191 protein-coding genes and 4 pseudogenes (2 of these 195 running past the window's edge) are annotated in these 227,535 nt (G+C 71.5%); 72 read left to right on the plus strand and 123 right to left on the minus strand.

The window, feature by feature from the left end:
* From ACFYW7_RS14665 to ACFYW7_RS14675, 3 genes are all read right to left on the minus strand, one after another.
* Positions 1-229 carry the start of an ATP-binding protein gene (locus tag ACFYW7_RS14665; RefSeq protein WP_389501880.1) on the minus strand. Its footprint begins 833 nt before the window's first position, so 229 of the gene's 1,062 nt are visible here — the first part of the coding sequence; it begins with the start codon at positions 227-229; its stop codon lies off the left edge, out of view.
* Positions 230-552: 323 nt separating this feature from the next.
* Positions 553-2,574, minus strand: coding sequence for an alkaline phosphatase family protein (locus tag ACFYW7_RS14670; protein WP_389502706.1), 2,022 nt, complete (start codon positions 2,572-2,574; stop codon positions 553-555).
* Positions 2,575-2,771: 197 nt separating this feature from the next.
* Positions 2,772-3,251, minus strand: a complete 480-nt coding sequence (locus tag ACFYW7_RS14675) for a hypothetical protein (protein ID WP_389501882.1) — start codon at positions 3,249-3,251, stop codon at positions 2,772-2,774.
* A gap of 84 nt (positions 3,252-3,335) precedes the next feature.
* Between ACFYW7_RS14675 and ACFYW7_RS14680 the strand changes: the two genes are divergently transcribed.
* Both ACFYW7_RS14680 and ACFYW7_RS14685 read left to right on the plus strand, forming a co-directional pair.
* Positions 3,336-4,109 carry an MBL fold metallo-hydrolase gene (locus ACFYW7_RS14680; RefSeq protein ID WP_389501884.1) on the plus strand — a complete coding sequence of 258 codons (774 nt, stop codon included), beginning with the start codon at positions 3,336-3,338 and terminating at the stop codon, positions 4,107-4,109.
* Between the two features lie 65 nt (positions 4,110-4,174).
* Positions 4,175-4,795, plus strand: a complete 621-nt coding sequence (locus ACFYW7_RS14685; RefSeq protein WP_389502708.1) for a DedA family protein — start codon at positions 4,175-4,177, stop codon at positions 4,793-4,795.
* A 180-nt stretch (positions 4,796-4,975) separates the two neighbouring features.
* On the opposite strand, the gene ACFYW7_RS14690 is transcribed toward ACFYW7_RS14685, so the two are convergent.
* From ACFYW7_RS14690 to ACFYW7_RS14705, 4 genes are all read right to left on the minus strand, one after another.
* Complete coding sequence (locus tag ACFYW7_RS14690) at positions 4,976-6,094, minus strand: MBL fold metallo-hydrolase (protein ID WP_389501886.1); 1,119 nt, start codon at positions 6,092-6,094, stop codon at positions 4,976-4,978.
* Positions 6,091-7,338, minus strand: coding sequence for an aminotransferase class I/II-fold pyridoxal phosphate-dependent enzyme (locus tag ACFYW7_RS14695; RefSeq protein ID WP_389501888.1), 1,248 nt, complete (start codon positions 7,336-7,338; stop codon positions 6,091-6,093). The genes ACFYW7_RS14690 and ACFYW7_RS14695 overlap by 4 nt, the downstream gene beginning before the upstream one ends.
* Before the next feature lie 389 nt (positions 7,339-7,727).
* A complete protein-coding gene (locus ACFYW7_RS14700) occupies positions 7,728-8,732 on the minus strand; it encodes a hypothetical protein (RefSeq protein WP_389501890.1) in 1,005 nt (334 codons plus the stop codon).
* 325 nt (positions 8,733-9,057) lie between these two features.
* Entirely contained in the window at positions 9,058-9,774 is a 717-nt protein-coding gene (locus ACFYW7_RS14705) for an ANTAR domain-containing response regulator (protein WP_389501892.1), read from the minus strand.
* Between the two features lie 159 nt (positions 9,775-9,933).
* Between ACFYW7_RS14705 and ACFYW7_RS14710 the strand changes: the two genes are divergently transcribed.
* A complete protein-coding gene (locus tag ACFYW7_RS14710; protein ID WP_389501893.1) occupies positions 9,934-11,106 on the plus strand; it encodes a PAS domain-containing protein in 1,173 nt (390 codons plus the stop codon).
* Between the two features lie 118 nt (positions 11,107-11,224).
* Here the strand turns inward: ACFYW7_RS14710 and ACFYW7_RS14715 are convergent, their stop codons facing one another.
* Positions 11,225-12,019, minus strand: a complete 795-nt coding sequence (locus tag ACFYW7_RS14715; protein WP_389501896.1) for an RNA polymerase sigma factor SigF — start codon at positions 12,017-12,019, stop codon at positions 11,225-11,227.
* A gap of 420 nt (positions 12,020-12,439) precedes the next feature.
* On the opposite strand from ACFYW7_RS14715, the gene ACFYW7_RS14720 reads away from it, so the two are divergent.
* The gene (locus ACFYW7_RS14720; RefSeq protein ID WP_389501899.1) at positions 12,440-12,760 is read left to right on the plus strand and encodes a GYD domain-containing protein; all 321 of its coding nucleotides are present in this window, start codon (positions 12,440-12,442) and stop codon (positions 12,758-12,760) included.
* 352 nt (positions 12,761-13,112) lie between these two features.
* Here ACFYW7_RS14720 and ACFYW7_RS14725 read toward each other — a convergent pair whose 3' ends face one another.
* From ACFYW7_RS14725 to ACFYW7_RS14740, 4 genes are all read right to left on the minus strand, one after another.
* The gene (locus ACFYW7_RS14725; RefSeq protein WP_389501900.1) at positions 13,113-14,582 is read right to left on the minus strand and encodes an FG-GAP and VCBS repeat-containing protein; all 1,470 of its coding nucleotides are present in this window, start codon (positions 14,580-14,582) and stop codon (positions 13,113-13,115) included.
* A gap of 408 nt (positions 14,583-14,990) precedes the next feature.
* Entirely contained in the window at positions 14,991-15,614 is a 624-nt protein-coding gene (locus ACFYW7_RS14730; RefSeq protein WP_389501902.1) for a TIGR03086 family metal-binding protein, read from the minus strand.
* On the minus strand, positions 15,611-15,853 hold the full coding sequence (locus ACFYW7_RS14735) for a DUF6158 family protein (RefSeq protein WP_103551053.1): 243 nt from the start codon (positions 15,851-15,853) through the stop codon (positions 15,611-15,613). The genes ACFYW7_RS14730 and ACFYW7_RS14735 overlap by 4 nt, the downstream gene beginning before the upstream one ends.
* A 258-nt stretch (positions 15,854-16,111) precedes the next feature.
* Positions 16,112-17,731, minus strand: coding sequence for an ABC-F family ATP-binding cassette domain-containing protein (locus tag ACFYW7_RS14740; RefSeq protein ID WP_389501905.1), 1,620 nt, complete (start codon positions 17,729-17,731; stop codon positions 16,112-16,114).
* A gap of 104 nt (positions 17,732-17,835) precedes the next feature.
* Here ACFYW7_RS14740 and ACFYW7_RS14745 point away from each other — a divergent pair, with 104 nt between their 5' ends.
* From ACFYW7_RS14745 to ACFYW7_RS14755, 3 genes are all read left to right on the plus strand, one after another.
* Positions 17,836-19,335, plus strand: a complete 1,500-nt coding sequence (locus tag ACFYW7_RS14745; RefSeq protein ID WP_389501907.1) for a bifunctional phosphatase PAP2/diacylglycerol kinase family protein — start codon at positions 17,836-17,838, stop codon at positions 19,333-19,335.
* Between the two features lie 196 nt (positions 19,336-19,531).
* On the plus strand, positions 19,532-20,353 hold the full coding sequence (locus ACFYW7_RS14750; protein WP_389501909.1) for a class I SAM-dependent methyltransferase: 822 nt from the start codon (positions 19,532-19,534) through the stop codon (positions 20,351-20,353).
* Between the two features lie 42 nt (positions 20,354-20,395).
* Positions 20,396-20,566 carry a hydrophobic protein gene (locus ACFYW7_RS14755; RefSeq protein WP_389501911.1) on the plus strand — a complete coding sequence of 57 codons (171 nt, stop codon included), beginning with the start codon at positions 20,396-20,398 and terminating at the stop codon, positions 20,564-20,566.
* A gap of 151 nt (positions 20,567-20,717) precedes the next feature.
* Here the strand turns inward: ACFYW7_RS14755 and ACFYW7_RS14760 are convergent, their stop codons facing one another.
* Positions 20,718-21,428 (minus strand): GvpL/GvpF family gas vesicle protein, encoded by a 711-nt coding sequence (locus ACFYW7_RS14760; RefSeq protein WP_389501913.1) that lies wholly within the window; start codon positions 21,426-21,428, stop codon positions 20,718-20,720.
* A 111-nt stretch (positions 21,429-21,539) separates the two neighbouring features.
* A complete protein-coding gene (locus tag ACFYW7_RS14765) occupies positions 21,540-22,901 on the minus strand; it encodes an NAD(P)/FAD-dependent oxidoreductase (protein WP_389501917.1) in 1,362 nt (453 codons plus the stop codon).
* Between the two features lie 141 nt (positions 22,902-23,042).
* Between ACFYW7_RS14765 and ACFYW7_RS14770 the strand changes: the two genes are divergently transcribed.
* Positions 23,043-23,390, plus strand: coding sequence for a VOC family protein (locus ACFYW7_RS14770; protein WP_389501919.1), 348 nt, complete (start codon positions 23,043-23,045; stop codon positions 23,388-23,390).
* A gap of 80 nt (positions 23,391-23,470) precedes the next feature.
* Here ACFYW7_RS14770 and ACFYW7_RS14775 read toward each other — a convergent pair whose 3' ends face one another.
* From ACFYW7_RS14775 to ACFYW7_RS14820, 10 genes are all read right to left on the minus strand, one after another.
* Positions 23,471-25,447, minus strand: a complete 1,977-nt coding sequence (locus ACFYW7_RS14775; protein ID WP_389501921.1) for a DUF5107 domain-containing protein — start codon at positions 25,445-25,447, stop codon at positions 23,471-23,473.
* A 93-nt stretch (positions 25,448-25,540) separates the two neighbouring features.
* Entirely contained in the window at positions 25,541-26,089 is a 549-nt protein-coding gene (locus tag ACFYW7_RS14780) for a GNAT family N-acetyltransferase (RefSeq protein WP_389501923.1), read from the minus strand.
* Between the two features lie 25 nt (positions 26,090-26,114).
* Positions 26,115-26,366 carry a DUF1049 domain-containing protein gene (locus ACFYW7_RS14785; RefSeq protein WP_389501925.1) on the minus strand — a complete coding sequence of 84 codons (252 nt, stop codon included), beginning with the start codon at positions 26,364-26,366 and terminating at the stop codon, positions 26,115-26,117.
* A gap of 118 nt (positions 26,367-26,484) precedes the next feature.
* Positions 26,485-27,411 (minus strand): LD-carboxypeptidase, encoded by a 927-nt coding sequence (locus ACFYW7_RS14790; RefSeq protein ID WP_389502710.1) that lies wholly within the window; start codon positions 27,409-27,411, stop codon positions 26,485-26,487.
* Between the two features lie 127 nt (positions 27,412-27,538).
* Positions 27,539-29,512: an LpqB family beta-propeller domain-containing protein gene (locus ACFYW7_RS14795; protein WP_389501927.1), complete on the minus strand. Its 1,974-nt coding sequence runs from the start codon at positions 29,510-29,512 to the stop codon at positions 27,539-27,541.
* A gap of 9 nt (positions 29,513-29,521) precedes the next feature.
* Positions 29,522-30,826: a M20/M25/M40 family metallo-hydrolase gene (locus ACFYW7_RS14800; protein ID WP_389501929.1), complete on the minus strand. Its 1,305-nt coding sequence runs from the start codon at positions 30,824-30,826 to the stop codon at positions 29,522-29,524.
* Positions 30,819-31,652, minus strand: a complete 834-nt coding sequence (locus ACFYW7_RS14805) for a M55 family metallopeptidase (RefSeq protein WP_389501931.1) — start codon at positions 31,650-31,652, stop codon at positions 30,819-30,821. The genes ACFYW7_RS14800 and ACFYW7_RS14805 overlap by 8 nt, the downstream gene beginning before the upstream one ends.
* A 75-nt stretch (positions 31,653-31,727) precedes the next feature.
* Positions 31,728-32,453, minus strand: coding sequence for a class I SAM-dependent methyltransferase (locus ACFYW7_RS14810; RefSeq protein WP_389501933.1), 726 nt, complete (start codon positions 32,451-32,453; stop codon positions 31,728-31,730).
* Between the two features lie 171 nt (positions 32,454-32,624).
* Positions 32,625-35,078 carry a SpoIIE family protein phosphatase gene (locus ACFYW7_RS14815; RefSeq protein ID WP_389501935.1) on the minus strand — a complete coding sequence of 818 codons (2,454 nt, stop codon included), beginning with the start codon at positions 35,076-35,078 and terminating at the stop codon, positions 32,625-32,627.
* Positions 35,079-35,276: 198 nt separating this feature from the next.
* The gene (locus tag ACFYW7_RS14820; protein WP_389501937.1) at positions 35,277-35,720 is read right to left on the minus strand and encodes an SRPBCC family protein; all 444 of its coding nucleotides are present in this window, start codon (positions 35,718-35,720) and stop codon (positions 35,277-35,279) included.
* Positions 35,721-35,900: 180 nt separating this feature from the next.
* Between ACFYW7_RS14820 and ACFYW7_RS14825 the strand changes: the two genes are divergently transcribed.
* The 4 genes from ACFYW7_RS14825 (at position 35,901) to ACFYW7_RS14840 (ending at position 39,749) form a co-directional block, all read left to right on the plus strand.
* The gene (locus ACFYW7_RS14825; protein WP_389501939.1) at positions 35,901-36,941 is read left to right on the plus strand and encodes an Rv2578c family radical SAM protein; all 1,041 of its coding nucleotides are present in this window, start codon (positions 35,901-35,903) and stop codon (positions 36,939-36,941) included.
* Positions 36,942-37,158: 217 nt separating this feature from the next.
* Complete coding sequence (locus ACFYW7_RS14830) at positions 37,159-38,742, plus strand: alpha/beta hydrolase (RefSeq protein ID WP_389501941.1); 1,584 nt, start codon at positions 37,159-37,161, stop codon at positions 38,740-38,742.
* A 60-nt stretch (positions 38,743-38,802) separates the two neighbouring features.
* On the plus strand, positions 38,803-39,201 hold the full coding sequence (locus ACFYW7_RS14835) for a RidA family protein (RefSeq protein ID WP_389501943.1): 399 nt from the start codon (positions 38,803-38,805) through the stop codon (positions 39,199-39,201).
* Positions 39,198-39,749, plus strand: coding sequence for a GNAT family N-acetyltransferase (locus tag ACFYW7_RS14840; RefSeq protein WP_389501945.1), 552 nt, complete (start codon positions 39,198-39,200; stop codon positions 39,747-39,749). The genes ACFYW7_RS14835 and ACFYW7_RS14840 overlap by 4 nt, the downstream gene beginning before the upstream one ends.
* Positions 39,750-39,947: 198 nt before the next feature.
* On the opposite strand, the gene ACFYW7_RS14845 is transcribed toward ACFYW7_RS14840, so the two are convergent.
* Positions 39,948-40,532, minus strand: a complete 585-nt coding sequence (locus tag ACFYW7_RS14845; RefSeq protein WP_389501947.1) for an adenylosuccinate lyase — start codon at positions 40,530-40,532, stop codon at positions 39,948-39,950.
* 368 nt (positions 40,533-40,900) lie between these two features.
* Between ACFYW7_RS14845 and ACFYW7_RS14850 the strand changes: the two genes are divergently transcribed.
* The 9 genes from ACFYW7_RS14850 to pssA all read left to right on the plus strand — a co-directional run bounded on the left by ACFYW7_RS14850 (position 40,901) and on the right by pssA (position 51,854).
* Positions 40,901-42,706 carry a 3-hydroxyacyl-CoA dehydrogenase family protein gene (locus tag ACFYW7_RS14850; RefSeq protein WP_389501949.1) on the plus strand — a complete coding sequence of 602 codons (1,806 nt, stop codon included), beginning with the start codon at positions 40,901-40,903 and terminating at the stop codon, positions 42,704-42,706.
* A 136-nt stretch (positions 42,707-42,842) separates the two neighbouring features.
* On the plus strand, positions 42,843-43,655 hold the full coding sequence (locus ACFYW7_RS14855; protein WP_389501950.1) for a TetR/AcrR family transcriptional regulator: 813 nt from the start codon (positions 42,843-42,845) through the stop codon (positions 43,653-43,655).
* Between the two features lie 424 nt (positions 43,656-44,079).
* On the plus strand, positions 44,080-45,417 hold the full coding sequence (ccrA, locus tag ACFYW7_RS14860) for a crotonyl-CoA carboxylase/reductase (RefSeq protein WP_389501952.1): 1,338 nt from the start codon (positions 44,080-44,082) through the stop codon (positions 45,415-45,417).
* A gap of 8 nt (positions 45,418-45,425) precedes the next feature.
* On the plus strand, positions 45,426-47,474 hold the full coding sequence (locus tag ACFYW7_RS14865; RefSeq protein ID WP_389501953.1) for a protein meaA: 2,049 nt from the start codon (positions 45,426-45,428) through the stop codon (positions 47,472-47,474).
* The gene (locus tag ACFYW7_RS14870; protein ID WP_389501955.1) at positions 47,471-48,445 is read left to right on the plus strand and encodes an HpcH/HpaI aldolase/citrate lyase family protein; all 975 of its coding nucleotides are present in this window, start codon (positions 47,471-47,473) and stop codon (positions 48,443-48,445) included. The genes ACFYW7_RS14865 and ACFYW7_RS14870 overlap by 4 nt, the downstream gene beginning before the upstream one ends.
* Before the next feature lie 5 nt (positions 48,446-48,450).
* Positions 48,451-48,978 (plus strand): MaoC family dehydratase, encoded by a 528-nt coding sequence (locus tag ACFYW7_RS14875; RefSeq protein WP_261705053.1) that lies wholly within the window; start codon positions 48,451-48,453, stop codon positions 48,976-48,978.
* A gap of 2 nt (positions 48,979-48,980) precedes the next feature.
* On the plus strand, positions 48,981-50,186 hold the full coding sequence (locus ACFYW7_RS14880) for an acyl-CoA dehydrogenase family protein (RefSeq protein ID WP_389501957.1): 1,206 nt from the start codon (positions 48,981-48,983) through the stop codon (positions 50,184-50,186).
* 170 nt (positions 50,187-50,356) lie between these two features.
* Entirely contained in the window at positions 50,357-51,013 is a 657-nt protein-coding gene (locus ACFYW7_RS14885; RefSeq protein ID WP_389501959.1) for a phosphatidylserine decarboxylase, read from the plus strand.
* Between the two features lie 22 nt (positions 51,014-51,035).
* Positions 51,036-51,854 carry a CDP-diacylglycerol--serine O-phosphatidyltransferase gene (gene pssA, locus ACFYW7_RS14890; protein WP_389502713.1) on the plus strand — a complete coding sequence of 273 codons (819 nt, stop codon included), beginning with the start codon at positions 51,036-51,038 and terminating at the stop codon, positions 51,852-51,854.
* Positions 51,855-51,969: 115 nt separating this feature from the next.
* On the opposite strand, the gene ACFYW7_RS14895 is transcribed toward pssA, so the two are convergent.
* The 5 genes from ACFYW7_RS14895 to ACFYW7_RS14915 all read right to left on the minus strand — a co-directional run bounded on the left by ACFYW7_RS14895 (position 51,970) and on the right by ACFYW7_RS14915 (position 56,993).
* Positions 51,970-53,235, minus strand: a complete 1,266-nt coding sequence (locus ACFYW7_RS14895; protein ID WP_389501961.1) for an ABC transporter substrate-binding protein — start codon at positions 53,233-53,235, stop codon at positions 51,970-51,972.
* The gene (locus tag ACFYW7_RS14900; protein ID WP_389501963.1) at positions 53,232-54,365 is read right to left on the minus strand and encodes a branched-chain amino acid ABC transporter permease; all 1,134 of its coding nucleotides are present in this window, start codon (positions 54,363-54,365) and stop codon (positions 53,232-53,234) included. The genes ACFYW7_RS14895 and ACFYW7_RS14900 overlap by 4 nt, the downstream gene beginning before the upstream one ends.
* Positions 54,358-55,248 carry a branched-chain amino acid ABC transporter permease gene (locus ACFYW7_RS14905; protein ID WP_389501965.1) on the minus strand — a complete coding sequence of 297 codons (891 nt, stop codon included), beginning with the start codon at positions 55,246-55,248 and terminating at the stop codon, positions 54,358-54,360. The genes ACFYW7_RS14900 and ACFYW7_RS14905 overlap by 8 nt, the downstream gene beginning before the upstream one ends.
* Positions 55,245-56,006 carry an ABC transporter ATP-binding protein gene (locus tag ACFYW7_RS14910; RefSeq protein ID WP_389501967.1) on the minus strand — a complete coding sequence of 254 codons (762 nt, stop codon included), beginning with the start codon at positions 56,004-56,006 and terminating at the stop codon, positions 55,245-55,247. Before ACFYW7_RS14910 ends, ACFYW7_RS14905 begins: the two co-directional genes overlap by 4 nt.
* A gap of 180 nt (positions 56,007-56,186) precedes the next feature.
* The gene (locus ACFYW7_RS14915) at positions 56,187-56,993 is read right to left on the minus strand and encodes an ABC transporter ATP-binding protein (protein ID WP_389501970.1); all 807 of its coding nucleotides are present in this window, start codon (positions 56,991-56,993) and stop codon (positions 56,187-56,189) included.
* 181 nt (positions 56,994-57,174) lie between these two features.
* Here ACFYW7_RS14915 and ACFYW7_RS14920 point away from each other — a divergent pair, with 181 nt between their 5' ends.
* Complete coding sequence (locus ACFYW7_RS14920; RefSeq protein WP_389501972.1) at positions 57,175-58,386, plus strand: PucR family transcriptional regulator; 1,212 nt, start codon at positions 57,175-57,177, stop codon at positions 58,384-58,386.
* Between the two features lie 85 nt (positions 58,387-58,471).
* Here ACFYW7_RS14920 and ACFYW7_RS14925 read toward each other — a convergent pair whose 3' ends face one another.
* Entirely contained in the window at positions 58,472-59,590 is a 1,119-nt protein-coding gene (locus tag ACFYW7_RS14925) for a glycerate kinase (protein ID WP_389502716.1), read from the minus strand.
* 221 nt (positions 59,591-59,811) lie between these two features.
* Here ACFYW7_RS14925 and ACFYW7_RS14930 point away from each other — a divergent pair, with 221 nt between their 5' ends.
* Together ACFYW7_RS14930 and ACFYW7_RS14935 are read left to right on the plus strand one after the other, a co-directional pair.
* Entirely contained in the window at positions 59,812-60,900 is a 1,089-nt protein-coding gene (locus tag ACFYW7_RS14930; protein WP_389501974.1) for an ADP-ribosylglycohydrolase family protein, read from the plus strand.
* 82 nt (positions 60,901-60,982) lie between these two features.
* Positions 60,983-61,474, plus strand: a complete 492-nt coding sequence (locus ACFYW7_RS14935) for an NUDIX domain-containing protein (protein WP_389501976.1) — start codon at positions 60,983-60,985, stop codon at positions 61,472-61,474.
* A gap of 64 nt (positions 61,475-61,538) precedes the next feature.
* On the opposite strand, the gene ACFYW7_RS14940 is transcribed toward ACFYW7_RS14935, so the two are convergent.
* Positions 61,539-61,817, minus strand: a complete 279-nt coding sequence (locus ACFYW7_RS14940; protein WP_389501978.1) for an SHOCT domain-containing protein — start codon at positions 61,815-61,817, stop codon at positions 61,539-61,541.
* A gap of 253 nt (positions 61,818-62,070) precedes the next feature.
* Between ACFYW7_RS14940 and ACFYW7_RS14945 the strand changes: the two genes are divergently transcribed.
* Positions 62,071-62,502: a hypothetical protein gene (locus tag ACFYW7_RS14945; RefSeq protein WP_389501981.1), complete on the plus strand. Its 432-nt coding sequence runs from the start codon at positions 62,071-62,073 to the stop codon at positions 62,500-62,502.
* A 93-nt stretch (positions 62,503-62,595) separates the two neighbouring features.
* Here the strand turns inward: ACFYW7_RS14945 and ACFYW7_RS14950 are convergent, their stop codons facing one another.
* Entirely contained in the window at positions 62,596-62,970 is a 375-nt protein-coding gene (locus ACFYW7_RS14950) for a DUF6325 family protein (RefSeq protein ID WP_389502718.1), read from the minus strand.
* 207 nt (positions 62,971-63,177) lie between these two features.
* A complete protein-coding gene (locus ACFYW7_RS14955; protein ID WP_389501984.1) occupies positions 63,178-63,822 on the minus strand; it encodes a GAP family protein in 645 nt (214 codons plus the stop codon).
* A 247-nt stretch (positions 63,823-64,069) separates the two neighbouring features.
* Between ACFYW7_RS14955 and ACFYW7_RS14960 the strand changes: the two genes are divergently transcribed.
* The 3 genes from ACFYW7_RS14960 to ACFYW7_RS14970 all read left to right on the plus strand — a co-directional run bounded on the left by ACFYW7_RS14960 (position 64,070) and on the right by ACFYW7_RS14970 (position 68,518).
* Positions 64,070-65,035: a YhjD/YihY/BrkB family envelope integrity protein gene (locus ACFYW7_RS14960; RefSeq protein WP_389501986.1), complete on the plus strand. Its 966-nt coding sequence runs from the start codon at positions 64,070-64,072 to the stop codon at positions 65,033-65,035.
* A 233-nt stretch (positions 65,036-65,268) separates the two neighbouring features.
* The gene (locus tag ACFYW7_RS14965; protein WP_389501988.1) at positions 65,269-66,687 is read left to right on the plus strand and encodes a DUF2252 domain-containing protein; all 1,419 of its coding nucleotides are present in this window, start codon (positions 65,269-65,271) and stop codon (positions 66,685-66,687) included.
* Positions 66,688-66,700: 13 nt separating this feature from the next.
* Positions 66,701-68,518, plus strand: coding sequence for a glycoside hydrolase family 15 protein (locus ACFYW7_RS14970; protein ID WP_389501990.1), 1,818 nt, complete (start codon positions 66,701-66,703; stop codon positions 68,516-68,518).
* Here ACFYW7_RS14970 and ACFYW7_RS14975 read toward each other — a convergent pair.
* Positions 68,469-69,773, minus strand: a complete 1,305-nt coding sequence (locus ACFYW7_RS14975) for a chloride channel protein (RefSeq protein ID WP_389501992.1) — start codon at positions 69,771-69,773, stop codon at positions 68,469-68,471. The two genes, ACFYW7_RS14970 and ACFYW7_RS14975, sit on opposite strands and share 50 nt — an antisense overlap.
* A gap of 571 nt (positions 69,774-70,344) precedes the next feature.
* Between ACFYW7_RS14975 and ACFYW7_RS14980 the strand changes: the two genes are divergently transcribed.
* Together ACFYW7_RS14980 and ACFYW7_RS14985 are read left to right on the plus strand one after the other, a co-directional pair.
* Entirely contained in the window at positions 70,345-71,028 is a 684-nt protein-coding gene (locus ACFYW7_RS14980) for a DUF4389 domain-containing protein (protein ID WP_389501994.1), read from the plus strand.
* A gap of 88 nt (positions 71,029-71,116) precedes the next feature.
* Positions 71,117-71,860: an NAD-dependent deacetylase gene (locus tag ACFYW7_RS14985; RefSeq protein WP_389501997.1), complete on the plus strand. Its 744-nt coding sequence runs from the start codon at positions 71,117-71,119 to the stop codon at positions 71,858-71,860.
* 39 nt (positions 71,861-71,899) lie between these two features.
* Here the strand turns inward: ACFYW7_RS14985 and ACFYW7_RS14990 are convergent, their stop codons facing one another.
* The 4 genes from ACFYW7_RS14990 to ACFYW7_RS15005 all read right to left on the minus strand — a co-directional run bounded on the left by ACFYW7_RS14990 (position 71,900) and on the right by ACFYW7_RS15005 (position 75,537).
* Entirely contained in the window at positions 71,900-73,138 is a 1,239-nt protein-coding gene (locus tag ACFYW7_RS14990) for a cytochrome P450 (RefSeq protein ID WP_389502000.1), read from the minus strand.
* A 31-nt stretch (positions 73,139-73,169) separates the two neighbouring features.
* Entirely contained in the window at positions 73,170-74,561 is a 1,392-nt protein-coding gene (locus tag ACFYW7_RS14995) for an NAD(P)/FAD-dependent oxidoreductase (RefSeq protein WP_389502002.1), read from the minus strand.
* Positions 74,551-74,793 (minus strand): ferredoxin, encoded by a 243-nt coding sequence (locus tag ACFYW7_RS15000; RefSeq protein WP_389502004.1) that lies wholly within the window; start codon positions 74,791-74,793, stop codon positions 74,551-74,553. Before ACFYW7_RS15000 ends, ACFYW7_RS14995 begins: the two co-directional genes overlap by 11 nt.
* 108 nt (positions 74,794-74,901) lie before the next feature.
* Positions 74,902-75,537 carry a hypothetical protein gene (locus ACFYW7_RS15005; RefSeq protein ID WP_389502006.1) on the minus strand — a complete coding sequence of 212 codons (636 nt, stop codon included), beginning with the start codon at positions 75,535-75,537 and terminating at the stop codon, positions 74,902-74,904.
* 178 nt (positions 75,538-75,715) lie between these two features.
* Between ACFYW7_RS15005 and ACFYW7_RS15010 the strand changes: the two are divergent.
* Positions 75,716-76,404: pseudogene (locus ACFYW7_RS15010) on the plus strand (NAD-dependent deacetylase); the annotation flags it as partial.
* 121 nt (positions 76,405-76,525) lie between these two features.
* Here the strand turns inward: ACFYW7_RS15010 and ACFYW7_RS15015 are convergent.
* The 7 genes from ACFYW7_RS15015 to ACFYW7_RS15045 all read right to left on the minus strand — a co-directional run bounded on the left by ACFYW7_RS15015 (position 76,526) and on the right by ACFYW7_RS15045 (position 84,300).
* Positions 76,526-77,164 carry a TMEM175 family protein gene (locus ACFYW7_RS15015; RefSeq protein WP_389502008.1) on the minus strand — a complete coding sequence of 213 codons (639 nt, stop codon included), beginning with the start codon at positions 77,162-77,164 and terminating at the stop codon, positions 76,526-76,528.
* A gap of 421 nt (positions 77,165-77,585) precedes the next feature.
* The gene (locus tag ACFYW7_RS15020) at positions 77,586-78,068 is read right to left on the minus strand and encodes a methylated-DNA--[protein]-cysteine S-methyltransferase (protein WP_389502010.1); all 483 of its coding nucleotides are present in this window, start codon (positions 78,066-78,068) and stop codon (positions 77,586-77,588) included.
* On the minus strand, positions 78,065-79,678 hold the full coding sequence (locus ACFYW7_RS15025) for an AlkA N-terminal domain-containing protein (protein ID WP_389502012.1): 1,614 nt from the start codon (positions 79,676-79,678) through the stop codon (positions 78,065-78,067). The genes ACFYW7_RS15020 and ACFYW7_RS15025 overlap by 4 nt, the downstream gene beginning before the upstream one ends.
* A 268-nt stretch (positions 79,679-79,946) precedes the next feature.
* The gene (locus ACFYW7_RS15030; protein WP_389502014.1) at positions 79,947-80,876 is read right to left on the minus strand and encodes a M48 family metalloprotease; all 930 of its coding nucleotides are present in this window, start codon (positions 80,874-80,876) and stop codon (positions 79,947-79,949) included.
* A complete protein-coding gene (locus ACFYW7_RS15035; protein WP_389502016.1) occupies positions 80,873-81,268 on the minus strand; it encodes a BlaI/MecI/CopY family transcriptional regulator in 396 nt (131 codons plus the stop codon). Before ACFYW7_RS15035 ends, ACFYW7_RS15030 begins: the two co-directional genes overlap by 4 nt.
* 237 nt (positions 81,269-81,505) lie before the next feature.
* Positions 81,506-82,411, minus strand: coding sequence for a YbhN family protein (locus ACFYW7_RS15040; RefSeq protein WP_389502018.1), 906 nt, complete (start codon positions 82,409-82,411; stop codon positions 81,506-81,508).
* Positions 82,412-82,794: 383 nt separating this feature from the next.
* A complete protein-coding gene (locus tag ACFYW7_RS15045) occupies positions 82,795-84,300 on the minus strand; it encodes a hypothetical protein (protein WP_389502020.1) in 1,506 nt (501 codons plus the stop codon).
* 238 nt (positions 84,301-84,538) lie between these two features.
* Between ACFYW7_RS15045 and ACFYW7_RS15050 the strand changes: the two genes are divergently transcribed.
* A complete protein-coding gene (locus tag ACFYW7_RS15050; protein ID WP_389502022.1) occupies positions 84,539-84,922 on the plus strand; it encodes a BlaI/MecI/CopY family transcriptional regulator in 384 nt (127 codons plus the stop codon).
* A gap of 176 nt (positions 84,923-85,098) precedes the next feature.
* Here the strand turns inward: ACFYW7_RS15050 and ACFYW7_RS15055 are convergent, their stop codons facing one another.
* The 7 genes from ACFYW7_RS15055 to ACFYW7_RS15085 form a co-directional block, all read right to left on the minus strand.
* Positions 85,099-85,608: an O-acetyl-ADP-ribose deacetylase gene (locus ACFYW7_RS15055; protein WP_389502024.1), complete on the minus strand. Its 510-nt coding sequence runs from the start codon at positions 85,606-85,608 to the stop codon at positions 85,099-85,101.
* Positions 85,605-87,014 carry a phytoene desaturase family protein gene (locus ACFYW7_RS15060; RefSeq protein WP_389502026.1) on the minus strand — a complete coding sequence of 470 codons (1,410 nt, stop codon included), beginning with the start codon at positions 87,012-87,014 and terminating at the stop codon, positions 85,605-85,607. Before ACFYW7_RS15060 ends, ACFYW7_RS15055 begins: the two co-directional genes overlap by 4 nt.
* Positions 87,015-87,179: 165 nt before the next feature.
* Entirely contained in the window at positions 87,180-88,058 is an 879-nt protein-coding gene (locus tag ACFYW7_RS15065; RefSeq protein WP_389502028.1) for an inositol monophosphatase family protein, read from the minus strand.
* A 187-nt stretch (positions 88,059-88,245) separates the two neighbouring features.
* Positions 88,246-90,066 carry a gamma-glutamyltransferase family protein gene (locus ACFYW7_RS15070; RefSeq protein ID WP_389502030.1) on the minus strand — a complete coding sequence of 607 codons (1,821 nt, stop codon included), beginning with the start codon at positions 90,064-90,066 and terminating at the stop codon, positions 88,246-88,248.
* A 228-nt stretch (positions 90,067-90,294) separates the two neighbouring features.
* Complete coding sequence (locus ACFYW7_RS15075) at positions 90,295-91,047, minus strand: DUF4232 domain-containing protein (RefSeq protein ID WP_389502032.1); 753 nt, start codon at positions 91,045-91,047, stop codon at positions 90,295-90,297.
* Between the two features lie 35 nt (positions 91,048-91,082).
* Positions 91,083-91,787 carry a response regulator gene (locus ACFYW7_RS15080; protein ID WP_389502034.1) on the minus strand — a complete coding sequence of 235 codons (705 nt, stop codon included), beginning with the start codon at positions 91,785-91,787 and terminating at the stop codon, positions 91,083-91,085.
* Complete coding sequence (locus tag ACFYW7_RS15085) at positions 91,784-92,896, minus strand: sensor histidine kinase (RefSeq protein WP_389502036.1); 1,113 nt, start codon at positions 92,894-92,896, stop codon at positions 91,784-91,786. The genes ACFYW7_RS15080 and ACFYW7_RS15085 overlap by 4 nt, the downstream gene beginning before the upstream one ends.
* A gap of 222 nt (positions 92,897-93,118) precedes the next feature.
* Here ACFYW7_RS15085 and ACFYW7_RS15090 point away from each other — a divergent pair, with 222 nt between their 5' ends.
* Both ACFYW7_RS15090 and ACFYW7_RS15095 read left to right on the plus strand, forming a co-directional pair.
* The gene (locus ACFYW7_RS15090; RefSeq protein WP_389502038.1) at positions 93,119-94,150 is read left to right on the plus strand and encodes a carboxymuconolactone decarboxylase family protein; all 1,032 of its coding nucleotides are present in this window, start codon (positions 93,119-93,121) and stop codon (positions 94,148-94,150) included.
* Between the two features lie 197 nt (positions 94,151-94,347).
* Positions 94,348-95,022 (plus strand): hypothetical protein, encoded by a 675-nt coding sequence (locus ACFYW7_RS15095; RefSeq protein WP_389502040.1) that lies wholly within the window; start codon positions 94,348-94,350, stop codon positions 95,020-95,022.
* Between the two features lie 23 nt (positions 95,023-95,045).
* On the opposite strand, the gene ACFYW7_RS15100 is transcribed toward ACFYW7_RS15095, so the two are convergent.
* The 9 genes from ACFYW7_RS15100 to ACFYW7_RS15140 form a co-directional block, all read right to left on the minus strand.
* Entirely contained in the window at positions 95,046-96,611 is a 1,566-nt protein-coding gene (locus ACFYW7_RS15100; protein WP_389502042.1) for an NCS1 family nucleobase:cation symporter-1, read from the minus strand.
* A gap of 144 nt (positions 96,612-96,755) precedes the next feature.
* Positions 96,756-97,778: a TIGR03842 family LLM class F420-dependent oxidoreductase gene (locus ACFYW7_RS15105; RefSeq protein WP_389502044.1), complete on the minus strand. Its 1,023-nt coding sequence runs from the start codon at positions 97,776-97,778 to the stop codon at positions 96,756-96,758.
* 18 nt (positions 97,779-97,796) lie between these two features.
* Positions 97,797-99,197 (minus strand): dihydropyrimidinase, encoded by a 1,401-nt coding sequence (gene hydA, locus ACFYW7_RS15110; RefSeq protein WP_389502046.1) that lies wholly within the window; start codon positions 99,195-99,197, stop codon positions 97,797-97,799.
* 202 nt (positions 99,198-99,399) lie between these two features.
* Positions 99,400-100,242, minus strand: coding sequence for a nitrilase-related carbon-nitrogen hydrolase (locus tag ACFYW7_RS15115; protein ID WP_389502048.1), 843 nt, complete (start codon positions 100,240-100,242; stop codon positions 99,400-99,402).
* A gap of 268 nt (positions 100,243-100,510) precedes the next feature.
* Positions 100,511-102,067, minus strand: coding sequence for a PucR family transcriptional regulator (locus tag ACFYW7_RS15120; RefSeq protein WP_389502050.1), 1,557 nt, complete (start codon positions 102,065-102,067; stop codon positions 100,511-100,513).
* A 153-nt stretch (positions 102,068-102,220) separates the two neighbouring features.
* Positions 102,221-103,504: an aspartate aminotransferase family protein gene (locus tag ACFYW7_RS15125; protein ID WP_389502052.1), complete on the minus strand. Its 1,284-nt coding sequence runs from the start codon at positions 103,502-103,504 to the stop codon at positions 102,221-102,223.
* Positions 103,501-104,343: a nitrilase-related carbon-nitrogen hydrolase gene (locus tag ACFYW7_RS15130; protein WP_389502054.1), complete on the minus strand. Its 843-nt coding sequence runs from the start codon at positions 104,341-104,343 to the stop codon at positions 103,501-103,503. The genes ACFYW7_RS15125 and ACFYW7_RS15130 overlap by 4 nt, the downstream gene beginning before the upstream one ends.
* Before the next feature lie 285 nt (positions 104,344-104,628).
* Complete coding sequence (locus ACFYW7_RS15135; protein ID WP_389502056.1) at positions 104,629-106,254, minus strand: hypothetical protein; 1,626 nt, start codon at positions 106,252-106,254, stop codon at positions 104,629-104,631.
* 164 nt (positions 106,255-106,418) lie between these two features.
* Entirely contained in the window at positions 106,419-106,673 is a 255-nt protein-coding gene (locus ACFYW7_RS15140; protein WP_389502058.1) for a helix-turn-helix domain-containing protein, read from the minus strand.
* 33 nt (positions 106,674-106,706) lie between these two features.
* On the opposite strand from ACFYW7_RS15140, the gene map reads away from it, so the two are divergent.
* Positions 106,707-107,474 (plus strand): type I methionyl aminopeptidase, encoded by a 768-nt coding sequence (gene map / locus ACFYW7_RS15145; protein ID WP_389502060.1) that lies wholly within the window; start codon positions 106,707-106,709, stop codon positions 107,472-107,474.
* A 133-nt stretch (positions 107,475-107,607) separates the two neighbouring features.
* Here map and ggt read toward each other — a convergent pair whose 3' ends face one another.
* Positions 107,608-109,425 carry a gamma-glutamyltransferase gene (ggt, locus tag ACFYW7_RS15150; RefSeq protein ID WP_389502062.1) on the minus strand — a complete coding sequence of 606 codons (1,818 nt, stop codon included), beginning with the start codon at positions 109,423-109,425 and terminating at the stop codon, positions 107,608-107,610.
* Positions 109,426-109,528: 103 nt separating this feature from the next.
* On the opposite strand from ggt, the gene ACFYW7_RS15155 reads away from it, so the two are divergent.
* Both ACFYW7_RS15155 and ACFYW7_RS15160 read left to right on the plus strand, forming a co-directional pair.
* On the plus strand, positions 109,529-110,335 hold the full coding sequence (locus tag ACFYW7_RS15155) for a hypothetical protein (protein ID WP_389502064.1): 807 nt from the start codon (positions 109,529-109,531) through the stop codon (positions 110,333-110,335).
* 171 nt (positions 110,336-110,506) lie between these two features.
* The gene (locus tag ACFYW7_RS15160; protein WP_389502066.1) at positions 110,507-112,081 is read left to right on the plus strand and encodes an alpha/beta fold hydrolase; all 1,575 of its coding nucleotides are present in this window, start codon (positions 110,507-110,509) and stop codon (positions 112,079-112,081) included.
* A gap of 430 nt (positions 112,082-112,511) precedes the next feature.
* Here the strand turns inward: ACFYW7_RS15160 and ACFYW7_RS15165 are convergent, their stop codons facing one another.
* From ACFYW7_RS15165 to ACFYW7_RS15235, 15 genes are all read right to left on the minus strand, one after another.
* Positions 112,512-113,255 carry an amino acid ABC transporter ATP-binding protein gene (locus ACFYW7_RS15165; protein WP_389502068.1) on the minus strand — a complete coding sequence of 248 codons (744 nt, stop codon included), beginning with the start codon at positions 113,253-113,255 and terminating at the stop codon, positions 112,512-112,514.
* Between the two features lie 155 nt (positions 113,256-113,410).
* A complete protein-coding gene (locus ACFYW7_RS15170) occupies positions 113,411-113,851 on the minus strand; it encodes a DUF6278 family protein (protein WP_389502070.1) in 441 nt (146 codons plus the stop codon).
* 719 nt (positions 113,852-114,570) lie between these two features.
* Positions 114,571-115,350: an exodeoxyribonuclease III gene (locus tag ACFYW7_RS15175; protein ID WP_389502072.1), complete on the minus strand. Its 780-nt coding sequence runs from the start codon at positions 115,348-115,350 to the stop codon at positions 114,571-114,573.
* Between the two features lie 149 nt (positions 115,351-115,499).
* Positions 115,500-116,135: an MBL fold metallo-hydrolase gene (locus ACFYW7_RS15180; protein WP_389502075.1), complete on the minus strand. Its 636-nt coding sequence runs from the start codon at positions 116,133-116,135 to the stop codon at positions 115,500-115,502.
* A gap of 61 nt (positions 116,136-116,196) precedes the next feature.
* Complete coding sequence (pcaC, locus tag ACFYW7_RS15185) at positions 116,197-117,492, minus strand: 4-carboxymuconolactone decarboxylase (RefSeq protein WP_389502078.1); 1,296 nt, start codon at positions 117,490-117,492, stop codon at positions 116,197-116,199.
* 236 nt (positions 117,493-117,728) lie between these two features.
* Complete coding sequence (locus ACFYW7_RS15190; RefSeq protein ID WP_389502080.1) at positions 117,729-121,118, minus strand: S8 family serine peptidase; 3,390 nt, start codon at positions 121,116-121,118, stop codon at positions 117,729-117,731.
* A 226-nt stretch (positions 121,119-121,344) separates the two neighbouring features.
* On the minus strand, positions 121,345-122,373 hold the full coding sequence (locus ACFYW7_RS15195) for a helix-turn-helix domain-containing protein (RefSeq protein ID WP_389502082.1): 1,029 nt from the start codon (positions 122,371-122,373) through the stop codon (positions 121,345-121,347).
* Between the two features lie 505 nt (positions 122,374-122,878).
* Complete coding sequence (locus ACFYW7_RS15200; RefSeq protein WP_389502085.1) at positions 122,879-125,239, minus strand: SWIM zinc finger family protein; 2,361 nt, start codon at positions 125,237-125,239, stop codon at positions 122,879-122,881.
* Complete coding sequence (locus ACFYW7_RS15205) at positions 125,236-128,247, minus strand: SNF2-related protein (protein WP_389502720.1); 3,012 nt, start codon at positions 128,245-128,247, stop codon at positions 125,236-125,238. The genes ACFYW7_RS15200 and ACFYW7_RS15205 overlap by 4 nt, the downstream gene beginning before the upstream one ends.
* A gap of 183 nt (positions 128,248-128,430) precedes the next feature.
* Positions 128,431-129,012 (minus strand): sugar kinase, encoded by a 582-nt coding sequence (locus ACFYW7_RS15210; protein WP_389502088.1) that lies wholly within the window; start codon positions 129,010-129,012, stop codon positions 128,431-128,433.
* A complete protein-coding gene (locus ACFYW7_RS15215) occupies positions 129,009-130,193 on the minus strand; it encodes an ROK family glucokinase (protein WP_389502090.1) in 1,185 nt (394 codons plus the stop codon). Before ACFYW7_RS15215 ends, ACFYW7_RS15210 begins: the two co-directional genes overlap by 4 nt.
* 129 nt (positions 130,194-130,322) lie before the next feature.
* Entirely contained in the window at positions 130,323-131,129 is an 807-nt protein-coding gene (locus tag ACFYW7_RS15220; protein WP_389502722.1) for an ATP-binding cassette domain-containing protein, read from the minus strand.
* A gap of 14 nt (positions 131,130-131,143) precedes the next feature.
* Complete coding sequence (locus ACFYW7_RS15225) at positions 131,144-132,199, minus strand: ABC transporter permease (protein WP_389502092.1); 1,056 nt, start codon at positions 132,197-132,199, stop codon at positions 131,144-131,146.
* Positions 132,196-133,200, minus strand: a complete 1,005-nt coding sequence (locus tag ACFYW7_RS15230) for a sugar ABC transporter substrate-binding protein (RefSeq protein WP_389502094.1) — start codon at positions 133,198-133,200, stop codon at positions 132,196-132,198. The genes ACFYW7_RS15225 and ACFYW7_RS15230 overlap by 4 nt, the downstream gene beginning before the upstream one ends.
* Before the next feature lie 447 nt (positions 133,201-133,647).
* Complete coding sequence (locus tag ACFYW7_RS15235) at positions 133,648-134,385, minus strand: GntR family transcriptional regulator (protein ID WP_389502724.1); 738 nt, start codon at positions 134,383-134,385, stop codon at positions 133,648-133,650.
* A gap of 128 nt (positions 134,386-134,513) precedes the next feature.
* On the opposite strand from ACFYW7_RS15235, the gene ACFYW7_RS15240 reads away from it, so the two are divergent.
* Positions 134,514-135,527 carry a Gfo/Idh/MocA family oxidoreductase gene (locus tag ACFYW7_RS15240; RefSeq protein WP_389502096.1) on the plus strand — a complete coding sequence of 338 codons (1,014 nt, stop codon included), beginning with the start codon at positions 134,514-134,516 and terminating at the stop codon, positions 135,525-135,527.
* A 90-nt stretch (positions 135,528-135,617) separates the two neighbouring features.
* Here the strand turns inward: ACFYW7_RS15240 and ACFYW7_RS15245 are convergent, their stop codons facing one another.
* The 4 genes from ACFYW7_RS15245 to ACFYW7_RS15260 all read right to left on the minus strand — a co-directional run bounded on the left by ACFYW7_RS15245 (position 135,618) and on the right by ACFYW7_RS15260 (position 139,741).
* Positions 135,618-136,109: a hypothetical protein gene (locus tag ACFYW7_RS15245; RefSeq protein ID WP_389502098.1), complete on the minus strand. Its 492-nt coding sequence runs from the start codon at positions 136,107-136,109 to the stop codon at positions 135,618-135,620.
* Positions 136,110-136,140: 31 nt separating this feature from the next.
* Positions 136,141-137,316: a cytochrome P450 gene (locus ACFYW7_RS15250; protein ID WP_389502100.1), complete on the minus strand. Its 1,176-nt coding sequence runs from the start codon at positions 137,314-137,316 to the stop codon at positions 136,141-136,143.
* Between the two features lie 43 nt (positions 137,317-137,359).
* Positions 137,360-138,031 carry a response regulator gene (locus tag ACFYW7_RS15255; protein ID WP_389502102.1) on the minus strand — a complete coding sequence of 224 codons (672 nt, stop codon included), beginning with the start codon at positions 138,029-138,031 and terminating at the stop codon, positions 137,360-137,362.
* 435 nt (positions 138,032-138,466) lie between these two features.
* Positions 138,467-139,741 carry a histidine kinase gene (locus ACFYW7_RS15260; protein WP_389502104.1) on the minus strand — a complete coding sequence of 425 codons (1,275 nt, stop codon included), beginning with the start codon at positions 139,739-139,741 and terminating at the stop codon, positions 138,467-138,469.
* A 178-nt stretch (positions 139,742-139,919) separates the two neighbouring features.
* On the opposite strand from ACFYW7_RS15260, the gene ACFYW7_RS15265 reads away from it, so the two are divergent.
* Positions 139,920-140,126 carry a hypothetical protein gene (locus ACFYW7_RS15265; protein ID WP_389502106.1) on the plus strand — a complete coding sequence of 69 codons (207 nt, stop codon included), beginning with the start codon at positions 139,920-139,922 and terminating at the stop codon, positions 140,124-140,126.
* A gap of 196 nt (positions 140,127-140,322) precedes the next feature.
* Here ACFYW7_RS15265 and ACFYW7_RS15270 read toward each other — a convergent pair whose 3' ends face one another.
* Together ACFYW7_RS15270 and ACFYW7_RS15275 are read right to left on the minus strand one after the other, a co-directional pair.
* Positions 140,323-140,715, minus strand: a complete 393-nt coding sequence (locus ACFYW7_RS15270) for a ribonuclease domain-containing protein (RefSeq protein WP_389502108.1) — start codon at positions 140,713-140,715, stop codon at positions 140,323-140,325.
* 498 nt (positions 140,716-141,213) lie between these two features.
* Positions 141,214-142,029, minus strand: coding sequence for a barstar family protein (locus ACFYW7_RS15275; protein WP_389502110.1), 816 nt, complete (start codon positions 142,027-142,029; stop codon positions 141,214-141,216).
* A 214-nt stretch (positions 142,030-142,243) separates the two neighbouring features.
* On the opposite strand from ACFYW7_RS15275, the gene ACFYW7_RS15280 reads away from it, so the two are divergent.
* Positions 142,244-142,774, plus strand: coding sequence for a transposase family protein (locus ACFYW7_RS15280; protein WP_389502112.1), 531 nt, complete (start codon positions 142,244-142,246; stop codon positions 142,772-142,774).
* 461 nt (positions 142,775-143,235) lie between these two features.
* Here the strand turns inward: ACFYW7_RS15280 and ACFYW7_RS15285 are convergent, their stop codons facing one another.
* Positions 143,236-144,045 (minus strand): AIM24 family protein, encoded by an 810-nt coding sequence (locus ACFYW7_RS15285; RefSeq protein WP_389502114.1) that lies wholly within the window; start codon positions 144,043-144,045, stop codon positions 143,236-143,238.
* A 152-nt stretch (positions 144,046-144,197) separates the two neighbouring features.
* Here ACFYW7_RS15285 and ACFYW7_RS15290 point away from each other — a divergent pair, with 152 nt between their 5' ends.
* The gene (locus ACFYW7_RS15290) at positions 144,198-144,929 is read left to right on the plus strand and encodes an SDR family oxidoreductase (RefSeq protein ID WP_389502116.1); all 732 of its coding nucleotides are present in this window, start codon (positions 144,198-144,200) and stop codon (positions 144,927-144,929) included.
* A gap of 92 nt (positions 144,930-145,021) precedes the next feature.
* Here the strand turns inward: ACFYW7_RS15290 and alc are convergent, their stop codons facing one another.
* Both alc and allB read right to left on the minus strand, forming a co-directional pair.
* Positions 145,022-146,152 (minus strand): allantoicase, encoded by a 1,131-nt coding sequence (gene alc / locus ACFYW7_RS15295; protein WP_389502118.1) that lies wholly within the window; start codon positions 146,150-146,152, stop codon positions 145,022-145,024.
* A gap of 254 nt (positions 146,153-146,406) precedes the next feature.
* On the minus strand, positions 146,407-147,747 hold the full coding sequence (gene allB, locus ACFYW7_RS15300) for an allantoinase AllB (RefSeq protein ID WP_389502120.1): 1,341 nt from the start codon (positions 147,745-147,747) through the stop codon (positions 146,407-146,409).
* A 343-nt stretch (positions 147,748-148,090) separates the two neighbouring features.
* On the opposite strand from allB, the gene ACFYW7_RS15305 reads away from it, so the two are divergent.
* Together ACFYW7_RS15305 and ACFYW7_RS15310 are read left to right on the plus strand one after the other, a co-directional pair.
* Positions 148,091-148,894, plus strand: coding sequence for an IclR family transcriptional regulator (locus ACFYW7_RS15305; protein WP_389502122.1), 804 nt, complete (start codon positions 148,091-148,093; stop codon positions 148,892-148,894).
* Entirely contained in the window at positions 148,891-149,304 is a 414-nt protein-coding gene (locus ACFYW7_RS15310) for a hypothetical protein (protein WP_389502124.1), read from the plus strand. Before ACFYW7_RS15305 ends, ACFYW7_RS15310 begins: the two co-directional genes overlap by 4 nt.
* A gap of 113 nt (positions 149,305-149,417) precedes the next feature.
* Here ACFYW7_RS15310 and ACFYW7_RS15315 read toward each other — a convergent pair whose 3' ends face one another.
* On the minus strand, positions 149,418-149,714 hold the full coding sequence (locus ACFYW7_RS15315) for a DUF5955 family protein (protein ID WP_389502726.1): 297 nt from the start codon (positions 149,712-149,714) through the stop codon (positions 149,418-149,420).
* A 243-nt stretch (positions 149,715-149,957) separates the two neighbouring features.
* On the opposite strand from ACFYW7_RS15315, the pseudogene ACFYW7_RS15320 reads away from it, so the two are divergent.
* Together ACFYW7_RS15320 and aceB are read left to right on the plus strand one after the other, a co-directional pair.
* A pseudogene (locus ACFYW7_RS15320) lies at positions 149,958-150,554 on the plus strand (NTP transferase domain-containing protein); the annotation flags it as partial.
* 248 nt (positions 150,555-150,802) lie between these two features.
* The gene (gene aceB / locus ACFYW7_RS15325) at positions 150,803-152,434 is read left to right on the plus strand and encodes a malate synthase A (RefSeq protein ID WP_389502126.1); all 1,632 of its coding nucleotides are present in this window, start codon (positions 150,803-150,805) and stop codon (positions 152,432-152,434) included.
* Between the two features lie 34 nt (positions 152,435-152,468).
* Here aceB and ACFYW7_RS15330 read toward each other — a convergent pair whose 3' ends face one another.
* From ACFYW7_RS15330 to ACFYW7_RS15350, 5 genes and pseudogenes are all read right to left on the minus strand, one after another.
* Complete coding sequence (locus ACFYW7_RS15330; protein WP_389502128.1) at positions 152,469-152,765, minus strand: SelT/SelW/SelH family protein; 297 nt, start codon at positions 152,763-152,765, stop codon at positions 152,469-152,471.
* Entirely contained in the window at positions 152,762-153,676 is a 915-nt protein-coding gene (locus ACFYW7_RS15335; protein ID WP_389502130.1) for a HipA family kinase, read from the minus strand. Before ACFYW7_RS15335 ends, ACFYW7_RS15330 begins: the two co-directional genes overlap by 4 nt.
* Positions 153,677-153,923: 247 nt before the next feature.
* Positions 153,924-155,192: pseudogene (gene xerC, locus ACFYW7_RS15340) on the minus strand (tyrosine recombinase XerC); the annotation flags it as partial.
* The gene (locus ACFYW7_RS15345; RefSeq protein WP_389502132.1) at positions 155,087-155,395 is read right to left on the minus strand and encodes a helix-turn-helix transcriptional regulator; all 309 of its coding nucleotides are present in this window, start codon (positions 155,393-155,395) and stop codon (positions 155,087-155,089) included. The gene ACFYW7_RS15345 and the pseudogene xerC, both read right to left, overlap by 106 nt.
* 177 nt (positions 155,396-155,572) lie before the next feature.
* On the minus strand, positions 155,573-155,854 hold the full coding sequence (locus ACFYW7_RS15350) for a helix-turn-helix domain-containing protein (RefSeq protein WP_389502134.1): 282 nt from the start codon (positions 155,852-155,854) through the stop codon (positions 155,573-155,575).
* A 257-nt stretch (positions 155,855-156,111) separates the two neighbouring features.
* Here ACFYW7_RS15350 and ACFYW7_RS15355 point away from each other — a divergent pair, with 257 nt between their 5' ends.
* The 5 genes from ACFYW7_RS15355 (at position 156,112) to ACFYW7_RS15375 (ending at position 161,644) form a co-directional block, all read left to right on the plus strand.
* The gene (locus ACFYW7_RS15355) at positions 156,112-157,005 is read left to right on the plus strand and encodes a hypothetical protein (protein ID WP_389502728.1); all 894 of its coding nucleotides are present in this window, start codon (positions 156,112-156,114) and stop codon (positions 157,003-157,005) included.
* 50 nt (positions 157,006-157,055) lie between these two features.
* On the plus strand, positions 157,056-157,706 hold the full coding sequence (locus ACFYW7_RS15360) for an ATP-binding protein (RefSeq protein WP_389502136.1): 651 nt from the start codon (positions 157,056-157,058) through the stop codon (positions 157,704-157,706).
* 874 nt (positions 157,707-158,580) lie between these two features.
* Positions 158,581-158,868 (plus strand): mobilization protein, encoded by a 288-nt coding sequence (locus ACFYW7_RS15365; RefSeq protein WP_389502138.1) that lies wholly within the window; start codon positions 158,581-158,583, stop codon positions 158,866-158,868.
* On the plus strand, positions 158,865-160,598 hold the full coding sequence (locus tag ACFYW7_RS15370) for a relaxase/mobilization nuclease domain-containing protein (protein ID WP_389502140.1): 1,734 nt from the start codon (positions 158,865-158,867) through the stop codon (positions 160,596-160,598). Before ACFYW7_RS15365 ends, ACFYW7_RS15370 begins: the two co-directional genes overlap by 4 nt.
* A gap of 188 nt (positions 160,599-160,786) precedes the next feature.
* Complete coding sequence (locus tag ACFYW7_RS15375) at positions 160,787-161,644, plus strand: hypothetical protein (RefSeq protein ID WP_389502142.1); 858 nt, start codon at positions 160,787-160,789, stop codon at positions 161,642-161,644.
* On the opposite strand, the gene ACFYW7_RS15380 is transcribed toward ACFYW7_RS15375, so the two are convergent.
* The 5 genes from ACFYW7_RS15380 to ACFYW7_RS15400 form a co-directional block, all read right to left on the minus strand.
* Positions 161,632-162,489, minus strand: a complete 858-nt coding sequence (locus ACFYW7_RS15380) for an aldo/keto reductase (protein ID WP_389502144.1) — start codon at positions 162,487-162,489, stop codon at positions 161,632-161,634. The two genes, ACFYW7_RS15375 and ACFYW7_RS15380, sit on opposite strands and share 13 nt — an antisense overlap.
* The gene (locus tag ACFYW7_RS15385; protein WP_389502146.1) at positions 162,423-163,619 is read right to left on the minus strand and encodes a JmjC domain-containing protein; all 1,197 of its coding nucleotides are present in this window, start codon (positions 163,617-163,619) and stop codon (positions 162,423-162,425) included. Before ACFYW7_RS15385 ends, ACFYW7_RS15380 begins: the two co-directional genes overlap by 67 nt.
* Before the next feature lie 85 nt (positions 163,620-163,704).
* Positions 163,705-163,872 (minus strand): hypothetical protein, encoded by a 168-nt coding sequence (locus ACFYW7_RS15390; protein WP_356752333.1) that lies wholly within the window; start codon positions 163,870-163,872, stop codon positions 163,705-163,707.
* Positions 163,873-164,014: 142 nt separating this feature from the next.
* Positions 164,015-164,332 carry a hypothetical protein gene (locus ACFYW7_RS15395; protein ID WP_356752342.1) on the minus strand — a complete coding sequence of 106 codons (318 nt, stop codon included), beginning with the start codon at positions 164,330-164,332 and terminating at the stop codon, positions 164,015-164,017.
* The gene (locus ACFYW7_RS15400; RefSeq protein WP_389502148.1) at positions 164,332-164,823 is read right to left on the minus strand and encodes an ATP-binding protein; all 492 of its coding nucleotides are present in this window, start codon (positions 164,821-164,823) and stop codon (positions 164,332-164,334) included. The genes ACFYW7_RS15395 and ACFYW7_RS15400 overlap by 1 nt, the downstream gene beginning before the upstream one ends.
* A gap of 256 nt (positions 164,824-165,079) precedes the next feature.
* On the opposite strand from ACFYW7_RS15400, the gene ACFYW7_RS15405 reads away from it, so the two are divergent.
* The 3 genes from ACFYW7_RS15405 (at position 165,080) to ACFYW7_RS15415 (ending at position 169,467) form a co-directional block, all read left to right on the plus strand.
* The gene (locus ACFYW7_RS15405; RefSeq protein ID WP_389502150.1) at positions 165,080-166,423 is read left to right on the plus strand and encodes a tetratricopeptide repeat protein; all 1,344 of its coding nucleotides are present in this window, start codon (positions 165,080-165,082) and stop codon (positions 166,421-166,423) included.
* A gap of 73 nt (positions 166,424-166,496) precedes the next feature.
* Positions 166,497-167,669 carry a serine hydrolase domain-containing protein gene (locus ACFYW7_RS15410; RefSeq protein WP_389502152.1) on the plus strand — a complete coding sequence of 391 codons (1,173 nt, stop codon included), beginning with the start codon at positions 166,497-166,499 and terminating at the stop codon, positions 167,667-167,669.
* Between the two features lie 139 nt (positions 167,670-167,808).
* Positions 167,809-169,467 carry an N-6 DNA methylase gene (locus tag ACFYW7_RS15415; RefSeq protein WP_389502155.1) on the plus strand — a complete coding sequence of 553 codons (1,659 nt, stop codon included), beginning with the start codon at positions 167,809-167,811 and terminating at the stop codon, positions 169,465-169,467.
* Here ACFYW7_RS15415 and ACFYW7_RS15420 read toward each other — a convergent pair.
* From ACFYW7_RS15420 to ACFYW7_RS15435, 4 genes are read right to left on the minus strand one after another with little or no spacing between them, the layout of a single operon-like run.
* Positions 169,427-170,695, minus strand: a complete 1,269-nt coding sequence (locus ACFYW7_RS15420) for an McrC family protein (RefSeq protein ID WP_389502158.1) — start codon at positions 170,693-170,695, stop codon at positions 169,427-169,429. The two genes, ACFYW7_RS15415 and ACFYW7_RS15420, sit on opposite strands and share 41 nt — an antisense overlap.
* The gene (locus ACFYW7_RS15425) at positions 170,692-172,560 is read right to left on the minus strand and encodes a DUF4357 domain-containing protein (protein WP_389502161.1); all 1,869 of its coding nucleotides are present in this window, start codon (positions 172,558-172,560) and stop codon (positions 170,692-170,694) included. Before ACFYW7_RS15425 ends, ACFYW7_RS15420 begins: the two co-directional genes overlap by 4 nt.
* A 60-nt stretch (positions 172,561-172,620) precedes the next feature.
* Positions 172,621-173,127, minus strand: coding sequence for a hypothetical protein (locus ACFYW7_RS15430; RefSeq protein ID WP_389502164.1), 507 nt, complete (start codon positions 173,125-173,127; stop codon positions 172,621-172,623).
* Positions 173,124-175,556, minus strand: coding sequence for an AAA family ATPase (locus tag ACFYW7_RS15435; RefSeq protein WP_389502167.1), 2,433 nt, complete (start codon positions 175,554-175,556; stop codon positions 173,124-173,126). Before ACFYW7_RS15435 ends, ACFYW7_RS15430 begins: the two co-directional genes overlap by 4 nt.
* 222 nt (positions 175,557-175,778) lie before the next feature.
* Here ACFYW7_RS15435 and ACFYW7_RS15440 point away from each other — a divergent pair, with 222 nt between their 5' ends.
* Both ACFYW7_RS15440 and ACFYW7_RS15445 read left to right on the plus strand, forming a co-directional pair.
* Positions 175,779-176,522 carry a hypothetical protein gene (locus ACFYW7_RS15440; protein WP_389502169.1) on the plus strand — a complete coding sequence of 248 codons (744 nt, stop codon included), beginning with the start codon at positions 175,779-175,781 and terminating at the stop codon, positions 176,520-176,522.
* A gap of 183 nt (positions 176,523-176,705) precedes the next feature.
* Positions 176,706-176,885 (plus strand): annotated as a pseudogene (locus ACFYW7_RS15445) (hypothetical protein).
* A 51-nt stretch (positions 176,886-176,936) separates the two neighbouring features.
* Here the strand turns inward: ACFYW7_RS15445 and ACFYW7_RS15450 are convergent.
* The 3 genes from ACFYW7_RS15450 to ACFYW7_RS15460 form a co-directional block, all read right to left on the minus strand.
* On the minus strand, positions 176,937-181,085 hold the full coding sequence (locus tag ACFYW7_RS15450; RefSeq protein ID WP_389502171.1) for an Eco57I restriction-modification methylase domain-containing protein: 4,149 nt from the start codon (positions 181,083-181,085) through the stop codon (positions 176,937-176,939).
* Positions 181,085-184,006: a helicase-related protein gene (locus tag ACFYW7_RS15455; protein WP_389502173.1), complete on the minus strand. Its 2,922-nt coding sequence runs from the start codon at positions 184,004-184,006 to the stop codon at positions 181,085-181,087. The genes ACFYW7_RS15450 and ACFYW7_RS15455 overlap by 1 nt, the downstream gene beginning before the upstream one ends.
* A gap of 67 nt (positions 184,007-184,073) precedes the next feature.
* The gene (locus tag ACFYW7_RS15460; RefSeq protein ID WP_389502175.1) at positions 184,074-190,388 is read right to left on the minus strand and encodes a protein kinase; all 6,315 of its coding nucleotides are present in this window, start codon (positions 190,386-190,388) and stop codon (positions 184,074-184,076) included.
* A 421-nt stretch (positions 190,389-190,809) separates the two neighbouring features.
* On the opposite strand from ACFYW7_RS15460, the gene ACFYW7_RS15465 reads away from it, so the two are divergent.
* Positions 190,810-191,070 carry a hypothetical protein gene (locus ACFYW7_RS15465; protein ID WP_389502177.1) on the plus strand — a complete coding sequence of 87 codons (261 nt, stop codon included), beginning with the start codon at positions 190,810-190,812 and terminating at the stop codon, positions 191,068-191,070.
* On the opposite strand, the gene ACFYW7_RS15470 is transcribed toward ACFYW7_RS15465, so the two are convergent.
* The 4 genes from ACFYW7_RS15470 to ACFYW7_RS15485 form a co-directional block, all read right to left on the minus strand.
* A complete protein-coding gene (locus ACFYW7_RS15470) occupies positions 191,058-193,235 on the minus strand; it encodes a caspase family protein (protein WP_389502178.1) in 2,178 nt (725 codons plus the stop codon). The two genes, ACFYW7_RS15465 and ACFYW7_RS15470, sit on opposite strands and share 13 nt — an antisense overlap.
* A gap of 29 nt (positions 193,236-193,264) precedes the next feature.
* Positions 193,265-193,678: a hypothetical protein gene (locus tag ACFYW7_RS15475; RefSeq protein ID WP_389502180.1), complete on the minus strand. Its 414-nt coding sequence runs from the start codon at positions 193,676-193,678 to the stop codon at positions 193,265-193,267.
* Positions 193,679-193,830: 152 nt separating this feature from the next.
* Positions 193,831-195,153 (minus strand): 7-cyano-7-deazaguanine synthase, encoded by a 1,323-nt coding sequence (locus ACFYW7_RS15480; protein WP_389502182.1) that lies wholly within the window; start codon positions 195,151-195,153, stop codon positions 193,831-193,833.
* A complete protein-coding gene (locus ACFYW7_RS15485; RefSeq protein WP_389502184.1) occupies positions 195,150-195,962 on the minus strand; it encodes a hypothetical protein in 813 nt (270 codons plus the stop codon). Before ACFYW7_RS15485 ends, ACFYW7_RS15480 begins: the two co-directional genes overlap by 4 nt.
* Before the next feature lie 444 nt (positions 195,963-196,406).
* Here ACFYW7_RS15485 and ACFYW7_RS15490 point away from each other — a divergent pair, with 444 nt between their 5' ends.
* Entirely contained in the window at positions 196,407-197,159 is a 753-nt protein-coding gene (locus ACFYW7_RS15490) for a hypothetical protein (RefSeq protein ID WP_389502186.1), read from the plus strand.
* Between the two features lie 535 nt (positions 197,160-197,694).
* Here ACFYW7_RS15490 and ACFYW7_RS15495 read toward each other — a convergent pair.
* Entirely contained in the window at positions 197,695-199,233 is a 1,539-nt protein-coding gene (locus tag ACFYW7_RS15495; protein WP_389502188.1) for an IucA/IucC family protein, read from the minus strand.
* Between the two features lie 90 nt (positions 199,234-199,323).
* Between ACFYW7_RS15495 and ACFYW7_RS15500 the strand changes: the two genes are divergently transcribed.
* The 3 genes from ACFYW7_RS15500 to ACFYW7_RS15510 are packed head-to-tail and all read left to right on the plus strand — an operon-like array spanning position 199,324 to position 202,997.
* Positions 199,324-200,838 (plus strand): IucA/IucC family protein, encoded by a 1,515-nt coding sequence (locus ACFYW7_RS15500; RefSeq protein WP_389502190.1) that lies wholly within the window; start codon positions 199,324-199,326, stop codon positions 200,836-200,838.
* 54 nt (positions 200,839-200,892) lie between these two features.
* Entirely contained in the window at positions 200,893-202,155 is a 1,263-nt protein-coding gene (locus tag ACFYW7_RS15505; protein ID WP_389502192.1) for a VWA domain-containing protein, read from the plus strand.
* On the plus strand, positions 202,155-202,997 hold the full coding sequence (locus ACFYW7_RS15510) for a hypothetical protein (protein ID WP_389502194.1): 843 nt from the start codon (positions 202,155-202,157) through the stop codon (positions 202,995-202,997). Before ACFYW7_RS15505 ends, ACFYW7_RS15510 begins: the two co-directional genes overlap by 1 nt.
* Positions 202,998-203,111: 114 nt before the next feature.
* Here the strand turns inward: ACFYW7_RS15510 and ACFYW7_RS15515 are convergent, their stop codons facing one another.
* A complete protein-coding gene (locus tag ACFYW7_RS15515) occupies positions 203,112-203,750 on the minus strand; it encodes a winged helix-turn-helix transcriptional regulator (RefSeq protein ID WP_389502195.1) in 639 nt (212 codons plus the stop codon).
* A gap of 84 nt (positions 203,751-203,834) precedes the next feature.
* On the opposite strand from ACFYW7_RS15515, the gene ACFYW7_RS15520 reads away from it, so the two are divergent.
* From ACFYW7_RS15520 to ACFYW7_RS15535, 4 genes are all read left to right on the plus strand, one after another.
* Positions 203,835-205,043, plus strand: coding sequence for a pyridoxal phosphate-dependent aminotransferase (locus ACFYW7_RS15520; RefSeq protein WP_389502197.1), 1,209 nt, complete (start codon positions 203,835-203,837; stop codon positions 205,041-205,043).
* Positions 205,044-205,155: 112 nt separating this feature from the next.
* Positions 205,156-205,806 (plus strand): histidine phosphatase family protein, encoded by a 651-nt coding sequence (locus tag ACFYW7_RS15525; RefSeq protein WP_389502199.1) that lies wholly within the window; start codon positions 205,156-205,158, stop codon positions 205,804-205,806.
* Between the two features lie 52 nt (positions 205,807-205,858).
* The gene (locus tag ACFYW7_RS15530) at positions 205,859-206,494 is read left to right on the plus strand and encodes a hypothetical protein (RefSeq protein WP_389502201.1); all 636 of its coding nucleotides are present in this window, start codon (positions 205,859-205,861) and stop codon (positions 206,492-206,494) included.
* A gap of 183 nt (positions 206,495-206,677) precedes the next feature.
* A complete protein-coding gene (locus tag ACFYW7_RS15535) occupies positions 206,678-207,100 on the plus strand; it encodes an acyl-CoA thioesterase (protein WP_389502203.1) in 423 nt (140 codons plus the stop codon).
* A gap of 154 nt (positions 207,101-207,254) precedes the next feature.
* Here ACFYW7_RS15535 and ACFYW7_RS15540 read toward each other — a convergent pair whose 3' ends face one another.
* Complete coding sequence (locus tag ACFYW7_RS15540) at positions 207,255-208,109, minus strand: SDR family oxidoreductase (RefSeq protein ID WP_389502205.1); 855 nt, start codon at positions 208,107-208,109, stop codon at positions 207,255-207,257.
* Between the two features lie 96 nt (positions 208,110-208,205).
* Between ACFYW7_RS15540 and ACFYW7_RS15545 the strand changes: the two genes are divergently transcribed.
* Positions 208,206-209,165, plus strand: a complete 960-nt coding sequence (locus ACFYW7_RS15545) for a helix-turn-helix domain-containing protein (protein WP_389502207.1) — start codon at positions 208,206-208,208, stop codon at positions 209,163-209,165.
* Here the strand turns inward: ACFYW7_RS15545 and ACFYW7_RS15550 are convergent.
* Entirely contained in the window at positions 209,101-209,739 is a 639-nt protein-coding gene (locus tag ACFYW7_RS15550) for a TMEM175 family protein (RefSeq protein ID WP_389502209.1), read from the minus strand. The genes ACFYW7_RS15545 and ACFYW7_RS15550 overlap by 65 nt on opposite strands.
* Positions 209,740-209,959: 220 nt before the next feature.
* On the opposite strand from ACFYW7_RS15550, the gene ACFYW7_RS15555 reads away from it, so the two are divergent.
* Entirely contained in the window at positions 209,960-210,775 is an 816-nt protein-coding gene (locus ACFYW7_RS15555; RefSeq protein ID WP_389502211.1) for a chitosanase, read from the plus strand.
* 173 nt (positions 210,776-210,948) lie between these two features.
* Here ACFYW7_RS15555 and ACFYW7_RS15560 read toward each other — a convergent pair whose 3' ends face one another.
* From ACFYW7_RS15560 to ACFYW7_RS15585, 6 genes are all read right to left on the minus strand, one after another.
* Positions 210,949-212,325 (minus strand): 8-oxoguanine deaminase, encoded by a 1,377-nt coding sequence (locus tag ACFYW7_RS15560; protein ID WP_389502213.1) that lies wholly within the window; start codon positions 212,323-212,325, stop codon positions 210,949-210,951.
* Between the two features lie 216 nt (positions 212,326-212,541).
* A complete protein-coding gene (gene pucL, locus ACFYW7_RS15565; RefSeq protein WP_389502215.1) occupies positions 212,542-213,498 on the minus strand; it encodes a factor-independent urate hydroxylase in 957 nt (318 codons plus the stop codon).
* Positions 213,499-213,503: 5 nt separating this feature from the next.
* Positions 213,504-213,914, minus strand: a complete 411-nt coding sequence (uraH, locus tag ACFYW7_RS15570; RefSeq protein WP_389502217.1) for a hydroxyisourate hydrolase — start codon at positions 213,912-213,914, stop codon at positions 213,504-213,506.
* The gene (gene uraD / locus ACFYW7_RS15575) at positions 213,911-214,456 is read right to left on the minus strand and encodes a 2-oxo-4-hydroxy-4-carboxy-5-ureidoimidazoline decarboxylase (RefSeq protein WP_389502219.1); all 546 of its coding nucleotides are present in this window, start codon (positions 214,454-214,456) and stop codon (positions 213,911-213,913) included. Before uraD ends, uraH begins: the two co-directional genes overlap by 4 nt.
* Before the next feature lie 253 nt (positions 214,457-214,709).
* Positions 214,710-215,132, minus strand: a complete 423-nt coding sequence (locus ACFYW7_RS15580) for a helix-turn-helix domain-containing protein (protein ID WP_389502221.1) — start codon at positions 215,130-215,132, stop codon at positions 214,710-214,712.
* Positions 215,129-215,389: a thiamine-binding protein gene (locus ACFYW7_RS15585; RefSeq protein ID WP_389502223.1), complete on the minus strand. Its 261-nt coding sequence runs from the start codon at positions 215,387-215,389 to the stop codon at positions 215,129-215,131. Before ACFYW7_RS15585 ends, ACFYW7_RS15580 begins: the two co-directional genes overlap by 4 nt.
* A 234-nt stretch (positions 215,390-215,623) precedes the next feature.
* Here ACFYW7_RS15585 and ACFYW7_RS15590 point away from each other — a divergent pair, with 234 nt between their 5' ends.
* The 3 genes from ACFYW7_RS15590 (at position 215,624) to ACFYW7_RS15600 (ending at position 218,281) form a co-directional block, all read left to right on the plus strand.
* A complete protein-coding gene (locus ACFYW7_RS15590; RefSeq protein WP_389502225.1) occupies positions 215,624-216,463 on the plus strand; it encodes a TIM barrel protein in 840 nt (279 codons plus the stop codon).
* A 44-nt stretch (positions 216,464-216,507) separates the two neighbouring features.
* Positions 216,508-217,425 (plus strand): 2-hydroxy-3-oxopropionate reductase, encoded by a 918-nt coding sequence (locus tag ACFYW7_RS15595; RefSeq protein WP_389502227.1) that lies wholly within the window; start codon positions 216,508-216,510, stop codon positions 217,423-217,425.
* A 625-nt stretch (positions 217,426-218,050) separates the two neighbouring features.
* The gene (locus tag ACFYW7_RS15600; RefSeq protein WP_389502229.1) at positions 218,051-218,281 is read left to right on the plus strand and encodes a hypothetical protein; all 231 of its coding nucleotides are present in this window, start codon (positions 218,051-218,053) and stop codon (positions 218,279-218,281) included.
* Positions 218,282-218,689: 408 nt separating this feature from the next.
* Here the strand turns inward: ACFYW7_RS15600 and ACFYW7_RS15605 are convergent, their stop codons facing one another.
* Both ACFYW7_RS15605 and gcl read right to left on the minus strand, forming a co-directional pair.
* Positions 218,690-219,598, minus strand: coding sequence for an alpha/beta fold hydrolase (locus ACFYW7_RS15605; RefSeq protein WP_389502231.1), 909 nt, complete (start codon positions 219,596-219,598; stop codon positions 218,690-218,692).
* A 98-nt stretch (positions 219,599-219,696) separates the two neighbouring features.
* A complete protein-coding gene (gene gcl, locus ACFYW7_RS15610) occupies positions 219,697-221,481 on the minus strand; it encodes a glyoxylate carboligase (protein WP_389502233.1) in 1,785 nt (594 codons plus the stop codon).
* Positions 221,482-221,725: 244 nt separating this feature from the next.
* Here gcl and ACFYW7_RS15615 point away from each other — a divergent pair, with 244 nt between their 5' ends.
* On the plus strand, positions 221,726-222,676 hold the full coding sequence (locus ACFYW7_RS15615) for a hypothetical protein (RefSeq protein ID WP_389502235.1): 951 nt from the start codon (positions 221,726-221,728) through the stop codon (positions 222,674-222,676).
* A gap of 86 nt (positions 222,677-222,762) precedes the next feature.
* On the opposite strand, the gene ACFYW7_RS15620 is transcribed toward ACFYW7_RS15615, so the two are convergent.
* Complete coding sequence (locus ACFYW7_RS15620; RefSeq protein ID WP_389502237.1) at positions 222,763-224,376, minus strand: AMP-binding protein; 1,614 nt, start codon at positions 224,374-224,376, stop codon at positions 222,763-222,765.
* Complete coding sequence (locus ACFYW7_RS15625) at positions 224,373-226,052, minus strand: AMP-binding protein (RefSeq protein ID WP_389502239.1); 1,680 nt, start codon at positions 226,050-226,052, stop codon at positions 224,373-224,375. The genes ACFYW7_RS15620 and ACFYW7_RS15625 overlap by 4 nt, the downstream gene beginning before the upstream one ends.
* A gap of 101 nt (positions 226,053-226,153) precedes the next feature.
* On the opposite strand from ACFYW7_RS15625, the gene ACFYW7_RS15630 reads away from it, so the two are divergent.
* Positions 226,154-226,996, plus strand: a complete 843-nt coding sequence (locus ACFYW7_RS15630; RefSeq protein WP_389502243.1) for a response regulator transcription factor — start codon at positions 226,154-226,156, stop codon at positions 226,994-226,996.
* A 146-nt stretch (positions 226,997-227,142) separates the two neighbouring features.
* A protein-coding gene (locus tag ACFYW7_RS15635; RefSeq protein ID WP_389502247.1) for an AAA family ATPase crosses the window boundary here: on the plus strand, positions 227,143-227,535 show its beginning. It continues 2,454 nt past the right edge of the window; the window shows 393 of its 2,847 coding nt (coding positions 1-393); its start codon is at positions 227,143-227,145; its stop codon lies beyond the right edge, outside the window.

The raw sequence follows: 227,535 nt of genomic DNA on the forward strand, positions 1-227,535 counted from the left end.
AGAAGACGGAACGCCCGTCGCGGATCTGCGGCACGCCGATCAGGTCCTCTGGTGCCAGCTGCGTACCCAGCAGGCTCACGCATTCCAGCCCGAGCGACTCGGCGAACTCCCTGACCAGGGAGGACTTTCCGATGCCGGGGGCGCCCCAGAGGAAGACCGGCCGCACGGTGGCGAGCCCCAGCAGCAGTTCCGGGATGCGGGCGGGAGTGACGGTGACGGCTGCCTGCACAGGCGAGCTCCTTGGGAATGTCCGGGAGAGACGCGCGCGTCGGCGGCGTCCGGTGCGGACAGTGTGGGCGCGGGGGTCCGTTCAGCGCCTCCCATTTACCGGCGCACCGGGCGTCGGCCGCTCCACCGGTGCCGCCCCGCGCGGCCACCCGGGGGACTCGCCTCGGGCGCCCCACCCGGTCCCACAAGCCATCGCGGGAGACGTCGGGTTCGACCGGCACGCCAGTCGGGTCACGCGTCGGCTCGCCCCGACTGCCCCTGCGGAAAGCCGTGTCGCCGGGTGGTCGCCGCCTCGCGAGTACGCGGGCTCGGGCCCGGTCGGGATCAGGCGGCGCGTTCGTCCGGGACGGTGCCCAGCGGTATCTGGGGGCCGTCGCACTCGCGGAGCCAGCGGCGCAGCACGTCGTGCACCCGCTCCGCGCCGACGAGTTCGGTGTCCGCTCCGACCGGTGCGGACAGGGCCACCGGGGAGAGCAGGAAGGGCCGCCCCTGGGCGCCGCCGAGCCCGCCGTGCGAGCCGATCTGCTCCTCGAAGGCGAGGACCTCGCCGCGGGCGGGGTCGCACCAGGAGTTGACCATGATGTCGGCGGCGTGCGGGAAGGAGTGGGTCCGTCGCACGGCGTCGGCGGCACCGGGCCCGAAGTCGGCCAGCGGGCCCGGGTGTTCGTCGTCGAGACGGTCCACCGGAAGCTCGACGCCGTGCGCGCCGAGCACGAGGCCGCCGTGTTCCTCGCTGCGGACCAGGAGAAAGCCGACGCCGGGGTGGTTGGCGAGGGTGGAGAGCAGCGCGGGGTGGCGGCGGTCGATCTCCTCGCGGCTCATCCGGTGCGGCACGTCGGGGAAGGAGATCAGACCGAGGTTGCCGGAGGCCAGGACGACGGGCTCGGAACGGCGCCCGGACGGCGGGCGCCGCTCCTCGCGCTCCTCGACGGGCCTGCGCAGCGCGGCCCGTACGGCGGTGCGCGCCTCGGCACCGCTGTGGGTGCTCCGGGCCCGGCGGGGCACGGGCAGCCCGCAGCCGGCCCGGACCAGGTTGCCGAGGCTGAGGCCGTAGCGGTTCAGGAAGGTCTCGCCCGGGCTCTGGCCGTGGTCGGAGAGCACGACGATCCGGTACGGCCGCGGGGCGTGCTCGGCGACCTTCTCGATCAGGGCGAGCGAACGGTCGAGCCGTTCCAGGATCTTGTCGGTGTCCCGGCTCCGGGGGCCAGAGTGGTGGGCCACCTCGTCGTACGCCACCAGGTCCGCGTAGACCGCGTTGCGCCCGGCGAGCATGTCGCCGATGACCGCGGCGACGACGACGTCCTGTTCGACGACGGTCGCGAAGGCGCGGACGAAGGGATACAGCCCGCCGCGCTTGACGCGGGGCCGCCGGCCCCGGAAGCGGGCCGAGGTGGACTGGAGCATCTCCCGGAAGACCTCGGCGGTGAACGACAACGCCGTGCGGACGGCGTTCGCCGGGTCGGAGAAGTAGGCGAAGTAGCCCGCCCGTGAGCGGTTGTCCCGGCCGCGCCTCGCGGCCACGGACAGGACGAGGGCGAGTTCGTCGGCGCCGCCGCTGAAGAGGTTCCCGCGGCTCGCGCCGTCGGCGGTGAGCAGTCCGCCGTCACCGGTGCGCGCGACGGCCCGGCGCTGGAGTTCGGCGGCGCCGGTCGGCCGGTTGCAGACCATGACCTCCCCGGTGTCCTTCTCGTACCACCGGAAGGCCGGGACGTCGTGATTGCTGCCGTGCAGGATGCCCAGCTGGCTGGCGCCGGTCTGGCTGGACCAGTCGGTGCGCCACGGGGTGAGCCGGTGGGTGGGACGGGGCCCGTCCAGCCAGCGGGCCGCGGTCGGCATCAGCCCCTTGCCGATCGCCTCCCGGAGCACGTCGTACCCGACCCCGTCGAGCTGGAGGAAGACGGCGGCGGGTGTCGAGGGACCGGGCCGCCCGTCGGCGCGCCTGCGGCGCCGGGCGGCGAGCCGGTAGAGCCGGCGCCGGTACGCGTCGTCGTCCCGCACGGCCAGGGCGCCGCCGGTGGCCGAGGCCACGGCGGACATCACGGCGGCCACGACGACGGCCGTCTCGGGGGCCGCCTCACTGCTCCCGGAGGGGTTGAGCCGCAGGGCGACCAGCAGCAGCGAGCCGTTCAGGAAGAAGACGAGCAGGCCGAGCACGAAAGCGGGCACGAGCAGCAGCGCCCGCACGAGCAGGGGCCACACCAGCGACGACAGGAGACCGAAGACTCCCGCGCCGGCCGCCGCGGTGACCGCGATCCGCGTCGCGCTGTCCCCGCTGGCCGACTGCAGGCGGAAATCCGGCAGCGCGCCGGCGAGGACGAGCATCGTGATCGTGGACACGGCCCACACCGTGATGCTCCGACCCACCGCGCTGGCGAGGCGCCGCCAACGTCCTCCGTCCACGCCCAGCCCACCTCACGTCCCGGCCCGCCCGGTCCGCGCGGCCTGCTCCCACCCTGTCACAACGCCCGGACATGCCCGGATGTCCCCGGAACCGCCCCGGGACTCCCGTGAGATCTCCCCGGGGTTCTCCGGGAAGCGCGGTATCAGCGGCCGTCGTAACCGGCCGTCGGCATCGACAGGCGGCGGTGGACGCGGGCCTTCATCTGGGCGTCGTACGACGGTTCGGCGCTGCCCACCGTCTCGACGCGGACCCCGCGGCGCGCGCACTCGGCGGTGAACTCCTCGACCGAGGCGAGGGCGCGCTCGAGCACCCGGCGGCTGGGTGCCACGAACAGGTCCACGAGGCCGGCCTCGACATCCGCCCACAGGCTGCGGTGGTCGGGGCGCAGACCCCGTACGAGGAGTTCCCGGGTGACGACATGACCGTGCTCGGCGGCCCAGCGGGCGCACATCGCGTGCTGACTGCGGGAGTCGACCAGGAAGGGGTCCTCGTCCAGTTCCTCGAGGGGCGTCAGGCTCGCGATCGCCATGACGCGAAGCGACGGGGGACCCGGCGCCGGGCCGCTCCGCTCGTGCGACGGCTTGAGGGCGTGCGCGCCGGAGGCACCGCGTGCGTCTCCCATGGTGTCCCCCTCACCTCCGGGTTTCGCCGCCGACCCTACTCCTGCCCGTAGGCTCGGGGGGAGTCGCGCGAAGGAGGGAAAGGGGTGCCGGTGGAGATCACCTGGTGGGGACACGCCACCTGCACGCTGGAGGACTCCGGGACGCGCGTGCTCACCGATCCGCTCTTCGCGCGCCGGCTCGCGCATCTGCGGCGCAGGCGCGGGGCGCCGCCCCCTCCCCCCGCGGCCGTCGCCGACGTGGCGCTCGTCTCCCATCTGCACGCCGACCACCTGCACCTGCCCTCGCTGGCGCGACTGGCTCCGGGGACCCGCCTCCTCGTGCCCCGGGACGCCCCCAGGTCGGTGCCCGGGCTGCGCAGACTGGACCATCTGCGGCTCACCGAGGTCGCGCCCGGCGATCGCACCCAGGTCGGTGACCTGGTCGTCCGTACCGTTCCGGCGCGGCACGACGGGCGGCGGCTGCCGGTCGGACCGCACCGCTCCCCCGCCGTGGGGTACGTGGTCGAGGGCGAGGCGCGGACGTACTTCGCCGGGGACACGGGGCTGTTCGCGTCGATGGCCGAGGAGGTCGGGACGGTCGACGTCGCCCTGCTTCCGGTGGGTGGCTGGGGACCGTATCTCGGGGAGGGGCACCTCGACGCGGGGCGTGCGGCCGAGGCACTCTCCGCGCTGCTGCCGCGCAGCGCCGTGCCGGTGCACTACGGCACGTTCTGGCCCATCGGGATGGACGCCGTGCGCCCCCATGAATTCCATGCGCCGGGTGAGGAGTTCGTGCGCCTGGCCGCCGAGCGCGCGCCCGGGGTGACGGTGCATCTGCTGGGCCACGGCGAGAGCGTCCGTCCGGAGGGCGCTCGGTGATCCACTGGTCCGCCGCCGGAACGGTCGTCCCCTCCCTCCAGTCGGTCAAGTGCAGTGCCCCGGCGATGTTCCTGTCCGCCACGGCGACGACCATGCCGCCGGAGTCCACGCAGCGGGCGATCGGCTACCCGACCCTGTTCCTGCTGGTCCTGATCGGGGCGCTGGTCCCGGTCGTGCCGACGGGCGCGCTGGTGAGTTCGGCGGCGGTGGTGGCCTTCCACCAGACGGCGCCCTTCGCGCTGCTGGCGGTGTTCCTGGTGTCCTCCCTCGCGGCGTTCCTCGGCGACGTCTCGCTGTACTGGCTGGGCCGGCGCGGCATGGGCTCGAAGAACGGATCGCGCTGGCTGGAGGCCATCCGGGTGCGCGCCCCCGAGGACCGGCTCGCCCGCGCGCAGAAGAAACTCGACGAGCACGGCATCGCCGTCCTCGTCCTGTCCCGGCTCGTTCCGGCGGGCCGCATCCCGGTGATGCTGGCCTGCCTGATGGCGAGGATGCCCCTGCGCGCCTTCGCCCGCGGGGACGTTCCGGCCTGTCTGGCGTGGGCGGCCACGTACCAGGTGATCGGCATCCTCGGCGGCTCGCTCTTCAGCGAGCCCTGGCAGGGCGTGGTGGCGGCGGTGGCGCTGACCCTCGCGATCGGCGCGGCGCCGGGTGTGTGGCGCCGGATCCGCGGGACGGCTCGCTGAGGGGTGTCGTCACGCGTCCCTTCGCCGGCCCGGGGGCCGGCCGGACCTGGGACGCCGGAGCTCGTCGGGAGCCGGGGCACGGTTTCCCGGGACGCCGGGGCGCTTGGGGAGTCGCGGCACGGTTTCCCGGTAGCGCGCGGTACGGCGGGAACCGCGGCACGGCTTCCCGGGACAGTGCGGTCATTCCAGGACCCGGGAAGCGCCGACCGCGAGGTCCCACAGGTCCTCCCGCGCCAGGCCCGCCCGCTCCCAGGCGGTCCGCACCCGCCGCAGCGGCTCCAGCACCGGTTCCGCGGAGAGCACGAACGTGCCCCAGTGCATCGGGGCCATCCGCCGGGCGCGCAGGTCGACGGACGCCCGTACCGCCTCCTCCGGGTCGCAGTGGACGTCCCTCAGCCACCATCGGGGGTCGTACGCGCCGATGGGCAGCAGGGCGAGGTCGATCCCCGGGTGGCGCTGCCCGATCCGGGCGAACCAGTGACCGTACCCGGTGTCGCCCGCGAAGTACACGCGTCGTCCCTCAGGTGCCGTGAGCACCCAGCCGCCCCACAGGGTGCGACAGGTGTCGGTGAGTCCGCGCTTGGACCAGTGGTGGGCGGGGACGAAGTCGAAGCGGACGCCGTCCAGTTCGGCCGCCTCCCACCAGTCCAGCTCGGTCACCCGGGTGAACCGGCGGCGCCTGAACCAGCGTCCGAGTCCGGCGGGTACGAAAACCGGTGTGTCGCGCGGGAGTCGGCGCAGGGTCGGCGCGTCCAGATGGTCGTAGTGGTTGTGACTGACGACGACCGCGTCGACCCGCGGCAGCGCGCTCCAGGCCACGCCGACCGGGGTGATCCGGGCCGGGGTCCCGATGATCCTGCGGGACCAGACCGGGTCCGTGAGGACGGTGAGCCCGCCGATCCGGATCACCCAACTCGCGTGCCCCGCCCAGGAGACGGCGACCGTGCGGGCGTCCACGCGGGGCAGCGGACCCGGCTCGAAGGGCAGCGACGGGATGTCGGCGAGCCCGTCGCTGCCGGGCCGCGGGGCGCCCTCGCGGGCCAGGCGCGCGAAGGCCCGCAGCCCCGGCAGGGGCGCGGTCAGCCGGTCCACGAACGAGCGGGGCCACGTACGCGGCTCGCCGAGCGGGCGGGGCTCGGCGAGCGGCGGAGCGGGGAACGGAGGGGCAGGGAGCGGAGGAAGGACGGCGGGCCGCCCCGGTGCCGAGGCGGACGGTGGCGCGGGATCGCCGGGGTCCTGTGCCGTCCGGCTCGTGGTCGACCCGGCCTGCCTCGTGGTCGACTCGGACTGTTGCGTCATCGAGGAGACTCCCATCGCTGAGCGTCGTCGCGGAGATCGTCGAAGGCCGACTCCAAGAAGGTCAACGCACTGCGCACATGCGGCAGTTCCAGGGGTGAGGAGGAGGCGAGGGATTCCTCCCGCTCCTCGTCGGTGGAGCCGAGCAGCGGTCCGGTGCCCAGGCGGACCCGGAGCGCGGCGAGATCGTCGCCGAACCGGTGCCCGCCCGGTGCGGGCATGCCGAGCCGGGCGGAGAGGAAGTCCTCCAGGTCCTGGGCGTCGCCCACATCGTGCGCGCCCAGGGCGGAGCGGAGGGCGCCCAGGTCGACGTACAGGTGCCGACCCGCCTGCGGGGGGCGCGACACGGCCCCCGCGGCACTCAGGACGCGGTGCGCGGCGTCGGCGACGCACGCGTGCAGGCGTACGGCGGCCGCGAGCCGTTCGGTGATCGCGGCGGGCTCGCCGAGGGCGTACGCGGCCGCCGAGGCGACCGGTTCGGCGACGCGCGCGCCGAGCACGGTGAGCACGTCGAGGACGCGGGAACGCAGCAGCGCGCCCCGCTCGTTGCCGGGGAAGCGCGCGACGGCGGCCGGCCAGCCCTGCGGCAGGAAGGACCCCGCGAGGTCCGTGATCACGGTGACGTCGTCGGGGAGCATCTCGGCGGGGCTGAGCAGCACGGTGTCGTGCGGCCGGTGCAGGGTGTCGCGCCAGGTCTCGTCGCTGACGATGTGCAGTCCCTCGCCCGCCGCGGCCTCCACGGTCTCGTGCACCACCTCGGGCGGCGCGACGGTGGCGGTGGGGTCGTCCGCCACCGACAGCAGGAGCAGACGGGGGTCGCCGCCCTCCGCGCGGACCCTGCGGACGGTCTCCAGGAGGGCGTAGGGATCGGGGACGCCGCCGCACTCCGCGGGCGTCGCCACGTGGAACACGGACCGGCCGAGCAGGCGTGCCTGCGGCGCCCACCACGCGGCGCACGGGCGGGGCGCGAGGACGTCGCCGCCGAGCGCCCCGGTCAGGGCGAGGAGCAGCGCGGGGGCTCCGGGAGCGGCCACCACCCGGTCGAACCCGGCGGGCAGGCCGCGCCGGGTCCAGTAGCCGCGGGCGGCGTCCAGAAGCACGGGGCCGCCGCCGAACAGCGCGGTGTCGGAGCGGTTCGCCGCGGCGGCCAGCACGGAGCGCAGTTCCGGCAGCACGGGCAGGCCCTCACCGGGCAGCGGCGGTCCGTACCGGACCGGTCCGTGGCCTTCCGGGGCCGTCCGCCGCATACCTGCCTCCGCACCGTCGGTGCCGCCGTGCCCTGGCCCGGAACCCTGCTGACCGCCGGGTTCCGGCTGCCTCTGTCCCCCTCGTACGGATCACGCCTCGTACGGTTCACGTCTCGTGCGGATCACGTCTCGTGCGATTCGCGTCTGCCGGTCGCCTCACGCGACGGCTCTCCCAGTACCCAGCGGCATACCGTCCCGTGGGCGCTGGTGGAAGTCCTCCGGCGGCCGCCGGAGACGCTGCCGTCACCACCACCGTCACGACTGGCTCACCACTGCCGGCATGGCCGCCGGAACCGCTCTCGACGGTGCTGCCGGAAGTGTTGTCGGGGCCGGGCCCGTCACCTCGTCGTCGCTCGCGCGGGTCGCCCGTCACCGTGTCGCCCGTCCCGCTAGGGGTGCCGCCGACGCAGGTGGTGGGCCGCGACGCCGAGGGCCCCGGCGATCAGCACACCGCCGACGACCAGGGCCGGCACGGAGTCGGTGAAGACGCCGCCCTGGCCCGCTTCCACACCCCGCTGGACGGTAGGGGGACGGTCTCCGGTACCGCTGCCCGTGCCGATCCTGCTGTCGGCGCCGGTGCCGGGCCCGCTGTCGGTACCGTGCGTCGCCGTCGAACCACCGGCCACGGAGTACGAGGCGGTCCACTGTTCTCCGTGACCGCCCGGCGGCGCGGGACAGACGCCTTGCACGTCCCACCGCGAAGCGCCCCCGGCCTCCGGGCCGACCTTGTCGGGGGCCACTGCCTCGGGCCCGACGGCGTCCGGGCCCACGACGTCCGGACCCACCGTCTCCGGGCCCACGGCCTCCGGGCCCACCGGCTCGGGGACCGTGTCCGGGCCCACGTCGTCCGGGCCCACCGTCCCTGGACCCACGGCGTCGGGAACCGGCGGGTCGGGGTCGGGGACCACGGGGTCGGACGCCGACGGGTCGACGGCGACGGGAGCGGGTGCCACGGCGTCGGGCGCGACCGTGTCCGAGCCGCCGGGTGCGGGGTTCACCCCTCCCCCGCGCACGGCACCGGGGTTCTTCGCGTCGGAGGCGCCTGCCGGGTCCGGGCTTGACCCCGCGCCGGACTCGTCGGACGGGCCGGACCCGCCGGACGGGATACGGGCCGTGCCGCGATAGGCGGCGGCTCCCGCGCTGTTCGGATCGGCGCCCTCGACGCGGTGCAGCTCGACCTTGCCGGCCTCGAAACCCTGGGAGCTGGCCTCGATGGATTCGGGCGAGGTTCCCCCCGCCGCTTCGCAGGTGACCGTGATGGTGACGGTGCCGCCGGGTTCGACGGAGCCCGGACTGACCTCCGCGTCCGGATCCGCGAACGCGGCCGACGCGGTGGCGCCCAGGGCTGCGCCGGCCAAGGCGGTGGCGTACAGGACACGGGCGGTACGGCGCATGAGCGGGGCTCCTTCGGAGGGGCTGCGGTCCGAGGGCCACGGCCGTCGTGCCCCTCGGGACCCATCAGAGCCCGCCGGGCCGCCGGGCGCGAACGGCCGGGCACCATTCGCGGGAAAACAGGGGTCCGGGCGGGTGACAGCGCGGACGAGCGGCGACCGGTCGACCGCCGTACGACGCCGTGGCCGGCCCAGCGGTGCGGGGAGCCCCGCCCCGCTGCTCCCCGTGCCGCTCCTCTCCCCCCTCCTTCTCCCCACGCCTCCTCGTCTCCGGCGCCCCCTGTGCCTCCTGCGCCCCCTCGTCTCCGGCCACTCCCCGGCCCGCCCGTCAGTCGACCGACGGGACCAGTTCCCGCTCCAGTCCGTGGCCCCGCCTGTCCACGACGGCCGCGGCGACGTCGGACAGCTTGCGGTTCGTGCCCTGCGAGATCCGGCGCAGGATCGCGAAGGCGCGGTCCGCGTCGCAGCCCAGGACGTGCATCACCATCCCGCACGCCTGGTCGATCACGGGCCGGGAGCGCAGCGCGGTGCCCAGCTGGTCGAGTTCGGCCAGGGCTGCGCGGTAGGAACGGTCACGGACCAGGCAGGTCACGGCGTGATCGCCGAGCGCGCGGGCGGCCCCGTGCGGGGCGCCTTCGAGGGCGCCGGGACGGAAACTGTAGAGGCTGAGGGTGACGGTCAGCCCGGAACTGCGGAAGGGGATGGTGACGCTGGAGCGCACCCCCGCGTCGAGGGCCATGGCCCGGTACCCGGGCCAGCGCTTCTCGACCAACAGGTCCGCCGAGTCGACGGGTTCTCCGCGTTCGAGAGCGGCCGGTATCGGCCCGTCGCCCGTGCGCAGTTGCACCGAGACGAGTCCGGCGAGGTCAGGGTGGGTGACCGCGGCGGGCCGTTCGGCGCCCCCCTGGGACACCGTGCTGCCGGCGCCGCAGCAGTCGGTGACACAGCGCGTCGCCTGATCGGCGAGTTCCGAGAGTCTCCTCCCGGGAAGGGACGACTCTGGCGACTCCGGTCCCAGATGGCCCAGTTGATCGGTTTCCGGCATTTCTCACTCCTCCTCCCCTTCCGCCTTCCCGCCCGTCCGTGACGAAAACGAGCACTCCCGCCCAGGCCGGACAGGAGTGCTCCCGCCTGCGCCGCGTCAGGTGTCGCGGGTTGCGCCCCCGGCGCCCCCGGCACGCCTCCGCCGGGTTACGTTCATCGCATGGCGCAGACGGACGAATTCGGTGAAGAACTCGCGGATTTCGTCCGCCGTGTAGCGGAGTTGAAGGCGGCGCGCTCGGTGCCCGCCCCCGAACTGCCGACGGTCCTCGACGCGGCGATCTTCGAACTCGACCATGTGGCCGAGCAGTTGTGGCCCGCCTTCCAACGGCTGTCGGCGGCCGGGCCTTCCGGGATCGGCTCGGTGGACCGGCAGGAGCAGCAGCTCCTGAAGGCGCTGTTCCAGCGGGTGCCGGTACCTGTCGTCCTGGTGGACCGCGAGACCGTGGTGCGCCGGATGAACTTCGCGGCGACCTCGTTCACCGGTGTCCGGGCCGGTTACGCCACCGGCCGACCGCTGACCGGGTTCCTCGCGCACGCCGACCGGGCCGCGTTCCGCTCGCAGGCGGCGGCGGTGGCCCGCGGTGAGGGCGACCGCGGGATGACCGTACGGCTCCAGCAGGAACCGTCGGTGCCGGTGCGGGCGACGCTCACCGGGTTGCGGCCCAGCGGGGAGCCGCGGACGGCCGTCCTCGTGGCGCTCCAGCCGGTGGGCGACCCGGACCCGGCGGACGCTTCGGGGCCTTCGGGGCTCCCGGGGGCTCCGGAGTCCTCGGGACGAAGCGCGCCGGGGCGGGCGGCGCCGAGTCTGTCCGCGACCACCCGGCACGCGGCGCTGATGGACCTGGTGGACGCCATGGGCACCGTGCTGCTCGGCGATCCGGGCGGGGACCGTCCGGCGGTCATGGGGCGGGCCGCCGCGGTCCTGCACGGGCGGTTCGCCGACTGGGTGGTGGCCGACGCCGGGGCCGGAGGGCTGTCCCGTACGACCGTCCTGGGCCCGCCCGGACGTGACGAGGAGGCGGCGGCCGTGGCGGCGCAGGATCCCGCCGCGTGCCCCCTCGTGGCCGAGGCGGTACGCGGCGGGTCCACGGCCCTTCAGGTGCCCCCCGAGGACCCGGACGCCTTCGGCCGTGACGCGACGGGCGCTCCGGTCCTCGTCCGCGCCGACGTGACGTCCTTGCTGTGCGTGCCGCTGATGGGCGCGTCCGGTGCCGCGCACGGGGTGCTGACGCTGTTCAGGAGTGGGGGGCGGCCCGCCTTCTCGATGGCCGAGGCGCAGGCGATGGACCTGATGTCCCGGCACCTCGCCCTGAGACTGGCGTGGCCGGACTGATCCGCGGCGCGGCAGCGGCCTCCACCGGTCCGGGAACGGACAGGTCGTCCGCCAGGCGCCGCGGGGCGTGGGGCGGGCGGGGACGCGACGACGACCGATCCTGCGGGCGGGAGGGCCCTCAGGCCGCGTCGCTCATGATCTGGTCGCGCAGTCGGGTGCAGCAGCGGCTGATCAGACGGGAGACGTGCATCTGGGAGATGCCCAGCTCGTCGGCGATCCGGCTCTGCGTCATGTCGCTGAAGAACCGCATGTAGAGGATGGCGCGCTCCCGCTCGGGCAGTGCCTGGAGCCGGGGCTTGACGGCCTCGCGGTCGATGACGGTGTCGAGGGCCGGATCGGGTGAGCCGAGGGCGTCGCTGAGGGAGTAGCCGTCCTCGCTGCCCGGCAGTTCGGCGTCCAGGGAGAGCGCGGTGAAGCTCTCCAGCGCCTCCAGACCGGTCCGGACGTCCTCCTCGCTCATCCGGGCGTGCTCGGCGATCTCGGCGACCGTCGGCTTGCGGCCGGGGATGGTCTGCGACAGGTCCTGGCCGGCGAACCGGACCCGGTTGCGCAGGTCCTGGACCCGGCGTGGCACGTGCAGGGTCCACATGTGATCGCGGAAGTGGCGCTTGATCTCGCCGGTGATCGTAGGCACCGCGTAGCTCTCGAAGGCGTTGCCGAGCTCGGGGTCGTAGCGGTCGACGGCCTTGACGAGACCGAGCGCCGCGACCTGGCGCAGGTCCTCGTAGTTCTCGCCGCGGCTGCGGAACCGTCCCGCAAGCCGTTCGGCCATCGGCAGCCAGGACTCGACGATCTGCTCACGGAGCGTGTCGTGCTCGGGACCCGGGGGAAGCGTGGCGAGCCTGCGGAATGCGTCCACGGTGTCGGGGGCGTCGTCGTGCGGATGGTGCGTCGCGCTCGCTTGAGTTCGCATGGTGCGTCGCAACTCCCTTGATGGTGCCTTGTCATGGACAGTCACCGTGGGAGGGCACCCATGCTCGGACGGGTACACCCGTGGCGCGGATCGCCGCTCCCACGGACGTGCCTCCTGTCCGAAGCACTGCATGTGCGTCTGCCCCGCGCCATGCGAGACAAACACCTAGTAATTCTCCCCCAAGCCGGGCTTCCTGTCCTCTCCGGGGTCCGCCAGGACGGGCTCCGCCCGCACCGGGCGCCTCCGCGGCCGGGTCCCGCGGGGCCGGAACCCCCAGTGGCGCGGCGGGAAAGCGTTTCAGGACGCGGCGCTCAGGAGGTCCGGTTTCCATCGGGTGAATCCGGGCCCGCGGTGGGGGCGGCCGACGCCGCGCGGGAAGGTCCACCCTGCGTACCGGAAGCGTCACGGACAGGAGCACCCATGCCGAAGTACCTCATCCAGGCCGGCTACACCCCCCAGGGCACGAGGGGGCTGCTCGAGGAGGGCGCCAGCGGCCGTCGCGCCGCCGTCGACCGCGTCGTCACCGGACTCGGCGGCACGGTCGAGGCCATGTACTTCGCCTTCGGGGAGGACGACCTCGTGTGCGTCATCGACCTCCCCGACCAGGTCTCCATGGCCGCCGTCAGCCTCCGCGTGAAGGCGGACGGCGCCCTGCGCACGCGGGCGACCCCGCTCCTCACCGTGGACGAGATCGACGAGGCCACCCGCAGGCCGGTCGACTTCCGTCCTCCCGGCGCGTGAACCGGGAGGACGGAAGCCGACCGGCGGGATCACGTCGGACGGGTGTCGGGTCGGGCAGAGGTCACGACGGACGGACATCAGGTCGGGCAGATGCCACGTCGGGCAGATGTCACGTCGGAAGGACGGCGTCAGGTCCGACAGATGTCGGTCCCGGCGGCCCGGTGCCCGCCTCCCGCGTTCGGTGTCCCGCGCCCCGCCGGGGTGGACGGAAGCCATCCCGGCGACGTGATCAGGCCGAGCGGCGCCCGGCACGGGGACCCGATGCTCCACGGCACGGGCGCGTGACCGGCGCCGGTAAGCGCCCGTGCCGTCCGGCCAGGGAACCGGCGGGCCCCGGCCGGAGCGCGTGGGCTTACGGGATCAGCTGGTTCGGTCCGTTCTCGCCGGCCAGGTTCATCCCGAACTGCGCCTTCGTCGCGGGCGACCCCAGGTCCACCGGGTTCTGGGCGAAGGACTTGGCGGCGGTCAGGCCCGACGCCGTACCCCGGAGCAGCCACACGGCGCCGCCGTTCACGATCGTGCCGAGGTTCTCCCCCGGCGCGCCCGTGGTCAGGTCCGCCTTCCCGTCGCCCGTCACGTCCAGCAGTCGCACCGAACCGCCGAAGACGTCGCCCTTCTCCACGGCCCCCGGGACACCGGCGGTGTTCTGGTGGAACGCCTGCGCGCCGGTGCCGGTGAGCCCGCCCTTGCCGCCCTTGAGCAGCACCACCGAGCCGGCCTTCGTCACCGAGCCGACCGCCTCGCCCGGAACGCCCACGGCCAGATCCGCGTAGCCGTCGCCGTTCACGTCGCCCGCGCTGAGCCGCGCCCCGAAGCGGTCGCCCTTCTCGCTCACGCCGGGCACACCCGCGGTGTCCTGGGTGATCGTCTTCGTACGGGTCGCGCTGGGCCCGGCCGGCGAACCGTAGTAGATCTTGATCGTGCCCGGGTCCTCCTCCATGCCCTCCGTGTCGCCGTTCGGGTAGATCCGGGTGGCGAGGTCGGCGTACCCGTCCTTGTCGAAGTCACCGACGGCCGTGGTGTTCGCGGAGTTCAGCCGTTGGGAGACGGTGGACAGGCCCTGGGGCGTGCCGAGCCACAGCTTGCCGCCCTCGGCGTGGTTCTCGTAGACGTAGAAGGTCGCCAGGTCATCGATGCCGTCGCCGTTGAAGTCGCCCGACGCCACGGTGCACATCATGTTGTCGGTGCTGAACATGTTCAGCTCCTGCTCCCGCGCCGGTGCCCCGTCCCGGCCGAACGGGCCGAAGAGCACCGTGCGGAAGTCGTACTCCTCGGAGTTGTGGAAGAACAGGTCCGTGTGTCCGTCCCCGTCGAAGTCGCCCGTCGTGATGTTCTCGCCGACGGTGGCGTTCGCGGGTGCGGGGACGCGTACCGCGTCCGTGCCGGAGAGGCCCGTCGAGCGCCCCCAGAGGACGATCACCGATCCGCCGGTGTTGTTCTCCGGCAGGTGCTCGTTCGTCGCCACGGCCAGGTCGGTGAGGCCGTCGCCGTCCAGGTCGCGGGGGATCAGCGCGTAGCCGAAGCCCTTGTTGTCGCCGGACGTACCGGGCACCCCCGGGGTGTCCTGGGTGATGATCGTGGTGCGGCCCGGCCCGTTCGCCGAGCCGTAGGTGATCGCGATGTACCCCGCCCACGCGTGTCCGGCCACCGTGGCGGAGGTGGCGGCGACGGCGACGTCCTGGTAGCCGTCGCCGTCGAAGTCCTCGCGCACGGTGGTGGTGCCCTCCGCGGCCGACGCGGCGCTCCCGGCGAGCGGCACGGTGAACGCCCCGATCAGCGCGGCGGTTGCGGCTGCGGTGACGGCCGGTCTGCGGATACCCACGGTTCCTCCTTGTGGCGCGCGGGGTCGCGGGCGGTGTCGAACCGCGAGCGCGCGCGAGTGAGATTCACCAGTGAGACACACGTCAACGCTCGATGGTTGTGCGATGAACGTCGCGCGAACGTCCGGCCGACGGCACGGGCGCGGCGCCCTGTCCCGGAGCGGGTCCGTCCGCGTTCCCGGCCGTGTCCGGGAGCGGGTCCGTCCGCCTTACCGCCCCCGACCGGGAGCGGGTCCCGTCTGCGTTCCCGGCCCTGGCCAAAAGCCGGTCCGTCCGCCTTCCCGGCCCTGTCCGGGCAGGCGGACGACCACCTGGTGCACGGGGTTGCGAGAACCGGGGCGGCGGGAGTCACCGGGGCCGACGCCGGCGGTCGGCCCGCCGCGCTCCCGCCGGGGTGACGGCGCGTGACGTCAAGGTCTGCGGCCGACCAGGCACAGCAGTTTCGTCTGGGCATCGGCGCCGGGCGGCGGCTCCTCCGGGGCGGCGAAGAGTCCGCTGTGTTCCAGCTCGGCCGCGTGCGGGGTGACCTCGCGGACCGCGAAGGCCAGCAGACCGGCGGGGAGTCGTTCCTCGGCCCCGATGGCACGGGACAGGTCCCAGGTGTGGACCGTCAGGTCGGTGACCAGTTGCGCGCAGTAGTCGCCCGCCGGCATGTCTCCGAACGAGAGGTGGACGGTACGGTCGAGCGCGCCCGGCTCGGCGAACACGGCACGGGAGGCGTCCGCCACCGTGTCCCAGGCGGCGACCGGGTCGGGACCGAGCGGGTCACCGGCGAACGCGTCGCCGGCCGAGTCGACGGTGTCCCCGTCCCGGACCAGCGCGGGCACCCACGCCTGCTCGGTGACGAGGTGGCCGACGAGGTCCCGCACGCTCCAGTCGGCGCACGGCGTGGGGGCGTCCCACTGATCGTCACGGATGGCGTGGACGCGGCGACCGAACAGGTCGAGGGCCTCCGCCTGCCGGGCCAGCAGGGGATCGGTGGCGGGCGGAACGGGATCGGTCCGGCCCGGACCGGCCGGCTGCGGGCCGGTCATGCCGGCGGCACCCCCGCGGGTCCTCGCTCCCGGGCCCCCTCACGCGTACGGCCGGCGGAGACGGGCCGCCGCGGATGGCGGCGCAGATACTCGCCCTCCAGCTGGGCCATGCGCACGTTGTGCGTGTGCAGCGCGTCGTTCGAACCGTGCAGCAACGTGTCGTGGCGGGTGCGGTGGATGGCCTCCAGCTCTTTCATCAGCTGCTGGTCGTCCAGCCGGTCCGGTTCGACTCCGGTCATGGTGCTACCCCGCTCGTCGTGGCCGTCGGTGCGGTCCGGGCGCCGGCCCGGGCAGGCGCCCCGAGCGGCGTCCGGGAGGGAGCCATGGATAGAGACCCATCTCCCTCCACTCTACGAACATCCGGGGTGCCGGGCCTCCCCGGGAGGCGGTGGCCCCGGGAGAGCCGGACGGGGTCCGGATTCCGGCACCGCCCCGCCGGACTCGGCGGGGCGGCTCGTCGCCTCGGCTCGTCGACCGGGGCCGGTGCTCCCGACGGTCTACCGGGCGCGCTCCACACGGCGCTCGTCCCACACCGGCTCCTGCGTCTCCCGGACCCGGCCGTCCGAGCCGAAGACCAGGTAGCGGTCGAAGGAGCGGGCGAACCAGCGGTCGTGGGTGACCGACAGCACCGTGCCCTCGTACGCCTCCAGTCCCTCTTGCAGGGCCTCCGCGGACTCCAGGTCGAGGTTGTCGGTCGGCTCGTCGAGGAGCAGGGCCGTCGAGCCCTCCAGTTCCAGGAGCAGGATCTGGAAACGCGCCTGCTGGCCGCCCGACAGCCTCTCGAAGCGCTGCTCGGCCTGGGCGGTCAGCTCGTAGCGGCGCAGCCGGGACATGGCCGCGCCGCGGTCCTGGGAGTGCTCGGACCACAGGATGTCGAGGAGCGTGCGCCCCTCCAGTTCCGGGTGGGCGTGCGTCTGCGCGAAGTGGCCGGCCACCACGCGGGCGCCGAGCTTCCACTCCCCGGTGTGCGCGACGTCGCCGCCCGCGAGCAGCCGCAGGAAGTGCGACTTCCCCGAGCCGTTGGAGCCGAGGACGGCGACGCGCTCGCCGTAGAAGACCTCCAGGTCGAAGGGCTTCATCAGGCCGGTGAGCTCAAGTCCCTTGCAGGTCACGGCCCGTACTCCGGTCCGGCCGCCGTGCAGCCGCATCTTGATGTCCTGCTCGCGCGGCGGCTCCGGAGGCGGTCCGGCCTCCTCGAACTTCCGCAGCCGGGTCTGCGCCGCCGCGTAGCGGGACGCCAGCTCATGGCTGATGGAGGCTGCCTGACGGAGGTTCAGCACCAGCTTCTTCAGCTGCGCGTGCTTCTCGTCCCAGCGCCTGCGCAGTTCCTCGAAGCGGGCGAACCGCTCCCGCCGGGCCTCGTGGTACGTCGCGAAACCGGCGCCGTGGATCCAGGCGTCCGCGCCGGTCGGGCTGGGCTCGACGCTGACGATCTTCTGGGCGGCGCGGGCGAGGAGTTCGCGGTCGTGGGAGACGAACAGGACGGTCTTGCGGGTCTCCTTGAGCCGCTCCTCCAGCCAGCGCTTGCCGGGCACGTCGAGGTAGTTGTCCGGCTCGTCGAGGAGCAGCACCTCGTCGGTGCCGCGCAGCAGGGCCTCGAGGACCAGGCGCTTCTGCTCGCCCCCGGACAGGGTACGGACCAGCCGCCACTGCGCCTTCTCGTAGGGGACGCCGAGGGCGGCCGTCGTGCAGATGTCCCAGAGGGTCTCGGCCTCGTAGCCGCGGACCTCGGCCCAGTCGGAGAGCGCCTGTGCGTAGCGCAGCTGGGAGGCCTCGTCGTCGACGGTCATCATCGCGTGCTCGGCGGCGTCCACGGCCCTCGCCGCCTCGCGGATCCCGGGCGTGGCCACGGAGACGAGCAGTTCCCGCACGGTCGTCTCGTCGCGCACGGAGCCCACGAACTGGCGCATCACGCCGAGTCCGCCGACCACGTTGGTGGTCCCCCCGTGGGGCTTGAGTTCTCCCGAGATCAGCCGCAGCAGGGTCGTCTTCCCGGCGCCGTTGGGCCCCACCAGAGCCACGACGGCCCCTTCTCCCACCCGGAACGACACATCGCCGAGCAGCGCCCTCCCGTCGGGAAGGTAGTACTCAAGATGTGCGGCTTCGAGGTATCCCATGGGCAGGCATTCTCCGGTGAGCGGGGACGAGGGGCAAACGCGTATCCGGCACAGGGCGCCGCCCGGGGGCGGGGAAACGCCTGATCCGGGGTAGACGCACCCGCATGACCCCGACCCCTGACGTCGATCTCACCGCCCTCGTACCGGGCCGCCACGCCCTTGGGGACCGTCTGCTGGCCGCGGACTGCCGGCTCTTCGAGGCGGTCGCGGCGCGGCACTGGCCGGGCGGCGACCCGGTGCTGCCGCGGCTGAGCCGTGGCGCGAACCACGGTCTGCTGTGGTTCGCCACGGCCGCCGCCGTGGCGGCGAGCCGCACACCGCGGGCCCGCCGGGCGGCGGCCCGCGGTGTCGCCTCGCTGGCCCTCGCCTCCGCGGCCATCAACACGATCGGCAAGCGTTCGGTGCGCCGCGCCCGTCCCGAACTGGACCCGGTCCCCCTCGTCCGGCAGCTGAAGAGGCAGCCGATCACCACCTCGTTCCCGTCGGGGCACGCCGCCTCGGCCGCGGCCTTCGCGACGGGTGTGGCGCTGGAGTCCCGGGGCTGGGGCGCCGTCGTCGCACCGCTGGCCGGGGCGGTCGCGCTGTCCCGTGTCTACACCGGCGTCCACTTCCCGAGCGATGTGCTGGCCGGTGCGGCGCTCGGCGTCGGCGCCGCGTACGCCGTACGGGCCCTGGTGCCCACCCGGGACCAGGTGACCCCGCCCGGCCGTCCGCGCGCGGACGCGCCCGCGCTGCCGGAGGGCGAGGGGCTGGTCATGGTGGCCAACACGGGCTCGGGCACCGCGGAGCGGGTCGGCGCGCTGGCCGCCGCGCTGCCGCGCGCGGAGGTCGTGGAGTGCGAACCCTCCGACATACGCGGGGAGTTGGAGAAGGCGGCGGCCCGCGCCCGGGTGCTGGGCGTGTGCGGCGGCGACGGCACGGTGAACACCGCCGCCGAGATCGCCCTGCGGCACGGCGTACCCCTCGCGGTCCTGCCGGGCGGCACCCTCAACCACTTCGCCCACGACCTCGGGGTGGAGGGCGAACGCGACCTGGTCCACGCGCTCCGGGAGGGCGAGGCGGTCCAGGTGGACGTGGGCCGGTTCGCGTCCGGCGACCGGACGGGCATCTTCGTCAACACCTGCAGCCTGGGCATCTATCCGGAGCTGGTGCGCGAGCGGGAGAACTGGTCCAAGGTGATCGGCAGTTGGCCCGCCGGGGTGCTTGGCGCGCTGCGCGTGCTGCGCGCCGACCACCACCCGCTGCGCGCCGAACTCGGCGGACGCACCCACCCGTTGTGGCTGCTGTTCGCCGGCAACGGCACCTACCACCGGATGGGGCTGGCGCCCGCCCGCCGCTTCGACCTCGCGGACGGGCGGCTGGACGTACGGGTGGTGCACGGCGGCCGCCATCCCGCGATGCGCCTGCTGGCCGCAGCCTTCGCGGGCCCGCTCACCCGCTCCCCCGCCCACGCGGCCGTCCGGGTGGGCCGTCTGCGCGTCGACGGCGTCGCGCCCGGCACGCTCCTCGCCTACGACGGCGAGGTCACCGAGGTGAGCGGCGACGTGACGCTGAGCAAGAGTCCCGGGGCGCTGACCGTCTACCGCCCGCACCCCGCGCACTGACGGCGCCCTCACGGCATTCCGGCAGGACCCGGCCCCGCCTCCGCCGGCACGCCCGTTCGCCCAACACGCCCCAGCGGTAGTCCACATGGCAAGATGCGGGTCTCATTATTCGGTAAGGACGCGTACGGTGATGCCATCGCCTCGCGGTGGGCCCACCCGTCGAGCGAGGCCCTGTCGGACCAGAAGGGGAACGGTCATGCCGAAGCCGCGGGAGACAGCCGTCTACACACACGGTCACCACGAGTCGGTGCTGCGCTCGCACACCTGGCGCACCGCCGCCAACTCGGCGGCGTACCTCCTCGGCTCGCTGAAGCCGCACATGAAGATCCTCGACATCGGGTGCGGCCCCGGCACCATCACCGCCGACCTGGCGGAACTGGTGCCCGACGGGCACGTCACCGGCGTCGACCACGCGCCCGGCATCCTGGACCGGGCGCGGCGGACGGCGGCCGGGCGCGGCCTGCTCAACGTCGACTTCGCGGTCGCCGACGTCCACACGCTGGACCATCCGGACGACACGTTCTGCGTGGTGCACGCCCACCAGGTGCTCCAGCACGTGGGCGACCCGGTGCGGGCGCTGCGCGAGATGCTCCGGGTCACCAGGCCGGGCGGGTTCGTCGCGGTCCGCGAGTCGGACTACTCGGCCATGACCTGGTATCCGGCGACGCCCGGCATGGACGACTGGCTGGACCTGTACCTGCGGGTCGCCCGGGCCAACGGGGGTGAGCCCGACGCGGGCCGGCGCCTCAAGGCGTGGGCGCTGGCCGCCGGGATCCGGGACATCACCGCCACGTCGAGCACGTGGACCTTCTCCACCGAGGAGGAACGCGAGTGGTGGAGCGGCCTGTGGGCGGACCGCACCCTGGCCTCCGCGTACGCGGAGCGCGCGACGGAGGGCGGCCACACGACCCCGGAGGGGCTGGCGGCCGTCTCGGAGGCCTGGCGGCAGTGGGGGCTGCGGGAGGACGGCTGGTTCTCCGTGCTGCACGGGGAGATTCTCTGCCGGAAAGCGGCCTGATCCCGCGATATCGGTAAATCCGGAACGCAGGAGGGTCACACCATGGTTCCCATCCTGCTGGTACTGCTGCTCGTACTGATTCTCTTCGGTGCGGGATTCGCGGTGAAACTGCTCCGGTGGACAGCGATCGCGGTCCTCGTCGTGCGGCTGCTCGGATTCCTGATGCGCAGTACGAACGCGTCCGGAAGCCGGGGCCGCTGGTACAGGTGGTAGGCCTTCATCCGGGAAACCCGGGGAGGAACGGCTTGGCGCGGCCCGAGATCCGGACGGTTCCGGATCTCGGGCCGCGGTCGCGCCACCACCACGCAGATCGCGCAGTTCAGCCAGGTCAAGCAGGTCAAGCAGGTCAAGCAGGTCAAGCAGGTCAAGCGAAGCCCACGAGATCCGCGAATCCCGTGAGGCGCGTGGCACCCGTGAAGGAGTAGGCGGCCCACGGCCCCTTCAGCTCCACCCGTATCCCCGGCTCCTCCCGGGCGCCCACGTTCACCCGCTCCACGAATTTCTCCGATTCCGCGCGCCGCACCAGATAGGCGGCATCGAGCACACGAATGTACGCCACCGGAGATCCGGGATTTCTTGACGTACGCACCACGGATTCCTCGGCGGACCGGGAAAGGGCGTCGTGCAACCGGCCCGTGAATTCATTCGCGCGTTCCGTCGTCCCGTTGGAGGGCCCGATCGTTTCCGCGTAAACCCGCACGCCCCATTCCACCCGCCCGTCGAGCCGGTCGAGGGTGCGCAGGAAATCCTCCTCGTGTTCCTCCATCATCACGCGTACGCCGCTGTCGTCCCGGAGCACGGTGGCGAGCCGGAGCGGCAGCGGGCTGGTGACGGCGGTGAGCGCGTCGATGACGCCCTGATGGGCGCGAGCCGTCGCCTCCAGCCACTTCACGTCCTCCAGCCGGCGACGCAGCGGCTCCGTGCCGAATTCCGCCTCCGGTACCGCGCCGACCACGGCGACCAGGTCGCCGTGCCGCAGCAGCTTGGGCGGGACGCCCGCGACCCCGGTCAGTTCGGCCGACAGCACCGCCGGGAAGGGGCGGCAGATCGCGTAGACGTAGCGCAGAGTACTCATGAGTTCTCCTCCCGCGGGTCCACACGGCTCCGGATCACTGCCCATGGTGCCCTCAGGTCTCCGGTCGGCGCACGACGGCCGTGCGCCCACGCGGTCCGGGCCCGGCGCGCCCTACGCTCCAGGCTCTGCGGACACCGCCGCGGGCGCCACCGCTGCCCCGGGCCCGCCGACCACCCTCGCCGACTCGGGCGAGGCGGTGTCGAGCGGCACCGACCCTGAACGGACCAGGCCCAACTGCACGGCTTGACGTGGCAACACGGCGTCCAGGAGCCAGTCGGCGGCGACCCGGACACGATTGGCCGGGAGAGCGGCGAGGTGGTAACCACGAGTGACGGCCGCGGCCACGGGCCCGGGCAGATGCACGCCCAGCGGATCGGCCACGGCCTCGACGCCCCCGAGATCGACGGTGAAGCCCAGCTCGCGGTGGCGGTAGGCGCGCCGTTCCCCGATGCCGAGCGAGGCGGCGACGTTGCGGGCGGCGATCCTCCCCTGGCGCCAGGCGTGCTGTGCCGTCATGGGGGTGTAGTGCCCGGGCTTCTCCAGATCGGGCACGGCCGCCGCGTCGCCGCAGGCGAACACGTCCGGGCGGCCCGGTACCCGCAGATACGGGTCGACGAGGAGCCGTCCCCGCTCCAGGGGCTGCCCGATCCCCTCGACCAGCGGATCGGGCCGTACTCCGGCACACCACACCAGCGTCCTGGTCTCGACGAACTCCCCGTCGGTGAGCCGCACTCCGTCGGAGGTCGCCTCCTCGACCGACGTCTCGGTGCGCACGTCGACCCCGCGTCGCCGCAGTACGCGGTCGGCGGTGCGCGACAGCCGCTCGTCCAGCTCGGGAAGCACGCGCGGGGCGGTGTCGAGCAGCAGCCAGCGCGGGGGCGCGCCGTCGCCGAGCGTCCGCCCGCGCACCAGCGCGTCGGTGAACAGCTTGCCCTGGGCGGCGACCTCGGTCCCGGTGTACCCGGCACCGACGACCACGAAGGTACGGCGGGCGGTACGGCCCCGCGGGTCCTCGGACACGGCGCCGAGCTCGATCTGCCGAGTCACGTGGTCCCGTAGGTACAGCGCTTCGGGCAGCCCCCGGAATCCGTGCGCGTGCTCGGCGACACCGGGCACGGGCAGCAGTTTGTTCACGCTGCCGACGGCGAGGACGAGACGGTCGTACACCAGCGTTCCGCTGTCACCCTCCGGGCCGGTGTAGCGCACGGTGCGCGCGTCGGGATCGATCCCGTCGGGCCGCGCCTCGCCGAGTACGAGGCGTACGTGGGGCAGCGTGCCCCGGAGCGGGACGGCGACCCGGCGCGGCTCCAGGATCCCGACGGCGACCTGGGGCAGCAGCGGGAGGTAGAGGAAGTGGTCGGTCGGGTTCAGCAGGGTGATGTCGGCCCTGCCCCGGACCAGCCGCGACAGGACGCGGGCGGTCCGGTAGCCGGCGAAACCGGCACCGACGATCAGAACGCGGGGTCGACTCACGGTGCTCCTTGGGCGCGGTGGCTCGTACGGGCCTTCCGCGTCCCCCCGCCCGGGAGACCCAAACACGGTCCCCGCCGGGTGACGGCCGGGATCACCGGAAGCGATCTCCCTCCCGGCCCGTTCCCAACTAGGCTTGTCCGCATGGAGATTCTGGGAGCCACGCTGCGCGTCTGCGTCGACGACCTGGAGACTGCGGTCCCCTTCTACGAACAGCTCGCCGGCGCCAGGGCGCTCCGCTTCGAGCGCGGTGGCGTGTCGGTCGCCGCGGTCGGCTGCTTCCTGCTGATGAGCGGACCCGAGTCCGAACTCGACGTGCTGCGCAGGGTCGCGGCGACGATCGCCGTCAAGGACGTCGAGGAGACCGGCCGGGTCCTGACCGGCCTCGGTGCCCGCGTGATCGCGGGCCCGGTGGAGACACCCGGCGGCCGCAACCTCATCGCCGTGCACCCGGACGGGTCGGTGTACGAGTACGCGGACCACGGCGTCTGAACCGCGTCGGCCCCGGGTGCTCCGCGGCGAGACGGAGCGCCCGGGGCCGTGACGGACTCCGGTGGTGAACGGCGACGGACTCAGGTCGCGGTCGGCGGCCGCATGCGGAAGTCGTGGCACGCGGGCAGCGGTTCGTCGCTGAGCCGGGACCACAGACGGTCGATCGTCTCGGCTCCCTCACGCAGGTCGGCGGCTTCGAAGCCCTCGTCGAAGATCGTCCGCGCGTCCTCGCGGCGCCCCTCGGCGAGCAGCAGCTCCGCCTCGACGAGACGGAACCGGCCGCGGGCGCGGGTCGCCGGGCGCAGCCGTTCCCACACGGCACGCGCGTCCGCCGGTCGGCTGACCCTCAGCAGCGCCTCGATGGCCTCGCGGCCGAGTGCGGCGGTCGCCGCGGTCCACCGCTCCCCGTCGTCGCGCCGTTCCCGGCACAGGTCGTCGAAGGCCTCGGCGTAACGGTCGGCGGCCCGCTCGTGGTTGCCGCTCTCCTCGTCGGCGACGGCGAGACAGCGCAGCAACGGCCAGAGCGACGGGGCGAGTTCGAGCGCACGCTCCCAACTCCGCACGGCCTGGGCGAGATCACCGGCATGCCACTGGGCCACTCCGAGGTGGTACTCGGTGATCGGTGCGGCGGGAGCCGTCTCCAGCATGTCGCGCCAGTGCGACGCCACCAGTGTCTCGCCGGGTGGCCCGGCCCGCCGGGGCTCCGGAAACGCGCCGGACCGCAGCAGTTCCCGCCATGGCTCCTGGTCGTCCCCGAGTGTGTGCTCGGCGAACGGCGTACCGGGCAACTTGTGGGCGCCGCGCAGCACTTCGAGCGCTCCCCAGCCCGATCCGGTGGCGAGCGTCTCGCCGGGCTCCGTGTCGGCGTACGGCAGCCAGGCGGCGTACGCGGCGTCGACCTGGTCCCGGGAGAGGACGGATTCCAGCCTGTCCTCGGCGTGCGCCCGCGCGGCCTCCCAGTCCTTCCCGTGCGCCGCCTGCGGACTCAGGGTCAACGGGCCGTACGCCTCCAGCCAGGAGACGTCGCTCTCGGGCTCGAGCCGCACGTGCTCCAACTGGGTGCGGGCGAGCCCGGCCTGGATCTCGCAGTACCCGCCGGTCCCCGGCTCGGTGAGCCACTCCTGCCAGCGCCGCCCGCCGGGACCCGAGCCCCAGACGAACAGCTTGCGGCCGCGCAGGGCGTCGGTCGACGTCTGGACCAGCCCCTCGCCCGTGTCGTCGACCGCGGCGATCCAGCGGCGCCGCCCGTCGGGCACCTCGTAGAAGTAGTCGGCGGGGAAGGTGCTCTTGAGCGGGTACGTGCGGTCGATTCCGTCGTACGTGGGCACGGGCACCCGGCGCAGCCGTCGCTCGTACCCGAAGTGATAGGCCTCCTCGGCCGGGGCGAGGACCCTGCGTTCCTCGGGGACCGCGATATTGGACCACCAGTACAGCGGGGCCGCCTTCTCGTGCGGGTTGCGGACGCGGACGCCGACGTACAGGAAGTCGGAGCCGTCGGGCAGCCAGAGGTCGACCTGGAAGGGGAGGTCGCGCAGCCGTTCCCACTCCCACAGACGGAGCATCTCGCCGCCGTCGGGGGCCGGGACACGGGCGGCGTGCACGGGTGAGCACGACAGGGTGGTGTGTCCGGTCGCGCCGATGTTCCACTCGATGCCGCCGGAGAACCAGGCGCCGTTGAGCGCGAAGCAGGCGGGCTGGAGCACCGGGTTGCGGTAGAGGAGTTCCGTCTCGGAGGGTTTGTGGAACAGGGAGACGACACGGCCTCCGAAGCCGGGCAGCACGGTGGCGCGCAGCCGGTCGTTCTCGATCACGATCGTGTCGAGTCCACGGAGCGGGCGTTCTCGCTCGTACCCGTCCCGGATGCGCTCCGGCAGCACGCTGCGCAGCGGCTCGTACCCGATCTGGCGGGCCATGTCGCGCGGCAGGCCGACGAGGTCGCGGTCGTCGATGCGGTGCATCTCGTCGAGGGTCCGCAGGGGCGGCAGCGGATTGCTCGGGCCGAGCTCCGCGGCCGGGAGTATCAGTACGTCACGTCGGATCGTCGTCACGATGACCATGGAACATGGTCATCGGCCTGCTGACCAGGGTGTCCGCTCGTCTCAATCAGGTCAAGGATTCCGGGCGGGCCCCGGGCTCACCCGTGGCGGTCGTCAGCGGGGCCCGGTCATCTCCGAGGTGATCGCCCACCGCTCGTGGTCCCGCCAGGCGCCGTCGATGTGGATGAAGTCCGGTGAGAAGCCCTCGCGCCGGAAGCCGCAGCGCCGGGCGAGCGCGATCGAACCCGTGTTGCCGGGCTGCACGTTGATCTCCAGCCGGTGCAGGCCCAACTCCCCGAACGCGTACCGCACGACGAGGTCGAGCGCCTCGGTCATCAGCCCTCGTCCCGCGGCGTGCGCGAAGGCGCCGTAGCCGAGGGCCCCGCACAGGAAACCGCCCGCGACGATGTTGTTGATGTTGATGAAGCCGGCGATCGCCCCGCTGTCCCGTTCGCAGACGAGGAACCCGGCCTTGGTCGGGTCCTCGATGAGCCGCCCCGCGTAGCGGGCGTAGGCGTCGGCGCTGCCGGGCGGGAAGAGCCACGGCTCGTGGAGGCTCCTGCTCTCCCTGGCCCGTTCGGTGAACTCGGCGCCGTCCTCCTGGGTGAAGTGACGCAGGCCCACCCGAGGGCCCGCGGCGAGGTAACCGGCGTTCTCAGGCATCGGATCACCCTACGCGAGCACGCGTTCAGCGTCTGCGGCGCACGGCGTAGGCGCCGCACAGCGCGCCGATCACCCCGGTGGCGAGCAGCGCCGTCCACAGCGGCATGGTCACCTCGGGGACGAGCAGCCGGATCCTGGTGCCGCGGGTGTTCTCGAAGATGAAGATCAGCGCGAGCACGGCCAGCAGCGCGACCGCGACCCTGGCCGGGGTCAGCGGTCCTTCACGGGAGGGCTCGCCACCGCTCGCGCCGACGCTCTCGGAGGGCTTCGGACTCATGCGCCCAGCATGATCGGTGAGGCGTCGGTACGCACGGTGGAAACCTCCTCCGAGTGACACGGGACGCCGGTCCCGACGCCTGGTCGCCGGGCGCGGCGGACCCGTAGGGGCTCCCCCGTCAGGCCAGGGCCGGCTCGTCCAGTGTCAGCGTCCCGGCCTCCGCGTCCAGCTCCGCCGGGAGCCCGAACGGTATCGTCAGCGCCCCCTCGCCGTGTCCGAACCCGAAGTGCTCGACGACCGGCACGCCGAGCCCGCCGAGCCGGTCGGCGAACACCGCGCGCAGTCCGTCGTACGGTCCGCAGTCCACCCACGAGCCGAGCGCGACCCCGGCCACCCCGTCGAGCCAGCCGGCCCGCAGCAGTTGCGTCAGGAGCCGGTCCAGCCGGTAGGCCTCCTCGCCGATGTCCTCGATGAGCAGCAGTCCGCCCCGGGCACAGGAGCGGGCGTGCGGTGTGCCGAGGTCCGCCGCCAGCAGGCTCACGCAGCCGCCGAGCGTGACGCCACGGGCCCGGCCCGGCACCAGCGCGACGCTCGTGCCGGAGGCGATGGTCCGCACCGACTCGGGTTCGAAGAGCGTCGCCCGCAGATGGTCCTGCGCCCGGGCGTTCTTCAGGAAGTCGACGGCGGCGACCATCGGTCCGTGCAGGGTCGCGAGCCCCGTCCGCGTCGCGAACGCCTCGTGCAGTGCCGTGATGTCGCTGAACCCGAGGAAGACCTTGGGTCCGGCGGCCCGGATCGCGTCCCAGTCGAGCAGGTCGATCATGCGCTGAGCGCCGTAGCCGCCGCGGGCGCACAGCACCGCGGCCACGTCCGGGTCGCACCAGGCGGCCTGGAAGTCGGCGGCGCGGTCCGCGTCCTTCCCCGCGAGGTAGTCGAACTCCCCGTGCCGGTCCAGGACGTGAGGGGCCACGACCGGGTCGAGGTCCCAGCCGCGCAGGATGTCGAGGCCGGCCTGGAGCCGCTCCTCGGGAACGGGTCCGCTGGGCGCCACGACGGCGACCCTGGCTCCCGGGGCGAGCCTCGGAGGCCGGGTCAGAGGGGCGATCGGTGCGGTCGTTCGGGTCACTCGTACTGCTCCAGTTCCTGGTCGTTCATCCGGACGCGCTCGTCCCGCGCCCCGGTTCGTGAGTGCGTCGCGCGGTCCGGCTCGCGGCGGGCGGCGGGCGGCGGCCTCATTTGGACAGCTCCAGCGTGGGGACTCCGGGCGGGTTCAGTCCGAAGACCTGCGCGTACAGGGAGAGTTCGGCCTCCAGGGCGCGCACCACCGTCTCGGCACGGCGGAAGCCGTGCCCCTCCCCCTCGAACGCGATGTAGGCGTGCGGCACCCGGCGGCCCCGTTCCTCCAGCGCGGCCAGGAAGCGTTCGCACTGCGCGGGCGGGCAGACGACGTCGTCGAGTCCCTGGAGCAGCAGGAAGGGGACGGCGATCCGGTCGGCGTGCGCGGTGGGCGAACGCTCCGCGTACCGGCCCGGCACCTCGGCGATCGGACCGATCAGCGATTCCAGGTACCGCGACTCGAAGTCGTGGGTCTCGCCCGACGCCCACTCGCTGAGGTCGAGGACGGGATAGAGGATCGTGCCGCAGGCGTAGACGTCGGTGGCGACCAGCGAGGACGCGGCGGTCCAGCCGCCCGCGCTGCCACCGCGGATCGCGAGCCGCCGCCGGTCGGCGGTGCCCTCCTCGGCGAGTGCCAGCGCGACGGCGGCACAGTCCTCCACGTCGACGACGCCCCACTGTTCGCTCAGCTGGTTGCGGTACTCCCGTCCGTGACCGGTCGATCCGCCGTAGTCGACCTCGGCCACGCCGATTCCGCGCGAGGTGAAGTAGGCGATCTCCAGGTCGAGGACCAGGGGTGACCGGCTGGTGGGGCCGCCGTGGACCCGTACGACGTACGGCGGGAGCTCGTCGGCCCGGGCGACGTGGTCGGGGTGGTGCGGCGGGTAGACGTGGGCGTGGATCTCGCGTCCCTCGGGCCCGGTGAAGGCGCGGATCTGGGGTTCCGGGTAGTACGCGGGGTCGACCGGGTCGTCGTGCGCGGCGCCGATCACCCGGGCGTGCCCGGTCCTGGCGTCCAGTTCCACGACCTCGTGCGCGCTGCGCGGGCTCGCTCCGACGCCCACGATCCTGCTGCCGCGCACGGCGAGCGTCGGCGCGAACTCGGTCCAGGGGCCGGCGTTGTCGACGAGTTCACCGGTCTCCGGGTCCAGTATCCCGAGGACGGCGGCGCCCCGTCCGTGCACGACGGCGATCAGACCGGTGGCCAGGGGCGCGAACCAGCGCTGTCCGATCTTCCAGAGGGGGCCGCCGAACTCCTCCTCGCGCGGACAGAGGGCGATCGCCCCGCCGTCCGTGCCGAGGCGGTGGAGATTCCACCAGCCGGTGCGGTCACTGGCGTAGAGCAGCGTGCCGTCGGGCGCCCAGTCGACCTGGACGACGGACTCCTCCGGGCCCCCCGCGACGGTCCGGGGGCCGGACAGCGTGCCGTCGTCGGTGACGTCGGCGAGGATCACCTCGGTGCCGTCCCACGGCATCCGCGGGTGGTCCCAGGCGATCCAGGCGGCCCTGCGCCCGTCGGGCGAGAGCCGGGGCCCGGTGACGAACCGGTGCCGTCCGTCGGACAGTTCCCGCACGGCGTCCCGGTCCCGCGCCGCCGATCCGTCCAGCGGCACCGCCACGAGGACGCGGCGTACGTCGGTGGGTCCGTCGCCGGTGAACTCCTCCAGGACGCACCACACTTCGCCTCGCTCCGTCCGGATCTGCGGGTCCACCCAGCGCAGTCCGCCGCCCACCGGCGAGACCGGGGTCAACGGGCGTGGTTCACCGCCGGGTTCGAAGCGGTAGAGGCGCTGGTCGTCGAAGCCGACGAAGACGACCAGCGGGCCTTCGGGGAGCATGACTCCCGCCCACGGGTGACCGCCGTACTCCATGACGCGACTGCGCACGTTCCAGGGGGCCGGGAGCACCGTCTCCTCGCTGCCGTCCTCCTTGCGCCGGACCAGTGTGCGCCGCCCGCCCTCGGCGGGCCGGGGCTCGGTCCACCAGGCCTCGTCCCCGACGAAGCCGACGAACTCGGGATGCCCGTCGTGGGCCGCGGCCAGTGCCGCGTCGATCGGCGACGGCCAGGAGCCGTATGGCAGAGTCCGCATCTCGTCCCCCTAGGCCGTGCGCAGAAAGCGGTCGAGGACGCGGACGCCGAAGTGGAGCGCCTCGACCGGCACGCGCTCGTCGACTCCGTGGAACAGCGCCTGGTAGTCGAAGCCCTCCGGGAGCTTGAGCGGCGCGAAGCCGTATCCGGTGATGCCGAGGCGGGAGAACTGTTTGGCGTCCGTGCCGCCCGACATGCAGTACGGCACGACGTGGCCCTCGGGTGCGAACTCCTCGACGGCGGCGCGCATGCGCGCGTACGTCGGGGAGTCCAACGGCGCCTGGAGGGCGACCTCGCGGTGGTGGAACTCCCATTCCACGTCGGGGCCGGTGAGTCGGTCCATCGTCGTGCGGAACTCGTCCTCGCCACCGGGCACGTACCGGCCGTCGACGTACGCGACGGCCTCGCCCGGAATCACGTTGATCTTGTAGCCGGCGCTCAGCATGGTCGGGTTGGCGCTGTTGCGGACGGTCGGCTCGACCAGCGCGGCGGCCGGTCCGAGCTTTCGCAGGAGGGCGTCCACGTCGTCCAGGCCGCCGTCCACGCCGTACAGGGCGGCGAGTTCGGTGAGGGCGGCCCGCACGGTCGGGGTGAGGCGGGGCGGCCACTCGTGGGCGCCGATGCGGGTGATCGCGGCGGCCAGCCGGGTCACCGCGTTGCTCCGGTTCACCTTGGAACCGTGGCCGGCCCGCCCCCGGGCGGTGAGTTTGAGCCATCCGGTACCGCGCTCGCCCGCCGCGATCGGATACAGCTGCCGTCCGCTGCCGTCGTGGAAGGTGAACGCCCCCGATTCACTGATCCCCTCGGTGCAGCCCTCGAAGAGTCCGGGATGCTCGTCGGCGAGGAAGCCCGAGCCGTCCTCGGCACTCGCCTCCTCGTCGGCGGTGAAGGCGATGACCAGGTCACGCCGGGGCCGCGCGCCCTCGCGCGCCCAGGACCGGACGACCGCGAGGATCATCGCGTCCATGTTCTTCATGTCGACGGCGCCCCGCCCCCACACGACCCCGTCGCGGATCTCCCCCGAGAACGGGTGGACGCTCCAGTCCTCCGCCCGCGCGGGCACCACGTCCAGATGACCGTGGACGAGCAGGGCGTCGGCGGACGGGTCGGTGCCCTCCAGTCGGGCGACGACGTTCGTCCGCCCTTCGGTCCGCTCCAGGAGCGTGGGTTCGAGACCCGTCTCGGCCAGCAGCGCGGCGGCGTACTCGGCCGCGGGGCGTTCCCGGCAGTCGCCGCCGCCCCGGTTGGTGGTGTCGATCCGGATGAGGTCGGAAGTGAAGCGGACGACCTCGTCCAGTGCCCGTGCGTCAGCCATACTGCTCCTCCACCGCGGCCGAGACGATCGTGGTGACCGCCTTGAAGGTCCGAATCCCCTCGTACATGGTGTCGCTGGTGTACGCGACCTTCCGCTCCCCGATCCGGCCTACTCCGGGCACGACCGTGGCGGCCATCGCCAGGTGCTCGGCGTCGAATTCCAGGGCGATGGTGAACGGTCCGGCGACGGCCGGCTCGTGCCGCACCGCCAGCGCCGCCGCCTCCTTCGCCGCGGCCCGGATGTCCGCGGCGGTCCTGGCCGGTGTGCGGCACACGGCCGCGTACCGCGAGACATGGTCCTTCACGGCGACCTTCGGCGCCTCGGGCGCGTACCCCAGCGCGTCCTCGCACGCCACGTCGTCGCCGGTGACCAGCACGACCGGCACGCCGTACTCGGCGACGACGCGGGCGTTCAGCAGGCCTTCGCTCGCCCGCTCGTCGTCGATCCACACGCCGGTGATCGAGTTCGCCAGATAGGTGTGCGCGAGGACGCCCTCCATGCCGGCTCCCGCGTGGTAGCCGACGAACGCGATGCCGTCCACGTCGCCGTGCTGCACGCCCTCGACCATGGAGAGCGACTTGTGCCGCCCGGTGAGCATCTCGGCTCTCTCGTCGAGCTTCTCCAGCAGCAGGTTCCGCATGCTCCAATGCGCCTCGTTGATCAGCACCTCGTCGGCGCCGCCGTCGAAGAAGCCGAGCACCGCGGCGTTCACGTCCGAGGTGAACAGGGCGCGGCAGCGCTCCCACTGCGGCGTCCCCGGCAGCACGTCGGCCGGCCAGGTCACGCCCGTGGCGCCTTCCATGTCGGCGCTGATGAGGATCTTCATGCCCAAAACCGTACGCGCTCCGGCCCGGGCCCGGCAGAGCCTGTGGACAACTCTCACCGGTCCGGACCGCCGGCGTCACCCGGAACGGCCCGCCACCAGCCACTTCGACGGAAGCTCGATGAGGGTGCCGTCGGGCAGGTGCTCGGTCGTGACGAGCGGGAGTTCACCGCTCGCGAGGACCGTGAGGCCCGCCGCGCGCACGTACCCGGGGACCGCCGCGTCCGCGACCTCGCCGGGGGCGATGCCGTGCCGGAACACCGGGGCCAGCTTGGGCGGAGGTCCGTCCGCGCTCTGGGCGAGGCCCCGCAGGATCGAGCCCGCGGCCTCGGCCAGTTCCACGAGGAAGACCCGGCCCCGCTCCCCCACCAGGGTGGCGAGACCGTCCGCCAGCGGCTGCCGGTCGTCCGGCTCGGCCTGGTGGAGCACGCCCCGCATATAGACGTTGGCGTCGCCGAGCTCCGCGTGCAGCACCTCGGTCTCGGCCTTGTCCGTCGCGTCGAGCAGCCGGTAACGGGCCACACCCGCCGGGTCGGCGTCGCGGGCGCGGTCGAGCGCCGGCGCCGCCAGGTCGGTGCCGACGACCCGCGGGAACCGGTCGGCGAAGTAGCGGGTCTGGGTGCCGTTGCCGCAGCCGAGGTCCACGAAGGGCAGGTCGGCCGCGGCCAGGTGCGGTTCGAAGAGGGCGAGATGGACCCCCGCCGTGACCGCGGGCGCGGCGTCCCAGAGGACCTCGCCCTGTTCCGCGGGAGCCTCGCGCCAGAAGCCCTCCCAGGCTCCCCTGTACCGACTGTTCACGCTCATGCCCGCTCCCGGGGTCGCGACCGCGCCCGCCTGGACCCGGCGGGCCTGTTCGGTCTATCGCGCCCGGAGCGCGACGACAAGCGGACGGCGCGATGCTTCACCGCTCTTTCGAACCGTGTACGCCCCGGTGCGCCGAGTGAGCCCCTGCCGGGTGAACGTCGCACGGACGGATCAGCGTCGCGGGAGCGTCAGTTCGAACCACACGGTCTTGCCCGCGCCGGTCCGGCTGGCCCCCCACTCACGGGACAACGCGCTGACGAGCCGCAGGCCCCGTCCGAACTCGTCGCCGGGACCCGCGCTGAGCAGGGTCGGGAGCGTCTGGTCGTCGTCGTCCACCTCGCACAGCAGGGTGTCCCCACGAACGAGCCGCAGCTCGATCCGGCGGCTGCGCGTGTGCCGTACGGCGTTGGTGACGAGTTCTCCCGCCATCAGCCCGGCGTTGTCCGCGAGCCCGGTCAGACCCCAGGCGTGGAGTTGTTCGTGGACGACGGCGCGCGCCCTGCCGACCTCTACCGGGTCGAGCGCGAGGCGCCACACGGCGACGTCCTCGGAGCCGATCCCGTTGAGCCGGGCCAGGAGCAGGGCGACATCGTCCTTGCGCCCGCCACGGGTGTTGAGCGCGCGGATGATGGTGTCGCAGGCGTGGTCCATGGAGGCGGCCGGGTGGGCGGCGGACTCGCAGAGGGTGGCGAGGCCGACACCGATGTCCTCACCGCGCACCTCGACCAGCCCGTCGGTGCACATCACGAGGCGGTCGCCGGGTGCCACCGGTACGCGGACCGCCTCGAAGGGCACTCCGCCGACCCCGATGGGCGCGCCGGTGGGCAGGTCGAGCAGCTCGCTGCGACCGTCCTCGGCGCGGACCAGGACCGGCGGGATGTGGCCCGCGTTGGCGAGGCGCAGCTCGCCGGCGATCGGGTCATAGACGGCGTAGAGGCAGGTGGCGAGGTAGTTGTCGCCGAGACGCTGGGCGAGGTCGTCGAGGTTGCGCAGAAGCTGGGCGGGCGGCAGGTCCAGCGCGGCCATGGTCTGCACGGCGGTCCGCAACTGGCCCATCATCGCAGCCGAGTTGAGGCCGTGGCCCATGACGTCGCCGACGACCAGGGCGGTGCGCGAGCCGGGCAGCTTCACCGAGTCGAACCAGTCGCCGCCGACCCGTCCGAGGAGTGTGCCCGGCAGATAGCGGGTGGCGATGTCGCAGCCGGCCATGCGGGGCGCGATGGTCGGCAGCATGCTGTCCTGGAGGGTCTCGGCGACACTCTCCTGGTAGGTGTACATGCGGGCGTTGTCCAGCACCAGGCCGGCCCGGGCGGCCAGTTCGGCGCCGGTGACCCGGTCCATGTCGTTGAACTCGACGCGCTCCGGATGACGCAGCAGGATCATGAACCCGAGGACCACGTTGCGGGCCTTGAGCGGTACGACCAGCATGGAGCGGTCGGTGATGAGCGGCCTGATGTCGCGCTTCTCGAACTGCGCGGCGATCATGTGTCCCATCCGCTCGCTGATGCGCGGCACGAGGACGGGCTCACCGCTGGTCATGCACTGGAAGAAGGGCGTGTGCGCCGGGAAGGGCATGGCCTCGCCAACCGGTACGACGTCGTCCCAGCGGCCGGGCTCGTCCGTGTGCTCCAGGGCGACCCGGTGCCACATGGTGGTCGTGTCGGGCACTCCGTCGGGAAAGCCCTCACCGGCGACGACCTGCTCGCGCAGATAGGTGCCCGCCACGTCCGTGAAGCGCGGTACGACGGCCCGGCTGACCTCCAGGATGGTCTGCGTCAGGTCGAGGGAGGTCCCGATGCGCCCGCTGACCTCGTTCAGGAATTCCAGGCGCTCGCGCACGGCGACGTACTCGAGGTCCTCGCCCTCGTCCGGGACGTCCTCCGTCGTCGGCGCGCCGGTGGCCGCGGCGCGGGCCGCCCGTTCGCGGCGCGCCCTGCGTTCGGCGCGCCGGGGCACGCCCCACTCGGGGGTGACCGGAACCCGGTCGTTCTGGCTGAACTCCAGGACGGGGTAGCCCAGTTCGAGGACCTGCCCGACGATCCGGACGCTCTCGCCGACGCTCATGCTGGGCAGGATCTCGGGCAGCCGGCGGGCCAGTTCCTCGGCGCCGGGGAAGTCGGTGTGCAGCGCGAAACCGGGTGCGATGCGCTCGAAGGAGACGTCGTCGTCCTCGTGGCGCATCGCGGCCGCGTCGGCGGCGAGCACGAGCAGCCGCTCCGTGCCGGGCCCCACCAGCGGGTAGGCCCACCACAGGACGTCGACCCGGCCGGGTCCGCCGGCGGTGAGCCGGGCGCGTCCGGCGGCCGGGTAGGAGAGCCGCCCGTCCAGGGAGGCCTCCAGGCCGGGCCCGAGCCCGTCGTAGGTCGCGAAACTCCCGAAGTGGACCCCGTCCGCGTCCTCGGGGAGCGCGCCGGAGACGGGGAGCAGATCGACGGCGTGGCGGCCCAGTGCCTCGTCCTTGGAGACGCCGAACAGCCGTCGTGCGCCGCTGCTCCAGTGCGAGACCAGCCCGGCGCGGTCCACGACCACCACGGCCAGCGGGATGCGACCGGCCGCGGTGCGGTCCGCCTCGCCGTTCCCGGCTCCGCGGCCGGGAGCTGCGCCGACTTCGGTGCCACGGTCCATGGCCCAGGCCCTCTCTCCCCACGGCTCCGCGAGAACCGTGCCGCCTTCACCACCGTACGGCGGCGGTCCGTCGCGATGTGCGGCAATACGGGAATCGACCTCGGCGGGGGCGGCTCCGGCGCGCGGCGCGCCCCCGGCGGGGAGGTCCACTCGAACGGGAAGGGGCCCGGCACACCCTGGGGCAGGGCCCCGCCGGAACTACTTCTCGGTCTCCGTCGCGAGGTTCTCGAGCAGCGCGTCGTAGATGCGGCCGAGGCCCTTGGGCGCGAAGGTCCTCTCGAAGAAACCGCCGACGCCGCCCGCGCCGTTCCAGACGCTGCTGACGACGACGCGCGACCTGCCCTCGCCGGCCGGGGTCACCCGCCAGGTGGTGACCATGGAGGAGTTGCGGTCCTTCTCGACGAGTTCGCCGTCGGTGGGCCGGCTCACCACCAGCAGGCAGTCGCGGACGCGCTTGCTGGTGGCCTGGAGCTTCCAGTGGACGAGGGTGCCCTCGCCGTCGCCGCCCTCGCGCACCTCGTACTCGCTGAAGTGCTCGGGCAGCAGCTTCGGGCGCGTGCCGCTGTAGTCGGCCAGGGCGTCGAACACCTTCTCCGCGTCCGCCGCGATGACCCGCTCCGTCGTGGCCTCGACCTGCGCCATGGCACTTCCTCCAGCAGTTGGTTCCTCGGGGTGTGCGGCCAGCCAACCACCCGGCGCCCCGGGCGCCCAAATCGGGGTGCCCGCGGGAGGGGCGGTCCTGCCCGGCGCGCCGGGAAACCGGATCGCACGATCAAGGGAACATGTGTTCTATTCTCTTCCCAGTGCTATCGAGGAGGCGCCATGCGCTGGGAGAACCTGACGGCGGAACCCGCCGGGGCCCCCGCCCGGGACGCCGCGCTGTTCGGCGCGGACGCGGTGACCACACGGACCTTTGACACCCCGGAGTTCCGCGGCATCACGTTCCACGAGATACGGGCGCGGTCGATCGTGAACCGGGTGCCGGGGGCCTCCCGCATGCCCTTCGAGTGGACGGTCAACCCGTATCGCGGCTGCACGCACGCATGTGTCTACTGTTTCGCCCGCAAGACGCACAGCTACCTGGACCTCGACACCGGTATCGACTTCGACTCCCAGATCGTGGTGAAGGTCAACGCTCCGGAGCTGCTGCGCCGCCAGCTGGCCTCGCGCCGCTGGCAGGGGGAGCACATCGCGATGGGCACCAACGTCGACTGCTACCAGCGCGCGGAGGGCCGGTACGCGCTGATGCCGGGCATCATCGCGGCCCTGCGCGACCACGCGAACCCCTTCTCGATCCTGACGAAGGGCACGCTCATCCTGCGCGACCTCGATCTCCTGAGGCAGGCGTCCGAGGTCACCGACGTCGGGGTCTCGGTCTCCGTGGGCTTCACCGACACCGAGCTGTGGCGCACCGTGGAGCCGGGCACACCGGCCCCCGAGCGCCGCCTGGACGTCGTCCGCGCGCTGACGGACCACGGCATCGGCTGCGGCGTCCTGATGGCCCCGGTGATCCCCTTCCTGGGGGACCACCCCACCCAGCTGCGCTCCACCGTGCGGGCCGTCGCGGAGTCGGGAGCCACCTCGGTGACCCCGCTCGTCCTGCACCTGCGACCCGGCGCCCGCGAGTGGTTCATGGCCTGGCTGGAGCACCACCACCCGCACCTCGTGAAGCGCTACGAGCGGCTGTACGCGGAGGGGGCCTACGCCCCGAAGTGGTACCAGCGCCGGATCACCCGTCAGGTCCACGAGCTGGCCCAGGAGTACGGCATCGGCCCCACGCGCGCGGGAATGCCGCGCAGGATCACCGCCCCCGAACCGGCACCGCCCGCGCCGACCGGGCCGACTCAGCTGACGCTGCTCTGAAGGCCGTCCATCGGTCCGCCGCCCGCCCCGCGCGCCCTTCCGCGAAACCGTGCGGTCCAGGCGCCTCCTGAGATCGCCCCGGGTGGCATCCGAGCGCATGCCTCGGCCCAATCGGGTCGAGTCCCGCCGTGACAGGTTCCTCCGGGGGCCCACCACGGCACGATACGGCGAAGGCCGTGGCGTGCACGGCTCAAAATCCTCCGTCCTGGGAGGCCTTGTGAAGAAACGCGCAGTTGCTCTGTGCGGAGCGGCAGCCGTGCTGGCCGGGATGATCACGTCGGCCCCCGCCGACGCGGACGCCGGTTCCGCGGCCTCACCGCGCACCACCCGGACCGCGAAGCCCACCTGGAAGAAGTGCGGCACCAGCGACTACCCGACGCTCCAGTGCGCCTCCCTGAAGGTGCCGCTGGACCATGAGAACCCCTACGGCAAGCGTGTCACCCTCGCGCTGTCCCGCGTCCCGCACACCGCGAAGACGTACCAGGGACCGCTGCTGGTGAACCCGGGCGGTCCCGGCGGCAGCGGTCTGACGCTGGCCGGATTCGTCGCCGCCTCGCTGCCCAAGGCGGTGGCGGCGCAGTACGACGTCATCGGCTTCGACCCGCGCGGCGTCGGCGCGAGCAAGCCCGCGCTGGACTGCGAGCCCGGGCACTTCAAGCCCGTCCGTCCCGACTCCGTACCGAGCACCAGGGCCGTCGAGAAGGCCAATCTCGACCGCGCCAAGTCGTTCGCCGAGGCGTGCGGCAGGAAGTACGCGGACCTGCTGCCGTACCTCGACACGGTGAGCGCGGTCCGGGACCTGGACGCGATCCGCGGCGCGCTCGGCGCCAAGAAGATCAACTACTTCGGGTACTCGTACGGCACCTACCTGGGGGCCGTGTACGCCAAGCTCTACCCGGACCGGGTCCGCCGGCTGGTCCTCGACTCCATCGTCGACCCCACCGGTGTCTGGTACGACGACAACCTCGCCCAGGACTACGCCTTCAACGACCGCCACCTGGCGTTCCTGGCGTGGGTCGCCAAGAACGACACCGCGTACAGGCTCGGCACCGATCCGGCCAAGGTCGAGGCGAAGTGGTACGCGATGCGCGCGGCCCTCGCCAAGCACCCCGCCCAGAAGAAGGTGGGTGCCTCGGAGCTGGAGGACACCTTCATCCCGGGCGGTTACTACAACGGCTACTGGCCCTACCTCGCCCAGGCCTTCGCGTCCTACGTGAACAGCAAGGACTCGGACCCGCTGGTCGAGGCCTACGACAACTTCGCCGCCGTAGACGCGGCGGGCGACAACGGCTACAGCGTCTACACGTCGGTGCAGTGCCGTGACGCCTCCTGGCCGCGCGACTGGCACCAGTGGCGCGAGGACAACTGGGCGGTGTACGAGAAGGCGCCGTTCATGGCCTGGAACAACGCCTGGTACAACGCGCCCTGCGCGTTCTGGCCCACGGACTCGCTCCGGCCGGTGGACATCTCCAACCGCCGCCTGCCGCCGACCCTGCTCTTCCAGGCGACCGGCGACGCGGCCACCCCGTACGAGGGCGGCGTGACCGTCCATCACCAGCTGCGCGGCTCCAGCCTGGTGGTCGAGCAGGGCGGCGGGAACCACGGCATCACGCTGAGCGGCAACGCCTGCCTGGACAAGTACCTGGCGGCGTACCTGGCCGACGGCAAGGTGCCGCACGGCGACGGCGAGGTCGACGCGGTGTGCGACGCGCTGCCCGACCCGAAGCCGCTGAGCACGAAGACGGCGTCGACCTCCTCACGGGGTTCGGCACTGCACGGCCTGCTCGGCTACCGGGGCTGAACCTCCCCCGGACCGCGGCCCGTCGGGGGCGTTGTCGGACCCATGGTCCACCATGGACCCATGAGTGAACCGACGCGCGTCCCCGCCCCCGACGGGGTCGCCCCCGCCGCCGCGTACGCCCACGTCGTGGCGGCCACGGGCCGCTTCGTCGCGGTCTCGGGCCAGCTCCCGCTCGACGAGCACGGCGCACTCGTCGGCGAGGGCGACCCGGCGGCGCAGGCCCGTCAGGTGTTCGAGAACCTGCGGCGGTGCCTGGCCGCCGTGGACGCCGGCTTCGAGGACGTCGTGAAGCTCACCTGCTTCGTCACGGACATGGCCCATCTGCCCGCGATCCGGGCGGCCCGCGCCGAGCACATTCCCGCCGACCGCCTTCCGGCCTCCTCGGCGGTCCAGGTATCCGCGCTGGTGAGACCGGAGTTCCTGATGGAGATCGAGGCGTACGCGGTGACCGACGCGTGAGCGGGCTCCTTATCCGTGAGATGACCCTCGCCGACTGCTCGCGGGTGGCCGAGATCCGGGTGCTCGGCTGGCGGCGCGCGTACGAGGGACTGATCCCGCGGTCGTACCTGGACGGGCTGAGCGTGACCGAGGACGCGGCCCGCCGCCGCGACCGCCTCGAACAGGGCGACGGCACCGTGGTGAACCTGGTCGCGGAGCGCGCCGGCACCGTGGTCGGCTGGGCCTGCCACGGACCGGACCGGGACAGTGCGGACCGGGACAGTGAAGTCCGCACCGGGGACGTCGAGTTGTACGCGATCTACGTGCATCCCGATCTGCTGGGCCAGGGAATCGGACAGGCGCTGCTGCGGGAGTCCGCCCGCCGCTGCGCGACGGCCGGGCACGGGCGCATGCTGCTGTGGGTCCTCGAGGGGAACGCCCCGGCGCGCCGCTTCTACGAACGGGCGGGCTTCCTCCCCGACGGCGCCGAGGAGCCCTTCGAGGCGGCCGGGGTCGCGGTGCCCGAGCTGCGCTACGCACGCCCCCTGACCGGCACCGGCCTCGACTGAGAACCACCCGGCCCCGACCGACGGCATCGACGGACCGGCATCGGCCGGCCGACATCGGAACGACCCGCACCGGGCCGCCGACATCGACTTCGGCACCGGCTTCGGGTTCGGCACCGACGCCTGTACCGACCGGGACATGCCGACCGCCGCGCGCGCATACACGCCGACGGCCGGGCGCGGACGTACGCGCCGGTACGCCTAGACCTGTTCCTTCGGGAGTCGGGCCAGCGCGCGCACCGCCGTCTCCGCGAGCGCCGGGTGGGCCAGCGCCTCGTTCAGGACCGGGCGCGCGCGGGCGTCGCCCAGGGTGCCGAGGCCCTCGGCGCACGCGAGGGCGACCGCGCGGTACGGATCGCGCGGGCGCAGCCTGCGTCCCAGGGTCGTGATCAGCGCGGGCACGGATTCCGGGGCGCGCAGTTCGACCAGCAGCCGTACCGGCTGGAGGGCGTAGGCGACCCGGAGTTCGTTCGTCGCGAGCGCCGCCGCGGCGCGGGCCGTACGCGGGTCGCCGAGCCGGGACAGGGCGCGCGCGGCGGACGCGCAGCGCTGCGGATCGCGGTGGTTGAGCAGCAGGACGAGCGCCTCGAAGGCCCGTCGGTCTCCGGCGGTGCCGAGCCGGAAGGCGCCCAACTCCCGCGCCCAGAGCGGCTGCCCGGGATCGGTCAGCGCGGCCGCCAGCACGTCGGGATCCTCGGTGGCCGCGAGACGTTCGTACGCCGCCGCGTCCCGGGCCCCGGCCTCGGCCCGTAGACGCTCCGTGAGTGATCGCAACGCTTCGTCCATGGGGCCGAGCCTATGCATGCCCGTGAGGTGCGGGGACGTACATCACAAAGTCGGGGACTGGCGCGCTCGTTACCGGCGAGTTAAGCTCAGACGAGCGAGTTACCCACTCGCATCCAACTCGTGGTGGCCTGGTGACGCAGCCATCGCGAGCGCAGTCGGTTCGGTACTTCAGGTACCTCAGTACGACGTGGCTCCGGGACAGGGCCGGTCGGCTTCTCCGCCCATGGGCGTCCGTTCGTCGGCGCTCCGGGACGGCACCGGGCGTGTGCGCTCGTCAGCCCGGCAACACCCGCAACCTCCGCACCGTGTGCGCCTGTCGGCGTACCCGCGTGCGCTCCTCAGTCGTCACCCTCTTCAGGAGTCCCGCGATGGCCACTCCCCTGTCCGACACCTCCCTGTCCCCCCTGCGGACCGTCGCCGTCATCGGCCTCGGCACCATGGGCACCGGCATCGCCGAGGTCCTGGTCCGCGCCGGCCGTGACGTGATCGGCATCGACATCAGCGAGGCCGCGACCATCCAGGCCGTGGCCACCCTCGAGGCCTCCACGGCCCGCGCCGTGCGCCGTGAGCACCTCGACGAGCGGGAGCGCACGGACGCTCTCGCCCGCTTCCGCACCTTCACCGACCTCGCGGCCGCCGCCGAGGCCGACCTCGTCATCGAGGTGACCCCGGAGTCGTACGAGATCAAGCAGCAGGTCTTCCGGGCGCTCGACACGATCGTGCGCCCCGGGGCGATCCTCGCGACGGGCACCAACGCCCTGTCCGTGACGCGGCTGGCTGCCGACTCGGCCCATCCCGAGCGCGTGCTCGGCCTGCACTTCTTCAACCCGGCGCCCGCGATGAAGCTCGTCGAGGTCGTCTCCTCGGTGCTGACCGCGCCGACGGCCGTCGCCGCGGTCACCGACCTGGCGATCGAACTCGGCAAGGAGCCCGTCGCGGTCGGCGACCGCCCCGGTTTCGTCGCCGACGGGCTGCTGTTCGGCTACCTCAACCAGGCCGCCGCGATGTACGAGGCGAAGTACGCCTCCCGCGAGGACATCGACGCCGCGATGCGGCTCGGCTGCGGACTGCCGATGGGCCCGCTCGCGCTGCTCGACCTGATCGGCGTGGACACCGCCCGGACGGTCCTGGAGGCGATGTACTCCGAGTCCCACGACCGGCTGCACGCCCCCGCGCCGATCCTCAAGCAGCTCAGCGAGGCGGGCCTGACCGGGCGCAAGTCCGGGCGCGGCTTCTACTCGTACGAGGCGCCGGGCAGCGACGCCGTCGTGCGGGACGCGCTGACGCCCCTGGAGGACGCCGTCCTGGCCGAGGGCCGCATCATCCGCTCGGTGGGTGTCGCGGGCTCCGGCACGATGGCCTCCGGCATCGCCGAGGTCTTCGCGAAGGCCGGGTACGAGGTCGTCCTCGCGGCCCGTACGGAGGAGAAGGCGCAGACCGCGAAGGCGCGGATCGGCAAGTCGCTCTCCCGCTCCGTCGACAAGGGCCGGATGACGGCCGAGGCGGCGGCGAAGACCCTGGAGCTGATCACTCCGACCGGCAGCTACGACGACTTCGCCGAGGTCGATCTGGCGCTGGAGGCGGTCGCCGAGGACCTGGAGATCAAGCAGCAGCTGTTCGGCACGTTCGACAAGGTCTGCAAGCCCGGCGCGATCCTCGCCACCACCACCTCCTCGCTGCCCGTCGTCGCCTGCGCCCGCGCCACCTCGCGCCCGCAGGACGTGATCGGCATGCACTTCTTCAACCCGGCCCCGGCGATGAAGCTCGTCGAGGTCGTGCGGACCGTGCTGACCGCGGACGACGTGCACGCGACCGTGCGCGAGGTCTGCGGGAAGATCCGCAAGCACCCGGTGGACTGCGGTGACCGCGCCGGCTTCATCGTGAACGCGCTGCTGTTCCCGTACCTGAACAACGCGATCAAGATGGTGCAGGAGCACTACGCCTCGCTCGACGACATCGACGCCGCGATGAAGCTGGGCGGCGGCTACCCGATGGGTCCGTTCGAGCTGCTGGACGTGGTCGGTCTCGACGTCTCGCTGGCCATCGAGAAGGTCCTGCACCGCGAGTTCCGCGACCCGGGGCTGGCCCCCGCGCCGCTCCTGGAGCACCTGGTGGCCGCGGGCTGCCTCGGCCGCAAGACGGGCCGCGGCTTCCGCGAATATGCCCGCCGCTGAGCGTCCGGGCGACCTGTTCGCTGACGACACGGACTGGGGCGGACTGCTCGGCCCCGCCGGATACCCCCCGCCCGCCCAGGGCGGGGGGATCCCCGGACATGCGCGCTCTCCTGCGCACATGCAGTACGTTCGGGTCATGCCCCAGCCCGCCAAGTCCTCACGTACCCCAGCCACGCCCGACGCGCCGGAGAGCGCCGCGGGCGGCCGCGCGGCGGCCCAACGGCTCAAGATGCGCCGGGAGCTGGCGGCCGCGGCCATGGAGCTGTTCGCGGCCAAGGGGTACGAGGCGACCACGGTCGACGAGATCGCGGCGCAGGCCGGGGTGGCCCGGCGTACGTTCTTCCGCCACTTCCGCTCCAAGGAAGAGGCGATCTTCCCCGACCACGACGACACCCTGATCCGGGCCGAGGCGGTGCTGAACGCGGCACCCGCGCACGAGCATCCGCTCGACACCGTGTGCCGCGGCATCAAGGAAGTCATGAAGATGTACGCGGCCCAGCCGGAGATCTCGGTGTCGCGCTACAAGCTGACGCGCGAGGTGCCGACGCTGCGCGAGGCCGAGATCGCCTCGGTGGCCCGCTACGAGCGGCTCTTCACCCGCTATCTCCTGGGCCACTTCGACGAGCACGCGCACGACGACGACGCCAACGACGATCCGCTGCTGGCGGAGGTCGCCGCGTCGGCCGTGGTCACGGCCCACAACCACGTCCTGCGGCGATGGCTGCGGGCCGGCGGTCAGGGCGACGTGGAGACCCAGCTGGACCACGCCTTCGCCATCGTCCGCAAGACCTTCGGCACGGGCATCGGCGCGGGACGGGAGACCGCGCCGAGACCGGCGCCGGCGTCGTCCTTCACCGACGGGGACGTCCTGGTGACGGTGGCCCGCGTCGACGCCCCGCTGGACCAGGTGATGCGCACGATCGAACAGGCCCTCAAGGAACGGTCGTAACGGCCGGCCGCTCAAGGGCGGCCCACGTACGCCGACCACACGCCGGACACGCTCACTTCGAGCGCGTCCGGCGTTTTCATGTCCACATTTGAGCGCTTTACGGACCAGTCTGATCGATCATCGCTCACGTGTTACGTAAAGATTTCACCTGAGCGCAATAACTGGCACTCCGTGCCTTGCCAGGTGACACGGCGTGCCATACGTTGAATGTGTCCGGGCGGCCGGCGTGCAGAGACCATTCGTACGCCGGCTGTCCCCGCAAGCCCCATGGCCTGCGCGCCCGGACGCCTGCGTCACAGGCAACCTCCTGCGCCAACCACAGCGCTGCCACAGCACCACCTCCGCCGAACCGACGGCACCCCCAGCACAACCGACGTACCCCTCAGCGTTCCCCCTCAGAACGCACATCGCCGGAGGCAACACCGTGAAGGAAATCCTGGACGCGATTCAGTCGCGGACCGCCACGTCCGCCGACTTCGCCGCACTTCCGCTCCCCGAGTCCTACCGCGCGATCACCGTGCACAAGGACGAGGCGGAGATGTTCGCCGGGCTCGACAGCCGCGACAAGGACCCCCGCAAGTCGATCCACCTGGACGACGTGCCGGTGCCGGAGCTCGGCCCCGGCGAGGCCCTGGTGGCCGTCATGGCGTCCTCCGTGAACTACAACTCGGTCTGGACCTCGATCTTCGAGCCGGTGTCGACCTTCAACTTCCTGGAGCGCTACGGGCGGCTCAGCGACCTCAGCAAGCGCCACGACCTGCCGTACCACATCATCGGTTCGGACCTCGCGGGCGTCGTCCTGCGCACCGGCCCGGGAGTCAACTCCTGGAAGCCCGGCGACGAGGTCGTCGCGCACTGCCTGTCCGTCGAGCTGGAGTCCTCCGACGGCCACAACGACACGATGCTCGACCCCGAGCAGCGCATCTGGGGCTTCGAGACGAACTTCGGCGGTCTCGCCGAGATCGCGCTCGTCAAGTCCAACCAGCTGATGCCGAAGCCGGACCACCTGAGCTGGGAGGAGGCCGCCGCTCCCGGACTGGTGAACTCCACCGCCTACCGGCAGCTGGTCTCCCGCAACGGCGCCGGCATGAAGCAGGGCGACAACGTCCTGATCTGGGGCGCGAGCGGCGGACTGGGCAGCTACGCCACGCAGTTCGCGCTCGCCGGTGGTGCCAACCCGATCTGCGTCGTCTCCAGCGAGCAGAAGGCGGACATCTGCCGGTCGATGGGCGCCGAGGCGATCATCGACCGCAACGCCGAGGGCTACAAGTTCTGGAAGGACGAGAACACCCAGGACCCGAAGGAGTGGAAGCGCTTCGGCAAGCGCATCCGCGAGTTCACCGGGGGCGAGGACATCGACATCGTCTTCGAGCACCCGGGCCGCGAGACCTTCGGCGCGAGCGTCTACGTCACCCGCAAGGGCGGCACCATCACCACCTGCGCCTCGACCTCGGGCTACATGCACGAGTACGACAACCGCTACCTGTGGATGTCGCTGAAGCGGATCATCGGCTCGCACTTCGCGAACTACCGCGAGGCCTGGGAGGCCAACCGGCTCGTCGCCAAGGGCAAGATCCACCCGACGCTCTCCAAGGTCTACTCCCTGGAGGACACCGGGCAGGCCGCCCACGACGTGCACCGCAACCTCCACCAGGGCAAGGTCGGCGTGCTCGCGCTGGCGCCCGAGGAGGGCCTGGGCGTGCGCGACGAGGAGAAGCGCGCCCAGCACATCGACGCCATCAACCGCTTCCGGAACGTCTGAGGTCCACCATGACAGAGCGTCAGACAGCCGACGGGCAGAGGGTGAAGGACCGGCCGTGGCTCATGCGCACGTACGCCGGCCACTCCACGGCCGAGGCGTCCAACGAGTTGTACCGGCGCAACCTCGCCAAGGGGCAGACGGGTCTCTCCGTGGCCTTCGACCTGCCGACGCAGACCGGCTACGACCCCGACCACATCCTCGCCCGCGGCGAGGTCGGCCGGGTCGGCGTGCCGGTCTCGCACCTCGGTGACATGCGCCGGCTGTTCCAGGACATCCCCCTGGAGCAGATGAACACCTCGATGACCATCAACGCCACCGCCATGTGGCTGCTGGCGCTCTATCAGGTCGTCGCCGAGGAGCAGGGTGTCGACATCACCAAGCTCCAGGGGACGACCCAGAACGACATCGTGAAGGAGTACCTCTCGCGGGGGACGCACGTCTTCCCGCCGGTGCCCTCGCTCCGTCTCACGACGGACATGATCACGTACACGGTCAACCACATCCCCAAGTGGAACCCGATCAACATCTGCAGCTACCACCTGCAGGAGGCGGGCGCCACACCGGTCCAGGAGATCGCTTACGCGATGTCCACCGCGATCGCCGTCCTGGACGCGGTGTTCGAGTCCGGGCAGATCCCCGAGGACCGCAGGGGCGACGTGGTCGCCCGCATCTCCTTCTTCGTGAACGCGGGCGTCCGCTTCATCGAGGAGATGTGCAAGATGCGGGCGTTCGGACGCATCTGGGACAAGATCACCCGCGAGCGGTACGGCATCGAGGACCCCAAGCAGCGGCGCTTCCGGTACGGGGTCCAGGTCAACTCCCTCGGTCTGACCGAGGCCCAGCCGGAGAACAACGTCCAGCGGATCGTGCTCGAGATGCTGGCCGTGACCCTCTCCAAGGACGCCCGCGCCCGCGCCGTGCAACTGCCCGCCTGGAACGAGGCGCTGGGCCTGCCCCGCCCCTGGGACCAGCAGTGGTCGCTGCGCATCCAGCAGGTGCTGGCGCACGAGAGCGACCTGCTGGAGTACGAGGACATCTTCGAGGGCTCGCACGTCGTCGAGGCCAAGGTGGCGTCCCTCGTCGAGGAGTCGCTGGCCGAGATCGCGCGGATCGAGGAGATGGGCGGCGCGATGGCCGCCGTCGAGTCGGGCTACCTGAAGTCGCAGCTCGTGTCCTCGCACGCCGAGCGCCGGGCCCGTATCGAGGGCGGTACCGACAAGATCGTCGGCGTCAACATCTTCGAGTCGACCGAGCCGAACCCGCTCACGGCCGACCTGGACGCGGCGATCATGACGGTCGACCCCTCGGTCGAGGCCCAGGCGATCTCCGCGCTCCAGACCTGGCGGGACACCCGCTACCAGCCGCCCTTCAACCACCCGCGTCCGTGCAAGGCGCTGGAGCGGCTGAAGGAGGCCGCGAAGGGCACCGCCAACCTCATGGAGGCCACCCTGGAGTGCGCCCGCGCCGGTGTCACGACCGGTGAGTGGGCCGGGGCCCTGCGCGAGGTGTTCGGCGAGTTCCGCGCCCCGACCGGGGTGTCGTCCGCGCCCGTCGCCATCTCCGCCGAGGAGGGCACGGGGCTCGCCCTGGTGCGCCGCAAGGTGGAGCTGACCGCGGACGAGATGGGCGTCGGCAAGCTCCGCTTCCTGGTGGGCAAGCCGGGCCTGGACGGTCACTCCAACGGCGCCGAGCAGATCGCCGTGCGGGCCCGCGACGCCGGCTTCGAGGTCGTCTACCAGGGCATCCGGCTGACCCCCGACCAGATCGTGGACGCGGCCGTGGCCGAGGACGTGCACGCCGTGGGCCTGTCCATCCTGTCCGGCTCGCACGCCCAGCTGGTGCCGGACGTCCTGGAGAAGCTGCGCAAGGCCGGCGCGGCCGACATTCCGGTGATCGCGGGCGGGATCATCCCGAACGCCGACGCCGAACAGCTGCGGGCCGCAGGAGTGGCCGCGGTCTTCACCCCGAAGGACTTCGACATCACCGGAATCATCGGCCGTATCGTCGACGAGATCCGGAAAGCGAACAAGCTCGACCCCCTGGAGGTCCCCGCATGACCAGCCCTGTTCCCCAGGTCAACCGCCTTCGCCCGCGGCGCTCCTGCCTGGCCGTACCGGGAAGCAACCCCCGGTTCCTGGAGAAGGCCCAGGGCCTCCCGGCGGACCAGGTCTTCCTCGACCTGGAGGACGCGTGCGCGCCGCTCGCCAAGCCCGAGGCCCGGCACACCATCGTCAAGTTCCTCAACGAGGGTGACTGGACCGGCAAGACGCGGGTCGTGCGCGTCAACGACTGGACGACCGAGTGGACGTACCGCGACGTCGTCACGGTCGTCGAGGGCGCGGGGCCGAACCTCGACTGCATCATGCTGCCGAAGGTGCAGACCGCCCAGCAGGTGGTCGCGCTGGACCTGCTGCTGACGCAGATCGAGAAGACCATGGGCTTCGAGGTCGGCAAGATCGGCATCGAGGCGCAGATCGAGAACGCCCAGGGCCTGAACAACGTCAACGAGATCGCCACCGCCTCCCAGCGCGTGGAGACGATCATCTTCGGCCCGGCCGACTTCATGGCGTCGATCAACATGAAGTCGCTGGTCGTGGGCGAGCAGCCGCCCGGTTACCCGGCGGACGCCTACCACTACATCCTGATGAAGATCCTGATGGCCGCCCGCGCGAACAACCTCCAGGCGATCGACGGCCCCTACCTCCAGATCCGCAACGTCGACGGCTACCGCGCCGTCGCCCAGCGCGCCGCGGCCCTCGGCTTCGACGGCAAGTGGGTGCTGCACCCGGGTCAGGTGGAGGCCTCCAACGAGATCTTCTCGCCGTCGCAGGAGGACTTCGACCACGCCGAGCTGATCCTCGACGCGTACGACTACTGCACGTCCGAGGCGGGCGGCAAGAAGGGCTCCGCGATGCTCGGCGACGAGATGATCGACGAGGCCAGCCGCAAGATGGCGCTCGTCATCTCGGGCAAGGGCCGGGCCGCCGGCATGCAGCGCACGTCCAAGTTCGAAGCCCCGGAGGCCTGAGCACCATGCAGTTCGGACGCACCTACGAAGAGTTCGAGGTCGGGGCGGTGTACAAGCACTGGCCCGGAAAGACGGTCACGGAGTACGACGACCACCTCTTCTGTCTGCTGACCATGAACCACCACCCGCTCCACATGGACAGCAACTACGCGGAGAAGACGACCGATTTCGGCAAGAACGTCGTCGTCGGGAACTACATCTACTCGCTGCTGCTGGGCATGTCCGTGCCGGACGTGTCGGGCAAGGCGATCGCCAACCTGGAGGTCGAGTCGCTGAAGCACGTGGCGCCGACCTTCCACGGCGACACGATCTACGGCGAGACCACGGTCCTCGACAAGACGCCCTCCCGGTCCAAGTCGGACCGCGGGATCGTCTACGTCGAGACCAAGGGCTACAAGCAGGACGGCACGCTCGTCTGCGTGTTCCGCCGCAAGGTGATGGTCCCCACCGAGACGTACATCAAGGAGCGCGGCGGCGAGCAGCCCGGCCGGCCCGAACTCACCGCGCCCGCGGAGAAGAAGACGGAGAAGTAGTCATGGCCCGACTCGCCCAGACCGCCGGTCTGACCGACGTCCAGAGGGAGATCCTCTCCACCGTCCGCGACTTCGTGGACAAGGAGATCATCCCGGTCGCGACCGAGCTGGAGCACCGCGACGAGTACCCGCAGGCGATCGTCGACGGACTCAAGGAGCTCGGCCTCTTCGGGCTGATGATCCCCGAGGAGTACGGCGGCCTGGGCGAGTCCCTCCTGACGTACGCGCTGTGCGTCGAGGAGATCGCCCGCGGCTGGATGTCGGTCTCCGGCATCATCAACACCCACTTCATCGTGGCGTACATGATCAAGCAGCACGGCACGCAGGAGCAGAAGGACCACTTCCTGCCGCGCATGGCGCTCGGCGAGGTGCGTGGCGCCTTCTCGATGTCGGAGCCGGCGCTCGGCTCCGACGTGTCGGCGATCACGTCGAAGGCGGTCAAGGACGGCGAAGAGTACGTCCTGAACGGTCAGAAGATGTGGCTGACGAACGGTGGATCATCGACTCTGGTGGCCGTTCTCGTCAAGAGTGACGAAGGACACCCCGAGGGCACGGCGCCCCACAAGTCGATGACGACCTTCCTCGTCGAGAAGGAGCCCGGCTTCGGCGAGGTCCGCCCCGGCCTCACCATCCCCGGGAAGATCGACAAGATGGGTTACAAGGGTGTCGACACCACTGAACTCATCATGGACGGACTGCGCATTCCGGCCAATCGGGTACTCGGCGGCACCACCGGCCGAGGGTTTTACCAAATGATGGACGGAGTCGAGGTCGGCCGCGTCAACGTCGCGGCCCGTGGCTGCGGCGTCGCACAGCGTGCATTCGAACTCGGCGTCTCCTATGCCCAGCAACGTCACACTTTCGGCAAGGCGATCGCCCAGCACCAGGCGATCCAGTTCAAGCTGGCCGAAATGGCTACCAAGGTCGAGGCCGCCCATGCAATGATGGTGAACGCAGCACGCAAAAAGGACTCCGGGGAACGAAACGACCTCGAAGCAGGGATGGCGAAGTACCTCGCCTCCGAGTACTGCAAAGAGGTCGTGGAAGATGCGTTCCGGATCCACGGCGGCTACGGCTTCTCCAAGGAGTACGAGATCGAGCGCCTCTACCGTGAGGCCCCGATGCTGCTGATCGGCGAAGGTACCGCCGAAATCCAGAAAATGATCATCGGGCGCAGACTGCTCGAAGAGTATCGACTCCAGGGCTAGATGTCCGGGTTCGGGGTGTTTTCTTCACGTAGAAGATCACACCCCGTCAGCACTCTTCAGCCGTGGACTCCGCTGCCTGGCTTGCCCAGTTGCGGTAGGCGCCCGGTACGATCGCGTGAAAGCCGCCGTCCCCCGTTCGAGCGCGGCATCATCCGCTACGAAGGTCATCCATGCCCCACAGCCAAACCTCTGCACCTCGCGACAGCCTCGCAGGCGTACGCCTCGCGCGCGGAGCATCGCCGTGGCTTCTCCCGACCGTTGCCACCGCAGCACTCAGCCTGGCCCGTTCACGCCGCTCCGGCGTGGCCAAGGCCGTGGCCGTACCCGCCACCGCGCTCGCGGCCGGGATGCTGTGGTTCTTCCGCGACCCCGAGCGTGAGATCACCCAGGGCCGTGTCATCTCTCCCGCCGACGGCGTGGTGCAGAGCATCATGCCGTGGAAGGACGGACGCACCCGCGTCGCGATCTTCATGAGCCCACTCAACGTCCACGTCAACCGCGCGCCGCTCGCCGGCACGGTGACGTCCGTCGAGCACATCCCGGGTGGGTTCGTTCCGGCGTTCAACAAGGAGAGCGAGAACAACGAGCGCGTCGTCTGGCACTTCGACACCGAACTCGGTGACATCGAGATGATCCAGATCGCGGGCGCGGTCGCTCGTCGCATCGTCCCTTACATCCCCCGGGGCACCAAGGTCGAGCAGGGCGAGCGGATCGGTCTGATCCGCTTCGGCTCACGCGTCGACATCTACCTCCCCGAGGGTGTCGAGGTCGACGTGGAGGTCGGTCAGAAGACCGTGGCTGGGGTGACTCGAATTGACCGTGATTGATCCTGAGACACAGGCCGGCTGGGTGCCGGAGGCCGACGAGGTGGACGACGAGGAGGAGATGCCCCTCTCTCTCCGCCTCTCGATAGCGGACACGCTGACCCTCGGCAACGCCACGTGCGGCTTCATGGCGGTGTACTTCACCACCACCGGCATCCTGATCCCGCACCTCACGGGCAGCCAGGAATCCGGCATGGGCCGCAACAGCGCGGCCACGGCCGTCATCCTGATGCTGTGCGCGGCGATCTTCGACCTGTTCGACGGCCTGGTGGCCCGCAAGCTGCGCTCCTCCCCCATGGGCGCCGAGCTGGACAACCTGTCCGACCTGATCAGCTTCGGCCTGGCACCGGCGTACTTCGTCCTGGTGTACGGCATGGTCGCCGACGACGCGTACCAGAAGGTGGCCGCGGTCGGGGCGATCGTGGTGCTGCTGGCCGTGGTGCTGAGGCTCGCGAGATTCTCCTGCGTCACGGTGAAGGACGGCACCTTCCAGGGCATGCCGAGCCCCTTCGGCGCGCTGACGGTGGTCTCCATCATCCTGCTCGAGCTGCCCTTCGTCGCCACGCTCATGGCGATCTTCGGCACCGCCTGGCTGATGGTGAGCCGCGTCGAGTACCCGAAGCCGCGCGGTCGCCTGGCGGTCGCGATGCTCTCCTGGATCGTGCTCTCGATGGGTCTCCTGGCGGCGTGGGCGTTCGACGCCCCGGGCGGCCAGCTGCTCCTCCAGACGGGCTGCGCGCTGCAGCTGGTCATGGGCGCGGTGATCCCGCTGTTCGCCACGGCCCGCCGGGTGAACAACTTCCGGGGCAACCGCCGTGAGGCGCGAGCCGCACAGCTTCCGTAACACCCCGTACGTACGCGGAAGGGCCCCGAACCGAGTGGTTCGGGGCCCTTCCGCGTGAGCGGGGGGATCAGGCGTCCTCCGCGTGAGCGGGGACGCCTTCCGCGTGAACCGCGGGTCAGGCGCCTGGCGTGTATCCCTCGGCGACGGACGAGGCGCCGGCCTCACGGACGACCTTCATGCCGCCCACCGCGTCCTTGTCGGGCTGCAGGATGACGCTCTCCTTCGAGGACGCGGCCTTCGGGTCGGTGAAGTTCTGGGTGATGCCGAAGCCCGTGTCGAACGCGTCGATGGTCAGCAGCGCCTTGTCGACACCCTCGCGAGTGAGGTCCTTGGCCGCGCAGGCCTTCTTCAGCGCCTCGCCGAACGCCGACGCGGCCGTCCAGCCGGCCACCACGCCGTTGTCCAGGGAGTCCTTCGGATAGGCCGCCTTGTAGTCCGCGACCAGCTTCTTCGCCTCCGGGGTGTCCGCCCCGATCGGCAGCGAGGGCGAGGCCACGTAGTAGTTCGCCTCCAGCGCCGGGGCCGCCGCGGTGGCCAGGAGCTGCGGGGCGAACGCCGAGTTGTTGCCGATGATCGGCACGTTGAACTTGCCGGCCGCCGCCACCCCGACGAGCGAGGCCGCCTGGCGCGGTCCCGCGCTGATCACGATGGCCTTGACACCGGCCTTCTTCAGCGCGACGACCTGACCGGTCATGTCGTTGTCCGTCGGCTTGATCTTCTGCTCGACGACCTTGAGGCCGGTCTCCTTCGCCATGTGGCGGGAGCCGGTCAGGGCGTTCTCGCCGTAGTCGCCCTCGAAGTACACGTGGCCGACCTTGTCGCCCTTCTTGAGGCCCTTCTCCTTCATCAGGAAGTCGATCGCGTTGATCGTCTCGATGTCGTACGTGGAGCCGATGGGCCGGATGTACGGGCTGCCCAGGAGGGTGGCCGACCAGGCCTGCGGCAGGACCAGGGCCTTGTCCCGGCCGTCGATGCGCTGCTTGACGGCGGCGACGAACGGCGAGCCGATGAACTGGGTGAAGCCCAGCACCTTCGGCGCCAGCTCCGTGTAGCCGGAGACCGCCTTCTGCGGGTCGTAGCCGTGGTCGCGGACCGTCAGCGCCAGCTTGTAGCCGCAGACGCCGCCGGCGGCGTTGGTCTGCTTCACATAGAGCTGCTGGGCCTGGGTGACGCTCTTGCCGAGCGTCGCGTAGACGCCCGTCATGTCGGTGAGCACCCCGAGGGCGATCGTCTTGCCCGAGATCCCCTCGCCGGTCTTCACCCCGCCGGCCGACTGCTTGCCGTCGCCGTCGTCGTCCTTGGCCTTGGAGCTGCACCCGGCCAGCACGAGCAGAGCGGCCAGCGCCCCGGCGGCCATCCTCGCCGCATGTGTCGTTCTCATCGTTCCTCCCCTGGAGTGGCCCCGGGACGGGGCGTTACGCGGAGCCGGGCGGCCACCCTGACCAGACCGCCCGGCAGAAAGAGCACCACCGCCACGACGGCGGCGCCGTACAGGTACCGGGCCGCCTCGCCGGGCGCGATACCGCCCGTGCCCGGGTCGGAGACCAGGGGCAGCGCGTCGCTGTAGCGGGTCAGCAGCTGCGGCAGCAGTGAGACGAAGACCGCCCCCACCACCGCCCCGGAGACCGACCCGAGCCCGCCGATGACGATCATGGCGAGGTATTCGAGCGAGAGCGTGATCCCGAAGTAGTCGGGCACCGTGCGCTGGAAGACCAGGGCGAGCAGCACGCCCGCCAGGCCCGCGTACATCGAGGACAGGACGAAGACGCCGGCGCGGTAGCGGGCGACGGGCACGCCGATCACCCCCGCCGCGATCCGGTGGTCCCGGATCGCGTTCATGGCCCGGCCCGGCCGCCCGCGCAGCACCCCGCGGGCGAAGAGCCCGCAGCCCAGGAGCACCGCCAGACCGACGTACCAGAGCTTCTCGGCCGACCCGAACGGCACGGCGGCCACGACGACCTCGCGGTCGTCGAAGGTGAGGCCGAAGAGGCTCAGCGGCGGCACGTCCCGGCCGTTGAAGCCGCCCGTGACATCCCGGGCGTTGAACAGGACGTGCTGTCCGATGAAGATCAGGGCGAGCGTGGCGATGCCGAGGTAGGCACCGCGCAGCCGCCCCGCGATCGGGCTGAACACCCCGCCGGCGATCCCGGAGACGGCCACGGCGAGCACGGCCGCGAGCCAGGTGGGCAGTCCCAGACCGGTCAGTCCGTCGCCCCCGTCGGCCGCGAACACGCAGTACGCGTACGCGCCGACCGCGAGGAAGAAGGCGTGCCCCATGGAGAGCTGCCCGGTCGCGCCGGTGAGGAGGTTGAGGCCGATCCCGCCGATCGCCGCGGCCATCGCGAACAGGCCGGCCTGGAGCCAGAAGCGGTCGAGGTAGAAGGGCAGCGCCAGCAGCAGGACGGCGCCGGCGGCCCAGAGGACGGGCCGGGTGCCGGGCAGCCGCAGGGCGCGGTGGCGGACGGCACGGGGTGCGCCGCTCGTCTCGTCGCGGGTGAGGACCTCAGACACGGGCGAGCTCCTTCGTGCCGAACAGCCCGGCGGGCCGGATGAGCAGGATCACGACCATGACCAGGTACGGCGCGAGATCTCCGAGACCGCGCCCGAGGAAGGTGAGGTCGCTCTGGTAGCCGGTGGCCAGGGACTCGGTGACACCGACGAGGAGTCCGCCGACCAGCGCGCCTGTCGTCGAGTCGAGGCCTCCGAGGATCGCCGCGGGGAACGCCTTGAGCGCGGCCAGCGAGGTGGCGCGTTCCAGCCCGGGTGTCGGGAAGACGGTCAGGAACAGCGCGGCGACGGCCGCGAGGCCGCCGGCCACCGCCCAGGCCCCCAGGGACACCCGGCCGAGCCGGACCCCCATCAGGGCCGCGGTCTCCGGACTCTCCGCGGCGGCGCGCATCGCCACGCCCCAGGACGTGTAGCGGAAGGCCAGCAGGAAGACCGTGATGAGCAGGGCCGCCGCGACGAACGCCGCGATCCGGGTGTGGGCGACCGAGACCGGCCCGACCGTGAGGACGGCGTTGCCCCAGGGGTCGCCCATCGCCAGGACGTCCGTGCCGATACGGCGGGTCAGCTCGGTGGTGAGCAGGATGTCGACGCCGATGGTGACGATGGCGAGGACGCTCTGGTCGGAGCCCCGGTAGCGGCGCATCACCAGGAACTCCACGGCGGCCCCGACCAGCGCGGCGCCCGCCACACCGGCGAGCAGCGCCGGCCAGAAGCCGATGTCGTCGTGGAGGGTCGCGGTGACGTAGCCGCCCGCGAGCAGCAGGGAGGCGTGCGCGAAGTTGACGACCTCGGTGGCCCTGAAGATGACGACGAAGCCCAGGGCGATGAGGGCGTAGACGGAACCCATGGACAGGCCGTTGAGCAGGAGTTCGACGAAGGTGCTCATGACTCGGTCTCCTCTGGCTCGGCGCGCTCGCCCAGGTAGGCCCGCACCACCGCCGGATCGTTCTGTACGTCGGCGGGGGCGCCGTCGGCGATGCGGCGCCCGAAGTCGAGCACGGTCACCGCGTCAGCGAGCCGCATCACCACCCCCATGTCGTGTTCCACCAGCACGATGGAGATGCCGAGGCTGTCGCGGACCCCCGCGACGACCGCGGCGGTACGGCGCCGTTCGTCGGCGGTCATGCCGGCGACGGGTTCGTCCAGGAGCAGGACCCGGGGCTCCATGCACAGGGCCCGGGCGAGTTCGGCGAGCTTCTGCTGCCCGTACGGGAGGGAACCGGCGGGCCGGTCGAGCTGTCCTTCCAGGCCCACGAACGCGGCGATCTCGCGGACGCGTTCGCGGTGGCGCCGGTCCTCGCGCGCGGCCGAGGGGAGCCGCAGCCCCGAGGCGAGGAATCCCGCGCGGGTCAGCCGGTGCCGGCCGAGCAGCAGACAGTCCTCGACGGTGGCGTGCGGTGGCAGGGCGAGGTTCTGGAAGATGCGGGCCACGCCGAGACCCGCGATCCGGTGGGGCGGCAGGCCGGTGAGTTCGCGTTCCCCGAGGCGGACGCTTCCGGCGGCGGGCCGGCAGACGCCGGACAGCACGTTGAAGCAGGTGGACTTCCCGGCGCCGTTCGGGCCGATCAGGGCGTGCACGGTGCCCGGCCGCACGGTGAAGCTCACCGCGTCGAGCGCGGTCAGCCCCGCGAACCGGACGGTCACGTCCCGGACCTCGAGCGACGGAACGTCGACGGGCGGGGCCGTCCCGGAGGCACCGGTCCCGGAAGCCCCGGCTGACCTGTCCTTCCCGTCCGTTCCTGTCCCGGCTGTCCCCGTCGTTCCGGCTGTTCCGGCCGCTCCGGCGGCGTGGGCCGCCGCGCTGTCACGTTCCTCCACGGTCGGTCACCCCTTCCAGCGGGACAGGGACGGAAGACCGTCGCGGGTGGCCGCACCGTCCGCCGCGGCGTCCTCGTCTACCACTCCGAGGTAGCGGCGCCGCACCTCGTCGGAGGCGGCGAGCTCGTCGGTGGGGCCCGACAGGGTCACTTCGCCGACCTCCAGGACGTACGCGCTGGTGGCGAGCCGCAGGGCGAGCGCGGCGTTCTGTTCGACGAGCAGGACGGAGGTGCCCTGCTCGTTGATCTCCCGCACGGTGTCGGCGATCCGCGCGGCCATCAACGGGGCGAGCCCGAGCGAGGGCTCGTCGAGCAGCAGCACCTTGGGGGCGCCCATGAGCGCCCGGCCGACCGCGAGCATCTGCTGCTCACCGCCGGACAGCAGTCCCGCCCGTTGCTGGGCGCGGTCGGCGAGGACCGGGAACAGGTCGTGCACGCGCCGCAGCGCCCGCGCCTTGTCCACCCGGCCGCCGGTGGCGCCGAGTGCTCCGGCGCGCAGATTGTCGGCGACCGTCATCCGGCTGAACACCCTTCTTCCTTCAGGTACTTGGGACACCCCGGCGGCCACCACCCGGTCCGGTGGCAGCCGGTCCAACGGTCGTCCGCCCAGCGTGACGGTGCCGCCGGTGACCGCTCCTCCGTGGAAGGAGAGGGTCCGGCACACCGCCCGCAGCAGCGTCGACTTGCCCGCGCCGTTGCCGCCCAGAACCGTCACGACGGTTCCCTCGGGCACCTCCAACGACACGTGACGCAGTGCGCGTACGGGGCCGTAACCGACCGACAGTTCCCGCACGAGCAGAGCGGAACCGCCCATGGCACCTCCCTTTTCCTAGCTCGGTGTGGCGCTCACCTCAGCACCGGTGGACACCCCCGTCCACGGCCCGCGGCCGATACGCGGCGGGAGCCCAGCGGTGGCGCCCGCCCGTTGTGCACGCGCACAACACCGCGTGTCAGGGGCCTGTGCGACCCCGTGTCGGGGTGGCATCCTCCGGTCCATGGGAGGGCGCAGACCGCGGACCGGTCATGACTGGAAACTGCTCGCGGAGTCGTGTGTGGCTCTGCTGGAACGGCTGCCCGAGCTCGTCGACGAGCACGTCAGGCAGCTCACCGAGTACTCCCCCGTCTACGCACAGGTGCTGCCGTACGACCAGCAGTGGCGGGAGGCGGAGACCGCGATGCGCATCGGCATCCAGTCGATCTCCGCGCCCCGGGACTCACCACGCCGCGATCTGGAGCACGCCGAGGAGGCCGGCCGGCGGCGGGCGCACCAAGGCTTGCCGCTCGAACTCCTGGTGCACGCCTACCGTGCGGCGGGCTACCTGGTGTGGGACGCGCTGATGGAGAGCGCGGCGAGCCGGGAGCCCGAGCGGCTGGCGGTTCTCATGCGGTCCGCCACGATGGTGTGGTCGGCCGTGGACGCGCAGGCCGCGACCGCCTCGGACTCCTACCTCTCCACGGAACGGGAGCTGCGACGGCGCACGGACGAACAGTTGCAGGCCCTGCTGGACGCCCTGCTGGAGGGCCAGGAGGCACCGGGGCTCGCGGCCCGGGCGGCGGCCGGGCTCGACCTGCCCGAGCACGGACCGTACGCCGTCGTCGTGCTGCGGACGGAACGCCACGACGGACGGGACGGCTGTGTGCGGCCGATGCTCGGGGCGGGGCTGCGGTTCATCTGGCGGATGCGGGCCGACTGCGAGATCGGGGTGGTGGTGCTGGACCCCGATCAGGGCCTGGACGCGGTGGCCCTGCTGCTCGACGGCCGGCGCTCGGGACCGGGGGGTATCAGTCCCGTGGTGTCGGGGCTCGGCGAGCTGGGACGGGCCCGGCGGTGGGCCGAGCTGGCGCTGCGTACGTGTCCGCCGGACGCGACCGGTGTCGTACGCCTCGATCAGCGGATGCCGACGGCGCTCGTGGTGAGCCAGCCGGAGCTGGCGGCCCGGCTGGTGTCGGACGTGTTCGGCGCGCTGCTGGAGCTCGAACCGGGCGACCGGGCCGTGCTGATCGAGACGCTGGACATGTGGCTGGCCTGCGAGGGCTCCGCGGGCCGGGCGGCGGGGCGCCTGTACTGCCACCGGAACACCGTCTTCAACCGCCTGCGCCGGCTGGAGCAGCTCACCTCCCGCTCGCTGGCCCGCCCCCGCGACCTGATCGAGATGACCCTGGCGCTGGACGCCTACCGGTTGGCGGGAACGGGGCCGGGAAGGTGAGACGACGGCACCGGACGGCCGGGAGGGCTGCCGCGGCCCTCCCGGCGGAAGGTCCGGGAGCCCGAGGGCCCCCGGACCACCGGCCTCAGGTCAGGAAGTCCCGCCCGATGTTCTCGGCCACACGCTCCAGGATCGGCCCCGCTTCGGCCACGCACCTCGCGAGGTCGGGCTCGGCCTCGGTGAGGGGGTACGCCCTGCGGATACCGGCCCTGCCGAGCGCCTCCGGCGCCAGTGCGAGCCGGCCGCACACCGCGACGACCTCCTTGCCCCGGGCGCGGGCCGCCGCCGCGACCCCGGCGGGCGCCTTGCCGTGCAGGGTCTGCTCGTCGAGGGACCCCTCGCCGGTGATCACGAGCGTGGCGCGCTCCAGCGCGGGTCCGAAGCCGAGCACGTCGAGCATCACCTCGATGCCGGGCCGGAAGCGGGCGCCCAGCACGAGGGCCCCGTATCCGATGCCGCCCGCCGCGCCCGCGCCGGGCGCCGCGGCGTATTCGGCGGCCTTCGGGCCGATCGCCTTCTCCAGGACGGAGGCGAAGTGGGCGAGCGCGGCGTCCAGGACCGCCACGTCGTCGGGGCGCGCCCCCTTCTGGGGGCCGTACACGGCGGGCGCGCCCTCGGGGCCCGTCAGCGGGTTGTCCACGTCGCTGGCGAGCACCAGGTCGACGGTGGAGAGACGGTCGTCCAGGCCTGTCAGGTCGGCGGTCTCCACGTCACCCAGCGAGCCGCCGCCGGGAGCCACCGGATCACCGTCCGCGTCGAGGAAACGCGCGCCGAGGGCTGACAGCATGCCCGCGCCGCCGTCCGTCGTCGCGCTGCCGCCCACGCCGAAGACGATGGTGCGCGCACCGGCGTCCAGCGCGGCGCGGAGCAGTTCCCCGGAGCCGTACGTGGAGGACGAGAGCGGCGCGAAGACGCCCCCGGGCAGCCGCTGCAACCCGCTCGCCTCGGCCATCTCGACTACGGCGGTGTCACCGCGCAGCGCGTACGCGGCGCTCACCTCGTCGCCCAGCGGTCCGGCGACGCGCACCTCGCGGCGCTCGAACCCGGCCGCGACCGCCGCGTCCACGGTGCCGTCGCCGCCGTCGGCCACGGGCAGCGACTCGACCTCGACGTGCGGTGCGACCCGGTGCAGTCCGGCCGTCACCCGCTCGGCGACCTGCGCGGCCGTGAGCGATCCCTTGAACTTGTCCGCGGCGATGAGCACCCGCGGGATCCGATTCACTGCGGCGTCCGCCACCTTGGTTCCCCTTGCTTCCGGGCCTTGCACACGTCAAGGCAGTCGCGCCGCTGCGACCCTAACCGGCGCGGGCCCCCGCCGTCATGCCCCTGCCGGCCCTCGGGACGCCCGCTCTCCGGCGCGCCCGAGGAGCCGGTTCCCCGCGTCCACGGCGAGCGCGCCCGCCCGGAATTGGGTAGACCGGAGCCATGACCCCTGTGGGCACCGACATCGACGACCGCGTCCTCGGGGGCTGGCTGGGCCGGATCGCGGGCAACATGCTCGGCAAACCGGTCGAGCAGGGCGACCACTGGACGCGGGACCGGATCGACCGCTATCTGCGGCGGGCCGGGGCCCTGCCGCTGACCGACTATCTCCCGGGGCCCGCCGAGGGCGACGCCGGCGGCGAGTTCGAGCTGCGCCCCGAGTGGCGCGATTGCGTGCGCGGACGCATCCACGGCAGCTGCCGCGACGACGACGTGGACTACGCGATCCTCGGACTCGACCTCCTGGAGACGCACGGCTTCTCGTTCAGCACCGAGCAGGTGGGCGACCTGTGGCTGCTGCGGCTGCCGTACCGCCAGACGTTCACGGCGGAACGGGCCGCGTACCGCAACCTCGCCCAGGGCCTGAAGCCTCCGCTGACGGCGACGTACGAGAACCCGTACCAGGAGTGGATCGGCGCGCTGATCCGCGCCGACGTCTACGGCTGGACCAGCCCGGGGCTGCCGCGGCGGGCGGCCTCGCTGGCCCGCCGGGACGCCGTCCTCTCGCACACGGGCAACGGTGTCTACGGCGCGATGTGGGCGGCGGCGCTGATCTCCGCCGCCTTCACCGCGCCCTCCGTCCGGGACGCGCTGGAGACGGCGCTGACCGTGATTCCCGCGAGCAGCCGTCTCGCCCGCACGGTGCGCCGGGTGATCACGCTCCACGAGGCCCGGATGGCCTGGGAGGACACGCTCGTCACGCTGTCCGAGGAGACCGCCGGGATGGGATGGATCCACACGGTCCCGAACGCGGCCGTCCTGACCGCCGGACTCCTGTACGGCGACGGCGACTTCACCCGCACCATCACGCTGACCGTCCGCGGTGGTCTGGACACCGACTCGAACGGCGCGACCGCGGGTTCCGTCGCGGGCGTCCTGTGCGGGGCGGCGGCGATCCCTCCCCAGTGGAAGGACCCGCTGGAGGACACCGTGCGCAGCGCGGTCTTCGGCTTCGACGGGGTACGGATCAGCGAACTCGCCTCACGCACGGTCGCGTTGGCGGAGGCCGGGGCGGGGGTGGGGACGGGGTAGGACGGGGGCGGCAGCCGGTTCCGGGGGTGCCGCCCTGGTCGGGCCGCCGCTCCGGTCCGGGCACGCTCGATACCCTTCCCCGGTGACCACTTCGGACTTCGCCGCGTACATCGCCGGCCTGCCCCGTGTCCTCGCCGGGGCCGCCGCTCTCTTCCGCGACACCGAGGGGCGGGTGCTGCTCGTCGAGCCGAACTACCGCGAGGGCTGGGCGCTGCCGGGCGGAACGGTCGAGTCGGACGACGGGGAGAGCCCACGGCAAGGGGCGCGACGGGAGACGGCCGAGGAGATCGGCCTCGACGTGGAACTCGGACGACTGCTGGCGGTCGACTGGGTCCAGGGGCCGGGTCGACCACCGCTGGTGGCGTATCTGTACGACGGCGGGGTGCTCGGCGGGAGCGACCTCCAGGCGATCCGGTTGCAGGAGGAGGAACTGCTGTCCTGGCGGCTCGTACCTCGCGAGGAGCTGGCCCGGTACCTGCCGGGCGCCCTCGGCCGTCGTGTCCTGGCCGCGCTGGAGGTTCTGACGTCGGACGCGGGTACGGCGGAACTGGAGAACGGCCACCGGGTGGGCTGACCCGCGCCCCGGCGTCCGAGGGCTGAGCCCTCGGACGCCGGGGCGCGCGGACCGCCGGTGGTCCTCAGCCGAGGATCCTGCGCTTCTGCTGCTCGAACTCGGCCTCGGTGAGGACGCCCTGGGCCTTGAGCTCCCCCAGTTGCTTCAGCTGATCGATCTTGCTGGTCATGTCGTCGGCCGGTGCGGCGGGCGGCGGCGCGGGGGCGGGCGGGGGCTCCTGGTACTGCTGGGATTCCTGCTGGGCCCATCGCCCCTGCTGGCGGCGTGACACACGGTTCGAGACGGCGGTGGCCGTACCGGCCACCACGGCTGTGCGGGCGACCCCGCGGAGGAGACCTGGCACGGTGATTTCCTTCCAGGAACGAGGCATACGGAACGAGCCCGAAAGGGATGCCGTCCCTTGTGCGCACCGAATTCGTCCCGGCGCACCGGGCAGAACCATTGGAGCACCGAACGGATTCCCCCGCATCTCGAGCTCTCCCCCGTCGGTCGCGATTTCCGACGATCTGCCGGTCTGTCATTCCCATGGCAAGCTGAAATGTGGGCCACCGGCCGTCGTCCGGTCAGTGGCGAGGTCTACGCGGGAGGAGCTCGCAATGGCTACGACGGGTATGCACCACCGACAGGAATCCGCCGGTAGTTCGGGGGCGTGGGTGTCCGGCTGGACCGCCTTCGCGGGAGTCATGATGATCTTCGGAGGGGCGATGGCGATATTCCAGGGCATCGCCGCCATCGCCCAGGACGACGTGTTCATCACCACCAGCAACTACGTCTACACCTTCAACCTCACCAGCTGGGGATGGATCCACCTCACCCTCGGCGTGCTGGTCGTCCTCGCCGGCGTCGCCGTGTTCCGCGGCATGCTGTGGGCCCGGGTCATCGGCATCGCCCTGGCTGGACTGGCCATGGTCGCCAACTTCATGTGGCTGCCCCACTCCCCGGTGTGGGCCAGCGTGCTGATCGCCATCGACGCCTTCGTCATCTGGGCGCTGTGCGTCGGAGCCGGCCGGGACGCCCGTACCGCGTAGTCGTCCACGGCCTCCCCGGAATCTCCGGTCGGCAGCGGCCCCGCACCTTGCTCGGTGCGGGGCCGCTGCCGACCGGTCCGAAGCGTTCACCGGCTATCCGGCGTCCGTCTCCTCGAGCGCGGCCAGCACGGCCGGCACCGGGATGCGCCCGGAGGCGACCAGCTGGGCGCCGCCGCGTCGCAGCGCGGCGGCGAAGGGCGCCGCCCACACGTTCTCGTAGACCAGGATTCCGGCGGAGTTGCCGGGCTCCAGCGCCTTCCCGGCCTCCTCGATGTCGTCCTCGCCCAGCAGGCCGGAGGACGCGCCCTCGAACACGGCGAGGTCGAGGGCTCCGTCGCCGTCGAAGTCGGCGACCTCCATGCCGACCACGGATCCGTCCTCGTCCTTTCTCACGAACAAAAGGTCGAGAATCCGAATGAGACCGCGGTCCACCAGATCGACCAGGATCGGAAGTCCGTCACCGGTCATTCGGTTACCGGGAAACTCCACGACGATATAGTCGATCGGTCCCGTCTCGACGAATTCGTCTTCGCTCACGGTTTCACCCCTGCGTGGTCATGGTTTTGCCCTGCCCCTGATCCATGCCATTGCAGCACCGGACGGAAGCCGCCGCATTTCGGTCCGACGCCTCCTCCGGCCGCCGGGAACGGGTGGCGTTCGGGCCGTTCGGGTGGTTCACGCGGTCAGCTGGTAGATGCTCTTGCCGACCAGCCACAGCCCCAGGAACAGGAACAGCGACACCAGTGCCTGGTCCTGGTGCCGCTCCATCCAGGCACGCAGCTTCCCGAGCCGGATACGGGCCGACCGCGGGGCGAACGTCGCGTAGAGCTCCATCGCCAGGATGCTGGAACTGGCCAGCAGGACGTAGCCCATCAGGGCCGCGTACGACGCGGCGTGGTCGAGGTTCGCGTCCACGACGGTGGAGGCTCCGGCCGCGATCATCCCCCACGGCTGGAGCAGCAGCGCCAGACCGGCCGCCGTCCAGGGGGAGATGTGTTCGATCCGGGACATGAAGCCGGAGGACTTCGGCCGCCTGCCGATGTTGCGCCGTCGGTGTTCCGCGTAGAGGACGAGTCCGAGGCCGACGGCCAGTTTGCCGGCCAGCGCGGCCGTGGAGGGCGCGGATTTGGGGGCCGGTGGCTCGCCGCCGGTCATGAGCAGCACGGCGGCGATGATCGCGACGAAGGAGGCCAGCCAGGTCAGGATGAAGGCGAGCCCCTTCCAGATCCCCCTGTCCGCGGAGAGCACCAGTACGAATCCGGTGACCGGCAGGGGGTCCAGGGCGATCGCCAGAGCGATGAGCAGCAGGTCAAGGACCATCGTCGCCCTCGCGTGCTCTCGCGCGGCCGAGCGCCGCGGTTTCGCGCATGCCCTCATCGTCACCTCCCCCGAGCACGTCCACAAATCCGACGTCCCGCCCACCGCGTCGACCACCCCGTCGAGGTCCGGCACCTTTCCCCGTACGGCGCAACGGCGCCCTCGCCGCAGCGCCCGCGGCGTCGGCGGACGGCACCCTGATAGCGCGGCCACCCCGCGGGACGGCGGCCAGGGCGACACGGGGAGCGGCATGCGCGCAGGTGAAGGACCCGGCTCGACCGGTGGCGACCGAGGCCGGCTGCGCGAGCGCGTGGCGGCGCTGCGGGCCCGACTGCTCGGACTGCGATCGGGCGCCGAGACACGGTTCCCGGTGATCACCCGCCTCACCTCGCACATCGTCGCGGTGAACCTGCTGGACTCCGCGACGCGGCTCGCCGCGCAGGCCTTCCTGACCGCGGTTCCGCTGATCTTCGTGGTCGCCTCGTTCGCCCCTTCGTCGGTGCGCGACGAGATCGTCGACTCGGTGCACGCCATCCTCGGTATCACCGGCGCGGCCGACGAGGAGCTGAAGAAGGTGTACGGGGCCGACTCCGCGGGCCTGCGGCAGAGCGCCGGGGTGGTCAGCCTGCTGATGGTGCTGCTCTCCGCCACCGCGTGCAGCCGGGCGATGCAACGGCTCTGCCAGCGCGCCTGGCGGCTGCCGGGCGCGAGCGCGCGGATCGCCGTCTGGCGCTGGTTCGTATGGATCGTGGCCCTGCTCGTCGTCATCGCCCTGCAGGAACCGCTGCGGACCGGATTCGGTCTGGGCTCCTGGCTCGGCCTCCCGCTGCTCCTGGTCACCGAGGTCGGCGTCTGGTGGTGGACCCAGCACCTGCTGTTGGCCGGGCGCGTCCCCTGGCTGCCCCTGCTGCCCGGCGCGATCCTGACCGGTGCGGCCCTCACCGTACTGTCGGTGGTCGCCAAGCTGTACGTGCCGAACGCCCTCAACCACAGCCTGGAACGCTACGGCTCGCTGGGCGCGGTCTTCACCGTGCTGTCCTGGCTGATCGGACTGTGCGTCGTCATCTCCGCGGGCATCACGATCGGCGCGGTCGTCGCCCAGGAACCGTCGGTGGCCCGCCGTCTGGGCTCCCCCGGCGTGCCCGGCCCGCACGGCACCCCGCCGACGCCCCCCGCCCCGGGCTCACCCGATCGGCCCGACTCGCCGGACATATGACCCGGAGCTACCTTGGTGATCGGACCGGGCCCCTCCCCTACGACCTGTACGCCGACGACCGGCCCGTACGTCGTCGAAGCCGCCCCTGGTCGACGAGCCGCGCGTCGCCGGCCCCCAGCACTTCCTCGACAGGAGCCCTCCTCCTGGGCATCGGCGTCGTGCGTCTCCCCACCGATCCACCACCGACCGCACCGGCGCCCGCGCGTCGGCGCCCCCATCGCGGAGCGTCTGCAATGACCCCCAAGCACCCGGCCGGCAGCCACACCCCGCAGCACACCCCGGCGGAGCGCGCCGCGCTCGGCAAGGCCGCCCGCGCGGCCGTGCCCCGCTCCGGCCACGCCGACTTCACCCCCTCCCCGAAGCGCCCCGACCCGGTGGACGTCGTGGAGGCCCAGTCGAAGACCCGGGTGTCCGATCTCGTCCCGATCCGCTACGGCAGGATGACCGAGTCGCCCTTCCGCTTCTACCGCGGAGCCGCCGCGATCATGGCCGGAGATCTCGCGGACACCCCGAGGTCCGGGATCAGGGCGCAACTGTGCGGTGACGCCCATCTGTTGAACTTCCGGCTGCTGGCCTCGCCGGAGCGCCGCATGATGTTCGACATCAACGACTTCGACGAGACCCTGCCCGGCCCCTGGGAGTGGGACGTCAAGCGGCTGTCCGCCAGCCTCGTCATCGCGGCCCGGGCGAACGGCTTCAGCGGCAAGGAGCGCGCCGACATCGTCCGCACCACGGTGAGGTCGTACCGCGAGTGGATGAGACGCTTCGCCGGGATGGGCAACCTCCCCGTCTGGTACACGCATTTCGACGAGGACTGGGTGCGGACCCATATCGCCGGGGAGCTGGGCTCGCGGGCCCGCGACCGCTGGAAGAGGACGACCGACAAGGCGCGCAGCCGGGACAGCCTCCAGGCGTTCAACAAGCTCACGCACATGGTCGACGGCCAGGCCCTGATCGCCGCGGATCCGCCGCTCGTCGTTCCGCTGCAGGATCTGCTGCCCGACATGGAGCGCGGCGCCCTGGAGAAGCAGCTCCGCAAGCTGATCGGGAGCTACGGCCGGAGCCTGAACACGGACCGGCGGTTCCTGCTGGAGCAGTACCGGTTCGCCGACGTGGCCCGCAAGGTGGTCGGCGTCGGCAGCGTGGGCACCCGTTGCTGGATCATCCTCATGCTCGGCCGGGACGGTACGGATCCGCTGCTCCTGCAGGCCAAGGAGGCGGACGAGTCGGTGCTGGCGCCGTACGTCGGCGCGAGCGAGTACCGGACCCAGGGCGAGCGGGTGGTCGCCGGGCAGCGGCTCATGCAGGCCACCAGTGACATCTTCCTGGGCTGGGAGCGGGCCGAAGGCATCGACGGCCGCCGACGGGACTTCTACGTACGGCAGTTGCGGGACTGGAAGGGCATCGCCGAACCCGAGCTCATGGTGCCGGCCGGCATGCGTGCCTTCGGCGAGCTGTGCGGTGCCACGCTGGCCCGCGCGCACGCGAGGTCGGGCGACCGGATCGCCATCGCCTCCTATCTCGGCGGGGGCGACGTCTTCGACCGGGCGCTCGTCCCGTTCGCCGAGAGCTACGCCGACCAGAACGAGAAGGACCACCGGGCGCTCGTCGAGGCCGTCCGCTCGGGGCGCGTCAAGGCCGAAGCCGCCTGACAAGGAGACCAGCATGGATCGCTATCCGCCCATCGCCGACCACGGCCTGGTCGGGGACCTGCAGACCGCGGCCCTGGTGTCCTCCCAGGGGGTCGTCAACTGGTTCCCGGCACCGCGTTTCGACTCCCCCAGCGTCTTCGCCTCGCTGCTGGACCACGACGGCGGCGGATACTTCCGGCTCGCGCCCGAGCACCCCGAGGGATCGTGGCGGCAGCTCTACTATCCGGACACGGCAGTCGTGGTGACGCGCTTCATGTCGCCGGACGGCGTGGGCGAGGTCATCGACCACATGCCGGTCCTCACCGGCCCGACACCCACCGACCGGCACAGTCTGGTGCGCATCGTGCGCACGGTGCGCGGCACCGTGCGCTTCGCCCTGGAGTGCCGTCCGCGGTTCGACTACGCGCGAGCCGCCCACCAGCTCGAACTGGCGCCCGGGACAGCGGTGTTCCGGTCCCCGGGGGCGACCGCGTACCTCCAGGGCAACGTCCCGTTCGAGCGGGACGGGCACGACGTCCGGGGCGGCATCACCCTGAAGAACGGCGAGTCGGCGGCCGTGGTGTTCACGGTGTGCGGGCCGGACGGCGAGGCTCCGCCGCCGCCGACGCTCGAAGGCGTCACCGAGGGACTGTGGAGCAACGTCGACTTCTGGCAGAAGTGGGTGCGCACCTCGAACTACCGGGGACGGTGGACGGAGATGGTGCACCGCTCCGCGATCACCCTCAAGCTCCTCACCTACGCCCCGACCGGCGCGCCGGTCGCCGCCGCCACCATGGGGCTGCCCGAGCAGGTCGGCGGTGAGCGCAACTGGGACTACCGGTACACGTGGGTGCGGGACGGCTCCCTGTCGGTGCGGGCGCTGCTCGACCTCGGCTTCGCGGAGGAGGCGACCCACTTCACCCGCTGGCTCGGCGACCGGCTCGCGGCGCGCGAAGGACCGGACGACGAACCGCTCCAGATCATGTACCGCGTGGACGGCGACCCGCTGCTGACGGAGGAGATCCTGGAGCACTTCGAGGGCTACCGGGGCTCGTCCCCGGTCCGCGCGGGCAACGCCGCCTCCGGTCAGTTGCAGCTCGACATCTACGGCGAGGCCCTGTACGCGCTGGCCGAGGGCCGGGCGGTGGGCGAACAGGCCGGCTACCACGGCTGGAAGGGCCTGTCCGGGATCCTCGACTGGCTCGCGGACAACTGGGACCGGCCGGACGAGGGGATCTGGGAGACCCGCGGCGGGCGCAAGGACTTCACCTACAGCCGGGTGATGTGCTGGGCCGCCTTCGACCGGGGTCTGAAACTGGCCGCCGAGTTCAGCAGACCGGCCGACACCGTCCGCTGGACCAAGGCCCGGGACGCGATCCTGGAACAGGTCATGGAGCGCGGCTGGAACGACAAGCAGCAGGCGCTGGTCCAGCACTACGAGGGCGATGTCCTGGACGCCTCCCTGCTGTTGGCCCCCCGTGTCGGCTTCGTCTCCCCGCGGAGCCCCGGCTGGCTGAGCACCCTGGACGCCATGGAACGCGTCCTCGTCTCCGACAGCCTCGTCTACCGCTACGACCCGTTGGCCTCGCCGGACGGGCTGCGGGGCTCCGAGGGGACGTTCAGCCTCTGCACGTTCCTGTACGTCGACGCGCTCGCCCGGGCGGATCGGCTCCCGCAGGCCCGCTACACCTTCGAGAAGATGCAGACGTACGCCAACCATGTCGGCCTCTTCGGCGAGGAGATCGGTCCCAGCGGGGAGCAACTGGGCAACTTCCCGCAGGCCTTCACCCATCTCTCCCTCATCATGGCCGCGACGACACTCGACGAGGCGCTCGACCGGCTGCCGCGCTGAACGGCGGGATGTCCGGTCCCTGGGGCAGCAGCTCCACGGTCACGAAGGACACCACGGCGGCGAGGACGATCACCGGAACGGTTCCCGAGTTGCCCACCAGGAGCACGACGAGCACGACACAGCTGACCGGCAGCCGGAGCGCGGCGGCGGACGCGGCGGCCATGCCCGCCGCCATGGCCGGTACGACACCGAACCCGGGGAGCGGCGCCAGCAGGGCACCCACCGCGCCGCCGAGGAACAGCGAGGGGAACACCGGGCCGCCCCGCAGGCTTCCCAGGCACAGCGCGTACGCGATGGACTTGAGCACCAGCACGGCCACCAGGCTGCCCACCGACCAGGCGTGCGGGTGGGCGGCGAGCTGAGCGAGGGTGTTCTGGCCGGACAGGGCCACATCGGACGGCGAGCGCCCGGTGATGGCCGCGTAGAGCGCCGCGCAGCCACCCGCGCCGAGCCCGCACAGCGCCGTGGTCCGCAGGGGGTGCGCGGACACGGAGCGGGCCGCGTACCGGCCGCCCACGATCACCCAGTGGATGCCGACCCCGATCACGAGTGCCATGAGCACCGACCAGACCACGTCCCCGATGTCGAGGGTCGAGGGCGCCGGCAGTCCGATCCTGAGGCTGCCCGTCTGCAATCCGGTCCAGTCGCCGAATCCGGTGAACACGATGGCGCCGACCCCGCTGGCGAGCAGCGCGGGCAGCATCACCGCGAACAGCTGCGGCCCGCCCACGCCGGCGACCTCCATCAGCAGCACGGCGGCGATCAGGGGGCTGCCGAAGATCGCCGAGATGGCCGCGGCGGCACCCGCGGCACCGAGGAGCGCCGTGCTCTGGGGGGTCGCGGGAACCCGTACGAGATCCCTGAAGAGCAGGGCCAGGCCTCCGCCGAGCGCGATCAGCGGCGACTCGGGTCCGAGCACGGCTCCGAGCGGAAGGCTGGCCAGAGCGGCGAGGGCGACACCGGGCAGCGCGGATTTCGCCACCCCGCCGGCGTGCAGCCCCGAGGCCGGGATGTGTCCGCCCCGGCCCGGCAGCCACAGCACGATCAGGCCCACCAGCACCCCCGCCAGGAGCATCGGGGGAAGCGGCCACCACCACGGCGGGTCGGACCACCCGAGATCGTGCGGCCACTGCTCCCACATCAGATGTTCCAGCTCGTGCAGGAGTACCAGGAACCAGAAGGCGGCGAGCGAGACCGGAACACCGATCGCGGCGCAGAACACCAGCGCGCGCCGGTAGGCGGGGCGGCTCAGCATGATCCTCAGTTGCTCGGCCTCGCGGGGCTGGCCACCTGGATCGTCCCCGGCCCCCGCGGACCGCTTCTCCGGACCGGCCCCGGTCCCCTGCGACGGTTCGTCCGGCTCGGGCTCGGCGTCCTCGGACCTCGGCTCGTCGATGGGTCTGCTCCTACGTCGCCTCGGATGGGCACTGCCGTCGGAGCGCGAGCGTACCCACGAGATCCGCCCGGCCCCCGCCCCCAGGGGCCCCGCCGCCCGAAAACCCTCCGGGTGGACGCGTCCGCCCCCCGGTGAAGCCCCGGCCCCTGTGCCGATCCCTGCCCGACCCTCTGCCCCGGCCCTGGCCCCGTCCTCGGCCCGTCACCCACCACGTCGCCGGCAGCCCGGTTCCGCGTCCTCCGCCGCCCTGCCTACCTCCCTGTTGTGCCGAGCTCCCGCCTCCCGGGTACGCGGACCCACCGAGTCGCGGCCCGCCACCTCGCGTGCGAGCCTGAATCATGATCGGGCGTTCGCCTGTCCATCCGTTGGAGTGAGGGCGGACAGCTACGGATGGCCGCCGGGCGGGGACGCTCGAAAGGAGTCTGGCCCCATGAACCCTGTCACCGCGTCACCTGTGCGTATCGAGGCGTTCGTCGATCCTCGGCTGTCCAGATGGATGTGGCTGGTGAAGTGGTTCCTCGCCATCCCGCACTACATCGTGCTGTTCTTCCTGTGGATCGCGTTCGCCTTCGTGACCCTCGTCGCGTTCTTCGCCATCCTGTTCACCGGCCGCTACCCCCGATCCCTCTTCGACTTCAGCGTCGGCGTGCTGCGTTGGAACTGGCGGGTCGGCTATTACGCCCACACCGCGCTCGGCACCGACCAGTACCCGCCCTTCACCCTCGCGGACGCGCCCGACTATCCGGCGCGCTTCGATGTCGCCTATCCCGAGCGTCTCTCCCGCGGCCTGGTCCTGGTGAAGTGGTGGCTTCTGGCCATCCCGCAGTTCATCGTCGTCGGGATCTTCGTCGGCGGCTGGGACTGGGGCGAAGCGGACAGCTGGCGCGGCATCGGCCTGATCCCCTTCCTCTCCCTGGTCGCCGTGATCATCTTGACGTTCACGGCCCGATACCCGGCTCACCTCTTCGACCTGCTGCTCGGCCTGGCCCGCTGGGTCGCACGGGTCGCCGTCTATGTCGCGTTGATGACCGACGAGTACCCTCCCTTCCGCCTCGACCTGGGCGGCCAGGAGTCCCCTCTCACGAAGTTCCCGGCGAACGGTCCCCCTCGGTAGGACAAGCGGGGACGGGGCTGCGTGTCGTCCTGTCCCGCCCCCGGATATCCGGTCGCTCCGGGCAGGCGAGCGCCGTACCTTCATGTCCATGAACAGGCCACTCGTCGCCATCCTCAGTGGAGCGGGCGTCTCCACCGACTCCGGGATCCCCGACTACCGCGGCCCCAACGGCCTGTGGCGGCGCGACCCCGAGGCCGAGAAGCTTGTCACCTACGAGTACTACATGGGTGACCCGGACATCAGGCGGCGGTCCTGGCAGATGCGGCGGGAGACCCACGCTCTCCGGCCGGAGCCGAACGCCGCACACCGGGCCGTCGCCGAGCTGGAGCGGGGCGGGGTCCCCGTGCGGGTGCTCACCCAGAACGTCGACGGGCTGCACCAGCTCGCCGGCATGCCCGCCCGCAAGGTCCTCGAACTGCACGGCACCGCACGGAGTTTCGTGTGCACCGGATGCCACGCACGCGGGCCCATGGAGGACGCCCTCGCCCGGGTCGACGCCGGTGAGGACGACCCGGCCTGTCTCACGTGCGGCGGGATCCTCAAGCCGGCGACCGTCATGTTCGGTGAACGGCTCGACCCGGTCGTCCTCGGCCAGGCCGCCGCGATCGCCAAGGCCTGCCAGGTGTTCATCGCGGTCGGCAGCAGTCTGCAGGTCCAGCCGGCGGCGGGCCTCGCGGGTGTGGCCGCCGACCACGGAGGCCGGCTGATCGTCGTCAACGCCGAGCCGACCCCGTACGACGAACTCGCCGACGAAGTCGTCCGCGAACCGATCGGCACGGCCCTGCCGGAACTGCTGGGCCGGCTGTGTGAGGACAGCGGTCAAGTGCAGTGACCTGAAGCATTGTTCGCGGGACTGCTCGCCGGCGGCGCGCTAGGCACGGATCCCGTCGCAGGCGAGGTGCAACTGCCGAGGCCCGCGCAGCACCGCGTTCTTCCGGTACGGGGGCGGGTCCTCCAGCAGACGCGGGTTCTCCAGCCTCCGGGCCAGCTCCGACAGGGCGAACTGGGTCTCCAGACGGGCGAGCGGTGCGCCGAAGCAGCTGTGGATGCCGCTGCCCAGGCCGAGGTGCTGGATGTCCGGGCGGTCCGGGTCGAAGCGGTCCGGGTCGTCGAAGCGCTGGGGGTCGCGGTTGCCCGACGCCAGGACCAGCCACAGGGTGGCGCCCTTGGGGATGGTGACCCCGCGGACCTCGATGTCGGCGAGGGTGGTGCGCTGCGGCACCAGTTGCACCGGCGGCTCGAACCGCAGCAGCTCCTCGACGATGGGCACGGCCAGCCGCGGATCGGCGCGCAGCCGCTGGAGGACGCCGGGATTGCGCAGCAGGGTCAGCATGCCGTTGGTGATCAGGTTGACCGTGGTCTCGTGTCCCGCGATGAGCAGCAGCGCCGCGGTGCTGAGCAGTTCCATCGTGGTCATCGGGCCGTCGTCGCCCTTGGCCGTCGCCAGCTGGGAGAGCATGTCGTCCCCGGGGTTCTTGCGGCGCTCCTCGATCAGACCCGCCAGGTACATGCCCAGTTGCATGCGGGCGTCCTGCGCGCCCCCGCCCCGCTCGGCGGGATCGGCGTCCGGGTCGGGATCCAGGCTCGCGGCGAGGGTGTCCGCCCAGACGTGGAAGCGCGCCTCGTCCTCGCGCGGCACGCCGAGCAGCCTGCAGATCACCGTCACCGGGAAGGGGTACGAGAACTGCTCCACCAGGTCGATCCGGTCCGGGTCGCCGATGCCGTCGATGAGGCCGGTGACGATGTCGCGGAGCTCTCCGCGCATCCCGTCGACCCGGTGGGGGGAGTGCGGCGGGCCGAAGGGCCGGTTCGTCATGCGCCGCAGCCGGTCGTGCTCCGGCGGGTCGAGCTTCAGGAAGCCCGGCGGGAGGGTGTTCTCCTCCGGGGGTGCCTCGGAGGCCAGCGGGTCGGTCGCGTTCGAGGCCAGGTTGCGGGCGTCGGAGCTGATCCGGGGATCGTGCAGAAGGCTGCGGATCTCGTAGTACGTGCTGACCACGTACGGTCCGTCGGCCTCGTGGTGGACCGGGGTCTTCCGCAGCTCCTTGTAGATCGGGTACGGGTCGGACCGGTTGGCGTAGTCCAGGATCTGGTGCAGCAGGGATTGCGTCATGGCGAGTCCTAGGGTCCTCGGGGCCGTGCGGTCAGTGCGCCGGGGTGAACGTCATCCGGCGGTCGGCCGGCGAGTATCCGCTGAGGGTCACGGTGGGGCCGTGGGTGGGGACCGAGGGGTCGGGGAAGTCCGCGTCGAGCGGCCGCTGTCCGTCCGGGCGCCGGTCGACCGTGGCGAACGGCGGCGGGAACGGCGCGGTGGTCTCGATCAGCTCCTGGTAGAACGGCAGCCACCGGCCCTGGTCGAAGGCGACGGCGCCGATGACACGCCCCTGGTACCCGTACACGCCGAGGAACCGGTGATCCGCCAGTGAGCCCTGGGAGATGAGGATCTCCGTCCCCATCGACGGGATCCCGACGGACTTGATGTTGACCCCGAACTGCGAGGACCAGAACGCCGGAACCTCCATGTGGGGCAGCCGGTCGGTGCTCTCGCTGAGCATGTTGTGCGCCGCGATCCTGGCCTGGGAGACGGCGTTGCCCCAGTGCTCCAGAGACAGGAACTGGTAGCCGAACAGGGGGTGCGGGCAGCGGGCGACGTCACCGGCCGCGTAGACGTCGTCGGTGACGATCCCGCGGATGTCGAAGGCACGGCAGCCGGCGTCGCAGGCGATGCCCCGGGGGCCCGCGCCGAGTCCGGACCCGGCGAGCCACTCGGTGTTGCGCTGGGCGCCGAGCGAGGCGACCACCACGTCGGCCTCCACGCTGGAGCCGTCGGAAAGCTGCGCGGCGCGCACCCTTCCCGAGGCGTCGCCCTCCAGGGCGGTCACCGTGACCCCGGTCCGCAGGTCCACACCGTGCTCGCGCTGCATCTCGGCCGCGACCGCTCCGACCACCCCGCCGAGCGCGCCGACCAGGGGCGCCGCGCCGCGTTCGGTGAGGGTGACGGGGATGTCGCGTTCGCGGCAGGCGGAGGCGATCTCCGAGCCGGTGAATCCGCCCCCGATGACCAGGACCCGCCGGGGGCCGGCGTCGAGTCGGCGCGCCAGCGCGGCGCTGTCGTCCCGGGTGCGCAGCACGAAGACGCCGTCGAGGTCCGCCTCGGCCTCGTTCGGCCACGGTCGCGCCCGTACGCCGGTGGCGATGAGCAGCCGGTCGTACGGCACCTCGTCGCCGTCGGCCAGCCGCACCCGTCGGGCGGCCATGTCCAGGCCGGTGGCCGCGGAGCCGAGCCGCCAGGTCGCGTCGACGGACCGGAGCCTGGGCAGTGCGGTGCGGTCGGCGCTCGCCCGGCCCAGCAGCACCTGCTTGGACAGCGGGGGCCGGTCGTACGGTGCGCAGGGCTCGTCGCCGATCATGGTCAGCGAACCCGCGAAGCCCTTTTCCCGCAAGGTCTCGGCGGCCCGCAGGCCGGCCAGCGAGGCGCCGACGACGACGATGCGGCCATCGCGTTTGAGCCGTTCCAGGGATCCGTCACCGAGCATGGGACACACCCTCGTCCGGTACGTCCACCGCGTCGGGTTCCACCGCGTCGACGAGGACGGCCTGGACCGGGCAGGCCGTGGCGGCCCGGTCCAGTTTCTCGCGCAGCGCCCCGTCGGGCTCCGGTTCGTACAGCAGCGCCTCGTCGCCGTGCATGGTGAAGATCTCGGGAGCGAGGAACGCACACTGTGCGTACCCCTGACAGCGGTTCAGATCGACGGCAATCCTTACCACGGGATCGGTCCTCTCCAAGGCGCGGTCAAGCCTCCTGCGACCACTCTCGGCGGCCGGGCGGGATGCGGCGACAAGGAGCGGACCGTTCGAGTGAGCGGTGCGGCCGTATCAGGCCGGAGGGGCGGGCGCTGCCGTGGAAGGGCGACGGCCCCACAGGATGTTCAGGCTGAGGAGCAGCGCCCAGGCCGGGAAGACCAGCTCGGACCAGGGCACGCCCGTTCCCGCCACGAGCAGCGTCAGGCCCGCGAGATAGCCGACGACGACGAGCGGGCGCGGGAACACGCCGAGCCGGCGGCCGATGGTCGACGTCGTGATGATGAACACCGCCGCCATCCGCATGGCGTACGTGGTCAGCAGGGCGTAGGCGAAGTGGCTGCCGAAGGAGGGTCCCTGCTGCCGGCCTTCGCCGAGCACGGTCCCGGCCGCCGCGGCGGCGCCGAACAGCGTGGCGACGAAGACCACGCCGCTGCCCAGGAACACGGTGGCGACGAACCGGTCCTCGGCGCGGCCGGCCTGCTCGCGGAGGGCGCCCATGAACCACAGGAACGCGATCCCGGCGAACGGCACCAGCTCCAGGGCCGTCCGGATTCCGCTGCGCTGTCCGGCGTCGAGGTTCGCGCCGTCCTCGCCGCCGGGCAGAGCGATGCGCACCAGCACGATCGCCGCGGCCATCAGGACCGCGAACACCACTCCGGCCGCCCCGGCGGCCCGGGGTGTCGCGAGGCGCTTGTGCTTCCGCTCCATGCTCTCCCGCTTTCTGCCGGCTCTCCCTTCGTCCAGACACCAGTGATCGCGGGGCTCACGCCACCGGGGTCACCCGGGAGGAAGACCGCGGTGGGCCATACAGGTCATCGGCCGCCGGTCGAATCCGGGCCGCTCCGGACGAAGAGCTGCCCGCACCTGGCCGCTGTCACATCCGCCGATGCCTTGCGACTCCGGGATCCCCGACCACCGCGGCCCCAACGGTCTGTGGCGCAGGGATCCCGAGACCGAGAAGCTCGTGACGTACGAGTACTACATGGGTGATCCCGAGATCAGGCGCAGGGCGTGGCTGATGCGGCGGGACACGCAGGAGCTCGGGGCCGAGCCGAACGCCGCGCACCTGGCCGTGGCCGAGCTGGAGCGGTCCGGGGTCCCGGTGCGGGTGCTCACCCAGAACGTGGACGGGCTGCACCAGCTCGCCGGCATGCCCGCCCGCAAGGTCCTCGAACTGCACGGCACCGCGCGGGCCGTGGTGTGCGTCGAGTGCCACGCCAGGACGCCCATGGAGGACGCCCTCACCCGCGTCGAGGCCGGCGAGGACGACCCGCCGTGCCGGAAGTGCGGCGGGATCCTCAAGCCGGCCACGGTGATGTTCGGCGAACGCCTCGACCCCGTCGTCCTCGCGAGGCCGCCGCCATCACCAAGGCGTGCCAGGTGTTCATCGCCGTCGGCAGCAGCCTCCAGGTCCAGCCCGCCGCCGGACTCGCGGGCGTCGCCGCCGACCACGGGGCCCGGCTCGTCGTCGTCAACGCCGAACCCACCCCCTACGACGAGATCGCCGACGAGGTCATCCGCGAACCCCTCGGCACCGCCCTGCCCGAACTGCTGAGCAGGCTGCGCCGGACCGGTTCCCAGAACGGCGCCGGTGTCGCCCGGAGTGCAGCGGTCTCCGTAGGCCGTAAGGTCGTCGGGCATTCCCCGTCTCCCCCTCGGGCGGGGTGAGTTCAGAGACCGTGACCCGATTCGAAGTTCATCGCGGATCGGCCGCCCGCAGGCGCTTGCCTCGCCTGCCGGCCACGATCTTCAAAGGGATCAGCACCGCCCACCACCACTTCGCGCCCACCGGGGACACGAAGGCGAACGGCACGGCGACGGCGAAGACCAGCACCGTCGCGGCCAGGTCGACCACGTCGTTGCGCACGACGGAATCGGGCAGTGCCTGGGTGCTGAGCCACGAGCGCCTCCACAACACGATCGCCAGCGCGAGCTGTGTGGCCCCCATGGCCGCGACGGCGGCCGAGTAGACGGCCACCGACTGCGGCCGGTCCCCGTACTCGGCCAGCAGCGTGGTGGGGAACGGCATCAGGGCGATCAGTCCCAGGCCCAGCAGCCCGAGGCGGATCACCGTCCCGTCGACCTCCCGGGTGTACCGGAACATCTGGTGGTGGCCCCGCCAGAACGCCGCGATGGCCAGGAAGCTGATGGCGTACGCCCACAGGTTGGGCACCGCATCCCCCAGCGCCCGCTCGAAACCGGCGGGGTCCAGCCCGGCGGGCAGCGTGAGGTCCAGCGCCAGCAGCGTCATCGCGATGGCGAACACACCGTCCGACAGCGCGAGGAGCCGTGTCGCGCTCCCCTCGTCGTCCCGCTTCCGCTGTTCACCGTTCACAACCCCTCACCCTAGGAGCAAACGCCACGAAACCCCCAGATTGGCCCGTCGATCCGCTGCGCCGCCTCGGCTCGGACACGCCGGGTGGCGAGAAGAAGGTCTATCTGGCGGGGCGCCGGTCGTGGGACACCTTCGCCCGGCTGTGCGCACCGGCGGCGGTCACCGACCAGGTCCCCTACCGGGGCGGGGCCTCGACTCCCGTCCGGTTCTTCCGCCCCGACGACTCGGGCAGGCCCCGGCCGACCGTCATCCTCACCAGCCGCTGCGCACCCGCAAGGAGTACCGGCTGATGCGGGCGGCCACCGGCGCCCGGTCGCACTGCTCGCCGATGGCGCCGCAACAGCACTGCGAGGTCGTCCTCGACCGGCTGGAGGACGCCCTGGGCCGGGGCGACCGCCCGTAGCGGTCCTCCCCGGGCCGGTCAGAAGAGCGCCGAGCCGCTCTCGAAGTCCAGGAGGCGCTTCTTGCGGTCCAGGCCCCCGCCGTATCCGGTGAGGCCGCCGCTCGCGCCGACCACGCGGTGGCAGGGCACGATGATGCCGACCGGGTTCTTGCCGTTGGCCAGACCGACCGCGCGGGAGGCGCCCATGTTCCCGAGGGCTTCGGCGAGTTCGCCGTACGAGCGGGTCTCACCGTAGGGAATCCGCCGCAGCTGGTCCCACACGCTGCGCTGGAACGGTGTTCCCGCCAGCCGCAGTTCGAGGGTGAACTCTTTCAACTCGCCCTCGAAATAGGCGTGCAGCTGCTCCGTCACCTCGTCGAAGTGCGTGTCGTCGCGCCCGCCGAAGCTCTCCTCCGGCGGGCGGTGACGCTGCCCGACCATGTAGAGGCCGCACAGGACACCGTCGTCGGCGACGAGGGTGAGGGGGCCGTAGGGGCTGTCGATGACCGTGTGCTGTTTCACTGAACATCCTTGACGCGGGGGGTGCGAGGAGTACGAGAGGTTCGGGGAGTACGCGAGGTGCGAGACGTACGGGGTGAGGGCTTCGTGGCATGCGCGGCGTCCGGGTCGGCGGCCGGCGCCGGGAGGAAGTTGATCGGGTGGCTGTCCGTCGCCCACAGGTACTGGACCGCGTACGCCCGCCAGGGGCGCCAGGCCGCCGCACGGGCCGTCAGGGCGGCGGGGGTGGACGGGAGCCCCAACTCCTTTGCCGCGCGCCGGATTCCGAGGTCGGTGGGGAGGAAGGCGTCCGGGTCCCCGAGGGCACGCATCGCGATCACGTCGGCGGTCCAGGGGCCGAATCCGGGGAGCGCGAGGAGCCGGTCCCTGGCCTGCGCCCAGTCGCTCTCCATTCCCAGGTGCAGTGTCCCGTCGGCCAGTTGATCCACCAGCGTGGTGAAGGTGCTGCGACGGGTGCGGGGCATCGCGAGCGACTCGGGGTCGAGGGCGGCGAGCGCCTGGGGCGAGGGGAAGAGGTGGGTGAGGCCGCCGTGCGGGTCGTCCACCGGATCGCCGTGCGCGGTGACGAGGCGGGCCGCGTGGGTACGCGCGGCGGCCGTGGAGACCTGCTGCCCCAGCACGGCCCGTACGGCGAACTCGGCCTCGTCGACCGTGCGCGGCACCCGGCGGCCGGGGGCCTTGTCGACCAGGGGGGCCAGCAGCGGATCGGTGCGCAACCGGTCGTCGACGGCCACCGGGTCGGCGTCCAGGTCCAGCAGGCGGCGGCAGCGGCTGATCGCGACGGACAGGTCACGCAGGTCGCTGAGGGTCAGGCGGCACGCGATGTGGTCGGGCATCGGCGTCAGGCCGGCGATCCCGTGCCCGTACGGCAGCCGGAGGGTCCGCCGGTACGCTCCGTCGCGCCACTCCTCCACGCCGGGTACGGCGGTCGCCGCCAGGTGTCCGAAGAGGTTGTCCGGGTTGAGCGGGGCGCGGAAGGGGAGCCGGAGGTTCAGCACGCCCGGCATACCGGGGGCTGCCGCGGCTCCGCCCCGGTTCCTGGGCAGCCGGGCGCGCAGTTCGCTCGGGGACAGCGCGAAGACCTCGCGGACGGTGTCGTTGAAGGTGCGGATGGAGGAGAACCCGGCGGCGAACGCGATCTCGGCCATCGGGAGCGGTGTCGTCTCGATGAGCAGCCGGGCGGTCTGGGACCGCTGGGCCCGGGCGAGCGCCAGCGGTCCCGCGCCCAGCTCGGCCAGGAGCTGGCGCTCGATCTGGCGGGTGCTGTAGCCGAGCCGGGCGGCCAGGCCGGGTACGCCTTCGCGGTCGACGAGCCCGTCGCCGATCAGCCGCATCGCACGGGCCACCAGGTCGGCGCGGTGGTTCCATTCGGGCGAGCCGGGGCTGGTGTCCGGACGGCACCGCTTGCAGGCCCGGAATCCCGCCTGCTGACAGGCGGCGGCGCTCGGGTGGAAGGTCATGTTCCGCGGCTTCGGCGGCACGACCGGACAACTGGGCCGACAGTAGATCCCCGTCGTCGTCACGGCGGTGAAGAACCATCCGTCGAAGCGCGCGTCCTTCGACCGGACGGCACGCAGGCAGCGCTCCCTGTCCATGTGCATCCCGTTCCTCATGGCTCAAGCATCGGGCACCCCGAGGAACGGGGCTGGCGAGAATCCGACATCTACCTCGCCCTGCCCCGCGGCTCCCGAACGCGGAGTCCTGATCGCCGGCAAGCACCACCGGGACCGCGCCGGGACTCCGCCGGGTCGGGTCACCGGCGGGTGCCGCCGGTACCGCCAGGACGACCGCGCCGTCGGCCGGCCGGTTCGCGGCCCGTACCGGTTCGCGGCCCGTACCGGTTCGCGGCCCGTACCGGTTCGCGGCTCGCGTCGGAAGCGGTCAGCGGGGCTCCTCGCCCTGCGCGACCTCCACCTCGTGGTGGAAGACGAGGACGCCCGCCCCCGAGGCACCGGCCGAGACGGCGGCGCAGGCCGCGAGGAGGACGGCGATCCAGGCGGCGGCGCGGGGACGGTGCCGGGGAGCGGCCAGCAGGGCCGCGACCCGCTGGGGGACGGGACCCGTGGTGGCCGCCGGGGCGAGACCGGGGCGGTCGGACCGGGCGTCGGCGGCGGCCAGGGCGGCACGGGCGATGGCCCGGGCGGTCAGCCTCCGGTCCCCCACGGCGACGGCGGCGGCTTCGTCCGCCACTCGCTCCGCCGCGAGCGCGACGGTGCCGCGGACCGCGCGCAGGCCCGGATGGCAGTGCGCCGCGAGTTCGGCCGCGACGAGGAAGCGGTGGTGACCGCCGGCGTTGTGGGCCCGCTCGTGGGCGAAGAGCGCCTCGCGCTCGTCCGCTCCGAGGCTGCGCAGCATCGCGGTGGTGACGACGATGCGGTGCGGCCGGCCCGGCAGCGCGTACGCGTCGGGGTGCGGCGATTCGATGACGCAGAGGTCTCCGGCGGCGGGGCGGCGGTCGGCCTGGACCCGTGCGGAACGGAACGCGCGCAGCTGGCGCAGGGCCGAGCGGACGACCGTCCAGGCACCCACGGTGAGCGCCCCCGTGGCGGCGGCGGCCATGGGCAGGACCACCAGGTCCGACGCCGTGCGCAGGGGGTGGACGAGGTCACCCGGGCCCGCGAGGAAGGGGATCTTGAGCAGCCCCGTCAGGACCAGTGCGCCCAGCGAGGCCACGGAGGAGCCCGCCAGCACCACCATCGCGAGGGTCACCGACCACAGCGCGGTCGCCGGGGCGAGCCGGTCGAGGCAGCGGCGCGCGGGCAGCCCCACCACGAAGGGCACCAGCAGCGGAACCAGCAGCAGAAGGGTCATCCCTCACCCGGTTCCGGAGCCGTGTCGACGCCCGGTTCCAGCAGATCCCGCAGGACCTGCTCGTCGTCGGGGCTCAGCTGCGCGACGAACCGGGCCAGCGCGGTCTCCCGGTCGTCGTCGCGGTCGAGTTCGGTGTGCATGCGACGGGCGGTGAGGCCGTGCGGATCCTGGACGGGGAAGTACACGTAACCCCGGCCCAGCCGCTCGCGGCCGACGATCCCCTTCTCGTGCAGCCGGGACAGGATCGTCGTCACGGTGGTCCGGGCCAGACCGGAGTCCAGGTCCCGCTGCACGCGCCCCGGCGTCAGCGGGACGCCGGCGGCCCAGAGGGCCGCCATCACCCCGGCCTCCAGCTCGCCGGCCGGTCGACGCTCGTCCTTGCCACTGCCCATGGGAACGATCCTCACCCCGTCATCGTCTACAGTCCGGTAGACCGTCTACAGAATTGTAGTCCGCCGGGGGTGTCCTTCGACCGTGCCCGGCCGTCCGGTCCCGAGAGCGTCCGCGCTCGCGCTCACGCCCACCGGGGCTCACGGCTCCCCGTGGCCCCGCTCCCCCGCGATCCCGCCGAACGCCCCTGTCGCCGCCCTGCGTCCATGGGACCCTCCGCTCCGCCGCGCGCCGCTCGTTCACAGCACCCGGCGGCGGATCAGCACCCCCAGCGTCAGCAGCCCCGGGACGAGGGGGAGCCACACGGTGAGCAACCGGTAGCCGAGGACGGTCGAGGCCGCCGCGCCGCCGGGTGCGCCGGCGAGGGTGAGGGCCAGCGCGAGGGCGGCCTCCATGGAGCCGAGGCCGCCCGGGGTGGGCAGCAGGACGGCCGCGCTGCACGCGACGAGATAGGCGAGGGCCACCCGCGCCGGGGCCAGCGGCAGGCCGATGGCCTGGGTGACGGCGATGACCACGGCGGCGTGCAGCGCGGCGCAGGCGAGTGAGCCGCCCCACAACGCGGCGGCCCGAGCGGGGAGTTCGTGCACGGCGCGGACGTCCCGGAGGACGTGCCGCACCGCACGCCGCAGACGGCCCGCCAGAAGGGCTCCGCCGACGGCGACCACGACGACGGCCACCGTCCAGACGGCCACCGTCCGGGCGGCCGTCGGCATCCGCGGGAGGCGGAGCGCGCCGGGGCAGGCCAGAGCGAGCCCGGCGATCAGGCAGCCGCGCGCCACGGTGCCGGCGCAGGCCTTGACCGCGAGAGCGGTCGCGGACCGGGCGACGGACAGTCCGCACCGGTTGAGGAAGCGCAGATTGACGGCGCTCGCGCCGAGCCCCGCGGGCAGTACCTGGTTGGCGGAGGAGGCGGCGAACTGCACCGCCACCAGTCGCCCGGGGGGCAGCGGTTCCGGCACCGCGCCCTGCTGGGCGAGCGCCGAGCAGGCCCACGCGGCGAGGGTGGCGGCGGCCGCCACCAGCAGCCAGCCGCGGTCCGCGACGGCGAGCCGGCCGGCTCCCTCCTCGATCAGCGGCCAGTACCGATGGGCAAGGAGCCCGGCGCACACCAGGACGAGCAGCGACACCCCCGCCTGCCAGGGCACCCGCCCGCCCTTGGGGGACCGCCCCTCGAAACCTGTCCGCCCGCGAACGAGCACCGAGGGGGAGCACTCCCCTCCCTCGGAGGAGAGCGGATCGGAGGGCACCGGCCCGCCCGCGTCGGGAAACGGCTCGGGCGACGGCGGTCCGGTCCCGCCGGGCACGAGCCCGGGCGGCGGCCTCCCGCTCCCGGCGGTCGGCGGGCCGAAGCCCGGCCGGCCGGTCGCGGCGGACGCCGACGCCCGGGCCGGCGCCACGCCCCCGGCCGGCCCTCCCGCCGGGATGCCCGGCGGTTCGCCACCGGGTGGCAGCCCACCCCCGGGCGAACGACGGCCGGCTCGCCCCGCCGCGCCCGCGCGCCGGGGCGAGGGTGAGTCCGGCGGGACGGTCATGGGGTGCGGCTCCCCGCCCCCGGGGCGACGTAGGCGTACAGGCCACCGACGCGATGGGGCACCCAGTCGCGGGCGTACCCCGGCGGCTCGCCCCCCGGCCGGGTGAGGGCGGCGACCGGCATGCGCCGGGCGGCCCGGGTGATGGCCCGCCGGGTGGTGTTCGCGTTGTGGCCGCTGACCGCGAGGGCGGAGCATCCGGTGTAGAAGGCGACGGGGATGGACTGACGGCCGGTCAGCCGGCAGGGCGGCCGCACACCGAGCCGGTGCAGTGCCGCCGCCGTCGCCGCCCAGCCGCGGTGCCCCTCGGTGGTGCGCCGCACGGTGTCCTGGAGGACCGCGAACTGCACGGCCAGATGAGCGGTGAGGGCGACGGCGACGAGTGTCACGATCACCGGCCTCCAGCGCCGGCCGGGAACGGTGACCAGGTGGACGAGGGCATCGGCGGCGGGGATCACGAGGAGGGCGTAGAGGGGCAGGAGGAAGCGCGGGGCCGCGTACCCGATCATGAGGAGGTACGGGGCGCCGGCGGTCGCGGCGCAGGCCAGGGGTAGCAGGGTGGCCGCCGGGCGACGGCTTCTGACGGCGATCACCAGGCCGAGGGCGGCGGCCAGCGGCAGGACGAACCACCACGCCGTCACCGCCGGGCTCGGCATCCCCCCGGTGCACGGCCGGCACAGCACGCGTCCGCCGAGGCTGCGCAGTTGGTCGCCGACGGCGATGTTCCAGCCGAGGCCGCCCTGGATGCGCGAAGCGTCGGCGAGCCTCTGTCCGAGGCCGCCGAAGCCGACGTACGCCTCGGCGATCCACTCGACGGCTCCGGCGAGAAGGCCCGCCACGAGCGCGAGCAGGATCCGGGCCCGCCGCCACCCGGGAACGGCCGCGGCCAGGACGAGGAGCGGAAGGGTCACCCAGACCGCGTCGGTGGGCCGCATCCACGCCATCAGCGCGGCGCTCAGCCCGACCCCCAGCAGCGCCGTCCGGTCGGAGCGGTCCGCCCGGGCGCGAAGGAAACACCCCACGCAGACAAGGGCGCCGATCGCGACCCAGTAGTTGGGCATGGCCTGCGGGGCGTAGAAGAGGGTGACCCACAGCGTGGCGAACAGGGCGCCCGCCAGGGCGAGGACCCGCTCCGGGAACAGTCCGCGCCACGCGCGCAGAGCGGTGAACAGGCCGAGTCCGGACAACAGGGCGAGGTAGACCCGCAGCACGGTGGTGGACGAGGACCAGGAGGCGACCGGCGCCACGAGCAGGGAGACGCCGCGGGCACGCGGCGCGCTGAAGAACGCCGCGGGGGCGTGGGAGGAGACCTGGCTGACGTAGACGGTCTCGTCCCAGCCGAGGCCCATCGCGGGAGGTACGAGGGCCAGTTGAGCGAGGGTGAAGGCCACCGCGACGAAGGCCGCCAGGCGCGGGTCGCGGGCCCGCCCGGACAGGCGGGCCGACCGGTTCGGTGGTTCGTGGCGCCGGACGCCGACGAGCGGGAAATTGAGTGTCTTGGCCATCTCCACCCTTCAGCCCTACACGCTGTAGTGTCGATTAACCCTACAAGACGTAGGGTTACGGCGGGAGTCGAGGAATGGACGAGGGGAGAAACAGTGACAAATTATCCCGTCTTGGAAGGTGGCACCGCGGACAGGCAGGCATTCGGGGGAATGTCCCGGGGTGGCGTGCGAACGCTCGCCGGAGGCCTGCCCCTCACGGCCCACTCCCGGCTCCCCTACGCGCTGTAAGGTGATGGGCATGGCTGGCACAGGTCCCCGAGGAGGGGCGGAACGGCGCAGCGCCGGCGAGTTGGAGAGCGAGGTCCTCGCCGCCCTGTGGGCCACCGACGACGCGCTGACGCCCGCCGAGATCCAGGCGGAGATCGGCGGCGGACTCGCCTACAACACCGTGCACACCATCCTCAAGCGCCTGTACGACAAGGGCCTGGTCCTCCGTGACGTGGACGGCCGTCGCGGTGCGTACCGGCCCACCAAGAACGCGGCCGAGCTGACGGCCGAGGCCATGCACCAGGCCCTGGACCGGGGGCCCGACCCGATCGCGGCCCTGCTCCACTTCGTCGGCGGGCTCAGCTCCCGGGAGGAGAAGGCCCTGCGTGACCTTCTCGGGGAGAACGGTCCCTGAGGCCCCAGGCCCATAGGTCCGGTCGCGTAGTCCGGTCGCGCTCCTCTCAGGAGCCGCCCCGCACACGGGCCGGTACCACCGGCACCGACGGCACGCGCCGCCGGACGTCCACCACGCCGGTCACACCACCCCACCCGGCCTGTCGTACCCGGCGCCCGCCCCCGCCCCTGCCCCCGTCACCTCAACTGTGCGGCGAACGCGTCGTACGCCCGTTCGTCGAAAAGCACGAAGCGGACCTCCTCGACGTCGGTCTTCGCCGCCCGGACCGTCTCCACCGCGATACGGGCCGCGTCCTCCATCGGCCAGCCGTAGATACCGGCGGAGACGGCGGGGAAGGCGACGGTACGGGCGCCGAGTTCGTCGGCGACGCGCAGCGACTCCCGGTAGCAGGAGGCCAGCAGCTCCGACCGGTCCTCGTCCCGCGCGTAGCGGGGTCCCACGGTGTGGATCACCCAGCGCGCGTCGAGTTCGCCCGCGGTCGTGGCGACCGCCCGGCCGGTCGGCAGCCCCTTGCCGTAGTGGCCGGCGCGCAGCCTGCGGCAGTCGGCGAGAACGGCGGGGCCGCCGCGGCGGTGGATGGCGCCGTCGACACCTCCGCCGCCGAGCAGCGAGGAGTTCGCCGCGTTGACGACGGCGTCGGCGCTCTGCCGGGTGATGTCGCCCTGTACCAGCGTGATCGTGGTCATGACTGTCGCAGCCTCCTCCAGACGGCCTTCGCCGCGTTGTGCCCCGACATGCCGTGCACACCGGGCCCGGGCGGAGTGGCCGAGGAGCAGAGGAAGACGGCGGGGTGCGGCGTGCTGTACGGGAACGCGGACACTCTGGGGCGGAGCATGAGCTGGAGCCCCGACGCGGCGCCGCAGGCGATGTCACCGCCCACGTAGTTGGCGTTGCGGGCCGCGAGTTCCGGCGGTCCGGCGGTCGCCCGGGCCAGCACGCGGTCGCGGAAGCCCGGCGCGAACCGCTCCAGCTGACGCTCGATCGCGTCCGTGAGGTCCCCGGTCCAGCCGCTCGGGACATGGCCGTACGCCCAGAAGACCTGCTTGCCCTCCGGGGCGCGGGAGGGGTCCATGAGGCTCGGCTGCACGGTGATCAGGAAGGGCGCGTCCGGTGCCCGGCCCTCGCGCGAGGCCGCCCGCAGCGCGGTCCCGATCTCGGCTCTGCTCGCCCCGACCTGCACCGTCCCGGCGGAGCGGGCCTCCTCGGCGGTCCAGGGGACGGGCCCGTCCAGCGCGTAGTCGATCTTGAAGACGCCCGCTCCGTACCGGTAGCCGTCGTAGTACCGCCCGAACCCCGCGATGCGGGCGAGCGCCGTGGGCGAGGTGTCGAAGACGTACGAGCGCGCGGGAGGCAGGTCGTCCAGGCGCTTGACCTCGTAGTCGGTGTGGACGGTGCCGCCGAGGTCCTTGAGGTACGCGGTCAGCGCGTCCGAGACGGACTGCGAGCCGCCGCGGGCGACGGGCCAGCCCCGGGCGTGCGCGGCCAGCGCGAACACCAGGCCGACGGCACCCGTGGCGACCCCCTCCAGCGGGGCGATGACGTGCGCCACCAGACCGGCGAACAGGGCCTTGGCCCGCTCGTCGCGGAAGCGGCGCATCAGCCAGGTCGACGGAGGCAGCCCGGCCAGGCCGAAGCGGGCGAGGGTGACGGGGTCCCGGGGCAGCGCGGTCATCGGCAACGACATGAAGTCGTGCGCCAGCGTGTCCCACTTGGTCAGGAACGGGGCGACGAGTCTGCGGTAGGCGCCCGCGTCGCGCGGCCCGAAGGAGGCGGCGGTCTCGGCCACCGACCGTGAGAGCACCGCCGCCGAGCCGTCGAGGAACGGGTGCGCCATGGGGAGCGGGGCGTGCAGCCACTCCAGGCCGTACCGCTCCAGGGGCATCGCCCGGAACGCGGGTGAGTTGACGCCCAGCGGATGCGCCGCCGAGCACGGGTCGTGCCGGAAACCGGGCAGGGTCAGCTCTTCGGTGCGCGCTCCCCCGCCCACCGTGTCGCGCGCCTCGAACACGGCCACGGAGAAGCCCCGGCGGGCCAGCTCCACGGCAGCCGTCAGTCCGTTCGGCCCCGCACCCACCACGACCGTATCGAGCATCGACGGCACCTTCGGACTCCTTTGTCAGCCGACGGCCACTGAGGATCAGGATATGCCGGGGGACCGACAGCCTTGACGGCACGGGGCGTTGGACCGCGAGGCCGCGAAGGCGCGGGCCGGCCGCCGGACGGGACCGGGGCCCCGCGCGGGCCCCGGAACCCTCGCTCAGGCCTCGGTCGCCGCCCGCTCCGGCCCCGCTGCTGTCAGCAGGGCCACCACCCGGCGTGCCGTGGCCTCGTCCCGGGCTGTGGTGAAGGGCAGCGCGTTACCCCCCGTGACGCGGAAGGGCTCACCCGTGAGCGTCAGGTGGGCGCCGCCCGCCTCCTCGACGAGCAGCAGTCCCGCCGCGTGGTCCCAGGCCGCCTCCCAGCTGAACGCGGTGGCGTCCAGCTCGCCGCGGGCGACGGCCAGGTACTCCAGGCCCGCCGAGCCGCACGGGCGCGGGACGACGCCCTCGACCCGCAGGCCCAGAAGCGCGCGCTTCTGCTCGTCCGTCGTGTAGTCCGGGTGGGAGGTGGCTATGTCGAGGTCGCGGCCGGGTCCGGGCGAGCCGGAGCGCAGGGGCACGCCGTCGAGCACGGCGCCCCGGCCCCGGATCGCTGTGGCGAACTCGTCGCGTGCGGGCGCGTACGTCCACGAGGCGTGCACCACGCCGTCCAGGACGAGCGCGACCAGCGTGCAGAACCCGGGGTCGCCGTGCACGAACTGCCGGGTGCCGTCCACGGGGTCGACGATCCAGACCGGTGCCGTGCCGCGGATCGCCTCGTAGCTCGCGGGGTCGGCGTGCACCGCCTCCTCGCCGACCACGACCGAGCCGGGCAGCAGTTCGGTGAGCGCCCCGGTGAGGTACCTCTCGGCGAGCCGGTCGGCGTCCGTCACGAGGTCGTGCGGTCCGGACTTCTGGTCGATCTCGTGCGCGGCGAGCTGCCGGAACCGGGGCATGATCTCGGCGGCGGCCGCCGCACGGACGGCGTCTTCCACGTCGGACGCGCGGCGCGCGAGAAACTCGTCGATGGTTTCGGTGGATCCGGTGGTTTCGATCATGGCTCCATGACAGCACGCCCCACTGACAATCCCCACCCCTCCGGGGTATCGCGGGTGGAATCACCATGAATTCCCGGGGCCGCCGGTCACCGACGCCGCCGCCGCGCGACCGGCGACGCCCGCCCGTGAGCGCGGTCACCCGACCGCGGTCACGGACACCGGGGCCGCACCCGGCCCCGGCCGCACGTCACCGTCCGACCGCGTATCCCTGCATCCCCCGCGCGTTGGCCCCCGCCGACAGGACGCCCGTCCGGGGATCCCGGGCGACCGCGCACAGCCGTCCCTCGGACCAGCCCTCGGCGACCAGGACGTCATGGCCCCGGCGGCGCAGTTCCTCGACGACCGCCGCGTCCGTGCGGGACTCGACGGTGAGGCTGCCGGGCCGCATGCCGCGCGGGTGGAAGGAGCTGGGGAAGCTGTCGTTGTGCCAGTTGGGGGCGTCGATCGCGCCCTGCAGGTCGAGCCCGCCACGCACGTGCGGGCGCAGGGCCACGGACAGGAAGAAGTGGGTCTGCCACTGGTCCTGTTGATCGCCGCCGGGGGTGCCGAAGGCCATGACCGGCACTCCGTCGCGCAGGGCCAGCGAGGGCGTCAGGGTGGTGCGGGGCCGGCGGCCCGGGGTGAGGGAGTTGGGCAGGCCCTCCTCCAGCCAGGCCATCTGGAGGCGGGTGCCGAGCGGGAAGCCCAGTTCGGGGACGACCGGGTTGGACTGGAGCCAGCCGCCGCTGGGAGTGGCGGCGACCATGTTGCCCCAGCGGTCGACGACGTCCAGGTGACAGGTGTCGCCCCGGGTGCCGCCGTCGGGTGCCACCTCGGGTTCCGTGGTCGCGCGGGCCATGGTGGGCTCGCCGGCGCCGGGCACGGCGAGCGCGTCGAAGCCGGGCTCCCCGGCGGCGACCACGCGCGCGTGCCCGCTCATCCGCGGCGCCCGGCCGCCCGGACTGCCGGGGCGCAGCTCGTACGACGCCTTGTCCCCGACGAGCGCCCGTCGGCCGGTGTTGTAGCGCTCCGACAGCAGGTCGTCGAGCGGCACCTCGGCCGCGTCCCCGTACCAGGCCTCCCGGTCGGCCATGGCGAGCTTGCAGCCCTCGACGAGCAGGTGGACGTAGTCGGCGGAACCGTGGCGGGGCAGCTCGGGCGGGAGCAGCGCCAGCTGCTGGAGGAGGACCGGGCCCTGGCTCCAGGGTCCGGCCTTGCACAGGGTCCAGCCGCGCCAGTCGTACGTCGCCGGGGCCTCGTAGGTCGCGGACCAGCCGGCCAGGTCGGCGGCCGTCAGGGTGCCGGCGTGGCGCTCTCCGCTGGTGTCCATGACCGGGCGCGCGGCCTGCCGGACGAGGGCCTCGGCGATGAAGCCGGACCGCCAGACCTCCCGTGCCGCGTCGATCTCGGCGCCCCGGTCCCCCGCGCCGGCGACCTCGGCGAGAAGCCGCCGCCAGGTCGCGCCGAGGGCCGGATTGCGGAACAGCTCGCCGGGGCGCGGTGCGTTGCCGCCCGGCAGGTACACCTCGGCCGATGAGGTCCACTCCGTCTCGAACAGGGCGCGCACGCTGTTCACCGTCGCGCCGACGCCCTCCACTGGAGCGTGGCCGTCCTCGGCGTACCCGATGGCGTACTTCAGGACGTCGGCGAGGGGCTTGGTCCCGTGGTCGCGCAGCAGCAGCATCCAGGCGTCGAAGGCGCCCGGTACGGCGGCGGCGAGCGGTCCGGTGCCCGGCACGAGGTCGAGTCCGAGTCCCCGGTAGTGGGCGACGGTCGCTCCGGCGGGCGCGACGCCCTGTCCGCACAGCACGCGCACCTCCCCGTCCGCGGGGGCGAGGATGATCGGGACCTCGCCGGCGGGTCCGTTGAGGTGGGGTTCGACGACGTGCAGGACGAACGCGGCGGCGACCGCGGCGTCGTAGGCGTTGCCCCCGTCCTCCAGGACGGCCATCGCGGACTGCGAGGCGAGCCAGTGCGTGGAGGACACCATGCCGAAGGTGCCCTGGAGCGTGGGTCGGGTCGTGAACATGCCTGCCACCTCACTGGACGGAGCGATCGATCCAGGTCCCGACTATGGCACCCGCCGGGGCGGGCGCAGCAGGACGGGTGCAGCAGGTCCGGCGCCGGAGGGTCCGCCCACCCCGATCGGCCCGGAAGGCGGGCGTCCTGGGCGCCGGGGGACGGCGCGGCGATGCGGACACCCCGAGGGCGGTCGCTGAGGACACCGCTGGGCACGGACGTTCAGGGTCCGGCTGATTCAGGACTGCGGCGCCCAGGCCGTAGTGCCGAGGATGTTGTCCGGGCCGATGTCGAGGGGGTCGGGCAGCCGTAGCGTGACGACGTCCTGTCCCTTCTGTGGTGCGACGCGGAGATACGCGCCCTCCTCGGCCGCCATCCGCCAGTGGAGGACCGCCGTCGCGCTCTCGCCCGGCCGGAGCGTGAAGCGATGGGGGCCGGGATCCTTCGGCGCCATGAACACCTTGTCCGTCCCTGTCACGCAGCGTACGCCGGTGATCGTGGCGCCCTGTGGATCGAGGACCCCGGCGAGGGCGGGATGGCCGTCGACCGTGTACGGCCGCTTGCCGCAGTTGGTGAGGACGAGCGTCATGCCGCGCAGGCCCATGGCCGCGTCGCCCGGCCCGGTGCCGAGGCGCAGCCCGGACGCCGGGCAGCCGTGGGCCTGTTGGACGCGTACGGCCGGATCGGTGATCGCGGGCACGGGCACCTCGACGCGCGGCGGGTCCGGAGTGTCTGCACCTGTCGCGCTCGGACCCGGGACCGGCGCGGACGTGCGCTCGGGGTCGTGCTCCCGGTCGATCTCGGCGGTCAGTCCGCACCCGGCCGTGGCGGTCGTCACCAGAAGGGCGAGGACGATCGGAGGCAGCCACGTCGCCCGTACGCGGACGACTCCGTGTGAGCCGGCGCCCCGAGGAGCGACGGTGCGGTCGGCGCCCTGGGGGGCCGACCCGGCGGGGGCCCGTGGGCCGGGCTTCGGGCGGGTCGCGATCACGGGCAGATCATGGCACGCAGCCGTGGGGGGTGTCGTCACGTCACGTTCCCGCGTGCCGTCACCAGGCCCGACTCGTAGGCGAAGACGACCAGTTGGGCCCGGTCGCGGGCGGCCAGCTTCGTCATCGCGCGGCTGATGTGGGTCTTGGCCGTCAGGGGGCTGATGACCATGTGCGCGGCGATCTCCTCGTTGCTCAGGCCGCGCGCGGCGAGTGCGGTGACCTCGCGTTCGCGGCGCGTGAGGCCTTCCAGACCCGGCGCCGTCGCCCGGTCCGGGGGCCGGGCCACGAACTCCCCGATCAGGGTGCGGGTCACCGAAGGCGACAGCAACGCCTCCCCGCGGGCGACGACTTCGATGGCCTGCAGCAGATCGGCGGGATCGGTGTCCTTGAGCAGAAAGCCGCTCGCCCCGGCCCGCAACGCCTCGAAGACGTACTCGTCCAGGCCGTAATTGGTGAGGATGACCACGCGCACCCGGCGCAGTTCCGGGTCGGCGGCGATACGGCGGGTGGCCTCGATGCCCGTCATCACGGGCATCTGCACGTCGACCAGGGCGACATCCGGCTTCTCCGCGCGGACCAGGGCCAGTCCACGCAGCCCGTCGGCCGCCTCGCCCACCACCTCGACGCCGTCCTCCGCGTCCAGCAGGGCGCGGAAACCGGCGCGCATGAGGGCCTGGTCGTCCACGAGGGCGACCCTGATCACACGGTTCCCACCGGTCGGCACGTCCAAGGCGTTCATCGTCCTTCCTCTCCCGCTCCCAGGGGCAGTTCGGCCCGGACCGAGAAGCCTCCCTCCGCCCGCGGCGCGGCCGACAGGGTGCCGCCGAGGGCGGTGACGCGTTCACGCATGCCGGTGAGGCCGATCCCCGGGGCGGGTGGCCGGGACTGGCGGGCGATTCCGTCGTCGTCCACCTCTATCGTCAACACGTCCGACTCATAGGCGAGTTCGACCATGACCCGGGCGGGACCCGCGTGCCGGGCCACGTTCGTCAGGGCCTCCTGGACGATGCGGTACGCGGCACGGTCCACCGGGGCGGCGAGCGGGCGTTCCTGGCCGGTCAGCCGCAGTTCGACGGCGAGCCCCGCCGCACGGGCACGCTCCACCAGCAGCGCCGGCGTGCCGACCGACTCGTCCGTGCGCAACACCTCGAGCGTGGCGCGCAGTTCACGCATGGCCTCACCGCTCGCCTCCTGGATGGCGAGCAGGGCGGGCGGCACCTCCTCGCCTCGCTTGCGTGCCAGATGGACGGCGACTCCGGCCTGGAGTTTGACGATCGAGATGCTGTGGGTGAGCGAGTCGTGCAACTCACGGGCTATGCGGAGGCGTTCCTCGCCCGCGCGGCGCAGGGCCACCTCCTCGCGGGTGCGTTCGGCTTCCAGAGCGCGCTGTTCGGTCTGGCGCAGGTAGGCCCGCCAGTTGCGGTCGGCGAGGCCCGTGACCAGGGCGCACAGGAACCAGCCCGTGAGCAGCAGCGTCCGCTCCACGATCTGTCTCGACTCCGGTCCTGTCATCAGGAATCCGGCCAGGAACACGGCACTCGCGAGCGCGGCGACGCCTCGGTGGCCGACTCTGGCGGCCGTGTGCACCGCGCCCAGGACGGGCAGGGCGGACAGGGTTCCGGGGTGGGCGTGCACGACGTACGCCGTCGTGGCCGCGGTGGCGACCGCCAGGACGACGCGCGGGGCATCGCGGTAGGCCGCGAGCGTGAGCGAGCCGAGGGCGATCAGGACGTGGTCGAGGGCGGTCGTACCGTCGCTGAACGCGGCCTCGGCCATCACGAGGGCGCCGACCACGACCGCGAGGGCCGCGTCGGCCGTACGCCTGCGGACCATTCGGTCGAGCTGCATGTCCGGCACTTTATGCGGCGGTTCCGCCTGTCGCGTCAGCCCTGCGGATGGACGCGCCGCTACTCCCGGCGCAGTAGCCGGCGCCGGACACGGGCCCGCGGGGGCAGCCCGAATCGCCTTCGGCCGTACGACGCCTCCGAGGCCCTGTCCGGGCCAGGGTTGCCGACGACAGCCGATCCGCCGGCAGCCACCCGGCTCAGCCGGTCGGCCAAGGAGGCAACCATGGCCATGTCCCTTCCCACCCCCTTCCGGTACACCACTCCGCCCCCACGGAAGTCCGTCACCGGCGTGACCGCCGACGTCTACGCCCAGCTGGCCTCGGACTTCGGAATCGAACGCCCGGCCACCTTCGTCGTCCTCTCCCCGGTACCCCAACTCCTGGCCTCCACCTGGGCCTTGATGCGCGAGTCGTTGATCGCCGGCGAGGGCGACAGGACCGGGAAGGAGCTTGCCGCGCTCGGGGTGTCGCTGGCCAACCGGTGCCCCTTCTGCGTGGACGCGCACACGATGCTGCTGCACGCCACCGGGGACCATTCGCTCGCCGAGGCGATCGCACGCGGGCGGACACCGTCCGACGAGGGGCACGCCCGCGTCCTGGCGTGGGGCAGGGCGAGCCGGGCGCCGGAGGCACCGGAGACGACGTCGTACCCGTTCCCCGCCGCACACGCCCCGGCGTACATCGGCACCGCGCTCACCTTCCACTTCATCAACCGGATCGCCTCGGTACTGCTGACCGAGAACCTCCTGCCGGCCAACGCGCAGCGGTTGCGGGCGGTACGGAGTCTGGGCGGACGGTCGCTGGCCAGGACGGTGCGCCGACGGCCCGCCCCGGGTGCGGGTCTCACACTGCTCGACGCCCCGGGCCCCGGGCCGACATGGGCGCGGGGCACCACCGTGGGTCCCGCCTACGCCGCCCTGCGCGACGCCGCGCTCGCCGGCGGAGGGCTGCTCGACGAGGCGGACCGGTCCCTCGTACGGGAGACGCTGGAGGGCTGGGACGGCGGGCACCCGTCGCTCGCGTGGGACGGCTTCCCGGACCGTTCGCGCCCCGGGGCGCGGTTGGCGCTGCTGACCGCGCTCGCCCCGTACCGCACCACCGACGAGGATGTGACAGCATGGCGCAAATCCACTGATACCGACCGTGATCTGGTGCGCCTCGTGGCCTACGGCGCGTTCGCGGCCGTCGACCGCGTCGAGCGGATGCTCCCTGTCCGCACCCTGGAGAAGCAGTGCCGATCGGAATGCGACACATGATCCACCAAAGACGATCAACAGGGGCGCACAATCAGGGCATACCTCAGCAATATCGACCAAGTGTCGCCAAGGTGAGTCGCTGCCATGACACGGGCAGAGAGCGAGTCGGCCCTTCCGTGACACAGCGTCTCGTGTGACACTGGCGTCCCGTCCGCAGTGCGGACCACCTCCGCACCATCCCCCACGAGAAGTGCGCTTTGGGTTCCCTTCCTCTGCCGCTCGCGCTCGCCGCGCGCCTGCTGCCCGTCGCTCTGCTCGCTTCCGCAGGCTGGGCCCTGGCGGCCGGCCCGTCCGCAGCGACCCCCTCTGCCGAGGACAAAACGACGCAAGAACAAGAAAAGACGAACGACTCGGCGGCGGCCCCTTCCGCTTCGGCCGCCGTCCGGAAGTACACCGCGTCACCCGCGCCCTGTGGCGGTGTGCAGGTGGCGACGATCAAGTCCCTCGTGCCCGGCGCCAAGACGGCCGGCCAGGAGATCGCCTCGACCGACAAGGCCGTGCGGCGCACCTGTTCGTGGAACGCGCTGAAGGGTTTCGACTACCGCTGGCTCGACGTCTCGTACGAGGTGAAGGCGTCGGAGGCCGCGGCGGAGAAGGCCTACAAGGACCGCGTCGCGGACAAGAGCGGCGGCGGAGCGGTGCCCGGCCTCGGTGACTCGGCCTACTCGGTCGTCAATCTCAGCACCGAGGACAAGCAGCAGACCCGTGAAGGCGTGGTGATCGTGCAGGCGTCCAACGCCCTGGTGGTCGTCACGTACAACGGCAGCGACTTCGAGACGAAGAAGGCGCCCAGCACCGAGGAGATCAACAAGGGCGCCATCAAGGCGGCCAAGGAAGCGACGGCGGCGCTGGGGAACGGTCAGAAGACCTGACCGCCCCCCGGGCCGCGCCGCCGTCAGGCTTCGGTGCCGTCCACCTCGTCGGCCGCGTCGTCCGCGCGGAACAGCATCAGCACGACGTACAGCACCATCGACGTTCCGAGTCCGACCGCCCAGCCGTAGTCGGCGAGTGACTCCAGCGCGGGGACGGGCCGCCCGTCGATCAGCGGGTGGAAGTCCGCGCCGCCGACGGCCAGGACGCCGCCGGTGACGAACGCGACGACGGCCCGCCAGTTCCAGCCGCCGTCGTACCAGTAGCGGCCGCCCTTGCGGTACAGGTCGGCGAGGTCGAGTCTGGTGCGGCGGAGGATCCAGTAGTCGGCGATGAGAATGCCGGCGACCGTTCCGAGCAGCCCGCCGACGAGGCCGAGCCAGGTGAAGATGTAGCCCTGCGGGTCGGAGTACAGCTTCCACGGGAAGATCAGGACGCCGAGGACGCAGGTGGCGAGCGCCCCGGCACGGAAGTTGATCTTCCGGGGCGCGATGTTGGAGAAGTCGAAGGCCGGGGAGACCAGGTTGGCCGCGATGTTCACGGACAGGGTCGCCACCAGCACCGTGACCAGGGCGAACAGGATCCCGGCGACGTTGTCCGTCTTCGCGGCCAGCTGGACCGGGTCCCACACCGCCTCGCCGTACACCGCCTGCGAGCCCGAGGTGACCATGACGGACAGGAAGGCGAAGAGCGTCATGGTCGTCGGCAGCCCGAGGGCCTGTCCCCAGGTCTGCGCCTTCTGGCTCTTGCCGTACCGGGTGAAGTCCGGGATGTTCAGCGACAGCGTGGACCAGAAGCCGATCATGCCCATCAGCGACGGCCAGAACAGCTTCCAGAAGTCCGCGCCCCAGCCGAGCTTCGACGGCTGGTCGAGCAGCGGCCCGAAGCCTCCGGCCTTGTCGCTCATCCACCACAGCATCACACCGGCGCCGACGAGCACGAAGGGCGCGGCCCAGTTCTCGAACCGGCGGATGGTCTCCATGCCCCGGTAGATGATGGCGACCTGGAGCGCCCAGAAGATCGCGAACGACAGCCACATGGTCCAGGGGTGGCCACCGAACTGCGAGGCGTCGCGCCAGCCGTCGCCGAAGAGCTTGCCCGCGAGGAAGTAGATCGCCTCGCCGCCGATCCAGGTCTGGATCCCGAACCAGCCGCAGGCCACCAACGCCCGTACGACAGCGGGGAGGTTGGCCCCGCGAACGCCGAAGGAGGCGCGGGCGAAGACCGGGAAGGGGATGCCGTACTTCGGTCCCGCGTGTCCGGTGAGCAGCATCGGGACGAGCACGATCAGGTTGGCGAGCGCGATGGTGAGGACAGCCTGCTTCCAGTCCATCCCCACGGCTATCAGGCCCGAAGCCAGCGTCCAGGAAGCGGTGTTGTGGGCCATGCCGACCCAGAGCGCGGAGAAGTTGTACGTGGTCCAGGTGCGCTTCTCGACCGGAACCGGCAGCAGGTCCGCGTTGGCGTAGGGGCCGGCCGGCACGGGTGCGCCGGGCGCCGGTTCCACCCGGCCGTCAGGGAGCGTGACTTGTCCGGTGGGCGGGCTGTCGCTGCCCGGAGGGACTGTTTCTGTCATGAGCAGGCCAATCATTGGGGAGTGTGTGTCGGGAGAGGCCGTGCGGGACTCCTGGGGGGGGTGCGCGGGGAGCGCCCTGGTCCCCTTCCCGGGACGGCGGGAAGGGGAGATCGGGGGTGGACCTTGCGAACGCGGTCCGGTCGGCTGCCGCCGGTTCGACTACTGTCCGTTGACCGCCGGGATGACCCGCGTCCCGTACGCGTCGATGGTGGCCTCCTGCGCGTCGTGCATGTCGTAGACGGCGAACTGGTCGACGCCCAGCTCACGCAGCGCGTTCAGCTTCTCGATGTGCCGCCCGGCCGTGCCGATCAGGCAGAACCGGTCGACGATCTCGTCGGGCACGAACGCGGTGTCGGGGTTGTCGGCGCGTCCGTGGTGGGAGTAGTCGTAGCCCTCACGGGCCTTGATGTAGTCGGTGAGCTCGTCGGGCACCGCGGCCGAGTGCTCGCCGTACTTGGAGACCAGGTCGGCCACGTGGTTGCCGACCATGCCGCCGAACCAGCGGCACTGCTCGCGGGCGTGGGCGAGTGCCTCGGGCGAGTCGTCCTCGGTGATGTACGCGGGCGCGGCCACGCAGATCTTCACCTCGGAGGGGTCGCGTCCGGCCTCGGCCGCCGCGTTCTTGACCGCCTTCACCATGTACTCGGTGAGGTAGAGGTCGGCGAGCTGGAGGATGAAGCCGTCGGCCTCCTCGCCGGTCATCTTGAGGGCCTTGGGGCCGTACGCGGCCATCCAGACCGGCAGTTCGGCGCCGGGTCTGACCCAGGGGAACTTGACGACCGCGCCGCCGAGGTCGGCCTCGTCGCCCCGGCCGAGGGCGCGGATGACCTTCATGGCACCGCTTATACGGGCCAGCGTGTTGGGCTTGCGCCCGGCGACGCGCATCGCCGAGTCGCCGCGTCCGATGCCGCACACCGTGCGGTTGCCGTACATGTCGTTGAGCGTCGCGAAGGTGGAGGCGGTGACCTCCCAGGTGCGGGTGCCCGGGTTGGTGACCATCGGGCCGACCGTCAACTTCTCCGTGTTCGCGAGGATCTGACTGTAGATCACGAAGGGTTCCTGCCACAGCACGGCCGAGTCGAAGGTCCAGCCGTACGTGAATCCGTTGGCCTCCGCCCGCTTCATCAGGTCGATGACACGCGAGGCCGGGGGGTCTGTCTGCAGGACGAGTCCGAAGTCCATGGCGCCACTCCTGGTCGCTCAGAGAAGGTACTGACAGGTGGAACGGGGGGTGTAGACACCGTGTCCGGCGCGTCCGGTGAACTCCCGGTCGGTGATCACGAGTTCGCCGCGCGAGAGCACCGACTCCACCCGTCCGGTGACCCGCTTGCCCTCGTAGGCCGAGTAGTCGACGTTCATGTGGTGGGTCTCGACCGACATGATCTGCTCGGCGTGCGGGTCGTAGATGACCACGTCGGCGTCGGCGCCCGGCGCGATGGTGCCCTTCTTCGGATACAGGCCGAACATCCGGGCCGGGGTGGCGCAGGCGATCTCGATCCAGCGGCGCCGGGAGATGTGCCCGTCGACGACGGCCTGGTGGAGCAGGTCCATGCGGTTCTCGACACCCGGAAGACCGTTGGGAATCTTCGAGAAGTCACCGCGGCCGAGTTCCTTCTGACCCACGAAGCAGAACGGACAGTGGTCGGTCGATACGACCTGGAGGTCGTTGGTGCGCAGGCCGCGCCACAGGGCCGCCTGGTGCTCCTTGGGCCGCAGGGGCGTGCTGCACACGTACTTCGAGCCCTCGAAGTCCGGTTCCGCGAGGTTGTCGGTCGACAGGAACAGGTACTGCGGGCAGGTCTCGCCGAAGACGTTCAGGCCTTCGTCGCGCGCGCCGGCGATCTCTGCGAGGGCCTCGGCGGCGGAGACGTGCACGACGTAGAGCGGGGCGCCCGCGACCTGGGCGAGCTTGATGGCGCGGTGGGTGGCCTCGGCCTCCAGGAGCGCCTTGCGCACCTCCCCGTGGTAGCGCGGGTCCGTCTCGCCGCGGGCCAGTGCCTGTTCGACGAGCACGTCGATCGCGATGCCGTTCTCGGCGTGCATCATGATGAGGCCGCCGTTCTCGGCGGAGCGCTGCATGGCGCGCAGGATCTGGCCGTCGTCGCTGTAGAAGACGCCCGGGTAGGCCATGAACTGCTTGAAGGAGGTGACGCCCTCCTCGACCAGCAGGTCCATCTCCTTGAGCGTCTCCTGGTTGACGTCGGAGACGATCATGTGGAAGCCGTAGTCGATGGCGCAGTTGCCGTCGGCCTTCGCGTTCCAGGTGTCGAGTCCTTCGCGCAGGGAGCGGCCGACGCTCTGGACGGCGAAGTCGATGATGGTGGTGGTGCCGCCCCAGGCGGCGGCCCGGGTGCCGGTCTCGAAGGTGTCCGAGGCGAAGGTGCCGCCGAAGGGCAGCTCCATGTGGGTGTGGGCGTCGACGCCGCCCGGGATGACGTACTTGCCGGTGGCGTCGATGGTCCGCTCGGCCGTCCACGACTCGGCCGCGGGGGTGCCCGTCGCGGCGAGGGCGGCGATCCGGCCGTCCTCGATCAGGACGTCGGCGTGGATCTCGTCGGACGCGGTGATGACGAGACCACCGCGGATGACGGTACGGCTCATGCTCCCTCTCCTTCCGGTCGTGTGTGCTCTGGAGGGATTCCGAGGCTGTCAGGGTCTGGGGTCAACGCTGTTTCCTGGTGCGGAAGTTCGTGGGGCGGTTCACGGGACGGACCGTGCGGACCGCCGTGCCCCGGGGCCGGCCGGTTCCGGGCGCCGCCGTCCGGCGCCCGGAACCGGTCCGGACTCGCGGCACCGGGCGCATCTAGGGCGCGGTCAGCGGCCCGTAGGCACCCGGGGCGCGGTCGCGGTAGAACTGCCACCGGTCGCGCACCTCGCGGAGCTTGGCCATGTCCAGGTCGCGGACGACGAGTTCGGTCTCCTTGTCGCTCGCCACCTCGCCGACGAACTGGGCCTCCGGGTCCACGAAGTACGAGGTGCCGTAGAAGTCGTTGTCGCCGTACTCCTCCTGTCCGACCCGGTTGATCGCGCCCACGAAGTACTCGTTGGCGACCGCCGAGGCCGGCTGCTCCAGCTGCCAGAGGTAGCCGGACAGGCCGCGCGAGGTGGCCGACGGGTTGAAGACGATCTCGGCACCCGCGAGGCCGAGGGCCCGCCAGCCCTCGGGGAAGTGCCGGTCGTAGCAGATGTAGACCCCGATCCTGCCGACCGCCGTGTCGAAGACGGGCCAGCCGGAGTTTCCGGGCCGGAAGTAGAACTTCTCCCAGAATCCGGGGACTTGAGGAATGTGGGTCTTCCGGTACTTGCCCAGGTAGGAGCCGTCGGCGTCGATCACGGCCGCGGTGTTGTAGAGGACGCCGGGCTGCTCCTCCTCGTACATCGGCAGGACGAGGACGAGGCCCAGTTCCTCGGCCAGCGCCTGGAAGCGCCGGACGATGGGGCCTTCGGGGATCTGCTCGGCGTACGCGTAGAACTCTTTGTCCTGGACCTGGCAGAAGTAGGGCCCGTAGAACAGCTCCTGGAAGCACAGGACCTGGGCGCCCTGCGCGGCCGCGTCGCGGGCCGCCTGCTCGTGGACCTGGATCATCGATTCCTTGTCGCCGGTCCATGCGGTCTGGAAGACGGCGGCGCGGATCACTCTGCTCATCGGGACCTCCGGTCGCTCGGTGCGCTGGTGCGGACGCGAACTCCGGCGCCCGCACCAGGAGCCTAGAAAGCCCGGACGGCCGCTCTGAGTTGCACCGTGTCACGTCCGAAGTGCCTCTCCGTTCCACGGTGTCACCTCCGCCTCGTCCCGTGTCCGCCTGAGCAGTCGTGTGCTTCACCGTCGTCGCGCATCGGGTCTCACCGTTGTCGTGCCGGGGGTCTCGTCGTGGTCGTGCATCGAACTTCACCGTTGTTCCCGTGTGTCGGCTTCACCGTTGTTGCGCGTCGTGCGCGAGCAGGGCGATGTGTACGGAGGCGGCCTGCTCGAAGTCGTCGAGGTCGACGCCGAGGCGGGTCTGTATCGCCTCCAGACGGCGGTAGAGCGCGGGCCGGCTGACGTGATGCAGCTGGGCGGTGCGCGACTTGTTGCGGCCGGTGGCGAGGTAGGTCCGCAGGACGGGCAGCAGTTGGTCGTCCGGCCGGGCGCCGCAGAGCAGTCCGTCGAGTTCCCGTTCCGCGAACGACTGGACGTGCGGGTCGTCCCGCAGCAGCCGGACGAGGCCGCGCAGGTGGACGTCGCGCAGACGCACCAGGGCCGGCTGGTCCAGGTCGGCGGGTGTGTCGGGGGCGGCCTCGGCGACGTGCAGGGCCTCGCGCAGCCCGGCGGGGACGTCGTCCCAGGCGGTTCGGGCTCCGGCGGCGGCCACGGTCACGGGGACGCCGGTCTCGTGCCGCAGCCGCAGGGCGAAGTGCGCGGCCAGGGCGTCGGCGTCCTGGTCACGGGCCAGGCTGAGCAGCAGGGCGACGACTCCGCCGGACAGTTCGGCGACGAGCCCGGGCAGCCCCAGCAGGCGCAGCACGCGGTCGAGCCGGGCCGGGTCGCCGTCCCGGACCACCAGGGGTACGAAGGTCCGGCGGTTCACGGGGAGTCCGGCCGCCCTGGCCCGGGGAAGGAGCTGGCGGGCCGGTACGACACCGCTCACCAGGTCGGTCAGCAGGCTCTGCGCGGACTCCGCCTCCCAGGTGTGGGCGGAGACCCCGAGCATGCGGTGCAGGACCAGGGCCTCGGCTCCGCGGTCGGCGAGCAGCCGCCCGGTCGCCGTGTCGCCCCGGTGGCCGCACAGCACGAGGCGGCCCCATCGCTCGCCCCGCCCGCCGAGTTCGGCGCGGATCCAGCCGTCTCCCTCTCTGCCGCCCGCCTGCCGGGCGATGCGGTCCCAGTCGCGCAGGACGTCGTCCACGGCGGAGCGTTCGCCGGCGGTGGCGAGGACCCGGTGGGCGAGGTTGGTGACGACGACGGGGCAGGCGGCGTGCACGGCGATCTCGTCGAGCATGCGCTGGAGCGGGGCACCGGTGGTGATGAGTCCGGTGAGTGCCGTTCGTACGGCCTCGGAGAGGCTCACGGCGGCGAACTTGCTCCGTACCAGCCGGGACTGGACCTCCTCCGTCAACTCGGCGAAGGGGAAGGGCCGGTGGAGCACGACCATCGGCAGCCCGCACCGTTCGGCGGCGCGGCGCATCACGACCGGGGGTGTGGGGAAGGCCCGGCCGAGTCCGAGGACGACCGCAGCGGCCTCGGCCCGGTGCAGCGAACGGATGTACTCGGCCTGGGCGTCCGGGTCTCCCGCGAGCAACACCCCGGTGGTGAGGACCATTTCGCCGCCGCTGAGCATGACCCCCACGTCCGCGGCCTCGGCGACGTGCACCCAGCGGACGGACCGGTCGAGGTGGCCGGCGCCGGCCACCACCTCGGGCTCTCCGGCGAGCACCCGGTCCAGGGCGAGGACCTGGCGCACCGAGAGGGCGGGTTCGGAGGCGGTGGTCATGGCGGCGTTCCCCTTTGTCCGTGGCTCGGTTCGCCTCCCGGGCGCCGCGGCCGGTGTCGTGGTGTCGACGCCCGCCCGGTGCTTCGGGTCTCGCGCGCCCGGGTCTTCGACACCGCGCGCCCCTTCCGCTCACCCGCCCTTGTTCACGATCCGTTACTGGGCCCGCCGCAGGGCGCTTTCGAGGATCGACGCGCCCTCCTCCGCCTCCGCGACGGTCAGCGAGAGCGGCGGCGCGATGCGCAGCACGCTGGTGTCGTGACCACCGCCCTTGCCGATCAACAGGCCTTCCTCGCGGGCGGCTTCGAGGACGGCCGCGGCTCCCGCGGGGTTGGCCCGGCCGGTGCGCGGTTCGACCAGTTCGACGCCGATCATCAGTCCGCGCCCACGCACCTCGCGTACGCCGTCGAACTGCGCGGCGACCGCCCGGAGCCGTTCGATGAGCAGGCCGCCGACGCGTCGGGCGTTGCCCTGGAGGTCGTGTTCGAGGAGGTAGGTGAGGTTCGCCAGCCCCGCGGCCATCGTGACCGGCGAACCGCCGAAGGTCGAGATGGAGTTGGAGTCGAGGCAGTTCATGATCTCGGCGCGGGCGACCACGCCGCCGATCGACATGCCGTTGCCGATGCCCTTGGCGAAGGTGAGCATGTCGGGCGGCCCGGAGGCGGCGTGCGCCTGCCAGCCCCAGAAGTGCTCGCCGGTGCGGCCCCATCCGGTCTGCACCTCGTCGGCGATCCACAGGACGCCGTGCTGCTGAAGTACTTCGCGGAAGGCCGCGTACAGGCCGTCGGGGGGTGCGGTGAAGCCGCCGACGCCCTGGATCGGTTCGGCGATCAGCGCGGCGGGCGACCGGACGTGGCCCAGCAGGTCCTTGAGGTCGTCGACGCAGGCGGCGATGAACGCGGCGTCGTCGAGGTCGGCGTACGGGCCGCGCGTGCGGACGCCGCCGTGCACGTACAGCGTCTGCAGCGGTGACAGGGAGGTAGGCGACCAGCCCTTGTTGCCGGTGATCCCGACCGAGCTGAACGACCGGCCGTGGTAGCTGTTGCGCATCGCCAGGATCTGGTTGCTCCGGCGATGGGTGGTGGCGAGCAGCAGGGCCGTGTCGTTGGCCTCGGTGCCGGAGGTGGTGAAGAAGACGCGGGCGTCGGGGATGCCGGAGAGCTGGGCCACGCGCTCCGCGAGGTCGATCATCGGCCGGTTGAGGTACAGCGTCGAGGTGTGGATGATCCGGCCGGCCTGCTCGCCGACCGCCTTCGTGACCTCGGGCAGGGCGTGCGCGGTCATCGTGGTGAGGATGCCGCCGAAGAAGTCGAGGTACTTGTTCCCCTCGGCGTCCCAGACGTGGCGGCCCTCGCCGTGGGTGATCTCGATCGGGTCCTCGTAGTAGAGGGCGAGCCAGTCGGGCAGGACGGCCTGATGACGGGCGTACAGGTCGGTCATGGCTGCACCAGCCCTTCGTAGGCGTCGGGGCGCCGGTCGCGGTAGAACGCCCACTGCCGGCGTACTTCCTCGATGAGGTCGAGGTCCAGGTCGCGGACGATGAGTTCCTCGGCCTTGTCGCTCGCCGTACCGCCGACGAACTGTCCGCGCGGGTCGACGAAGTACGAGGTTCCGTAGAAGTCGTTGTCGCCGTACTCCTCCTGCCCGACCCGGTTGATCGCGGCGATGAAGTACTCGTTGGCGACGGCCGCGGCGGGCTGCTCCAGCTGCCACAGATGGGCGGAGAGGCCGCGGGAGGTGGCGGAGGGGTTGTAGACGAGCTGGGCGCCGTTCAGGCCGAGCTGCCGCCACCCTTCGGGGAAGTGCCGGTCGTAGCAGATGTAGACGCCGATCCGGCCGACCGCCGTGTCGAAGACGGGCCAGCCGAGGTTGCCGGGCTTGAAGTAGTACTTCTCCCAGAAGCCCTTGACCTGCGGGATGTGGTGCTTGCGGTACTTGCCGAGGTAGGTGCCGTCGGCGTCGATCACGGCCGCGGTGTTGAAGTAGAAGCCGGACTGCTCGACCTCGAACACGGGCACGACGATCACCAGGCCGGTCTCGCGCGCGAGTTCCCTCATGCGGGTGACGGTGGGCCCGTCCGGGACGGCTTCCGCCCAGCCGTAGTGCTCGGGCTCCTGGACCTGGCAGAAGTAGGGGGCGTTGAAGACTTCCTGGAATCCGATGACCTTGGCACCCTGCCGGGCCGCCTCGCGGGCGTGCTCCTCGTGCTTGGCGACCATGGATGCGGTGTCGCCGGTCCAGGTGGCCTGGACCAGGGCGGCACGGACGACATTGGCCATGAGCTGCTCCTTCGACGGGACGTCAGAGAGCCTCTACGCCCGTAGACAAAGGCTGTAGAGGCTCGAAAGTAAGCCCCCCGGACAGCCTTGCCAAGACCATCGTCGTTAACCCGCCGAGTCGATCACGTTTCTGCCCCTCACGGGTGAGTGACGTGGCCGGTGATGCGTGAGGGTGGGGCCGATCGGAGGACGGCGCGCTCCCCTGCGCCGCCGCCGGACGGAGTCCGCGGACGGGGCGCGCGGTCGCCCTCCGGAGCGGGCGGCTCACGCCCGGGCCGGCGGCCGTCACGTCGTGAGACCGGCGACGCGTAAAGCGTGGAGCAGATCCCAGTGGCACGCGTCGGACACGTTCCGCGCGGCTTCCAGGAGAAGCGGGACAAGGCGATGGGGATCCGCCTCGGCGCTGCGGGCGGCCTCCTCCGGGGTGCGTACGCGGACGTACGCGTCGAGGAGCGCGCCGATCTCCCGTCCGCGCCCCTTGTCGGCGAGGTCCAGTACGGCGGCCCCGATCTCGGACGCGGGCCGGGCGACGCCCTGGCGCAGCATCTGCCGGCCGTCCTCGGCGCGGCCGGCGGCGGTGAGCGCGCCCGCCGCGTCGACCAGCCGGTCGGCGGGCAGCGAGGCCGCCTCCCACAGCAGGGTGGCCCAGTCCGCGTCGAGACCGGCGCGGTGCAGTTCGGCGGCGAGCAGGGGGAAGCGCGCGGCGGGCCAGTACGCCGCCTCGACGAGCAGGGCGTGCGCCTCGCCGCTGCGGCCGTCGCTCCGCAGTCGTGTGAGGGTCCCGACGGTGTCCGCGGTGAGCCGTCGCGCCTCCTCGTCCGGTGGTTCCGGCTCCGTCCGCGGGCGCGCCGGTTCCTCTTCGGCCCCCGCGAAACGCGCGCCGCGCGGTGTCCGCCTGCCCGGCGCGGCCTGGGTGGGCAGTGCCGGCGCTTCCTCCGGTACGGCCCCGGGCACCCCGTCCGGCTCCGCCATCCCGGCGAAGCGGGCGCTGCCCCGGGAGCGCCCGCTCCGCCGGGAACGCCGCTCGGGGGCGGGGGGTGCCACGGGAGGCGCGGAGTCCTCGGGAGTGGGCCGCGGACGGGCGGCGCGCCCGGTGGCCCCATGGGTCTCCTCAGGGCCTGCGTTCGGGTCACCCGCTCCCCGTTGCCGCCGCGGGACGCCGGGCTCACCGGCGCCTTCACGCGCGACACCCCTGCCGTCGGATCCGGCGTACGGCCCTTCGCGCCCCGTGTGCTCCGCCGGGGAGGACCCGGACCCCGCCTGCCCGGGAGCCTCCGGACGGAGGCCGGGGCCGGAGCCCTGAGGCCGGGCGAGGTCGCTCGCGCCGGGGTCGCGCACGCCCGGGCTCTCGTTCGTGTGCGTACCTGGAGAGCCCGCCGCGCCCCATGTACGGGCGCCCAGGGCGTGATGGTCGACCCTGTCCATGCGGTGACGGAGTTCGGCGCAGCGCGCGGTGGCGCGTTCCTGGTCGTCCTGGGCCCAGGCCAGGTCCACGCGGAGCGCCTCGGCCTCTTCCCCGGAACCGGCCGAGTGGAGCAGCCTGCCCAGCTCGGCCTGGCGTTCGGCGGCGTAGCGCCGTTCACGGAGCATGACGTCCAGACGGTCGCCCAGGGCGTCCCGGCCTCCCGGACGGGTGTCGTACGCGGCCAGCGAGGCGTCGTGCAGGGCGCGGGCCCGTGCGGTCTCCTGTGCGGCGGCGCGCTCGCCGAACCCCGTGAGCACATCCTGGAGGAGCGCCTCCACGACGTCCCAGGGCGGCACCTCCCAGCCTTCGAGGCAGGCCCGCATGCCGTCGGGGTCGCGTTGCCAGAAGACCCCGCACCAGCCGCCGCGTTGATCCAGCCGCCCCACCAGCCCGTTCAGGTACCTGGCGAACTCCAGTACCTGTACCGGGAGTTGTTCTACAGTCATCGCCCAACTCCCCGCCCGATCCGAGCACTCCGGTCCGACAGCGAACACCATATGTGTTACGCCGCGGCTACAGGCAGTTTTCGTCGGGCATGCGGAACCCTCGCGGACGGGCCGTGTCGACACACTCCCGTTCGGGCGCGCCGAACGGGTGCGGGTACCGGCCGTCAGGCCACCGGCACCAACGCGCACCGCACGACGAGGTCGTCCATCGAGAGGCTCAGGGCCCGTGCCAGCGCCGCGACCGTGAAGAAGGCGGGCGTGGGCGCGCGTCCGGTCTCGATCTTGCGCAGCGTCTCGGCGGAGATTCCGGCCACCCCGGCGACGTCCGCCATGCTGCGGCCCGCCCGGGCCTCGCGCAGCAGTCGTCCGAGCCGCTCGCCGCGTTCGCGCTCTTCGGGGGTCAGGGGGGTTCGCACCATGGACCCCATTCTAATACCGGTATAGTAATTGGCATGGTGGAACTGAAGACGGACACATCGATCGACGAGATGTACGCGGCGGGCCAGGTCGTGGGCAGGGCGCTCACGGCCGTGCGGGAGGCCGCCGACGTGGGCGTCTCCCTGCTGGAGCTGGACGAGGTCGCGCACCAGGTGCTGCGCGAGGCGGGCGCGACCTCGCCCTTCCTGGGATATCGGCCCTCCTTCGCGCCCACGCCCTTCCCCGCGGTCATCTGCGCCTCCGTGAACGAGGCGATCGTGCACGGCATCCCCACGACGTACCGGCTGCACGACGGCGACCTGGTCTCCGTCGACTTCGGCGCCGAACTGGGCGGCTGGGTGGGCGATTCGGCCATCAGCTTCATCGTCGGCGAGCCGCGCCCCGCCGACGTGCGGCTCGTGGAGACCGCCGAGCGCGCCCTCGCCGCGGGTATCGCGGCGGCCGTGGTCGGCAACCGCATCGGGGACATCGCGCACGCCGTCGGTACGGTGTGCCGCGCGGCGGGGTACGGGATCCCCGAAGGCTTCGGCGGCCACGGCGTGGGCCGCCGGATGCACGAGGACCCGGCCGTCCCGAACGAGGGCCGCCCGGGCCGCGGACTGCCCCTGCGGCACGGCATGGTCCTCGCCATCGAGCCCATGCTCATCGGCGGCGGTACGGACGGCTACCACCCCGCCCCCGACGGCTGGACGCTGCGCACCGACGACGGCTCACGCGCGGCCCACGCGGAGCACACGGTGGCCATCACGGACTCGGGCCCGCGCATCCTGACGGCTCGCTGACCGCGCGGGGCGCGGGCCGCCGCGGGGTGGAGCCGATCCGGCCGAGCCCCGTGGCGGCCCGCCCGCCACGAGGCTCGCCCCGCCCGCCGAGGCTCGGCCCTCCGCAGGGCTCGGTCGCCGTACGACCCGACCGCTACTGCGCGGGCCTCACCACCATCGCCGATCCGCCGCCCCGCCGTACCGTCTCCGCCGCGGCCAGCCACCTGCCGTCGGGAAGCCGCTGGACTCCGGTGGCCGCGCCGATCTCCGGGTTGAGCCGGAAGGAGTGGCCGATGGCTTCGAGCCGTGCCCTCGACGGGCTGTCGTACAGGCCGGGTTCGAGTTCGGTCTGGGCCGCGTTGCGCTGACTGGCGCGCGGTGAGGCGATCGCGTCGACCAGCGGGAGGCCCCGGTCGACGAACCCGGTGAGCGTCTGCAGAACCGTCGTGATGATGCTCGCGCCGCCCGGCGAACCGAGCGCCACGACGGGCCGCCCGTGGCGGTCGAGCACGATGGTCGGCGAGATCGACGAGCGCGGGCGCTTGCCGGGACCGGGCAGGTTGGGGTCGTGCACGGCCGGGTTGGCCGGCGCGAAGGAGAAGTCCGTCAACTCGTTGTTGAGGAGGAAGCCGCGCCCGGGGACCGTGATCCCGCTGCCGCCGGTCTGCTCGATGGTCAGCGTGTAGGCGACGACGTTGCCCCACTTGTCGGCCACCGTGAGATGGGTCGTGTTCTCGCCCTCGTACGTTGTCGGGGCGGCCGTCCCGGTGGTGGCGCAGGCGGCGGGACCGTTCGGGTCCCCCGGCGCGAGCGGGCTCGTCAGCACCGCGTCGTCCTTGATGAGGCAGGCCCGCCCGTCCGCGTACCTCTGCGAGAGCAGCGCCTTCGCGGGTACGTCCTCGAAGGCAGGGTCGCCCACCCAGCGGCCCCGGTCCGCGAAGGCGATCCGGCTCGCCTCGATGGAGCGGTGCAGGTACTGGACCTCACTCGCCTTCGAGAGGTCCGTCTTCTCCAGGATGTTGAGCGCTTCGCCGACGGTGGTGCCACCGGAGGAGGAGGGCGCGATCGAGTAGACCTGGAGACCGCGGTACGAGGTCCTGGTGGGCGCCCGGCGCTTCGCCTCATACGTCGCGAGGTCGTTCGGGGACAGCTTGCCGGGGCGGGCGTTGTAGCCGGACGCCGGGTCCACGGGCGGCTTGTTGACGGTGTCGACGATCTCCCGGCCGAGCGCGCCGCGATAGACCTCGTCCGTCCCCTTTCTCCCCAACTCCTCGTACGTACGGGCGAGATCGGGATTCCTGAACGTCGATCCGACGACCGGCAGCGAGCCACCGGGCAGGAAGAGTTTCGCGGTGTCGGGGAAGTTCTTGAAGCGCGCCTGGTTGGCCTCGGTCTGGGAGCGGAAGGTCGCGTCGACGGTGAACCCGGAGCGGGCGAGGCGCTCGGCCGGCTTCAGGACGCCGCTCAGGCGCTTGCTGCCCCACTCGTCCAGGGCCGTTCGCCAGGTGGCGGGGGTGCCCGGCGTACCGACGCCCAGCCCGCTGGTGACGGCGTCCGCGAAGGCGAGCGGCTTGCCGTTCTCCAGGAAGAGTCCGGAGTCGGCGGTCGAGGGCGCCGTCTCCCGTCCGTCGATCGTGTGCACCGTACGGGACTCGGCGTCGTAGTAGACGAAGTAGCCACCCCCGCCGATGCCGGACGAGTAGGGCTCGGTGACGCCCAGGGCCGCCGCCGTGGCGACGGCGGCGTCGACGGCGTTGCCACCGCTCCTCAACACCTCGACACCGGCGGCGGAGGCGTCCGCGTCCACGCTCGCCACGGCGCCTCCGTAGCCGACCGCGACGGGGACCTTCGCCACGGGCGCTCTCGCGGCCGCGCCGACGGCCGGTGCCCCGGGTGGCGCCGCCGCACCGACCGACACCACCGCGGCCGAAACCGCCAGGACCGCCAGATTCCGCGCAAGAGGGCGACGCATGCGTACCTCCAGTCAACAGACGTCTGCGCAGCGTAACTTCCGCGCCGTGCCCGCGTCAGGCCCCCTCGAACACCGTTTCGCGAGCCCGATAGCATGCGCGCCCATGAACGACGACGTGCGCAACATTGTCCTCGGCGTCCTGGCGGCCGGCATCAGTGCCGCGCTCGGCTGGCTCGCCCGCACCTATCTGTGGAAGCGCAGACTCCGCCGCAAGCAGGCGTTCTTCGGGCTGCCCGACAACTCCGAGTCCCTGCTGGTGGTGAACCGCGAGGCGGGCGGCCCCGAACTCACGGTGATGCGCCACGACGTGTTCGCGCTCCTCGAACTGTCCGCGCTCATCAAGGACTGCGGCGCGCACGCCCAGGTCATCGCGCACGACGCGACGCAGCAGGGCTTCGGGGAGCGGACGGAGTTCTGCGTGGGCGGCCCCGCGTCCAACCGGCGCATGGCCGCGCATCTGCACTCCCTGCTCCCCGGCATACGCGTCGACGTCGATTCCGAGCCGGGGCCCGACCGGGGCGCCTTCCAGATCGGCAGCGAGCACTACCGGATGGACTCGGGCAAGGCCGAGTACGTGATCCTCGCCCGTCTGACGGCGGGTCAGACCCGGGGCGCGAGGCCGGTCTTCCTCTTCTGCGGCCAGCGAGCCATCACCAACCAGGCGGCGACCCGCTACCTCGCCCGCAACCACACGCGCCTCGCCCGCAAGCACGGCGGCAGCAGCTTCGTCCTGCTCCTGAAGGTCGTGAACTCCCAGGCGTACGGCCCCGATGTCGTCGAGGTCGTCGCGGACGTCACGCGCGCCGCGCAGACACCGCTGCCCACGCCGGAGCCCACGACCACGCCGGCACCCACGCGCACGCGCACCTCGTCGGCCGCCAGGAAGCGCGCGGAGTCCGCGGATTCCTGAGCAGCACCGGTCATGTTCCGGCCAGGTCGGCGTGAACCGCCTCCGAGGTCCAGCCGGAAATGAACACTTCAACAACCGTTACTCGTACGTAACTTACCGACGGGTTACTTCAGGTAAGCCGTCGAGGTTACCGTCAGGTCACTTTGCACTGCCCTAGTGAGGAGTGACCCGTTGGGACACGGTCGCAATCCCCTGCGCACATCCGCCGTCGGTGCCCTCTCCGCGACCCTCATCGTCGCCGCGGGTCTGGGTCTGGCGCCCACCGCCCAGGCCGCGGGCGGCACGAGCGGCGTCCGCTTCGTCGACATCTCCGGTGACGGCGGCACGACCCTCAAGGCCAATGTGATCACCCCCGCCGGAGGTGACGGTACCCGCGCCTACCCGCTCATCGTGCTGCCCACGAGCTGGGGGCTCCCGCAGGTCGAATACCTCGTACAGGCCCAGAAGCTCGCGAACTCCGGTTATGTCGTGGTCGGTTACAACGTCCGCGGCTTCTGGCAGTCGGACGGCGAGATCGATGTCGCGGGCCCGCACGACACGGCCGACGTGTCCAAGGTGATCGACTGGGCGCTCGCCAACACCCCCTCCGATCCGCGCAGGGTCGGCGTGGCGGGCGTCTCCTACGGCGCCGGGATCAGCCTGCTCGCCGCCGCGCACGACAAGCGCGTCAAGGCCGTCGCGGCGCTGAGCGGCTGGGCCGACCTGACCGCGTCCATCTACTCCGGCCGCACCGAGCACGTACAGGCGGCGGCCCTGCTGAACGGCGTCGGCCATGTCACCGGCCACCCCTCCGCGGAGACCCAGCAGGTGTTCAAGGACTTCTTCGCCTCGAACCTGTCGAAGGAACAAGATCTGGTCGACTGGGGGAAGAAACGTTCCCCCGAGACGTACGTCGACCAGCTCAACAAGAACGGCGCCGCCGTCTTCATGGCCAACACCTGGGGCGACACGATCTTCTCGCCCAACCAGTACGCCACGTTCTACGACGAGCTGACCGGGCCCAAGCGGCTGGAGTTCCGTCCCGGCGACCACGCCACCGCCGAGCTGCCCGGCCTGTTCGGCCTCCCCAACGACGTGTGGACCGACACCGGCCGCTGGTTCGACCACTACCTGCGCGGCGCGGACAACGGCATCGACCGCGAGCAGCCGGTCCAGCTCAAGTCCCGTTCCACGGGCGGCTACGAGGGCTATTCCGACTGGAAGTCGGTCGGGGCCACCACGAGGAAGATCGCTCTCGAAGGCACGACCAGGATCCACGCGAACGTCGACTCGGGCGCGGACGGCGGCATCATCTTCCTGTCCAGCATCCTCGACCAGCTCACCCGGATTCCGCCGATGGCCTCGATCCCGTTGCTGCCGCGCTACTGGGCGGCGGTGTGGCAGTCGGAGAAGTACACGAGCGCCCAGCACGTCCGGGGCACCGCCAGGCTGCACACCACGGTCACCGCCACCAAGGGGAGCGGCACGCTCGTCGCGTACCTCTACGACGTGGGCCCGCTGGGCATCGGCAAACTGGTCAGCAATGCGCCGTACACCTTCCACGGGCAGACGCCCGGCCAGCCGTTCGGTGTGGACCTGGAGTTGTTCTCCACGGCCTACGACGTCCCGGCGGGGCATCGGCTCGCCCTGGTCGTCGACACGGTCGACCCGCTCTACATCGAGCACAACCCGTCCGGCGCGCAGCTGACCTTCTCCTCGCCGGAGCACGACCCGTCGTACGTGTCGGTGCCCCTGCGCGAGCAGTGATCTCCGGCTGCCGCCGGCCGGGCCTGGCCCTGTGAGCTGCCGCTCCCCCTACGGTGTCGGGGCCGTGGGGGGAACCCCACTCGGCGGCAGCGTCCCTGGTGCGGCCGGAGCCACGTCCAGGGCCTCGGTCTCGGGACCGCGCCGCTCCCACCGGGACGCCTGTACGGCGAACCGGAAGAGCAGCACGCACACCCCGAGCGGTTCGGCGAGATCACCGTCCCCGCGGGGATGAACGGCAAATCGTAGTCGACGTCGGCCGCGACCCGCTTCCCGGCGGGGGAAGAGCACGCTCACGGCACACGGACGGACCGGTGCGTGAGGGGCGGTGATCGCGGCCCGCGATACGACGAACGGTACGGGCGGGCGGTGCGGACGGGCTGTACGGACGCGCTTTCACACAGGTGGTGCACGTCGCGCGGGGGCTCCCCGCTCAGTGCTTGAGAATCTTCGAGAGGAAATCCTTGGCCCGGTCGCTGTGCGGGTTGACGAAGAATTCCTCCGGGGTGCGGTCCTCGATGATGCGGCCGTCGGACATGAACACGACGCGGTTGGCGGCGGAGCGCGCGAAACCCATCTCGTGCGTGACGACGACCATGGTCATCCCCTCCCGCGCGAGTTGCTGCATCACCTCCAGGACCTCGTTGATCATCTCGGGGTCGAGTGCCGAGGTCGGTTCGTCGAACAGCATGACCTTCGGGTCCATGGCGAGCGCGCGGGCGATCGCGACCCGCTGCTGCTGTCCGCCGGAGAGCTGAGCGGGGTACTTGGGGGCCTGCGAGGCGAGGCCCACGCGGTCGAGGAGTTGCCGTGAGCGCCGGTCCGCCTCTTCCTTCTTGCGGCCCCGGACCTTGGTCTGGCCGAGCGAGACGTTCTGCAGCACCGTCTTGTGCGCGAAGAGGTTGAAGGACTGGAACACCATCCCCACCTCGGCGCGGAGCCGTGCGAGGGACTTTCCCTCGTCCGGGAGCAGTTGCCCGTCGAGCTTGATCGTCCCCGACTCGATGGTCTCCAGACGGTTGATCGCCCTGCACAGCGTCGACTTGCCGGACCCGGACGGTCCGATGATCACGACCACCTCTCCCCTGTCGACGGTGAGGTTGATGTCCTGCAGCACGTGCAGCGCCCCGAAGTGCTTGTTGACGTCGTGCAGCTCGATCAACGGATCGCCAGCCATCCGGTCCGCCCCCTCTCAGCCGTGTCGGTCAGCGCAAACTATCGACGCGACACGGCCCTCGAAGGGCGACACGCGCGCGGGGCCGATATCTGCGGGTGAGGCCGCGTCACGGGCCGTCCCGACACGCCGACGGCATCCGGAATCCGCCGCACCGGCTACCCCTCCGAGGCCTCGGCGTACATCTGGGACAGCTCGGGCACGCCCTGCACGGCCCAGTCGAGCCCCGCCTCGACGACCGCGAGCTCCCGTCCCGAGACGAGTCTGACCACCGGGGTCCCGCCGGGCCAGACGTGCCAGGTGGCGCCCGTCACCGTGCGCACCACGACCGTGCCGAGGTAGAGGCCCGCGTCGTTGCCCAGCCAGGGCAGCGCCTCGGGGTCGTCGCGCCACAGCGGCAGGAGCTGGTCGAGCGCCGCCAACGAGGACGGGGTGTCGTCCAGTTCGAGGCCGACGGCGGCGGCCTGGGAACGGAGCAGTTCGCATTCCGAGAGCAACTCGGCGACGCCCTCCGGATCGTCCTCGAAGGCGGCGGCGAGGGCCTGGTCCCGCCGTACCGGACTCCGCTTGCGCCACTTGTCCAGGAAGGGGATGTTCATGACCGGCCTCTCCGTGGGGTGCGATCGCCGAAGCTTCGCGTTTCCGGCATTCGGCAAGAATGTATCTCGCGGCAGTTGATCTCAGGATCAGGCGAATCGCGTCGCCCCGGCTTCACCTCCCGGGCCTCACCGGGGTCCTACCCGGCCGGACGACACTCACCCCGCCGGGGCAGGACCGGACCGCGGACGAGATCTTCGGGTGAAGCGTCGTGCCGTGACCGGGAACGCCGGAAGTCCGCCCCGACGGCCGACGGTCCACCCGGCGGAGGGGCGCGGGGCGGACGAGTCGCGGTACCGCTCCGGCCGAACTCCCGCTCGACGATGGCCGGTTCGCGAGGGCGGCGTAGACGCGGGGGCCGGCTCCGGGCCGCCCTCGCACGGGCTCACTCGTTCGATCCCACGACGCGGCGAGGCGCCGTGGTCGCCGCCGTGCGCGCGGGGGTCGCGCGGCGCGCCCTGAGCACGGCGAGGAACAACTCGGGCTGCCCGCCTCGGCGCCGGGAGGGCTCGGGTGGACCGGGCGCGCGGCAGGCGGGCGCGCGGCGGCCGGGCGCGTGGCAGGCGGGCGGGCGGTGAGGATCAGCGGCCGTCGGGCGCGACGCAGATCGCGGAGGCGGTTGGTATCGCAGGGGGCGGTGGTCGCGCGGCCGCCGGAGATCGGGCCCGCCCGGGCCCCCTGCGGTCTCGTGGGGCCCGGGGGCGGGTCCGGGAGGTGTGTCCTAGACGTCGAGGTCCACGACGACCGGCGCGTGGTCCGAGGCGCCCTTGCCCTTGCGCTCCTCGCGGTCGACGTACGCGTCCTTGACCGCCGTCGAGAACGCCTCGTTGCCGTAGACGAGGTCGATGCGCATGCCCCGGTTCTTCGGGAAGCAGAGCTGGCGGTAGTCCCAGTACGTGTAGGGGTGGTCGTACTTGAGGGGACGCGGGACCACGTCCGTCAGGCCCTGCTCACGCAGGGCGCTCAGCGCGGCGCGCTCGGCCGGGGTGACATGGGTCAGGCCCTCGAACGCGGCCACGTCGTACACGTCGTCGTCCGTGGGGGCCACGTTGTAGTCGCCCAGCACGGCGAACGGCCGGCCGCCCGCGGCGTCGCCCGCCACCGCCGCTCTCAGGGCCTCGAACCACTGGAGCTTGTACGCGTAGTGGGCGTGGTCCACCTCGCGGCCGTTCGGCACGTACACCGACCAGACCCGGACCGGGCCGCAGGTCGCGGAGACGGCCCGGGGCTCCTCCACGCCCTCGTACCCGGGGCCGCCGGGCAGGCCCTTGACCACGTCCTCCAGGCCGACCCGGGAGATCACCGCCACGCCGTTCCACCGTCCCGTGGCGTGCACGGCCGACTCGTAACCCGCCTCGCGCAGCTGTTCGACCGGGAACTGCTCGGCGGCGACCTTGGCCTCCTGGAGGCAGAGCACGTCCGTGCCGCTGCTCTCCAGCCAGGCCAGCAGCCTCGGGAGACGGGCGGTGATCGAGTTCACGTTCCAGGTGGCGATGCGCATGCCTCACAACCTACCGGGCGGGTCCGACAACGGGTCCGCCGCCGACACCCGGGGACGGCGGTGCCGGCGTCGGAGAGCCACGGTCGCCGCCGCGCGGGCCGCCGGTGCGATCGTCGGGTTCACGCGCCGGGCGTCGTCGCTCCCGGGGCTCAGACCTCCGCCGAGGCTCCCGGCGCGAGCCGCAGGTGCTCGGAGCCGCCGAGGGCGCCGATCTGGCGGTCGTAGATGGGCCGGGCCAGGTCCGTGAGCAGGGCGTCGTGGATGTCGTACGTGCGTTGCGGCTCGACCTCGCGGACGTACTCGATGACCTCGGAGATCTTGTTCCACGGAGCCATCACCGGGAGCATCAGCGTCTCGACCGGCCGGCCGGGGACGGTGAGCGCGTCGCCGGGGTGGAAGACGCGGCCGCCGTCGACGAGATAGCCGACGTTGGTGATGCGCGGGATGTCCGGGTGGATCACGGCGTGCAGCTCGCCGTGCGCCTGGACGTCGAACCCGGCGGCGGAGAACGTGTCGCCGTGGCCGACGGTGTGCACCCGGCCGGGGAAGGCGGCGGAGATCTTCTCCGCCACCGACCGCAGGGTCCAGATCTCGGCGGCCGGGTTGGCCTCCATGGCCGTCCGCAGCCGCTCCTCGTCGAAGTGGTCGGGGTGCTCGTGCGTGACGAGGAGGGCGTCGGCGCCCAGGGCTGCGTTCTCCTCGCTGAAACCGCCGGGATCGATGACGAGCGTCCGCCCGTCCTTCTCCAGGCGGACGCAGGCGTGCGACATCTTGGTGAGTCTCATGGTTTCCATCCTGCCCCCGTGACCGCACGGGGGCAGGATTCCTCGGAAGCCGCCGCCGGGCTCACTCCTCGGGGGTCGTCTCCTCGCGGATGACCTCCTGCGCCACCTTGAAGGCGCTGTTCGCCGCCGGGACCCCGCAGTAGACGGCCGTCTGGAGCAGCACTTCCTTGATCTCCACCGGCGTGAGGCCGTTGCGCAGGGCTGCGCGGGTGTGGAAGGCGAGCTCGTCGAGGTGGCCGCCCGCCACGAGGGCGGTGAGGGTGACGCAGCTGCGCGAGCGCCGGTCCAGTCCGGGCCGGTCCCAGATCTCACCCCACGCGTACCGCGTGACGAGCTCCTGGAAGTCCCCGGAGAACTCGTCCGCCGAGGCCAGCACCCGGTCGACGTGCGCGTCCCCCAGCACCTCGCGCCGCACCTTGAGCCCGACGTCGTAGGGATCGGGCCGCCCCATGAGCTCGGACGGTACGGCGGGCGGGGCGATCTCCGCGAAGGGCCCGGCCTGCGGCGGTGCGACCGGCAGGGCGCGTGCCCGGGCGCCGAGGACCGCGAGCTGGCCGGTGGCCGGGTCGAAGGCCGGCTGCCAGGCGGTGGAGAAGTGCCGGACCAGCAGGTCCATGACGGCGGCGGGCTGCTCGACGGGGACCAGATGCGAGGCGCCGGGCACGACCGCGAGGCGGGCGTCCGGTATCCCGGCGACCAGGGTGCGCGCCTCCGCGGGCCCGGTGACCTCGTCGTCGGAACCGACGAGAACGAGCGTGGGCACTTCGACCATGCCCAGTTCGGCCCGCACGTCGAAGGCGGCGAGCGCCTCGCAGGCCGCGATGTAGCAGCCCGGGTCGGTGGTGCGCACCATCTGGACGGCCCACTCGGTGATCGCCGGCTGAGCCGCGGCGAAGCCGCTCGTGAACCAGCGTTCCGGTGAGGTGCGGGCGATCGGGTCGAGCCCGTTCGTCCTCACGATCACGCCGCGCTGCCGGAACTCGTCGGCGGTGCCGAAGCGGGGCGAGGCGGCGATCAGGGCGAGGGAGGCGACCCGCTCCGGCCGGCGCAGCGCCAGTTCGATCCCGAGGGCCCCGGTGAACGCGCAGCCCACGTATCCGAACCGCTGGACGCCCAGCAGGTCGAGGGTGGCGAGCAGGCGCTCCGCGAGTTCGGCCACCGATCCGGCCGGATACGCGGGGGCCCCGCCGTGTCCCGGCAGGTCGAAGCGGAAGACCCGCCAGTTCTTGGAGAGTTCCGGGACCTGCCGGTCCCACATGTGCCAGGTCGTCCCCAGCGAGGGACCCAGGATCAGGACAGGCGCGTCCTCCGGTCCGTCAAAGCGGTATTGCAGGGTGTTCGGTGGTGTCTCACTCACCCGCCCGACCCTCTCATACAGCACGAAATCTCACGTCGCTGGGGCGAAGCCAGCGCATCTTCTCCATCTCATCCCGACAGGTTCGGACCGTTCGCGACCTGATGGGTTCGGATATGCACTCTCCGGCGTGCATGCGTGACCGTGTCGACAAGAGGGTCCGGTTCCGCCCTCCTCCGGTACGACGGCGGGTCCGGCCGGCAGCCTCTCGCGCGAGGCTGCCGGCCGGACCCGGTCGGTCAGCGGACGTCGTAGGCGCGGGTGACGGTCTGGGTGACCGCGTTGCCCTTGGCGTCGGTGAGGGCGACCTTCGTCATGACCTGCCGGCCGGAGGCGCCGGTGTGGTCGAGGACGGCCGTCCACCTGCCGTACCGGTGCTGGGTCGGCGCCTCGGTCCAGGTGGTGCCGCCGTCGTACGAGTAGGACAGCGAGGCCTTCGTGATCGCGCCCGGGGTGTACCCGGCGTGGCCCTCGGCCGAGAGGCCGACCTTGATGCCGCTCTGTGCCGGCAGGGTGTTCAGGCCGTCGGCCGGCAGGTCGTACACCGGGGCGAGGATCGGCAGGCCGCGCGAGTAGACGTCCGGCTCGCGGTGGGAGCGGAAGCTCCACGTGGTGGTGACGGCGGTGGAACGCAGCCAGTTCCGGTCCGCGGAGAGGATCTTCTCCAGCTTCTGGGTGAGCTCGTACGCCGCGTCCTCGTCCGGCACCTCGAACACGCCGTACGGGTCGTAACTGCCGCCGATCTTCTCGCCGTCGCGCTTCAGCGTCAGGTTGCCGAGGTCGCCGAACGACCCTCCGTAGGTCCAGTGGTCACCGGAGTTGTCGACCCAGAGCGCGTTCTGGAAGCCCATCAGGTCGCCCTGCCGCTCGGCGGACAGCATCAGCTCGCCGTCGGCGTCGCGCGGCGCGGCCGGCCGCATCGGGCCGCCGTACCACTCCTCGGCCCGGCGCTCCCCGGCCCGGTAGGTGCGCTCCTGGTCGCCCATGAACGCGGCGAACGGGAAGCTGGTCATGACGCCGTGGTACCAGGAGTCGTCGCCCGTCGTGTAGTAGGCGGTGCGGGTACCGGGTACGTGGACCGGGCTGAACAAGCTGACGGTGAGCAGGTCGCTGTCGGCCCCGCCCGGACGGACGAACAGGGCGTCGAGGTAGTCCGCTTCCTTGCCCAGGGCGTTCCACGTCTCGGTGACGCGGGCCAGCCGGGAGTCCCTCGGCCGGTAGACCTGGTCGGAGTGCAGCGGACCCTCGGTGGGGTACGACAGGTTGTAGACGTAGGGCGCCCCGTCCTCGGAGCCGCTGGCGCGCCAGGTGGGCCGGAACTCGAAGGTGCCCTTCCCCGCGCGTCCGTCGATGTCCGCGTAGATCGCGGGGACGGTCTTGGCGACCACGACTGAACTGGCGATCTGCCAGGTGTCGTCCCACGTGCGGGCGTAGCTGAGGGTGGTGCTGTCGACCGTCGAGGGGCGGTCGGTCTCCAGGCTCAGCCGGTGGGCCTCGCGGGCGTCGAGGACGACCGTGGTGTCACGGGTGATCCGGAACTGCGGCTTCGCGAGGTAACTGACCGATTCGGCCTTCTTGTTCGCGTCGTACGACGTCACGTAGCTGCTCAGGGCGTAGTCGCCGGGGCGCACGTTGAACACCTGGTCGGCCGCGCCCGCGTTGATGCGGCGCTCGCCCTTGTCGATGTCGAGCTCGACGAGGTCCATGGAGGACGGGCCCGCCGCGGGGGTGCCGTTGCGGTCGAGGAGCTTGACCCGGAGCGTGACCGTCTCCGGCTGGACGTAGAGGGTCACGGGCACGGAGACGCGCGCGCCGCCGCCGGTGGCCAGGAGCCGGCCGGTGACCGCGCCGTACTGGGCGTCCCTGAGACGGGCGGTGGGGTCGATCCGCAGCGGGACCTGGACGGTGGCCCCGGCGGGGATCCGTACCCTGCCCTGTCCCAGCTCGACGATGTCGGAGCGGACGTCGCTGCCGTCGTTGCCGTGCAACCCGCCGACCTTCAGGTCCAGGGTGAGGTCACGTCCGCCGGTGTTGGTGAGGGGCACCTGCGTGGTGGTGCGGTCCGACCTGTCCTGCGGCCAGTTGTAGCTGCCGGCCTGGACGGCGGCCGGGGCGAGCACCTTCTGGTTCACCGCGCCGAACACGTCCAGCACTCCGGAGCCGGTCTCGTCCGCGCCGGCGACCTTGCCGCCGGTGCGGGCGGAGGAGACCAGGGCGTCCTTGATCTGCTGCGCGGTCCAGTCCGGGTGGGCCTGGCGGACGATGGCCGCGGCGCCCGCGACATGCGGGGTGGCCATGGAGGTACCGGACATCGACTGGTAGGCGTAGACGCCCCGGCCGCCCGCGTTGGCCGCCGAGATGCCGACACCGGGGGCGGCGATCTCAGGCTTGAGGGTGTGGGTGACGGCGACCGGACCGCGGCTGGAGAACGGTGCCGTGGTGTCGTCGCGGTCGACGGCGCCGACGGTCAGCACGCCGGGCACGCAGCCGGGCGAGGAGACGGTCTCGGCGGCCGAACCGGAGTTGCCGGCCGCGACGACGAACAACGAGTGGGTGTTCTGCGAGAGTTCCTTCGCGGCCTGGGCCACCGGGTCCGTGCAGTCGCGGATCGTGGCATTGCCGAGGCTCATCGAGACGACGTCGGCCTTCTGGTCGACGGCCCACTGCATGCCCGCGATGACCCAGGAGTCCTGACCGGAGCCCGAGTCGTCGAGGACCTTGCCGATGAGCAGGGACGTGCCGGGGGCGACGCCCTTCTTCAGGCCGTCGCTGGCCGCTCCGGTCCCGCCGACCGTGGAGGCGGTGTGGGTGCCGTGACCGACGTGGTCGGTGGTGTCCTTGGAGTTCGTGAAGTTCTTGGACTCGGTGATCTGGCTCTTCAGGTCCGGGTGTTCGGCGTCCACGCCGGTGTCCAGCACGGCGACCTTGGTGCCTTTGCCGTCGTAGCCGGCAGCCCATGCCTCCGGGGCGTGCACCTGCTTGGTGGAGCGGTCCAGCGTGCCCTCGACCTTGCCGTCCAGCCACAGCTTCTTCAGCGTGGAGGCGGAACGCGAGCGGGTGCCGGTGACGTCCTGCCAGAAGGCGGCGGCGGTGTCCTTGCCGGCCTTGAGCGCGACGCCGTCCACCGCCGGGAGGCTCAGGCCCCGCTCGGCTCCGCGAGGGGCGGCCGGCGTGCTGTCGGCGAGGTTCACGCTCTTCTGGTACGTGGCGATGAGCGGCAGCGCGTCGGTGTGCTCGTCGTCGTATCCCTGACGGATGAGCCCGGTGACGTTGAACAGCTGCTCGTCGACCTTGCCGTCGGCGATGGCCCGGGAGGCGTCGTCCGGGTAGACGTAGAGGTCCTTGCCGCTCTGATACGTCTGGACGGTCGGCCGGGTGCCGTCCTCACGGGGCAGGACGGACGCGGAGCTGTGGCCCGCCGGGTCCGTGGTCACCAGCACCTTGTCGCCGGTGACGAGGGTGACCGACACCTGCTTGCCACCCGCGGTCGCGGTCCCGCTGCCGACGACGGGTCTCTTCCCCGACGCTCCGTCAGACGGCTTGTCGGCCGCCCCGGAAGGCGCGACCGCGGTGACGCTCAGGACGGCGGCGGTCGCCGCGCCCAGAGCCGTACGCGTTATGGAGCGCATGAATTTCCCCAATGGATACCGTGAACATGCCAGGATGTGGCTGCAGCCTGACACGCCCTCGGATCGAAGAGGGATGCCGGCGGGTGACGGGTTTCCCGCATGTCGGCTTCCCGCCACGCGACAGCCGTGGCGGCCGGGTGAGGCGGTGCGCCTTCGAGTCCGGCAGGTGCTGGTACGCCCGCATTCCGCCCCCGCGCGATCGTCCGGCGCCTATCGGCCCGACGGGTCAGAACCAGCCCGCGCGCGCCGCGTGCCACCCGAGCTGAAGGCGCGAATCCGCTCCGGCGAGGTCCATCAGACGGCGGGTCCGGCGCTCCACCGTGCGGATGGACAGACCGAGCTGGGAGGCCACCCGCCGGTCGGAGATCCCTGCCAACAACATGGACAGGACTTCCAGTTCGCCCTCGGTCGGCTGTTCGTCGGCCGTCACCGCCGCGTGTACGCCGGTGGTGGTGGCGTATAGCGGACGGGCCTGCTCCCATTCCTTCTCGAAGAGATGGACCAGGGCGGTCAGCAGCCCGCTGCGGTGCACCACGATGGCGCTCGGCTCACCGCCGGAGTCCGACATGTCCAGCGGCACCATGGCCCGCTCCCGGTCCGACACGACCATCTTCAGCGGCAACGAGTCGACCAGGCGGATCTCCAGGCCCGCCGTGATGGCCTCCCGGACGTCCCGGCCCACGTCGGGCCCGTCGAGATAGTCCTTGGCCGCCACGACCCGGAAGTCGACCCCGCGGTCCAGCGCCGAACTCTCCGAGGCGTCGGCGTCCTCACGCGGCACCGCGTTGGGCTCCCCGACGAGAAAGACGAGCAACTCCCGCTGGGCGCCGCGTTGCAGTTGGTGGAAGCGGTGCGCGACCTGCTCCACCCCGACGACCACCTCCATGACGCTGCCCGCGGGATGCGCGGCGGTACTGCGGTACTGCTCGGTCAGCATCGAGAACGCGGTCTCGGCCCGATGGAGTGCGTTGCGCTGCTCGACGAGGAGCGGGGCCAGGGCCACCGAGGGCGGGGTGAGCCGATAGCGGGCGGGCGGCCGTTCGGCCCCGTGCGCGGCCGAGTCGGGTACCGTGCTCCCGGCCTCGGCGGCGATCGCCACCAGGCCACGTGCCGACAGCCCGACCAGGATGCGGGTGGTCTCGGACTCCTCGAGCCCGGTCTGCCGGGCGAGTTCCGGCGCGGAGGCTGTCGGACGGGCGAGCAGCGCGGTGTAGACAGCCTCTTCGGTCAGGCCCAGACCCAACGCCTGCAGCATCCAGCTCCCCCTCGGACAGCCCCTGCGTCTGCCCTTGGCGCGGCTCGGGTGGACCGAGCGGATCGGTGTCGCCGCACCCTATCCCACCGGCGAGAAGTCACTTTTGGGCACTGCCTGTTGGGCCCTATGGGGTGGGGCACCCCGGCAGGAAGTCCTCGACCGTGCTCCCCCTCGGGAGGCATCTCGCCGCGACGGTCGTTCCGTTCGGTCTCCAGCCAGCCCAACCGTGGCGTGTGGAAGCCCAGTTGCATGCGGTTCCATACGTTCAGGGAGTCCATCAGGTACCGGATCCGGCGCTGCACCGTCCGCAGGGAGGTGTGCAGTCGGGTGGCCCTCACCGTCCTTCACCACGCCTCAACCTGGGGTGGGAAAGGGCTCGCTGATCGGGTCCGGGTGATCAAGGCCCGCTCGAACCCGCGGCCGACGGTGTCCCGCGTCCGGCGCGCGGGGACGGAGACCGAGCCGCACCACCACCGGCCGGCGGCGCGCGGCGAGTCCGGTCGGGTCAGATCTCGCCCGGTGCGCCGAGGCCGGTCAGGGCGCCGACCGGGTCGAGGTCGGGGGTGCCCCGGGGCCACCAGTCGTCGCGGCCGGCCTCGGACTCGTAGGCGTACCACAGGCCGTTGCGGCCCAGACGGAGCTGGGCGTGGCCGTGCGGGTGGGTGAGATGGTTGCGCCAGGGGCGGAAGGCCGGGAAGTCGGCGGCCGTCATCAGCGGCCTGGCCCGGTCGAACCGGCCCGCGGGAGGATCCCAGGGCTCTTCGAGCACGCCGAGCGCGTCGAATCCACCCTGGCGCCAGGCGGCCACGGCCCGCGCCAGTTCGGTCGGGGTGCGGCCGGTGGCGGAGGCGAGCGAGGAGTAGAGCGCGCGCGTGGTCGCCGTGAGACCCGATCCGGGACGGGCCGCGGCGATGCGCACCGCGTCCTGCCAGAGCGTCAGGTCCGCCACCGGATCGCGGCCCGAGGTCAGCAGCGCGTGCGCGCGGGCGGCCGCGTCCGTGGCCAACTGGTCCAGCGCGAACGGGTCCGGGCCTCCCGGCGCGGCCGGGTAGGTCGGCGGCTGCTCGGGATGCGCGGGCGGCGGCAGCGGGGCGGGGAGCGGGGGCAGCACGCGTCGTGCGACGGCCTCGCGGGCGCGCACTCCGGGCAGCTGTGCCGGTTCCCGGTCCTGGGCGGCGCGGGCCGCGCGGGCGGCGTTGCGCCGGGACAGCGCGTCCAGCAGCTCGCGCTCGCCGCGGCCGCGCAACAGGAGGAGGACGAAGGGGTCCTGGTCGAGCAGCCGTGCCAGCTGGTAGCAGAGTGCGGCCCCGTGCTTGCAGGGGTGGCCGAAGTCGGGGCAGCTGCAGTGCGGTTCGAGTTCGCCCGCGCCGGGGAGCAGTTCCACGCCGCACTCCGCCAGCGACCTGGGCATCTCCTTGTCGAGCAGTGCCGCGATGTGTCCGGGCCGTTCGGCGGCGGCGTCGAGGAAACGGTCCCAGTCGTCGTCGGTCAGCGTCCGGACCCTGACCTGGACCCGGTAGGGCCGGGGGCGGCTCCCGTGCACGTACGCGAGCACCAGACCGGGAGTGACGGTGATCGCGTCGACGTGTCCCTGTCCGGCGTACGTCCGCCCGCGTGCCAGTCGGGCCGCGTCCAGGGCCCCTTCCTCCAGCGCGGTGACCCAGGCGTTGCCCCACCACGTCTCCGCGAAGCCGTCGGCGCCCGCGGGCCGGGGGAGAAAGGCGGGGAAGGTACGGCGCAACCGGCCGTCACGGCCGGGAGACGCCATGGTCCCGGGGTTGACGGTCCCGACGGCCGGCATCGCCTCGCGACCGTCCGCCGGGCGCGCGGGCCGACCGTGGTCCCTGTCGCGATCCGCCTCGCCGTCGTGGTCGGCGGGATGCGACGTGTCCCCGGTGTCGTCGAGCAGGTCGGCGGGCAACCGGAAGGCGCCGGAGAGCAGATCGCGCAGCTCCTGTGCCCGGGAGTCCCCGCCCCCGCTCACAGGGCTCCGGGGGGTCACGGGCTTCGCAGGGGTGCGTCGCCCGCGGGAACCGGCGGGGGACGTCCTGGCGGGCCGCCGTCTCGCGTCGACTCCCGCGTCCACGGCCTCCGTCGTCCCCTCCCCGTCGCCGTCCGTTCCCCGCGTCCGAAGGCGTCTCGCCTCGTCCCGGGCCGCCCGCAGCGCGTCGCGGGCGATGTCACCGGGGCGCGCTCCCCCTGCGGTCCCCGCGCCGGAACGGTCGGCCGTGGCGGGCTCCATCGCCTCCGAAGCCTTCACCGACCTCTCGGCGGAGCCCTGATCCGAGGCGGCCTCGGGGGAACCTCCGGACGCCGGAAGCGGTCCGTCGCGCGTTTCCCGCACGTCCGGCACCCGGGCGTCGCCCTCGTCGTCTCCGGAGTCGGAACCCGCGTCGGCATCGGCATCCAGGCGCGCGTCCGGATACGGACCCGCCCCCTCACCGCCACCCGCGAGGGGCCCCGCCGTCGCACCCTCTCCGCCGGCCGTCCCGGCGCCCGACTCGGTGCCGCCACCGGCCGCCTTGGCCGCCGCGGTCGCCCGTCGCAGGGCCTCGCGGGCCGCCTCGCTCGGCCTCGGTCCCCGGGACACCGCGCTCGGGGACGCCGTGGGCGAGGAGGTCGGGCTCGCGGGCGTCTCGGGGGCTCTGGAGGGCATGCCGGTCACCGCTTCCCGGGCGGCGCGCGCGCCCGGGTGCTCCTCGGCCGCCGCGCTCTCCCGCTCCTTCTCCCGGGCCGCGCGCAACGCCCGCCGGGCCTCGTCGGCGGGGCGGTCCCCGGTGACGGGACGAGGCCGCCCGGTGCTGTCGGCCCGGTCGCCGTCCCCGGCCTCCGCCACGGGACGCTCCTCCCCCTCGGTCCCGCTCATGTCTGCCTCCGAAGCGATACGAGGTCGGACAGGTCCCGGTCCGTCAGCTCCGTCAGGGACGCCTCGCCGGAGCCGAGGATCGCGTCGGCCAGAGCCCGCTTCGCCTCGAGCATCTCGGCGATGCGGTCCTCCACCGTGCCCTCCGTGATGAGGCGGTGGACCTGCACCGGCTGGGTCTGGCCGATGCGGTAGGCGCGGTCGGTGGCCTGCTCCTCGACCGCGGGGTTCCACCACCGGTCGAAGTGGACGACATGGCCGGCGCGGGTGAGGTTCAGGCCGGTGCCGGCGGCCTTGAGGGACAGCACGAGGACCGGGGTCGCCCCGCTCTGGAAGCGGTCCACCATGTGTTCGCGTTCGGCGACCGGGGTGCCGCCGTGCAGGAGTTCCACCGGGACGGCGCGGGCGGTCAGATGCGCCGTGATGAGGCGGGCCATGCCCACGTACTGGGTGAAGACGAGTGCGGAGCCGTCCTCGGCCAGCAACGTGTCCAACAGCTCGTCGAGCAGGGCCAGTTTGCCGGAACGGGTGGCGGGGCCGTGGGCGGCGGCCCGGGTGTCCTCCTTCAGGAACAGGGCCGGGTGGTCGCAGATCTGCTTGAGGGAGGTCAGGAGCTTGAGGACCAGTCCCCTGCGGGCGATGCCGTCGGTGGTCTCGATGGCCAGCATGGATTCGCGGACCACCGCCTCGTAGAGGGAGGCCTGCTCACGGGTCAGCGGGACGGGATGGTCCGTCTCCGTCTTGGGCGGGAGCTCGGGCACGATCCCGGGGTCGGACTTCTTGCGGCGGAGCAGGAACGGGCGGATCAGCCGGGCCAGCCGGGCCACGGCCTCCTCGTCCTCGCCGTTCTCGACTGCGCGCGCGTGCCGGGCGCGGAAGGACTTGAGGGGACCGAGCAGCCCGGGTGTCGTCCAGTCCAGCAGGGCCCACAGTTCGGAGAGGTTGTTCTCGACGGGGGTGCCGGTGAGCGCGACGCGCGCGGGGGCCGGGATCGTCCGCAGGGCCTTCGCCGTCGCGGAGTACGGGTTCTTGACGTGCTGGGCCTCGTCGGCGACGACCATGCCCCAGGGCCGGCCGGCGAGCTGGGCGGCGGCCGACCGCATCGTGCCGTAGGTGGTGAGGACGAAGCCGCCGTCGAGACCGTCGAAGGTGCGGTCGGGGCCGTGGAACCGGCGCACGGGGACCCCGGGCGCGAAACGGGTGATCTCCCGCTGCCAGTTGCCGAGGAGCGACGCGGGGCAGACCACCAGGGTCGGTTCGCTGCGGGCCCGCCGCAGGTGGAGCGCGATGAGGGTGACGGTCTTGCCGAGTCCCATGTCGTCGGCGAGACAGCCGCCGAGACCGAGGGAGGTCATGAGGTCCAGCCAGGCCAGGCCGCGGAGTTGGTAGTCCCGCAGGCGGGCGTCCAGACCGGGGGGCGGCTCGATCGCGGTCACGCCCGCCGTGAGGCGGTCGCGCAGCGTGGCGAGGGCGCCGACCGGCACCGCCTCGACGGTCTCGCCGTCGACCTCGGCGCTTCCGGTCAGTGCGACGGAGAGGGCGTCGACGGGGTCGAGCAGGCCCAGTTCGCGCTTGCGGGCCTTGCGGACGAGCGCCGGGTCGACCAGGACCCACTGGTCGCGCAGCCGGACGACCGGCCGGTGCGCCTCGGCCAGGGCGTCCATCTCGGCCTCGCTGAGCGGATCTCCGCCGAGGGCCAACTGCCAGCGGAACTGCAGGAGTTCCTCGCTCTCGAAGAACCCGGTCCCGTCGGTGGCCGACCCCGGCGCGGGACGCACCACCGCGGCGGCGGTCAGGTCGTGGGCCAGGTCCCGCGGCCAGTGCACGGCGACGCCCGCCGCGCCCAGGCGGGTGGACACGACCCCGAGCAGATCCGACAGCTCCTCCTCGGAGAGGGCGAGCACATCGGGCACGTCCTGTTCGGACAGCCGGTCCAGGGGCGGCCAGACCCGGGCGGCCCGACGGACGGCGAGGGCGGCGTCGACGCGTGCGCGGGGACCGAAGACCTCGTCGGCCGTTCCCGACCAGAGGGCGGCCGCGTCGACGACGAGGGTGGGGTCGGCGAGGCTGTGCACCTGGACGACGGCGGCGCCCGCGCGGCGCGCTCCCTCACCGTCGTCGAAGAGCTGGTGCGCGGACAGGTCCAGGCGCAGCGAGATCCGTACGCCCGCGTCCATGCCCGCGGCGACCTCGGCGGCCCAGTCGTGGGCGCCGGCCAGTCGCTGCGGCTCGCGCGCCGCGAAGGGCCTGCCGGAGGTGTGGGGCGCGGCCGGGGTGCGCGGCAGGGTGTCGGCGACCGCGTCGAGGAAGGACCGCATCAGCGCTTCCGGTTCGGGCAGCAGGATCGGTCCCCTGCCGGGGAGCGGCACCGCGTGTCCTTCGTACGGAAGGGCCGCGGCGACCGACCTCAGGTGGGCGATGTCGTCCTGGTCCAGAGGGCCCGCGCGCCAGGAGTCGAAGCCGTCGGGGGTGAGACCGGGGAGCAGCCGACCGCGCGCGACGAGGCGCAGCGCGTGCAGCGCGGCGGCTCCCCAGCAGGCGGTGGCGGGATGCGCCGCGGGGTTCCGGCGGGCCCCCGCCAGGAGCGGCAGGGCCTCGGCCACGGAGAGGGTCAGTGCGGACACGGTGCTCCTGCGGACTCCCGGACCGTGCGGCCGTACGACCGTCAGCTCGGTGTGCCCGAGCGCGGACGCGTCCCTTTCCGGGACGGCCGACGACGCGCCCTCGGGGCGCTCCTCCGTCGGCGTGCCCGGCCCCTCGTCCTCGGGATCGGAGCCGGGGGCGGAGGGCGGGGGTTCGCTCTCGGGGTCCCAGAACGCGATCCGTCCCTCGCGCGGCAGGGGCGCGGGCAGGAAGACGGCGGCGAGCCGCACGGACGGCGTCCCGCCGGGACGCGACGCCGTGGAGGGCTCCCGCGCCGGGGACTCCGGCACGGACACCGTGCGCACCCGTGCCGAAGGCGCACCGGAGGCACGCGCCCGCCCTGTCACCACGTCCGCCCCGTCCCGCATACGCCCGGTCACCTCCCGCCCCTCCGTCGAATCAGTCGTCCTCGACTCTACGGGCGGGGTCTGACAACCGGCCCCCACGACCGCACCACGCGGGCACCGGCCGGGGCGGGGTGAGGCGAGGCGGGGCGGGGCGCGGTGGACGGGAGCGGCCGCGGACCGGACCGGCGTCGTGCCCGGAGCGGGTTACGGGATCGTGCGCGAGACGACGTACACCATCGGGTGTCCTGGCTCGGACCGGTTCACCACGATGTCCTGGGTGGGAGCGGGGTCCTTCTGCTTGTGGACGAGCCCCGACCAGGGTCCGGGCCCCGTGAACTCCCAGCCGACGACCTTCTGGTCGCGCGCGCCGATGGTGATGTCGTCCGCCTTCAGGTCGTCACGGCTGCTGCCGATGCCCTGGAGGAACCGGACGAGGCCCACCTCGGTGGTGCCGAACTGGACGTACAGGCGGCTGGTCTTCCAGTTGTTCGTCTCGTAGTACGCGACGTCGGTGGAATAGCCGGGGATGGGGACCTGGTAGAGACGGCGCTGGACGCGCGAGGGCCAGCCCTCGGTGAGGCCCGTCGCCGAGTACTTCTTCTCCTTGTCCTTGCCGCTGTCGCGGCTCTGGTTGGCGGAGATCACCAGATAGCCGGCCGGTACGCCGATGAGCAGCACGATGATCAGCAGCGTCAGCGCGCGGCGGCGGAACCTGCGGCGCGGGTCCTCGGGCGGCCGACGCGGCTCGTCCGGGGGCGAGGCCTGGCGGGGCAGTGAGGCCGTCACAGCGACTCCTGGGTGGTGCGACGGGACTCGGCGTAGCGCTCGTACCGCTCGTAGCGCTCGACACGGCGGCGCTTGGCGCGCCGGAAACGGCGGGCGACGAGCCGCGCGAGGTCCGCGGCGCCGACCATGCCGGCCTCGGGACCGAGCTGGGCACGCGCGATCCGTGCCTCGGGGCGGTAGCCACGGCCCGTGAGATGACGGCGGAAGGCCTCGCGCGCGGGGCCGATCAGCAGGTCGTCGGCCGCGCTGACCCCGCCGCCGATGACGAAGCAGGAGGGATCGAGGGCGGCCGCCAGGTTGGCGATGCCCACGCCGAGCCACTGGCCGATGTCCTGGAGGAGCTCGACGCACATGGCGTCGCCCTCGCGGGCCAGCTCGGTGATGAGCGGGCCGGTGATGTCCCCGATGTTGCCCTTGACGTGCTCGATGATCCCGTACGCCACCGGGGAGTCGGCAGCGGCGAGCTCGCGGGCCTCGCGGACCAGCGCGTTGCCGGAGCTGTACTGCTCCCAGCAGCCTCGGTTGCCGCACGGGCACCGGTGGCCGCCGGGCACGACCTGCATGTGGCCGAACTCTCCGGCGACACCGAACTTGCCGCGCTTGACCCGGCCGTCCTCGAGGATGGCGCCGCCGATGCCGGTCCCGAGCGTGATCATCACGAGGTGGTCCTCGCCGCGGCCGGCGCCGAACCGCCACTCGGCCCAGGCGGCGGCGTTGGCGTCGTTGTCGACGAGGACGGGCACGGCGAGCCGCCCGGCGAGGCGGTCGCGCAGGGGCTCGTTGCGCCAGGACAGGTGGGGGGCGAACAGGACGCGGTTGCGCTCGGCGTCGACCCAGCCGGCCGCGCCGATGCCGACGGCGTGCACGTCGTGCCGGTCGGAGAGGTCCAGCACCAGCTCGACGATGGTGTCCTCGACGACCTTGGGGCTCTTGGACTTGTCCGGCGTCTCGGCCCGGAGTTTCTCCAGGATGTTGCCGTCGGCGTCCACGACGCCCGCCATCACCTTCGTACCGCCGATGTCGATGCCGACGGTGGGGACGCGGGGTGCCGTCAGATGGGAACGGCGCTCGCGTGTCCCCACGGTCCGCAGGACGGTGCCCCGCGCGGAGCCGATGGGGGTACCCCCTGCCCGAGCGGAGCCGAGAGCTCGGGGAAGCGCGAGGTCGCGGTAGGTACTCATCGCGCCGATTCTGCCCTACACCGCACCGGCGCCGCACCGTGGAACCGCGGGGACGCGCGTGACCCGCGGGCCGCCCGTGGCCCGTCCCGGCCGGTCGGCGGAGCCGTACGGGTCACGGCGCGACCCGCCTCACCCGGCGCGGTTCTCCAGTTCGTGGCGCAGGTCGTCCAGCTCGCTCCCGCCCGCCATCTGGCGCGTCAGCTCGTCGAGCGTGATCCCGTCCCGGGTGTGGCTGCCGGACATGGTGCCGCGCTTCAGCAGGACGAAGCGATCACCCACCAGATAGGCGTGATGAGGATTATGGGTGACCAATACAACACCCAGTCCGGCGTCGCGTGCGGCAGCCACATATTTGAGGACCACGCCGGATTGCTTCACCCCGAGGGCTGCGGTCGGCTCGTCGAGGACGAGGACCTTGGCGCCGAAGTGGACGGCACGGGCGATCGCCACGCACTGGCGCTCGCCTCCGGAGAGGGTGCCGATCGGCTGGTCGACGTCACGGAGGTCGATGCCCATCCGCAGGAGTTCCGCGTGGGTCGTCCGCCGCATGAGATCGACGTCCAGGCGCTTGAACGGGCCGGCCCCCTTCCGAGGCTCGGAACCGAGGAAGAAGTTCCGCCACACCGGCATGAGCGGGACGACGGCCAGGTCCTGGTAGACGGTCGCGATGCCCCGGTCCAGGGCCTCGCGCGGGGAGGCGAGCCGGGTCTCCTCGCCCTCGATGCGCAGGGTGCCCCCGTCGTGCCGGTGACGCCCCGAGATGATCTTGATGAGGGTGGACTTGCCCGCGCCGTTGTCCCCGAGCACGCAGGTGATCTCCCCTGCGGCGACCTCCAGCGAGACGCCTTCGAGGGCGCGGATGTTGCCGTAGTACTTACTGACGTCGTCGAGCTCGACGAGCGCCGTGCGCTCCGTGCCGGCGGGTTCCTCGGCCATGTTCCTGTCCGTCGTCACTTCGTCGCCTCCGCGCGCTTGCGGACCCAGTGGTTGAGCAGGGTCGCGAGGAGCAGCATCACGCCCAGGAAGAACTTGAACCAGTCCGGGTTCCACTCGGCGAAGACGATTCCCTTGCTGACCATGCCGAAGATCAGCGCGCCGACGGCGGCACCGACCGCGGAGCCGTAGCCGCCGGTGATCAGGCAGCCGCCGATGACGGCCGCGATGATGTAGATCAGTTCGTTCCCGACGCCCTCGCCGGACTGCACCACGTCGAACGAGAACAGCAGGTGCTGTCCGGAGATCCAGGCGCCGAGGGCGACCCCCATGTAGAGGCCGATCTTGGTCTTGTCGACCGGGACACCGACCGCGCGGGCCGCCTCCTCGCCACCGCCCACGGCGTAGATCCAGTTGCCGACGCGGGTGCGCAGCAGGATCCAGGTGGCGACGGCCACCAGGACCAGCCACCACAGGATGGTGATCTTGAAGTCGACACCGCCGATGGTGATCGTCGACGCGAAGACGTCCTTGGCGGAGGAGAACCCCTCCATGTCGGAGATCGACTTGGTGGAGACCGTGCCGCTGATCAGCTTGGTGAATCCGAGGTTCATGCCGGTCAGCATCAGGAAGGTGCCGAGCGTGATGATGAAGCTGGGCGGGTCGGTACGGGTCAGCATGACTCCGTTGAAGACGCCGATCGCGAGCGTCACGAGGAGCGAGACGAACACGCCGACCCAGACGTTCGCCGTCATCTGGTAGCTGAACATCGACGAGATCAGCGCGGAGCTGGTCACCATGACGCCTGCGGAGAGGTCGAACTCGCCGCCGATCATCAGCAACGCGACCGGGACGGCCATGATGCCGATGGTCGACGCCGCGTACAGGACGGTACTGAGACTCGCGGCCCGGACGAAGCTGTCCGCGAAGATCGCGAAGAAGAGGAAGACGGCGACCGCGCCGACCACGGAGCCGAGTTCCGGGCGGCTCAGGAGTCTGCGCAGGGGCGAGGTCCTCAGGAGGCGCTCGTCGGTCCCGGGGCCGGGGGTCGGCGCGGGTGCCGTGGCGCTCATCGGGTCCCCCGGTCCGCGTACTTCTCCAGCTCGGCGGCCTGGTCCTTGGTGATGATCTGCGGTCCGGTGAGGACCGGCTTGCCACCGCCGAGGACGTCCGCGTTGTACTTGTAGAGCCAGAGCAGGTCCACGGCCTCGTAGCCCTGGAGCCAGGGCTGCTGGTCGACGGCGAAGCCGAGGGTGCCGTTCTTGAGCTCGGCGGCGACCTTCGCGTTCAGGTCGAAGGTGTCGATCTCCGCCTTGCCGCCCGCGTCCTGCCTGGCCTTGACCGCGGTGTCCGCGAACGGCGCGCCGAGCGTGACCACCGCGTCGATGGAGCCGTCCGCCTGGAGCTTGGCGCCGATGGAGGACTGCACGTCGGGCATGTTGGTGCCCGTCACGTAGAGGTTCTGCACCGTCCCGTCGAACGTCTTCCTGATGCCCGCGCAGCGCTGCTCGTGACCGACGTTGCCCTGTTCGTGCAGGACGCACAGGGCCTTCTTGCGGCCCCGCTTGTTCAGTTCCTCGCCGACGGCCTCGCCGGCGATCGTCTCGTCCTGGCCGATGTGGGTGAGCGCGCCGAAGGCCTTCGACTCCTCGGATCCCGAGTTCACCGTGATCACCGGGATGCCCGCCTCGCGGGCCCGCGCGACCGCGGCCTTCATCGCGTCGGGCTTGGCCAGCGTGACGATGATGCCGTCGACCTTCTTGTCGACGGCGGCGTCCACGAGCTGTGCCTGCTGCTGGGCCTCGTCGTCGTGCGAGTACAGGAAGTTGATGTTGTCCTTGACCGCGGCCTGCTTGGCACCGTTCTGCACGATGTCCCAGAAGGTGTCGCCGTCGCCCGAGTGGGTGACCATCGCGAAGGTCCACCGGGGCGTGTTCACCGCGGCCCTGCCCTGGGCCTCCGCCGCCTTGCGGGCGTCCTCGGCCCGCTTGCCGCCGGTGCTGCTGCATCCCACCAGGGACGCCCCCAGCGCTCCTGCCAGCGCGATGCCCACCCAGGTTCGAGTCCGTGCCACGAGGCCGTGCCCTTCTTGCCGTGCTCCTTGATGTGCCGGGCCGGACGGACCGGACCGGGGGCCCTTCCGCGGGCCCTTCGGGGCCGGAGTCGAACCGGCCCAAACGACCAAGTATCGACCACGGAGACCGTCCCCCCGACCGACGGGTCCCGCGCGCGACGCGCGTCGGCGGCGCGGTGAGGCCGCCCGGGTGGCGGGGAGGGACGAACCGGGGTCCCCCGCGCAGGCCGGTCACGGCGGGCCGAGCGGGTCGATGCGCATCGGACCAAGCCGACCCTGGTCAGGCCTCGTCAGGTCAGGACCGCCGGCGGACCGGACCGAGGGCGGGGTGCCTTCACGGGCGTCCGGAGCGCGGCACGGAACACCTCGGCCCGGCCCGGCTCAGGGCAGGGCAGGGCAGGGCAGGGCTGCGGAGAGTGGCTCAGCGCGGCGCCGGGAGCGAGCGGGTCAGGGCCTGACGAGCAGCTGGAACTCGAAGGAGTAGCGCGAGGCGCGGTAGACATGGGTGCCGAACTCGACGGGGCGGCCGGTGTCGTCGAAGGTGGTGCGCTGCATGGTCAGCAGGGGAGCCCCGGCCGGCTCGCCGAGCCGCTCGCCCTCCTCCGCCCCGGCCGCGCGGGCGCCGACGGACTGGCGGGCGCTGTGCAGGGTGATGCCCGCGCCGCGCATCAGCCGGTACAGGCCGGTGGCCTCCATCCGGGCGCTGTCGAGTTCCAGCAGGCCGGGGGGAAGGAAGTTGCAGAGGTACGCCATCGGCTCGCCGTGCGCGAGCCGGAGCCGCTCGACACGGTGGACCTCGCTGCCCTCGGCCACCCCGAGGGCGGCCGCGACCTCGGTGGACGCCGGTTCGACGATGTTGACGAGGACCTGCGTGGCGGGGCGCTGTCCCGCCGACTCCAGGTCGTCGTAGAGACTGCTGAGCTCCAGCGGGCGCTTGACCTGGCTGTGCACGACCTGGGTGCCGACGCCGCGGCGCCGTACGAGCAGGCCTTTGTCGACCAGGGACTGGATGGCCTGGCGGACCGTGGGACGGGACAGACCGAGCCGCGCGGCGAGCTCGATCTCGTTGCCGAGCAGGCTGCCGGGGGTCAGTGCGCCGTGCTCGATGGCCGCCTCGAGTTGCTGCGACAGCTGGAAGTAGAGCGGGACCGGGCTGCTGCGGTCGACGCTGAGCTGGAGCGACACGGTCGGATCCACATCTGGTTTGGCCACGGCCCGAGCGTAGCTCCGGGAGATGTTGACGGGAAGTTGTGAGGTTCGATTGTCCGGACAAACCATTGACAGCACCGCCGGTCGGCCATCAGTTTGTTCCCATGCGCATCGGACTCATCGGAGCGGGTCGTATCGGTACATTTCATGCGGCCACTCTCAGCCGTCATCGCGAGGTGGGCGGCTCCCTCATCGTCACGGACGCCGACCCCTCGCGGGCCCAGCGACTGGCGGACCGGCTGGGCGCGACGGCGGCGCCCAGCGTGAACGAGATCTTCACCTGGGGCGTCGACGCGGTGGTCATCACCGCCGCCACCTCGGCCCACGCCGAACTGATCGGACGGGCGGCCCGCTCCGGACTCCCGGTCTTCTGCGAGAAGCCCATAGCCCTCGACCTGGCGGGCACGCTGGCCGCCCTCGCCGAGGTCGACGCCGCCGGAACGGTTCTGCAGATGGGCTTCCAGCGCCGCTTCGACGTGGGCTACACGGTCGCCCGCGAGGCGGTGCGCTCGGGCCGGCTCGGCCGGCTGCACACCGTGCGCGCGATGACGTCCGACCAGTCACCGCCCCCGGCCGACTACCTCCCGCTCTCCGGCGGGCTCTACCGCGACTGCCTGATCCACGACTTCGACATGCTGCGCTGGGTCACCGGCCGCGAGGTCGTCCAGGTGTACGCGACCGGTTCCGACGCCGGCCCCTCGATGTTCCGCGAGGCGGGCGACATCGACACCGGCGCGGCCGTCCTCACGTTCGACGACGGCATGCTCGCGACGGCGACGGCCACCCGGATGAACGGCGCGGGCTACGACGTCCGCATGGAACTCTCCGGCGAACTGGACCAGATCACCGTCGGCCTGGACGACCGTACGCCGATCGCCTCGACCGAACCGGCCGGACCCCCGCCCGCCGACAAACCGTGGACGGGTTTCCTGGAACGCTTCGGCCCCGCGTACGAGGCGGAACTCGCCGCCTTCGTCGAGGTGATCCGCGGCGAACGCGCCAACCCCTGCGACGGCCGTGAGGCACTGGAGGCACTGCGCATCGCCGAGGCCTGCGAAGTGTCACGACGCGAGCGGCGCCCGGTGTCACCTGCGGAGATCCCGGGCCGCAGGAACTGAGCACGGCGGGCACCGCGCCCGGACGTACCGTCGCCGGGTCCAGGAGCGCTCCTGGACCCGGCGACGAGGACGGACCTCACGGCCGGTCCCTCATCCCAGCAGCCGCACGGCCGGCGTCTGCCGGTCGACACCGAGCACCCGGTCGCAGTGCTTGCACGTCAGGCGATGCGGCCTGGCCTGGTTGGTCTGGATGCTGCCGCTGCCCGACTCCCCCGACTCCTGGCAGTGGTAGGCGAGTTGCAGCCGCACCCAGGGATGGCTGGTGGGCGCGGCGGACCGGTGGCCGTCCCTGGTGTCGGTGAACGGGGCCCACCAGAAGTCGAGCAGGGCGCGGACCGCAAGCCGCTCGCCGCCCGTCGTCGTGTCGAACCCCGCGATCCTGCCGGCGGTGTGGTGGCGCTTGAATCCGCTGCGACTGCCGGAGCACAGCGCCCGCTCCGCCCCGCGCTCGAACACCGTCGTCCGTCCGATCCGCTCGCAGACGAAGCAGTCCACGCTGAACTCCAGCCGGGAACGCCAGTAGAGCTGGTGGGAGTCCTCCACCTCGGTCAACTCCGCGGTGATCTCCGCCGTACGCAGCACCGTCGACACTCCTCACACGGCACCGGGCCGTTCACCAGCGCACCGGCATCCGGCGCACACCTCGCATCAGCATGCCGGGCAGCCACCCGCTCGGCGGTCCGTCGAGCGCCAGGTCCGGACACCGCTCCAGCAACGAGCGGAGCGCCACACGGGCTTCGAGCCGGGCCAGCGGCGCGCCCAGACAGTAGTGGATGCCGTGTCCGAAGGCGAGATGACCCCGGGCCTCGCGCCGGATGTCGAAGCGGTCGGGCGCCGCATAGCGCACCCCGTCACGGTCGGCGGCGGTGAGGCCGATCATCACCGCTTCGCCGGACCCGATGGCCGTGCCGCCGATGTCGAGCGGCTCCGCCGCGTAGCGGAACGTGGCGTTCTCCACCGGTCCCTCATAGCGGAGCGTCTCCTCGACGGCACCGTCGAGGAGCGTCATGTCGGCCCGCAGCGCCGCGAGTTGGTCGGGGTGATCGAGCAGGGCCCGGACCGCTCCGGCGATGAGGTTGACCGTCGTCTCGTGCCCGGCGACCAGGAGCACGAACGCCATGCCCCGCAGTTCCTGGGACGAGAGCCGGTCACCGTCCTCCGCGGTGGTGCGGATGAGCCCGCTGAGCAAGTCGCCCTCGGGCCCCCTGCGCCTCTTGAACTCAATCAACTCACCTAAATACGCGGCGAGTTCGACGAAGGCCTCGTACTCGCTCCCGGCGCTGGTGGGCGCGACGGCCTCCGTGGACAGCGCGCGAAAGGCGGCCCGGTCCTGCTCGGGCACCCCGAGCAGCTCGCAGATGACGGTCAGCGGAAGTGGATAGGCGAACGACTCGACGAGGTCGGCGCGGCCGCGGGGCAGCATCGCGTCGAGCAGTTCGTCGGTGATCTCCTGGATCCGGGGGCGCAGCGCCGCGACCCGCCGCCCGGTGAACTCACCCGCGATCAGCGTCCTCAGTCTGGTGTGCCGCGGCGGATCGGCGACGAGCAGATGTTTGCCGATCAGCTCCTCGTCCAGGAACGTGACCCCGATCTTCTCCCCGTCCTTGGCCAGTCGCGGGTCGGCGAGCGCGGCCCGCGCCTCCTCGTACCCGACGACGAGCCAGGTCTCGTGGCGCGCGTCGGGGTGCGGCAATCGCACCCGGTGCACCGGACCGAGCTCGCGCAACTCCGCGTAGACGGGGTGCGGATCCTCGGTGAACCGCGCCCCGTACTCCCCCAGATCGATCACGACTCCCCCTCGCGTCACACCGTCCAACGCCCGAGGCCACCGATCAGTGCCCGTCCTCCTCCAGGAGACCCGCGTCGTAGGCCAACAGGGCTATCTGCACACGGTTGTTGAGATCGAGCTTGGCCAGGATCCGCGAGACGTGCGTCTTGACCGTGGCGACGCTCATGAACAGTGCGGCGGCGATCTCCGCGTTCGGGCTCCCCCGTCCGACGGCCACGGCGACCTCGCGCTCCCGTTCGTTCAGAGCGGCCATCCGCGAACGCGCCGCGGACCTGCGGGTGTCGAGTGCGGAACCGGCGGCGTGCGCCATCAACTGGCGGGTGACGGTGGGCGACAGCACCGGATCCCCGGCCGCGACCCGGCGCACCGCGGCCACGATCTCCGCGGGCGGGGTGTCCTTGAGAACGAAGCCGGCCGCGCCCGCCCTCAGGGCGCGCAGCACCTGCTCGTCGGCGTGAAAGGTCGTCAGGACCACGACCTGGGGCGCCTCTTCACGACCGCGCAGGCGCTCGGTGGCGGTCAGTCCGTCGACGGTCGGCATCCTGATGTCCATCAGGACGACGTCGGGCCGGGTGCGGTCGACGAGTGCCTGCACCTCACTCCCGTCGGCGGCCTCCCCCACGATCTCGATGTCCTCGGCGCCGCCCATCATCAGGGACAACCCCGCTCTCACCAGGGGATCGTCATCGACGAGCAGCACACGGATCGCAGTCATGCCCCCCACCCAACCAGCTCCCCGAACCCCACATCACCCTTCCCCACCCTCTCCCAAGGCCTGGGAGCCCCACCCGTCTCCCAAGGTCCGGGCCCCGCCCCCATCCCAAGGTCCGGGCCCACCCGCCCACCTCTCATCGCCCCATCCGCCCCTACCCGTCCCGTACCCGGGGCGCCGCCCCGGACCCCGCTCCTCAAACGCCGGAGGGGACGGATCCTGCGCCGGAGGGCTGGATCCCGCCCCCGGTCGAAGGCTGAAAAGCCGAAACGCACCCGCTGCCGGCAGCCGGCAGCGGACGGAAGGGGCCGTGCCGGTACATCGCAAGCCCGTCGCCACCGACGCCCACACCTCACCCGACGGCGACGGGCGGATGTACCGACACGGCCCCGACCCACAACGCACCGCACCGCACCCCGCAGGGGACCCGCACCCGGCTCAGCCACCCCACGGCAACCAAGCCCGAACCCGAAACCCCCCACCCCCCAGGGCCCCGTGCTCCAACCGCCCTCCCGCCAGAGTCGCCCGCTCCGTCAACCCGATCAGCCCCTGCCCTGACCCCGGCACCTTCGGCACCTCACCCGGCGGCGCGGGATGGGCGACCGTCACGGTCAGCCCGTCTCCGGCGGCCCCCCGCACCGTCACCGTGACCTCGGCCCCGGGCGCGTGCTTGCGGGCGTTGGTCAACGCCTCCTGGACGATGCGGTAGGCGGTGCGGCCGACGGACGCGGGCACGGCGTCCGGGTCGGAGACACCACTGTCGAGGACGACCTTCGCCCCGGCGGACCGCGACTCGGCGACGAGCCCCTCGAGCGCCGCGAGCGTCGGCTGCGGCCGCCCCGCGTCGTCGGAGTCCCCGGCCCGCAGCACCCCGATGATCTCACGCAGATCCTGCAGCGCCTCGTGCGCGCTCTCCCGGATCACTCCCGCCGCCCGGGCGACCTCCTCGCGAGGCGCGTCGGGCCGGAACTCCAGCGCCCCCGCGTGCACGCTCAGCAGCGTGAGCCGGTGCGCGAGCACGTCGTGCATCTCGCGCGCGATCGCCTCGCGGGCGAGCCGCTGCGCCTGCTCGGCCCGCAGCGCCGCCTCCGTCTCGGCCCGCCGCGCCCGGTCCCGCAGACTCAGCATGAGCTGGCGCTTGGACCGTACGAACATGCCCCAGCCGACCACCGCAGAGGTGAGCAGCGCGGTGACGGCGACGGCGGCGGGATAGGGCAGCTCGGGGTCGGGCCGGAGCCAGAAGAACGCCGGGAGCAGCGCGAGCTGGACCCCGGCGACCGAGGCCACGTACCGGAAGGGCCGGTGCACGGCGAGGGTGAACAGGGCGACCAGGCCCGCGCCGCCCGACGTGTTCGCGACCAGTCCGACCGGGATCATGGCGACGGCGAGTCCCAGTGGCCAGCGTCGGCGCAGCCAGACCGCGGCGCAGGCGAGCGCGCCGATCCACTGGTCGGCGACGGCGAGGCCGTGCGGGGTGTTCGGGTCGTCGGTCAGGGTGTTCGCGGCCGCAAGACCGATGACGACGGCCAGCAGGAAGAGGCCGAAGTCGACGAACCAGTCGCGCAGGGTGCGCCGCGGCCGTCCGGAGCGCCCCGCCCGCACGGCGTCGGGGTCGAGCTCCGAGGCCACGGCCGAGGGCAGCAGCCAGCGTCGGCCGGGCAGGGTCGGCCCGGGAACGTCACGCGGCTCGGGCACCGGATGGTCAGCACTCACGGTCACCAAATCTACGCAGCGGGACCCGCCGGCACCTCCCCACAGGGGCCGTCACCGACCGAAGTCGGGCCGCTTCAGACTTTCGTCGGGCCGAAGGGCCGGGAACGAAGACTTCGGTCGGACGGCCCTCGCCCCGAGGCCGATGCGCTCGGGGGGCCGACGGGGCGAGGGTCGTTCCATGAAGCAGATTCTGGAGGTTCTCGGTTTCGTCGCCCTCGTACAGGGCGTCCTCGGTCTCGTCCGGGAGATCACCGGATGGCCGCGCGGTTGGGGGCTCGTGCGGCGGCTGGGATTCCTCGACGGTCACGAGATCTACGCGAGCGCCACGCTGCTCGTCCTGGCGTTCGCGCTGTTCGCGGCTGCGGAGAGCCGGAAGTCCGGCTGAACACGGTCCGGACTCCCGGCGTCCCCGCCCACCGGCGGGTCACCGCGGATCGCGGGGGACACGACGGATCACGCCGGTCCGGCATGGACCTCAGCGGACCACGACGGATCACGGTCGGCCAGGACGAATCACGGCTGGCCAGGACGGATCACCGCGGACGGGATCAGCAAGCGATCACTGAACGATCGGTGAGCGATCAGCAGGCGAAGTTGACCAGCCGGAACGTGACGTAGTGGTCCGCGGTGTAGTAGTCCTCCCGGGTCTTCTTGCCGGTCACGATGCGACGGGCGCCACGCGTCGAGGAGCCGGGCGTGACGACCGTGTACTCGTGGTAGTAGCCGGTGGACTGGGAGGGCAGGACACCCTCCCGGTTCTGGAAGACCGCCCCGTCCTGCGAGTACGGGAAGGGGCCTCCGGACGCGATCAGGTTGAGCGTGGTGTACGCCTGGGAGGGCAGCGCGCTGTAACAGATGCTGCCGACGGCGGTCGCCGCCGCGTTGGCCGGAACCACGGCGGTGCCGCCGACGAGCAGGGCGGACATGAGGGCCACGAGGGCACCGATACGAGTGGTACGTGGGGGGAATCTCATGGACCTAGGATGACGCGCGTAGAGCATGACATGTCAATGTCAAGGACGCTGTTTTCTTCCGTCAAGTCCGAAGGATTTTCCGGGAGTTAACCTGCGCGCCGCGGCCCCACCCGGTCTCGACAGCCGCCCGGAAGCCACCGGCCAGGCCCGTCGCGCCGAGCCGATCACCGCACGAGCGCGACCCCGACCCCACCCGCCGCCATCGCCGTCTCCTCGGTCTTTTCCCTGCCCCTGGAACGCCAGGACGCGGCAAGCCCGACCCGTCGAGAACGGGGCGGGCTTGCCACTTCGACCGAGGAATCTCTGTTTCAGAACGTCGGGTTCACATCGCCGCCGAAGGCGACGATCACCGATCCTGCCCCTCGGCCAGACAGTCGTGTTCCGGCCGCCGGACCGAATCATGGACGGATCGATCACGGTGTGCGGATCCAAGCCCTCCGTGAGGTCGGACAGTCGACACCCGCAACTGAGGACATCCACCCCGCGCCACCTTGCCCATTACGCGAACTCAACGGTGACCCCGCGCCGCTCAAGGCAATTGACGATCAGATCCAGCACCGAAGCGTTCGGATGATAGGCGGGAAGACCACCCAGCATGTCCGCTGCCACCTCGGAACTCTCCCAGACGAGACGGAAAGGGGCGGCTGGGCCGAATCCACCAAAAAGGCAGTCGTCGAGTGCGGCCAAATTACTGCCGTAGTACCCTCCAGGGCCGTTCATGGCTTCGCCAATGGCACAGTAGAAACTTGCGACATCACTGATGTTCGCGCCGTCGAGTGTGTACTGCTCTCGACGCGGATTTACCTTTCCAGCGGCACCCAGATACTTTCGGGCGACCTCGAGCCAGCCCTCCCGCTGACCTATCGGAAGGCTCACCCAGTCGTTCACGGCGGTGGGCGAGCGACGGCTCCAAGCCTTCCACACCTCGTGCGCTCCGGCTTCCGGCAGCGAGGCCAGCCAGCAGGACAAGGTGGCCACCGCCGTCCCACCCTCCTCTTCCTCCCAGCGTTCCAACGTCACGGCTCCCGCGAAATACGAGCCGATGGTCCGGCCGGTCGTGTCGTGGAGGTCGATCCACACATTGACGGGGTCGTCTCCGGAACCTCCCTCGGGGTGGAGTGCCCTCCTCAGGGCTCCCGGCGCGTCCGGGCCGATCAGTCGGGGGCTCAGCCAGCATCCGCGATCCTCGCCGTCGACATCTGCCTCCGGATCGAATTCGGACAGCGCGTCCTCGTGCCCGGTGAAGAAGTCCCGGATGTCGGAGAAGAATCCGAGTCGCGTGTCGTCGCCATCGTCCGCGCGAAGGGAGAACATGGATTTTTCCATTCGGTAAACGAACCCTGGGGGACCCGCTCGGTGAGTCCCCCAGGGTTTCAGGTGAATTGTCCAGCCGCCAGAGCGAGACCGTGAGCCTTTTCCAACCTGCTGGCGTGGCTGGCAGGTTGGGGCACCCTGCGCGAGGTGAACGACGAAGCTCCCGGTAGACGGGTTCACGACCAAGATCACCCGTGCCGGCCAGGAACTTCGCGTGCTTGTTCACCCATCGGCGATCGATCTGTCCAGCGCGCACCTTCGTCACCTTGCCCGGCGCCTGGCCGCTCACCGCCGCAAGATCGGCACCCGATGGCGTCGCATCACGCCGAGCCGGCAGGCGCTTCCGGTCCTGGCTCACCTGCGCCACGGCATGAACGTCCAAGTCCTCACCGACCCGTTCGGACGGCCGCTGCGGGCTTCGCCCGCGCTCCCCGGCTCCCTTCACGACCTGACCGCCGCCCGTACCCACGGCATCGTCGACGCACTCGCCGAGGCCGGACCGAAGTACTGGGCCGACAAGGCTCATCAGGGCGCCGGCGATTCCATCCCGGTGCCCTTCCGCGGCCGTCGCCCCAAGCGGTGGCAGCGCGGGCACAACAGCACCCACGCCAAGATCCGCTGCCTCGGCGAGCAGGCCATGGCCACCCTCAAAGGCCGGCGGCTCCCGCGGAAACCCCGCTGCAGCACCAACCGCATCACCGACCTGGTGAAGGCCGTCCTCGTCCTTCACCACGCATCAGCGTGAGGTCGGAAAAGGCTCATGGTCCCGCACGGGCGCCGCGTCCGTGTCGATGCCCGCGCCGAGATCACTGCTGATCGGCCGGCTCTCCATCAATGAGATCGTTCGGCCCTCTTCCGGTGTCCTGATCGCGGCACGTGGTCACCATCTCGGCGATCCGTGCACGACGTTCCGAGGCAGGCGCGCCACGGTCGGTGTCGTACTTCCGGGCAGCGCGGGGGCATCCCCGGCGGCTCATACGTTGCGCCGGCTCGAACGGTTCAAGTCCGCGCGCACGAATCGGGATCACCGCAGATCTGGTCCGAGCCCCGCCGCAGCAACCACCCCCGTCCCGGCGGATCAGGCAGCCGTCGCCCCGTCCGGAGCGCCCGTCCCGCCGCCGGTCGGCCCAAAACTGCCCCTGAGCCACGCCTCCCCGCCGCATCGAGCGATCCCGCCCGGCCGCGATGCGCGACCCCGGAACCCCATCACCCCACGTCGGACGAGAACAGCCCGCCCGTCGGGCCCTGCTTGTCGCCGCCCTGTGCCTTTCTCAGGGCGTTGGCGAGGCTCTCGATGGTGAGCGACTGGAGGATCACCTGTCCGTCGCCCTCCAAGGTGGCGAGCGACAGACCCTCACCACCGAAGGCCGCGTTCATCAGGCCCTGGCGGTTGAGGCCTCCGATGCGCTGGACTCCGTACTGGATGCCCTCCTCGAAGGCGACGACACAGCCGGTGTCGACCTCGATGCGGCCACCGAAGTCGGCCGGGTTCAGGTCGATGAAGTTGCCCGCGCCCGCGATGATCACCGTGCCGTGCCCGGTGAACTTCTCCAGGACGAATCCCTCGCCGCCGCTCCGCCCGGTGCGGCCGCCCTGGAAGGCGATCCCGAACCGCACGCTCGACTCCGCCGCCACGAAGGCGTCCTTCTCGGCGAACCACGCGCGCGTGCCGTCGAGCTCCAGGGCGCGCATCTCGCCGGGCAGCACGCCCGCGAAGCCGACGGTGCCCTCGCCGCCCGTCGAGGTGAAGTACTGGAACGCCAGCGACTCGCCCGCGAGGGCGCGCTGACCGGCCTGCATGGCGGTACCCACGGCCTGGCGCAGCATGCCGCCCACGCCCGCGCCCCCGCCCTGCTGCCGGTCGCCGCCGGACGGACCGGAGAGCCGCGTCTCCATGGTCACGTTGGTCGTCTTGAACAGGAACTTTCCCGCTTCGCAGTACACGGTCTGGCCGAGGCCCAGGTTGACGACCGCCATCTGCATGGCATTGCCGACGATTTCTTGCTGAAGGGTCACGCCAGGAGAACGCGGGAAGCGGAGTGAAGAGTTCCGGCCCATCGGGTGAAGCGCCGCGCCCCGTGCCGGTGCCCGGCGAACTCGATGTCCGTTCGCCGCCGGTGCCGGGACCGCGAGGGGGCTGGGATGGACATATGACATCTCAAGGAACCATGAACGGCAGGGTGGCCCTCGTGACCGGTGGCAGCCGGGGCATCGGGGCCGCGACGGCGCTGCGTCTGGCCCGCGAGGGAGCGGACGTGGCCGTCACCTTCGTGAGCGACGAGGAAGCGGCTCAGGAGGTCGTGCGGGGCGTCGAGGCGCTCGGACGCAGGGGGCTCGCCCTGTGCGCGGACTCCTCGGACGCGAGGGCGGCGGGCGGGGCGGCCGACCGGGTCGTCGCGGAGTTCGGGCGGCTCGACGTGCTCGTCAACAACGCGGGGGTGGGCGTCCTGGGACCGTTGGACTCCCTGTCCGCGGCGGAGGTCGACCGGGTGCTCGCCGTCAACGTCCGGGGCGTCTTCCTCGTCTCCCAGGCGGCGGCCCCGCACCTCGGGGACGGCGGGCGGATCATCACGATCGGCAGTTGCATGACGCAGCGGGTACCCGGCCCCGGGGGAACGCTGTACGCGATGAGCAAGTCCGCGCTGATCGGTCTGACCAAGGCGCTCGCCCGGGAACTGGGCGGGCGGGGAATCACCGCCAACATCGTCCATCCCGGCCCGGTCGACACGGACATGAACCCGGCGGACGGTCCGTACGCGCCGGGTCAGGCCGCGATGACCGCCGCGGGCCGCTTCGGCACCGCCGCCGAGGTCGCGTCGATGGTCGCCTACCTGGCGGGAGGCGAGGCGGGGTACGTGACGGGGGCCGAGTTCGCGGTGGACGGCGGCCACGCGGCGTGACGTGGTGGCCGTACCGGCTGCGGCGCGGTACGGCCACCACCCTGTCGTGTCGCGACGCGACGTGTGGGAACGCGGGGGACGGAGCGGGGCCCTCAGCCGCCCAGGTCCTGGTGGCGGGTCGCCAGGGCCAACGCGCCCTCCTCCGTCAGCGAGCCGAAGAGGCGCAGCCGGGAGATTCCCCCGTCCGGGAAGATGTCCACGCGCGCGTGGGTGCCGACGACCGGTGCGGTGAGGGGGAACCGGTGGTTCGTGTCGGGCTGGAGGCGCGTGCGGGGCAGGACCTCCGTCCACTCCCCCGAGTCGCCGTCGCGCACCGACACCGAGGCCCATCCGGCGCTGTTGCCCTTGAGGTACGCCGTGTCGATCTCGATCGCGCGGATCTCGGACCGGGCGACGAGCCGGTAGCGGATCCAGTCGTTGCCGTGGTCCCGGCGGCGGCGGGTCTCCCAGCCGTCGTCCATCTTGCGTGAACGGCCCGGCTGGACGGTGTTGGTGGCGGGTGAGTAGAAGAGGTCGGAGGCGTCCTCGACCTGTCCGCCGTTCTCCAGGGCGACCACGTCGAAGGTGCCGAGGACGGACAGCCAGTGCGGGTCGGGCACGACCTCGCCGTGCACCCGCAACCGCGCGATGCCCCCGTCGGGGTGCTGGTTGACGCGCACGTGCGTGAAACGCTGCTCCACGGAGACGGCGAACCCGTTGGCCGCGTGACCGCCGACCTCCGTGCGCGGCACGAGGGTCGTCCACGGCACGTCGTCCGCGAGGAGTTCCTCCGGAGAGGGCGAACCGGGCACCGACACGCCCTCGACCGACACCGCCTGCGGATAGTTGCCGCGGAAGTGGGCCGTGTCGATCACGATCCCGCGGATCACGCCGGGAGCACCGAGGCGCACCAGCGCCCAGTCGTGGTCGTCGGCGGCCGGCCAGGGGTGCTCGGCGGAGGCGCCGCGCCGCCGCCGGGTCTCCCAGCCGTCCATGATCTTGCCCTTGTGCCCGAAGCGCTCGGGGTCGAACTCCGCGGCCCCGGGTACGAGGAGGTTCTCGCGCTCGGCGAAGAACTCGTCACCGGCGGCGACGACGCCGGCGCCGAGCCGCCGGTCGGCGAGGTCGGCGTACCGGGTGAAGGGGAACGCGGTGGTGCGGTAGTCCGCGTACGGATCCCCGCCCGTGTAGGGGTTCGCGTCCCCGGTGAAGGTGGCCGGAGCGGAAGGGCGCTGCGCCGTCACGATGATCGAACTGCCTTTCGGGGTCGGCCGGTGCGGAAGTCGTGCGAGTGCGATGCGGGTGCGGTCGCGGGGTCGAGGTCGGGGTCGGGGTGGGTGCCGGAGTACGGAGCGGTAACGGCGGCCGGTGCCACGGAAAGGTGACGCCGACCGGTCACATGTCACCGGTCACTCGGACCGGTGACATGTATCGGTGACGTGTATCGGCGGTCGACGGCGGCGGCGGGCGGTAGTGGGCGGATGCGTCACCGGCGGGGTCACGGGTGGCGGGTGAGGAGGTGTCCGGCGGGTCGGGCGAACCGGCCCTCGGCGAAGACGCGTTCGCCGCGGAGCCAGGTCGACTTCACGACACCGCTGAGGGTCCTGCCCGCGTAGGCCGTCACCCGGTTGCGGTGCTGGAGCGCGGCGGGGTCGACGGTGAAGGTCTCGTCCGGGGCCAGCACCGCGAAGTCGGCGTCGCGGCCCGCCTCGACGGCCCCCTTGCGGTCGGCGAGTCCGGCCAGTTCGGCCGTGCGGGAGGACATCCAGCGGACCACGTCCTCCAGGCCGTGGCCCCGCCGACGGGCCTCGGTCCAGACGGCGGACAGGCTCAGCTGGAGTCCGGAGATGCCGCCCCACGCGGTCGCGAAGTCGTCCGTCTTGAGGTCGGCCGTGGACGGCGAGTGGTCGGTGACCACGCAGTCGATCGTGCCGTCGGCGAGCGCCCGCCACAGCAGGTCCTGGTTGGCGGCCTCGCGGATGGGCGGGCAGCACTTGAACTCGCTGGCGCCGTCCGGGACCTCCTCGGCGGTCAGGGTCAGGTAGTGCGGGCAGGTCTCCACGGTGAGCCGGACGCCCTCGGCCTTCGCGGCGGCGATCAGCGGCAGCGCGTCGCTCGACGACAGATGCAGCACGTGCACCCGCGCGTCGAGGCGGGCGGCCTGAGCGATGAGGCCCCGGACGGCGGCGTCCTCGGCGTCGCGGGGGCGCGAGGCGAGGAAGTCGGCGTACCTCCGGCCGCCCTGCCGCGGGGCGGCCGCCAGGTGGTGGGGGTCCTCTGCATGCACGATCAGCAGTCCGTCGAAGCCGGCGATCTCGGCGAGGGACCGGGCGAGCCGCTCCTGGTCCAGTTCGGGGAACTCGTCCACCCCGGAGGGTGACAGGAACGCCTTGAAGCCGAAGACTCCGGCGTCGTGCAGGGGCCGCAGGTCCTTGACGTTGTCCGGGAGCGCGCCGCCCCAGAATCCGACGTCGACGTGCGCCTTCGAGCGGGCGACATCCTGCTTGGTACGAAGGTTGCCGACCGTCGTCGTCGGGGGGAGGGAGTTGAGCGGCATGTCGATCAGCGTGGTGATGCCACCGGCGGCCGCGGCGCGCGTAGCGGTCCAGAAGCCCTCCCACTCGGTGCGGCCGGGGTCGTTCACATGGACGTGGGTGTCGACCAGGCCCGGCAGCAGCACGTGGTCGCCGAAGTCCTCGAACCGGGCGCCGGACGGCACCTCGGCTTCGTACGGCAGTACGGCCGCGATCTTCCCCCGGGCGACCGCGACCGAAGCCGCACGCGTGCCCTCGGGAGTGATGACGCGTGTCGAGCGCAGCACCAGTTCGACTTCGGACACCCGGACCCCTCTCTCCGCCGCCGTCGGCTCCCGTCCTCGCCGGTCCACTTCCGCGAAACGGAATTCAACTTTCTGTTGAAGGAGTCTTCACTCCCGCCCTCCGCTCGTCAAGGGTCCACTTCCCCGCCCCGCGCCCGCTCTCCCACCTCTGGATGATTCCATCCAGTGGAAGTAGGATTCCGGCAAGCAGAATGCGGGGGCGGGCAACCGGGGAGCCGACCGACCGCCGGGTAGGCTGCGGCCCTGCCTTACCGCCACTCGCCGGCGCCCCGCTCGAGACGCTTCGGGGCGCCCTCTCGATCCGGGTCCCCTCTCGATCCCGCGCCCCGAAAGGACCGCCGCCGTGCCGCCGTCCAGCGCCAGCACCACCGACGCCGCCAAATCGTCCGCTCCCAGTGGCGGCGTCCAGTCCCTCGAGCGCGCCTTCGATCTGCTGGAGCGCATGGCGGACGCCGGGGGCGAGGTCGGGCTGAGCGAGCTCTCCGCGAGCAGCGGGCTGCCGCTGCCCACCATCCACCGGCTGATGCGCACCTTGGTGGTCTGCGGGTACGTACGCCAGCAGACCAACCGCAGGTACGCGCTCGGCCCCCGGCTGATCCGCCTCGGCGAGTCCGCCTCCCGGCTGCTCGGCACCTGGGCCCGGCCCTACCTGGCACGCCTGGTCGAGGAGACCGGCGAGACCGCGAACATGGCACTGCTCGACGGGGACGAGATCGTCTACGTCGCCCAGGTGCCGTCCAAGCACTCCATGCGGATGTTCACCGAAGTGGGCCGCCGGGTGCTGCCGCACTCCACGGGGGTCGGCAAGGCGCTGCTGGCCCACACCCCGGACGCCGAGGTGCGCGCGCTGCTCTCCCGCACCGGGATGCCCGCCGCCACGGACAAGACGATCACCACGCCGGAGGGCTTCCTCGCCGCGCTCGAAGAGGTGCGCCGGACCGGCTACGCGGTCGACGACAACGAGCAGGAGATCGGCGTGCGCTGCCTGGCCGTCTCCGTGCCCGACTCCCCCACCGCCGCCGCGATCTCGATCTCGGGTCCGGCCGGCCGGGTCACCGACGCCGCCACCGAGAAGATCGTGCCCGTGCTCCAGCAGGTCGCGGCCGAGCTGTCGGAGGCGCTGGCCAGCTCGGGCCCCGCCCAATGACACGAGACCTGTACAACGTCCGGCCGCGTCCCGCGGAGGGCGCCGCCACGGCGCTGACCGACGAGGAGGAACAGCGCTTCCGGGCCGTGCTGTTCAGCGAACTCGGCGACAAGATCGCGGACCAGGGCTGGGCGCGTTTCCCGGCGCACACACCCGAGGACCGCCGTCGCCTGATCGAGGTGGGGCAGCGCCTCACCGCCCACTGGGGGCAGCGGGTGTTCGTGGAGCCCGAGGACGAGTGCCGCTTCCTGCTCCGGCTCGCCGGACACGAAGCGCTTCCGGAGTCGGCGCCGAAGGGGCCCTCGGCCCCGGCGGGGCCGCATGGTCCCTCTCCGGTCGACTCCCTGCGGCCGGACCACCGGGCGCCACCGGCGGGTGTCGCCCCCGCAGCGCTCCCTCAGGGTGCATGACGTCCGGGGGTGACGCAGAGGCCGGCGCCCGAGGGCGACGTCCAAGGGCTCGGATCCCGGACGGGCCGAAGAGGTGAGCTTGCCGACAGGACGGGCGGGCGCGTCGCAGGCGTTCATCGTCGGCTTCGGCGCGGGGGCTCTCCGAAGAGTTCCACGGCGTCGCGGACGTCCGCGAGCCGGGCCGCCAGGGCGCTGACCGAGCCGATCGCGCCCGCGACCACAAGGAGGGAGCGGCGCAGCCGGGGGATCTCGGGGGCGCCCGCGGCGGCCATCGCGGCGAGGGCCGCGAGTTCGTCCTCGGCGATGCCGCGGTCGGGGAACTCGGCCGGATGCGTGGCGAGTTCACGGCGCAGCCGGGAGACGGCGATACTCAGTTCCGCCACCCTCGGGTCCTCGTCGCTGCCGGTCACTGGCCTCTGCCCCAAGCTCCGCAATACAGCTCTCCCCCTGGCGCGCCGCTCTGCGTCGGTCTTCCGGTCTTCCCTGCCTCGGCCCCGGCTCCCGTGGCGGTGGTCGGGCGCCGGGGAGCCGAGCCAGTAAACGCCACCCGACGCGCCGGGCGCCACCGCGCGGACCGAAATTCCGTCCGGAAACACCCGGTCGAGGGTCCGGGTTCCGGGGCGCGCTCCGCCCGGGTCGGGTATGCAGGGGACATGACGGAGAACAGGGACGAGGTGGCCGGCCTGTTGCTGGCGGCCGGCGGCGGCCGGCGTCTCGGGGGCCACCCCAAGGCGCTCCTGCTCCACCGGGGACGCCCTCTGGTCGAACACGCCGTCGCGGTGTTGCGGGCCGGGGGCTGCGCCCGCGTGCATGTCGTGCTCGGCGCCGGGGCCGAGGACGTACGGGATCGGGCCTCACTGGCCGGGTGCACCCTCGTGGACAACCCGCGGTGGGAGGAGGGCATGGGTTCCTCGCTGCGGGCGGGTCTCGACTCGCTGGCGGGCTCGGGGGCGCGGGCCGCGCTGGTGTCGCTGGTGGACCAGCCGGGGATCGGCCGGGAGGCGGTGTCCCGGGTGCTCGCCGCCTACTCCTCCCCGCGGTCGCTCGCCGCGGCGGCCTACGCGGGTGAGCGCGGCCATCCGGTGCTCGTCGGGGCCGGTCACTGGGCCGGGATCGCGGAGAGCGCCACCGGCGACCGGGGCGCGCGCGCCTATCTGCGGGCCCACGAGGACACCCTCACCCTCGTCGAGTGCGGGGACGTGGCGCGGGCGTACGACATCGACACGGAGGCCGACCTGGTCCACCTCGAAGGAGCGGGCCCGGCACCGCGTGCCACCTCTGCCGCCCCGGAGAGTCTCGACATCAACAGACCATTGAACTTCCACCATGAGGAAACTACTATCCACTGATCAGAAGCGGCCCGCCGTGACAAGGAGCCCGGCGCCGTCCTCGCGACTCGCGGCACCGGGTGCCGGGCGCGCGGACGCCACCCGTGGTTCGCTCGCACGGACCGTATGTGGCTCGCCCGCACGCAGCTCGCCGAAGGAAGTGACAGCACATGTCCGCAGCAGCGCCGTCCCCGCCGGTCGTCGTCGACGCCGGGCCCCTGCCCCGGCAGGAGGAGGTCCTGACCGACGCGGCCCTCGCCTTTGTGGCCGAGCTGCACCGGCTGTTCACGCCCCGGCGTGACGAGCTCCTCGCCCGCCGCGCGGAGCGCCGCGCCGAGATCGCCCGGACCTCCACGCTCGACTTCCTCCCGGAGACCGCCGCGATCCGCGCGGACGACTCCTGGAGGGTGGCCCCGGCTCCGGCCGCGCTCGAGGACCGCCGGGTCGAGATCACCGGCCCCACCGACCGCAAGATGACGATCAACGCCCTGAACTCCGGCGCCCGCGTCTGGCTCGCGGACTTCGAGGACGCCTCGGCGCCCACCTGGGAGAACGTGGTCACCGGTCAGCTCAACCTGATCGACGCCTACACCCGCCGCATCGACTTCACGGACCCGAGGTCCGGCAAGTCGTACGCCCTCAAGGCGAACGACGAACTCGCGACGGTCGTGATGCGGCCGCGCGGCTGGCATCTGGACGAGCGTCATCTCCTGGTCGACGGCACGCCCGTGCCCGGCGCGCTGGTCGACTTCGGCCTGTACTTCTTCCACAACGCGCGGCGGCTGCTCGACCTCGGCAAAGGCCCGTACTTCTACCTGCCGAAGACCGAGTCGCACCTCGAAGCCCGCCTGTGGAACGACGTGTTCGTCTTCGCGCAGGACCACGTCGGCATCCCCCGGGGCACGGTCCGCGCGACGGTCCTGATCGAGACGATCACGGCCGCCTACGAGATGGACGAGATCCTGTACGAACTCCGCGACCACGCATCCGGGTTGAACGCGGGCCGCTGGGACTACCTCTTCTCCATCGTCAAGAACTTCCGTGACGGCGGGACCAAGTTCGTCCTGCCGGACCGCAACGCGGTGACGATGACGGCCCCGTTCATGCGCGCGTACACCGAACTCCTCGTCCGTACCTGCCACAAGCGCGGCGCTCACGCGATCGGCGGCATGGCCGCGTTCATCCCCTCGCGCCGCGACGAGCAGGTCAACAAGATCGCCTTCGAGAAGGTCAAGGCCGACAAGGACCGGGAGGCGGGCGACGGTTTCGACGGCTCGTGGGTGGCCCACCCCGACCTCGTCCCGATCGCGATGGCCTCCTTCGACGCCGTCCTCGGCGACCGGCCGAACCAGAAGGACCGGTTGCGCGAGGACGTGTCGGTCGCGGCGGGTGACCTCATCGCCGTCGACTCGCTCGACGCCCGGCCGACGTACGACGGTCTGGTCAACGCCGTGCAGGTGGGCATCCGTTACATCGAGGCCTGGCTGCGCGGCCTCGGCGCGGTCGCCATCTTCGATCTCATGGAGGACGCCGCCACCGCGGAGATCTCGCGCTCGCAGATCTGGCAGTGGATCAACGCCGGTGTCGTCTTCGAGCACGACGGGCGGACGGTGGCCGCCACTCCGGAGCTGACCCGCGAGATCGCCGCGCGGGAACTCGCCGACATCCGCGCCGAGATCGGCGAGGAGGCCTTCGCGGCCGGTGCCTGGCAGCGGGCGCACGACCTGCTCCTGCAGGTCGCGCTGGACGAGGACTACGCGGACTTCCTGACCCTGCCGGCGTACGAGCAGCTGTCCGGCTGACCGGTCCGGCGACGATGGGGCGTCCGCCCCGATCTCAGTCCGCGGGCCCGTTCGCGGTTCTGTCCGAGTGGCCCAGGGATCTCTCCGGGGCCACTCGGTCGCGTACGAGCCGCTTGACCGCCGTGGGCTCGGGGAACCCCTGCTCGCGACGGTCCCAGACCACCTCGTCGTCGACCCGGACGACGAAGACACCGCCGGTGCCGGGCTTCAGGGACAGCTCGTCGAGCTCCGCCTCGAAGGTGGTGAGCAGTTCCTGGGCCAGCCAGGCCGCCCTGGGCAGCCAGCGGCACTGGGTGCAGTACTCAATCTGTACACGCCGACCGTCCGTCATCCGAGATGCACCGACCAATCCTGTTCCGCCGCCGGTTTGCCGTGCAGGTCCGGGACCCGTTTGAGCCAGTCGGGACGCCCCCGCTGGGTCCGCTCCGCGCGGTCGGCGTCCTCGGCCGCGAGCTGCTCGCGGGTCGGGAAGTCCGTGGGGAGCCAGGCGGCGGAGGCCCGGACGCGGGCGAGGAGATAGCCGACGTACGCCTCCCGGACCGCGTCGGGGCCGTCGAAGCCGGGCTCGTCCGTGAGCCAGGCGTCGGGCACCTCGGCCAGGATCGTGCGCAGCAGGTCCCCGGTCACCCGGGGCGCGAGCTCGGCGTCGGCCGCTCGGGTGTCCGGGCTGTGCCCGCCGAGCGCGTGACCGCGGAAGTCGTACGCCTTCTCGGGCGACGAGGCGTCCCAGCGGTGGTGGAAGACGAGTGCGGCGCCGTGGTCGATCAGCCAGAGCCGCGGTGGCGCGATGCCGAAGGTGGGCCAGACCATCAGGTTCGAGCTGTGCACCGTGCGGTCCACATTGACCGTCAGGGCGTCCAGCCAGATCACCTTGCCGGCCTCCAGCGGGTCGACCGGGAAGGTCCTCGCGATCTCCGGGGTGAAGTCCTTCGCGCCCGGCAGGTAGTCCATGCCGAGGTTGAGCCCGGCACTGGCCCGGAGCAGGTCCTGGACCTCCTGATGGGGCTCGTGCCCGCCGACCGCCGGGTCGAAGTGGACGAGGACCAGCTCGGGGAACCGCAGCCCGAGGGCACGGGCCAGCTCACCGACGACGATCTCGGCGACCAGCGCCTTGTGTCCCTGGGCCGCCCCCGTGAACTTCACGACGTAGGTCCCCAGGTCGTCGGCCTCGACGACTCCGGGGACGGAGCCGCCCGCATGCAGGGGCTCGATATAGCGGATTGCGGTGACGTGTCTCAGCATTTCCGGAGCCAACCTGTCCCCTCAGCCTTGCAATCCACGACCGCCCCCCCGAACCGCTCGTCGAGCGGGATCGCCCGGGACCAGCCGTGGGGAGAATCTGGGGAGTTCGGATCGGCATGCTGTTTCCCGTCCTCCCCAGCAGTGCGTCAACGGCCGTACGTCCTTTGCTTCCGGCCTCTGGCATGAAGTGTGCATAGTAACCGAGGGTGATCGCCGGTGAGGAGTGCCCGAGCCAGCGGGCCACGGTCACCACGGACTCCCCCGCCTCCAGCATGATCGAGGCGAAGGTGTGCCGCAGCACGTGGAAGCCGTCGTGCGGGGCCGCCTCCCACTGCCACTGCTTCGCCCCCTCCACCTGGGGCCGGATGACGCCGGCCTTGGCCAGCGCGGGCTTCCAGGTGTAGGTGTTCCACGTGTTCACCGCGATGGCGTTGCCGAACCGAGTGGTGAGCAGCAGGGAGTACTTCCTCCTCTGCGCGGTCGCCTCCGGCTTCCCCCACGGCAACTCGACCTCCACCGGCGGGAACGCCGCGATGTGACGCTTCAGCTCTTCAGCCACCGTGGGGGGCATGTCGACGACGCGGGTCTTCTTGCCCTTCGGCAGGGCGAAGTACAGCCTCCCCTTGATCGCCTGGACCTGGCGTCGGACGTGGAGCACGCCGCGTCCGTAGTCGATGTCCTCGGGACTCAGCCCGAACACTTCGCCCTGCCGGAGCCCGCAGCCCAGCCCGAGCACGACAGCGATCCGGTTCCGCGGGCTGATGACGTCGCGGACGCGCAGAGCGGTCTCCAGCGGCCACGCCTCGCGGCGCTCCTGCGCGGCCCGGGGCCACCGCACGGACTTCGCCCGCATGGGGTTGGCGACGAGCCGCTTGTCGTCCACGGCCGCTTCCAGGACGGAGGACAGCTCGGACAGGATGCCGCGGCGGTAGTCGACCGAGACGACGGTGCCGTCCAGCTTCGCGACGTACGCGCGCAGGTCCGCCGCCGTGATGCTCCTGAGCGGCAGATGGCCCAGGTGCGGGACGATGTGCAGGCGTGTTCGCCGCTCCTGGCCGTCCTGGGTCTTCGGGGCGCCCGACCGGCCCGGCGCCCAGTGCCGCGCGATGTAGTCGGCGAGGGTGATCGATCCGTCGCGCGGGTCGACGAACTCGCCGCGCTCCTCATCGGTGGCTGACCGGCGCAGCCACGCCTTGGCGTCCTCCAGCGTCTCGAACGAACGGTCCCGGACGCCGGGGATGCCGGCGACCTTGTACCGCTTGCCCGTGCCGTGGCGCGCCGTCCGCTCGCGCTTCCCGGTGACCGGGTCCTTCTTCTTCTTGATCCAGCGGTCTTCTATGTAGCCGGCCAGGGCCGTCTCTCCTTCTCCGGAGCGTTTGATCGAGCGGGCGGGTGCAATGGGGCCGCGCGTCAGACGCTGTGGTGGTCGCGGTCGGGGCGCTGCCGCGGGGGTGCACTGAGGGGACTCAGCTCGGGGTTGGAGCGGGAGTCGGACCGCTCCTGTTCGCGGACCCAGGCGTCGAGGGCGCTCCGCCGGTACATGACGCGCCCGCGGGGGCCCATCCGGAAGCTGGGCGGTCCCTGCCGCCGGTGGCGCCAGACGTAAAGGGTGTGCGGGGACAGGCCGAGGTATTCGGCAGCACCCTTGACGCTCAGGAAAGCGGCGACTTGCGATGCCGAAAGGGCGACAGATGGAACGGAAGACTGAGTGGTGGGCATTCAGGACCTTCTGCTGGGGCAGGGAGCAGTTGCACTTGACGCGCATTCGGGTTCGGGTCGGCGGGACAAGTCCCCCACATAAGAGAAGTAATGGGAACTCGAAATGGAAAGACGCGACTGCCGGGAACGCTTCAATGGTCCGGAGGATCGCCGGTTTGGCCAACCGGCGATCGTCGGTTATGTTGCGCCGCTTCCTCCTCGGCGACGCACGAAACCGTCGCCGAGGAGGGCGTGCGGAGGTACTCCGAGGGCGGCGGCGATGGCCATGAGGTCGTCGATGTCGCACCGGCGGACCAGGCGTTCGATGCGGGAGAGCTGGGTGAAGGTCATGGGCCGGCCGACGGCGGTGACGCGGGCGGCGAGCCGGCGCTGCGAGTAACCGCGCGCGGTGCGGAGTCGCTCTATGGCCTGTGCGGTGGCTTGTCCGGCGGGACCGATTCCGAGGGGGCGTGGCGGCATTGGTGTGTTGTAGCTTGCTTTCCCGGGCGGGGGAAGCGGTTTGGTGTCTGCCGTGAGCGATGCGCTCGGAGGTGCCGGATTCCGGTACCTATTTCTCTGACCGGCGATTCGGGCCTACGGTTTCCGAACCCGGGCGAACAGTACAGAGTTTCAGAACCAACTCTGGACTTCCGAGCCGTGGGTGTGGCTGTGTTGTCCACACGCCCCGGCATTCCGCTGGAAGGCGTCCCGAATTGCGACGAAGGTGGTCGATCGACATCGCCCGTATCCGCACCATCAAGCCCGAAGCGTTCGCCTCCGAATCCCTGGCGATGGTGTCCCTCTCCGCCGAGCGGACGTTCTTCGGACTGCTCACGCAGGCCGACGACCACGGCCGGTTCCGCGACCAGGCCGCGGTCATCGCCGGCCTGCTGTGGTCGCTGCGCCCGGACCACGGCCCCCTCGGCGTCGAGGACGACCTCAGCCAGCTCCACGAGGCCGGCCTGATCTGCCGCTACGAGGGCGGCGACGGCAAGCGGTACCTGCACGTCGTCACCTTCGCCCGCCACCAGAAGATCAACCGGCCCAGCGGCGTACGCCACCCCGACTGCCCGCGCCACGACCTCGGCCTCAACCTCGCCCCTGAGCCCGCACCGAGGGCTCATGGAGATCTCCCGGAACCCTCCGTGAGTCCTCACGGAGCCGGGACGGCAAACCCGAGTGCCGAAGAAGTCGCTGGTCAGAGCACGCACAGTGAGCCCTCACCGCCGACTCACGGAGGGCTCGGTGAGGAATCCGGGAGCCCTCACGGTCCGGATCTAGGACCTAGGATCATGGATCTAGGATCTGTCCCTTCGGGGGGCGCGAGCGCCCCCGCGCCTGCGACCGTCTCGGCGAAGGTCCTCATCGGCGAGTACGTCGCCGCGTGTGCCGAACGCCCGCCCTCCAGCTTCCTGGGACACCTCGGACGCGAAGTCCGCACCCTTCTCGCCGAGGGCATAAAGCCCGACCACATCCGCGCCGCACTGGTCCGGCAGCGGACCAAGGGAGTGCACCCCACGGCACTGCCCAGCCTCGTCAACGAGGTGATGAACGCGAACCCGCGCAGCGCCCCGCGCCAGGCATGGACCAACCCCGCCGATGCCGCGGCGGCTTACGGAGGCCAGCTCTGAGCACCACCACCGGCACGCGCAGACGCCCGCCGCAGACCGTCGGCCCACTGGTGAACCGCCTCGAAGCGATCCTCACCGCCCGCGGCGTCGATCCGAACACCACGACGGCAGCCCCGCCCGACGAACCGGTCACGGCGCTGGAGATGGCCGACGCCCGCATACCCGCCCGCTACCGCGGCGCCCTCGCCGACCACCCGCAGATCACCGCGTGGGCCGAGCAGATCGCCCGAGCAGGGCGCCCGGGCCCGGCTGGCGCGCCCGGCATCTCCGAGGGCGGCTCACTGCTGATCGTCGGCCCCACCGGCACCGGCAAGACCCACCAGGCGTACGGCGCCGTCCGCGCCCTCCTCGCCCGGGGCGTCCGCCTGCGCTGGGAAGCCACCACCAGCGCCGACCTCCACGCCCGCCTCCGCCCCCGCACCGGACAGGACACCGAACGCGAGCTGCAGACCCTGGCCCGCTGCCCGTTGCTGCTCCTGGACGACCTCGGCGCGGCCAAGACCAGCGAGTGGACCGAGGAGCTGACCTACCGGCTCATCAACCACCGCTACGAGCACCTGCTCCCCACCCTCATCACCACCAACCTCCCCACCACCGAACTCCGCACCACCCTCGGCGACCGCGTCGCCTCCCGCCTCGCCGAAATGACCGAACGCGTCATCCTCACCGGCCCCGACCGAAGACGCCACACCCGAACCTGACCGCCCCGAGGTCGGTCCCCCATCACATCGGGGACCGCGGTCCCCGACTGCCGGGGACCGTACGGGACCGGCTTCGGGACCAAGCGGGGACACAAGGGGACCGGTCCCGCTCACGGTCCCCGCCCTGGGGACGGTCCCCCTGACGGGCCGCCGGGGATCGGTCCCACAAAAAGCAGCCGGTCCCCCAGCAATTCGGGGACCGGTCCCCGCAATGACCCAGGTCACCGCGCACACGGCCCCCAGAAAACCGGTCCCCGAAATGGAACCCAGGCACGGGGACCGGGGACCGTCGCGAAGACCGGGGACCGGGGACCGGGGACCGGCAATCCCCTCGGTCCCCGCCCGTAAAACCAGAACACCGACTGCCGGGAGCACGGTCCCCCGAGCAACGAACGGTGGGGACCGGTCCCCACCGCCCACCTGTCCGCTTCAGAGGCAACCACGCACAGTCCCAGGTGCGAGGTGCCTCTGCGCACGGCCACCACGCGTCAACAGCCCGACGCCTCCCAGACCACCTCCACCTCCCCGAAGAGAGCCGATGCACCTGTCACACCACGAAATCCCAGACCACCCCAGCGACGAACCCTCCACCGCAGCCCCAGGCGGAGCAAGTTGGAGGTTCGGACACTCCCCCGCAGGGAGAGCGCCCGAACCCGAACCCGCCCCAGGGGTGGCGGGGCCCGTCCGGCACCAGGGGGCGCCGGACGGGAAGGCTGCGACCGAGGGCGGACCGCAGCCAGGTACAGCCAGCCCGAAGGGCAGGTCCAGGAAGGGGAAGTCGCGTCCGCGCGACAAGAAGCAGCGCCCCGCCCACAGCGTCCGCCTCAACGAACAGGAACTCGCCATCATCCGATCCGGCGCCGACCACGTCGACATGAGCGTGGCCGGCTTCCTGGCCTACTCCGCCTTGGCCGCCGCCCGCGACCGGTCCCGCACCGCAGCCGCCATCGCCACCGAACGGGACGTCCTGACTGCCCTCTTCGGCGTGCGTCGTCAGCTCGGCTGGGCGGGCAGCAACGTCAACCAGGCCGTCAAAGCCCTCAACTCCGGTGCCGAAGCACCTCACTTCGCCGCCGCCCTCACCGACCTGCGTCGCGCCGCACAGGCCGTCCAACGAGCGGCCGACAGGATCACCAACCAACAGGAGAACCAGGCAACTTGATCCCTCGCGTCCACAAGCAGGGCAGCAACACCCTCGGGCTCTTGCACTACCTGTACGGCAAGGGCACCCGCGAGGAGCACATCGACCCGCACCTGGTCGCTTCCTTCGACAGCATGGCCCCCGACCCCGGCCGCGACCCTTCGGTGACGAAGACGGACCTGCGACACCTCCTCGACCAGACCCTGTCCCTACTCAACTCGGACCAGCGTCCCGACAAGCACGTCTGGCACTGCTCGGTCCGTGCCGCCCCGGACGACCCGTTCCTGTCCGACGAGCAGTGGGGCGACATCGCCCGCCGCATGGTCGCCGCTACCGGCATCGATCCTGGCGACGGCGCCGGCTGCCGCTGGGCAGCAGTCCGGCACGCCGACGACCACATCCACATCGTCGCCACCCTGGTCCGCGAGGACGGCCGCCGCCCCGACCACCACCGCTCCGGAAAGCGCGCCCAGGCCGAGTGTCGCCTCATCGAAAAGGAACTCGGCCTGCGCCAGGTCGCGGCCGGGGACGGGACCGCCGCCAAGCGTGCCACCAGCGCGGAGCGGCACAAGGCCGAACGCAAGGGGCGGGACCGCCCAGCTCGCGACGAACTGCGCGAGACCGTACGGCGCGCGGTCGCCGGCGCCGGCGGCGAGGAGGAGTTCTTCGACAGGCTGGCCGCCGCCGGTCTTCTGATCCGCAAGCGCGTCGCGCTCTCCGGCGACCTCCTCGGCTACAAGGTCGCGCTGCCCGATGACCGCAACAGTGAGAAGGAGCCGGTGTTCTACGCGGGCTCCACTCTCGCACCTGACCTGTCCCTGCCCCGAGTCCGCGAACGCTGGACCCTTCCCCCGGAGGTTGCCTCCTCAGCGGACGGCTCCCGGCCGGAGCAGCCCGATCTGCCGGACATGACAGGTCCCGCGTTCGCGCGTCGCCGGGCCGCCGCCACCTGGCAAGCCCTGCCGATCATCGACAACGGCGATGACGGCACAGCGGCAGCCCAGATCGCTGCGGCAGGCGAGATACTCGATGCGCTCGCCAAGACCTCGGCCGCCCACACCCGCGCTCAGCTGCGCGAGGCGGCGTTCGTGTTCGAGCGGGCCAGCCGATCCCACGTGAAGGCCGCACGCGGACACGATCGCGCCCTGCGCCAGGCCGCCCGTGATCTCGTCCACAGCGGGCCCGTGCTCGGCCGAGGGGAAGACGGCGCCACCACCGCCATGCTCATCGACATGGCTTTCTTCCTTGTCATCGCCACGGCGAACTGGCACGCCAAGAAGCGCCACGGCCAGCAGGCGGCCGCCGCCCGACAAGCCGCCGAACACCTGCGCGCCGCCTACCAAGTCGCCGCAGGTGAACCCATGACCGTCCTCTGCCAGCGAGGCCAACGTCTGGCCCCGCGTGTTCGGCAGCGGCAAGCCGACCTTCTCCAGCAGGTGCTGCCGGGCCTGGCCGCACGGGTCCAGGCCGAGGCTGGCTGGCCCGCCCTGGCCGCCACCCTCGACGACGTCCGCAGAGCCGGCCATAACCCGGCAGCCCTGCTGGCCGAAGCCGCCCGGCGGCGCGAGCTCGACACCGCCACTTCCATCAGCGACGTCCTCGTCTGGCGGCTACGGCGCGGCGCCCACCTGTCCGCCCTGGCCGAAAGCCCCCACGACACACCCGCACGAGGTAGTCGGCACCAAGGGCCCCCGGCGCCCGACACCCTGACCTCACCGAGCACCGTGAACGATTTCAGCCGACGACGCTGACCGTAAAGCGACGCGACATAGCCGACGATCGCCGGTTCGGCCAAACGGCGATTCTCCGGACCATCGATGCCTCCGCCCACTCCACTCCTGTGAGGAGCACCCGTATCCATCATCTGGAAGTGGCCTGCGGCTCTCACCGTGCCTCGACTCCGGATCCCTCCCACCGCACTACTGCTACGGTCGCGTCCATGGCGCTCTCGGTCTCCCCTGGTGAGGTTGTCGACCTACGCGTACAGCCGGTCGACGAGGTCCTTGATCGCGTCGAGCGGTCTCTGCAAGTGGGGCTGCTCCCGGACACGATGGTGCGCAAGCGCCGATCCGTGGGGGCCAGAACCGACCGCGACACCTGGGTACGGATCGAACGGCGCCTGCTCGACAAGATCCCCGACCAGGGGTGGAACGGCACTGAAAGCGCCGCGCGTCTGGAAGGCGTCACCCAGCCCGAATGGCACGGATGTGTGGTCTGGCGGGCCGCGGACGGGCCGGTGATGTGGCGCGCCGACGAAACCGAGCTCCTGCCCGGCGCTCCCGTCGGAAGCGCCATCTTGAGTGAAGCCCCGGAGCTGCCGGACGACTGGTGGGCGGCGTTGAACAACTCGTTGGACGCGCTGGCGGCCCGGCGCACGAGGCGGGTCGCCACACCGGACACCGACACCATCATCCAGGCCGTCGTCACCGAGTCCATCCGCGGTGTCTTCTCCGGCGATTTCGATACGGCCGTCGAACGGTGGGTGCCCGCGCACGCGGATCTGAACTGGGCCAACATGACCGCTCCGGCGTTCAGTCTCTTCGACTGGGAGGACTGGGGCAACGCGCCCCTGGGGCTGGACTCCGCCTCTCTGTGGGCGAGTTCCCTTGCTGTCCCAGCTCTGGCCGATCGTGTACGGCACGAACGCCGGTCCGACTTCGAGAGCCGGGACGGCAAGTTGATGACGTTGTTCGCCTGCTCGAAGATCCTCGGGCCGTACGCGCACCCGGAGGACCCTCGGCTGAAGCCCGCACAGCGCATGGCCGAGCAGGTCATCAAGGAGCTTCAGGCAGGCTGACCGTGCGAGCGATCCCGAAGGAGATTCCGGTACTCCTCGATGCTTCGCTCCTCGACTTCGCCGACCAGGGCGCCGACGAGTTCGCCCAGATGGGCGGGTTCATCGGTGCCCACAGCTACGGAGTCGACCCGCGGGAGGTGATAAGCGGCTCTGAAGGCCGCTTGCGTGCGGGAGAGCCGGTCGCCGTCCCGGAGAAAGACGCGTGGGTCGATCCTGGCCCACACCGGGGCACTGGTGCTGCCCCCGAAGGGGCTCATCCCCCGCACCTCGCCGTCGCCCAGGTCCCATGCCTTCGTGAGGGCATCCGCGGCGTCGAGCGTTCTGGCTCCGACCAGCAGGCCGGCACGAATCATGAGGACTGACGGCCTCGGTACGGTCGGGTCGATCAAGCTCACCAGTGGTGACGGGTCCCAGGACGCGATGCCCCAGGCGGCGCACTGGCCCTTGGCCGTGGCATCGTCGAGGGCAGCACACGCCTTTGCCAGCACCTCCTGGCCGCGAGCGGTGGCCTCGCGGAGCGAGTGTTCCGGGTTGTGCAGGAACACCAGCTCCGGCTCCCGTCCCAGGTCGCCAGCCGCTTGTTCGACAGCCTCACATAGCCGTGCGGGATCCAGGGAATGCTCCACCCCGTCCCGCGCCGAGAAATAGCCGACCTTCGTGGAGACCGTGAACTTCGGCAGCAGGTCGCCGGCTGTCCGCGCCAGTACCTGATGCGAACGGAAGCCGAGGTAGCTGGTGCTGGTGTCGAGCGCCGTGACACCGAGGTCGAGCGCCCCGGTCAGAAGACGGCGTTCGTGACGAGACCGGTGTAACCCGAGGACAACTCGGGGGTCAGTACCGCGCACAACTCCTCCTTCACCAGGATCTCGGCGACCTCCGTCACTTCGGCCCCGACGACGGCTGCGGCCCGCTCCACCTTGACCGGCCCACCGCTCAGGAGCAGACGCAGGGCGGGTAGGGCCTTCGCCGCGAGGGTGACCTTCTTCCCCGAGGTCACGACGTCGACGGTCTCTCCGTGTTCCTGGATCCGAGGAGGGAAGTGGGTGGTGCACACCACGGCGTCGAGTGGCCCGAGCACGTCGAGGAACGGCACGTGTCGAGGCAGCGTCGTCTCCTGCTCGTACGCGGCCAGGAAGTCGGCCGAAGAACGTTCACGGACCAGCTGAGCGGCGGCTCGGGTCAGGGCTTCGTCACCTGTTCCCTGCCAGCGGTCGAGGTCGTGGCGGAAGATCTCGTGCTCGCGGCACCAGTCGCCCAGCCACGCGAACCAGCTCGCCCCCGTGCGCTTGGTGATGCCGAACGTGACGTGAAGGCTCTTTCCGGACCCGCTGCCGGTCCGTGTCGCCTGGTGCCAGTGGCCCCGGGGGATGTGCATGACGTCACCGGTCCGCATCGGACCGGACCAGATGATCTCGTCGCTCGGGGTGCTGTTGGGGTCGGCGTCCCGGTACATCGGGACCGCGCGGGAGGTCGCGCGGACCTCCCACTCCTTCTCACCCGCGAGCTGGACGATGACGACATCGTGGTCGTCCCAGTGCAGGGGAAAGCCGGAGGCGTCGTTCGTGGTCAGGTACGCGTTGACCTGGACTCTCTCACGGGACCACCACTGCAGGGCCCGGCAGGCGACCTCCATCGTCGGATCGAAGACGTTGGCCTGGTCCATGATCACCGTCGCGCCTTCTCCCAGGATCCTGCCCAGGCTGCGCATGTTGACCATGGAGATGCTCTGGCCCCGGGGACTGACGCTGTCGGTGTAGTAGATGGCCGGATGAACCTCCTCGCCCTTCTGGAAGCACCGGAACTGCGGGCGGTTCAGGCTCCTGCGCATCGCGATGTCGAGCAGGCGGTTCGGGGTCATGATGCGGGAGACGAGTGCGGGGTCGTCCATGCTCCCGCGTACGAAGTTCTTGCCCAGCTCCTCGGCTCCGCTCCATCCGAGTGCTGTCTCGATGGCGCTGATCAACTGATGTTCCATCGTTGCGTCCTCCATGGGTTCGGCCACTGTTCGGACACGGTGAGGGCCGGCGCGGCCGGCCGCGCCGGCCCTCACCGCTTGGTGCCTACTCGCTGTCGTGCAGGTTGCCGTCGCCTCCAGGCCACGGTGCGTCGCCGGAACTACCTTGGTTGTCCGACCGGAGGCTGTCGTACCGGTCGTGGACGGCGGTCAGTTCCTGCACCGCCACCAGGAGGCCCTTCCGGGCCGGAGGCGGTGTCGTGTTCTCTGCCACCTCGTGCTCCTTCCTCTTCGGTTCTCCCGCCAGGGCTCCGACGGGAGGTCGATGGCCGCCCCAGGGCCGTGGGAGAAGTGCGTTGCCGTGGGGCGGCGGTCATTGGGCGCGCGATGAGCCGCGGTCCGGCGCCGGGATCAGGTCAGCGGTGAATCGGCAGGACGCCTGTGCCCTCGCGCATGTTGATCTCCAGAACGCGCTGGTCCAGTTCGTACAGACACGCACGGCAGGCGTAGAGGGCCGCATGCATACCGCTCGACCGGACGGGCCCGATCCACGTGACCTCGACGTCGTCACGGCCGCACCACAGCCAGCACTCACCGCGTGCCTGCCATTGGTGGCGATCCCATAGCGCGTAGTCAGTGGGTTCCCTCGTGACGGGGTCGATGTCGCGGCGGGTGGGCCGGAAGACCACATCGGGATCAGGAAGCGGGTTCGCCCGTAATGCGTGCCGTCCCATCACGCGACCGCCAGGGTGAGCGACTCAGGCTCGGCTACGGCCCCGCGCTTCGGCCGACGCGCGAACAACCTGCGCAGGACTGCGGCTCGGAGGGCAGGCGCCGCCTTGGGGAGCTCTATCTCCGCCCATACGCGCTTGCCTCGACCGGAGGGCTCCCAGGCAGACCGCGAAGCGAGAAGACCGACCAGCGCGAGACCGCGCCCACTCTCATCGTCGTCGTTGGCACAACTCATCTGTGGAGCCAAAGGACTGCCGTCACTGACGTCGATCACCAGACTGCCGGGGCGGTGGTACAGCGCGACGGTGACGAGCCCCTCCCCATGGACCACGGCGTTGGTGATGAGTTCGGAAGCTACAAGGCGGATGGCGTCAGCTGTCTCGTCGTCCACCGGCACACCCCAGGTACGCACCTTGTCGACGACCTGGTGCCTGGCAAGGGGCACTTCCCTTTCTGTACCCGCAAGGACGAACCGATGGACGAGCGTGGGCATGGCGGACGCCTCCGAAGAGCTGGAGAGCGGCTTCGTCCCCGACGGGGACACGGGGACGAAGCCGCCGATCTGAGGAACCGTTCCTGAAGCGGACGCCCTGCGCGCGCTCCTCGTTGGACGGCTGACACTCAGTCAACGGCCCGGGCGAGCAAGGCGGAACGTTTCTAGGGGGTTCCTCATGGGGACGCCCTCCCCATACACGGACACACGAAGTAGCCTCCCCACTACGCCGCGAGAGGATGACGGGAGTGATGACGTGCCTGGTGAGCCGCTGGCAGTCCACCCGCTGAGCTTTCTCCGCCACACGCGTGGATGGGGCAAGGCCGAGTTCGCCCGCCTCATGCAAGCGCACGGGAGATCACTCGGAATCCCGCTGGCGACCAACCGGACAACCGTATGGAAGTGGGAGCAGGGGCAGGAGCCCGACGCGGACGCCCAAGGCGTGCTCGCCGACTTGCTGCGCGTCCCGTACGAGCAGGTCCAGGAGGAAGAGTGGCCCCGATGGCTCCCGGTCTGGGAGATCGCGGGGCTCGCCACACCGTGGACCGAGGCCGGTACCGTTGAAACGTTGTCCGAACTCGTGGGGAGTGGCCGCATGGACCGCCGGGGCTTTCTCACCATCACCGGCGCCGCCTTGACGGGTCTCGCGGCGAGCTGGGCGGACGCGCCCTCCGCCTTCGCCTCGGCACTCAACGGCGACCAGGTCACGGACACCATGGTCTCGACGATCGAGCAGCGCATCAGCACGCTCCGCATTCTCGACGACCAGCTCGGAGGCGCCCGGCTCCTGGAGCAGGCACGCGGCGACCTCGCCTTGGTGACCGGTCTCCTCGGCAGCGGCCGGTACACGGACAGGATTCGCGTCCGCCTCTACTCTCTGGCGGCCCGGGTGTCGCACCTGACCGGCTGGATGGCCTACGACGCCGGCCTGCGGTCCGCCGGACAGCACTACTACGTCGGGGCCCTGCGCAGCGCTCGAACTTCCGGCGACGACGCCTTCGGCGCCTTCATCCTCGCGGAGATGGGAGTCCAGGTCTCCGAAGCCGGACGAACCGCCGAGCGGGTCGACCTCATCTCGACCGCCATCGACAACGCGCCTCGAACTCTGTCGCCGTACACCCATTCCTTCCTCTACCTGCACAAGGCCGAGGCACTGTCACGCGACGGCGACCACCGGAACGCCGGAACGGCGCTCAACCGAGCCACGTCCCTCTGGGAGCACGGCTCGGCGGAGGAGAACCCGGACTGGCTCAATTGGTTCGGCGAGGCACAGTTGAGGTCGACCGAGGGCAAGGTCCTGTTGCGTTCCGGGCAGGTGGAGCGCGCGACGAGTTCCCTGGAGACCTCCGTGGAGACCGCGGCTCCTCGGGACAAGGCTGTACGGTCCAGCCGCCTCGCGGAGGCACGGCTCGCCGGCGGCGACCTGGATGGGGCTCTGGACGCCGCGAACTACGGCGCCGGGCTCTTGGAGAGCGGTGTCAGCTCCGTACGGGCTCTGGACCGCATGAAGGAGTTCAACGCTCGACTCGATCCGCGCAAGTCCGTCTCCGCCGTCCGCGAGTTCCGCGAGCGTCTTCAGGCGCTTTCCATCGCGGCCTGACAGTCACCGTGTCGTACTTCGAGCGCCGGCCCGCCCCACCAGAACAGTCGATCCAAATGCCAGGATGGACGGCATGACGACGATCGACGGCGAGGTCGAGGCTGGATTCGAACCGGTGCGTGAGGCGTTCGAGGCGAACTTCTCCCAGCACGGGGACGTCGGCGCGGCGGTATGCCTGTACCGGCACGGCCGACCGGTGGTGGACCTGTGGGGTGGCATCGCCGATCCGGAAACCGGTCGTCCGTGGACACGAGACACTCTGCAACTGGTCTACTCGGCCACAAAGGGGGCGACGGCGACAGCCGCGCACATGCTGGCCCAGCGCGGCGCGTTGGACCTGGACGCGCCGGTGGCGAAGTACTGGCCGGAGTTCGCGGCGAACGGCAAGGCGGACATCCCGGTGCGCTGGCTCCTGTCCCACCAGGCCGGGTTGATCGCGCTGGACCAACCGGTCCCGCTGGACGAGGCGTTGGCCTGGCACCCGATGGCGGCCGCCCTGGCCGCGCAGCGTCCCCAGTGGACGCCCGGCACTGTACACGGGTACCACGGTCGAACGTGGGGCTGGCTGGTCGGCGAGGTGATCCGCCGAGTGTCCGGCCGAACGCCGGGCCGCTTCTTCGCCGAAGAGATCGCCGCTCCCCTCGGGCTGGACTTCTTCATCGGATTGCCGGCGGGTGAACGCGACCGGGTCAGCCGCATGGTGTACCAGCGACCAGCCGTGGACCTCACCACCGTGCCCGCCGAGTCGGTTCCCAAGGAACTCCGCGAACAGGTTGCCGCCTGGCGGGATCCGGAGTCCTTCAGCAACAGGGCGTACGCGGTCACCGACCCCGCTGCGATCGACTTCGACTCGCCCGAGGTACAAGCCGCGGAACTCCCGTCCTCCAATGGCGTTGGCACCGCACGCGCACTGGCACGTATGTACGCCGCACTGATCGGCGAGGTGGACGGTGTGCGCCTGCTGACCTTGGAGACCCTGGCTTCGGCGACCAAGGAGCAGGCCGGCGGGAAGGACCAGGTGATGCTGATCCCGAGCCGATTCAGCTCCGGGTACATGCTGCCTACCGAAGCCAACCCCATGACCAGCCAGAGCGCCTTCGGCCACACGGGGCGAGGCGGCTCACTCGGCTTCGCTGACCTAGAGCACGGTATTGCCTTCGGTTACGTGATGAACAACATCATCGGAGGGGTCGACGATGTGCGTGCGGCTTCGTTGGTTGCCGCAGTGCGAAGGTCGCTGGCGTAACTGATCGAGGTTGATGCCGGCAAGTTAGCCTGGCCCACCCCCTGCCCTACTCCTCACTCACCCCGACATCTATAAGTTTGTTGACATCGCCAACGCATGCACTATCGGATTCCATCCCGATTGCGTGTACGGTGGAACTATGAAGGAATCGACTCCCCCGGCTTCCGAATCACTGATCACTGGTGCAGAGATTGCCAGGCTGGCGGGGGTGACACGTGCCGCTGTCTCCAACTGGAGGCGGCGGTACAGCGACTTCCCAGCACCTGCCGACGGTGGAGCGAGCACGCCCCTCTTTTCGCTGACCGAAGTCCGTTCCTGGCTGGCCAAGCAGCAGAAAGGCACCGACCTTGCGGACGACGTCCGCCTGTGGCAAGCGCTGCGGGGCGCCTTCGGAGACGACATGGTCGCAGGCATCGCGGGCGTTGCCCGCTTCCTCACGCACGATGACGTTTCCAGGCTGGACGACAACCTGGCCGATCTGGCTGCGAGGTCTACGGCGAAGGAATCAGCAGCCCAAGTCGTCGACCAGCTGGTCGAACGTTTCCTGGACTCCTCGCGACGTACCGGTTCCGACCAGGTCACGTCATTGCGGCTGGTCAGGGCCGTGAGCCACTTCGTGGGACCAGTGCCCGCCGACTTCGTCATCCTCGATCCGGCCTGTGGTATCGGCACGCTCCTCCTCTCCGTCGGCCCCACCGAGGGGCCCATACGCCGCGGTCAGGAGATCGATCCAGCGGCTGGGGAGCTGGCCCAGGCGCGAGCCGAACTCGCAGGGCGACAGGACACCGTCATCGGGATCGGGGACTCTCTCCGCGAGGACCGCTGGCCCGATCTGCGCGCCGACCTTGTCCTGTGCGACCCTCCGGCCGCCGGCCCGGACTGGGGCCGGGAGGAGCTGCTCCTCGATGCCCGTTGGGAACTGGGCACGCCTTCCAAGGCAGAGGGGGATCTGGCCTGGCTCCAGCACTGCTACGCCCATACCACTCCCGGCGGTCGGGCCATGGTCGTCATGCCCGCTTCCGTGGCCTACCGCAAGGCAGGCAGGCGCATTCGGGCCGAAATCGTCCGGCGCGGCCTCCTTGCCGAGATCGTGGCACTCCCGCCCGGCATGGTGGCATCACACGCTCAACCGGTGCATCTGTGGGTGCTGCGCCGCCCGAGCCGACCCTCTGACGGCTTGACTTCAGTGCGGATGGTGGACCTCACCGCCAATGCGCCCGACGGCCCTATGGAGCCGACAGCCGAGCAAGTCGCCGACGTACCGCTGATCGCTCTCCTGAACGACGCTGTCGACCTCACGCCTAGCGCGTACGTGGACGCTACCCAGCAGGACTTCCCCGCCGAGTACCGCGCCTTGCAACGAGGCATCGAGGAGCGACTCGATCGGTTGACCGCATTGCTGCCCGCCCTCACAGCGGGCGAAGGGCCGGGGACACTGGACAGCGCGACGATCAGTCTGGCCGACCTCTCCCGTGCCGGGCTCGTCGACCTCGCTGATGCCGAACCAGTCTCTACCAGTGAGCAGTTGGACACCGAGTATCTACGGGGGTTCCTGCGCAGCGCTTCCAACAATCGTCGTTCGACCAGTGGCAGCGGCTCCTATCGCCTCGACCTCAAGGGAGCGCGCATCCCGCAGATGGCCATGGAGGAACAACGCCGTTACGGTGCAGCCTTCCGCGCGCTCAAAGAATTCGAGGAGCACATCGGCGAAGTGACCCGGCTGGCAGAACAAGTCAGCGCTCTTGCCCGTGACGGCCTCACCAACGGGGCGCTTCTGCCTCCCGAGGACGGTGCCTGACGGAATCCTCGGGAGGCCGCGTCGCGACCGCGCCTTCGACCATCGCGCAGGCTATGGACGTGATCGCGACCAGCAGCTCGTCGGGCGACTGTTCCAGTGCCAAGGCGTGCTGGTGGATGCGAATTCCCGCGTGCCGCACCCGATGCGTCGCGCTCGGCTCGTAGCCCCTCGCATAGATGAGATGACCGTCGGAGAGTCCGAGCGCCGTGCAGTAGGCGAGCATCTGATAGAGGTCGGCGTCCGGAAATCCTTCCGGCTTCTCCGCCTTGTATTTGGCGTCCGCGACAGCTCGGGGGATGCCATGGTTGCCGTACCAAACCAGGTCCGGACGCATCCGAACAGCCTCGGCCTCGTCCAAGTACACGCCCTGCGCCTGAAGTGCGCTGCGCCCCCCATATTGCGCCAGCGCCTCGCGCAGTGCGGTGCAGACGAAGTCCTCGAAGATCTTGTGCGTGTCGAAGAGGTATCCGTCGATGGTGATCTGGCCGCTCATATGCTCGACGGACAAGCCTCGCAGCACCGTCTCGGCCAGCCGTAGCGCGGGCTGGTAGCGGAGGTTGAGCCGACTCGCCCTCCACTGCGGCAGATCACGGCTGCCAGGGATCAGCGGCTGTGCGTCCAGCAACCGGCCTCGGTGGTGGCGCAGCCGACGGCGTACGTTGTCGGGCACTCTGGGCAGGGTCAGCAGCCGCTCCGTGGCAGCGCGCAAGAGCCGGTTCTCCGCGATGTCGGTCCCGTAGTCGTCGTAGGCGACCTCGACCGGGAACGCCCGCCCGTGATGCCGCCGGACCTGGTCCGCTTCCCTGATACGGCCTCTGACGACCGGCGCCGCCTCTTCCGTGTGCCGGTATCCCTGGAGCACTCCCTGCCGCAGAGCACGTTCGAGAGATCTCTCGAATCCCTGCGCCAACGTGGGAAGCAGCTTGTCCTGCTCGGCGACGCTCACCTCCCCGTCCCGGTGGATGCGGGGGTCAGACGCGTAGCCGATGAGGAAGAACAGCCGCGCCACCGGCACCTTGGGGACGATGCGAAGGGTGACGGGACTGTGCCCCGGTGCCCTCAGGGCCACCGCGCCGACCTTGCCGCCGGCGCGCAGCCGCCAGCAGCCCGGCCGGTAGGGATCGGGGGCGGCCTCGACAATCCGGGAGGCAGCGAGCGAGCGCCCGACCTCGTCCGGGAGAGGCACGGTGACGGGCGGGCCGTACTCGGTCAACTCGACGGTCGTCACGGCGAAGGCTCGTACGATTCGCCGTCGCCGATGGAACGGGCCAGGGCGTCGAGACCGTAGCGCTTCTCGATGTCGAAGGACTCGCCGTAGTGATGCTCCTCCAGCAGCGGCAGGATCTTGGTCCGCCAGGTGCGCTCCAGTCCGCCCTCCCGGTGCACCCTCTTCTTCATCATGTAGGAGGGGCCGATACGGAAGTCCGCCTCGTCGATACGGGAGTTGAGCGCGTCCAGAAGATCTGCGGCGCGGCTGTCGAGCCCCTCACGGTCGAGCCAGCGCCGTAGCAGGCCGCTGGTGGGCTCGGTTCGCGGTGACAGCTCGACGAAGGCGAAGCGCCGTCGCATCGCCGCGTCCACCAGGGCGATCGACCGGTCGGCGGTGTTCATCGTGCCGATGACGAAGAGGTTCGGCGGGAGTGCGAAGTCGTCGCCGGAGTACGTGAGCCGTACCGACTTGTTGCGGTACTCCAGGAGGAAGTACAGCTCGCCGAAGACCTTGGCGAGGTTGGCACGGTTGATCTCGTCGATGATCAGGAAGTGCGGGATGTGCCGGTTGCCCTCGCGGGACGCCAGGTCGGCGAGCTCGCGCAGGGGGCCGGCGGTGAGGCGGAAGGCCACTTCCCTTGTCTCAGGGTTCTCACGAGGGCGGAACCCCTCGAAGAAGTCCTCATAGGCATAAGAGGGGTGAAACTGCACGAGCTTCACCTGTTCGGGCCCGCCGCCGAGGTATTCGGCCAGTTTGAGGGCCATGTACGTCTTTCCGGTCCCGGGCGGGCCGTAGAGGATCAACTGCCGCTCGTCCCAGAGCAGATCACGGATGTCGCGCAGCCAGTCCACGTCGTGCACCAGCAGTTCGTCGGCGAGCTGCTGTTCCGGCACGGGGAGTTCGAGCTCACGTCGGGCGGTGAGGGTGGATATCGTGCCGCTGGGGTCGCGCTCTGTCGCCTCCGCCTCGTCGGCCAGCTCCTCGTCGGAGAGGCCGAGCCCCTCGATGAGCGGCTGGACCGTGGTGAGGTCCACGACATCGTGCTGGACGGAAAGCCGCTGCTGGATCTCTTCCGGCAGCACGTCGTACGGGTGGCCGGTGCTCTGCCACTCGACGGGTCGCCGCAGATTGGACCTGCCGTTGTCGGAGACGGTCTGCTCGGCGGGGCCGGTGACCTCACCGACGTAGAAACGTCCGCCGGAGAGTGTGCACACGGTGTCGCCGGGCTTCATCCGGGACAGGAACGCGTGGAGTTCCTCAACGAGTTCCAGCTTCTGGTTGTACGTGGCCGTGGTGCCCCAGTCCTCCTCGACGACCGTGCGCAGGCGCTCCTTGCTGATTCCCTGGTCGATCCCCTGGCGCAGGCGAGGGGCGGCGAGCGAGACTCGCTCCTCGGGAAGCCACAGCTTCTGGACGAGATCGGCCCCGGCCACGTTGGAGCCCCGAACGAGCCAGGCCCTGGCAGGACCCGGCCAGACCCCCTCCATGAAATCCGAGAGCGGCGCCCCCGCTTCCGTCTTCCAGTCCACCCAGCCGTTACGCGGCGCCCCGACCAGCACACCCGCGGCAAAGGACGGGGACCCGCAGTCGACGTCCTGGGCCAGCTCCAGCCACCCGGGCCAGCGAGTGGACGGGCGCAGCACACCCGTGTTCTTCATCGTCTCCCGTGCGGCGGCTGTGCCGGAGAAGTGCTTGGAGAAGGATGGCATCTCACGGTCCCTGGCGGGCGAGCCCGACAGGATGCGGAACTTCCGGCTTCCGTTGGTCCCCACCTCGTCCAGCAGCACCCCGCGTGCCCGATCGACCCCGCTCGCCCCCGGCAGTCGCAGCAGGAACTGCGGTGACCCCTGGGGGCCGGGGGTCACTTCGTCGGCATCGGTCACAGCCGCTCCCCGAGTTCCGGACAGCACTGACACTGTCACTTTTCTCAACAACCCTACTCATCACCCCGGCGGCGGACCGGGCTTCGGTGCGGGACGCCCCACCCGCGGTTCCCGCGCGGGAGTCGCCGCCGGTGCCGTGGTCCGGTCCGCCAGAAGCCCCGGGGCCGGGACGCGGGTGACGGCGGTGGCAGCGGGCGGCGCCCCGTCGAGTGCGTCCAGCAGGGTCCTCACCTCCAGCAGACGGGCGTGGATCTCGGCGGGCACGGGTGGCAGTTCGGGCACCCGGTGGTGACAGACACCGCTGAGCGCGGACCAGGTGAGGCGCCAGCGCCGGGCGGTCCCCCGGTCCGCGTACGCCTCCAGGCACAGCATGCGGTGCTTGGCTTTGCGCGTCATGGCAGGGGCGATACCGTGCCAGAAGTCGTCCAGCCGCTGGTCGAGAGCGAGGCGCAACAGCACGGCGGCGGCACGGGCCCGCACGCCGGGACCGAGCTGCCCCGCCGCGCCCGGCGCGGGCCGCAGGAGGGACTCGGCGGCGGAGACGAGTTCGCGGGCGTCGTCCTTCATCGGGCACCGCCCTGCGACACGACCGTTCCCCGGCCACGCCGAATCGCCTTGGCGAGTCCCTTCGTACGCTCCACGAGCCGCTTGCGGTCGTCCACGGTCGGCAGCCCCGGGTGGGAGCCCGCGTTGAGCTCGTTGATCAGCGCCCATCCCCCGGCGTACAGGCTCTCGACAGCCGTCCGCGGGTCTCCTGAGGCGTTCCTGGGCAGGGCGAGGACCACGTACTCCTTGGTCCGCTCCAGCGGGGCGATACGCTCCTCGATCTCCGTGAGGCCGAGGCCGTGGTCGTCCCGCAGGGTACGGCGCGCGGTCTCCGTGCAGGAGATTTCGAGGGCGTGCCGGCACATCGCCGGAATCACCCGGTCGGCGACCTCCTGGGGCAGACCCGGATCGCAGGAAACGTCACGGGCCTCTTTGAACGCCTGCGTGACGGGATCGCTCCTCTTCTCGACGGTGACGACCGAGTCGCTCTCGCGAGAGACGTAGAGGATCGTCGCCTCGATGCCGAGGTGGGAGATGGCCTGCTCCAGGCGGGTGTCGTGGGTGAAGACGACCACCTGCCGGTGGCGGGCGCACTCGCTGAGGACGGTGGCCAGCCCTTCCACCTTCTGCGTGTCCATCGACTGCACCGGGTCGTCGATGACGAGGAAGCCGAACGGGCTGTCGTCGTGCGTCGCGCGCGGGATGAACAGCGACAGGGCGAGCGAGTGCAGTTCGCCCTGGCTCATCACGCTGTACGCGGGCGCCTTCTGGTCGTCGACGGAGACGCCGAGCTGTACGCTCCCGCGCGCCGCCGTCCCCTTCAGCTCGATGCGGCCGAGTGCCACGCTGCTGCTTTCGCAGAGCTTCTTCCACACGTCCTGAGACTGCTTGTCGAACTTCGCCATCCGCTCGTCCCTCAGCTCGTCCGTCTGCTTCCTGATCCAGGTGCGGGCCTTCTCGGTCTCCCTGCGCCGCTCCTTGGCCTCTGTGGACTTCTCCTCCGCGTCGAGCCACTCGGCGAGCCGAACGGCCGCGGGCCGCCAGGCGGTGTTGCGGTCGGTGAGCCTGCGAGCGGCCTCCTCGCTGACCTGCCGGCACGCCGCGCCCAGCGTGGGGGCGACGCGTTCGACACTGTTCGCCAGCTCGGCGGGGTCGGTCAGGCTCCGGCACAGGGCCCATTCACGCCAGAGGTCCGCGAGTTCCGACTCCTCTGCCCGCAGCAGGTCGGGGACCGGCTGCACGAGGTCGTGGACGGCGCGGCGCGCCGCGCCGAGCATCCGGCGTGCCGCTTCCGCCCCGGCCGCCTCCGCCTGAAGCCGCTCGATCTCCGCTCTCGCGCCTTCCGCCCAGGCCCGGTCCAGCCGATCCGCGGTGCCGCACACGGGACAGTCGGCGCTCTGGGAGCGGTGACGGTGTTCCAGGGCGCTCTCCAGCAACCCGACGAGCCGCCGCGCGTCCTCGGCGTCGGAGTGCCGTGCGTCCTCGGCCGCGGCAACCGCCTCCCGCAGCCGCGCCAGCGCGCCGGCGACCTCCTGCTCGTCGGGGCCGGACAGGGTGGCGAGCGCCTGGAGACGCACGTCCACGCCCCCGTCGGTGACCGCGTCCCGATCGAGCAGGGCACGTACGGCGCCCACGTCGGCGGTACGTCCGCCGAGCGCCCGTGCCGCCTCGGTGGCACGCTGGTCGTCGAGTCCGGCCAGGGCCTCGATCGCCGCGGTCCTCAGGTCACGAGGCCGGCTCTCGGTGTCCTTGCACGCCTTGATGCGGGCCGCGAGCCTGTCGTCAATCTCGCCGAGCTGGCCGAGCCCGATGAACCTGGCGATCTTGTTGTGCAGGTCGCTGAGCGTCCCGTCCACCATCGAGCCCAGTTCGCTGTACGGGAGGAACGGGCGGTAGAGGGAGAGCATCGAGGCGTCGATGCTCTCGTCCAGCTTCTGCTCCGTGCCGTCAGCCCGCTCCACCGTCGTGCGCGCCTCGTCCACCTTCGCCCCGTACCACGTACGGCGCACGGTGACCGGGTCGCCGGTTTCGTCCAGGGTGAGCCGCACGGCGACGGTCGGGACCGCGGAGCCGTGCAGGTTGCGCCAGCCTTCCTTCCACACCGCCGTACGAGCCTTGCCGTTGCTCCCGTCCCAGCGAGCGTTGAGGCCCGTCAGCGCCATCTCTGCGGCTTCGGCGAAGCTCGACTTGCCGGTGCCGTTGCGACCCGCAACGACGATCAGCCCCGGGCCGGGCGGAAGGTCGAGCGTGGTCTCGGGGCCGACTCCCCGCCAGCCCGCCGCCGTGATGGAACGCAGGTACACGGGGCCGGCGCGTCCGGTCGTCTCCGGGAGCGGCTCGGGAAGCATCCCGCGCAGCAGGTCGGCCGCCTCCGGGGTCAGCTCGGACGCGGTGAGGGACACGGTGAGGCGGTCGTCGAGCAGTTGACGCAGAGGGGTGTCGTGGGTCATGGCGGTGCTCCTTGCACGATCGGGCGGAGAGCGCGACGGGACCGTCGCGCCGTTCACCTCTAGATCTTGCAGGGCGCATGTTGGCGATGTCAACAGACTTAAGGATTCACCTCACCTCGAAAACGTGTACGATAGGCCCTGGCGTGGTCACGCCGGCAGCCCGCTCCCCCGGAGCGAAAGCGCGACCCACCTGAACCGAACTACGACAAAGGAGCCCAAAAAGTGCAGCCCACTCGACCGATCGGGATGGAAGACCTCACGGACGATGGACGGCAGGGGGTGCGGACAGAGCTGGAGCACGATCCGCTGGAGACGGCGCGTACACACGTACGCGCCCTGCTCCACCACATCCGCATGCTGACGGGCGAGCCTGGCGACGTCCTCGACATGGCCTTACAAACAGCCCAACGCGCCTTCGCCGAGATCGACGCATGCAACTCGCTGCTCGACGCGGCCTCCGAGCGTGCTCACGCCCTTGCGCGGGAACTCGAAGACCACCTCGCCGAGGAGGACTCCGATGCCGTGCCCGGCCTCCTCGACGAACTCGACACTCTGGCGGCCAAGGTGGCCGTTTCCGAGGCTGAACGGCAGGTCGTTCTGCGCATCTTGGGTATGGAGGACGCTGGGATAGAGGGCGCGCGGACGCCGACGGACGACCGCGATCCCGTACCCACACTCACAGCGGCCGGGCTGCCTCGGGTGCCCTCCCTGTACGACGCCGAACAGCCCGGCTACGGCACATTGACCGACATGATGGCCGCCCGGGAGAGGATCGCCGCCCAGCGCGCCGCCGCGCACGCCCGCCGCTCAGCCGTCGTCACCGAACACATGACGGAGATCGTCATGCTCCTGGCCAACGTCTCAGTCTCCGACCCAGCACTGAACGAGGAAGCCCTCACCGAGCTGCGGCACTCCTATGCGCTGTGGCTCGCGTGCGCGGACGAACGGCAGCGGGACAACAGCTGACCCGCCGACCGCTGCATTCGACCGACTGGCACCCGGAGGCACGTGCGGGTACCACGACGTCGAGGACGGCGGCGGAACGGCTCCGCGATGTCAGACCGCTCGCCCAGGAATAGCTTCCGGCCCCGAAGGAAAGCGCGGGACGTGTACGAGCGTGGCCCGGGTGCACGCACAGGAGGCAACGCCGTGCCCGACATTATGTGGGAAGAACCCTTCTGCGCGGAGAGTTCCAACTGCTTCCGCGTCGGCACCGACGCATACATGGCTGTCGCCGGGTAGGAGCAGACCTACCTCACGGACGCACAGGAAGCCCTGCGCACGCTCATCCGGGACATCAAGGCCGGTAAAGCGGATCACTTGCTGTAGTGGTCCGGGCGGGCAGGAAGTCGTGGAACCTGCCCGCCCGGACCACACTCGTCAAGCGGCGGCGGGGTGGCGCGGGCCGTGGCCGGGCGGCGGGGTGAGCGTGGAGGTGTAGTTCTCGCCGTCCACGAGGGGCGTGGTGAGGCTTGCGCCGGCTGCGGCCATGCGGTCGTATTCGGCGAGCACGAGATCCTTGGTGCGGTAGTGGCCGTACTTGGCGATCTCGTTGTTCTTCAGGCCGCCGGACTCCGACTGGAAGGACTCCAGGATGTAGTCTGCGTCGTCGCGGTTGATTCCGTAGAGGTGGAAGAAATAGGCGTCCAACTCGGCGCGGATCTGGCTGCGGCGGTTCTCGTCCCAGCGGAAGGGACCTTCAGCATCACCGAGTTCGCGGGCTAGCGAGACCATGTCCTCAGTCGTGCAGGCGAGCTCCAGGATGCGGGCGGCAAGGAAGGCCGTATGGGGTTCCATCTCATTCGGAGGGGGAACCGGAAGCTGCTTCCATGTCATGAGTGCCATATGGATACCGCCGATCTTTTGGCGACTCACGAAGTCGAAGACCAGAGAACTCTGCGCAGCGTTGAGAGCAGCCACGAGTTCGGCGGAAGCGTTCGACATCATCAGCGGGTACGTGTGCCCAACGGCCGCACGCGGCAGCAAGGCCGGGATCGCCGTGCGCTCATCCGTCGTGCGGCAGACATCCCGCCAACCGCAGAGCCACTCCCGCTCCCAGCCGAGTTCCTTCAGTCGTAGGTCGACTCCAGGAACCTCAACTTCTTTACCGTTCCGGACAGTCGGAATGAGTCCTTCGTCCGCGATCCAGTACCGAGGCATAGCCGCAGCCGACGCGTCCTGCTTCTCTGCGAGGCCAAGACGCCTGCGGTCCTCGTTGCCCGTGCCGTGGTAGCTGTTCCAGCGGTGGTCGAAGTGATGAGCCATCTTGCCCTCATACAAGGGCAGCATCCGCTTCCCGTCCCCCGTGAACACATTGCCGCGCAGCTCCCAGCCCTCACCCTCCAGCTCCTTCCGTGTACGAAAAAGATCGGAGTCGTCGGTCATGTCGAACAGTCGCTTGAAGACGATCCCCCACGGATTCCCAGCCTTCTCCGTCTCGTTCCACAGCACCGGAACACGCCCGTAGATCGCCGCCGTCAGATCCGCGTCCCGCCTCGTCCGGAAGATCGGCAGCGTCCCCGTATTGGGGTTGATGAGGGCGATCTCCTCGGGACTGAGCGCGAACACCCGCTCCGCGCCATCCAAGTCCGCCGGGTTCTCCAGGAAGAACGCGAAACGGGCCGCGGGCTCCCGAAGGTCACTACCGGCCAGGGAAAGCAGACAGAACTTGTAGCTGGCGTGCACCCCCACGAACAGCGGCTTACGGTTCTCGAAGTCATACAGCGCCGCCACCGCCCCTCGCCGGGTGAAGTCGCTGAACAGGTACTGCGCTCCCGCTCCGGTCGCGATCGCCGTCGGCAGGATGCAACCGAAACGGCTCCTGGGGGCGGCGATCGTGGCGAATCGCTCCGCGAACAACTGGTCGGTCTGGAGGGAGTTGACCCCCTTGACCGTCAGCCCCTTCGCACACAGCGGGAACACCCCCGAGCCCCCCGCGAACAGAAACGTGGACTTCACCGTCCGCCGCGCAGTCCGGTAGCGCCTTCCCGCCTCCGGGTTCCCAGCCTCCTCGTTCTCGGCCTCCCACTCGGCGATCCTCGTACGTCGCGCCGTCCCCGCGATCGCCGCGATCGTCGGCTCGACCACGCTGAAGTACTTCTTGTCCTCGAAGTCGACCTTGTCCCACGGCGGGTTCCCCACCACGCAGGAGAACCCCCCCGACCACCCCGTGGCCGGGTCCACGGCCGCGCCCGTGTCGGCCCTCTCCGGGACCGTGAAGACCTCCGGGAACTCCAGGTGCCAGTGGAAGAAGTGGTAGAGGTCGCGCAGTTTGTCGATCTCGTCGTGGGTCGCCTTCGAAGCCGACCGGCCCTCCGGGTCCCGCAGGGTCTGGAACACCTCGTGGGTGACGGGGGCCGGGGCATCCTTGGTCTTGCGCCACATGAACGCGGCGCACCAGGCGTCGGCGATGTGCCGGGCGTGGACGTACTCCTTCTCGTCCCGCCACTTCTCGTACGCCGCCTGCTGGGCGTGTACCTGCCGCAGGTTGCCGGACGGGGCTTCGATGATCCGGCGCAGGCCCGAGGCGAAGGCGGTGTTGGAGACCTTCGTCTCCACGACCACCTCGAAGAGGCCGCTCTGGCCCTTGCGCTCCTGGTCGTTCTGCTTCTCCAGGAACTTGGCGTACTTTTCGTCGTCGCCCTCGACCGCCTTGAACGCCTTGTTGGGTATGCCGTCGAGCATCAGCGTGGGGGTCGTGCCCACCAGGCCGTTCCCGTGCTTGATGTGCGCGTCCAGGAAGCCCAACGCCTTTCCCGGCTCCAAGGCCTCTAGCCACAGGGAGACCTTGGCCAGCTCGACCGCCATCGGGTTGAGGTCGACGCCGTACACGCAGCGGGCGACGACCTCGTGCAGGGCGCCGCGTACCGAGACGGGGGTCGGCTCCGGGTTGCTCTCGCGTACGGCCGCCACCCGCTTGGCGATGCGGCGGGCCGCCGCGACGAGGAAGTGGCCGGATCCGCAGGCAGGGTCGCAGACCGTCAGCGAGAGCAGCTCGCGGATGATCTCCTCCGACGGATCCGGCTCGCCCGCCGCCGTGGCGGCCTGCTCGCCGCGCTTCTGGGCGTCGTCAATCACCGGGTCGAGGGTGGAGTCGAGCAGCGTCTCGATGAGTGAGGCGGGGGTGTAGTAGGAGCCGGTCTTCTTGCGGTCGTTGCCGAGCCGGTTGACCAGTTCGAAGGAGCGCTCGGTGGCGCTGTGCTTGGGGACCAGCTCCAGCAGGGACTCGTAGATCGAGCCGAGTTCCTCGGAGCCCATGTTGCGGTAGTCCACCGGCCGCCAGCGCGCGGTCTTCTCGTCGCGCACGCGGGAGAGGTGGCGCACCGCCTCCAGCAGAGAGGCGTTCGACAGGGAGCAGTTCCGCAGCGGGGTGTCGGCCGGGCCGTCGTCGAAGAGGCCGCCGAGGCCAGGCAGGCCCAGCTCGGGCCGGCCGTCCTCACGGCCCAGCGCGTCCAGGACGATCCGCAGCGCGGCGTACTGGTCGGCGTGCGCGGTGCCCTGGCGGCGCAGGGCGTGGCGGCGCAGGCGGGAGGAGCCGAAGTACCTGGCGTATCGCTTGCGGGCGTCGTCGCTCGCGTCGGGGTGGTGGAGGGCATCGCGGTCCTCGGCGACGAAGAGGAAGATCATCCGGTAGGCGAGGCGCAGCAGCGCCTTGTGTAAGAGGTCTACGTCCAGGTTCTCGCGCAGGCCCGTGTTGGCCGGGTGGCGCAGGAAGCCCGTGCCGAGGGTGGTGATGGCCCGCTGGACGCCGTCGCGGTGATGGTCGAGCGCCCGGGTGCCCGAGGCGATCGCCTCCGTACGCCACTGCTCCAGCCAGCACGCGGACGGTACCGCCACTTCGCCGGTCTCGAAGCGGGAGACGTGCAGCAGCCGGTAGAGCAGGACGAACTCGCTGAACAGCTCACCGTCGAAGATGGCTTCGAGGTCGAACTCGACGTACGAGGCGGTGGCAAGGGCGTTGGAGTCGCGCAGCAGGCGCAGCTGCCGGCCGTTGGTGAGGATGCCCCACAGGTGGGCTTCCCGCCGGTTCAGGCACTCCTGGAGGAGGGAGTGCGGGGGTACGGTGCCCACGCCGCCGGGCCGTTTGTCGAGCAGGGCGTTCCAGGCGGCCATGTGGACGGGCACGTGGTGCCAGCGGTGGCTGATGGGGAAGACGCGCTCCGGGTCGCTGTCGGCGCGGTACTCGCCGGCCGTGACCGTGGTGAGCCGGCCGAAGCCCAGCTCGTTGAAGAGGGGTTCCAGCCACTGGTCGACGGCGAGGCCGGTCGGGTCGGCGGGCAGGTCGGCCTCGGCGCTGACGGGCAGTTTCTCGCGGAGTTCGCGCCAGACGGCCTTGAGGTAGTCCCAGTGGCGCTCGGCCTCGTCGCGGACGGACCGCCGGGGGCCGATCACGTGGTAGTCGGCGGGTCCGGAACCCGGGACGTCCTTGCCCTCTTTGCTCTCCGAGATGCGGACGAGCATGTCGGCGGGGAGCAGGCCGCCGACGGTGTGGACGGCGGAGAAGACCTGGTTGCGGGTGGTGGCGGACATCAGGCGGTCTCTCCGTCTGCGGTGATCGGGGGCAGGTAGACGTAGACGCCGAGGATGTCGGCGGGCTGCTGGGCGGTCACCTTGAGGCCCTGCACTATTTCGTCGGACGCGCGCCTGACCCGCCGGTGGGACTCGTGCAGCTGGGCGGCGAGTTCGTCGCCGTAGGCCGTCATGTGGTCCTGTATCGCGCCCAGTTGTCCGAGAGTGCGGCGTATCGTCCGTTCCTGGAAGTAGTCGTCCGTGTTCTCGGCGGCCTCGGCGGTCAGCAGGTCCAGGGCCTGTCCCTCGGGGAGCCAGACCGGGTTCTTCGCCGAGCCCTGGTAGGCGAGGAGGCGGGCGTCCTCGGCGACGATCCTGCGGTTGCCCTGCCGGGAGGGCAGGGTGAGGTGGAAGCGGTAGCGGACCAGGAGCAGAGTCGTGGGGACGGTCACGGCCTCCGTGGAGACCACCCCACAGCGCCGGGCCGGCCGACGGCCGACGGCCTCGGTGTCGAGGGCCGCGTCGAGGACGTGGGCCGCGACCGCTCCGACGACGGGGTCGGTCCGGACGAGGGCGGCTTCGCCCCGGGCCACGGCCGCCGTGGTGCGGAACGGGATGGGCCTCCCGGACTCGACCACCTCGGCGCCCGCGACGGGGGCGAGGGCGTCGCGCAGTCCGGCGGGGACTCCGCCGACCTCGGCCGTGAAGTCGCCCGATCCGTCGCCAGCTTCGACGACGTGTGCTTCGAGGGCAGTCAGTGCGTGGCGGACGAAGCCGCTCACCTCGTCCGAACGGCCCAGGGTGTCGCGGATGGCGGCAACCTCGCGGGCGACCTCCTCAGGGTGGATGGCGCGCTGGGCGAAGCGGGAGCGGGAGGTCGTCTCCCGTTCCGCCGCGGAGTTCCACTCGCTCTCCAGCGCGGCGGCCCTCGCGTCCACGGTCTCCAGCGCCTCGACGTCGAACAGCCCCTCCTGCTGGGGCTGGTGGCCGCGCATGAGGAGCCATTCGACGATGGCGTCGGTCACGCCGGAGGACGCCTCGTCGGGGACGGAGACCGAGATCCCGAGGTCCTTGCGGATCTGGCGGTGCTTGGCGATGAGGACTTCGAGGACCTTGCCGTCGATGCCGTTGTCGATGCCGTACAGGGTGATGACGCGGACCTCGTCGCGCTTCTGCCCGTACCGGTCGACCCGGCCTTCGCGCTGGTCGTGACGGGTGGGGTTCCACGCGAGGTCGTAGTGGACGACGGCATCGAAGTGGTGCTGGAGGTTGACGCCTTCGGAGAGGCAGTCGGTGGCGACGAGGACGCGGCGGGCGGCGGGGTCGTCTCCCGCGAGTGTCGCGAGCTCCTCGATGCGGGTGAGACGCTGCTGCGGGGAGAGGGTGCCGGTGACGGCCTTGACGACCGTCCTGGAGCCGAGCTTCTTCTCCAGGTGCTCGGAGACGTACTCGGCGGTCGGGATGTACCGGCAGAAGACGATCGGGTGGTAGCCGTCCTTCAGGAGCGCCTTGAGGTGCCGGATGAGGGCGGCGAGCTTGAGGTCGCTCTCCGGGCCTTCCAGGGCGGCGGCCCGCTCGGCGAGGTCGGCCAGCCGGGCGCCGGCCCCCTCGGTCTCCGCGCCGGGAGCCGCGTCCAGGCCCTCCAGGGCGTCGCTGTCGGCGGAGTCGCGGGTCAGCGGGGCAGCGAGCCGGTCGGCCTCCTCGGCGCTGGCGGCGGCGGCCGCAGCCGAGCGGGTCGAGAGAGTCTGGGCGGCCGCGCGGGGTGAGGAGACCAGGGAGCGCAGCAGGGCGATCGCGGACCACCAGGCGATCCGCGCCTCGCGCCGCCCCTGCTCACCCGCCGCCTGGACGCGCTCGCTCGCGTAGGCGATGGCGTCGTCGAGCAGTGCCCGGTAGGCCGGGGACAGTTTGTACTTCTCGTCCTTGGACTTACGGTCGGAGGGGAACGCGGTCTTCTCGGCCAGGCTGTCGTCGGCGAGCCCACTCTCCTTGGTGAGGTACTGGCGTACGTCGCCCCGCTTGCGCTGCACGAAGTGCTGAGCGAGGAGCCGTCGTCCGCGGTCCGTCTCCAGGTCCACGTCGGCCAGCTCCGGACGCACCAGGCCCAGCAGGTTGCGGAAACCGGACTCCTTGCCGCTGTGCGGGGTCGCGGTCACCAGGAGCAGGTGGCGGTCGGTGTCCTGCGCGACGCGCCGCAGCAGCTCGTAGCGGAGCTGGTTCTGGGGGGAGACGGTGTCGTCGGCGGCGACGCAGGTATGGGCCTCGTCGACGATGACGAGGTCGGGGCAGTGCCGTACAAAGTCGTCGCGGTGCCGGGTGGACTTGATGTAGTCCGTGGAGACGACGACGTGCGGGTATCGGTCGAACAGGGACTGGCCGAGGTCCAGACCGCGTTCCAGGCGGGAGACCGTGGAGGCGAGGACAAGTTCCGCGTCGATGGCGAACTTGGTCCGCAGCTCCTCCTGCCACTGCTCGGCCAGAGCCGGCGAACAGAGCACGGCCAGGCCCCTGGCCTCGCCCTGGGCAAGGAGTTCCTTCGCTATCAGGCCCGCCTCGACAGTCTTGCCGATACCGACGTCGTCGGAGATCAGCATCCGTACGGTCTGCTGCCGCAGGGCCATCAGGAGGGGCACGAGCTGGTAGGCACGGGGCTCCACGGCGATGCCGGCGAGGGAGCGGAACGGTCCGGCGCCGGAGCGGAAGCCGATCCGCAGGGCGGAGCGCAGCAGCCCAGCCGCCCGCTGGTCGCCGAGGTCGGCCGGGGACGGAGGCGCGAACTGCGCGTCCCGTAACTGCTCGAACGCGGGGAAGACGGCGGAGATGTCGTCGTCGGAGCCGCCCAGGGGACGCAGCACGAGCAGGTCGGGCTCGCTGTCGGGAAGGACGACCCACTCCCGGCCACGAGCGGTGACCAGGGAGCCGGGGGTGTAGGTGTGCGTCATCGGGGCTTCCTCGCGGAGGTGTCGGCCGGTTCCACGGCCGGGCGGGGCGGACGGTGCGGGCGTGCCGTCATGAGGACGGGCCGAGGCCGAAGTAGCGGGTGTGTTCGGCGGTGATGGCGCCCCAGTCGCTGCCTTCCGGGAAGCGGATGACGTCCCACCGGGCGAGGTACAGCCGCTCCTCGGCGTCCTCGTCCCGCGCCGTGTCTTCCTCGGCGTCCGCGCCGCCGAGGAAGACAGCGAGGTTGACCCCAGGCATGCGGTAGACGAAGTCGGGGCGGGCACCGGCCTCGGGAACCGTGATCCCCGCCTCGTCGGGCAGCCTCAGGCCGCGCTCCCTGAGCCAGGTCAGGAACTCCGCCTCCACCGAGGTGAGCTGCGCGGCCTCACCGGTGGTCGCGGCGGGGGCGGACGCCGCCACCAGCCTGCGGTGCTGGTCGGTGGTCGTCTCGCCGCGCCTCTCGCTCGTCGCTTCGGCAGAGGCAAGCCGCAGCAGCAGGGCAACGATCAGGCGGCGGTCGATCACGCCGTGGTGGAGCTGGTTGCCGTAGGTCAGCAGGCACTCGTAGCAGCCTCGCGCACAGGGCCGGTCGGGGTGTGGGCCCTTCTCGTCCTCGCCGTCCTCGCCGAAGTGGCAGACGGCGAGAGCCTGTCGGGCTGCCTTGGCCAGAGCCTGCGGTTCGGCCTGGAGCCGTCGGAGGACACCAGCGCCTCCCTCGGCCGCCTCGGTGAACAGCAGGCGGTCGCGCGGCCCGTCGGCCGGCGGCAGCAGCTCGCTGGTCAGCTCGGAGTCCTCCAGCTCGAAGGCGGTCTCGATGCCGCGCTCCAGGGCGTACATCAACGTCAGGGCGACCGGGTCCGGCAGCGGCTCGTCAAGGGTGACGACGAGGATGTTGCGGCGATCCTCGACGAACGGGATGACCCGCTTCTTACGGCGCTTCTCCTTGCCGTCCTCGTCGATCACGGGCATCTCGCTGGAGTCGCCGGAGGCGTCGGAGGCGTCCCGTTCGTTCATCCAACGCCCGTCGGCCGGGTCGAGCCAGTAGCCGGCCGGCTCGTTGTCCTTGGCGCGCAGCCTGCCGACGTTGGTGATGCGGACGGTGGCGGAGTCACCGTAGGTGAGCGTGGCGAGCGGACCGGCGGAGTCGGCGGCCCGGGCGTCCTGCCGCCCCCTGCGCGTGCCGTGCCGCCGGAAGCGGTACGACGTCTCCAGTCGGAAACCGGCCCGGCGGCGCTCCTCCTCGTCGGAGGAGATGCGCTCCCGGCGCTGGGTGTAGACGGTGTGCAGGTGCAGCAGGCCGTAGGTGGGCGCACCCAGCGGTTTGTCGCACATCTCGCACTTGTCGCGGCGCTGCTCGGGTTCGTCGAGGTAGCCGCAGTGGGCGCAGCGGCGGGCCTCACTGGTGGAGATGTCGCCGGAGGAGTCGGGCGGCAGCTGGATGCGGGTGACCTGGTAGCGGGCGCCCTCGTGGTAGATGAGCGCGCCGGGGCCGAACTCGCGGATCGCGAGAAAGCGGGGCCTCTGGAGATAGTCCCCGTCGCCCTGACGGCCGCCCCGGAGGGGGATGAAGGCGGCCAGTGGCAGCCTGGGGAACGAGTAGCCGGGCAGGAATCCCTCGGACGCCAGGTAGCGGTAGGGGTTGAAGTCGGACAGGACGGAGCGGCTGTCCGGGCTCTCGTTCTTGAGCAGGTTGAGCTGGGTCTCGGCCTGTGTGCGGCGCCGGAAGGCCTGCCGCCGGTCGCCCTCGGTCAGGGTGTGGTCGAGGACCCGCTTGTTCTGGACGTACTGGTCGACGAGGGCCGCCCGGTACAGGTCGCGCCAGCGGTCGAAGGCCCGGTCGAAGTTGCGCGCCGCCTTGTGCACGGCGTCCTCGATCCATCGCTCGTCCCACCAGGTGGTCTCACCGAACTGGGGCAGCAGCGGGCCGAGAATGCGCCGGGCGGCGGCCACGGTGCGGTCCTGCGCGCCGGGCTCGTGGGAGGCGTCCCGGATGTCGTCGCGGAGAGCGAGGCCGGGAGCCGGGCTGCCGGAAGTCTCGCCGTGGGCGATGTCGAGGACCTGCGGGATCGCCCGCCCCAGCGTGAGACCGGCCTCGGCGAGCCAGATGCCTTGGAGGTGCGAGCGGACCAGGTCCTCGTTGGCCAGGTCCAGGCGCGGCGGGGCGACGGCACCGGCCACCATACGGGCCGAGCGGCGGAAGTAGTACTGGTCGTGGCTGTTGCCGGTGGCGCAGTAGGTGGTGACGAGGGCGGGCTGGCCGCTGCGCCCGGCACGGCCGCTGCGCTGGGCGTAGTTGGCCGGGGTGGGAGGGACGTTGCGCATCATGACGGCGTTGAGCGAGGAGATGTCGACGCCCAGCTCCATCGTCGGGGAGCAGTAGAGCAGCTTGAGTTCGGCCTTACTGAAGGCTTCCTCCCGTTTCTGCCGGTCCTCGGGGTCGACCTGCGCGGTGTGCTCGCGCGCGAACAGGCCGGACAGGCCGTCGGCCGTCTCACGGTAGAGCTGGCGGAAGAAGGCGTTGACGCGCGGGCCGTCGCCACTGGCGTACGTACGGGTGAGGGGATCATGGGCACCGGTCTCGCCCGTACCGGCCCGCCAGACGATCGAAGCGGCCGACACCCGGTAGCCGGTGACGGTCGCCGACGGCCTGCGGAAGCGCCCAGCCTTCTGCGGGGCCACGGACACCTCGGTCACGAGCCCGGCCTTCCTGAGGACCTTCAGCAGATCCTCAATGACCGTCTGGAGATCTGCGTTGTCCAGGCCCTCCCGGAAGCCGCGATGCGTGCGGCGCAGGTACTTTCCGTACTTGCCGCGCGCGGACAGGAACAGCCCCGCGCGGTCCATCCCGGGCTTCGAGGACTGGGGGTAGGCAGTGGCGACCTTGGGGGTGTCGCTCTTGGAGAGCACCCACGGGTCGATCAGCCTCTCCTCGCTGGCGCTCTGGAGCGAGTCGAAGTCGTCACGGAAGTACTGGACATCGATGGCGAGCGACCGGCGCATCTCGTCGAGCAGCGCCTTCATGATTTCGGCACGTAAGGAGGCGTCGGCCTCACGCAGGGAGGGGTGCGCCTGCTCCCAGCGCTCCTGGCGTTCGGCAACCCACTGGAGGTCGGCGTAGTCGATCTCCAGGAGTCCTGTCTGCTCCAGGTTCGGCATGGTGACGCGCCAGCCGCGCTCCAGGTCGAGGTAGAGCCGGAAAGCGATCACATCCCGCAGCGTCCTGGCCGCGGCGGCGGCCAGCCGCGGGGGCAGATCGGACTCGCCCGTGTAGACGACAGGCTCCAGGGCGAGGGCGTTGGAGACCCGGGAGGTCAGCTCCTCATGCTGGATACCGTCCGGGCCCGCGTCGACGGCGGCCCGGTACAGCGCCCCGCGCAATTCGGTGACCTGAACGAAGTCGTTGAAGTGGCCGGCCTGGAGGGAGGCGTCCTGCCGGTTGTCGACGAACGTGAGGAGCTTGCGAGCCGCCTTGGGGAGCGCCGCCTCCGGCACGCTGTCCAGCGAGCGTACGACGGAGGCGGAGATCAGCGAGGTCGCCGAGGAGCGGCCTTCCTGGTCCAGGGTGGCGAGTTTGGCGAAGTCCTTCCCGCGGGTCTGCTCGTAGGAGACCGAGCAGTGCAGGCAGAACAGGAACGGGGCGGGGATGAACGCCGCATGCAGCTCGCCCTTGGCCTCGTTTCCGTACGGATCGACGGTGATCGCTCGCGGAAGCCGGTCCCGGTAGGACTTCTTGACGACCTCCTGGCCCCTGTCGTCGATCTCCAGCCAGGACTCGGGCAGCCGCCGGTCGGCGATGGCCTCCTCCGGGGTATGCGGCCAGGGGGTGGTGTGCTGGTAGCGGTCCGTGTCGAGGTAGAGGTAGCCGTCACCGGCACGGCCCCCGGTGGCGGCGGTGTCGCGGCGCGGCTCGTAGCGGACCTCACCGTCCTTCTCCGTACGCCACACCGTGAGGTACTCCTGACCGCACTCGCGGCAGAAGGCGAGCGGCATCAGGACGTGTCCGTCGGTGCCTGGCCGGACCCGCTGGTAATCCCGGGTGGGGTAGCGGTCGGCCTTGTTCTCCAGAGTGACGTAGACGGTGTCGCCCTTGGACAGGAACTGGTGGAGCCGGAAAGCGAACAAGGGGCGTTCGGTGACGGGGTGGTACGCCTGCGAGCCCGCTTCCAGCGTGGCCCGAAGGGCGTCCGCGCACTGCTTCTCCAGCTCCCCGCTCTGCCCCGCGAGTTCGGCGGCGGCCTCCTCGATCTTCCGGGGTTTCTGGCGCACGAGCTGCCCCGTGGCCTCGTCGGTGCCGAGGCCGAAGTACGTCTCGATCCAGCGCGCGAGAGGATCGGTCACGAGGTCGGCGTAGGCGCGCGGGGCGGCGGTCTCCGTGAGGCGCTCGGCGGGGACGACGGTCGGGGTCTCGCCGGTGGCGCGGACCAGGGTCTCGCCGATGATGTGCTGGGGGCTGACCTTCGTGCCGAAGAGCTTGGTCGCCATGTCGGCCACCACGTTCTTCTGCTCCTCCAGGCTGCCTTCGGTCGACATCGTCGCGGAGGTGCCGATGCACTGCACGTCGTCGGCGCGGCAGGCGTCGCGCACCCGGCGGATCAGCAGGGCTACGTCCGCACCCTGCCGGCCCCGGTAGGTGTGCAGTTCGTCGAAGACGAGGAACTGCAGTCCCTCGGCCATGGCCACGAGGCTGTCGCGGTCGTCGGGCCGGGTGAGCATCAGCTCCAGCATCACGTAGTTGGTGAGCAGGATGTCCGGCGGGTTCTTGCGGATCTGCCTGCGGGTCTCGTCGTCCTCCTGGCCCGTGTAGCGGGCGAAGGTGACTGGCTCATTGCCGGCGCCGTAACCGTTGCGCAGGTACTTCTCCAGCTCCTTGAGCTGGCTGTTGGCGAGGGCGTTCATCGGGTAGACGATGATGGCCCGCACCCGCTTGGGCGCGTCGGGCCCGGCCTGCTGTCGCTCCTTGAGAACCCGGTCGACGATCGGGACCATGTAGGCGAGGGACTTGCCGGAACCGGTGCCGGTGGTCAGAACGTAGGAGACCCGAGCCTCGGCCGCGTCGATCGCGGCACGCTGGTGACGGTGCAGGGTGAGCGAGCGGCCGTCGCACACGGTGGAGTTCTCGGCCTTCCCCGCCTGGAAGATCTTCGCGCACTCGTCGTGCAGGACCTTCTGCGCGGCGAGTTCCGCGACCGTTCCGGCGGAGGCGAAGAAGGGGTTGAGCGACAGCCAGGGGTTGGGCCACTGCGACTTGTCGTCGAGGTCCTTCTTCACGAAGTCCTTGATGCGCTCGTCGCGGATCACGGTGCCGCCTTCGGTGAACGAGCGGTAGTCCTTGATGAGCTGCTCGTGTACACCGAAGACGTCCATGCCGGAGCCGGACAGGGAACGCTTCGCGGGCTCCGGTGCCACCGTCTCGGAAGACCGCGGCTCGGTGACCGAGGCGGCCTCGCCGACCGGCCGCAACAGCCACTTCACCGGGTCGAAGTCCTGCCAGGCGGGGAGAGCGCCGCCCTCCGCCACGAAAGGAAGCAGCACGTCCCGGACGGCCACCGCGTCAGTCGGCCGGTCGGCGGGATTCTTCGCGAGGAGGCGGTCCACCAGGCGGGCCAGCGCCTCCGGCACATCCGAACGGAGCAGACGCACCGGCGTCGGTTCCTGATTGACGTGCTTGTCGCGGAAGTCGAAGGCGGTGTTGCCCATGAAGGGCGGGTTCCCCAAAAGCATCTCGTGCAGCATGCACCCAAGGGCGTACAGATCTGCGGCCTGGGTGACGAGGCTGCCCTCGAACTGTTCCGGCGCCATGTAGCGGGCCGTGCCGACCGTCACTCCCGTGCTGGTCAGCTTGGTGCCGTCAGGGTCGTCGACAATCCGGCCGATACCGAAGTCTAGGACCTTGACCACGCCACCGCGGGTGAGCATCACGTTGCGGGGCTTGAGGTCCCGGTGGACCACTTCGGCAGCGTGAGCGGCAGCCAGGGCGTCGGCCATCTGTGCCCCGATGGCGGCGGCCCAGGGCACCGGAAGCTGCCCCTCCTCCGCCACGAGATCGGCGAGTGGATGCCCGTCCAGGAATTCCATGACCAGGAAGGGAAGATCGCCATTGGTCTCGTCGACCCCGCCGTCGATCGTGCGGGGCAGGTTGGGGTGGCTCAGCAGGTGCATGATGCGCACCTCGCGCGCGAACCTCGCCACCGCCTTCGGGTCGGTGCGGGTCTCCACCAGGGTGCCCGAGCGACGGCGGCGGATGAGCTTGAGGGCGACGACGCGGTCGGGAGAGTCCTCAGCCTCGTCCAGATCCTCGGCGCGGTGAACCTCACCCATGTTTCCCGAGTCGACGTGACTCAGCAGGCGGAACCGCCCGGCGACCGTCTCGGAACCTTCGCTCATGCTGCTGCCTCCCCATGCGGCCCCGCCGAGAGGACACGCGTTTCCCCCATGTGGTGGGCGTGCTCATCGCGGCAGACGAGAACACCCACGGAAGGAACGTACACGAGAATCATGATATGAACAACCGTTGTTGCGTTGACATTGTCAACGCAACAGTCGTTAGGGAGTGGCGTCTCGGCTTCACGATCCACCCCGTACGACCGCGAGCGATCGGCGAGACGGGCTCAGAGCAGCAAGTTCCCTGCCCCACCCGTATGCCGCGGCATGGGAGGGGGCCGGCGCAGCGGTACCGGGTAACTGCCTCCGCGACCGAATTTCGACGGGCCGCACGACCTTCGCCGTAGGTGCGCTCGCGAAGACAGATCATGACAGCCGAAACGGAGAGACGAAATAGGCGATCTAGCCAAAGCGGTGGCGAAACTTGAGGAAGAAGTCGAGAGCGTCCGCGAACTGCGAAAGATCGCAGAACGGCTCGACACCGAGATCGCTGTGCATAGAAGAGATCGAGGGCATCAGCACTGAGACCCTCGACCTCCATGGCGACCTCGACGACCAGATCGCCGAACACGACTACATGACCGTCGAACAGTCCGTCACCTCTCTGTGCGGACTGATGGACATGGAGACAGTTGACGCACATGTCGACGCTGGCCTCATCAGGCTCGGTCGCTACCTCGGATGACGGCAGATCTGCGGGAGCCGTGATGCTTTGATGAGCCTCTCCAGCGACGGGACCACGTCATGGTAGATAGCCGAGCCTGATGCGCCGGGCATGAGCCGGCGCAGGGCACCGGTTGCGATGTCGGCAAGCGCAGCTCCAACGTCGTCGCCTATGTCGATGGGCAACGTGCCGATGAGGGTGACCTCGCGATCGTCCCACTCGTCAATGTGTTCCGTGAGGAAGTCCACCGCCACCTTCTGCCGACGGGCAAGAAGGAGCAGCTCGCAGGCGTGCACAGCATCGCGGAGATCGAAACGGAAGCGGGCTGTGATGCGCGAGGGACCGGGCCCGGGCTCCCGGCAGGTGATGACAAGCTCATCAGCGTCACGGCTCTTGGTGGTGATGCTCATCTGCATGCCACCGCGGACGAGCAGTTCCTGCGCCGCCAGTTGTTCCCGCTCGTCGTGCAGGGCGATCGACCACCATGGAAGGGGGCCCCAGGTGCCGTGTGTTGTCACGTGCTCAGAGAAAGGAGTGAAGGACTGGTACCCCTCCAGAAGGCGCTGCTGGAACGTGACAAGGCAGCCGTCCTGGAAGTGTTCGTCCCGGCTACGCTCGCGTAGCAGCTCGCACTCGATGGCGCTCATGCCCTCCACAGCCAGGGCGATGTGCTCCAACTGTTCCTGAATGATCCTTGCGGCCCGCTCAAGAACACCGCGGAACTCATCGCCGGGAGGTGCCTGATCGAGGAGACGGCCGAGAGCACGCTGCGCGGCCTGGCAGCGGGCGAGATCTCCGCCGAGGCGCACCAAGTGGCGAGCCTTGAGAATGCTCCAGGTGCGGGTGGACATCCACCGATCCCAGGCGCGGTCGCCGCCACCACGCTCGCCGAGCACCATGGCCCCTGCGTTGCCGACGCGAAAGTCCGGCTCGTCTTTCAGTCTCTTCCACAGGTCGGGGTATGCCTCCAGTGGAGAGGACGGCAGCGCCGAAAGCGCCGCGTGGACACGCGAGTCCGTACTGTCCCACAGCTCCTTGAGTTCACGTTCCACGCGTGTACGAGGCACCGTACGACCTCGTTGGGCAGCCCAGTATTCGATGAGGAGCATGTCCGTGCTCTCCGGCCTCCAGGGGAGCAGTCCCAGGCCGTCGAGGACCACAACGGTGGTGGCCAGCCCGTCGTGCTGGAACCCGAACTGGACCTTGGTGATGAGCTCGGTGAGCTCATCACCATTGGGGCCGGGCACAGTGAAAAAGGGGCTGGCGGCGAGCCAGTCACGGATATTCGCCGTGCCTTCCCCTCGAGCAAGCCGGGCGGCGATCCGTGCGACCAGCAGGGAGCCGATGAGCCCGGGCTCGCCGAAGTCGGTACGTAGTCGGCCTTTGCCGAGCGCCGGGACATCCCTTACATGCCAGAGCAGCCCTTTTTGGATCGCGTGGAACCACTCCTCGCGCAGCGCCGCGAGCGTGGGCTTCTTCCTGGGCCGCTTCCACTTGTTTCGGAACAGTGTGATGGCATGCCCCTGGTCGCCGGCCCGTTGCAGGGGTACCGGCATGCCCTGTGATGCCAGTTCACGGCTGACGTGCTGGTAGAGGGCGTTCATGTCGAGTGGGCCGGACACGTCTGGAACGCCATCGGTAATGGCTTTCACGAGTTCACCGGTGAACGCGGTGAAGTGCGCACCCACGGGGGCCATGGCAGCCTGCGTAGCGGCTGAGGCGGTCATGACATAAGTACCCTCGATGGCGGCCTGGTCCGCGAACTCATCAGGCCCGCCCATGTATCCCTCCAGCGCGGCACCGCTATAGCAACAGTCGAGGATCACGACCTTTCTGGGCGCTGCACTTTCCAACACTGCCGTGCGGAGGTAGTTGAACGCCACCGACTTGTACAGCTTCCGGTTTCGCTCGGAATGCCCCAGCGCGAGATAGAGAAAGCCATCGAGCGACCGCATACCGTGGCCGGCGAAGTACACCACCAGCGTGTCTGTCGCCTCGCTTGCTGCCTGGTGGACGGCGTCGAGTACGTCCTGGCCATCGGCGGGATTACGTAGCGTCACGCAACGTCCTGCGGGGAGACCTCCAACGTCCGGTGACCTGAACAGCTCTGCCAACCTTGCAAGGTTGTTCCGCACCGCTGGTAGGTCCGAGAAGTTCTGGTACTCGTCGGCACCGATCAGCACCACACGAGTTCCGTCGGGGTCGGGTAGCCCCATCACCGATTCCCCGCAACCGACGGTGCCGACGGATGCCCCGGACCATCAGCCCCTATGTCCCCGCCGCGGGTTTCAGGAGCCAACAGCAGTGCGACTCTGCTCATGGTTTCGTCCGACGCATCGCGCACGGTCACTGTTACGCCGCCGTGCTCGAAAGTCACGGCCCCGGGCGGCGAAGGGCGGGATGCTCGCCAGGCGACCACGATGTTCACCACCAAGCCCACAGCAGCAATACCGTTGCTGACGAACATGTTGATGGTCTCGCCCGCGCTCATACGGTCAGAGGCGCCGGAGGCTTGTGCCAATTCGACCTCCACGTGACGCCGGAGTTCGCGATCTTGCCGGAGCCAGTAGTACAGATCATGTGCCGCTGTGTCGTCGCCCTGTGCATCGACCGTGATCTGAATCTCCACGACGTCTCCCTCTATCGTCTCAGCTGCCCAGCGCTCACGGCAGGGAGCGGATGCGGGGCCGTCACTCCTGCCACAGCTTTCACCCCAGAGGGAAGAATACGTCCCAACTGGCCTTCACCAGTGTGGTGTTGACCCGTACGTCACGAAGCCGTCTATGCCGCGTCGGCGGCCTCGGCCGCACCGGCGATCTGAAGCAGTCGGACCAGTTCCCTCCGCCCGCGCCTGATCAATTCGAAGGCCACCACCGGATCCGCGTCCGGCGGCAGCGGAGTATCGGTGAGGAGATCCGAAAAGGTGTATCTGCCGAGCAGCCACCGCTGCAGTGCGCGCCAGTCGGCACCCCGGTCCAGCGGTAGGCGGTCCGCCCACGGCAATGCCTCGTACCGGGTGCCATCGATGCCGTTGGCGTGGAGTAGTCCGGAGCGGCGCACGAGGCACGGGAAGCAGACGCCGCAGTTGGCGATGGGAGGGCCGCCGCTTCGGCGGGTTGGAGGCTTGCCGCAGCTCAGGGTGGACTCCAGGTCGGACGGGGTGAGCCCCGCGTCACGTCCGGCCTTGCACACCTCGCCCTTCGTGAGCTGCGCCAAGGGGTTGACCACCTGCACCGTGCTCTCCGTGCCACTCACGGCAGTCAACAAGGCGTTCAGACTGTCCAGCGTCCGCGGGTGCACGGAACGCGTGGAGCAAGCGGCCGAGCGTGCTGGTGTCAGGGGCGGATTGAGGGCGAGCTGGCCATTCTCGGGGATGTGGACAGTACTCACCCTGTGCGCGGTGGCGGCGCGGATCGCGCCCGCCGCGTACAGCAGACCACGAGTGCGGGAGGAGGTCTCCAGCCTCGCCCCAGAGCCGTCGCCCGCCGGGGTCTGGCTCATCGGTAACAGCAGCACCGGCCGTGCTCCGTCCAGTCGCTCGACAGCCTTGTACACCCGCTGCTGGAGACGCAGCAGGCCGATCTCGCGGAACATCACGAGCAGCAGCGGTCGGGAGTCGTCGGCGCGCGAACGGGTAGCGGCCCAGCTGAGGGAATCCAGTCCGCCGGAGAACAACGCGACTTCCGAGGCACGCGGGTCGTCGGGAGCGACCATCGCCTCCTCGACGTAGTGACCGGTGAGGGGACGGAAGTCCACGTTCCAGAGGTCCCCGGTGAGGACTTGGAGAAGCGCAGCGAGGTGGGTACGGACCGCTGCGCTTGCCCACCGCTCATGTTCCGTGACGGGCACGGCGAGGCTGATGCGGCGGGTCCACCTGTCCCGTGCTCCGGTCCGGCGTACGTACTTGTCGGCGATGAAGGCAGCCCTGGCGACGCGGAACAGATCCTCGGCCCAGTCGGGGACGGAACCGGGCAGATGGTGCCGACCGATGATGCGGCGCTCCTTTTCCTGGAAGGCTTCCTCACCGATCTCCGTCCAGTGGTCGCCACGAGGTCGGTCGCCCCGAGTGCCGCGCCACCACAGGAAGTCGTCGGAATCGGTCACGCTGCAGCTCCCTCTTCTCCGATGATCTCCTCAGTGATCAGGCCAAGCACCTTTCCGACCGCCCGCGGTACCAGCAGCTCAGCAATCTTGGGCAGTGCGGCCGACGGATCCTGCACAGCGCCCACCACTGACTGCGCGGTATCCACAGCCTGTGTAAGGTCCGTCGCTTCGGCGGACTCCTCACAGGGACTCGGCACCAGGTCCACCACCTTCTCCGCGACCCAGTCGGCGATCCTGCCTTCCGGATCGGTCGCGATGAGCACCGGGACCGCCAGCTTGACGTGCTCGGCGACAACGGACCTGAGGAACTCCCCCACCGTGTCGGCGAAGAACACCTGGTAGAGGTCGCACAGGATGTCCCAGGTGAACCCGCCGCCGACGGCACCTCCACCCATGGCGTCGTCCAGCTCGGGATATCTGCTCCGGACATCTCGGACCGCCGCGGCCATCCCCCTGCGCACCGCGGCGTCGGCGAGTGTGCCACCGTCCCCGCCGACCTCCGAGACGAGACGCGCGACAAGCGCGTCCTCCGACTCCGCGCCCTCTATGGCCAGCGACCCCAAGGCTCGGGCGAGCCGTTCACCGGCCGCGCAAGCCGTGTCGTACAACCCGAAAGCCGATCGATCGGCGCGGAGCGTCTCGTGCAGGGCGCTCAGGTGGTCCGCCGCGATCTCCTCCAGCCGCTGATCCGCGTTCCGCGAGTCATCGCGCCAGCGCGCCAGCCGCCTCCCTGCGGAGCTCCACCGATCGCCGTTCGGTCCCTTCCATCGCGTGGATGTCCCCACATCGCCCCCAACGATGGTGTCCAAAGCAGCACTTCGTCCATGGCATCAGACCGGACGATCCCCAGATAGGGCGGGACTCGGCCAGGGCCCCGCGGGCCGGCCGGGTACGGAAACAGCCAGGGGTATCACTTCCTGTGACGCCTACACCTAGATGCGTGACCAGTCGTAGCGCTGAGTCGCAGACGCCGCGCAAGTCCCCGTTCAGGGCAAGTAACGGGCTGGCAGGATTGGCCCTTGCGTCGTATGTCCTGTTGTTCATGACCGCTGTGGAGGGGCTCACTGACGACATATCAAATCGACAACCTCCGGCCGCCCACACCGGACGACATCAGTCGCCTGAGGGCCGCTCGCGATCCAAGTCCGGTCACAAATCGTCATCCGGCACACGAACAGCCAGCACACGGAACGGCCACGCCAGCATGGATTCCACGGTCGTCACGAGAACATGACGCAGCGAAGGGTGAAGCCATGGCCAAGCTCACGGAGGAGCAGAAGCGGCAACGAGCCGCCAAACGTGCTCTGCGCTCGGCCCTCGATGCCGAAGCGGATGACCGTCGGCGCCGTGCGCAGGATGAGCGGTGGAAGAGAGAAGGTATGCGCCTCAGCTGGGCGGACTACGTGGCCGGTAAGCCCTGTCAGGGCTGCGGAGAGCCCATGCAAGACGGGCTGGGGGACTGGTATCCCCTCATGAAGTTGTCCGAGTCGGAGAAGCGTGAGCACGAGGAAGCCGACCTGCGATTCCGCGAGCGGCACGCCGACTGCCGGAGTGGCCGGTGGAGCATCAGCGGTTCTCGGGTGACGCATTGCTGTTTCTGTTGCCCGCCACCTCCGATGGGGCCGAAACAGATGGAGAAGCTCGCCAGGTTATTTGATTCCTGGCCCTCACGGGAGGAACGCAAGAAGGACCTCGACGCTTGGGACCTCACGCTCCGTTGCGACCATGTGGTGCCTCACGTTCAGCATCGCGAGCACAGCTACGTTTCCGACCGCGTCGTCGACTGCCCAGAATGCGGAGAGCGTCGCGGTGTAATGAGCAGTGAGCGGGTGGGGCCCGCGTACCGCGATGACGGGACCATCCGTGAGAGGGCGGCAGCTGGTCGAGAGCGGCTCGCCCGGGAACTGGCAGCCGCCGAGGCGAAGCTGACTCGTCAGCAGAAGAACGCAGCGGCAACCCAACGGCGCATCGCCGAGCTCCAGGATGAGCTCAGCAGCGAGTCTTGATGAGACGAAGCCCCGTCGGCGGCGCCGCGTCATTTCGCCGAAAGACCATCTACGCAGGTCAGTGCCCCGCAGCCACCCATCGCGGCAGGTCGCAGAGCCGCCCGGTCTCTTCCGGGACACCTGACCGCAGTCGAACCACCCGACAGCGAGCGAACACCGGCGACAGTCACTCGTCGTGTTCGCCGGGCCAGTCGGCTCCGCTGCCCTGGCGCAGGTCACGCCGACCTTCCCCGGGGAGAATCTGGGGAGTATGAGCGGCGTTGGGGAGCGTGTGGGGAGGGTCGATCGCACAAGGCGGCACGGCCGTGAAAGACGTCGAAAGACGGAAACCCGCAGGTCGACGACGAGTTCCGGTGAATCGTCGCAGGTCCCCGGCCCTACCCCGACGACTTCACGACGTAGGTCCCCAGGTCGTCGGCCTCGACGACTCCGGGGACGGAGCCGCCCGCCGTCAGCGGAGTCACGTATCGAACAGCGGTCACGTCGCGGAGCACACCCGCCACTGTAGTTCAGCCGGTCGCGCCGCCCCACGGCGTCAGGGGGCGGCCAGCGGGTTCGGCAGGGGTGTGTAGCGGGCGTCCGCGCCGTCCGCGTCCGTCCAGCGGAGCAGCAGGTTGGTCTTGCCGGGGAGTGTGGGCGAGGCGAGCAGGGCGGCGATCTCGGGGAGGGCGGTGGGTCCGGGGCCTGTGTCGTGGCGCAGGAGTTCCCGGCGTACGGCGGGCCAGGGGTCCGTGCCCGGGAACCGCTCGGCGAGGAGGGCGGCCAGTTCCGCGAGGTGGTTGACGATCAGGCAGTAGACGAGCCGTTCCCAGCCGGCCGCACGGGTCACCCCCGGCAGCAGTTTCACGCCCTCCGCGTCCCGGAACAGCGCCTGGACGGGCAGGCCGGAGCCGTCCACGGCCACCACGGTGTTCTGCAGGTGGGCCTCGACGACCACGCCGTGCCGGGCGAACGCGTCCAGCACCGGGGGCACCACCTGGCGCAGGTACGCGGCCCACCAGGCCGACGGGTCGGTGAGCCGGTCGAGCGGGCTGCCGTCGAAGCCTTCCCCGAGGGCGGCGGCGAGCAGCGGGGTGGCGCCGGGGACGAGGTGGCGGCCCAGTCCGTCGCGGACCAGGACGGCGAGTTCCTCGAAGGCGAAGCCGGCGGTGCGGTAGCCGCGGTCGCTCAGCCAGGCGGCGGGCCCCCGCCGCGCGGCGAAGGCGGCGCCGGTCGCAGCGTCGGCGGCGCGCAGTTTCAGCAGGTCGTGCTTCCAGAGCCGGCGGATGTCGTTGGTGATGCGCACGTCGAGGCTGAACTTGAGGAAGAGGTCGTCCTCGGGGGCGTAGAGGGTGCGGATCGCCGCCGTGGGGTACCACGGGCGGACGGTGGGCCCCAGGCGCAGCAGGCGGCCGTCCGCGAGGGCGTCCCGGATCACCGGACGGGCGGCGGTCAGGGTGAGCTGCCAGGGGTGGACGGGGAGCAGCCGGTAGCCCGGCGGGGCCTCGCCCAGCGCGTCGAGCGCGCTGGTGTCGCCCTCCTCGACGGACAGGTCCGCACGCACCGCGAGCAGTTCGATCGGAAACCGGGCGTAGGCCTCGGGGGCGTACGGCAGCCAGCCGGCGGCCGGGCCGCCGCCGCGGGCCTTGGGCGCCGGATGGTACGGGTGTCCCATGATCAGGGACTGTTCGGAGCGCAGGTACGGGTCCGTGGGCGGCGCCGCGGCGGCGCGTGCGCGGAGGAGGGCCGCGACGACGTCCCGGCTGTCGCTCATCTCGGCGGCCAGCGCGGAGTCGGCCACGCCGGTGGACCGGCGCAGTTCCCCGGCGATGAAGGCGACCAGCTCCCGGTGGGTGAGCCGGTGCCAGGCTCCGTCGGCGTACAACTCGGGTGCGGTGGGGCGCCGCACGCCGCGCACCCGCACCATCCGGCCACCGGTGCGGAGCCGGTGGACGCCCGGTTCCCGCATGGGCTCCGCCAGTTCGCGAAGGAGACAATTGAGCAACGGCGCGGTGGCGTAAGCGTCGGCGGCCTCGTCCGTGTCTCCCCCGGTGAGCTGGGGGAACGGGGTCGGCTTGAAGTCCACGCGATCCATTTGGTCCATTCGATTCACACGGTGCGCTGGTGATCAGTATGTCTGCCTCGGCGGACCCTCCACACAGTCCCGTACCCAAGGAGTCCCGCTGTGCACCGTCCTTCCACGCCCGACACCGAGGCCGCGTTCGCCGAGGAACTGAGCGTCGTGCGCCCCGGTCTGTCGGCGCCGTACGCGGCGGCTCTGCCGGGCGCCCGGGCCGCCGTGCTGACCCGGCTGTGGCGCGCACTGGCGTTCGAGCCGCTGCCGTGGATCGCCCGCCGCGAGACGGGCCGCGACGGTCTCACCCTCGCTCTGACCGACGGCCGTCGGGTGCACGGACCGTTCGCCGACCCGTACGCCACCTCCGCGTACGTCACCGAAGTACGGCTCGGCGAGCGGGTGTACGAGCGTCCGGACGCGCTCGTGGCGGCCCTCGGCGTGCCGCACGGTCCGGATTTCGCGTCCGAACTCGCCCACAGCGTGGCCTCTTCGGCACTGTCGCGGGCCGGTCGGTCGGCGTCCGGCGACGCCGTCGGCCCGCCCGGGGCGAGCTGGGTGTGGGAGCAGCGGATCGTGGACGGGCATCCGTATCACCCCAACTGCCGTTCGCGGCCGGGGTTCTCGGTGGCCGAGCAGCTCGCGTACGGGCCGGAGCACGGGCCGACGGTGGAGATGGGTCTGGTGCCGGTGGACGACGCCCTCGTCACCGGTGACTGGCCGAAGTGGCTGCGGGACGGGGAGCGGGTGCTGATCCCGGTGCATCCGTGGCAGAGCGCCCATGTGCTGGACGCCCCGGTCCAGGAGGGTTTCGCGGCGCGTCCGTTGATGTCGTTGCGCACCCTCGCGGTGCCGGACGGGCCTCATGTGAAGACGGCGTTGAGCGCCCGGCTGACCTCGTCGGTGCGGGACATCTCGGTGTACTCGGTGGAGGCGGCGGACACGGTCTCGGTGTTCATGGAGGGGATGGCGGCCCGTCTCGACGCGCCGCTGCACATCACCCGCACGCTCGGTGCCGCGACGGCCGGTTCCCCCGATCTCGCGGCGGTGGTGCGGGAGTCGCCGGACGAGTACGCGGGGACGGGGGAGCGGTGCGTCCCGGTGGCCGCCCTTCCGCTGACCGGGCTGCCCGGAAAGGCGTCCTGGTTCGCCGAGTTCACCCGTCTCGTCCTGACCGTGGGGCTGCGGCTGCTGGAACTCGGGGTGGCCCTTGAGGCGCACGGCCAGAACCTGCTCGTGATCCTCGACCGCGCGGACGCCCCCGTCCGGCTGGTCTACCGCGACCTGGCCGACATCCGGGTGAGCCCGGCCCGGCTGGCCCGCCACGGCGTCCCGCTCCCCCGGCTGTCCGGACGGATCGTCACGGACGACGAGACCGCCCTGCGCCGCAAGCTCTTCGGTTCACTCGTGGGCGGCACGCTGGGGGCGACGGCGGGCTCGACGGCGGTGCTCCGTGCCGCTCTTGAGACGGTCGCGCCGGATCTTCCGCACACCGCGGACCTTCCCGCGCTCCTCGGCGAGCCGCTCCCGGCCAAGGCCCTGACCTTGATGCGGTTGTCCCCCGGTACCCCCGGTGACCTGTGGACACGGCTCCCGCAGCCGCTCGCGGGGCCCCGGTCGTCGTGATCCGGGACACCTCCCGTTTTTACGCGCGGCACCTTTGGTCAATAGGATCCGCCGATGATCACAAGAAAACGGCTGGCGGCGGGCGTCTGCGCCCTGCTCGCCGCCCTGGCCGCCGGGACAGCCTTCCCGGCCGGAGCGGTCGCCGACGAAATCACGGCCACCGCTCCCAAGGTCGAACTCCTGCTGGACGTCAGCGGTTCGATGCGGGCCCGGGACATCGACGGCGAGTCGCGGATGTCCGCGGCGAAGCAGGCGTTCAACGAAGTGCTCGACGCGACGCCGGAGGAGGTGCAGCTCGGCATCCGTACCCTCGGCGCCAACTATCCGGGGGACAACCGCAAGACGGGCTGCAAGGACACGGCCCAGCTGTATCCGGTCGGGACCCTGGACCGCACCGAGGCCAAGACCGCCGTCGCGACCCTCAGCCCCACCGGCTGGACTCCGATAGGCCCCGCCCTGCTCAAGGCGGCCGACGACCTCGACGGCGGTGAGGGCACCCGTCGCATCGTGCTCATCAGCGACGGAGAGGACACCTGCCAGCCGCTCGACCCGTGCGAGGTGGCCCGCGAGATCGCGGCCAAGGGCATCAACCTGACGATCGACACCCTGGGCCTCGTCCCGAACATCAAGGTGCGCAAGCAGCTGAGCTGCATCGCCGAGGCGACCGGCGGCACCTACACCTCGATCGAGCACAAGGAGGAACTCAGCGACCGCGTCAACCAGTTGGTGGACCGCGCCGCCGATCCCGTGGTCGAGCCGGTGGCCGTCGAGGGTGCCGATTCGTGCACCGGCGCGCCCCCGCTCAAGTCGGGTCTCTACACCGACCGCGAGGAGTTCGCCCAGCACCGCTGGTACCGCGTGGAGGTCGAGCCGGGCAAGGAACTGCGTGCCTCGGTGAGCATCTCGGCGGACCGTCAGGTCAACCCCGACTACGGAGTGCTGCTGCGCGCCGTCACCACGCACGGCCGGGAGATCGTGCGCGGCGAGGCGGCCGGGAACGGCCGCACCGATGTCATCTCGACCGGTCTGCGCTACCCGAAGGCCGAGAACGACGACGAGTACGGGGCCGCCGAGGTCGTGTGCCTCCAGGTGTCCAACTCCTTCTCCGCCGCGGCGGGCGTGAAGGCCACGCCCGGACTTCCGCTGGAACTGACCGTCGACGTCGTCGACGGCCCCGACCAGGCGTCCGACGTGGCCTCGTTCGGTCTCGGGCGCGGCTGGTGGCTGCTCGGCGCGCTGGTGCTGACCGGCTTCCTCGCGGGTGTGCTGTGGGGCTGGATCTCTCGCTGGCGGTTCTCGGTCTGGAGGACCAACTGATGCGTATCCGACGTGTGCTGAGCACCGCCGTGCTTCTCGCGGGGGTCGCCGCGGCGCCCGCGCTGCTCGGCGTCGCCGCTTCCCCGGCCGTCGCCGACGCCTCGCCGTCCGCGAGTCCGTCGGACGACGACGCCGCGCCCACCGAGGCCGGTACGTCGTTCCGTACGGCGACCGAGATCGAGCAGGGTGTCGAGGCGACCGCCAGCGGCTCCGCGGGTGACTACCTGTACTGGCAGTTCCCCGCGGACGCCGGACAGCGGCCCACCGTGAAGGCGACGGTGAAGCTGCCCGAGGCGTCCGAGCGCGCCTCCACCGAGACCTGGCAGATCGACGTGTACGACGGCCTGCGGCGCCGTCAGGCCTGCCAGTACGGCGCACAGACCCGGACGGCGGGTACGGACGCGGCCTCGGTGGAACTGTCCTGCACCCTGCGGACCGTTCGCTCCTGGGCGGAGACCTGGGCCGACGACCCGCTGCCGGGCACCTACTACATCCGGCTCACCGCGACCGGCCTCGGGGCGGGCGACCGGGGTCTGCCGGTCGGCGCGAAGGTCCAGGTGGACTCCAAGGACATCGGCGGTTCGGCCGCCGTCGACGGCTCGCTCGCCGAGCCGTTGGTGCCGGGCGTCGCCGTGGCCGCCGAGAAGTCCGACGAGGAGTCCGACTCCGCGACGGCCGTGTTGTCCTCGCTCGAGCCCGACGACGGCTGGACCTCCGGCTGGTGGTCCGACCGCTGGATCTGGACCGCGGCGGGCGGCGTCCTCGCGGCCCTCGCGGGCATCGGCGGATACGCGCTGACCCGGGGCACCGGACGGCCCTCACGGGTTCCGCCGGGCGCCTGACCCCGTGGCGGCGGAGGCCCGTCGCGTTCCCCGACGGGGAGCGCGGCGGGCCTTCGCCGTACGGGCCCCGCCGACTCCGCTCCCGCTCAGGCCCGTTGGGCCCCGCCCGGGGTGTCACATCGCGCGCAGCGCCTTGGCCAGGGTTCCGTCGCCGGTCACTTCGACGCTCCGCCCGCGCAGCGCGTCGAGCAGTGTCAGGGTCCCCCGGCTCAGGGCCTCGGCCGTGCGCGCGTCCAGCGTCAGCCGGGCGTCCGGCTCGCGCGGGGCGGAGCCGTCCCCGTAGGACGGGCCTTCCCCGGCGGCCGGCCACACATGGAACCGGCCCTCGTCCAGCTGGACTTCGATCAGCCCCTCCCCCGCCCCCACGGCGTCGAGACCTCGCAGCAGCGGAAGCGCGAACCAGTGCGCCCGTACGGCGTCGGTGGGCCGCCGCTCGCCGAGCGCGGGTGCGCCCCACTGCCCGAGCGCTTGGAGAACCGGCAGCAACTCCCTTCCCCGGGCGGTGAGTTCGTAGACGTAGGCCGCACCCGGAGGCGGCAGGCGGCGCCGGGTGGTCAGGCCGTCGCGCTCCATGTCCTTGAGCCGGGAGGCGAGCACGTCGGTGCTGACACCCGGCAGATCGGCGTGCAGGTCGGTGTAGCGGCGCGGTCCGCCGAGCAGTTCACGGACGATCAGGAGGGTCCACCGGTCCCCGACCGCGTCGAGGGCGCGGGCGGCGGAACAGTACTGGTCGTAGCTTCGGCGCGGTGACATGCGACGCAGTCTAGCTATCTTGTTGGACTTTCCAAGCTCCCACTTGGTAAAACCAAGCAACACCACAACCGGAGGGCACAGCGCATGGAGTTCCGGCAGTCGAGCAAGCTCAGCGAGGTCTGTTACGAGATCCGCGGCCCGGTGATCGAGCACGCCGACGCACTGGAGGCGGCGGGCCACAGCGTGCTGCGCCTCAACACCGGCAACCCGGCCCTCTTCGGTTTCGAGGCACCGGAGGAGATCCTCCAGGACATGATCCGGATGCTGCCCCGGGCGCACGGCTACACCGACTCGCGGGGCATCCTGTCCGCCCGCCGGGCCGTCGCCCAGCGCTACCAGGACCGGGGCCTGGACGTCGACGTGGACGACGTCTTCCTCGGCAACGGCGTCTCGGAACTGATCTCCATGGCAGTACAGGCCCTGGTCGAGGACGGCGACGAAGTCCTCATCCCCGCGCCGGACTACCCGCTGTGGACCGCCGTCACCACCCTCGCGGGCGGCAAGGCGGTGCACTACCTCTGCGACGAGCAGGCCGACTGGTACCCGGACCTGGACGACATGGCGGCGAAGATCACCGACCGCACCCGCGCGGTCGTCATCATCAACCCCAACAACCCCACGGGCGCGGTCTATCCGAAGGAGATCGTCGAGGGCATCCTCGATCTCGCCCGCCGGCACGGTCTGATGGTCCTCGCCGACGAGGTGTACGACCAGATCCTGTACGAGGACGCCGTGCACCAGTCGGCCGCGGCGCTCGCCCCCGACCTGGTGGTCCTCACCTTCTGCGGCCTCTCCAAGACCTACCGCGTGGCCGGCTTCCGGTCCGGCTGGCTGGTCGTCACGGGCCCCAAACAGCACGCGCGCAGCTATCTGGAGGGGCTGACGATGCTGGCCTCCATGCGGCTGTGCGCCAACGCCCCCGCCCAGTACGCCATCCAGGCGGCGCTCGGCGGCCGCCAGTCGATCCACGAACTGACCGCGCCCGGCGGCCGGCTCCGCGAACAGCGCGACCTCGCCTGGGAGAAGCTCAACGAGATCCCCGGCATCTCGTGCGTCAAGCCCCGGGGCGCGCTGTACGCGTTCCCGCGCATCGACCCCGCCGTGTATCCGATCCACGACGACGAGAAGTTCGTCCTCGACCTGCTGCTGCGCGAGAAGATCCAGGTCGTCCAGGGCACCGGCTTCAACTGGTCGAAGCCCGACCACTTCCGCATCCTCACGCTCCCGCACGCCGACGTCCTGGACACGGCGATCAGCCGGATCGGGCGGTTCCTGAGCGGGTACCGGCAGTGACGGGCCCGCGAAGGGGCGTGCGGCCGACCGGAGGAGCCGGTGCTGCGGTCCCGGGCGGCCGGTGTCACCGTACGAGGGACAGCGGCTGACGCAGGGACGGAAGGGCGCGGCGATGGGTGACCTGCTCCTCGTACGGCACGGTGAGACGGAATGGTCGATGTCCGGGCGGCACACCGGCTCGACCGACGTCCCGCTGACGGACAACGGCCGCGAGCAGGCGCGGCTGCTCGGTCCGCTGATCGCCCGGCACCACATCGCGGCGGCGTTCGTCAGCCCGATGCGCCGGGCGCGGGAGACCGCCCGGCTGGCCGGGGTCACCGGCGCACGCGTCGACGACGACCTCCGGGAGTGGGACTACGGCGGGTACGAGGGCGTCACGACCCTGGAGATCCACCGGGAGCGGCCCGACTGGTTCCTGTTCACCGACGGTGTCGCGGCCGGGCCGCCCGAGCGTCCCGGGGAGAGTCCGGACGAGGTCGGGGCCCGCGCCGAGCGGATGCTGGCCAAGATCGACGCGGCCCTCTCCGAGTCGGAGGGCAGCGTGGTCGTCGTCTCGCACGGCCACTTCCTGCGGGTGCTGACGGCCCGGCGGCTCGGGCTGTCCGCCCAGTCCGGCGCGCTCTTCCAGCTCGGCACCGGGACCATGAGCCGGCTCAGCACCGAGCACCGGCGGCATGTGGTGGCCGGATGGAATGTCAGACCCGACGCGTACTGTTCCCATGGACCGCTCTCCCCGCCGGAAGAGGGGTCGAACGGACCCTGACGCACGGCGGAGGCGCGCGCCGTGGCGGTCCCGGTGACGGAGGGAGCACGCCATGGCACGACCACCGACCGCCGCGCAGCGGCGTGTCATCGACGCGGCCGACCCCGTGAGCGGGCGGCTGAGGGGCACCGAGGCCCAGCTCGCCGCCCTGGTGCGGCAGGGCCTCGCCTTCCGTCATCCGCGTCCCCCGCGCGAGCACTTCCTGACACCGGCCGGGCATCGGCTGCGCGAGTCGTCCGGGGCCCCCGAGCCCGCCGTCGCCCCGGAGCCGTCCGCTCCGGCGGCGTCCGGGGTGTTCGCCGCGCGGATCGGCGGCGAGGAGGGCGCCGAGTCGGGCCCCGCACGGCTGCGTGAGGTGCGCGGCGCCTGGCAGGGGCTCCTGGAGCTGCGCCGGATGACCCGGCCGGACGGTGCCACCGACCTTCCGTGCGCCTGGGAGCGTACGCATCTGGTGCCGGCCGCCGCGCTCGCCCTGGAGGCCGCCGGGCTCCGGCCGGCCGGGGCGGAGGGCGGCGGCTATCAGGTGCGGGCGACCCCGCAGCCGGAGGCCGTCGCCGTGCGGGAGCCGGACCCCGAGGCGCTGCGCGCGTGCGCCGCCACCCTGGAGAAGGCGGGCTGGCAGGTCGGCGAGCACACGGAGCCGCGCACGGGCGCCCGGTACGTCCTGGCCTCACCCCGGCGCGTGTGAGATGCGCGTCCACCGGCCGTACCCGGCACCTCACCCGGGCGGGCGTGAGGTGCGCGTCCACCGCACCTACCCGGCGGGCCGGGTGCACGCCGGTCGGCCGAGGGGTGTGCGGCCCGAGGCGGTCGGACACGGCCCGCGCCCGTACCACTCGCCGCACAAGTCGCAGTCGTCGAAAGGAATGTCGTGGCAGAGCCGTTTTCCGTCCCCGTGACCGTTCGCGGGTACGAGACCGATGTGCAGGGGCACCTGAACCAGAGCGTGTATCTCCAGTACGCCGAACACGCCCGCTGGTCCCTGCTGCACGCGTCCGGGATCAGCCAGGCGGTGCTGGCCGCCCGAGGCGTGGGCCCCGTCGTGCTGGAGACGACCATCCGCTATCGGCGCGAGCTGCTCGCCGGCGACGAGGTCGAGGTGACGTGCGTCTTCGTCTGGGGTGAGGGCAAGACCTTCCGCGTCGAGCAGATCATCCGGAAGGCGGACGGCACCGTGGCCGCCGAGATCGCGGCGGTCGGCGGCCTGATGGACCTCACGGAACGCAAACTGCTGCCCGACGCCCGCAAGCACTTCGCGTCGATGGCCACCGACCCGGCCTTCTACGAGAGCTGAGCCCGGACCGCCCGGCCGGGCCCACGGACGCGGGCACTCCCCCGCCGACTCGACCGGCCGGGCGGGTCCTGCGCCCCGGCCGCCCCCTCACCACGGCCGGAGCACGAGGGACCCGGGAGCGGGCCACGGCGGACGAAGGGGCGGTGACCACCGGTCAGACCCCCGCGAACACCGCCCGGTGATCCAGCGCCCACTGCGCGTACGTACGCGGCGCCCGGGCCAGTACCCGCCGTACGTCGTCGGTCACCACCGCGTTGCCGCCCCGGCGGACGTACGCCGTGCCCGCCAGTACTCCTTCGGCGTAGGTGTCGGGCATCCCGGCCCGCAGGAGCCGCGCACGGAGTTCCCCCGGGGGTACGTCCACGGTGGTGACCGGACGGCCGAGGACCTCGGCGAGCGCGGCGGCCTGGTCCGCGGTGGTGAGGAGTTCGGGGCCGGTGAGGGTGTGGACGAGACCGGCGTGTCCGGGGGCGAGCAAGACCTCGGCCGCGACCTCGGAGACGTCCCGCGGGTCGATCACGCCCTGGGTCCCGGCCCCGGTCATGTCGGGTACCGCCTCGCCGGCCCGCAGGTCCGCCGCCCAGCTCAGGGTGTTGGAGGCGAAGGACGAAGGGCGCAGGACCGTCCACTCCAACCCGCTCTCCCGCACGGCCCGTTCGCCCTCCAGGTGCCAGTTGCCGACCGGGCCGAGCGCCGGGTCCCCGGTCCCGATGGCCGAGAGCTTCACGATCCGGCGGACACCCGCGGCCCGCGCCGCGGAGACGAGCATCGCGTCCGCGTCCGCGTCACCGGGCCCGAGGACGCCCACCGCGAAGAGGGCGAGGACTCCGGCCATCGCCGCCTGGACGGACGCGGGTTCGTGGTAGTCGCCGCGGACCACCTCGACCCCCGCGGGCGACGCCGCGCGGGCCGGGTCCCGGGTCAGCGCGCGCACCTTCTCGCCGCGCTCCGCCAGCTGCCGCACGAGTTCACTGCCGATGGTGCCCGTGGCACCGGTCACTAGGATCATGCCGCCCACCGTGCCCGGTGACCGCGGCCCCGCTCTAGGAGATTCCGGCACGGTTCCCGGGCCCGGACACGGCGGGGCGCGCCCTACCGTGGAAGGGTGACCCCTACGTCCGACAGTCCGCGAGGCACGGCCTTCGCCGCACCGCACGCCACGGTGCACGGCCCGCGGGGCGCCCTCGCGCACGGTGATTCCCCCGGCCCCGCGCGTCGGAGCACGGCCGCGAGCGCGTCGACCGGCGCGCAGGGCCTCGTGGAAGAGCCGCTGACGGTTCCCGACGCGCTGCGTCCGTGGTTCGCCGGTGTCGGGTTCGCCTCCGTCGACGAGGACCGGGGCGGACCGTTCACCCATGTCCCGGACGCGGCGACGAAGTTGGTGTTCCGGGTGGACGGGAGCGACGGGCCCGAGGTGCTGGTCGTCGGCCCCCGCACCCGCGCTTCGTACCACGCGGCGAAGCGACCGGCGTCCTGTGTCGAGCTGCGGCTCGGACCGGGCGCGACGCGTCCGCTCCTGGGCGTGCCGGCCGTCGACCTGGTCGGCCGGATCGCGAGGCTCGGCGACTTCCCCTCGGCCACGGCGCGCCTGCTGGCGAAGGAGGTCGTGCGGCCGGAACGCGGACAGGTGGTTCCCCGGCTGGCCGACGCCCTGCGGAAGTGGCCGCCGCCGGACGATCCGGCTCGTTCCGGACTGCTGCGGGCGGCCGTCGCGGCGATGTCGACCGACCCGGATACGGGCCGCTTCCCTTCGGGTGTAAGGGAGTTGGCCCACCGTCTGGCCGTCAGTGAGCGGCAGTTGCGGAACCTCTTCGCCGACGGCGTCGGTGTCTCGCCCAAGCACTATGCCCGGATCGCCCGCGTCCGCCGTGTCCTGACGCACGCGCATCGGTCCCCGGACACCCCGTGGGCTCAACTGGCCGCCTCCACCGGCTATTACGACCAGTCGCACATGACGGCCGACTTCCGGGCGCTGATGGGTGTGCCGCCCACGGCGTTCTTCACCGGCCGTCTTCCGCCGGCCCGTCCGTGTCAGGCGTACGCATCGGCACGGGTACCTGGTTGAAGCCGTAGTAGACCGCGAGCAGTCCGTGCGCGGCCAGGGTCAGGGGCGCCGAGACGAAGGACAGGGCGACCGCCGCCGGATAGGCGAGGGAGCCGAGGGCGAAGCGGACACGGGTTCGCCGGGCGGCCTCCACGTCGACCCGGCCGTCGAGGAGCCGCCCGGTGCGGGTGAGGTGCCACCACACGGCCTGGAACGCGAGGGCCATGGCGACCATGACCAGGCTGTAGACGGCGGCGGCCACATGGGAGGCCCGGCCCTCGCGCAGGTACTCCGCGACCATCGCCGTCGGCCAGGGGATGGCGGCGACCACCATCAGCAGGAGCAGGTTCAGGAACATCAGGGTCCGGTCGACCCGTACGACATAGCCGAAGACCTGGTGGTGGTTGACCCACATGATGCCGATCACCAGGAAGCTGACGACGTAGGCGGCGTAGGAGGGCCACTGCTCCCCCAGCGCGTGCCACAGCCCGCCGTTCTCACCGGCCTCGGGAACCTTGATCTCCAGGATCAGCAGGGTGATGGCGATGGCGAAGACACCGTCGCTGAAGGCCTCCACACGGCCCGACTCGTTCATGACCGACTCTCCCCGTAGTGACCGCGTTCCGCGGATGTCTTCCGCGTGACCTTTGTGCCGTCCGTGCCGTTCATGCGCTCAGACCGTAACCCGGGGGGCCGCGCGGCCGGCCCCGAAGCGTCAACTCGCCCTCGCCCGACGGGTGTACGGCGTCTTCAATCTCTGGTAGGAAACTTTCCTAACAGTACGCGGCACTACTTCTCCCCTCAACGGAGGTACCGTGCACACCCCCCACACAGGCACTTCGCGTCGCACTCTGCTCACCCTGATCGGAGCCTCACTGATGGCGGCCCCGCTCCTCACCACCCAGTCGGCGACGGCCGCCGCGGTCGGGCTGGACGACCCGGCGAAGAAGGAGATCGCCATGAAACTGGTCTCCAGCGCGGAGAACTCCTCGCTGGACTGGAAGGCGCAGTACAAGTACATCGAGGACATCGGCGACGGGCGGGGCTACACCGCCGGGATCATCGGCTTCTGCTCCGGCACCCACGACATGCTCGACCTCGTCGAGCTGTACGCCCGGCGCAGGCCCGGAAACGTCCTCGCCCCGTACCTGCCCGCGCTCCGCGAGGTCGACGGCAGCGACTCGCACGAGGGCCTGGATCCCGGATTCCCGGCCGACTGGCGCCGGGCCGCCCAGGACTCGGCGTTCCAGCAGGCCCAGAACGACGAACGGGACCGTGTCTACTTCGACCCCGCCGTCCGGCAGGGCAAGGCCGACGGCATCGGCGCCCTCGGCCAGTTCACGTACTACGACGCCATCGTGATGCACGGTGACGGCGGCGACAGCACCGCCTTCGGCAGCATCAGGCGGCGCGCCCTGGCGAAGGCCAGGCCGCCGGCCCAGGGCGGCGACGAGGTGACGTACCTGAACGCGTTCCTCGACGCGCGGGTGTGGGCCATGAAGCAGGAGGAGGCGCACTCCGACACCAGCCGGGTCGACACCGGACAGCGGGTCTTCCTGCGCAACCGGAACCTGAACCTGAACACACCGCTGGACTGGAGGGTCTACGGCGACAGTTACCACATCGGCTGACCTTCGCGGCGCCGAGAAGGGGTCGGGGCGCGGCTCGTTCCTCGTGCCGCGCCCTCCGTGCGACCGTTCCGGGGCGCGCTTCCGCGCACGCCCCGGAACGGGTGCCGTGGACCCCGCTCGGGTCCGCGGCCACCGGCCGGGGGCCGTCCCCCTCGGCCGGAGTCCTAAGGCCGTCAGGCCCCCGCGGCGATCCGCGCCAGGCGCTGGGCCTCGGCCCGTGTGGAGCGGGCGACGGCGTCCTCGTCGACGAGCAGCAGCCGGCCGTCCTCGACGACCGGGCGGCCGTTCACGAGCGAGAGGGTGACCGGAGCGGCCGCGCCGAGGACCAGGGCGGTCACCGGGTCGGCGATCGAGGCGTGCGCCAGGGTGTCCAGCCTCCACAGCACGAGGTCGGCGAGCTTGCCCGCTTCCAGAGAGCCGATCTGGCTCGCGCGGCCGAGGACCTGGGCGCCTCCGTGGGTTCCGAGGCGCAGTGCCTGACGGGCGGTCAGGGCGGCTTCGCGGTGGGGGCCCAGGCGGTTGACGAGCAGCGCGTTGCGCAGCTCGGTGTGGAGTTCGCCCGACTCGTTCGACGCGGTTCCGTCGACGCCGAGGCCGACCGGGACACCGGCCGCCAGCATGTCGGGGACCCGGGCGATGCCCGCGGCCAGCCGGGCGTTGGAGGACGGACAGTGCGCCACACCCGTCCTCGTACGGGCGAAGGCGGCGATGTCGGAGTCGTTCATGTGGACGCAGTGCGCCATCCACACGTCCTCGCCGAGCCAGCCGGTCGACTCGAAGTACTCGGTCGGGCCCATGCCGAAGAGTTCCTTGCAGAACTGCTCCTCCTCCACGGTCTCCGAGCCGTGCGTGTGCAGCCGTACGCCCTTGCGGCGGGCCAACTCGGCGCCCTGTCTCATCAGTTCGGTGGAGACGGAGAAGGGGGAGCAGGGCGCGACGGCGATCTGGACCATGCTGTCGAAGGAGGCGTCGTGGTGCTCGTCGACGGTCGCCTCGGTGGCGGCCAGTGCCCCGTCCAGGGTCTCGACGGCGAAGTCCGGCGGCAGTCCGCCGTCCTTCTCGCTGCGGTCCATGGAGCCGCGGGCGAGGGTGAAGCGGACGCCGGTCTCGCGGGCGGCCCTGATGATGGCGCCGGACAGGTCTCCGGAGCCCTCGGGGAAGACGTAGTGGTGGTCCATGGCGGTGGTGACGCCGCCGCGGGCCATCATCGCGAGGGAGCCCTGGGCGGCCGCGTAGGCCATCCGCTCGTCGATGCGCGCCCAGGTCGGGTACAGGGCGACGAGCCAGTCGAAGAGGTTGTGGTCGGTGGCCAGGCCACGGGTGATCCACTGGTAGAAGTGGTGGTGGGTGTTGACCAGGCCGGGCGTGGCCAGGTGCCCGGTGCCGTCGACGCGGCGGACCACGTTCTCCAGGTGGTCGGGGGCCTTTCCCGCGCCCACCGATTCGATCCTGTTGTCGGCGACGACGATGTGACCCGAGGTGTACTCGGTGTCGCTCGCGTCCACGGTCGCGATGGCGCAGTTCTCGATGACGATGCGCTGGACTGCCACGGCGGTTCCTCGTTCTCTGCGTCGGCGGACGGACCCGGGGCCGAGCGGGGTGACGACCGGGTCCGTGGTGCTCTGGTTGCGCGGATGCCCCCGCCCCTCCCCTGGATCCGACATCGGCGCGCGCGTCGGGGGGGGGCGGCGGCCGTACCGCCGGGACGGTCCCGGGAGGGACCCGTCGGTGAGGTGCTCCTGGTCGGCTCCAGGCCGTTCGGGCCGCTACAGGTTGGTGAGGTCCACCGGGATGCGCGGTTCGCGGCCGTCGCGCAGGACGGTGCCCTCGATCAGCCCGTACGGACGGTCGGCCGCGAAGTAGACGGCTCCGTCCGCGGTGTCGTTCTCGAGGCCGAAGGGGGACAGGTCGACCAGGAAGTGGTGTTTGTTCGGGAGCGAGAAGCGGACCTCGTCGATCTCGTCGCGGTGGTCGATGATCCGCGAGCCCATCTGGTAGAGGGTCTGCTGGAGCGAGAGGGAGTAGGTCTCCGCGAAGGCCTGGAGCAGGTGCTTCCTGACCTGCTCGTAGGACGTGTCCCAGTCGGGCATCGGCTGCTCGTCGGCGGTCCAGTTGAAGCGCCAGAGACCGGAGACCCGGGTGGCCAGGATGCGGTCGTACGCCTCCTGGAGCGTCGTGTACCTGTCCTTGACGTAACCCCAGAACTCGGAGTTCGTCGAGTTCATCACGACGAGGTCCTTCAGGCCGGAGACGACCTCCCAGCTCTCGCCGTCGTAGGTGATCTGGGTGACGCGGGTCTCCTGGCCCTTGCGGACGAAGGAGTGCCCGGTCCCGTCCGCGCCGCTGGGCGCGGCGCCCGCGTCCGGGGTCCCGATGCGCTCCCAGGCGTACTCCTCGATCCGGATGCGCGCCGTCCTGATCGGCTCCTGCGAGGTGACGAAGTGCCGGGCGAGGTGGATGCCGAACCGCTCGGCGGACTCTATGCCGTGTTCCTTGGCGAAGGCGTACACCGTGTTCTTGGCGGTGTCCGTCGGCAGGACGTTCGCGTTGGAGCCCGAGAGGTGGACCTCCCGCATGTCGCCGCTCAGCGCGACGGACACGTTCAGGTCCTTGATGTGGTGCGTGGCGCCGTCGCGGGTGATCTTCACGACGCGGTTCTCGGCCTTGCCGTACTGGTTCTGTCCCAGCATCACGGGACGGGCGCCGTGGGAAGGATCGGTCATGTCTGCTAGCTCCCTCGGTAAACGGAGTAGCCGAACGGGTTGAGCAGCAGCGGTACGTGGTAGTGCTCGCCCGGCTCGACGGCGAAGGTGATCGTCACCTCGGGGAAGAACACTCCGGTGGCACCGCTGTCCCGGTTCGCGGGGGCGTCCTGCTGCGCATCGGCTTGCCTGTTCGCTGAATCCGACTCGAAGTACTCCTCGACCGCGAAGTCGAGCCGTACGTGGGTCGTGCCCTCCGGCAGCGCCGGAAGGTCCTTGCACCGGCCGTCCGCGTCGGTCGTGGATCCGCCGAGCGTCTGCCAGCGGGCCTCGCGCCCGGCACGGGCGGCGAGCCGGACGGCGACGCCCGCGGCGGGGCGGCCGACGCTGGTGTCCAGGATGTGGGTGGACACGGAGGCGGTGGTGTCGGTGCTCATGCCTCTTCCTCCTGTACGGGATCGCCCTGCAGGAGTCCGCCCCGCACGAGTCCGCCGAGCCGGATGCGGTTGATCTTCCCCAGTTCGGCGCGGACGATCTCACGTTCCCGCTCGGCGGGGTTGCCGATCCGTTCCTTGACCGCGTCGCGCATCTGCTCGCCGGTCCGGCCGGTGGCGCAGACGAGGAAGACGTGGCCGAACTTCTCCTGGTAGGCCAGGTTCAGTTCGAGCATCTCGTGCCTCAGCTCCTCGGAGGCGCCGGCCATGCCGCGCTGTTCCCTGGAAGAGGTCGGATCGCCGGGCTTCGGGCGCCCGATGGGCGGATGCCCGGCCATCGCCTCGGCCAGGTCCGCGGCGGTGAGCTCGGCCATGGCGGCGTCGCTCGCGGCGTACAGGTCGGCGTCGGTGGCGCAGGGCCGGGCGGCGAGCAGCCGTTCGGCCCACGCCCGGGAGGCGCACACCTCGTGCAGGGCGGCGAGGGCCGCGCGCTCCTCCAGGGCGTTGAAGCGGGCGAGGCCGTCAGATGTCGTACGCGACGTCACGGGAAGCCTCCGTGGCCTTGTGCGGGACGGGCTGCGGATCAGCTAACGCCCTCGGAAACACGACGTCAACACTTTGTTGAAAACTTCGGGTTACGGGGACCGCCGGCCCGTCGTTCCGGACGGCGGTGGGTGGCGACGGGCCGAACCCAGCCGCCTCGCTACACGTTGTCGCCGGTCAGACACCTTTTTCGCGAGGCGGACGGTCGCCGGCGCGGAAGCAGATCGAACACGCCGGACACAGGACGCGGAACGCCTACGAGGGCTTCACTCCGGAACCACCCTCACGCCCGCGCGCCCGCTTCTCCTCCTGGGCGTTGATGTAGTTGTAGACGGTGAAGCGACTGACGCCGAGCGCGCTCGCCACCGTCTCCACGCCGTGCCGCACGGAGAACGCGCCACGCGCTTCCAGTATGCGCACGACCTCCTGCTTGGCCTTGCGGTCGAGCTCCGCGAGCGGCATGCCCCGCTTGCGTTCGAGGGCGGCCAGGATGCGGTCGAGCGAGTCGGCGAGCTGGGGCAGGCGTACGGCGACGACGTCCTCGCCCTCCCAGGACAGCACGACGTCATCGACGCCGGCCCGGTCGGGCGGCAGCATCTCGCCCCCCATGGCGTCGACCAGCGGCTTGACCGCCGCGACGAACGACGCGACGGAGGGGTCGCCCCCGGCCGCGGTCATCGGTCACCCTCCCCGGCTCCGCCCAGGACGTTCACCTGGAGCGAGATCCGGGTGGCGCCCGCCTCCAGGGTCCTGCGCAGCAGTGCGTCGACCGCGGCGAGCACGGTGTCCGCCCCGCCTTCCACGGTGTTGCCGAACGGACCGACGTCCACGGCGTCCAGTTCGGCCGCCTCGACCACCTCACGGGCGACCAGCGCGTGCCGGGGCGCCTCGTCGAGGTCGAAGGGCTCGGTCGTGAACTCCACTCTCAATCGCACCGACCCAACCTACTGGGCCCCGTGGACATTCCGGCAGGCCCGCTCGGGCCGGGCCGGCCCCGTGCGCCACTTTCCCCCGGCATCCCCTTGACAAGCCCCGAACCCCGACGGCAATCTTCCATTAGACAGAAACAAACTTCCACAATGCGGAAGCATGGAAGCAGTGCGGAATCACCTCGTCCCCCGGCCCGGTCGGAAACACGGCCGCCAGTACGGAAGGGAGCGCCGACCCCCATGGGATTCGCGGACCAGCGCTTCAACGTCAACCTGTCGATCCTCTACACGGAACTCCCGCTCCTGGAGCGCCCCGCGGCCGCCGCCGCGGCCGGCTTCGGCTCGGTCGAACTGTGGTGGCCCTGGGTCGACTCCCCCACTCCGGCGCGGTCCGAACTCGACGCCCTGAAGAGGGCGATCGAAGACGCGGGCGTCCGACTGAGGGGGCTGAACCTCTACGCCGGACAGCTGCCCGGTCCCGACCGGGGCGCCCTGTCGATCCCCGGCGAGGAATCGGAGAGGTTCCGCGCCAACATCGACGTCGCCTCCGACTTCGCCGGGTCGCTCGGCTGCGAGGCGCTCAACGCCCTGTACGGCAATCGCGTCGACGGCGTGGACCCGGCCGAGCAGGACGCGCTCGCCCTGGAGAACCTGGTCCTCGCGGCCCGGGCCGCGGACCGGATCGGCGCGATCCTCCTCGTCGAGACCCTCAACCGGGCGGAGTCACCGCGCTATCCGCTGCTCTCCGCCCCGGCCGGCGTCGGCCTCGTCGACCGGGTCGACGAGGCGACCGGCCTCGGCAACGCCAAGTTCCTCATGGACCTCTACCACCTGTCCATGAACGGCGAGGACCTGCCACAGGCGATCGCCGCGTACGCCGGCCGGACCGGCCACGTGCAGATCGCCGACACCCCCGGCCGCGGCGCCCCGGGCACCGGCACCCTCCCGCTGGAGGACCTCCTCGACCAGTTGGCCGAAGCCGGTTACGAGGGCCGGGTCGGGCTGGAGTACAAGCCCGGCGACCGGCCGAGCGCCGAGGCCTTCGACTGGCTGCCCGCCGAAGCCCGCGGCGACCGCTGAGCGCCGTTCCGAAGAAGCGGCCGAGACCGCAGAGAGGCACCTTCATGAGCCACAACCCCACGGACACCCGCCGGTCCACCCGGCCGGCGGTCGCCTGGATCGGTCTCGGCATCATGGGCTCGCCCATGTCGGAGAACCTGATCAAGGCCGGGTACGACGTCACCGGCTTCACCCTGGAGCGGGACAAGCTGGAGCGCCTGGCCGCCGCGGGCGGCACCGCCGCCTCCTCGATCGCCGAGGCCGTGCGGGACGCCGACGTGGTGATCACGATGGTGCCCGCCTCCCCCCAGGTCGAGGCCGTCGCGTACGGCCCCGACGGCGTCCTGGAGAACGTGCGGCCGGGTGCGCTGCTGATCGACATGTCCTCGATCACCCCGGGGACCTCGGTGGACCTCGCGAAGGCCGCGGCCGCGAAGGGGGTCCGCGTGCTGGACGCCCCGGTGTCGGGCGGCGAGGCCGGTGCCGTCGAGGCCGTACTGTCGATCATGGTCGGCGGCGAGCGGGCCGACTTCGACGAGGCCCGGCCGCTCTTCGACGCGCTCGGCAGGACCGTCGTGCTGTGCGGTCCGCACGGCTCGGGGCAGACCGTGAAGGCGGCCAACCAGCTGATCGTCGCCGTGAACATCCAGGCGTGCGCCGAGGCCGTGGTCTTCCTGGAGAGGTCCGGAGTGGACCTCTCCGCCGCGCTCGACGTCCTCGGCGGCGGTCTCGCGGGTTCCACCGTGCTGGCGCGCAAGAAGGACAACTTCCTGAACCGCGACTTCACGCCGGGCTTCCGCGTCGACCTGCACCACAAGGACATGGGGATCGTCACGACGGCCGCCCGCGACGTCGGTGCCGCGCTGCCGGTCGGGGCCGTGGTCGCCCAGCTCGTCGCGAGCCTGCGCGCCCAGGGCGACGGCGGCCTCGACCACTCCGCGCTGCTGCGCGCGGTCGAGCGCCTCTCCGGCGTACGGGTCTGATCCGGCCGGACCCCGGCCGGACCCCTGGAACGTCCGGGCCGCGGCGGCGCCGACATCTGTCCTGTCGCGCCCAGGGCGCCGCCGCGGCCCGGACCCGCCTACGAAGAACCCCGTGCTCCCCTCGCCCTCGAAGCGGTACCCGCCCCCTCCCGCGCCGCCCTCCGGAACACGGCGAGCGCGGGGAGGAAGTGGTCCGCGCCCTGCGCGAGGACCGAGATCCAGACGCGTGTACCGCTCTCGACGGGAGGCCGGGACGGTACGCGGGGCCCGCGGCGGATCGGGCGGCCCGGAAGCGACCCGGCCGCCCGGCAGGTCCGCGGACAAGAAGAGGACCGCGGCGGTGTGCGAGCCGGTGCGGTGGTGAAGGTTCCGCGACCCGCTTCCCGACCTGAGGGAAGCGACGTCCCGGTTCCGTCGCGTCCGCCGCGGTCCTCGCCGAACCGGCCCGCGCGAGGCCGCGCCCGGCGGCCCGCCCGGGCCCGCCCGCTCCGTCCGGCGGCGCGAACGTACCGGCCCGCCCGGCCTCGCGCCGTCGGACGGCCACCCCGCGCGCCCCACCGGCCGTGCGCGGGGTACGGGCCGGGCTCCGGGTGCGGATTCCGCCCACCCGCAGCAGCCTGGGAGCATGGAACTTCCCAGGATCGTGGTGCACGTGCCGGGGCTGGACGGGTCGCGGCGGGTCACCGAGGCCGACCGGGTGCTCGGCATCGCGTACCACCTCGACGACGTCGTCGAGATCCTGCGCCAGGCAGACGTCGACCTCGACGCGATCGAGGTCGAGGAGAGCGACATCATCGAATGGCAGGGCGGCGGCCCCGACGACTGGCCCGGACTCTCGGAGCACACGGGCGGCTGAGGACCGCGGACACCTGACCGTCACCGGACTCACGAGCCGACGCCCGGCAGCGGGCTCCGGACGGCGGGACGCCGGCGGAAGCGGGCGGGGCCGAACCCGGATGCCCGGTGTACGCAAGCGGGCGTAGCGTCCCTACGGAACCCTCAAATCAACCTCTGAACAGTGCCGCAGGTCTTCACTTGGCGCCGGATGAGGCACATTCTCATGCACACGGGGCCCGCCGACACGGGGGCGGCGGGTCCCCGACGGGGGTACGGGGGTACCACGGGGGAAGTACCGAAAGAGGGAGCGCGGCGGTCGGGCCTCAGGCCTTCGACCGTCGCGCTGTCGCATTCGGGGGTCCGGTCGACCGTCGCGGCCCGACGGCGCACGGGAGTGCCCCGGGCGCCGGGCGCCACGGCGTCGGCTTCACCGGGGGCGTGTCCGGCCGGGGCCCGGAAGACGGCTCGCACCGACCGCCCGGGGGTCCTTCAGGAACGGCAGGGCGTGCCGCAGGAAGAGCCCGGGACGTTCGTTGTACGGCTCGTGGGCCGTGGGCAGCACGACACTCGACGTCCCCGCCGGGAGCATGCGTCGGGCTCGTCGGCCGTCGAGGAGCGCGGGGACGACCGGGTCGCGGCGCCCCCACAGGAGCAGGATCGGCAGGTCCAGAGCCGCCGGGTCCAGGAGGCCGAAGTCCGGGTCGGCGAGCCCGCGCCAGAGGGCGCAGTGCACCGCCAGTCTGCGCTCGTCGTGGGGCAGTCGGCGGACCCGGGCGTACGTCTCCCGCGCGCTCGGCGTGCCGAGCCGGCCCAGGTAGGCGCGGGCCAGCGGGACGACCAGCCGGCGGGCGCGGGCGGGGCGGCCCATCACCTCGCGGCAGAACCAGCGGGTGAACGCGGTGTGCCGGGTGAAGCCCGCCGGGTCGACCAGCACGAGCGCGGTGACCGACGCGGCGCGCGGGCCCTCGGCGAGACGGCAGGCGACGTAGCCGCCGACGCTGTTGCCGAGCACGGCCACCTCCCGCACGCCCTGCTGCTCGGCGAGCGCGTCGATCACCCGCTCCGCGACCTCCACCAGCCCCTCGGGGGTGACCCGCCCCGGTTCGGGCGCGGTGGAGTCGCCGTACCCGGGCCAGTCCACGACGAAGGTGCGGTACCGGTCGGCGAGGGCGGGCAGTACGGCGTCGAAGTCGCGCCCGTCTCCGGGGTTGGCGTGCAGAAGCAGCAGGGCCGGGGCCCCGGGCGAGCCGGCGGCCCCTTCCGGCCGGGCGCCGGGATACGGGGACAGACAGCGTACGGCGATGTCGCCGAGGGGGGTGGGAACGGTCATCCGCATGGGGCGAGCATGCCGGACCCGCCCGCGCCTGGGAACAACGCGAGGAGGCGGCCCGGCCCGTGGGCCGGGCCGCCCCGGTCCGCGAAGGAGCGGGTCCGTCAGACCTTCAACGTCCTTGTCGCGGTGGGCGCGTGACCCGGCTCGGTCGCGATCTCCTCGAACTCCACCACGTTTCCGATGTCGTTCGTCCGGCTCATGGAGATGTTGGTGACGCGTTCCAGGATCGCCTCGACGACGACCGGGACCCGGAACTCGGCGGCGAGCTTCTTGGCCTGCTCGAAGGCGGCGCCGAGTTCGGCCGGATCGGTCACCCTGATGGCCTTGCAGCCGAGACCTTCGACGACCTTGACATGGTCGACGCCGTAGACGCCCAGCTCCGGGGAATTGATGTTCTCGAACTCCAGATTGACCTGGAAGTTGATGTCCAGGCCGATCTGCGCCTGCCGGATCAGCCCCAAGTAGGCGTTGTTCACCAGGACATGGACGTACGGGATCCGGTGCTGCGCGCCGACGGCCAGTTCCTCGATCATGAACTGGAAGTCGTAGTCGCCGGAGAGGGCGACGACCTGCGCGTCCGGATCGGCCTTGGCGACGCCGAGCGCGGCCGGGATCGTCCAGCCGAGCGGCCCCGCCTGGCCGCAGTTGATCCAGTGGCGCGGCCGGTAGACGTGCAGCAGTTGGGCGCCGGCGATCTGCGAGAGGCCGATGGTGGTGACGTACCGGGTCTCCGGGCCGAAGGCCTTGTTCATCTCCTCGTAGACGCGCTGCGGTTTCATCGGGATGTCGTCGAAGTGCGTCCGGCGCTGGAGGGTCGCCCGCTTCTCCTGCGCGGCGGCGGCCCACGCGGAGCGGTCGGGCAGCCCGCCCGCCGCCCTCGACTCCCGCGCCACCTCGACGAAGAGTTCCAGGGCCGCCTTGGCGTCGGAGGCGATTCCGTAGTCCGGGGCGAAGATCCTGCCGATCTGGGTGGGCTCGATGTCGACGTGCACGAACGTCCGTCCGGCCGTGTAGACGGACAGGTCGCCGGTGTGGCGGTTGGCCCAGCGGTTGCCGATGCCGAGGACGAAGTCGGACTCCAGGAAGGTCGCGTTGCCGTAGCGGTGCGAGGTCTGCAGGCCCACCATGCCCGCGTTGAGGTCGTGGTCGTCGGGCAGGACACCCCAGCCCATCAGCGTCGGGACGACCGGGACGCCCGTCAACTCGGCGAATTCGACGAGGAGTTCGGCGGCGTCGGCGTTGACGACCCCGCCGCCGGCCACGATGAGCGGGCGCTGCGAGGCGTTCAGCAGTCCGACGGCCTTCTCGATCTGGGCGCGGGTCGCGGCGGGCTTGAAGGCCTGGAGCGGCTCGTAGGTCTCGGGGTCGAACTCGATCTCGGTGAGCTGGACGTCGACGGGCAGGTCGATCAGGACCGGCCCGGGACGCCCGGAGCGCATGAGGTGGAACGCCTGCTGGAACACGCCGGGAACCTGCGCGGCCTCCAGCACGGTGACGGCCATCTTGGTCACGGGCCTCGCGATCGAGGCGATGTCCACGGCCTGGAAGTCCTCCTTGTGGATCACCGCGGTCGGCGCCTGGCCGGTGACGCACAGGATCGGGACGGAGTCGCCGATCGCGGAGTAGAGGCCGGTGATCATGTCGGTGCCGGCCGGGCCGGACGTGCCGACGCAGACGCCGATGTTGCCCGGATGCGTCCGGGTGTACCCCTCCGCCATGTGCGAGGCGCCCTCGACGTGCCGGGCGAGGGTGTGGTCGATCCCGCCGGCCGCTTCGAGCGCCGCGTAGAAGGGGTTGATCGCCGCGCCCGGCACGCCGAACGCGTCCCTGACGCCCTCGCGCTTGAGGATCTCGACTGCCGCGCGGGCAGCGGTCATACGAGCCATGGGGTGCTCCTGCCTCGACTGTCGGACTCGCGCTCCCGTCGCGCCCCGCGGAGAGCTGAAGTTCCGCATTGTGGAAAATAACTTCTACTATCTGGAAGCAATCTAGGTGTCGGGGCAAGGGCCGTCAAGGCCGGCGGCCGTGCGGGACGGGGCCGGTGGCCATCCCGCCGTTTCGCTGCCGGACGCCCGCTTCCAGGAGGACGATGGACGCGCCGACCGCCGAAGTGACTTCCAGGAGTGGGCCATGGCCGAGAGCATGCCGGTGCGGTGCCCGGCCTGCCGCCGCGAGCACCGCTACGCGGCTCCGTCCTATCCCTGTGTGTGCGGTGCGCCGGTGGAGCCCCCGCTCGACCGCCTCACCGAGCCGATCCCCGTCACCCACCGCGCCTGGGACGACGACTGGGCCTCCGTCCGCTGCGCCGGGTGCGGCCACGAGAGCCAGTGGCCGCACCCGGAACTGGGCTGCCCCTGCGGGACGACGCTGCGGATCCCCCTACGAGGGGAACGAGAGGGGCGGGAGGGACGAGAAGCGCGGGCCGACGAGGGCGGCGCGGCGGCGCGGGACGAGCGCGAGAGCGGTCGCCCGGGCGACGACCCGGGCGGTCGGCGCGACGCCGCCGGTGCCGGCCGCCGGGCGGGGGCGGCCGGGACCGGACCCCGCCGTGGGGACGGCCTCGCCGACGGGGCCGGGGCCGACCCTCGTGGCGAACCCGGCGCCGGAGCCGAGAGAGACGGAGCCGGCCGACGGAACGGCCGCGCGGACACGGCCCGGTCCGGCCGTCAGGACGGCCCGGACGGGACCGAGGCCGAGCACCGGCCGGCGTTCCAGCCGGTCACCATCCGCACGGCCCGCGACGCCGTCACCGTGGCCGCGCTGTACCTGCGCTGGCTGGGTTATCGCGACATCCGGCGGGCGGACCAGCGGCCCCCGTCCGGGATCGGGCTCGCCGCGCGCGGCATCCTGGCCCAGGTCGCCCCGAACGTCCGGCCGGCCTCGCTGCGCGACGTGGAGTGCCTGTGGCTGACGGCCATGACGGAGTCGGCGGACTGCGTGTTCTTCTCCCTGGCGGGCTACGCCGAGGACGCCCGTGCCCGGGCCGACACCCTCGGCGTCCCCCTCTTCGTCCTCGACCTCACGGGCACCCCGCAGCCGGTGAACAGCCCCGCCGCCGCGCTCATCGGCGTCACGGGCTGATCCCGGCCGCGGACACGGCCGCGCCGCACTCCGTCACCGTCGCGCGTCCGGGCACGGCGCTCGCACGGGCACTCCGCTCGTGACCATCACTCCTGGCCGGCGTACGTCTCCCGCAGTTCGATCTTCCGCACCTTGCCGGACACGGTCATCGGGAAGGAGTCCAGGACCCGCAGCCGGCTGGGGATCTTGTAGTGGGCCAGCCGGCCCTCGCAGAAGGCGCGCAGCTCGTCCAGCGTGAGGGGGTCGGCCGGATCGCGCGGGATGACACAGGCGAGCACCTCCTCGCCGTAGCGCTCGTGCGGGACGCCGACCACCTGGACGTCGGCGATCTTCGGGTGCGCGTACAGGAACTCCTCGATCTCGCGCGGGTAGATGTTCTCGCCACCCCGGATGATCATGTCCTTGATGCGGCCGACGATCTCGACGTATCCGTCCTCGCGCATCATCGCCAGGTCCCCGGTGTGCATCCAGCGCCCGGCGTCGACGGCCTCCGCGGTCTTCTCGGGTTCGTTCCAGTAGCCGAGCATCACGCTGTAGCCGCGGGTGCACAGCTCCCCGGCGCTGCCGCGCGGGCGGGTCACGCCGTCCACCGGGTCGACGACCTTCACCTCCAGATGCGGCAGGACCCGGCCGACCGTGCCCGTGCGGTGCTCCAGGTCGTCGTCCCGGCGGGTCTGGAGAGAGACGGGCGAGGTCTCCGTCATCCCGTAACAGATCGAGACCTCCGCCATGTGCATCTCGGCGACCACCCGCTTCATCACCTCGACCGGGCAGGGCGAGCCCGCCATGATGCCGGTGCGCAGGGTGGACAGGTCGTACGTCGCGAAGTCGGGGAGGTTCAACTCCGCGATGAACATGGTGGGGACGCCGTAGAGCGAGGTGCACCGCTCCTGCTGTACGGCCCTCAGGGTCGCCGCCGGGTCGAACGACGCGGCGGGGACGACCATGCACGCGCCGTGCGAGGTGGCGGCGAGGTTTCCCATGACCATGCCGAAGCAGTGGTAGAAGGGCACGGGGATGCAGACCCGGTCCTGCTCCGAGTAGGAGATCGACTCGCCCACGAAGTAGCCGTTGTTGAGGATGTTGTGGTGGGAGAGCGTCGCCCCCTTCGGGAAGCCGGTCGTGCCCGACGTGTACTGGATGTTGATCGGGTCGTCGCAGGACAACTCGGCTTCGCGCCGCCGGAGTTCGTCGTGACGGTCGGGGGTTCCCCGCCCGGTCAGCCTGTCCCAGCTCGGGTCTCCGATGTACACGGTCTCCCGCAACCGCGGGCACCGGCCCCGCACTTCCTCGACCATCGCCCGGTAGTCGCTGCTCTTGTGGCTGAGGGAGGCGAACAGCAGGGAGATCCCGGCCTGGTTGAGGACGTACTCGACCTCGTGGGTGCGGTAGGCGGGGTTGATGTTCACCATGATCGCGCCGATGCGGGCGGTGGCGTACTGGACGAGCACCCACTCGGGGCAGTTGACCGCCCAGATGCCCACCCGGTCGCCCTTGGCGACTCCGGACGCGAGCAGCGCGTACGCCAGCTCGTCGACGTCGGCGCCGAACCGGGCGTACGTCCAGCGGCGGCCCGAGGGCACGTCGACCAGCGCCTCCCGGTCCGGCCAGGTGGCGACGGCCCGGTCGAGGTTGGCGCCGATGGTGTCCCCGAGCAGTGCCGTGCCGCTCGTCCCGTGCGTGTACGACGGTTCGCTCACCGGAAGTCCTCCTCGCGGTACTCGGCGTCCGAGCCGGCGGCCGTGGCCTCGCGCAGCTCGATCCGGCGGATCTTGCCGGAGACGGTCTTGGGGAGTTCGCCGAACTCCAGGCGGCGCAGGCGCTTGTAGGGCGCGAGGACCGCGCGCGAGTGCTCGAAGAGCACCTTGGCGGTTTCGGGGCCCGGCTCGTACCCGGCCGCGAGGACGACGTACGCCTTCGGGACGGCGAGCCGCAGTTCGTCGGGGGCCGGGACCACGGCGGCCTCGGCGACGGCCTCGTGCTCCAGGAGCGCGCTCTCCAGCTCGAAGGGCGAGATCTTGTAATCGGATGATTTAAATACATCGTCGCGCCTGCCGACGTACGTGATGTAGCCGTCGGCGTCGCGGGAGCCGATGTCTCCGGTGCGGTAGTAACCGCCGGCCATCGCCTCCGCCGTACGGCCGGGGTCGCCGTGGTAACCGGTCATCAGGCCCACGGGGCGTTCGGACAGGTCGAGGGAGATCTCGCCCTCCGGGGCGCCGGGCTCACCCGTCACCGGGTCGAGCAGCTCGACGCGGAAGCCGGGGCTGGGCCGGCCCATGGAGCCGGTCTTGAGCTGCTGACCGGGGCTGTTGGACACCTGGACGGCGGTCTCCGTCTGTCCGAAGCCGTCCCGGATGGTGACGCCCCAGGAGCGCCGGACCTGCTCGATGACCTCGGGGTTCAGCGGCTCGCCCGCGGCGACGACCTCACGCGGCGGGGTGCGCAGGCCGCTCAGGTCGGCCTGGATGAGCATGCGCCACACGGTGGGCGGGGCGCAGAAGGTGGTGACGCCGGCCCGGTCCATCTCCGCCATGAGGCGGCCCGCGTCGAAGCGCGTGTAGTTGTACAGGAAGACGGTCGCCTCCGCGTTCCACGGCGCGAACAGGTTCGACCAGGCGTGCTTGGCCCATCCGGGCGAGGAGATGTTCAGGTGGACGTCGCCTGGCTCGAGCCCGATCCAGTACATGGTGGCCAGGTGGCCGACGGGATACGAGACGTGGGTGTGCTCCACCAGCTTGGGGCGGGCGGTGGTGCCCGAGGTGAAGTAGAGCATCAGGGGATCGTCCGCGCGGGTGGGGCCGTCCGGCTCGAAGGCCGGGTCGGCGGCGGCCGTCTCCTCGTACGCCTGCCAGCCTGGGCGGGTGCCGCCGACCACGATCCGTGTGTAGCCTCCGGGCACCCCGTCGAACTTCGCGGTGTCCTCGGCCCGGACGACGACGTGCCGCACCTGGCCGCGCTCGACCCGGTCGGCCAGGTCGGCGGTGCCGAGCAGCGGGGTGGCCGGGATGACGACGGCGCGCAGTTTCATCGCGGCGAGGGCCGTCTCCCACAGCTCGACCTGGTTGCCCAGCATGACGAGCACACGGTCCCCGGCCCGCACGCCCCGGTCGCGCAGCCAGTTGGCGACCCGGTCGGAGCGCTCGGACATCGCGGCGAAGGAGACCTCGACGCGGGCGCCGTCCTCCTCGACGATGTGCAGGGCGGTGCGGTCGTTGTGGCGTGCGATGACGTCGAACCAGTCGAGGGCCCAGTTGAAGTGTTCCGGGCGGGGCCAGCTGAAGCCCTCGTACGCCTTGGTGTAGTCCGCGCGGTGCTCCAGCAGGAAGTCCCGCGCGGCGCGGAACTCCTCCGTGGCACCAGTCGTCGCCGTCATGTGTCCTCCTCGTTGCCGGACCGCCGCCTACCATCGTGTATTCCGTGTTGCAGGTCTCACCACCCCCGAACGGGGGGTGCGCCGCGACGAAGGGCGAGCAGGTGGCAGCAGACACAGCCGAGGCAGTGGAGATGCGGGGCGCGCTGGCGCGGCTGCGGCGCGTCACGGGGCTGCCGGTCGCGTTCGGCGGCCTGGCCGACCCCGGGGGCCGCCTGGTGCGCATCAGCGAGCTGAGCGGTACGGCGACGCCCGCGCTGAGCGCCCTCGCGGTGTCCTCGGGCAGCGGCCTGGGCGGCAAGGCGGTGGCCCTCGCCCGGCCCTGCACGGTGAGCGACTACCCGGTGTCCCGGCAGATCAGCCACGAGTACGACATGGCGGTGGCCACGGAGGGGCTGCGTTCGGTCCTCGCGGTGCCCGTGGTCGTACGACGTCGGGTGCGCGGTGTGCTGTACGGCGCTCTGCGGACGGCCCGGCCGCTGGGCGACCGCACGCTGGAGGCGGCCGTCGCGGCGGCCCGGGACGTGGAGCAGGCGCTCGTCGTCCGGGACGAGGCGCGCGCGCTGATCGCCCTCGCCCACGAGCCCGGCCCGGCGGCGGGGGGCGCGGCGTGGGAGGAGGTGCGCGAGGCGCACGGGGCACTGCGGGCGCTGGCCCCGCGGGTCGCCGACCCGGCGCTGCGGGCCGAGGTCCTGTCCGTGTGCGACCGGCTGGCCGAGGCGGCGGATCCGGCGGCCGGGGCCGCGTACGACGTCGGGCTCGCTCCGCGGGAGGTGGACGTGCTCGCCTGCGTCGCGACGGGCGCGACGAACGCGGCCGCCGCCGAGCGGCTCGGGCTCCGACCGGAGACCGTGAAGGGGTACCTGCGCTCGGCGATGCGCAGACTCGGTGCCAATACTCGTCTGGAGGCGGTCGTCGCCGCGCGGCGGGCCGGCCTGCTGCCGTAGCGGACCGCCCCTGGCGCTGTTCATTCAATCCGTCGGACCATGAAATGAGATATGCGCGACCGTTGTTATTTCCCTCACCTCCCCGACTGTCCGAAATTCAAAGAGACCTTGCCTAATATTGGCCAGGACACGACACGAGGGGAGCGGTGACCGTGCGAGGGGACTTCAAGGAACCTGCCAGACCGCGCCCCGACCTGGTCATCGGCCGGGAGGGGCTCTTCACGGCCGCCCGCGAGCAGCTCTCCACGGGCGGCAGTGTGCTCGTGCACGGGCCGGCGGGAATTGGAAAGTCGACCGTCCTGCGTGCGCTGGCCGCGGAATGCGCCGAATCGGCACGCACCGTCTTGCGCTGCTCGGCCACCGAGTCCGAATCCCACCTTCCCTTCCTCGCCCTGGCCGACCTGCTCGGGCTGGTCGTCGACGAGATCGCCGACCAGTTGCCCGCCCCGCAGCGCACCGCCCTGGAGTCGGCGCTCACCGGCCGTGGCGAGTCCACCCTCCAGCGCGACGGTCTCGCGCTGCGCCTCGCGGTGCTCTCC

The sequence above is a fragment of the Streptomyces sp. NPDC002580 genome, from assembly GCF_042889485.1.
Lineage (GTDB): Bacteria > Actinomycetota > Actinomycetes > Streptomycetales > Streptomycetaceae > Streptomyces.

Excerpts from the sequence above, each read along its gene's own strand:
- ACFYW7_RS15195 (WP_389502082.1), bottom strand. The coding sequence starts at position 122,373 with ATGCTGCAGGCGTTGGGTCTGGGCCTGACCGAAGAGGCTGTCTACACC.
- ACFYW7_RS15190 (WP_389502080.1), bottom strand. The coding sequence starts at position 121,118 with ATGCGCTCCATAACGCGTACGGCTCTGGGCGCGGCGACCGCCGCCGTC.
- ACFYW7_RS14920 (WP_389501972.1), top strand. The coding sequence starts at position 57,175 with ATGGGAGGGCGCAGACCGCGGACCGGTCATGACTGGAAACTGCTCGCG.
- ACFYW7_RS14865 (WP_389501953.1), top strand. The coding sequence starts at position 45,426 with ATGACAGAGCGTCAGACAGCCGACGGGCAGAGGGTGAAGGACCGGCCG.
- ACFYW7_RS14775 (WP_389501921.1), bottom strand. The coding sequence starts at position 25,447 with ATGGTCATCGTGACGACGATCCGACGTGACGTACTGATACTCCCGGCC.
- ACFYW7_RS14780 (WP_389501923.1), bottom strand. The coding sequence starts at position 26,089 with ATGCCTGAGAACGCCGGTTACCTCGCCGCGGGCCCTCGGGTGGGCCTG.
- ACFYW7_RS14835 (WP_389501943.1), top strand. The coding sequence starts at position 38,803 with ATGAGTGAACCGACGCGCGTCCCCGCCCCCGACGGGGTCGCCCCCGCC.
- ACFYW7_RS15505 (WP_389502192.1), top strand. The coding sequence starts at position 200,893 with ATGATCACAAGAAAACGGCTGGCGGCGGGCGTCTGCGCCCTGCTCGCC.
- ACFYW7_RS15135 (WP_389502056.1), bottom strand. The coding sequence starts at position 106,254 with ATGACTGTAGAACAACTCCCGGTACAGGTACTGGAGTTCGCCAGGTAC.
- ACFYW7_RS15180 (WP_389502075.1), bottom strand. The coding sequence starts at position 116,135 with ATGAGACTCACCAAGATGTCGCACGCCTGCGTCCGCCTGGAGAAGGAC.
- ACFYW7_RS14950 (WP_389502718.1), bottom strand. The coding sequence starts at position 62,970 with ATGACCGGTGACGGACTTCCGATCCTGGTCGATCTGGTGGACCGCGGT.
- ACFYW7_RS15050 (WP_389502022.1), top strand. The coding sequence starts at position 84,539 with ATGGCTGGCACAGGTCCCCGAGGAGGGGCGGAACGGCGCAGCGCCGGC.
- ACFYW7_RS15345 (WP_389502132.1), bottom strand. The coding sequence starts at position 155,395 with ATGCCCACCACTCAGTCTTCCGTTCCATCTGTCGCCCTTTCGGCATCG.
- ACFYW7_RS15550 (WP_389502209.1), bottom strand. The coding sequence starts at position 209,739 with ATGAACGAGTCGGGCCGTGTGGAGGCCTTCAGCGACGGTGTCTTCGCC.
- ACFYW7_RS15100 (WP_389502042.1), bottom strand. The coding sequence starts at position 96,611 with ATGATTGGCCTGCTCATGACAGAAACAGTCCCTCCGGGCAGCGACAGC.
- ACFYW7_RS14740 (WP_389501905.1), bottom strand. The coding sequence starts at position 17,731 with ATGGGATACCTCGAAGCCGCACATCTTGAGTACTACCTTCCCGACGGG.
- ACFYW7_RS15430 (WP_389502164.1), bottom strand. The coding sequence starts at position 173,127 with ATGAAGGACGACGCCCGCGAACTCGTCTCCGCCGCCGAGTCCCTCCTG.
- ACFYW7_RS15120 (WP_389502050.1), bottom strand. The coding sequence starts at position 102,067 with ATGACCACCGCCTCCGAACCCGCCCTCTCGGTGCGCCAGGTCCTCGCC.
- ACFYW7_RS15330 (WP_389502128.1), bottom strand. The coding sequence starts at position 152,765 with ATGACGGACGGTCGGCGTGTACAGATTGAGTACTGCACCCAGTGCCGC.
- ACFYW7_RS15200 (WP_389502085.1), bottom strand. The coding sequence starts at position 125,239 with ATGAGCGGGACCGAGGGGGAGGAGCGTCCCGTGGCGGAGGCCGGGGAC.
- ACFYW7_RS15460 (WP_389502175.1), bottom strand. The coding sequence starts at position 190,388 with ATGAGCGAAGGTTCCGAGACGGTCGCCGGGCGGTTCCGCCTGCTGAGT.
- ACFYW7_RS15625 (WP_389502239.1), bottom strand. The coding sequence starts at position 226,052 with ATGACGGCGACGACTGGTGCCACGGAGGAGTTCCGCGCCGCGCGGGAC.
- ACFYW7_RS14800 (WP_389501929.1), bottom strand. The coding sequence starts at position 30,826 with ATGGCTGACGCACGGGCACTGGACGAGGTCGTCCGCTTCACTTCCGAC.
- ACFYW7_RS14985 (WP_389501997.1), top strand. The coding sequence starts at position 71,117 with ATGAACAGGCCACTCGTCGCCATCCTCAGTGGAGCGGGCGTCTCCACC.
- ACFYW7_RS15290 (WP_389502116.1), top strand. The coding sequence starts at position 144,198 with ATGAACGGCAGGGTGGCCCTCGTGACCGGTGGCAGCCGGGGCATCGGG.
- ACFYW7_RS15220 (WP_389502722.1), bottom strand. The coding sequence starts at position 131,129 with ATGGCCGAGGAACCCGCCGGCACGGAGCGCACGGCGCTCGTCGAGCTC.
- ACFYW7_RS14850 (WP_389501949.1), top strand. The coding sequence starts at position 40,901 with ATGGCCACTCCCCTGTCCGACACCTCCCTGTCCCCCCTGCGGACCGTC.
- ACFYW7_RS15255 (WP_389502102.1), bottom strand. The coding sequence starts at position 138,031 with ATGACTGCGATCCGTGTGCTGCTCGTCGATGACGATCCCCTGGTGAGA.
- ACFYW7_RS15240 (WP_389502096.1), top strand. The coding sequence starts at position 134,514 with ATGCGCATCGGACTCATCGGAGCGGGTCGTATCGGTACATTTCATGCG.
- ggt (WP_389502062.1), bottom strand. The coding sequence starts at position 109,425 with ATGCGTCGCCCTCTTGCGCGGAATCTGGCGGTCCTGGCGGTTTCGGCC.
- ACFYW7_RS15045 (WP_389502020.1), bottom strand. The coding sequence starts at position 84,300 with ATGGCCAAGACACTCAATTTCCCGCTCGTCGGCGTCCGGCGCCACGAA.
- ACFYW7_RS14745 (WP_389501907.1), top strand. The coding sequence starts at position 17,836 with ATGACCCCGACCCCTGACGTCGATCTCACCGCCCTCGTACCGGGCCGC.
- ACFYW7_RS15615 (WP_389502235.1), top strand. The coding sequence starts at position 221,726 with ATGGCCGAGAGCATGCCGGTGCGGTGCCCGGCCTGCCGCCGCGAGCAC.
- ACFYW7_RS14855 (WP_389501950.1), top strand. The coding sequence starts at position 42,843 with ATGCCCCAGCCCGCCAAGTCCTCACGTACCCCAGCCACGCCCGACGCG.
- ACFYW7_RS14970 (WP_389501990.1), top strand. The coding sequence starts at position 66,701 with ATGGATCGCTATCCGCCCATCGCCGACCACGGCCTGGTCGGGGACCTG.
- ACFYW7_RS15030 (WP_389502014.1), bottom strand. The coding sequence starts at position 80,876 with ATGACCCTTCTGCTGCTGGTTCCGCTGCTGGTGCCCTTCGTGGTGGGG.
- pucL (WP_389502215.1), bottom strand. The coding sequence starts at position 213,498 with ATGACCGATCCTTCCCACGGCGCCCGTCCCGTGATGCTGGGACAGAAC.
- ACFYW7_RS15225 (WP_389502092.1), bottom strand. The coding sequence starts at position 132,199 with ATGAGCGCCACGGCACCCGCGCCGACCCCCGGCCCCGGGACCGACGAG.
- ACFYW7_RS14915 (WP_389501970.1), bottom strand. The coding sequence starts at position 56,993 with ATGGGCGGTTCCGCTCTGCTCGTGCGGGAACTGTCGGTCGGTTACGGC.
- ACFYW7_RS15165 (WP_389502068.1), bottom strand. The coding sequence starts at position 113,255 with ATGGCTGGCGATCCGTTGATCGAGCTGCACGACGTCAACAAGCACTTC.
- ACFYW7_RS15455 (WP_389502173.1), bottom strand. The coding sequence starts at position 184,006 with ATGACGCACACCTACACCCCCGGCTCCCTGGTCACCGCTCGTGGCCGG.
- map (WP_389502060.1), top strand. The coding sequence starts at position 106,707 with ATGGTGGAACTGAAGACGGACACATCGATCGACGAGATGTACGCGGCG.
- ACFYW7_RS15375 (WP_389502142.1), top strand. The coding sequence starts at position 160,787 with ATGGCGCTCTCGGTCTCCCCTGGTGAGGTTGTCGACCTACGCGTACAG.
- ACFYW7_RS15090 (WP_389502038.1), top strand. The coding sequence starts at position 93,119 with ATGGCCATGTCCCTTCCCACCCCCTTCCGGTACACCACTCCGCCCCCA.
- ACFYW7_RS15085 (WP_389502036.1), bottom strand. The coding sequence starts at position 92,896 with ATGCAGCTCGACCGAATGGTCCGCAGGCGTACGGCCGACGCGGCCCTC.
- ACFYW7_RS14870 (WP_389501955.1), top strand. The coding sequence starts at position 47,471 with ATGACCAGCCCTGTTCCCCAGGTCAACCGCCTTCGCCCGCGGCGCTCC.
- ACFYW7_RS15275 (WP_389502110.1), bottom strand. The coding sequence starts at position 142,029 with ATGTTCTCCCTTCGCGCGGACGATGGCGACGACACGCGACTCGGATTC.
- ACFYW7_RS15115 (WP_389502048.1), bottom strand. The coding sequence starts at position 100,242 with ATGAGCAGAGTGATCCGCGCCGCCGTCTTCCAGACCGCATGGACCGGC.
- ACFYW7_RS15580 (WP_389502221.1), bottom strand. The coding sequence starts at position 215,132 with ATGACCGCGGCCGGGGGCGACCCCTCCGTCGCGTCGTTCGTCGCGGCG.
- ACFYW7_RS15435 (WP_389502167.1), bottom strand. The coding sequence starts at position 175,556 with ATGACCCACGACACCCCTCTGCGTCAACTGCTCGACGACCGCCTCACC.
- ACFYW7_RS15540 (WP_389502205.1), bottom strand. The coding sequence starts at position 208,109 with ATGATCCTAGTGACCGGTGCCACGGGCACCATCGGCAGTGAACTCGTG.
- ACFYW7_RS14735 (WP_103551053.1), bottom strand. The coding sequence starts at position 15,853 with ATGACCGGAGTCGAACCGGACCGGCTGGACGACCAGCAGCTGATGAAA.
- ACFYW7_RS15035 (WP_389502016.1), bottom strand. The coding sequence starts at position 81,268 with ATGGGCAGTGGCAAGGACGAGCGTCGACCGGCCGGCGAGCTGGAGGCC.
- ACFYW7_RS15175 (WP_389502072.1), bottom strand. The coding sequence starts at position 115,350 with ATGCGCATCGCCACCTGGAACGTGAACTCGATCACCGCCCGTCTCCCG.
- gcl (WP_389502233.1), bottom strand. The coding sequence starts at position 221,481 with ATGGCTCGTATGACCGCTGCCCGCGCGGCAGTCGAGATCCTCAAGCGC.
- ACFYW7_RS14885 (WP_389501959.1), top strand. The coding sequence starts at position 50,357 with ATGCCCCACAGCCAAACCTCTGCACCTCGCGACAGCCTCGCAGGCGTA.
- ACFYW7_RS14960 (WP_389501986.1), top strand. The coding sequence starts at position 64,070 with ATGCGCGCAGGTGAAGGACCCGGCTCGACCGGTGGCGACCGAGGCCGG.
- ACFYW7_RS15595 (WP_389502227.1), top strand. The coding sequence starts at position 216,508 with ATGAGCCACAACCCCACGGACACCCGCCGGTCCACCCGGCCGGCGGTC.
- hydA (WP_389502046.1), bottom strand. The coding sequence starts at position 99,197 with ATGAGCCGTACCGTCATCCGCGGTGGTCTCGTCATCACCGCGTCCGAC.
- ACFYW7_RS14795 (WP_389501927.1), bottom strand. The coding sequence starts at position 29,512 with ATGCGGACTCTGCCATACGGCTCCTGGCCGTCGCCGATCGACGCGGCA.
- ACFYW7_RS15140 (WP_389502058.1), bottom strand. The coding sequence starts at position 106,673 with ATGGTGCGAACCCCCCTGACCCCCGAAGAGCGCGAACGCGGCGAGCGG.
- ACFYW7_RS15125 (WP_389502052.1), bottom strand. The coding sequence starts at position 103,504 with ATGACCGACCTGTACGCCCGTCATCAGGCCGTCCTGCCCGACTGGCTC.
- ACFYW7_RS15070 (WP_389502030.1), bottom strand. The coding sequence starts at position 90,066 with ATGTTCACGACCCGACCCACGCTCCAGGGCACCTTCGGCATGGTGTCC.
- ACFYW7_RS14845 (WP_389501947.1), bottom strand. The coding sequence starts at position 40,532 with ATGGACGAAGCGTTGCGATCACTCACGGAGCGTCTACGGGCCGAGGCC.
- ACFYW7_RS15520 (WP_389502197.1), top strand. The coding sequence starts at position 203,835 with ATGGAGTTCCGGCAGTCGAGCAAGCTCAGCGAGGTCTGTTACGAGATC.
- ACFYW7_RS15515 (WP_389502195.1), bottom strand. The coding sequence starts at position 203,750 with ATGTCACCGCGCCGAAGCTACGACCAGTACTGTTCCGCCGCCCGCGCC.
- ACFYW7_RS15385 (WP_389502146.1), bottom strand. The coding sequence starts at position 163,619 with ATGGAACATCAGTTGATCAGCGCCATCGAGACAGCACTCGGATGGAGC.
- ACFYW7_RS15600 (WP_389502229.1), top strand. The coding sequence starts at position 218,051 with ATGGAACTTCCCAGGATCGTGGTGCACGTGCCGGGGCTGGACGGGTCG.
- ACFYW7_RS15215 (WP_389502090.1), bottom strand. The coding sequence starts at position 130,193 with ATGAGTACCTACCGCGACCTCGCGCTTCCCCGAGCTCTCGGCTCCGCT.
- ACFYW7_RS14770 (WP_389501919.1), top strand. The coding sequence starts at position 23,043 with ATGGAGATTCTGGGAGCCACGCTGCGCGTCTGCGTCGACGACCTGGAG.
- ACFYW7_RS14955 (WP_389501984.1), bottom strand. The coding sequence starts at position 63,822 with ATGGTCCTTGACCTGCTGCTCATCGCTCTGGCGATCGCCCTGGACCCC.
- ACFYW7_RS15055 (WP_389502024.1), bottom strand. The coding sequence starts at position 85,608 with ATGACCACGATCACGCTGGTACAGGGCGACATCACCCGGCAGAGCGCC.
- ACFYW7_RS14905 (WP_389501965.1), bottom strand. The coding sequence starts at position 55,248 with ATGAGCACCTTCGTCGAACTCCTGCTCAACGGCCTGTCCATGGGTTCC.
- ACFYW7_RS15510 (WP_389502194.1), top strand. The coding sequence starts at position 202,155 with ATGCGTATCCGACGTGTGCTGAGCACCGCCGTGCTTCTCGCGGGGGTC.
- ACFYW7_RS14760 (WP_389501913.1), bottom strand. The coding sequence starts at position 21,428 with ATGAGTACTCTGCGCTACGTCTACGCGATCTGCCGCCCCTTCCCGGCG.
- ACFYW7_RS15310 (WP_389502124.1), top strand. The coding sequence starts at position 148,891 with ATGACACGAGACCTGTACAACGTCCGGCCGCGTCCCGCGGAGGGCGCC.
- ACFYW7_RS14930 (WP_389501974.1), top strand. The coding sequence starts at position 59,812 with ATGACCCCTGTGGGCACCGACATCGACGACCGCGTCCTCGGGGGCTGG.
- ACFYW7_RS14810 (WP_389501933.1), bottom strand. The coding sequence starts at position 32,453 with ATGAGCGTGAACAGTCGGTACAGGGGAGCCTGGGAGGGCTTCTGGCGC.
- ACFYW7_RS15590 (WP_389502225.1), top strand. The coding sequence starts at position 215,624 with ATGGGATTCGCGGACCAGCGCTTCAACGTCAACCTGTCGATCCTCTAC.
- ACFYW7_RS14675 (WP_389501882.1), bottom strand. The coding sequence starts at position 3,251 with ATGGGAGACGCACGCGGTGCCTCCGGCGCGCACGCCCTCAAGCCGTCG.
- ACFYW7_RS14700 (WP_389501890.1), bottom strand. The coding sequence starts at position 8,732 with ATGCGCCGTACCGCCCGTGTCCTGTACGCCACCGCCTTGGCCGGCGCA.
- ACFYW7_RS15005 (WP_389502006.1), bottom strand. The coding sequence starts at position 75,537 with ATGGAGCGGAAGCACAAGCGCCTCGCGACACCCCGGGCCGCCGGGGCG.
- ACFYW7_RS14715 (WP_389501896.1), bottom strand. The coding sequence starts at position 12,019 with ATGCGAACTCAAGCGAGCGCGACGCACCATCCGCACGACGACGCCCCC.
- ACFYW7_RS14705 (WP_389501892.1), bottom strand. The coding sequence starts at position 9,774 with ATGCCGGAAACCGATCAACTGGGCCATCTGGGACCGGAGTCGCCAGAG.
- ACFYW7_RS15365 (WP_389502138.1), top strand. The coding sequence starts at position 158,581 with ATGAGCGTGGCCGGCTTCCTGGCCTACTCCGCCTTGGCCGCCGCCCGC.
- ACFYW7_RS15170 (WP_389502070.1), bottom strand. The coding sequence starts at position 113,851 with ATGAACATCCCCTTCCTGGACAAGTGGCGCAAGCGGAGTCCGGTACGG.
- ACFYW7_RS15530 (WP_389502201.1), top strand. The coding sequence starts at position 205,859 with ATGGCACGACCACCGACCGCCGCGCAGCGGCGTGTCATCGACGCGGCC.
- ACFYW7_RS15410 (WP_389502152.1), top strand. The coding sequence starts at position 166,497 with ATGACGACGATCGACGGCGAGGTCGAGGCTGGATTCGAACCGGTGCGT.
- ACFYW7_RS14730 (WP_389501902.1), bottom strand. The coding sequence starts at position 15,614 with ATGACCGGCCCGCAGCCGGCCGGTCCGGGCCGGACCGATCCCGTTCCG.
- ACFYW7_RS14785 (WP_389501925.1), bottom strand. The coding sequence starts at position 26,366 with ATGAGTCCGAAGCCCTCCGAGAGCGTCGGCGCGAGCGGTGGCGAGCCC.
- ACFYW7_RS14965 (WP_389501988.1), top strand. The coding sequence starts at position 65,269 with ATGACCCCCAAGCACCCGGCCGGCAGCCACACCCCGCAGCACACCCCG.
- ACFYW7_RS14880 (WP_389501957.1), top strand. The coding sequence starts at position 48,981 with ATGGCCCGACTCGCCCAGACCGCCGGTCTGACCGACGTCCAGAGGGAG.
- ACFYW7_RS15450 (WP_389502171.1), bottom strand. The coding sequence starts at position 181,085 with ATGTCCGCCACCACCCGCAACCAGGTCTTCTCCGCCGTCCACACCGTC.
- ACFYW7_RS14805 (WP_389501931.1), bottom strand. The coding sequence starts at position 31,652 with ATGAAGATCCTCATCAGCGCCGACATGGAAGGCGCCACGGGCGTGACC.
- ACFYW7_RS14825 (WP_389501939.1), top strand. The coding sequence starts at position 35,901 with ATGCGCTGGGAGAACCTGACGGCGGAACCCGCCGGGGCCCCCGCCCGG.
- ACFYW7_RS14815 (WP_389501935.1), bottom strand. The coding sequence starts at position 35,078 with ATGGACCGTGGCACCGAAGTCGGCGCAGCTCCCGGCCGCGGAGCCGGG.
- ACFYW7_RS14750 (WP_389501909.1), top strand. The coding sequence starts at position 19,532 with ATGCCGAAGCCGCGGGAGACAGCCGTCTACACACACGGTCACCACGAG.
- ACFYW7_RS14995 (WP_389502002.1), bottom strand. The coding sequence starts at position 74,561 with ATGCTCGGTGACGGATCCCTGGAACGGCTCAAACGCGATGGCCGCATC.
- ACFYW7_RS15105 (WP_389502044.1), bottom strand. The coding sequence starts at position 97,778 with ATGGACTTCGGACTCGTCCTGCAGACAGACCCCCCGGCCTCGCGTGTC.
- ACFYW7_RS15415 (WP_389502155.1), top strand. The coding sequence starts at position 167,809 with ATGAAGGAATCGACTCCCCCGGCTTCCGAATCACTGATCACTGGTGCA.
- ACFYW7_RS15525 (WP_389502199.1), top strand. The coding sequence starts at position 205,156 with ATGGGTGACCTGCTCCTCGTACGGCACGGTGAGACGGAATGGTCGATG.
- ACFYW7_RS14710 (WP_389501893.1), top strand. The coding sequence starts at position 9,934 with ATGGCGCAGACGGACGAATTCGGTGAAGAACTCGCGGATTTCGTCCGC.
- ACFYW7_RS14875 (WP_261705053.1), top strand. The coding sequence starts at position 48,451 with ATGCAGTTCGGACGCACCTACGAAGAGTTCGAGGTCGGGGCGGTGTAC.
- ACFYW7_RS14695 (WP_389501888.1), bottom strand. The coding sequence starts at position 7,338 with ATGCGGCGGACGGCCCCGGAAGGCCACGGACCGGTCCGGTACGGACCG.
- ACFYW7_RS14720 (WP_389501899.1), top strand. The coding sequence starts at position 12,440 with ATGCCGAAGTACCTCATCCAGGCCGGCTACACCCCCCAGGGCACGAGG.
- ACFYW7_RS15350 (WP_389502134.1), bottom strand. The coding sequence starts at position 155,854 with ATGCCGCCACGCCCCCTCGGAATCGGTCCCGCCGGACAAGCCACCGCA.
- ACFYW7_RS15060 (WP_389502026.1), bottom strand. The coding sequence starts at position 87,014 with ATGCTCGATACGGTCGTGGTGGGTGCGGGGCCGAACGGACTGACGGCT.
- ACFYW7_RS14755 (WP_389501911.1), top strand. The coding sequence starts at position 20,396 with ATGGTTCCCATCCTGCTGGTACTGCTGCTCGTACTGATTCTCTTCGGT.
- ACFYW7_RS15065 (WP_389502028.1), bottom strand. The coding sequence starts at position 88,058 with ATGATCGAAACCACCGGATCCACCGAAACCATCGACGAGTTTCTCGCG.
- aceB (WP_389502126.1), top strand. The coding sequence starts at position 150,803 with ATGTCCGCAGCAGCGCCGTCCCCGCCGGTCGTCGTCGACGCCGGGCCC.
- ACFYW7_RS15080 (WP_389502034.1), bottom strand. The coding sequence starts at position 91,787 with ATGAACGCCTTGGACGTGCCGACCGGTGGGAACCGTGTGATCAGGGTC.
- ACFYW7_RS15395 (WP_356752342.1), bottom strand. The coding sequence starts at position 164,332 with ATGGGACGGCACGCATTACGGGCGAACCCGCTTCCTGATCCCGATGTG.
- ACFYW7_RS15155 (WP_389502064.1), top strand. The coding sequence starts at position 109,529 with ATGAACGACGACGTGCGCAACATTGTCCTCGGCGTCCTGGCGGCCGGC.
- ACFYW7_RS15495 (WP_389502188.1), bottom strand. The coding sequence starts at position 199,233 with ATGGATCGCGTGGACTTCAAGCCGACCCCGTTCCCCCAGCTCACCGGG.
- ACFYW7_RS15025 (WP_389502012.1), bottom strand. The coding sequence starts at position 79,678 with ATGAGGAACGGGATGCACATGGACAGGGAGCGCTGCCTGCGTGCCGTC.
- ACFYW7_RS15265 (WP_389502106.1), top strand. The coding sequence starts at position 139,920 with ATGAAGCAGATTCTGGAGGTTCTCGGTTTCGTCGCCCTCGTACAGGGC.
- ACFYW7_RS15130 (WP_389502054.1), bottom strand. The coding sequence starts at position 104,343 with ATGGCCAATGTCGTCCGTGCCGCCCTGGTCCAGGCCACCTGGACCGGC.
- ACFYW7_RS14980 (WP_389501994.1), top strand. The coding sequence starts at position 70,345 with ATGAACCCTGTCACCGCGTCACCTGTGCGTATCGAGGCGTTCGTCGAT.
- ACFYW7_RS14975 (WP_389501992.1), bottom strand. The coding sequence starts at position 69,773 with ATGCTGAGCCGCCCCGCCTACCGGCGCGCGCTGGTGTTCTGCGCCGCG.
- ACFYW7_RS14690 (WP_389501886.1), bottom strand. The coding sequence starts at position 6,094 with ATGACGCAACAGTCCGAGTCGACCACGAGGCAGGCCGGGTCGACCACG.
- ACFYW7_RS15205 (WP_389502720.1), bottom strand. The coding sequence starts at position 128,247 with ATGCGGGACGGGGCGGACGTGGTGACAGGGCGGGCGCGTGCCTCCGGT.
- ACFYW7_RS14895 (WP_389501961.1), bottom strand. The coding sequence starts at position 53,235 with ATGAGAACGACACATGCGGCGAGGATGGCCGCCGGGGCGCTGGCCGCT.
- ACFYW7_RS14945 (WP_389501981.1), top strand. The coding sequence starts at position 62,071 with ATGGCTACGACGGGTATGCACCACCGACAGGAATCCGCCGGTAGTTCG.
- ACFYW7_RS14820 (WP_389501937.1), bottom strand. The coding sequence starts at position 35,720 with ATGGCGCAGGTCGAGGCCACGACGGAGCGGGTCATCGCGGCGGACGCG.
- uraH (WP_389502217.1), bottom strand. The coding sequence starts at position 213,914 with ATGAGCACCGACACCACCGCCTCCGTGTCCACCCACATCCTGGACACC.
- ACFYW7_RS15335 (WP_389502130.1), bottom strand. The coding sequence starts at position 153,676 with ATGCTGAGACACGTCACCGCAATCCGCTATATCGAGCCCCTGCATGCG.
- ACFYW7_RS15400 (WP_389502148.1), bottom strand. The coding sequence starts at position 164,823 with ATGCCCACGCTCGTCCATCGGTTCGTCCTTGCGGGTACAGAAAGGGAA.
- ACFYW7_RS14990 (WP_389502000.1), bottom strand. The coding sequence starts at position 73,138 with ATGACGCAATCCCTGCTGCACCAGATCCTGGACTACGCCAACCGGTCC.
- ACFYW7_RS14685 (WP_389502708.1), top strand. The coding sequence starts at position 4,175 with ATGTTCCTGTCCGCCACGGCGACGACCATGCCGCCGGAGTCCACGCAG.
- ACFYW7_RS15490 (WP_389502186.1), top strand. The coding sequence starts at position 196,407 with ATGGCCAAGCTCACGGAGGAGCAGAAGCGGCAACGAGCCGCCAAACGT.
- ACFYW7_RS15605 (WP_389502231.1), bottom strand. The coding sequence starts at position 219,598 with ATGCGGATGACCGTTCCCACCCCCCTCGGCGACATCGCCGTACGCTGT.
- ACFYW7_RS15270 (WP_389502108.1), bottom strand. The coding sequence starts at position 140,715 with ATGAGATTCCCCCCACGTACCACTCGTATCGGTGCCCTCGTGGCCCTC.